We start from the raw sequence: 224235 nt of genomic DNA on the forward strand, positions 1-224235 counted from the left end.
CCGCCCGCCCCCCCCGCCGCCCCCCCCCCCCCCCCCCCCCCCCCCCCCCCCACCCCCCCCCCCCCCCCCCGTTTCCGCGTGGTGGGCGCCAGGACCCGGCACGACGCGCAGCGGCCCCGTTCCCCAGTGGGAACGGGGCCGCTGTCGTCCCGTCCGTGCGGCGGGCCCTCAGACGACCTCGGTGGCAGGCGTGCCCGCATCGGTCGGCTCCGCGGGCGGCGGGTCGGTGGGCGGTGGGTCGGTGGGCGGTGGGTCGGTGGGCGGTGGGTCGGTGGGCGGCGGGTCGGTCGGTGGCGGGTCGGTCGGTGGCGGGTCGGTCGGTGGCGGGTCTGTGGGCGGTGGGTCGGTCGGCGGAGGGTTCGTCGGCGGGGGATCCGTCGGCGGCGGGTTCGTCGGCGGGGGGTTCGTGGGCGGCGGCGCGGTGCTCGTCGCGGGCGCCGTCGTGGGCGACGGTTCGTCCGCGGCGTCCTCGGCCGGCGTCCGTGGAGCCGTGCTGCGGGCCGACGTGGTCGTCCGGGAGGCCCCGAGCACCCCGGTGGAGGGGCGACCCGAGGTCGGTCCGGCGCTGCTCGCGCCGGCGGCCGGTGGCGGCGCGGCCGGCACCGCGGCCGGTACCGGCGCGCCGGGCGCCGTCGACGTCGTCGTCGTGGGCTGCGCGACGGCGGCCGCGGGGTTCGGGCCGGGCGCGGTGGCACCCGCGGGGGTGCCCCCCGGAGCGATGAGCACGCCGACGACGGTGGCCGCGACGCCGGTGACGGCGAGCGACAGCGCGGCGTCGGTGGAGTCCACGGCCCCGGCGAGCAGGCGCGGGCCCGTGCCGCGCCGCGCGCGCACGACGACCGTCGCGGCCGCACCCAGCAGGGCCGCGCCGACGGCGACGAGGGCCGCGTCGAGCCCCAGCCCGAGCACGAGCAGCGCGGCGGACCCGGCGGCGGCCACGCCGACCAGCGCCCACCGCGCTCCCCGACCGGTCGGTCGTGCAGGTCTCCGCCACACCCGTGCCGCGGTGCGCCGCATAGGTCCTCCCGTCCTCCTCCGGAGGCGGGGAAGACTCCGCCGACGCGAGGTGTCCGACGGCCGGGCGGTCGCCCGGCCGCGCGACAGACTGCACACGGACCGGTCCGTCCGCAAGAGAGTCAGGTGTGACTGCCGCGATTCGGTCTTGTGACCCAGGACACTCCGGGCGACCATCTCACCAGCGGAGACGTCCCGAGGAGCGCCCATGGAGCCGAACAGCGACCCGACCGTCGGCGACTACGGCTACGACGAGGTGCACGCCGACGTCCGCCGTCCGACCGCCCCGGAACCGGCACCGCCCCGGGAGCCCGGCCGGCCGGCGGCCCGGCGCACGCCGGACCTCGACCAGGACTACGGCTACGACGAGGCCCACTCCTTCTGAGCCCGCCGGATCGGCGCCATCGTCGGCACCGGGTCGTTGGTGAGGAAGTCGGTCAGCAGCGCGTTGACCAGGTGCGGCTTCTCGCCGACCAGGAAGTGCGACGTCCCGGGGACGACGGCGAACTCGGCGTTCGGCAGCGCCTCGAACATCTCGACCGCGTGCGAGAGCGTCATCAGGTCGTCGTCGGCGAACATCACCAGCGCCCGCGCCCGGATCCTCGCCAGCTCGGCGATGTCGACGTGCGGCTCGTTGACCATGAGCTCGCCGATCTTGCGCACGACGACGGGGAAGTGCGCCTCGCCGTCCGGTGAGACCTCGCCGTAGGACCGCCCCAGGAACTGCACCACCTCGTCGACGTCGAACTCCGCGTCCGGGGCGGCCTCGCCGGACTTGTCGAAACCTCCGCTGATCATCACCACGCGGTTGACCAGGTCCGGCCGCTGGATCGCGACCAGCATCGCGAGGAAGGCCCCGTCGCTGTAGCCCACCAGGTCGGCCGGCCCACCGACGACGGTGTCGAGGAAGGCGATCGTGTCGTCGGTCATCACCTGGTAGGTGATCGGCCCCTCGACGTCGGGCGTGTGCCCGTGCCCGCGCCGCTCCGGCAGGTAGACGTGGAAGCGCTCCACCAGCGGCGGCAGGATCGGCTCGAACAGGCGGGTGTCGACCAGGCCGCCGTGCAGCAGCACCAGCGGGTCGCCCTCCCCGCGCTCGTCGTACCAGGTGTTGACCTCGCCCAGCTGCACGTACCGCGCCATCGTCCGCCTCCTCGGCCGTCCGGGTCGTCCGCCGGTTGAGACCCTGCGGCGCCGCGGTTCTCAGCGGCGGCCCGCCGGTGACGAGCCCGCCCGCGGCGAGACCGGCGATCTCGCACGGCTTCCGCGGTCGTCCCGTGCGAGATCGGCGCTGTCGACGCCGGTGCCCTCCCGGGAGCACCCGGAGCCCTCCGGTGACCGGTACCCGGGACGGATGGGGGCGTTCACCGATACCTGCGCCGAGCGCGCCCCGACAGGCTTCCCGCGGTGGTGTTCGGGCTGGCCCGACCCACGAACGGCCAGGTGGCGGGATGGGCGCGCGCCCCGCCCGGCGGCAGGTTCGACCCGGCGACTTCACCGAGATCAGGAAGGCACAGAGGTGGACTCATCACGCAATCTCGCGGCGCGCGCAGGGCGGTGGAGCGCGCGGCACCGGAAGACGGCGGTCTTCGGCTGGCTGGCGTTCGTCGTCCTGGCGATCGTGCTCGGCAGCCTCCTCCCGCGCGGCGAGCTCACCGCCGCCGAGTCGAACGTCGGCCCGCCGGCGGAGGCCCAGCGCATCCTCGATGCGCACGGCTGGGAGGAGCCGGCGTCGGAGATGGTCCTGGTCCAGCGGGACGACGACACCGAGGCGGCCGCCACCGCGGCGCTGACCGACGTCGTCGCGACGCTCGAGCGCACCCCCGACGTGGAGAACGTGGCCAGCCCGCTCGCCGGCGCCCCGCTGACCTCGGCGGACGGCCGGTCGGCGCTGGTGACGTTCGACATCCGCGGCTCGCCGGACGACGCCGCCGACAAGGTGGGCGCCATCAGCGAGGCGGTGGCCGAGGTCGCCGACCGGCACCCCGACGTGCGGGTGGAGCAGTTCGGCGGTGCCAGCGCCGACGTCGCCCTCGACGAGGCGCTGGCCGGCGACTTCGAGCGCGCGGAGTACCTGGCCATCCCGATCACGCTGGCCGTCCTGCTGCTGACCTTCGGCGCGGTCGTCGCCGCGCTGCTGCCCCTGGTGTTCGCGCTGACCGCGTTCGTCGGCGCCCTGGGGCTGCTCACCTACGTCAGCCAGGTGTGGCACGTCGACGGGACGGCGCAGACGGTCATGCTGCTCATCGGCCTGGCCGTGGGCGTGGACTACTCGCTCTTCTACCTCAAGCGCGAGCGCGAGGAGCGGGCCCGCGGCAACGGCGCCGTCGACGCCCTCGACATCGCCGCCGCCACCTCCGGCCGGTCGATCCTCATCTCCGGGCTCACCGTGATCGTCGCCATGGCCGGGGTGTTCCTCACCGGCTCGGCGGTCTTCACCGGCATCGGCGTGGCCACCATCCTCGTCGTCGCCACCTCGGTGGTCGGCTCGCTCACCGTGCTGCCGGCGCTGATGAGCTGGCTCGGCGACCGGGTCGAGAAGGGCCGCATCCCCGGCCTGCACCGCCGCGAGGCCCGGCCGTCGCGGTTCTGGGCCGTCGTGCTCGGCGCCGTGCTGCGCCGCCCGGTCGTCGCGGCCGTGGTCGCCGGCGGCGCGCTGGTCGCCCTCGCCGTCCCGACCGTGCAGCTGCAGCTGCGCAACGACGGCATCCAGGACCTGCCGCAGGACCTGCCGGTCATCCAGACCTACGAGCGCATCGCCGAGGCCTTCCCCGGTGGCTCGTCACCGGCCGAGGTGGTGGTCGAGGCCTCCGACGTGGCCGCTCCGGAGGTGCAGGCGGCGATCGCCGACCTGCGGGCGCAGGCGCTGGGTACCGGGCGGATGAACGAGCCGGTGGAGGTCCGCACGAGCGAGGACGGCGAGGTCGCCGTCGTCTCGGTGCCGCTGGTCGGCGACGGGCAGGAGCAGGCCTCGGTCGACGCCCTGCACGCGCTCGAGGGCATCGTCGCCGACACCGTCGGCGGGGTGGACGGCGTCACGGCGGTGGTGACCGGCGAGACGGCCGGCTCGGTGGCCTTCCGCGACCTGATCGCCGAGCGGACGCCGTGGGTGTTCGGGTTCGTGCTGGTGCTGGCCTTCGCCCTGCTGCTGGTCTCGTTCCGGTCGGTGGTGGTGGCGCTGACCGCGATCGTGCTCAACCTGCTCTCGGTCGCGGCCGCCTACGGCACGCTGGTGCTGGTCTTCCAGGAGGGCTGGGGCGGCTCGCTGATCGGGCTGCAGGAGACCGGCGCGATCGTCACCTGGATCCCGCTGTTCCTCTTCGTGATCCTCTTCGGGCTGTCGATGGACTACCACGTCTTCATCCTCAGCCGGATCCGCGAGGGCTACGACCGAGGGCTGTCCACCCGGGCGGCGATCGCGAACGGGATCACCTCGTCGGCCGGGGTGGTCACCAGCGCGGCGATCATCATGGTGTTCGTCTTCGGCACCTTCGTGACCCTCTCGACGACCAACATGAAGCAGATCGGCCTGGGGCTGGCCGTGGCGGTGCTGCTCGACGCCACCGTCGTCCGGGCGCTGCTGCTGCCCGCGGTCATGCAGCTGCTCGGCGAGCGCAACTGGTACCTGCCGCGCTGGCTGCGGTGGCTGCCGACGCTGTCGCACGAGCCGGTGCCCCCGCCGTCGGTGGAGCGGCCGCGGCCGGTGGTCGACGAGCCGCTGGTCCTCTCCCGCGACTGACGGCGGGCGTCCTCCCTCACCGCGACGGGTCCTCCCTCACGCTGCGACGTGGGGGAGGACCCGTCGGGATCAGGTGGGCTGATCGTGGCCGTGCGGGGCGCTAGCCGCGGTTGACGGTGATGCGGGTCCGGTCGGACGACGGCTCGGCCAGCGGGATGCGGATCTCGAGGATCCCGTCGGTGTAGGACGCCGTGATGTCGGCCGGCCGCGCCCGCTCCGGCAGCGGCAGCGAGCGCTCGGTGCGGCCGGTGGGCAGCTCGCGGCGGAGGTAGCTGCGCTCGTCGTCCCCGCGCCGCTCGACGGCGATGCGCAGCTCGCCGCCGTCCGCGGTCAGCTCGACGTCCCGGTCCGGGTCCACGCCCGGGAGCGCGACGCGCACCACGTGCACGCCGTCCTCGCGGTACTCGTCGACCCGGATCCGGTCGTCGGACGCCGGTTCCTCGTCGACGACGTCGGCCCGGGGGCGGGCGTCCTCGCGGGTGGCCTGCGCCCAGACCGAGCCGCCGCCCTGCGGGCGGTTGGCGCGCATGGTGCGCACCCAGTCGTCGAACATCTCCTCGAGCCGGCCGAAGGGGATCGACTCGTTCCAGCGGCCCTGTCCGCTCATGGGGCGTGCTCCTCTCGGTGACCTGACCGTTCGAACGCGCGAGCGTCGTCCCTGGTGCCACGATCAGCCCACCTGATCCGAACAGGTCCTCCCGCACGCCGCACGGCGGGGGAGGAGCCGCCGGGACCAGGTGACCTGGTCGTGGCGGGCGGCCGGGTCAGAGCGGGAAGGACACGTACTTCGTCTGCAGGTACTCCGCCAGGCCCTCGTGCCCGCCCTCGCGGCCGATCCCCGACTGCTTCACGCCGCCGAAGGGCGCGGCCGGGTCGCTGACGACGCCGCGGTTGATCCCCACCATGCCGAACTCCAGCGCCTCCGACAGCCGCAGGCCGCGGGCCAGGTCGCCGGTGAACACGTAGGCGACCAGGCCGTACTCGGTGGAGTTGGCGATCCGCAGCACCTCCTCGTCGGAGGTGAACGGCACGATCGGCGCGACCGGGCCGAAGATCTCCTCCCGGGTGGCCGGGGCGTCGGCGGGCACGTCGAGCAGCACGGTGGGCGGGTAGAACCAGCCCGGCCCGGCGGGGCGCTCGCCGCCGATGACGGTCCGGGCGCCCGCGGAGACCGTCTCGCGCACGATGCGCTCGACCTTCTCGACGGTCTCCTCGTTCACCAGCGGGCCGAGGCCGACGCCGTCGTCGTCGCCGCGGCCGACCTTGATCGCGCCCATCCGCTCGGCCAGCCGCCGGCCGAACTCCTCGGCGACCGGCGCCTCGACGTAGAACCGGTTGGCCGCGGTGCACGCCTCGCCGCCGTTGCGCAGCTTGGCCACCATCGCCCCCTCGACCGCGGCGTCGAGGTCGGCGTCGGCGCAGACCACGAACGGCGCGTTCCCGCCCAGCTCCATCGAGCTGACCAGCACCTGGTCGGCGGCCTGCTTGAGCAGGATCCGGCCGACCTCGGTCGACCCGGTGAAGCTGACCTTGCGCAGCCGCGGGTCGGCCATCGCGGTGGCGCCTACGTCCTTGGCGTTGGTCGTCGGCAGCAGGTTGACCACGCCGTCCGGGACGCCGGCCTCCGCCAGCAGCTCGGCCAGCAGCAGCGCGGTCAGCGGGGTCTCCTCGGCGGGCTTGACCACGCTGGTGCACCCGGCGGCCAGCGCGGGGCCGAGCTTGCGGGTGAGCATGGCCGCCGGGAAGTTCCACGGCGTGATCAGCAGGCAGACGCCGACCGGCTGGCGGACGACGACGGTGCGGGTGCCGCCGGCGGGCGCGACGCGGTAGTCGCCGTCGATGCGCACCGCCTCCTCCGAGAACCAGCGGAAGAACTCGGCGGCGTAGGTCAGCTCCCCGCGCGCGTCGGTGAGCGTCTTGCCGTTCTCGCGGACCATCAGCCGCGCGATGTCGTCGCCCCGCTCGAGCATCAGCTCGAAGGCGCGGCGCAGGATCTCCGACCGCTTGCGCGGCGGGGTGGCCGCCCAGCCGGGCAGCGCGGCGTGCGCGGCGTCGACGGCGGCGGTGGTGTCCTCGACGGTGGCGTCGGCGACCGGCGCCAGCACGCTCACGTCGGCGGGGTCGCGCACGTCGAAGGTGGCCCCGCCGGAGGCCGGTCGCCACTCACCGCCGATGTACAGGCCGGTCGGGACCGGGCGGCTCACGCCGGGGACGTCGACGTACAGGTCGGCCATCGCAGATCTCCTCCGCTCGACTGCGGGTGTGCTCGGGCACCATCCTGCGCCCGGCGGCGATCCTGCTGCAGGGGGAGATCGTGTGGGGCGGGGGGCCGGTCCTGACGGTCTGGCCGCGTTGGTCGGTCCACCGAGCTGTCGGTGGCCACTCTTAGCCGGCTGCCCCCGCCCGAACCCACTGTGAGCGTCGTCACTCGCCCCGGTCAACCCCCGTCGGCGTGTCGCCCGGAGCCGGGCGTGTCCGGGCCGGTCACCGGCGCGGAGAGGCCCTCAGCCGACGCGGCGGAGGACCTCGGGGCCCAGCTGGTCGACCCGCGTGTGCCCGGTCAGGCCGAGGGTGAGGTCGAACTCGCCGAGCACGTCCTCGACCACCTGCCGGACACCGGCCTCGCCCGCCAGCGCCAGGCCCCAGGCGAACGGCCGCCCGAGCAGCGCCGCCCGCGCCCCCAGCGCCACGGCGGTGAAGACGTCGGCGCCGCTGCGGATCCCGCTGTCGACCAGCACCGGCACCCGGTCGGCGACCGCGGCGACGACGTCGGGCAGCGCGTCGAGCGCGGCGATCGAGCGGTCCACCTGCCGGCCGCCGTGCGTGCTCACCACGACCCCGGCGACGCCCTCGTCGACCGCCCGGCGCGCGTCGTCGGGGTGCAGCACGCCCTTGAGCACGATCGGCAGCCGCGTGCGGGAGCGCAGCCACGCGAGGTCGGCCCAGCTGATCGACGGGCGCGAGTAGATGCCGAGGAACGTCTCGACGGCGGCCCGGGGGAGCGGCGAGCGCAGGTTCTCCAGCAGCGGCCCGGGCCACGCCCGCGCCATGCCCACCAGCGCCCGGACGGCGGACGGCGTCGGGAACGGCTGGCGGTCCCGTCCGGCGGAGGCGGCCGGCTCCACGGGCGCCGGCGTGCCGGCCACCCGCTCCTCCACCAGCCGCCGGAACACCGGGTCGGAGGTGTACTGCGCGATGCCCTTGCCGAGGGCGAACGGCAGGTGCCCGAGGTCGAGGTCGCGCGGCCGCCAGCCGAGCATCGTGGTGTCCAGCGTGACGACGACGGCGTCGCAGCCGCTGGCCTCGGCCCGCGCGAGCAGGCTCTCGACGAGCTCGTCGGAGCTGGACCAGTAGAGCTGGAACCAGCGCGGCGCGTCGCCCATGGCCTCGGCGCAGGCCTCCATGGGCACCGAGGCCTGGTTGGAGAAGACCATCGGCACGCCGGTGGCGGCGGCCGCCCGCGCCACGGCCAGGTCGGCCTCGCGGTCGACCAGCTCCAGGGCGCCCACCGGCCCGAGCAGCAGCGGAGCCGGCAGCCGGCGGCCGAACAGCTCGACCGAGGTGTCGCGGGCGCTGCAGTCGCGCAGCACGCGGGGCACGACGGCCCACCGGTCGAACGCCGCGCGGTTGGCCCGCTGGGTCGCCTCGTCCCCGGCACCCCCGGCGACGTAGGCGTAGGCGCGCGGGTTCAGCTTGCGCTTCGCCAGCCGCTGCAGGCCGCGGGCCGTCGTCGGCACGCGGGGGTGCCGGCCGTACACCCCGGCGCGGTAGATCTCGTCCTGCCGACGTCGCCCCGTACCCGCTGCTGAGTCCACCGCGTCACCGTAGTGAGCGGCGCGGCCGGACGGCGCCGGCGGCCGTTACCGGGCTTTCTCGCGACACGCCGCGCGACACGCGCGACTGGCCAGTAACGGTCGGACAACTCCGCGTCACTCGCGTGCAGAATGAGCGGGCCGGCGCCTGGGGGGACCGCAGCACGCAGTACGGGGTGCCGGCAGCAGTCGAGGGGGACGCCGTGCCGGCCGGGCCGACGCCGAACATTCCGCGCAGCGCAGCAGGCCGGGGCGCTGCCCTCCTGCTCGCCCTCCTCGGCGCCGGGGTGGCCCTCGCGCCGCCCGCGGCCGCGGTCGACGACCTGGCGCGGCCGAACTACGCGGTGGTCCAGGGCCCCAGCTGCCACCCGGGCGGGGTGCGGATCGAGGTCGTCGCCGGGACGGCGCCCTACCGGGTCGTGCTGGCCACCTCGCGGACCCCCGCGGGCGAGGACGCCGCCGAGATCCGGCCCGGCGAGACCGTCGTGCTCGCCACCGCCGACGTCGCCTGGGGCGAGCGGATCGACAGCCGGCTGGAGTTCACCGCCCTCGACGACTCGGGCGACACCTTCGCCGACGACCTCGACCCGTACACCTTCACGCGGCCGGCCGAGGAGGACTGCGCCGCGATCGCCCCGACCACCGCGGGCGCGTCCCCCGCGCCGGCCACCGTGCCGGGGACGGCCGAGGACGCGCCGGCGCCGGGCGGCTCCGCCGGGGCCCCGGCCGCCGGCGGCGACGTGCCGCAGGCGGGGGAGTCCGCGCCGGAGGCGACGGCGGAGGACGGGGCGACCGACGGCGGCGCCGGTGGCGGCGTGCCCGCTCCGGGCACCGTGCCCGGCCACGCGCCGGACCCGCAGGTGCAGCCGGCCGCGGCCGGGGCGCCGGTCGCGCCGGTCACGCGCGAGCCGGCCTGGCCGCTGATCGCGGCGGGGGTGTCCCTCGCCGGCGCCGCGGCCGGCCTGGGGCTGACCGGCGCCCGCCGCGCCAGGGGCGAGCGCGCCGGCGCCGGACGCCCGACGGCGGGCGCCTGAGCCCGATCTCGGGGACGATGGCGAGGTGACCTCTTCCCGGGACGCGCTGGCGCGCGGTGTCCCACGAAACGCCGCCGGACTCCCGGGAACGGCCCCGCGACCTGCGGAGACGTGGCTGCGCATCGTCCAGGCCCACGACCGGATCACCCACCGCGTCGACTCCGCGCTGCACCGCCAGCACGGCCTGTCGCTCACCGGGTTCGAGGCGCTGCGCCGCATCGCCGAGTCGCCGGGGGAGCGGGCCAGCATGGGCGAGGTCGCCGAGGCGCTCGGCATCTCCCGGCCGGGCGTGACGAGCACGATCAACCGGCTGGTCGCCGAGGGGCTGGTCGTCCGCGAGCGCGCCGAGGGCGACAAGCGGCTGCTGCACGCCCGGCTCACCCCCGCCGGCCGGCAGCGGGTCGACGCCGCCGCCCGCACCCACGACGACCTCGTCGCCCACCTGCTGAGCCTGCTCGGCGACGACGCCGCCGTGGTCACCGACGCGCTGGCCCGGGTCTCCGCCGCGGCCCGCATCCGCCGCTGACGGTGCGTCGCCGACACGCCCCGCGGACGGTTGGCGGTCACCGGGTCGGGTAGCCCGGTGCTCAACGCTGGAAAAACTTCAAGCCCGTAGTGTTTCCGGCCGCTCGCGTCCGGATACGACGCGATCATGCTCGCGCAGTGCACCGTCGTCGTGCCGACCATCGGCCGGCCGTCGCTGGACGTGCTGCTCGACGCCCTCGCCGCCGCCCCCGGCCCGCGGCCGGCCGAACTGCTGGTCGTCGACGACCGGTCGGCCGGCGAACCGCTGACCGCCGACCGCCCCGGGCTCCCGCCGGTCCGGGTGGTCCGCACGGGCGGTGGCGGTCCGGCGCGCGCCCGCAACCTGGGCTGGCGCAGCGCCCGCACCGACTGGGTGGCCTTCCTCGACGACGACGTCGTCCCCGACCCCGACTGGTACGAGCGCCTCGCGGAGGACCTCGCGACCGCGGGGCCCGACGTCGCCGGCAGCCAGGGCAGGGTCCGGGTGCCGCTGCCGGAGGGCCGCCGGCCCACCGACTGGGAACGCGGCACCGCGGGGCTGGCCACCAGCAGCTGGATCACCGCCGACCTGGCCTACCGCCGCGCCGCGCTGGCCGCGGTCGGCGGCTTCGACGAGCGCTTCCCGCGCGCCTTCCGGGAGGACTCCGACCTCGCGCTGCGGGTGATGGGCACCGGCGCCCGCCTCGTCCGCGGGCAGCGGTGGATCACCCACCCGGTGCGGCCGGTCGACCGCTGGATCAGCCTGCGGGTGCAGGCGGGCAACGCCGACGACGTCCTCATGCGGCGGCTGCACGGGCGCGGCTGGCGGCAGCGGGCCGACGCGCCGCTGGGCCGACGCCCGCAGCACCTGGCGGTCACCGCCGCCGGCGTCGCCGCGCTCGCGCTCGCCGCCGCCCGCCGCCCGCGACCGGCCGCGCTCGCCGCCGGCGCCTGGCTGGCCGGCACCGCCGAGTTCGCCTGGGCCCGCATCGCCCCCGGCCCCCGCACCGCCGCCGAGACGGCCACCATGGCGGTCACGTCGGCCGCGATCCCCGCGCTGGCCACCTGGCACTGGCTGCGCGGCGTGGTCCGGCACCGGCGGGTGTCCCCGTGGCGCGGCCTGCCCGACCTCGTCCTGTTCGACCGCGACGGCACCCTCGTGCACGACTTCCCCTACAACGGCGACCCGGAGTGGGTCCGCCCGGTCGACGGGGCGCGCGCGGCGCTGGACCGGCTGCGCGCCCGCGGCGTGCGGGTCGGGGTGGTCAGCAACCAGTCCGGCGTGGCCCGCGGCCTGATCACCGAGCGGCAGGTCGGGGCGTGCATGGCGCGGCTGGAGGAACTGCTCGGCCCGTTCGACGTCGTCCGCTGGTGCCCGCACGGCCCCGACGACGGCTGCTCCTGCCGCAAGCCCGCGCCGGGCATGGTCAAGGACGCCTGCGCCGAGCTCGGCGTCGACCCGGCGCGCTGCGTGGTGGTCGGGGACATCGCCGCCGACGTCGACGCAGCGGCCGCCGCCGGGGCGGTCGGGATCATGGTGCCGACGCCGGTCACCCGGAGGTCCGAGGTGGCCGCCGCGGCGCGGACCGCCCCGACGCTGGCGGCCGCGGTGGACGACGTCCTGGCGGGCAGATGGTGACCGCCGGGACCGTGCTGGTCGCCCGCCTCGACAACGCCGGCGACGTCCTGCTGCAGGGGCCGCTGGTGCGCGCGGTCGCCGCCGCGGCCGACCGGGTGGTCTTCCTGGCCGGCCCCGCCGGGACCGAGGCCGCCGCGCTGCTGCCCGGGGTCGACGAGGTGTGGACCTGGGCCTGCCCGTGGATCCTCGGCACGCCCCCCGCCGTGGACGGCGCCGACCTCGCCGCCCTCACCGAGCGGGTGCGCGGCCTGGCGCCGGACGCGGCGGTGGTCTCCACGTCGTTCCACCAGTCGCCGCTGCCGCTCGCGCTGCTGCTGCGCACCGCCGGGGTGCCGCGGATCAGCGCGATCAGCGTCGACTACCCCGGCTCGCTGCTCGACGTCCGGCACACCGTCGACGACGGCCTGCCCGAGCCCGAGCGCGCGCTGTCCCTCGCACGCGCGGCGGGGTTCGAGCTGCCCGCCGGCGACGACGGCCGGCTGGCGGTGCGCCGGCCGCTGCCCGCTCCGCCGCACGAGCCCGGGTACGTCGTGGTCCACCCCGGCGCCTCGGTGCCCGCCCGGGCCTGGCCGGCGCAGCGCTGCGCCGAGGCCGTCGAGGCCCTCGCCGACGCCGGTCACCGGGTGCTGGTCACCGGCGGGCCGGCCGAGCGGGAGCTGACCGCGTTCGTCGCCGGCCGCCGCGGGGTCGACCTCGGGGGCGGGACGTCGCTGGCGCAGATGGCCGCGCTGCTCGACGGCGCCGCCGCCGTCGTCGTCGGCAACACCGGACCCGCGCACCTGGCCGCCGCGGTCGGCACCCCGGTCGTCTCGCTGTTCTCCCCGGTCGTCCCGGCCGAGCGGTGGGCGCCCTACGGCGTGCCGACCGTGCTGCTCGGCGACCAGGGCGCGCCGTGCGCCGGCACGCGGGCCCGCGAGTGCCCGGTGCCCGGCCACCCCTGCCTGTCCTCGGTGACCGCCGCGGACGTCGTCGCTGCCGTGGAGAAGCTGGTGGTCGCGTGAAGGTCCTGGTCTGGCACGTGCACGGCTCGTGGACGACGGCGTTCGTCGAGGGCCGGCACGAGTACCTGCTGCCCGTGACGCCGGACCGGGGCCCCGACGGCCTCGGCCGCGCCCGCACCTGGGACTGGCCGGCCGCGGCCCGCGAGGTGACGCCGGAGGCGCTGCGCGAGGAGGACGTCGACGTCGTCGTGCTGCAGCGCACCCGCGACCTGGAGCTGGTGCGCGAGTGGCTGGGCCGCGAGCCGGGCCGCGACCTGCCGGCGGTCTTCCTCGAGCACAACGCCCCCGACGGCGCGGTGCCGAACACGGTCCACCCGCTGGCCGACCGCGACGACATCCCGATCGCGCACGTCACGCACTTCAACCGGACCTTCTACGACAACGGCCGGGCGCCGACGACGGTGATCGAGCACGGCATCGTCGACCCCGGTGAGCGCTGGACCGGCGAGCTGGCCCGCGCCGCGGTGGTCACGAACGAGCCGGTCCGCCGCGGCCGGTACGTCGGCGCCGACCTGCTGCCCGGCCTGGCCGGGGTCGCGCCGGTCGACGTCTTCGGCATGGGCCTGACCGGCCTGCACGAGAAGTACGGCCTGGACCCCGAGCGGGTCGCGCTGCACGACGACCCGCCGCAGGCGGCGATGCACGGCCAGCTGGCCCGCCGCCGGGTGTACGTGCACCCGGTCCGCTGGACCTCGCTGGGGCTCTCGCTGCTCGAGGCGATGCACCTCGGCATGCCCGTGGTCGGGCTGGCCACCACCGAGGCGGTGGAGGCCGTGCCGGCCGGGGCGGGCGTGCTCTCGACCGACCCGGAACGGCTGTGGACCGCCGTCCGGCACTTCCTGCACGACGAGGACGCCGCCCGGCTGGCCGGCAAGGCGGCGCGCGCCGCCGCGCTGGAGCGGTACGGGCTTCCCCGGTTCCTCGCTGACTGGGACCGGCTCCTCGAGGAGGTAACGCGGTGAAGATCGATCTGGTGTCGGAGCACGCCAGCCCGCTGGCGGCGATCGGCGGTGTGGACGCCGGCGGCCAGAACGTGCACGTCGCGGCCCTGGCCGCCGGCCTCGCCCGGCGCGGGCACGAGGTCACGGTGTTCACCCGCCGCGACGACGAGGACCTGCCCGAGCGGGTGACCACCGCCGACGGCTACGACGTCGCGCACGTGACCGCCGGCCCGGCGCGGGAGCTGCCCAAGGACGACCTGCTGCGGCACATGCCCGAGTTCGCGCAGGTGCTGCGCCGCACCTGGGCCGCCGAGCCGCCGGACCTCGTGCACGCGCACTTCTGGATGAGCGGGCTGGCCTCCGTGGCCGCCGCGGGAACCGGGGCGGGTGGGGTGCCGATCGTGCAGACCTTCCACGCGCTCGGCTCGGTCAAGCGCCGCCACCAGGGCGACGCCGACACCTCCCCGCCGCAGCGCGTCGAGCTGGAGCGGTCGCTGTGCCGCACCGTCAGCCACGTCGTCGCCACCTGCTCCGACGAGGTGTTCGAGCTGCGCCGGCTGGGCCTGGCCCGCGACCGCGCCTCCATCGTGCCCTGCGGGGTCGACACCTCCCTCTTCACACCCCGCGGTCGCGTCGCCCCCCGCGCCGGTCGACCGCGGCTGCTCGTGCTCGGCCGGCTGGTCGAGCGCAAGGGCCAGGAGGACGCCGTCCGCGCGCTCGCCGACATCCCCGACGCCGAGCTCGTCGTCGTCGGCGGGCCGCCCGCCGACCGCCTGGACGGCGACCCGGAGGTGCGGCGCCTGCGCGCCGTGGCGGAGGGGCTCGGCGTCGCCGACCGGCTGTGCTTCACCGGCTCGGTGGCCCGCGCCGACGTCCCGGCGTGGATCCGCTCGGCCGACGTGGTGCTCGCCGTGCCCTGGTACGAGCCGTTCGGCATCACGCCGCTGGAGGCGATGGCGTGCGGGCGGCCGGTGGTCGCCACCGCCGTCGGCGGCCTGGTCGACAGCGTCGCCGAGGGTGTGACCGGTGACCTCGTCCCGCCGCGGGACCCCGCCCGGCTCGCCGAGGTCGTCTCCGCGCTGCTGGCCGACCACGCCCGGCGGGCCGCCTACGGCGCGGCCGGGGTGGAGCGCGCCCGCGCCCGCTACCGGTGGAGCCGGGTCGTCGCCGACACCGAGGCCGTCTACCGACAGGTCCTGTCCACCCCTCGACTCGTGGAGGTCGCGCGATGACGGTCGCCCCGCACTCGTTCTTCGAGAACACCGCCGGTGAGGTGCCGTCGCCCGACGCGTGCACCCACCTCACCGGCGCCGACCACGTCGCCTCGCTCACCGCGGCGCTGCGCTCGCTGGACGGGCAGCTCGACACGCTCGACCGCTGGGGCCGGCTGCTGGCCGACGTGCTGTGCGGGGAGGACCGCGGGCGGCTGCTCGCGGCCGGCAACGGCGGCAGCGCCGCCCAGGCCCAGCACCTGACCGCCGAGCTGGTCGGTCGCTACCGCGCCGACCGGCCGCCGTTCTCCGCGATCTGCCTGACCGCGGAGACCTCCTCGCTGACCGCGATCGCCAACGACTACCCGGTCGACGAGCTGTTCGCCCGCCAGGTCGAGGCGCACGGCCGCGCCGGTGACGTGCTGGTGCTGCTGTCGACGTCGGGCCGCTCGCCCAACGCGGTCGCCGCCGCGCGCCGGGCCCGCGAGTGCGGCATCACCGTGCTGGCCATGACCGGCCCGGCGCCGAACCCGCTCGCGGCCGTCGCCGACGACGCGGTGTGCATCGACTCGCCGTGGACGGCGACCGTGCAGGAGTGCCACCTGGTCGCGCTGCACCTGGTGTGCGCCGCCTTCGACGCGGCGGTGCTGGCCGAGCCGGCGCGGGTGCCGGCGACCCGGCTCGGGGTGGCCGAGTGACCCGGCCGCTGGTGGTCGTCGGCGACGCGCTGCTCGACGTCGACCTGGTCGGCACGGCCTCGCGGCTCACCCCCGACGCGCCCGTGCCGGTGGTCGAGGACGTCGAGCGGCGGGAGCGGCCCGGGGGAGCGGCGCTGGCCGCGGTCATCGCGGCCGCGGCCACGGCGCGCGAGGTCGTGCTCGTCGCGCCGATCGACACCGACGAGGCCGCCGACCGGCTGCGCGCCCTGCTCGACGGGCGGGTGCGGCTGCTGGCGGTCCCGGCCAGCGGCGGCACCGCCGTCAAGCAGCGGGTGCGGGTGGGCGACCACTCCGTCGCCCGCCTCGACAGCGGGGCGCCGGTGGCCACGCTGGGCGCGCTCCCGGCCGAGGCGGCCGAGGCCATCCGGTCGGCCGCGGCGGTGCTGGTCGCCGACTACGGCCGGGGGACGACGGCGGCCGCCGACGTGCGCGCCGCGCTGGCCGCGGCCCGCGGGCCGGTGGTGTGGGACCCGCACCCGCGCGGCGCCGACCCGGTGCCCAACGCGCGGCTGGTGACGCCGAACGGCTCGGAGGCCGCGCGGGTGGCCGCCGCCGCCGGGTGCGACGCCACCGGCGACGGGCTCGCCGCGGTGGGCGCGCGGGCCGAGGCGCTCATCCGGCACTGGGGCGTGGGCGCGGTCGCGGTGACGCTGGGCGCCCGCGGCGCGCTGCTGTCCTACGGCGGGGGCGCCCCGATGGTCGTGCCGGCCGCGAAGGTGACCGGCGGCGACCCGTGCGGCGCCGGCGACTCCTTCGCCGCGGCGGCGGCGCTCGCGCTGGCCGACGGCGCGGTGACCGCCGACGCGGTGGCGGCCGCGGTGGCCTCGGCGTCGGCGTTCGTGGCGCGGGGCGGCGCCGGCGCCTGGGACGCGGTGGCCGAGGAGCCGGCCGTCGCGGCGGACGCCTCGGCCGAGGCCGTCATCGCCCGGGTCCGGGCCGCGGGCGGCACCGTGGTGGCCACCGGAGGGTGCTTCGACCTGCTGCACCCCGGCCACGTCGCGACCCTGCGCGCCGCCCGAGGTCTCGGCGACTGCCTGGTCGTCTGCATCAACTCCGACGACTCGGTGCGCCGGCTCAAGGGCCCGTCCCGGCCGCTCACCAGCGCGCCCGACCGGGCCCGCGTGCTCGAGGCGCTGGAGTTCGTCGACGCCGTCGTGGTCTTCGACGAGGACACCCCCGCCGAGGTGCTCGACCGGCTACGCCCCGACGTGTGGGCCAAGGGCGGCGACTACGCCGGCGCCGACCTGCCCGAGGCCGCGACCCTGCGGCGCTGGGGCGGGCAGGCCGTCGCCCTGCCCTACCTCGACGGGCACTCGACGACGGCGCTGGTCGAGCGCTCGAGGGTATGAGGACAGCCGTGGTCCTGCGGCCGCTCGGGCTCGGTGACCTGCTGACCGGCGTCCCGGCGATCCGCGCGATCCGCGCCGCGGTGCCCGAGCACCACCTGGTCCTCGCGACGACGGCGGCGCTGGAGCCCCTCGCCGCGCTGATCGACGCCGTCGACGAGGTGCTGCCCGCCCGCGAGCTCGAGCCGCTGGACTGGGACCGGCCGCCGCCGGAGCTCGCGGTCGACCTGCACGGCAAGGGGCCGGCGTCGCACGTCGTCGTCGACCAGCTGCACCCCGAGCGGCTGCTCACCTTCGCCAGCCCCGGCTACCCCGGCCCGGTCTGGCGGCCCGACGAGCACGAGGTCCGCCGCTGGTGCCGGCTCGTCGCCGAGGGTCTCGGCGTCCCCGCCGACCCCGATGCGCTCGACCTCGCCGTCCCGGCCGTCCCCCCACCGGTGGCCGGGGCGGCGGTCGTGCACCCGGGGGCGGCGTTCCCCGGGCGGCGCTGGCCGCCGGAGCGGTTCGCCGCCGTCGCGCGGCACCTGGCCGACGCCGGCCACGACGTGCGGATCACCGGCGGTCCGGCCGAGGAGCCGCTGGCCCGCGCCGTCGCCGAGAGCGCGGGGCTGCCCGCCGACGCCGTCCTCGCCGGCCGGACGACGTCGCTCGAGCTCGCCGCCGTCGTGGCGGCCGCCCGCGTGGTGGTCAGCGGCGACACCGGCGTCGCGCACCTGGCCACGGCCTACCGGCGGCCCTCGGTGGTGCTCTTCGGCCCGGTGTCCCCGGCGCTGTGGGGACCTCCGCCGCGGGCGCAGCACCTCGTGCTGTGGCACGGCGACGGGACCGGCGATCCGTGGGGCACCGAGCTCGACCCCGCCCTGGAGAAGATCACCGTCGACGAGGTCCGCGCCGCCCTCGACGCGCTCCTCCGCGCTCGCTAGTGCCCTGCGTGCCGGTGGCACGCAGAGCACCAGCGCCCGGGAACCCCTACTCCCGCTGGCGGAGGGCGTCGAAGAGCACCGACTGGAGGTCCTCCGGGTCCTCGGCGGAGTACGCCGCGCCGCCGGTGGCGTCGGCGATCTGCTGCAGCACCTCGAGGTCGGCGTCCGGGCCCAGCGCGACCCCGATGACCTTCACCGGCCGCTCCGGGTCGGCCTCCGACCGCAGCGTGTCGAGCAGCTCCTGCAGCTCGATGCTCTCGGAGTCCTCGTTCGTGCCGTCGGTGACGATCAGCACGCTGTTGACCGCGTCGGGGTTGTAGTCGCCCTGCGCGGCCCGCACCGCGGCGAGCACCGTGTCGTACAGGCCGGTGCCGCCGGGCGTCAGCGACCCGGGGATGGTGTCGAGCTGGTCGTCGAGGACGTCGCGCTGCGGCCGGCCGTCGACGTCGGCGTCCAGCCTCCGGGTGGGCACGAGCTCGCGGTGGTCGCGGTCGCCGTCGAGCTGGTACGCGAAGGTCCACAGGCCGATGGCGGAGGTGTCCGGCACCAGCGTGAGCGCGCTCTTGGCCGCGTCGCGGGCGAGCGTGGCGCGCGTGCCGTCGCCGACCGGGGCCTCCATCGAGGTGGAGACGTCGAAGACGGCGAGGATCCGCGAGGGCGCGGTCAGGCTGGACAGCCGCCCCAGCAGGGCCCGGACGTCGGCCGCCTCCAGCGCGATCGCCGTGGGCGCCTCCTCCCGCAGGCCGTTGTCGGCGGCCCCGGCCGGCACGAGCCCCTCGGGGGTGCGGAAGCCGGCCTGCTGCGCGCGCTCGTGGGCGGCGGCGGAGCCGAGCCGCTCGAGCACCGCGTCGACCGCGGCGGCCGCGCCGTCGGCGCTCGCCCCCACCCGCAGCACCGGGTAGTCCAGCGACGGGGAGCCGTCGCTCGGGTAGACGGCGACCAGGGACGAGTCGCCGTCGGCGGCGCCGGTCGCCCAGACCTCCTGCTCGCTGACCGGCACCAGCGGCGCCTCGGTCTCCCCGGCCGCGCCCGCCGCCAGGGCGTCCTGGGCCGTCACCGCCGGCCCGCGGGACGCCGCGAGCACCGCCTGGACGACCGCGTTGTCGGCGTCCTCACCGCCGCCCAGCCCGGCCCGCACCGCACCGAGGGCGGAGATCGCCTCGGCGCTGCGCGCCAGGTCGGGCAGGCTGACCGGGTGGTCGGCGGAGAGCGCCCCCGGCCACGTCGGCGGCGCGTCGGCCCAGCCGAGCTCGTCGACCGCCGTCGAGCTGGTGGCCAGCACCACGGGGGAGGACGCGAGGTTGCCGGCGGTGTCGAGCGGGGCCCCCTCCGGCGCCCGCGCCAGCCACAGCGAGGAGTCCGGCACCCAGACCTGGGGCAGCGCCTCGCCCTCGAGGGCGCCGAGGTCGGCGACGGTCTCCAGCGGCTCCTGGGTCTCCACGGCGGCCGCCGCGCAGCCGCCGTCGGCCAGCTCCAGCGGGTCGGCCAGCAGCTCGCGGGCCAGGTCGCCCACCTCGGGGGCGACGGTCACCCGGACCGTCTGCTCGGCGCACGCGGCGTCGTCCTCACCGGAGGCGACGACCCACCAGACGATGCCACCGGCGAGCAGCAGCAGGACCGCGGCGGCGGCGACGACGGCGCGAGGGTGGACGCGGCGGGACGAGGAGGTGTCGGCGTGGCGGCCCATGCTCGCTCTCAGTCGTAGGGGACGGGGCGGCCCCCCGTGCCGCCGACCCAGGGTAGTCGGCCGCGCGCCCTCCGTGGGCCGACCCGGGCGACCGGTCGGCTCAGCCCGCCGCGGCGGCCGCCGTCCCGAGCTGCGCGGCGAACCAGGCCACCGTCCGCCGCAGGCCCTCCTCCGAGGCCACCTCGGGCCGCCAGCCGAGCAGCCGCTCGGCGCGGGTGGTGTCGGGACGGCGGACCTTGGGGTCGTCGACCGGCAGGTCGATGAACTCGATCGGCGACGACGAGCCGGTCATCTCCCTGATCCGCTCGGCGAGCCGCAGCATGGACAGCTCGTCGGGGTTGCCGATGTTGACCGGGCCGGTCTCGGCCGAGAAGGCCAGCGCGAGGATGCCGCGGACGGTGTCGTCGACGTAGCAGATGGACCGGGTCTGCGAGCCGTCGCCGGCGACGGTCAGCGGCCGGCCGGACAGCGCCTGCCCGACGAAGGCGGGGATGGCGCGGCCGTCGTCGGGGCGCATCCGCGGGCCGTAGGTGTTGAAGATCCGCACGATCGCGGTGTCGGTCCCCTTGGACGTGCGGTAGGCGGTGGTCAGCGCCTCGCTGAACCGCTTGGCCTCGTCGTAGACCCCGCGCGGGCCCACCGGGTTGACGTTGCCCCAGTAGTCCTCGTCCTGCGGGTGCTGCAGCGGGTCGCCGTACACCTCCGAGGTGGAGGCCAGCACGTACCGGGCGCCCTTCTCGTGGGCCAGGCCCAGGGTGTGCAGCGTGCCGAGGCTGCCGACCTTGAGGGTCTCGATCGGCATCTTCAGGTAGTCCAGCGGGCTGGCCGGCGAGGCGAAGTGCAGGACGAGGTCGACCGGCCCGGGCACGTGCACGAAGTCGGTGACGTCGCAGCGGACCAGCCGGAACCCCGGGTGCTCCATCAGGTGCAGCACGTTGTTCGGCGAACCGGTGAGGAAGTTGTCGAGGCAGACGACCTCCACGCCCCGGTCGAGCAGGTGCTCGCACAGGTGCGAGCCGAGGAACCCGGCGCCGCCGGTGACCACCGCTCGGCGCACGGTGCGGGACTCCCGCACCGGACTCGCTGCCTGGGGCATGGGTTCTCCGTCCTCGTCGCCGGCGCCTGCCGGCCCGTCCTACCCTCAAGATCACCACCGCACACTTCACCTCCGAAGTGTTCTCGGCGGCCCGGACGCGGACGGGCCGCCGGCCCCTGCGGGAGGACCGGCGGCCCGTCGGGCGAGCGGGGGCTCAGGCCTCCGGGATGCCGTTCTCCGGCACCTCGCCGGAGGCCGCGTCGGCCTCCTCGATCTCGGCGTCGCCGTTGTCGGTGACCAGGACGCCGGTCAGGTCCTCGCCGACCAGGTCGTTCAGCTGGACGACCTTCACGCCGCTGATGCCGGCGTGCCGGTCGGCGGAGTAGCGGAAGGGCGCGTACCACGGCCCCTCCCAGTCCTGGCCGTTCTCCTCGACCGCCTCGACCAGGCTGTCGCGGGTCGGGTTCTGCCCGGCCGCCAGCAGCGCCTGGACCATCGTGTACGCCTGCGCCATGCCGTAGATGCGGAAGTTGGTCAGCTCCCCCTCCTGGCCGGAGGCGTCCCAGATCTCCTGCCACTGCTGCACCCACGGGTCGTCCGGCACGTCCACGCCCGGCATGTACTCGGTGGTGATGGTGCCGTTGAGCAGGCTGGCGTCGCTCACCTGGCCCTGCGAGAAGTTGGCCAGCAGCGAGCCGACCAGGCCCGGGTCGGAGCCGACGTTGGAGTAGATCCACTGCGGCCGGAACCCGGTGCGCAGCGCGGTCAGCTGCGAGATGGCGGTGTAGGTCGGCGTGGTGAACCCGATGACCAGGTCGGCGCCGGCCGCCTGCAGCCCGGCGATCTGCGCGGTGAAGTCCGTCGTCCCCGGCACGTAGGTCTGGACGTCGACGACCTGCTCGTCGATGTACTGCCGGACGCCGGCCTCGCCGTCCTCGCCGAAGTCGTCGGCCTGGAGCAGCAGCCCCACCTTGGCGTCGGCGAAGTTCTCGGCCACGTACTGACCGATGATCTTCCCCTCGCTCTCGTAGTCGGGCTGCCAGCCGAACGTGTACGGGTTCTCCCCGGGGTTGTCCCAGAGCAGCGACCCGGAGGCGACGAACAGGTCGGGCACCGACTCGCCGTTGAGGAAGTCGAGGACGGCGCTGTGCGTGGGCGTGCCGAGGCCGCCCATGACCGCGAAGACCTCCTCGTCGAGGACCAGCTCGTTGACGACGTTCGCGGTGTTGGTCGGGTTGTAGGCGTCGTCGCGGAAGACGTACTCGATCTGCCGCCCGTGGACGCCACCGTTGTCGTTGACCCAGTCGAAGTAGGCCTGCACGCCGGTGGGGATCTCGCTGTACCCCGGCGCCGCGGGCCCGGTCAGCGGGTAGTGGGCGCCGATCGTGATGGTGTCCTCGGTGATGCCGACGTCCGAGGCCTCGTTGGCCCCGCCGGTGTCGCCGCCGCTGCTCTCGCGGTCCTCACCGGCGCCGCAGGCGGCGACGGTGGAGGCGACGGTGGCCGCGGCCAGGAACGACACGAGGCGCCGTGAGGATGTGCGCAACTGTTCTCCTCTGTGCGGGCTCCGGGCACCGTGCCCGGAGGAAGGGGGTGGGTGGCACGTGGTCGAGAGGGCAGCCGGGCCGCCTCACCCCCCGCCGGCCCGCGCGCGGGCGCGCTTCGCCCGCCGGGCCAGCCAGCGCAGCCGGATCGTCCCGACCAGGCCGGCGGGGGCGAAGAGCATGACGAGGACGAGCACGACGCCGTAGACGAACGGGGCGAGCTGGGCGGCCTCGGCGTCGCCGAGGTCGAAGGAGGCGCCGGCGTCGCGGGCCAGCTCGGGCAGGAAGACGAGCATGAGGGCGCCGAGCAGCGCGCCGAGCAGGCTGCCCAGGCCGCCGATCACGATCGCGGTGAGCAGCCCCAGCGAGAGCACGATCGTGAACGACAGCGTCGACACCGAGCCGAGCACGAACGCCAGCAGCGCCCCGGCCAGGCCCGCGCAGGCGGAGCTGACCACGAACGCGAGCACCCGCCACGCCCCCAGGCGGATGCCGGCCAGCTCGGCGGCCACCTCCTGGTCGCGGACGGCGCGCCAGGTGCGCCCCACCCGGCTGCGGGCCAGGTTGGCGAGCAGGAAGAAGGTCAGCAGCACGCAGAACAGGCCGAGGTAGGCCTGCCACTTCTGGTTGGTCGGCTGCTGGCCGGAGAGGAAGAACGACGCATCCTGCCACCACACCGGCGGCTCCGGCCGGCGGAAGGTGATCGGCTGGTTGCCGCCCAGCGTCTCCGGGAAGACCAGCGCCAGCCCGGGGAGCCCGACCGCCAGCGCGAGGGTCGCGCCGGCGAGGTAGGGCCCGTGCAGCCGCGCCGCCGCGACCCCGACGACGGCCCCGACCACCGTGGTCGCCACGACCGCCACCAGGAAGACCAGCGGCAGCGGCCAGGGGTCCTCCTGGCGCTCCAGGAACAGCGCGGTGACGTAGGCGCCGACCGCCATGAGCGCGCCGTGCCCCAGCGAGATCTGCCCGTTGAGGCCGGTCAGCACGGTCAGCCCCGCGGCCGCCACCGCGTAGTAGCCCACGGACGCGATCTGCGTGTGGGTGAACCGGTCGACGACCTCGATCAGCACGATCCCGGCGACCGCGGCGAGGAGCACCAGCAGCGCGTGGCGGGGCAGCGCCGCCTGCGGCAGCCGGACGCGGCCCCGCCGGCGGCCCCCGGTGGTGGCGCTGGGGACGTCGGCGGCGGCGGTGGCCACGACCGGCGCCGCGGAGGTGGCCTGCCCGGCGGCGGGCGCGGAGGTGTTCAGGTCGCTCACGGTCAGGCCCTCCGTGCCGCGGTGCTGGAGAACAGCCCGCCCGGGCGGACCAGGAGGACGACGACGAGGATCACCAGCGCCGCCAGGCTCACCACCTCGTCGCCCAGGTAGCCGCGGACGTAGCCGAGCAGCACGCCCAGCAGCAGGCCGCCGACCACCGCGCCGACGGGGGAGTCCAGCCCGCCGAGGACCGCGGCGACGAAGCCGTACACGATCAGCGCGTCCATGAAGGTCGGCGTGACCGAGGTGCCCTCGCCGGCGATCAGCACCCCGGCCACGGCGCCCACGACGGCGGCGAGCGCCCAGCCGAGGGTGAGCATGCGGCCGACCTGCACGCCGAGCAGCCGGGCGACCTCCTGGCCGAACGCCGAGGCGCGCATGGCCAGGCCGACCCGGGTGTAGCGGAACAGCAGGATCAGCAGCACCAGGGTCACGAGGACGCCGGCGAGCGTGTAGAGGTTGTTCGGCGTCAGGGCGATGTTCGTGCCGCCCACGGTGAAGCCCACCCGGCCGAACGGCGGCGGGAAGGCGCGCTCGTGGGCGCCGAACACGAGGGCGACCAGCGCCTGGACGGCGATGAACAGGCCGAGGGTGACGATCACCGCGTTGAGCTCCGGCCCCCCCTCGACGGGGCGGATCACCAGCCGCTCGACGACCGCACCGAGCAGGAACCCGCTGACCAGCGCGACGAGGAGGGCGAGCCAGTAGGACCAGCCGGCCTCGACCAGGGCGAGCGCGATGAACGTCGTCGCCGCCGCCATCGCTCCCTGCGCGAAGTTGACGATCCGGGTGGAGCGCCAGATGAGCACCAGCGCGAGGGCGAACGCGGCGAACACCGCGCCCTGCACGACCCCCGCGACGGTGAGGGTGATGAACTGCTGCACGAGTGGGGTGCCTTCCGTGGTGGCGCGGTCAGAAGCCGAGGTAGGCGTGCCGGAGGTCCTCGTCGGCCATGAGGGTGCGGGCGGAGTCGGTGACGACCACCCGGCCGAGGTTGAGCACCACGCCGACGTCGGCCACGGACAGCGCGCTGCGGGCGTTCTGCTCGACGAGCAGCACGGTCAGCCCCTCGGTGTCGACCAGCTGCCGGACCAGGCCGAAGATCTGCGCCACGATCCGCGGCGCCAGGCCGAGCGAGGGCTCGTCGAGCAGCAGCAGCCGCGGGCGGGCCACCAGCGCGCGGCCGATGACGAGCATCTGCCGCTCGCCGCCGGAGAGGTTGTGCGCCGGCTGGTCGCGGCGCTCGGCCAGCCGCGGGAACAGGTCGTAGACCCGGTCGTACTCGTCGCGGGGCACCTTGCCGCGGAACAGCGCGCCCACCCGCAGGTTCTCGTCGACGGTCAGCTCGGCGATCACGCCGCGGCCCTCGGGCACGTGCGACATGCCCCGGCCGACCATAGACTCGACCGGCGCGCGGGTGATGTCGCGCCCGTCGAGCAGGACCCGGCCGGACGACGGGCGGATCAGCCCGCTGACGGTGCGCAGCAGCGTCGTCTTCCCGGCGCCGTTGGCGCCCAGGACGGCGGTGATCCGGCCGCGCTCGGCGGCCAGCGAGACGCCGTCCAGGGCGCGCACCGGCCCGTAGTCGGTGGTCAGGTCGCGGACCTCGAGGACGGCGGCGTCCCCGGCGCCGGCGAGGGTGGCCGCGGTGCTGCCGCGCGGCTCAGCCACGGGAGCGACCCCCCTCGGCGAGCTCGGCGGCGTCGGCCGCGGCGTCCACCTGCTCGCCGAGGTAGGCCTCGGTCACGGCGGGGTCGGCCTGGACCTCGGCCGGCGTGCCGGCCGCGATCTGCAGCCCGGAGTCGAGCACGGTCACCCGGTCGCAGACCCGCATGACCAGGTCCATGTGGTGCTCGACCAGCAGCACGCTGGTCCGGCGGCGGAGGGCGCGGATGAGCTGGCCGAGCTCGAGCATCTCCTCCTCGGACAGCCCGCTGGCCGGCTCGTCGAGCAGCAGCAGCTCCGGCTCGATCACCAGCGCGCGGGCCAGCGCCACCCGCTTCTGCACGGGGTAGGGGAGGCTGCCGGGGTAGCGGCCGGCGTACCCGGCGGCGCCGAGCTCCTCGAGCGCAGCCAGCGCCCGGCCGCGCAGCGCCCGCTCGTCCTTCTCGCCCACGCCGACCAGCGCGGAGAGGAATCCGGACCGCGCGTGCCGGTGCACGCCGACCATCACGTTCTCCAGCACGGTCATGCCGGCGAACAGCCCGACGCCCTGCAGGGTGCGGGCGATGCCCATGCCCGCCAGCGCGGTGGGCCGCAGCCGGCGCAGCTCGGCGCCGCGCCACGCGATCCGCCCGGCGGTCGGGCGGACGAGCCCGCAGGCGACGTTGAACAGGGTGGTCTTGCCCGCGCCGTTCGGGCCGATCAGCCCGTGCACCTGGCCGGGCTCGACGGTCAGGGACACGTCGGAGAGGGCGGTGACGCCACCGAAGGTGACGGTGATGCCGGTCATCTCCAGCCGGGGGGACGGCGCTCGGCCGCCACCCGGCCGGTCCTGTTCCGTACCGGTGGCCGGCTCTGCGGTCGGGTGCGCCAACGGGCCCACGTCTCCTCTGGCTTCCGGGGAGGTCACCGGCGGAGATGACCGTCGGCGACGATTGGGTCACGGCTTCGTCCGTACGACCCTCACCGCCGGTGAGGACGGTCACAATGGGCGGCCCGCACAGTTTCAGCACAGGTCGGTTGTGCGCAGAGTCGCGTCGACCGGGAAGGTGGTGGCGTGCAGCCGTTCCGCCCCGAGGTGGCCACCCGGCTGGGGGAGCTGGCCCCCTCGCTGGTCGCCCGGCTCGACGCGATGGCCGCGCGGATGACCGACGTCCTCGCCCGCACCGAGCCCGCCTACCGCGAGCTCGCCGAGCAGGGCCTGGACGACTTCCGGGCCTCCACCCGGGCCAATCTGGAGCTCGCCGTGCGGGCGCTGGTGGGCCGGCCGGTCCCGCGGACCCGCGCGGCCGCCGTCGCGCGGGAGGTCGGCCGGCGGCGCGCGGTGCAGGGCGTCCCGCTCGAGGCGGTGCTGCGCGCCTACCGGCTCGGCGGCCAGGTGATCTGGGAGGGGCTGCTGGCGGTCTCGCGGGAGGCGGGCCGCGACTCCGACGCGCTGCTGGTCGAGGTGGCCGGCTCGATCTGGCGCACCAACGACCTCGACTGCGCGGCGGTGGCCGAGGGCTACCGCGGGGAGCAGCGGCGGCTGGCCGGGGTCGACGAGGAGGCCCGGCAGCGGGTCCTCGACGGCCTGCTCGACGGCCGCGGCGGCGACCCGGTCTTCGTGCGGGCCGCCTCCGACCTGCTGGCGGTGCCGCTGGACGGGCGGCTGCTGGTCGCCGTCGCCCTGCCGGTCGGCGACGACGCCCCCGGGGCGGTCGACCCGGCCGGGGCGCTGCTGCGCCGCGGGTTCCGGTCGGTGTGGGGCACCCGCTCGGGGGCGCAGGTCGGCGTCGTCGCGCTCGGCGCGCGCCGGGCCGACGACGTGCAGGCGGAGCTGGCCGCGCTGGCGGCGGGGCCGGTCGGCGTCTCCGACGTCGTCGAGGGCGCGGCGGCCTGCGCCACCGCCTACCGGTTCGCCCTGATCGCCGCCCGGACCCTGCCGGCCGGCAGCCGCCGGGTGGTGACCATCGACGACCGGCTGCCCGAGGCGCTGCTGTCGAACTCGCCGGAGATCAGCTCGCGCCTGGTCGGGCAGACCCTCGGCGGCCTGCTGGCGCTGCCCGACGACGAGCGCGAGGTGCTGCTCGACACGCTGGCGGCGTTCCTGGCCGCCGACGGGTCACCGACCCGGGCCGCCGACGAGCTCTACTGCCACCGCAACACGGTCATGCACCGGCTGCGGCGGATCGAGTCGGTGACCGGCCGCAAGCTGGCCGACCCCCGGGCGCGGCTGCAGTGGCAGCTCGCCCTGCTGGGGACCGAGCGCCGTCCCGCCTAGCTACTGGAGGTAGTTCTCGACCTCCTGCTCGGGGCGGGCGTGCGCCTCGTCGGGGTTCTCGCCGTACTGCCGCTTGGCCCGCCACTGGCGCAGCAGGTCCCAGCACTGGTCCAGCTGGACCTCGAGGTGGTCCAGCCGCTGGCGCTGCTCGTCGGTGTGCTCGCCGCTGCTGCCGCGCAGCTGGTGCTCCTCCTCCACCAGCGCCGAGATCCGGCTGAGGATGTCCTTCTCGTCCATGATCGCTCCCTGCCCTCCTGCTCCGATGGGGAAACCGTCATGCCGGCGCGGGCACCCAGCCGTCGACGAACGCGGCCCGCCGCCGGGTGACCGCGCCGCCGGCCCGGCCGAGCGCCAGCAGCGCCGCCCGGTCCAGCGGCACCCGCACCTCGCGCCGGCCGGCCGGCCGCGTCACGACCGCGTGCCCGGCGCGCACCAGCTCGGGCCACGGGCGGCCGAGCTGGGCGGTGACCCGGTCCAGCGCCGACCGGGTGGGGCCGGCGTTGCCCTCGACCATCGCCGTGACGAACGCCGGGTCGCTGCCGGCCACCCGGGTGCCGCCGGCGAAGCTGCCCGCGGCCAGCGCCAGCGCCAGCGGGCCGGCCTCGCCGGCGGCGGCGGCCAGCGCGGCGGCCAGCAGGTGCGGCACGTGGCTGATCGCGGCCACGGCGTCGTCGTGCTCGGCGGCGGTGACGGGCACGACCTCCGCGCCGGCCTGCAGGGCCACCTCGGCGACCCGCAGCCAGCGCGGCAGCTCGGTGCCGGGCTCCAGGCACACCGCCCACCGGGCGCCGGCGAACAGCCCCGGGTCGGTGGCCTCGTGGCCGGATCGCTCCGTCCCGCACATCGGGTGCCCGCCGACGAACCGGCCGCCGTAGCGGGCGCCCAGCTCCGCCAGCACCGGCGCCTTGACCGAGCCGAGGTCGGTCACCGTCGCGTCGGGGGCCACGTCGAGGTCGTCGAGCGCGGTCGCCAGCGCCGGCAGCGGCACGGCCAGGACGACGACGCCGGCGAGGTCCCGCCCGATCCGGACGCCCCGGGCCGCGGCCGCGTCGCGGGCCGCCGGGTCGACGTCCCACCCGGTGACCGGCCGGCCGGCGGCGACCAGCGCCGCGGCGAGCGACCCGCCGAGCTGGCCGAGCCCGACGACGGAGACCGGCGGCACCGGCATGGTGGCGTCCGGGAACGCGCTCATGCGGTCGCCCAGGGCCGGTCGGTGCGGAAGACGCGGGCCAGCGCGGTGGCGACGAGCCGGCCGTCCTGCGCCCGGGCCTCGATCCGGTACACCGCGGTGCGCGCGCTGCGGTGCACCTCGACGCCCTCGGCCACCAGCCGGTCGCCCTCGGCACCGGCGGCCAGGAACTCGGTGTGCACGTCCTGGGCGACGGCGACGGTGCCGTGGCTGTTGCTCACCGCGGCGTGCACGACGTCGAGCAGGGCCATCGTCGCCCCGCCGTGCGCGGTGCCCACCGCGTTGAGCAGCTGCGGGCCGACGGTCATCGCCGCGCGGGCGTAGCCGGGCCGCACCTGCTCGAGGGTGATCCCGAGGTGCCCGGCGAGCGGGTCGGCCGAGAGCCGGGCGAACAGCTCGGCTGGGACGTCGTCCGGCGGGTCGGCCATGATCGGACCTTATGGCCCCCGCGTTCAGCACACCCCACGCGCCATGACCCCGAGGTCCTTCCTCCTCACCCCCGAGCTCGCGGAGTACGTCCGCGCGTCCTCCGAACCCTTCGACGCGGTCGTGCTCGACCTGATGGCCGAGACCGCCGAGCTGGCCGAGCGCGACCGCGACGCCTCGCCGACCTACCAGATCGCGCCCGAGCAGGGGACGTTCATGCAGCTGCTCACCGGCGCGCTCGGCGTCCGGCGGGCGGTCGAGATCGGCACGTTCACCGGCTACTCGGCGCTGTGCATCGCCCGCGGCATGCCGGCCGACGGCCGGCTGACCTGCCTGGACGTCAACGGCGACTGGACGGCGGTCGCGCGCCGCTACTGGGAGCGCGCCGGCGTCGCCGACCGGATCGAGCTGCGGCTGGGCGACGCGCACGAGACGCTGCGGGCGCTGCCCGCCGAGCCGTCGCTCGACCTGGCCTTCGTCGACGCCGACAAGGAGGGCTACGCCGACTACGTCGACCAGCTGCACCCGCGCATGCGGCAGAACGGCCTGGTGCTGCTCGACAACACGCTCCGCGACGGCCGCGTGCTGGCGCCGGAGGACGCCGACGCCCGGGCCGTCGCCGCGCTCAACCGGGCGCTGGCCACCGACCCCCGCTGGGAGACCGTGCTGCTGCCGGTCTCCGACGGCCTGACCCTGCTGCGCAAGCGATGAGCGACGCCCCCGAGCTGCCGCCCAGCTTCGCGGTGAAGGTCGCCCGCGACGGCGCCGGCTGGACCGTCGAGCTGCTGGCCCACGACGCGGGCGACGAGCTGCCGGTCCTCGAGCGCGCGCTCGGCGAGCCCGGCGGCGACTGGCCGGGCCCGTTCGTCGTGGTCGTCGACTCGCGGCTGTACTTCGTCGTGCTGCGCCACGGCCCCGGCGGCATGGTGCGGGCGCTGATCTCCGACGCGACGATGCAGGAGTGGGTGCTCGCCGCCGAGGTGGTCGAGCGGTACGGCATCGGCGTCGACACCGACGGCGCGTTCGCCGACGACGAGTCCGGCTGGCCGGGCGGCGACCTCGACGTGTTCGCCGACGACGGGCTGCCGGCCGACGAGCTGCGCCCCATCGTCACCGCCGACGACCTGTGGGCCGACGAGATGGTCACCCGGATCGCCTCCCGGCTCGGCTTCGCCGACGAGCTCATCACGGCGGTGGCCCCGTGACCGCGCTGGTCAGCGCGGTGGTCTTCGACCTCGGCGGGGTGATCACCGAGAGCCCGCTGCACGCCTTCGACGCCTACGAGCAGGAGGCGGGGCTGCCCGAGGGCCTGATCCGCCGGCTGAACAGCACCAACCCCGACACCAACGCCTGGGCTCGCTTCGAGCGCAACGAGGTCGACCTGGCCGGGTTCTCCCAGCTGTTCCGGGCCGAGGCGCTGGCCGCCGGGCACTTCCTCGACCCGGGCAAGGTGCTCGACGCGCTGCGCGGTGAGCTCCGCCCGGAGATGGTCACCGCGGTGCGCCGGCTCAAGGAGGCGGGCCTGCCGCTGGCCCTGCTGTCGAACAACGTCACGCCGATGGACGGCACCGGTGAGCTCGGGGAGCTGCTGCGCCTCTTCGACGCCGTCGTCGAGTCGTCGCTGGAGGGCGTGCGCAAGCCCGAGCCGGAGATCTACCGGCGGGCGCTGGCCCGGCTCTCCGACGCGGTCGGGCGGCCGATCGCCGCCGCCGACTGCGCCTACCTCGACGACCTGGGCATCAACCTCAAGCCCGCCCGGGCGATGGGCTTCCGCACGGTCAAGGTGGTGGAGCCGGCCGAGGCGCTGGCCGAGCTGTCGGAGCTGGTCGGCTTCCCGCTGGTCGGCGATCCCTCGTGACGTGTCCCCGCGTCCTGGTGCTCTGCCCAGCATGCTGGGCAGAGCACTAGGCCGCCGAGGTGCCCGACGTGGACGTCGACGCCGCGATGCGCCGGGCGCTGGAGCTGGCCGCGGCCGCGCAGGAGTGGGGCGACACGCCGATCGGCGCCGTCGTGCTGGGGCCGGACGGGACCGTGCTCGCCGAGGCGGCCAACGAGCGGGAGAAGCGGGGCGACCCCACCGCGCACGCCGAGGTGCTCGCGCTGCGCGCGGCCGCCGCGGTGCACGGCGACGGCTGGCGGCTCCCCGGCGCGACGCTGGTGGTGACGCTGGAGCCGTGCACGATGTGCGCCGGGGCGAGCGTCCTGGCCCGCGTCGGCCGCGTGGTCTACGGCGCCGAGGACCCCAAGGCCGGGGCGGTCGGCTCGCTGTGGGACGTCGTCCGCGACCGCCGGCTCAACCACCGGCCCGAGGTCACGGCGGGGATCCGGGCCGAGGAGTCCGCCGCGCTCCTACGCGCGTTCTTCCGGACCAGACGGGGCCTGTAGTCTCTTCGGCGGTGGCGTGTCCGAGCGGCCGAAGGAGCACGCCTCGAAAGCGTGTGAGGTGCAAGCCTCCGTGGGTTCAAATCCCACCGCCACCGCCGGTCGACGACGGCGGCGCCCCGCGGGGCGCCGCCGTCCTCGCGTCTCGCGGACCGGGTCGCGCTACATGGGCCGGCGCGGCCGGTGGACGGCGGCCGCCGCGTGCCGGGCGCCGCACAGCGGGCAGCGGGCCTCGGGCTGCGGGGGTGCCTGCTGGGTCGGCGGCCACGTGCCGGTGGGAGAGCTCACGACCGGACGCTAGGCCCGGGGTACGACGGTTCCCGCCGCCTCAGGGGTCGCACTCGCAGTCCAGCACGAGCTCGCCGTCCTGCACGACGAACTCGAACCGGCGCACGGCCGACTCGCTGCTGCCGTCCTCGCGGACCCAGGTCAGCCGGGCCAGCGCGCTGGACTGCCCGTCGGTGGCCTGGACGTCGCTGACCCGGACCTCGGAGAACTGGCCCCAGTACGCGGCGTAGTCCTCCTCGCTGCCGATCGCCTCGCGCAGCGTCGTCCCGGTGCGGGCGTAGGCGGCGGACGGATCGCTGGTGACCTGGTCGTGGTAGTCCACCAGGAAGCGCTCGATGTTCGCCGCGGTCAGCGGGTCGCCGTCGGCCGCCGGGCTGCCGGCGGTGGTGGTCGCCGTCTCGGCGGCGGGCTCCTCCCCGGTGGCGGGCTGGTCCTCGGCCGTGGGTTCCGCCGAGCTCGGCGCGGCCGTGGTGGAGGGGGCGGCGGAGGTCTGCCGCGCCGTCCCGCCGCCGCCGTCGTCGCCGCCCGTGCCGACGAGCCAGACGGCACCGGCCACCACGGCGGCGGTCAGCAGGGCGCCGAGGGCGACCCACAGCCACGGCGCCCGGCGCCGGCGGCCGTCGGGCTCCGGTTCCCGCGCCGGCTCCCGCGCCGGCTCGGGGGGACCGGCCGCGGGCCGCGGCGGCACCGGTGGCGGGGAGGGGGGATCGGCCGGCACCGGCGCGGGCAGGGTCGCCGTCCGCTGCCGGCCGGTGGACGAGCGCAGGTTCGTGCGGGCCATGAGCACGGTGGTGGTGTCGCCGTCGCGGGCGACCAGCGCGGCCAGCTCGTCGCGGACCTCGGGCATCGTCGGCCGGGCGGTGGGGTCGACCTCCAGCATCCGCAGCAGCGGCCGGGTGAGCGCGCCGCACCGCTGCGGCGGGTCGATCCGCCCACCGGCGACCCGGTGCAGCTGCTGCAGGGAGTTCCCGCTCATGCCGAACGGCGGCTGCCCCTCCAGGCAGGTGTAGAGCGTCGCGCCCAGCGAGAAGACGTCGCTGGGCGGGGCGGGCTCCTCGCCCTGCGCCACCTCGGGGGCCAGGAAGGCCGGCGTCCCGGTGATCTGGCCGGTCTGGGTGAGCGTGACGTCGCCGCGGGCGTGGGAGATCCCGAAGTCGGTGATCTTCACCAGCCCCTCGACCTGGGGCTCGCCCTCGCCGATGAGGATGTTCGCCGGCTTCACGTCGCGGTGCACGATGCCCGCGGCGTGCGTGGCGGCGAGGGCGTCGGCGACCTGCGCGCCGATCTGCGCGACCTGGTCGACGCGCAGCAGCCCGTCCTCGGAGAGCACGGCGGCGAGGCTGCGCGAGGGCAGGTACTCCATGACCAGCCACGGCTGGCCGGCCTCGACCGCCACGTCGTACACCGAGATCGCGTGCGGGTGGGACAACCGCGCGGCGATGCGGCCCTCGCGCAGGGCCCGCTGGCGCTGCTGCTCGGCCTCGTGCTGGTCCGCGCCGGCCGGCGGCAGCACCTGCTTGACCGCGACCTGCCGGCCCAGCCGCTCGTCGCGGGCCACCCAGACCGTGCCCATCCCGCCGCCGCCGATCCTCGACAGCAGCCGGTAGCGGCCCGCGACGAGCCGGGTGGGCGGAGCCGACACCGGGGAGCCCCGTCAGACGGTGGAGGGGACCCCGAAGCGGCGCGCGTACTCCTCCTGGGCGCCGGCGGGCAACGCGTCGTAGAGGCTCCCGAGCTCCCGCAGCGCCTCGGGGGAGAGGTCGTCGAACAGCCGCTGCCAGGTGGGCGGCTCGTCGTAGCTGCGGGTGAGGAGCAGCTCCCAGGCCTGCGCCTGCCGGTCGCGCTTGCTGCGCTCGGCGGCGAACTCGGAGAGGTAGCGGTCCTTGGCCGCGGCCTTCTCCTCCTTGGTGGCGTCGCCGGGCAGACCGGCGGGGTCGGCGCCCTGGAGGACGGCCAGGATCGCCGTCACGACCTCGGGTCTGACCTGCTGCGGTTCGCTCATCGACTGTCTCCTCGCTGCCGCGCGTGCTCGTCGTGCCGAGCGGGACGGCGGCCTCCGGGTCCGGTGCTGGCGCCGTTCCCGCGTCGCCGCACACTCAACCACCCCGGTGCCGCGTCCGCGCGGTCGGCGGCGGCCGCGGCAGCCCGTTGATCATAGAAGTTAGGTCAGGCTAACCTTCGCGCGCCGCCGTCCCCGAGCCGAGGAGGCCCCGTGCCCGCCCGGACCCCCCGCACCGCCGTCCTGGCCGCCGCCTGCACCCTGCTCGCCCTGACCTCGGCCTGCGGCGCGCCGGCATCCGGCGACGACGGGGGGACGGCGGTCGCGGACGCCGGCGGCGCGTTCCCGGTGACGATCGAGCACATCTGGGGCAGCACCACGGTGGAGGAGGAGCCGGAGCGGGTGGTCGTCCTGGGGGTCACCGATGCCGACGCGGTGCTCGCGCTGGGGGTGGTCCCGCTCGCCCTGACCGGCTTCACCTTCTACCAGGAGGGCACCGGCGTCGGGCCCTGGGCGGAGCCGCTCCTGGACGGCGCCCGGCCCGACGTGCTCGCCTCCTCCAGCGAGATCGACGTCGAGGAGATCGCCACCTACGAGCCCGACCTGGTCGTCGCGGTCACCGCCGGCTTCGACCGGCCGGTCTACGAGCAGCTCTCGCAGCTCGCGCCGACGATCGTGCGGCCGGCGGGCACCGACGCCTACGCCGTCCCCCGCGACGACGCGACGCGGATGATCGCCCGGGCCCTCGGCCGGGAGGACGAGGGCGAGGAGCTCGTCGCGCGGGCGAACGCCGCCTACGACGACGCCGTCGCCGCCCACCCCGACTTCGCCGGCGCGACCGGCACGGTCGTGCTGCCCTACGACGGCGTCTACGGCGCCTACCTGCCCGGCGACAACCGCGGCCAGGTCATGGACCAGCTCGGGTTCGAGCTGCCCGAGGAGGTCCTCGCCGCCGATCCCGGTGACAGCTTCTTCGTGGAGGTCTCGCGCGAGCGGCTGGACGTGCTGGACGGCGACGTGCTCGTCGTCCTCACCGACGACGCCAGCCGCCCGGTGGTCGAGCAGGACCAGGTGCTGCAGAGCCTGCCCGTGGTGCGGGAGGGCGGCCTGGTCCTGCCCGACCTCGACCTGCGGGGCGCGATGACCTACAACTCCGTGCTGTCGGTGCCCTACGCCGTGGAACACCTCGCGCCCCTGCTGCAGGACGCGCTCGACGCCCGGCCGTGAGCGGGGCCCGGAGGGTCCGGCCTCCCGCCGCCGGCCGCCCGGTACTCTGCTCCACGGAGGATTCGCCTAGTGGCCTATGGCGCTCGCTTGGAAAGCGGGTTGGGTTAACAGCCCTCGGGGGTTCGAATCCCCCATCCTCCGCGCGACGCGACGGGCCCCCGGTCGACCGGCCGGGGGCCCGCTGCGTCTACAGTGGGCGCAGACCCCTCGTGTGGCGTCACCCTGTGAACCTCCCCAGGGCCGGAAGGCAGCAAGGATAAGCGGGCTCTGGCGGGTGCGCGGGGGGTCCCTTTCTTCCCCGGGCCGGTGCCGTTGCCCACACGGCGCCGCGGGTCCCCGGCGTCGTCACCTCCGCCACGTAACCTGCCTGCGTGGCTCTGGCGCTCTACCGGAAGTACCGCCCGGCGACCTTCGCCGAGGTGGTCGGGCAGGAGCACGTCACCACCCCGCTGGTGAACGCGGTCGAGGCCGGCCGCATCAACCACGCCTACCTGTTCAGCGGCCCCCGGGGCTGCGGCAAGACCTCGTCGGCGCGCATCCTCGCCCGCTCGCTCAACTGCGAGAAGGGCCCGACGCCGACACCGTGCGGCGAGTGCACGTCCTGCGTCTCGCTGGCGCCCGACGGCCCCGGCTCGATCGACGTCATCGAGATCGACGCGGCCAGCCACGGCGGTGTCGACGACGCCCGCGACCTGCGGGAGCGCGCCTTCTTCGCGCCGGTCAACAGCCGCTACAAGGTCTACATCGTCGACGAGGCGCACATGGTCACCACGCAGGGCTTCAACGCCCTGCTCAAGGTGGTCGAGGAACCGCCGGAGTTCCTCGTCTTCGTCTTCGCCACCACCGAGCCGGACAAGGTGCTGCCCACCATCCGCTCGCGCACCCACCACTACCCGTTCCGGCTGGTGCCGCCCACCACGCTGCGCGGCCTGCTGGAGAAGACCTGCGCTGCCGAGGGCGTGCAGGTCGAGCCCACCGTCTTCCCGCTGGTCGTGCGCGCCGGCGGCGGCTCGGTGCGCGACTCGCTGTCGATCCTCGACCAGCTGCTCGCCGGCGCCGGGCCGGAGGGGGTCACCTACAAGGAGGCGGTCGGCCTCCTCGGCGTCACCGACGACGCCCTGCTCGACGAGACGATCGACGCCCTGGCCGCCCACGATGCGCCCGCCGTCTTCCGGGCCGTCGACCGGGTCGTGGAGGCGGGGCACGACCCGCGCCGCTTCGCCACCGACCTGCTCGACCGGCTGCGCGACCTGATCGTGCTCGACGCCGTCCCCGAGGCCGGCGGCAACGGCCTGCTCGACTGCCCGCCGGACCGGCTGGACCTGATGGGCAGCCAGGCCCAGGCGCTGGGCTCGGCCACGCTCTCCCGGATGGCCGACACCGTGCACGAGGGCCTCACCGAGATGCGCGGGACGACGGCGCCGCGCCTGCTGCTCGAGCTGGTCTGCGCCCGCATGCTCCTGCCGGCCACCGACGGCTCGGCCGCCGCCACCCTGCAGCGGCTGGAGCGCCTCGAGCGGCGCCTGTCGATCGCCGGCGAGCACCCCGGCCGGCCCGCCGAGCCCGAGGCCCCGGTGCACCGCGCCCCGGCGGCGGCCACCCCTGCCCCGGCGGCTCCCGCGCCGGCGGCTCCCGCCCCGGCCGCCCCCGCGCCGGCGGGGCCGCGTCGCGAGTTCGTGCGCAGGTCGCAGCAGGCCGCGCCGCCCGCGCCGGCCCCGGCGCCTGTGCAGCCCGCGGCCGCCGCGCCGGTCGCCGACGAGGACTGGCCCGAGACCGCGCGGCCCGGCAGCGCGGCCGCGCCGGCCACCGCCGCGGCCCCGGCGCCGGCCAGGCCGCGGGTGGCCACCGGCGAGCCCGACATCCCGCTGCCGCCCGAGCCCACGGACGACGAGGACTGGCCGCACCCCGCCCGGCCGGCGGCGGCGCAGGCCGCGGCCGCCCGCGTCGAGGACCCCCGGCCGGTGGCGCCCGCGCGCGCCGCGGCCGAGTCCGCCCCCGCGCCGCGCGGCGCCGAGCCGACGCCGGTGGTCTCGGCCAACCCGGCCGAGCCCGCCTCCGGCGGCGACCTCACCACCAGCGACGTCCGCCGCATCTGGCCCGAGCTGCTCGGCGTGGTCAAGCGGCACAAGCGCACCACCGAGGCGCTGCTGAAGAACGCCCAGGTGCACGAGCTGCGCGGCGGCACCCTCGTGCTGTCCACCACGTCCCCCGCGCTGGCCCGGCGGATCGGCGACGACCTGAACAAGGACGTGCTGCGCGAGGCCCTCAACGAGCTGCTCGGCGTGCGGTGGAAGGTCGAGGCCGTCGTCGAGGGCGCCGGTGGCACGCCCGGCACCAAGGTCTCGCCCGAGGTCGCCCGCGAGGCGGCCCGCGCCGCGGAGGAGCGCGAGCTCGCCGCGCAGCACGCCGCCGAGGCGGCCGGCGAGCCCATCGACGACACGCCCGCCGTCGACCCTGAGGAGGCGGCGCTGGCGCTGCTGCGCGCGCAGCTCGGGGCCCGTCCGGTCGACGGCTGAGGGAGGGCCCCGTCCTCCCCACCCCTCGCGGGCTCGGGACGGGGCCACCGCCCGCGGGTCCCGCACGCTGTCGCTCCCGCGGCCTACGCTCGGGGCATGTTCCCCGGAGGTCAGCCCGACATGGCGCAGTTGCTCCAGCAGGCCCAGCAGATGCAGCAGCAGCTGGTGGCCGCGCAGGAGGAGCTCGCGCGCACCGAGGTCACCGGATCGGCCGGGGGCAACCTGGTCACCGCGACCATGACCGGCGCCGGTGAGCTCACCGCGCTGACCATCGCGCCGGCCGCGGTCGACCCCGACGACGTCGAGACCCTGCAGGACCTGGTCGTCGCCGCCGTCCGCGACGCCAAGCGCGCCGCCGACGAGCTCGCCGCGAACACCATGGGCCCGCTCGCGGGCGGCCTGGGCGGCGGGGGCGGCCTCGGCCTGCCCGGCTTCTGATCCCGCTCCTCCCCAGAAGGACTTCCCACCGTGTACGAGGGTGCCGTCCAGGACCTCATCGACGAGCTCGGCCGCCTGCCGGGCGTCGGTCCCAAGAGCGCCCAGCGCATCGCCTTCCACCTGCTCGCCGCCGAGAGTGCCGACGTCGGTCGGCTGGTCGCCGCGCTGCAGCGGGTGCAGGCCGAGGTGCGCTTCTGCTCGACCTGCTTCAACGTCGCCGAGGGCGAGCAGTGCCGCATCTGCCGCGACCCGCGGCGCTCCGACGACGTCATCTGCGTCGTCGAGGAGCCCAAGGACGTCGTCGCGATCGAGCGGACGCGCGAGTTCCGCGGCAAGTACCACGTGCTCGGCGGGGCGATCAGCCCGATCGAGGGCGTCGGCCCCGACGACCTGCGGGTCAAGGAGCTCATGACCCGGCTCCTCGACGGCACCGTCACGGAGCTGATCATCGCCACCGACCCGAACCTCGAGGGCGAGGCCACCGCGGCCTACCTCGCCCGGCTGGTCGGGCCGATGGGCCTGGCGGTCTCCCGGCTGGCCAGCGGCCTGCCGGTCGGCGGCGACCTGGAGTACGCCGACGAGGTCACCCTCGGCCGGGCGTTCGAGGGCCGTCGCCGCATCGACGCCTGACCCCCGGCGGGCGCCGCCGCCGGTGGGAGGCCAGGTGGGCCGGCGCGGCGGCGGGGTGACCCAGGTCACGGGATGGTGTCGATGAGCGCGCTGACCTGCACCCGGAGCCCCCTGGGGTCCTAGGGTCCGGGCACGCCTGCGGAGGACTTCCTGCTCCGCAGCGGTCGGTCCGGATCCCGTCCGGCCTCCCGGGGCCGGGAAGGCAGGTCTTCCGCCATGCAGCGCCGTCCACGCCGGGTGCTCGCCGCCTCGGCCGCCACGCTCACCGCCCTGACCATGGCCGCGTGCGCCTCCGAGCGCGACGAGGGCGGAGGTGGTGGCGCGGAGGCCGAGTCCGGTGGCACGTTCGTCTTCGGGGTGCCGGGCAACCCGACGATGTTCGACCCGGCCTTCGCCACCGACGGTGAGAGCTTCCGGGTGACCCGGCAGATCTACGAGGGCCTGCTGACCACCGAACCCGGCACCGCGGAGATCGCGCCGGCCCTGGCCGAGAGCTACGACGTCTCCGAGGACGGCCTGGAGTACACCTTCACCCTGCGCGACGGCGTGACGTTCCACGACGGGACCGACTTCAACGCCGAGGCGGTCTGCTTCAACTTCGAGCGCTGGTACAACTTCACCGGCCTGGCCGCCAGCCCGGCGGCCTCCGAGTACTACCAGAACATGTTCGGCGGCTTCGCCAGCACGCCCGAGATCCCGTCCATCTACGGCGGCTGCGAGGCCACCGACGAGCTCACCGCGGTCATCAGGATCACGCAGGTGACCAGCCGGTTCCCCGCCGTCCTGACGTTCCCCAGCTTCGCGATGCAGAGCCCCACCGCGCTGCAGGAGGGCGACGCGGACAACCTCGGGGGCAACCCCGACGCGCTGACCTACACCCAGTACTCGCTGGAGAACCCCACCGGCACCGGGCCGTTCCGGTTCGAGAGCTGGGACCAGGGCAACGGCCAGGTGACCATCGTCCGCAACGACGACTACTGGGGTGAACCGGCTCAGGTCGACGAGATCATCTTCCGGACGATCTCCGACGGCAACACCCGCCGGCAGGAGCTGGAGTCCGGCGCGATCGACGGCTACGACCTCGTGGCCCCCGCCGACTACCAGACCCTGGAGGACGGCGGCTTCCAGGTGCTGCCGCGCGATCCGTTCAACATCCTCTACCTCGGCATCAACCACGGGCGGGTGCCCGGGACCGCCGCGAACCCGGCGCTGCAGGACATCCGGGTGCGGCAGGCGATCGCGCACGCCATCGACCGCGACACGATCGTCACGTCGCTGCTCCCGGAGGGCGCCGAGGCCGCGATCGAGTTCGTGCCGCCGTCGCTCGACGGCTGGACCGACGACGTGACCACCTACGAGTACGACCCGGACCGGGCGCGCCAGCTGCTCACCGAGGCCGGTGCGCTGGGCACCACGCTGCGCTTCTACTACCCGACCGACGTCAGCCGGCCCTACCTGCCCGACCCGGCCGCCATGTTCCAGGTGATCAGCCAGAACCTGACCGACGCCGGCTTCACGATCCAGCCCACCGCGCTGCCGTGGAACCCGGACTACCTGGACGCGACGGCGGCCGGCCAGGCGGACATCCACCTGCTCGGCTGGACCGGTGACTACAGCGACGCCTACAACTTCATCGGCACCTTCTTCGCCGACGCCGGTGGTGGGCAGTCCAAGGAGGAGTTCGGCTCCTTCGTCGCGCCGGAGATCTTCGACGCGCTGGCCCGCGGCGACGCGGAGCCGGACCCCGACGCGCGGACGGAGATCTACCAGGAGGCGAACCAGCGGATCATGGAGTTCCTCCCGGCCGTCCCCATCTCCCACAGCCCGAACGCGCTCGTGGTCGCGGAGAACGTCGAGGGGCTCGTGCCCAGCCCGCTGTCGGCCGAGGACTTCTCGACCGTCTCGGTCAGCGGCTGACCGGTCGACCGACCCCGCCGGCGGCTGCCCGCCGGCGGGGTCGCCGCGTGAGGGAAGGGCGGACCACGGCGCGTGCTCCGGTTCATCGTTCGGCGGTTGCTCCAGCTGATCCCGATCCTGCTCGGGCTGTCCGTGCTGCTGTTCGCCTGGCTGCGCGCGCTGCCCGGGGGGCCGGCCCTCGCCGCCCTCGGTGAGCGGGCGACCCCGGCGAGGATCGAGGAGTACAACCGGGCCTTCGGGCTCGACCAGCCGCTCCCGGTCCAGTACCTGCGGTTCCTCGGGCGGGCGGTCACGCTCGACTTCGGCGTGTCCAGCCGGACCGGCCGCCCGGTGACGGAGGAGTTCCTCGAACGCTTCCCGGGCACCGTCGAGCTGACGCTGTTCGCCATGGCCTTCGCGATCGGGGTGGGGATCCCGCTCGGGTACCTGGCCGCCCGGAAGCACGGCCGCTGGCTCGACTCGGCGACGGTCATCGGCTCGCTGCTCGGCGTCACGATCCCGGTGTTCTTCCTGGCCTACCTCCTCCGGTCGCTGTTCGCCGTCGAGCTCGGCTGGCTGCCGGGTTCCGGCCGGCAGGAGGTGCGCATCGACGCCACCCACGTCACGAACTTCTACGTCCTCGACGGACTGCTGACGCGGGAGTGGGACGCGTCCTGGGACGCCCTGCTCCACCTGGTCCTGCCCGGCGTAGCCCTGGGCACGATCCCGCTGGCCATCATCGTGCGGATCACCCGCGCGTCGGTCCTCGACGTGGTCAACGAGGACTACGTGCGGACGGCGAACGCCAAGGGCCTGGCCCCGCCGACGGTCCGGCGCCGGCACATCCTGCGCAACGCCCTGCTCCCGGTGTCGACGACCATCGGCCTGCAGACCGGGCTGCTGCTCTCGGGGGCGGTGCTGACCGAGACGGTGTTCGCCTTCGGCGGCGTCGGGTCGGCCCTGTACAACGCGATCGGCGACCGCGACTACGCCCTGCTGCAGGGCTTCATCCTCATCCTCGCGGTGATGTACGTGCTGGTGAACCTGCTGGTCGACATCTCCTACGCGCTGCTCGACCCGCGGGTGCGTGTGCGGTGACCGCGCTCGGCGAGCACAAGCGGGAGCGGATCGACGCGCTCGCCGCCCGGGCGGGCTCGGTGCCCGAGGGCGAGGGCGGCCTGTCGCTCACGCGCAGCGCCTTCCGGCGGTTGCGCCGCGACCCGGTGGCCATCGCCGGCGCCGTCATCGTCCTGGTGTTCCTGGTGGTGGCCGCGTTCGCCCCGCTGCTGGCGCCCAAGGACCCGCTGCAGCAGTACCTGCTCTCGGAGATCCGGCCGTCCTCCATCCCCGGGGCGCGGGAGGGCTTCCCGCTGGGCGTGGACAACCTCGGCCGCGACCTGCTGTCCCGGCTGATCTACGGATCGCGGCAGTCGCTGCTCATCGGGGTCGTGTCCACGGTGCTCGGCGTGGCCGCCGGCATGGCGCTCGGCGTGCTCGCCGGCGCCTTCGGCGGCAAGGTCGACACGGTCGTCATGCGGTTCGTCGACATCCTGCTGTCGGTGCCCGGCCTGCTGATGGCCATCTCCATCTCGGTGCTGCTGGGCCAGAACCAGCTCGCGCTCATGATCGCCATCGCCGTCACCCAGGTGCCGATCTTCGCCCGGCTGCTGCGGGGCTCCATGCTGGCCCAGCGGAACAGCGACTACGTGGTCGCGGCCCAGGCGGCGGGCGTGCGGCGCGGCCGGATCGTGTTCGGGCACGTGCTGCCGAACTCGGTGTCGCCGGTCATCGTCCAGGCGACCCTGTCGCTCGCCACGGCGATCATCGAGGCCGCCGCCCTGTCGTTCCTCGGCCTCGGCGACCCGGACCTGGCGCGGCCCGAGTGGGGCGCGATGCTGGCCAACGCCCAGGCCTTCCTCTCCATCCGGCCCGAGCTGGCCATCTGGCCGGCGCTGTGCATCATCGTCGTCGCGCTCGGCTTCACGCTGCTCGGCGAGCGGCTGCGCGAGGCCCTCGACCCGAAGTTCCGGAGGTGAGCGGCCTGAGCGGCAGCCTGCAGACGCCGGTGCTCGAGGTGGCGGACCTCGCCGTCACCTTCCGCCGCCGCGGCGAGCAGCCCACCCGCGCCGTGAACGGCGTCAGCTTCGCCGTGGCGCCGGGGGAGACGGTGGGCCTGGTCGGCGAGTCCGGCTGCGGCAAGTCGGTGACGTCGCTGGCGGTCATGGGGCTGCTCCCGCGGCGCGGCGTCGAGGTGAGCGGCTCGGTCCGGCTCGACGGCGACGAGCTGGTGGGGGCCGACGACAAGCGGCTGCGCCGGCTGCGGGGCGCCGACATGGCCATGGTGTTCCAGGACCCGCTGTCGTCGCTCAACCCGACGGTGACCATCGGCACCCAGGTCACCGAGGTGCTGCTCGAGCACCGGGACGTGTCGAGGAAGGAGGCGGCGGCGGAGGCGGTCGACCTGCTCGACCGGGTGGGCATCCCCGACCCGGGGCGGCGGCTCAGGGAGTACCCGCACCAGCTCTCCGGCGGCATGCGGCAGCGCGCGCTCATCGCGATGTCGCTGGCGCTGGCGCCCCGGCTGCTCATCGCCGACGAGCCCACCACGGCCCTGGACGTGACGATCCAGGCGCAGATCCTCGAGCTGCTCCGCGACCTCGTCGTGGGCTCGGGGACCGCGCTGATCATGATCACCCACGACCTGGGCGTCGTCGCCGGGCTGTGCGACCGGGTGCACGTGATGTACGCCGGCCGGATCATCGAGACCGCGGAGCGGCACGACCTGTTCGCCCGGCCGCGGCAGCCCTACACCGGCGGCCTGCTCGCCTCGGTGCCGCGGCTCGACGCCGGCCCGGGCGCCCGGCTCACCCCCATCCGCGGCTCGGCGCGCGACGCCATCCCGTGGGCGGAGGGCTGCGCCTTCGCCCCGCGCTGCGACCACGCGCAGGACGACTGCCTCACCGAGGTCTCGGGCAGCGAGGTCCCCCTGGTGCCCGACGGCCCCGGCCGCGAGCTGCGCTGCCGCCACCCCATCCAGTACCCCGTGCCCAGCGGGGCGACGGCCTCCGGGGTGGCGCGGTGACCGGCCCGGCGACCGGCGCGGGCGACCCCCTCCTGCGGGTCGAGGGCCTGCAGGTGCACTTCCCGATCAAGCGCGGGCTGCTGGTCGACCGCACCGTCGGGCACGTCCGCGCCGTCGACGGCGTCGACCTGCGGGTCGCCCGGGGCACGACCTACGGGCTGGTGGGGGAGTCGGGCTGCGGCAAGTCCACCCTCGGCCGGGCGATCCTGCGGCTGGTCGAGCCGACCGCCGGGCGGGTGGTGTTCGACGGCACCGACGTCGCCTCGCTGCACGGCGAGGAGCTGCGCCGGATGCGCCGGCGCATGCAGATGGTGTTCCAGGACCCGCTCGGCAGCCTCGACCCGCGGCAGAACGTGGAGTCGCTGCTCTCCGAGCCGCTGCGCGCGCACGGCATCGGCGACGGCAAGCAGGCCGTCGCGGCCCGCATCCGCGGTCTGCTCGACGCCGTCGGCCTGCCCGCCGCCGCGCTGCGCCGCTACCCGCACGAGTTCTCGGGCGGCCAGCGGCAGCGCATCGGCATCGCCCGGGCGGTGGCGCTCGAGCCGGACCTGCTCATCGCCGACGAGCCGGTCTCGGCCCTCGACGTCAGCGTGCAGGCCCAGGTGCTCAACCTCCTGGAGGAGATCCAGGAGCGGCTCGGGCTGACCTACCTCGTCATCGCGCACGACCTGGCCGTGGTCCGGCACATCAGCGACGTCGTCGGGGTGATGTACCTGGGGTCGCTGGTCGAGCAGGCGCCGGCCGACGTCCTCTACGACGAGCCGCTGCACCCGTACACGCGGGCGCTGATGAGCGCCGTCCCGGTGCCCGACCCGACGGTCGAGGAGCGCCGGGAGCGGATCCTGCTCGCCGGCGACCTGCCGTCGCCGGCGAACCCGCCGAGCGGGTGCCGGTTCCACACCCGCTGCCCGTGGCGGCAGGAGACGCGCTGCGACGACGAGGCGCCGCCGCTGCGCGAGCTGGCGCCCGGGCACCTGGTCAGCTGCCACTGGGCCGAGGAGATCCGGGACGGCCGGCTGCGGCCGAAGTCGCCGGAGGAGGTCGCGGCCACCATGGGCGTCTTCGTCGCGGCGACGGGCGCGGACGTCGCCACCGACGCCTTCGTGCACGGCTACGACGAGCCGCTCGAGGGCGGATAGCGCCGGCGCGTCACCCCAGGACGACGTCGTCGCCGCGGCGCAGGGCGCGGCGGACGCGCAGCCTGAGCACCCTGGCGTAGGCCCGCACGAACTGCGTGTAGCCCGGCGTCGGCCCGTGGTAGCCGAGGAACCCCCGCGGGCCCTCGACCATCTCCCCGGTGCGGACGTCGTAGCGGCTCCCGTGCCAGGGGCAGACCAGGCACCCGTCGGCGTCGACGCTGCCCTCGGCCAGGTCGGCCAGCTGGTGCCGGCAGCGGCGGGAGACCGCGAAGTACTCCCCGCCGCGGTTGCCCACCGCCCAGTCGCCCAGGCGGCGGACGGTCCGGTCGGGGAGGTCGGCGGCGGGGATGCGGTCGGCTGCGCTCACCGCGGCGCCCTACCCACCGACGCCCCGCGCGACCCCCCGCGCCGGTAGGGTCCCGGCGCCCGCGAAACCGCGTCGTCCGGAGGTGCCCGCCGTGCGCCGGCTGCTCGTCGTCCTCGCTCTGCTGGCGGGGCTGGTGCTGCCGGCCGGCGCCCCCGCGCTCGCCGAGGCGCCGTTCCGGCTCGACGAGCAGGTCACCGACGAGGCCGGGGTGCTCACCGCCGGCGGACGGGACGACGTCGACGCCGCGCTGCAGGAGCTGCGCGACGCCGACGGCACCCAGCTGTGGGTCGTGTTCGTCGACTCCTTCGACGGCGCCGACGGCTTCGACTGGGCCGAGGACACCGCCGCGGCCTCGCAGCTCGGCGGCGGCGACGTGCTGCTGGCCGTGGCCGTCGCCGACCGCGCGTACGGCTACTCGGTCGACGAGGGGTTCCGGCTCTCCGACGACGACCTGGAGGACCTCCTCATCTCCGACGTCGAGCCACGGCTGGCCGACGACGACTGGGCCGGCGCGGTCGTGGCGTTCGCCGACGGCCTGCAGCCCACGTCGATCTGGCCGGCCGTGCTGGTCGTCGCCGCCGTCGTCCTGGTCGTCGCCGGCCTGGTCTGGCTGAACCGGGTGCGCGCGCGGCGCAGGGCCGAGGAGGAGCGGATCCGCCGGGAGGACCCGTTCCCCGGCGAGCCGACCGAGTCGGTCAGGGGCCGGGCCGCCGAGGCGCTGCTGGCCGTCGACGAGGCGCTGCGCGCCTCCTCGGTCGACCTCGATTTCGCGCGGCAGCAGTACGGCGAGGCGGAGGTGGCCGACGCCGCCGCCTCGTTCGCCGCCGCGCGGGCCGAGATGGAGCAGGCGTTCGCGGTCCGCCAGCAGCTGGACGACGAGCACCCCGAGGACGACCTGGCGACCCGCAAGCTGCTGGCGCGGCTGCTCGCCCTGGCCGGGTCCGCCGACGAGAAGCTCGACGCCCAGGCCGCCGCCTTCGCCCGGCTCCGCGACCTGGAGCGGAACGCGCCGCAGCTGCTCGACGGTCTCGCCGCGCGCCTGGGCGAGCTCGGGGACCGGCTGCCGCAGGAGGAGGCGGCGCTGGCCCGGCTGCGCGAGCGGTGGGCGCGGACCGCGCTCGAGCCCGAGGACGACAACGACGCCGAGGCCCGGGCCCGGCTGACCGCGGCGCAGGAGGCCGTGGCGACCGGGCGGGCCGAGCTCGCGGCGGGCCGGGCGGGTCTCGCCGCCCCCGCCGTCCGCCGGGCCGAGGCGGCGCTGAGCCAGGCCGCGACGCTGCTCGACGCGATCGGCCGCCGCGCGGCCGAGCTCGAGGGCGCCGCCGCCGGGCTCCCGGCGGCCCGGGCCGACGCCGAGCGCGACCTGGCGGAGGCCCGTTCTCTGGCCGCCTCGGGGACCGAGCGGACCGGCCTGGCCGAGCAGGTGGCCCGCGCGGAGCAGGCCCTTGCCGAGGTGGACGCCCTCGCCGGCGCCGCCCCGCCCGACCCGCTGACCGCGCTGGAGAAGCTGACGGCGGCCGACACCGCGCTCGACGAGGCGCTCGGCCGGGCCAGGGACGAGCAGGCCCGGCAGGTCGCCGCGAGGGCGCGCCTGGACCGGGCCCTCGCCGGCGCCCGCGCGCGGGTGGCCGGCGCGCAGGACCTCGTGCTGACCCGCGGCTCCGCGGTGGGGGTCGGCGCGCGCACCGCGCTCTCGGAGGCGCAGCGGTGGCTGGCCCAGGCCGAGGCCGCCGCCGCCGTCGACGCCGCGGCGGCCGTGGCCGCCGCCGAACGGGCGACGGCGCAGGCGCAGGCCGCGCAGAGCGCCGCGCACCGCGACCTGGCCCCGCCCGTCCCCGCCGGAGGGGGCCGGGGTGGCGGATGGGGGAGCGGCGGGGGCGGCTGGACCTGGGGCGGGGGAGGGTTCGGCGGCTCCGGCGGTGGTTACCGCTCCTCGCGTCGCTCCACCTACCGGTCGTCGTCCCGCTCCTCGGGGGGCCGCCGCTCCGGAGGAGGCGGCCGCCGCTCCGGTGGCGGCCGGCGCGGTGGTGGCGGGCGGTTCTGACACGGGTACGACCGGGAACCTCCCGCGCCGCTCGCGCGTGCGTAGAGTCCGGGACGTCCCGAGCGGGCGGCCCTCGCACCTGGAGGTCTGCGAACCGTGCGTCGCCTGACGATCGTCCTCGGCGTCCTCGCCACCCTGCTGGTCGCCGGTGCCGCGCCGGCGCTCGCCGAGGCCCCGTCCGCGCTGTCCCAGCCGGTCACCGACTCGGCCGACGTGCTGTCCGCCGGCGAGGAGGCCGAGGTCCAGGAGACGCTCGACCAGCTGCGCACCGACACCGGCACCCAGATGTACGTGGCGTACGTCGACAGCTTCGACGGGGCCACCGGCCAGCAGTGGGCGCGGGACACCTTCGAGGCCTCCGGCTTCTCCGGCGACCAGGTGGTCCTCGCGGTGGCCACCGACGAGGGCATCGGTGGCTTCTACGCCGGGCAGACCGACGACCAGACCGAGCTCAACCAGGCGGCCGGCGAGATCGGGGCGCAGCTCGACAGCGGGGACTACGAGGAGCTGGTCACGACCGCGGCCGAGGCCCTCGGGGGCTCCCCGGCGGCGACGTCCTCGGGGTCGTCGTCCGGCGGCGGAGGCGGGGGCGCCGTCCTCGCCGTCCTGCTGGTGCTCGTGCTCCTGGCCGCCGGCGGCTACCTGTTCTTCCGCTCTCGCCGCCGGCGCGGCCGCGCGGAGCTGCCGGCCGGTGACCGCGGGCAGCTCCCGGCGCCCGACCCCCACGCGGGCACGCCCACCGAGACGCTCAACGGCCGGGCCAGCGAGGCCCTGCTCGACCTCGACGAGCGCGTGCGCACCGCCCAGGTCAACGTCGACTTCGCCCGCACCCACTTCGGCGCCGACGCCGTCGGGGGCGCCGACGAGGCGCTGGAGCGCAGCCGCGGCGAGCTGGCCCGGGCGTTCACCATCCGCCAGGAGCTCGACGACGAGATCCCCGAGGACGAGCCGACCCGGCGGCGGATGCTGACCGAGCTGCTCGCGCTCACCGACGCCGCGTCCCGGCGGCTCGAGGAGCAGGCCGCGGCCCTCGACGCGCTGCGGGCCCAGGAGGCGCAGGCGCCGCAGGCCATCGAGGAGCTCGGCCGCCGGATCGACGCGCTGCGGCAGCGGCTGCCCGCGCAGGAGCGCAGGCTCGACGACCTGCGGGCCCGGTACGCGGCGTCCGCGCTCGGTCCCGTGGCGGTGAACGTGCAGGAGGCCGGCGCCCGGCTGGACGCGGCCGGGCAGCTGCTCGGCCAGGCCCGCGAGGCGCAGCAGAGCGGGCAGACGGGTCAAGCCGTGGCCCGGCTCCGCCCGGCCGAGGACGCGGTCACCCAGACCACGACGCTGCTGGACGCGATCGACCGGCTGGCCGAGGACCTCACCGCCGCCGAGCAGCGGCTCGCCGCGGCCCGGGCCGAGACCGAGGCCGACCTTGCCGAGGCCCGGGCGCTCATGCGGTCCGGCGACCGGGACGGCCTGCAGCCGCACGTCGCCCGGGCGCAGGCAGAGCTGGCGTCGGCGGAGACGGCGCTGCACCCGGCCGACGGCGGCCTGCCCGACCCGCTCGGCGCGCTGCGCCGGATCGAGGAGGCCGACGCGGCCCTGGAGCAGGCGCTGCAGAGCGCGCGCGACGCCGAGACCAACCGCCGGCGGGCGACCGAGGCGCTGGAGCAGGCGCTGCTCACCGCCCGCTCGGCGGTCGCCGCGGCCGGCGACTTCATCAGCACCCGCCGCGGGGCCGTGGGCAGCGAGGCCCGCACCCGGCTCGCGGAGGCCGAGCGGCACCTCGAGGCCTCCGCCCGCACGGCCCACGACGACCCGGTCCGCGCGCTGCGCGAGGCGCAGACATCCGACCAGCTCGCCCGCTACGCGCTCGACCTCGCGCAGGACGACGTGCAGCGCTGGTCGCAGCGCACCGGCTACGGCTGGGGCGGCGGCTACGGCGGCGGCTACGGCGGGCCGGGCCACGGCTACGGGCGGCCGGGTTACGGCTACGGCCGCGGCGGCGGGGGCAACGCCCTCGGCTGGGGTCTGGGTGGCCTCGTGCTCGGCGGGCTGCTGTTCGGCGACCACGACGCCGACTTCGGCGGTGACTTCTCGGCGTCCGGCGGCGACTTCGGCGGGGGCGGCGACTTCGGGGGCGGCGGGGACTTCGGCGGCGACTTCGGCGGGGGCGGGGACTTCTAGGAGGGCCCTGCTGCTCACCCGCCCGCGGCGAGTCCCTGCAGCAGGGCGACCGTGCGGCTGTCGACTCGTGGCGGCATCGCGCCCGCCCTGGACCACCGCCGCCCGACCCCCGGTGGTCTCCGAGCCCACGGGGCCGGCGCCGGGGCGCTGGTCGCTCGACCCGCGCGCGGAAACTGTCGGCCCCCGCGAGGACGGTGCTGCCAGCACCCCGCTGCCCCACCGCTCGCACCCTCGCGGCGGGCCCCGGCAGCGGGGCCGATCCCCGAGGAGGAGACATGCCCACCCGTGACACCGCCTGGCCGACCGGCACGCCCTGCTGGGTCGACTACGGCGCGGCCGACGTCGCCGCCGCCCGGGAGTTCTACGGCGGCCTGTTCGGCTGGGAGTTCACCGGCGGCGACGAGGAGTACGGCGGCTACCTCAACGCCGTCCGCGACGGCCGGATGGTCGCCGGGCTCGGCCCGCGCGTCCAGGAGTCCGACCCGGTGGCCTGGACGACCTACTTCGCCACCGACGACTCCGCGGCCGCAGTCGACCGGATCACCGCGGCCGGCGGCACCGTCGTCGTCGCGCCCATGGAGGTCGCGCCGTACGGCGTCATGACCATCGCGCTCGACCCGCAGGGCAACCCGTTCGGCCTCTGGGAGGCGCGCGAGCACTCCGGCTTCCAGCGGCACAGCGAGCCGGGCACGGTCGCGTGGAACGAGGCGACCTTCGACGACCCCGAGTCCGCCCGCGCCTTCTACGGCGCCGTCTTCGGCTACACCTTCGACGCGGTCGAGGGCGTGGAGGGCTACACCACCTTCCGCACCGACGAGCGGACCCCCGAGTACCCGCAGGGCGGCCTGGGCGGCCCGATGCCCGACATCCCGCGCGGCTGGCTCGTCTGCTTCGGCGTCGCGTCGGCCGACGACACCGTGGCGCGGGTGGAGGCGCAGGGGGGCAAGGTGCTCACCCGCCCCGAGGACACCCCGTTCGGGCGCTTCGCCGTCGTCGAGGACCCGTGGGGCGCGGCGTTCGAGGTGCTGCAGGACGTCGAGCAGGGCTGAGCCGCACGGCGGCTGCCGCGCGGCTCACCCGCGCGGCAGCTGCCCGTAGGCGTGCTCGGGCCGCAGCCGGACCACGAGCCGGCGGTCGGCGACCATGGCGGCCCGGTACTCGTCCCAGTCCGGGTGCTCCCCGGCCGTGCCCCGGTAGTAGGTGATCAGCTCCTCCACCGTCGCGTCGTGCGGGTCGGCGGCCACCGGCGTCAGCTCGGCGGTGCCCTCGACGGCGACCCACGTCCAGAGGTCCTCGCCCCGCACGTGCAGCGTGGCCCGCGGATCGCGCCGGAGGTTGCGCGTCTTCACCCGGTCGTCGGTCACCGAGATCCTGATCAGCCCGGCGTCGCGGTCGTAGGCGTAGCCGATGGTCGACACCTGCGGCCGGCCGTCCCGCTTGAGCGTCGCGAGCACGCCCCACCGGTTCTCGGCCAGGACGTCGAGCATGCGGGGATCGAGGTCGTGCGGCATGCGACCAGCCTGCCGCAGCCCGCGCCGTCGCACACCGGGGCGACCCCGCCCCGGCCGATCGGTGGCACCATGCTGGCCTACGACGGGGAGGCCGGCATGGCTGCTGCGCGCGGGACGCCGCCCTCCGGGGACGCCGTGCTCGCCGTCGTGCTGCTCGCCGGCGGCGCCGTCGGGGTGCTGGTCTGCCTCGGCCTGCTGGTCAGCGGCCGGTTCACCGCCGAGAACGTGCTCCTGGTGTTCCTCGTGCCCGGTGTGGTGCTGGGCGCGGGCTGGCTGGTGCGCCACGGCCTCCGGGCGCGCGATCAGCGCTCGCGGCCGCGGGCCCTGAGCGGGACGGGCGGCAGCGGCGGGGCCTCGAGGCGGTCGCCGTCGTAGCCGACGACGGGGGCGAACCGGCCGCGCTCCTCGTTCCAGTCGGCGGCGTAGTCGGCGATCTCCTCCCCGGAGCGGCCGACGAAGTTCCACCACATGACGATCCGCTCCTCGAACGGCTCGCCGCCGAGCAGCAGCACCTTCGCCGGCTCCTCGGCGCGCAGCCGCAGCGTGCGCCGGCCGGTGCCGAGGTAGGCCATCGTGCCGTGCGCCAGCGGTGCGTCCTCGACGCTCGCGGAGCCCGAGGCCGCCAGCACCGCGTGCTCGAACCCCGGCTCCAGCGGCACCTCGACGTCGGCCCCGGCGGCCAGCGCGAGGTCGACCCCGACCAGCGGCGTGTGGGCGGTGCCCGGCGAGGTCGCGCCGCCGAACGAGCCGATCAGCACGGTCGCGCGCGCCCCGTCGGAGTCGAACCCGGGCAGCGTCGCGTGGTGCTCGAACGCCGGCGCCACCTCGCGGGAGCCCTCGGGCAGCACCACCCACAGCTGCGCGCCGTGCAGGAAGCGCGGATGCGTCGCCGGCGACTGCTCCGAGTGCGCGATGCCGCGGCCGGCGGTCATCAGCGCCAGCTGGCCCGGGCCGAAGGTGACGTCGCTGCCGAGCGAGTCGCGGTGGTGCACCTCGCCCTCCAGCAGCCACGACACGGTCTGCAGCCCGGTGTGCGGGTGCGGCGCCACCTGCATCCCCGGGGACGACGCGATGTCGTCGGGGCCGTAGTGGTCGACGAACGCCCACGCGCCCACCAGCCGCCGCCCGAGCGTGGGCAGCAGCCGGCGGACGCGCGTGCTCTCCCCGAGCAGGACCTCCTTGCCGGGCAGCAGCTCCAGCGCCGGGCGGGCGGAGGTCTGCTCGAGCCCGCCCAGCTCGCGGGGGGTCGGCCGGCGGTCGAGGTTGCTCATGGGGTGCTTCCTACTCCTGCCCGGCCTCGCCGCGCACCGCTGCGTGGGGGACCCGCTGCGCCGGGACCGACCCGAGCCGGCCGGCCTGGAAGTCGGTGAAGGCGTCGAGCACCTCCTGCCGGGTGTTCATCACGAACGGCCCGTACATGGCGATCGGCTCGCGGATCGGCTGCCCGCCGAGGACGACCACGTCGAGCGACGGCGTCCGCGACTCCTGCTGCCTCGCGCCGCTGACGGTGATCGTGTCGCCGGGGCCGAACACCGCCAGCTGCCCGGTGCGCACCGGCTGCGCGTCGGGGCCGACCGAGCCGGCGCCGGAGAGGACGTAGACCAGCGCGTTGAAGTCCGGCCGCCACGGCAGGTCGAGGGTCGCGCCCGGCGCGATCGTCGCGTGCACCATCGCCATCGGCGTGTAGGTGCTGCCCGGCCCGGTGTGCCCGGCGACGTCGCCGGCGATGACCCGGAGGAAGGCGCCGGCGTCCTGGCTGGCCAGGAGCACCGACTGGTCGGCCCGCAGGTCCTGGTAGCGGGGCTCCACCCACTTCTGCGCCCGCGGCAGGTTCACCCACAGCTGCAGGCCGTGGAACAGCCCGCCGCTGACGACGAGGTGCTCCGGCGGCCGCTCGATGTGCAGGACGCCGCCGCCGGCGGTCATCCACTGGGTGTCGCCGTTGCTGATGGTCCCGCCGCCGCCGTGGCTGTCGGCGTGCTCGAAGGTGCCGTCGATGATGTAGGTGACGGTCTCGAAGCCGCGGTGCGGGTGCCAGGCGGTGCCCTTGGGCTCACCGGGCGCGTACTCGACCTCGCCCATCTGGTCCATGTGGATGAACGGGTCGAGGTCGCGCAGGTCCACCCCTGCGAAGGCGCGGCGCACCGGGAAGCCCTCGCCCTCGAAGCCCGACGGCGCGGTGGTCACCGAGCGGACCCGGCGGCGGACGGTGCGCGGCGCGGGGAGCGGGACGCGGGGGAGCGTGGTGGTGTCCTCGACGGTGATGGCCGGCATGGTGGGCCTCCTTGAGTTGAGAGCTCAACTAGTGGCGACTCTAGCGTGCCGCGGGCCCGTTGTGTTCCCGCGTCGGCGGACGGTCTCGATCCGGTGCACGATCGGCGGGTGGACGACGACGCCGGCCGCCCCGGGTGCCCGAAACGCATGGTGTTCGGGCCGTGCGGGGGCGTCCGCGACGACGGCGCCTGCGAGGTGGCCCCGCACCGCTGCGTGTTCGCCGACACCCCGCTGGTGCCGTGGCCGGAGCCCGCGCGGCCGGTGCCCCGGCCCCGCCCCGGCGGGTTGCTGGAGCGGGCCGCGCACCGGCCGGTGGTGCTGGTCGACCTCACCGTCGTGCCGTTCGACCGCTCCTCGGTGTGCCGGGTCGTCGACGTGCTGGCCCCGGTCGCCGACGCCGTCCTGGTCGGGGAGCACGCCAACCGCCCGGACTTCCCGCCGACCCTGTTCGCCGCGGAGGTGCTCGCCGCCGGCGGGCGGCTCTGGACGACGCTGGCCTGCCGCGACCGCAACCGGGTGGTCCTCGAGCAGGAGCTGGCCGGTCTCGCGGCGCTCGGGGTGGACGGCGTCCTCTGCGTGACCGGGGACGCCCGCGGGCCGTCGGCGCGCCCGGGCACCACGCAGGTCTTCGACCTCGACGGCACGCGGCTGGCCGCGCTGGCCGCTGGGTCGGGGCTCTCGGCCGCCGTCCCGGAGTCCCCGGAGGCGCCGCCGACCGCCCTGCGGCCCGCGCGCGTGGCGCAGAAGCAGCGCGCCGGCGCGGCGCTGTGCGTGCTCAACCACGTGCGCGCGCCGGAACGGGTGGCCGCCTTCGTGGCGGCGGCCCGGGCCGCCGGCGCCACGCTGCCCTTCCTCGCCGCGGTCGCCGTCTACACCGACGAGCGCTCGGCCCGGGTGCTGCAGGCCTTCCCCGGGCTGCACCTGGACGGCGCCGTCGTCGACCGGGTGCTCGCGGCGCCCGACCCGCGGGAAGCGGGCATCGCCGCGGCGGTGGAGGAGGCACGGGCGCTGCTGGCGGTGCCCGGGGTGGTGGGCGTCAACCTCTCCGGGCTGGCGTCGGCGCGCGGGGAGGACGAGGGTGCCCGTGTGAAGGCCGAGGTCGCGACCAGGATCCGCGGATGACGCTCGACAGCGGGGCGATGGAGGCCGAGTTCGGCACCGTCGCGGCGTGGACGGAGGAGGCCGTCCGGGCGCTCGGGCCCGAGCACGCGATCCCGGCCGGCTGCCGGGGCAGCGGCAGCGAGGGGGCGCTGCGGTGGCTGGCCGACGGCCTCGCGCTGCGGCCGGGCGGCCGCGTCCTCGACGACGGCGCCGGCCTCGGCGGCCCGGCGGGGTGGCTGGCCGCCGAGCACGGGGTGCGCCCGGTGTGCGCCGAGCCGATGGCCGACGCCGTCGCCGCCGCCCGCCGGCTCTTCGGCCTGCCCGCCGTCGTGGCCGCGGCCCAGGCGCTGCCGTTCCCGGCGGCGTCCTTCGACGCCGCCTGGTGCCTGGGCGTGCTGTGCACCCTGTCCGACAAGGGCGCGGCGCTGGCGGAGCTGCGGCGGGTGCTGGCCGACGGCGGCCGGCTGGGCCTGCTCGTCTTCGTCGCCGACGGGCCGCTGACCCGGCCCGCGCCGGAGGGCAACGAGTTCCCCGCGACCGGCGAGCTCGAGGCCCTGCTCGCGGCGGCCGGGTTCGCCCTGGAGGCGACGGCGGAGGCCGACCTGCGCGACAGCCCGCCGGAGTGGGACCGGCGCGCCGACGCCGTGGACGCCGAGGTCGCCCGGCGGCACGCCGGCTCCCCGCAGCTGCGCCAGGCGCGGGAGCAGGCCGGCCGCGTGGCCGACCTGCTGGCGGCCGGGGAGCTGCGCCCGTGGCTGGGTCTCGCCGCGGCCGGCTGACCGCCTCACGTGTCCGAAACGCGCGGGCAACACGGCGGAACTAGGTTGCGCTCCATGGCGGACCTCTTCGACGGCTACCCGCTCGGGCAGCAGTGGGACGAGATGTTCGACCGTCCGCTCCAGGCGCGGCCCGCCTACGCGGGGTTGTTCTCCTCCCTGCAGCCGATGGCGGGCGAGGAGCTGGCGGCCCGGGCCGACCTGCTCTCGCAGACCTACCGCGACGCCGGCGTCACCTTCGCGCACGCGGGCGAGGAGCAGCCGTTCCCGCTGGACATCGTGCCGCGGGTGATCGGGTCGGAGGAGTGGGACGTCATCGAGCGCGGCGTCGCGCAGCGGGTGCTCGCGCTGGAGGCCTTCCTCGCCGACGTCTACGGCGCCGGCGAGGTCTTCGCCGACCGGGTGGTGCCGCGCAGCGTCGTCACCACCAGCGCGCACTTCCACCGCCAGGCGCACGGCCTGGTGCCGCCCAACGGGGTCCGGGTGCACGTGGCCGGCATCGACCTGGTGCGCGACGAGGCGGGCGACTTCCGCGTGCTGGAGGACAACCTGCGCTCGCCGTCGGGCGTCAGCTACGTGATCACCAACCGGTCGGCGATGAGCCAGGTGCTGCCCGAGCTGTTCGCCGACCACCGGGTCCAGCCGGTCGACGACTACCCGTCCCGCCTGCTGGCCGCGCTCAAGGCGTCCGCCCCGTCCAACGTCAGCGACCCGACCGTCGTCGTCCTCACCCCGGGCGTCTACAACTCCGCCTACTTCGAGCACGCGCTGCTCGCCCGCCAGATGGGCGTCGAGCTGGTCGAGGGCCGCGACCTGGTGTGCGCCGGCAACCAGGTGAGCATGCGGACGACCGACGGCCAGCGCCGCGTCGACGTCGTCTACCGGCGCATCGACGACGAGTTCCTCGACCCGGTGCACTTCCGGCCGGACTCGGTGATCGGCTGCGCCGGCGTGCTCAACGCGGCCCGCGCGGGGCGGGTGACCATCGCCAACGCCGTCGGCAACGGCGTCGCCGACGACAAGCTGCTCTACACCTGGGTGCCCGACCTCGTGCGGTACTACCTGGGCGAGGAGCCGGTGCTGCAGAACGCCGAGACGCACCGGCTCGACGACGAGGACACCGTCGCGTGGGTGCTGGAGTCGCTGGACCAGCTGGTGCTCAAGCCGGTCGACGGCTCCGGCGGCAAGGGCATCGTGATCGGCCCGCGCGCCGACGAGCGCACGCTCACCGAGCTCGCCGCCAAGGTGCGGGCGCGGCCGCGGGACTGGATCGCGCAGAAGCCGATCGGGCTGTCCACCTGCCCGACGCTGGTGGGCGGGCGGATCGCGCCGCGGCACGTGGACCTGCGGCCGTTCGCGGTCAACGACGGGTCGAAGGTGTGGGTGCTGCCGGGCGGGCTGACCCGGGTGGCGCTGCCCGAGGGCGAGCTGGTGGTGAACTCCAGCCAGGGCGGCGGCTCCAAGGACACCTGGGTGCTCAGCCCACCGAGGCCGGCCACCGAGCAGGAGGCGGCGCCGGACCACACGACGATCGAGTTCAGCGCCGCCGACCTCTCCGGCGACGCGCCGCACCAGGACCCGGGGCCGCTCAACGACCTGGCGGTCGGCCAGTCGCAGCAGCAGCAACAGCAGTCCACCGAGATGGCCGTTCCGGTGGGGAGCGCGACGTGCTGAGCCGGATCGCCGAGTCGCTGTTCTGGATCGGCCGCTACGTGGAGCGGGCCGACGACACCGCGCGCATCCTCGACGTGCACACCCAGCGGCTGGTCGAGGACCCGTGGATCGACGAGCGCCGGGCCTGCGCCAACCTGCTCGCGCTCATGGGGCACCCGGTGCAGGGCGGGGAGGCCGACACCGAGCTGGTGCTCGACACGCTGGCCTTCGAGCGCAGCAGCCCCTCCTCGATCGTGGGGGCGCTGTCGGCGGCGCGGGAGAACGCGCGCGGCGCCCGCGAGGTGCTCTCGGCGGAGATCTGGGAGTCGCTCAACGTCACCCACAACGCGCTGCCCCAGCAGCGCACCATGGCCCGCCGGTACGGCCCGCACTCGCTGTTCCGGTTCGTGCGCGAGCGCTCGGCGATGGTGTTCGGCCTCGCCGACGCCACGATGAGCCGCGACGAGAGCTGGCTGTTCCTCATCCTGGGCCGCTCGCTGGAGCGGGTGGACATGACCGCCCGGATGCTCTCCACCCGGGTGCTGGCCGGCGACGCCGCGCCGTCCTGGACCCTCGTGCTGCGCTCGACCGGCGCCTACGAGCCCTACCTGCGCACCTACCGGGGCGTGGTCAACTCCGGCCGGGCGGCGGAGTTCCTGCTGCTGGACCGGCTGTTCCCGCGCTCGGTGTTCGCCGCCCTCGAGCAGGCCGAGGCGTGCCTGGCCGAGCTGGAGCGGGCCCCGGTGCGCTCCGCCGGCAGCGCGGCCACCCGGGTGGGCGTCGCGGGCGAGGCGCACCGCATCGTCGGCCGGGCGCGGACGCTGCTGGAGTTCATGGCCCCCGACCAGCTGCTCGCCGGGCTGCCCGCCCGGCTGGAGGAGCTGCAGCGCACCTGCTCGGCGGCCAGCGCGGCCGTGACCCACCGGTTCTTCACCGAGCAGGCGCCGCAGGTGTGGGTGCCGGAGGAGGTCGGGTGACGCAGACCCAGACGCAGGTGCAGGGTCCCCGGCCGTCGGCGCAGCGGTGGCGGCTGCAGGTGGTGCACCGGACGACGTTCCGCTACAGCGGCCCGGTCCGCTCCTCCTACAACGAGGCGCGGCTGACGCCGGAGAACAGCGGCCGGCAGACCACCCTGCGCTCCCGGGTGGAGATCGAGCCGGCCGCGACCGCCTTCGCCTACCGCGACTACTGGGGCTCCACGGTCACCGCGTTCGACCTGCAGGTGCCGCACTCGGAGCTGGTCGTCACCGGCACCTCGATCGTCGAGGCGGGGCCGGAACCGGTGCTGCACCGCTTCCTCGGCTGGGCGGAGCTGGCCGGCCGCGACGTGCGCGACCGCTTCGGCGAGGTGCTCGGCCCCACCCGGCTGACCGCGATGGACGACGCGGTGGTCGAGCAGGCGCGGGCGGCGGTGGGCGGCGCCGACCCGCACGAGGCCGGGGCGGTCGTCTGCCGGTTCGTGCGCGACCGCATGGAGTACCTGTCCGGCGCGACCAACGTGAAGACCAACGCCATGCAGGCCTGGACCACCGGCAAGGGCGTCTGCCAGGACATCTCGCACGTCACCGTCGGCCTGCTGCGGGCCCTGGGCCTGCCGGCCCGCTACGTCTCCGGCTACCTGCACCCGAGGCCCGACGCGGCGATCGGCGCGCCGGTCACCGGGGAGAGCCACGCCTGGGTCGAGTGGTGGGACGGCGGGTGGACCGGCTTCGACCCGACCAACGCCGTCGAGATCGGACCCCGGCACGTCACCCTCGGCCGCGGCCGGGACTACGGCGACGTCCCGCCGTTCAAGGGCCTGTTCTCGGGCCCGAGGAGCGAGGGCCACAGCGTGACCGTCGAGGTCACCCGCCTGGCCTGAAGGAGGACCCCTGCCCCACCGCCCGCGAGCCCGCGGCGGGCACGGCAGGGGCCGACCTCCGGGGGTGCGGGCCGCGGGAGCGGCGGCCCGTACCGCCCGGAGGCTGACCGGCGTCACCGGAGGAGGCGGGCGACCCCGGTCGGTCCCTCGGGCTCGTCGCCCGGGGGCAGGGTGGCGGTGCGCTCGGGGAGCCGCTCCCGCCAGTACAGGGGGGCGCCGTCGAGCCACTCGGCGCCCGCGTCGGTGAGCCGGCCGTCGCCGACCAGCGGCGCCCAGCCGCGGACCAGCCGCAGACCCTCGGCCGCGGTGACCAGCACCCGGGCGATGCCCTGCCGCCGGAACACCGGCTCGACGGTGACGTCCTCGACCACGCCGGAGCGGCACCACCAGCGGATCTCGCCGACCCGGTCGCTCATCCGCAGACCGCGGCGCGCCACGTCGTGCGGGCCCACCAGCGCGCCGGCCGGGTAGGCGGTGCCGGCGAAGGCGACGAGGGAGAAGGTGGGCACGCCGCTGGTCGCGTGGCCGATCTCGGCGAACCACAGCGGCGGCTCGGGGCGGGCCACCGTGTCGGAGACCTCGATCCGCAGCACGTGCCCGTCACGGGCCCGGTAGCGGACGTCGGCCAGCCACCCGGTCGGCCGGCGGCCGGCGGCACCGGTGAGGTCGACCGGCGTGCCGTGGGCGAAGCGGTCGGAGTTGACCAGCAGCAGCGAGTGCTCGGGCGGCGCGCCGACCAGGCGGTGGGTCATCCGGCCCACCCACACCGTGGGCGAGGTGGCGGCCGGGGGGCGCGCCGGCCGGCGGGCCGCCCCACCCGCCGAGCGGATGCGGGGCCGCTGCTCCCGCAGCCCGTCGTGCTGTTCCCGTGCTGCCGCCGCACCCATGGTCCTGCCTCCCGCTCGTGCGTTCCTGCGTGCTGGTCCGTGCTGGTCGTTCTGGTCCGTGCTGGTCCGTGCTGGTCCTCGCGCGCCCACCGCCCTGCCGGGCCGCTCGGGAAGCAGGTTCGCCGGGATCACTTGGGGCCCTCTTGGGCGCGACTAGTGGGCCCGCCCGCGCTCGACGCGGGGCCCGGAGGGCGGTCGGTGATACTGGGACTCCCATGAGCGCACCGCTGAACCTCCTGGCCCTGGAGCGCGTCTCCAAGGCGCACGGCACGACGGTGCTGCTGGACGACGTCTCGCTGGGCGTGGCCGCCGGTGAGCGGATCGGCGTGGTGGGCCGCAACGGCAGCGGCAAGTCGACCCTCCTCGGCGTCCTCACCGGCGCGGAGGAGCCCGACTCGGGCCGGGTCACCCGCCGCGGCGACATCGCCCTCGGCGTCCTGGACCAGTCGGGCACCCTCCCGCCGGGGACGACGGTGCGCGACGTCGTCCTGCCGGCGAGCCTGTTCGCCGCCGAGCACGAGTGGGCCGCCGACCCGGCGGTGCGCAGCGTGCTCACCGGGCTGGAGCTCGACCGGCTGGGCCTGGACGCGCCGGTGGCCGCCATGTCCGGTGGCGAGCGCCGCCGGGTCGCGCTGGCCGCGCAGCTCATCCGCCCCCTGGACCTGCTGGTCCTCGACGAGCCCACCAACCACCTCGACGTCGAGGGCGTGGCCTGGCTGGCCGACTTCGTGAGGAACCGGGTCGGCGCGCTCGTCGTCGTCACCCACGACCGGTGGTTCCTCGACGAGGTCTGCTCGACCACGTGGGAGGTCGCCGAGGGCAAGGTCTTCTCCTACGAGGGCGGCTACTCGGCCTACACGCTCGCCCGCGCGGAGCGGGCCCGGATCGCCGCCGCCACCGAGGAGCGGCGGCTGAACCTGGTGCGCAAGGAGCTGGCCTGGCTGCGCCGCGGGCCGCCGGCCCGCACCAGCAAGCCGCGCTTCCGCATCGAGGCGGCGGAGGCGCTCATCGCCGACGAGCCGCCGCCACGCGAGTCGCTCGCGCTCAAGGGCTTCGCCGCCCGCCGGCTCGGCAAGACGGTGTACGACGTCGAGGACGTGTCGTACTCCGTGCCGGCCGAGGACGGCCGGCGCTCCCTGTTCCGCGACCTCACCTGGCACGTCGGCCCGGGTGACCGGATCGGCGTCGTGGGCGTCAACGGCGCCGGCAAGACGTCGCTGCTGCGGCTGCTCGTCGGCGAGGTCGAGCCGGACGGCGGCCGCGTGGTGCGCGGGCAGACCGTGGCGCCGGCCTACCTCTCGCAGCACGTCGCCGAGCTGCCCGGCCGGCTGCGCGTGCTCGAGGCGGTGCAGGAGATCGCCCGGATCGCCCGGTTCGGCGCCCAGGAGATCTCCGCGTCGTCGCTGGCCGAGCGGTTCGGCTTCGCCGCCTCGCGGCAGTGGACGCCGGTTGGCGACCTCTCCGGCGGCGAGCGGCGCCGGCTGCAGCTGCTGCGGCTGCTCATGGGCGAGCCGAACGTGCTGCTGCTCGACGAGCCGACCAACGACCTGGACATCGACACCCTGACCGCGCTCGAGGACCTGCTCGACTCCTTCCCGGGCACGGTGCTGGTGGTCAGCCACGACCGGTACTTCGTCGACCGGGTCTGCGACTCGGTGGTCGCGCTCATGGGCGACGGGTCGCTGGCCGCGCTGCCCGGTGGCGTCGAGGAGTACCTCGCGCGCCGGGCCGCGGGGGAGGCGCGGCTGCGGCCCGCGGACGGCGCCGGCCCGGGACCCGCTCCCGGCGCGGTGGCCCGGCCGGCCGGTCCGTCGGCGGCCGAGGTGCGCACCGCGCGCAAGGAGGCCGCGCGGCTCGAGCGCCGGCTGGAGAAGCTGGCCGCCGAGGAGGAGGAGCTGCACGCAGCGCTCGCCGCGGCCGCCACCGACCACGCCCGCGTCCTGGAGCTCGACGCGCGGCTGCGGGAGCTGCTCGCCGAGAAGGACCGCGTCGAGACCGACTGGCTCGCCGCGGCGGAGGTCGCCGAAGGCTGACCGCTGCCGTGCTCGTGCTCTGCCCATCACCCAGGGCAGAGCACGAGCGCCCGTGCCAGATACGTGCCGGGTGCGTGCGGCGCGCTCGTGCCCTGCTCCGCGGGCGGAGCAGGGCACGAGCGGCGTGGGCGCGGTGCGCGGCGGGTCAGGCCGCGACCGCGTCCTCGGCCCGGTTGCGCTGGATCATCCGCAGGCCGACCACCGCGGCCGGGACCGCGCTGATCAGCGCGAAACCGGCGTAGGGCAGCGGCGAGAAGGTGAGCGCGAAGGACAGCGCGAGCGCGGCCACCGCGGGGGCGAGCAGCCACCAGCCGGTCACGCCGGCGCGGGCCAGGCCGGCGTAGACCACCAGCGGGCCGAGCAGGCCGAACAGGGTGATCGTGCCGACGATGCCGAGGGCCGGCGCCGCGCTCACCGTGCCGAACAGGTCGACCGCGGTGTCGAACGGCAGCTCACGGCCGACGGCCCCGGTCCAGAAGTCGAACAGGACCATGCCGGCCACGCTCACCGAGCCGAGGACGGCCATGAGGGCGCCGACGACGGCCGGGATCCGGCCCTTCCGGCCGCGGACGAGGGCCGGCGCGGCCAGCCAGCCCAGGCCCATGGCGATGTTGCCGTAGTGCAGCAGCAGCGCCGACAGCGCGGTCTGCCCGGGGTCGCGGGCGAGCGCCTCGATGTAGTCGGCGTCGGCCATCGAGTCCTGCGGCGGCGAGGTGGCCATGCCGGCGGCGTAGAGCAGCGAGCCGAGGATCAGCGCGCCGCCGGCGATCGGCAGGAGCAGCGAGCCGGCGCTGCGGGCGGTGCGGGGGGTCGTGGCGCTCGGGGCCACGTCGGTGGGGATCGCGTTGGTCGTCATGGCCAGGGACGCTAGGAACGGCGGGGGGTGAGTGGCGTCCGCCGGAACGGACCGATCCGCATCCGTCGCGCGGCGGAACGCGACACCCGCGGCTTCCGCCGCGCGGGGGATCCCCGCCGCTCCCCGCGCCCCCTAGCGTGCTCCCCGTGCCCCGCTGGACCGCCACCCCGCTCGCCCGCCGCCTCTTCTGGCCGGGCGTGGGCGCGCTGCTCGGCGTCCTGTCGATCGCCGAGTGGCTCATCGAGGGCCTCCAGGACAGCCTCGCGCTGGCCGCGCCGGGCGTCCTCGTGGCGGTGCTGCTCGGCGTCTGCCCCCGCTGGCCGGCGGCTACCCCGGCGCTGGGCGCGCTCACGGTGCTGGTCAACCTGCTCGGGGGCGCGCCCGGACCGGGCGGCTCCCAGCTGGTCGGCATGGGCCTGCTGGTGGGCCACGCGGTCGCGGTCCTCCCACCCCGCCGCTCCCTGCCCGCGGCCGGGGCGGCCGCGGCGCTGGCCACCGTGCTCGGTTCGATCTTCGCGCCCAACCCGTGGGAGTCGATCTTCTACCTGCTGGTGCTCGGCTCCGCCGCGGTCGTGGGCACGCTGGTGGCGCAGTCCCGCCGGCGGGCGCACGAGCTGCAGGTGCTGGCCGCGCGGCTGGCCGAGCAGCAGGAGACCGTGGCGGCGGCGGCCACCACCGCCGAGCGCGCCCGGATCGCCCGCGAGGTGCACGACTCGGTCGCGCACGCGGTGAGCGTCATGGTGCTGCAGATGGGCGGGCTGCGCCGGCTGCTGCCCGACCACCCCGAGGCGCAGGAGGTGCTGCGCGGCCTCGAGCGGCTCGGCCGCGACTCGGTCGACGAGATGCGCCGGGTGGTCGGCATCCTGCGCGAGCAGCCGGACGGCGAACCGGCCCCGCTGCCGTCGCTGTCGCGGCTCGACGCCGTCCTCGAGGAGCTGCGCACCGGGGGCATGCCGATCGAGCTGGTGGTCACCGGCGACCCGGTGGAGCTGCCCCAGCTGGTCGACGTCTCCGCCGTCCGGGTCGTGCAGGAGGCGCTGTCCAACGTCGTCCGGCACGCCGGTGCCGCGGCCACCACGGTGGAGGTCGGGTACGCGGCCGACCGCGTCACGGTCACGGTGACCGACGACGGCCGGGCGCGGGTGCCGACGCCGCCGCCGGTCCCGGGCACCGGCGGGCACGGCCAGCTGCACATGCGCGAGCGGGTCGCCGTGGTCGGCGGCCGGCTGGAGGTGGGCCCGGTCCGGGGCGGCGGCTACCGCGTGCGCGCGGCCTTCCCCCTCCCGGTCGCCCCGCCGCCGGGCGGGCCGCGGCCGGCTCCGGCGGAGGTGGGCGCGTGAGCATCCGGGTGGTCCTGGTCGACGACCAGGCCATGGTGCGCACCGGCCTGCGGATGGTGCTGGCCGCCGAGGGCGACATCGAGGTGGTCGGCGAGGCCGCCGACGGCGCCGCCGGCGTCCGCGTGGTCACCGAGACCCGGCCGGACGTCGTGCTGCTCGACATCCGCATGCCCGGCATGGACGGGCTCGAGGCCGCGCGGCGGATCGTCGCGGCCGGGCTGCCCACGCGGGTCGTCGTCCTCACCACGTTCGACGAGGACGAGTACGTCGCCGCGGCGCTGCGCGCCGGGGTGAGCGGGTTCCTGCTCAAGGTCGCCCCACCCGAGGACCTGGTCGCGGCCGTGCGTACCGTGGCCGCCGGGCAGGGCCTGCTCGACCCGGCCGTCACGCTGCGGGTCATCGAGTCCTTCGCGGCGGCGCCCGCCCCCGACCCGGGCGCGGCCGGCCGGCTGGCCGCGCTCACCGAGCGGGAGACCGACGTCCTGGCCCTGGTCGCCGCCGGCCTCTCGAACGCCGAGATCGCCGCGCGGCTCTACCTCGGCGAGGCCACGGTCAAGACCCACGTGAGCCGGGTACTGCTCAAGCTGGGGCTGCGGGACCGCGTGCAGGCCGTCGCGTTCGCCTACGAGAGCGGGCTGGTCACGCCGGGCAGGTAGGCTCGGTGTCACCGCCGGCCGTGGACGACCGACGTCTGTGGTCTCGGAGAGCCGACCCTGCGACTCCCGGGAGCCATCCTGCTCGTACTGCTGCTCCTCCACCTCGTGGCCGCGCTGTGCGCGCCGCTGCTCGTGCGGTGGTGGGGACGGCAGGCGTTCGCGGCGCTGGCCGTGGTCCCCGCCGCCGGTCTGGTCTGGGTCCTCGCCCAGCTCGGCCGGGTGCTCGACGGCGGCGAGGTCCGCGAGCGCACGCCGTGGATCGGCGCCCTCGAGCTCGACGTCGTCCTGCGGCTCGACGCCCTCGCGCTCACGCTGGCCGCGCTCGTCACCGGTGTCGGCGCGCTGGTGCTGCTGTACTGCGCCCGGTACTTCGAGCCCGGGGACGAGGGCGTCGGCCGGTTCGCCGGCACCCTCACCGCCTTCGCCGGCTCCATGCTCGGCCTGGTCCTCGCCGACGACCTGCTGCTGCTCTACGTCTTCTGGGAGCTCACCACCGTCTTCTCGTTCCTGCTCATCGGCGGGTCGGGACGACGGGTGGCGGCCCGACGGGCGGCCAGCCAGGCGCTGGTCCTCACCACCGCCGGCGGCCTGGCCATGCTGGTGGGGCTGATCCTCGTCGGCGAGGCCAGCGGCAGCTACCTGCTGTCGGAGGTGGTGGCCGACCCGGGCAGCGGCGGCTTCATGACCGCCGGCACCGTGCTCGTGCTGGTGGGCGCGGTCACCAAGTCGGCGCTGGTGCCCTTCCACTTCTGGCTGCCCGCCGCGATGGAGGCGCCCACCCCGGTCAGCGCCTACCTGCACGCGGCGGCGATGGTGAAGGCCGGCATCTACCTGGTCGCCCGCCTCGCGCCGGGGCTGTCCGACGTCCCGGGCTGGCGGCCCCTCGTCCTCGGCCTGGGGCTGGCCACGATGCTCGTCGGCGGCTACCGGGCGCTGCGCCAGACCGACCTCAAGCTGCTGCTCGCCTTCGGGACGGTCAGCCAGCTCGGCTTCCTCACCGTGCTGGTCGGGGGCGGCAGCCGCGAGCTGGCGGCGGCCGGCCTGGCGATGCTGGTGGCGCACGCGCTGTTCAAGTCCACCCTGTTCCTCGTCGTCGGCGTCGTCGACCACGCCACCGGCACCCGCGACCTGCGGCAGCTGTCCGGGCTCGGCCGGCGGCTGCCCGTGCTGGCCGCGATCGGCGGGCTCGCGGCCGCCTCGATGGCCGGCGTCCCGCCCCTGCTCGGCTTCGTCGGCAAGGAGGCGGCGTTCACCGCCCTGCTGGACGGCGGCCTCCCCGACCGCACGGTGGCCCTCCTCGAGCTCACCGGGCTGGTCCTCGGGTCGGTGCTCACCGCGGCCTACACGATCCGGTTCGTGTGGGGCGCGTTCGCCCGCAAGCCCGAGCTGCCGCCGACCGCGCCCGCGGAGCTGGCGCACCCGCCCGGGGCGCTGTTCCTGCTCCCGCCGGCGGTGCTCGCCGTCGCCGGCGTGGTGGCCGGGCCCGGCAGCACCCTCCTCGAGCCGCTGGTGGCCAGGTACGCCGACGCGCTGCCGCTGATCGCGCCCGAGGCCGAGGAGCTCGCGCTGTGGCACGGCCTGCAGCCCGCCCTGCTGCTCTCCGCGCTCACGCTGGTCGGCGGCGCGGCGCTGTTCGCGGCCCGCACCCCGGTCGGCCGGCTGCAGAAGCGGGTGGCGTTCGGCGCCTCGGCCGACGAGGGCTACTGGAACGTGATCCAGTTCCTCGACCGGCTGTCGGTGCTGCTCACCGGGACGACGCAGCGCGGCTCCCTGCCGGCCTACCTCGGCACCATCCTCGTCGTCCTGCTCGCGCTGCCGGGCACCGTGCTGCTCACCCGGGCGCCCTGGCCGGCGGAGTGGCGGGCGTGGGACACCCCGGTCCAGGCGCTGGTGGGCGCAGTCATGCTGGCCGCGGCGCTGCTCGCCGTCCGGATGCGGCAGCGCATGTCGGCCGTGCTGGTCGTGGGCGTCACCGGCTACGGGCTGGCGCTGCTGTTCGCGGTGCAGGGCGCGCCCGACCTCGCCCTCACCCAGTTCCTCGTCGAGACGCTGACCCTGGTGGCGTTCGTCCTGGTGCTGCGCAAGCTGCCCAAGGAGATCACCGAGCGGCACCGCCCCCGGGAGCGGGCGGCCCGCGGCTTCCTCGCGATCGCCGTCGGCCTGCTGATGGCCGTGGTCGGCGCCGTCGCGCTGTCCTCCCGCACCGCCGAGCCGGTGTCGACGGACTTCCCCGAGCAGGCCTACGAGTTCGGCGGCGGGGAGAACGTCGTCAACGTGACGCTCGTCGACATCCGGGCGTGGGACACCCTCGGGGAGATCTCGGTGCTCGTCGTGGCCGCGACCGGCGTGGCCAGCCTGGTGTTCCTGCGCCAGCGCACCGGGCTCATCGCGCGGGCCACCCGCGACCGGCTGACCGGGCAGGGCGCCGGGCGCCGGGCGCCGCGCCGGCGCTGGCTCGCGGCCAGCGCCACCCTGGCGCCGCAGCGGCGGTCGGTGATCCTGGAGGTGGTCACCCGGCTGCTGTTCCACACCATCCTGGTGTTCTCGCTGTTCCTGCTCTTCTCCGGGCACAACGAGCCCGGCGGCGGCTTCGCCGGCGGCCTGGTCGCCGGGCTGGCCATGGTGCTGCGCTACCTGGCCGGCGGCCGCTACGAGCTGGGCGAGGCCGCCCCGGTCGACCCCGGCAAGGTGCTGGGCCTGGGCCTGCTGATCGCCGGCGGGTACGCGGTGACCGGCCTGCTGTGGGGCGGGGAGGTCCTGCAGTCGGTGATCGTCGAGGCGGCCGTGCCCGTCCTCGGCGACGTCAAGCTGGTGACCTCGCTGTTCTTCGACGTCGGCGTCTACCTGATCGTCGTGGGGCTGGTCCTCGACATCCTGCGCAGCCTCGGCGCGGAGCTCGACCGCGAGGAGGAGGCCGGTCAGGACGACCTGCCCGACGACGCGGCCTCCGGTGCGGCCGTCCCCGAGGAGGTGACCGTCCGATGACCCCCACCGTCGTCCTGCCGGTGGTCATCGGCGGGCTCTACGCCGCCGGCGTCTACCTGCTGCTCGACCGCAGCCTCACCCGGGTGCTGCTCGGGTTCCTGCTGCTCGGCAACGCCACCAACCTGCTGCTGCTGTCGGCCGGCGGCCCGGGCGCGCTCGCGCCGATCCTCGGCTTCGCCGAACCCGAGGAGATGAGCGATCCGCTGCCGCAGGCGCTGATCCTCACCGCGATCGTGATCACCTTCGCCGCCTCGGCGTTCGTGCTCGCGATGATCTACCGGTCGTGGCGGCTCGTCCGCGAGGAGGTCGTCGGCATCGACGAGGAGGACCGCCGGGTGGCCACCCGGTCCGGGCTCGACTCCGACGAGCTCGACCCCGACGAGCTCGCCGCCGAGGACCGCCCCGCCGGGCACGCCGACAGCCTGCGCGACGAGGTCGACGAGCTGCTCGGCCGGCACTTCGCGGGCATCCCGTCCGACGACGTCGACCTCCCGCCGACGCAGGGGAGGAGGAGCGGCCGGTGATCAGCGCCCTCGCCCCGCTGCCGGTGCTGCTGCCCCTGCTGGGCGCCGCGGCGGCGCTGCTCGCCGGTCACCACCCGCTCCTCCAGCGCACCGTGAGCACGGTGGTGCTCACGGGCGTGCTGGGGGTCTCGGTCGCCCTGCTGTTCCTGGCCGACGCCGAGGGCGCCACGGCCATCTCGGTGGGCGGCTGGCCGGTCCCGCTGGGCATCGTCCTGGTGGTGGACCGGCTCTCGGCCCTCATGCTCGTCGTCGCGTCCACCGTCGGCCTCGGCGTCCTCCTGTTCGGCATCGGCCAGGGCTCGGCGGACGGCGACGAGGAGACGCCGCTGTCGATCTTCCACCCCACATTCCTGGTGCTGATCGCCGGCGTGAGCAACGCCTTCCTGGCCGGCGACCTGTTCAACCTCTACGTCGGCTTCGAGATCCTGCTGGTCGCCAGCTACGTGCTGCTCACGCTGGGCGGCACCGCTCCCCGGGTCCGCGGCGGCATCACCTACGTGGTGGTCAGCCTCACCAGCTCGCTGCTGTTCCTCGCCGCGATCGGGCTGGTGTACGCCGCGACCGGCACGGTCAACATGGCCCAGCTGGCCGGCCGGCTCGACGACATCCCCGCCGGGACGGCGCTGCTGGTCCAGTCGATGCTGCTCATCGCGTTCGGCATCAAGGCCGCGGTCTTCCCGCTCTACGCCTGGCTCCCCGACAGCTACCCGACCGCGCCCGCCCCGGTGACCGCGGTCTTCGCCGGCCTGCTCACCAAGGTCGGCGTCTACGCGATCATCCGCACGCAGACCCTGCTGTTCCCCGGCGGCGCGCTCGACGACGTGCTGCTGTGGGCCGCGCTGGCCACCATGCTCATCGGCATCCTCGGCGCGGTCGCGCAGACCGACATCCGGCGGATGCTGTCGTTCACGCTGGTCAGCCACGTCGGCTACATGGTCTTCGGCGTGGGCCTGGCGACGGCGGCGGGGCTGGCCGGAGCGGTCTTCTACGTGGCCCACCACATCGCCATCCAGACCACGTTGTTCCTCGTCGCCGGCCTGGTCGAGCGCCAGGGCGGGTCCACGTCGATCGAGCGGCTCGGTGGGCTGGCCCGCCTGTCGCCGCTGCTGGCGGTCCTGTTCTTCGTGCCGGCCATGAACCTCGCCGGCATCCCGCCGCTGTCGGGGTTCATCGGCAAGGTGGGGCTGCTGCAGGCCGGGGTCGCCGAGGGTGGCGGGCTGGCGCTCACCCTCGTCGTCGGCGGGGTGGTGGCCAGCCTGCTGACCCTGCTGGCGATCGCCCGCGTGTGGACCCGGGCGTTCTGGCGGCCGCTGGCCGAGCCCGCGGAGGGGCGGGACGGCGACGCCCGCGGCGCCGGGGGAGGTGAGCGGGCCGCGTACCCCTCGGGCGCCGGGGCCGGGCTGACCGCCTGGGAGCGGCACCAGGCGGTGGCCACCGCGTCGCACCCCCAGGAGGACGCCGCCGCCGGGCCCGCGCGGGTCAGCGAACGACCGCTGCCGCGGCTGATGGTGGGCGCGACCGCCGGGATGGTGGTGGTCACCCTCGCGCTCACCTTCGTGGCCGGGCCGCTCTACGGGATGGCCGAGCGCGCCGCGGCGGACCTGCTGGACCGCACCCCGTACGTCGCGGCGGTGCTGGACGCCGGGAGCGGCGGGTGACCGGGCGTCCCGCACCCGCGCGCTGGGGGCACCACCTGCCCCCGGTGCTGTGGCTCGTGCTCGTCTGGATGCTGCTGTGGGGCACTTGGTCCTGGGCCAACCTGCTGTCCGGGCTCCTCCTGGCGCTGGTGGTCACCCGGCTGCTGCCCCTCCCGCCGGAGGCCGGCGGCCTGCGCTTCCGGCCGTGGCCGGCGCTGGTCTACGCCGTGCGCTTCCTGGTCGACGTGGTCGCCTCCTGCGCCCAGGTGGTGTGGCTGGCCTTCCGGCCCGGGCGGCCGCGGGGGGCGATCATCGCGGTGCAGGCGCGCACCGACAACGACCTGCTGCTGACCATCTTGGCCGAGACGGTCTGCCTGATCCCGGGCTCCATCGTGGTGGAGCTCGACCGCGACCGGCGGGTGCTCGGCCTGCACCTGCTCGACGCGCGCGACGCCGCCACCGTCGAGGCGCAGAAGCAGCGCGTGCTGGCCGAGGAGGAGCGGATCGTGCGGGCCTTCGGCGGTCCGGAGGACCTGGCCCGCCTGGGCCTCTCGCCCGACCTGGCGGAGGCCGCCGCCGGGCTGCAGGCGCGAGGAGGCCGCTCGTGACGGCCACCTACGCCGTGCTGTACGCGATGATCGGCCTCGGGGCGCTGCTGACGCTGGTCCGCCTCGCGCGCGGTCCGTCGCTGCTCGACCGGGTCGTCGCCACCGATACCCTGCTGGTGATCATCTCCGCCGGCCTCGCCGTCCACGCCGGGCTGGCGCGGGACCCCACCGTGGTCCGGGTGCTGGTCGTCGTCTCCCTGCTGGCGTTCGTCGGCTCGGTGTCGGTGGCCCGCTACATCGGCGGGATGCTGCTGCGCGCCGGCGCGGCCGAGGACGGGGCGGGGGCCGGCGCAGGCCCCGCGACCGGACGGGAGGACGGAGCACCGTGATCGAGTCGTCCGCCGACGTCGTCGCCCTGGCCTGCCTGGGCCTCGGCGCGTTCCTGTGCCTGTCGGCCGGGGTGGGGCTGCTGCGGTTCCCCGACGTCCTCGCGCGCATGCACGCCGGGACCAAGCCGCAGGTCCTGGGCGTGCTGCTGATCATGGTGGGCAGCGCGATCCGGCTGCAGGGCTGGTCGGTCACCTGGATGCTGCTGCTGGTGGCGCTGTTCCAGATGCTGACGGCGCCGGTGAGCGCGCACATGGTCAGCCGGGTGGCCTACCGCCGCCGGCACGTGCGCCGCGACCTCATGCTGGTCGACGAGCTGCGCAGCGGGACGTCGTACGACCGCTACCACGAGGGCGACGAACCGGCCGACGCGCCGCCGGAGGAGCCACCGTCCGGTCGCGCGACCTAGCCGAGCTGGCCCAGGTAGAACGGCAGCCCCTGGTCGTCGCGGCACAGCGACGTGAGCCCGTAGGGCATCCGCTCGACGTCCCCGGCCTGCCCGCCGGCCGTGCGGACCGTGGCGACGGCGACCTCGATGTCGTCGACGGCGTACATCGGCACCGTGCCCGGTTCCGCGGACCCGCCGCCGATGCCGACCCTCGGCACCGGCCCCTCCACCTGCCAGCCGTCCGCCACCCGGCCGGGGACGGCGGCCCAGCCCAGCACCGCCTCGTAGAAGTCGCGGGCGCGGGCGCCGTCGGGCACCTGGAGGGTGAGGTACACGGCGTCGCCGGGGCGGACCGGCGGGCGCGGCTCCACGGCGGGGGAGGTCGCCGTGTGCAGCATCCACCGGTGCCCGTACGGGTCGACGACGACGCCGATCCGGCCGCCCGGGCCGTCGGCCGGCGGGCGCTCGACCGTGGCCCCCAGGTCGGCGGCGCGGGTGACGGCGGCCTCGACGTCGTCCACCGTCAGGTGCAGCGAGACCGCGACCGGACCGTCCTGCGGCCTGGACAGGCCGAGCTCGGGGTACTCGTCGGCCAGGTAGAGGGTCGCGCCGGCGATCTCCATCTCGGCGTGGCCGATCCGGTCGTCGTCCATCACGTAGGGGTCGCCGACGACCCGGGCGCCGAGGGCCTCGCAGTACCAGTCCATCGCCGCCCGGGCGTCGCGGACGGAGAGGTAGGGCGTGAGCTGCGTCACGCCCTGATCCTCCCCGATGAACCCGCCTCCGGAAACCGGCGTTACCGCTGGGCCCGGTTCACCGCCGACACCACCGCGCGCAGCGACGCGGTGACGATGTTCGGGTCGACGCCGACGCCCCACAGCACCCGGTCGCCGACGGCGCACTCGACGTAGGCGGCCGCGCGGGCGTCGCCGCCGGCGGACAGCGCGTGCTCGGCGTAGTCGAGGACGCGGACGTCGACGTCGAGGGCCCGCAGCGCGTCGACGAACGCGGCGATCGGGCCGTTGCCCTGGCCGGAGATCGTGACCGGCACGCCCGCGTCCTCCAGCTCGACGGTCATCTCGTCCAGCTTCTCGCCGTGCGCCTGGTGCCGGTGGCCGGTGAGGCTGAACCGGCCCCACGGCGCCGCCGGGTCGGGCAGGTACTCGTTGCTGAAGGCCGCCCACATCTGCTCGGCGGTGACCTCGCCGCCCTCGTCGTCGGTGTGCCGCTGGATGACCGCGCTGAACTCGATCTGCAGCCGGCGCGGCAGGTCCAGGTGGTGCTCGGACTTCATGATGTAGGCGACGCCGCCCTTGCCGGACTGGCTGTTCACCCGGATGACGGCCTCGTAGCTGCGGCCGACGTCCTTGGGGTCGATCGGCAGGTAGGGGACCGCCCAGGTCATCTGGTCGACCGGCCGGCCGGCGGCCTGCGCGTCGGCCTCCAGCGCCTTGAACCCCTTGTTGATGGCGTCCTGGTGGGAGCCGGAGAAGGCGGTGTAGACCAGGTCGCCGCCGTAGGGGTGCCGCTCGTGCACGCCGATCTGGTTGCAGTACTCGACGGTGCGGCGGATCTCGTCGATGTCGGAGAAGTCGATCTGCGGGTCGATGCCCTGGCTGAACAGGTTGAGGCCCAGGGTGACCAGGTCCACGTTGCCGGTGCGCTCGCCGTTGCCGAACAGGCAGCCCTCGATGCGGTCCGCGCCGGCGCGGTAGCCCAGCTCGGCGGCGGCGACGGCGGTGCCGCGGTCGTTGTGCGGGTGCAGGCTCAGCACCACCGCGTCGCGGCGGCCGAGGTTGCGGTGCATCCACTCGATCTGGTCGGCGTAGACGGTGGGCTCGGCCATCTCGACGGTGGCGGGCAGGTTGAGGATGGTCGGCCGGTCGGGGGTCGGCTCCCACACGTCGGTGACGGCGTTGCAGACCTCCACGGCGAAGTCGAGCTCGGTGCCGGTGAAGGACTCGGGGGAGTACTCGAACCGGATCTCGGTGTCGCCCATCTGCTCGGCCAGCTTGCGCACCAGCTGGGCGCCGTGGACGGCGATGTCGACGATGCCGGCGCGGTCGGAGCCGAACACCACGCGGCGCTGCAGCGTGCTGGTCGAGTTGTAGAGGTGCACGATCGCCTGCTTGGCGCCGCGCAGCGACTCGAAGGTGCGCTCGATCAGCTCGTCGCGGGCCTGGGTGAGCACCTGGACGGTGACGTCGTCGGGGACCAGGTCCTCCTCGACGAGCTGGCGGATGAAGTCGTAGTCGGTCTGGCTGGCCGCCGGGAAGCCGACCTCGATCTCCTTGTAGCCCATGCGGACCAGCAGCTCGAACATCCGCCGCTTGCGGTCGGGCGTCATCGGGTCGATCAGCGCCTGGTTGCCGTCGCGCAGGTCGACGGCGCACCAGCGCGGGGCGACGGTGGTCACCTTCTCCGGCCAGGTGCGGTCCGGCAGGTCGACCGGGGTGAACGGGGTGTAGCGGTGGATCGGCATCCGCGAGGGCTGCTGCGGATTGCGTACGTGCGGGTGCTGGGACGGCGTGCTGCTCACGGGTGGGCTCCTCTGGCGCGGGCTGGACTCGGCTCCTGACGGGGGCGGTCAGCAGGGCGCCGGGAACGCGCGGACTCCGCGGCGAGGGGGCCGACCTAGGAGAGGGCCTCGCCGCGGCGGGTAAGCAGGAGGCTGCCGCGCACGGGCCCACGGTAGCAGCGCCTCAGTCGACATCGCACCCACACGGGCAACCCTCGGCGTGTACGGGCCGCTCGCCGATGTCCAGCTCGGCGCACTCCGGCGGGCACGTGCAGGTCCACTCCGGCCACCCGCGCAGCTCGCCCGCCTCCCACCGGCGGCGCAGCTCCTCCTCCCGCCGGCGACGGGCGGCCCGCGCGCGAGCGGCCGCGCGCTCCTCCGGCGCATCGCCCGGCTGCGGCAGCTGGTGGTCGTCGGGGGTGCCCAGGCGGCCGCGCCGGAAGTCCCGGGTCCGGCGCACGCGGTCGAACGTGTACCAGGGCTGATCGCGGCTGTAGCGCTCGTCGCCGTGCCACCAGTCCTCGTCGCCGTACCGGGTGTCCAGGTGCGCCGGGAACCGGCGGCCGGCCAGGTCCCGCACCGCGCCGTCGGCCATGCCGGCGACCTCGTGCCCCTCGCCGTCGAGCCGCGCCAGGCGGAGCCCGGCCAGCTCGGCCGCGTCTGCCAGGACCCGTGCGTCGGGACCCGCCGAGCCGCTCTCCGCGGCCGCGACGGCTGACGTGGAGACGCCCAGGCGGGCAGCCAGTTCGCGCTGCGAGAGATCCGCCGTGCGGCGGATCCGTCGGAGCGCTCCGGTCAACTCGAACGACGGCACGGCGGCAGGGTGCCCGCCGCCGCGGTCGGGCGGGCCGCCGCGGACGGATCTGTGGACGGCGGCTGCACCCTCGCTCGGGTGCTAGTGCTCTGCCCGGCACCGTGGGCAGAGCACTAGCGCCGGGGGAGGCACCTGCGCCCCGGCAGCGGCCGGTGTCAGAACGAGCGCTTGAGGCGCAGGCGGAGCGGGCGGCCGTCGGGGTCGTCGAAGAGGCGGTACACCGGTGTCGCCCAGAGCCGGGTCACCAGCGGGAGGCGCTCGGGGGAGTGGTGGCGCAGCCGGCCCGGCGGGCGCGGTCCCTGCCGCCCGCCCTCGTGCCAGGCGTCGAGGGCGTCCGCGCTCGCGGTGAGCGCGGCGACGAACCGGTCGGGGTCGAGCAGGTCGTCGTCCTCGCTGCCGTCGGGTGCCCGGTCGAGGTGCTCGCGGGCCAGCTCCAGACGCAGGTCGCGGGCGAAGACCCGGGCGCCCTCGCCGGCGCCGGCCGGGTCACGGGGCTCGCGCGGGTCGCGGGTGGTGTCGAGGACGGCGGACGAGAGCTCGCTGTCGTGCGTCCAGGAGCGGCGGTTGAAGTTGTCGCTGCCGACGCTGGCCCAGACGTCGTCGACCACGCACACCTTGGCGTGCACGTACACCGGCGTGCCCTCGTGGTTCTCCACGTCGAAGACGTGCACGCGGTCCCGGCCCGCCCGCCGGCACATCTCGATCGCCTGCCACCGCCCGACGTACTGCGGCAGCTCGGCGAAGGCGCCCTCCTGGTCGGGCACGCGCGGCACGATCACGACCAGGTGCAGCTCGGGGTGCTCGGCCAGCGCCTCGGCGAAGAGCCGGGCGACGTCTGCCGACCACATGTACTGGTCCTCGAGGTAGACCAGCCGGCGGGCCCGCTTGATCGCCTTGGAGTATCCGCGCGCCACCGAGCGCTCGCCGTCCGGCGCGAAGTCGTACGGCGGGCGGATCGCCGGGTAGGTGCGCAGCGTCTGCACGAGGTGCGGCCCGCACTCCGGGGGCGCGGGGAACTGCGGCGGCAGCGGGGGCGGGTCGAGCCGGGCGTGGTGGAGCTTGTCGCGCACCCAGGCGATCGGGTGGTCGACGTCGGCGTTGGTGGGGTCCTCCCAGCGTTCGCGGAAGGCGGTGTCGAGCACGTGCACCGCGGGGCCGCGGAGCATGAGCTGCACGTCGTGCCAGGGCGGGCGCTCGCCGTACGCCGAGGCCATCCGCAGCGGCTGCGGATCGCCGAGGTGCCGCGCGTCGTCGCGGCGGGAGTGGCACAGGTCGATGCCGCCGGCGAACGCGACGTCCCGCGACGGGTCGCCGGCGTGCCGCAGGACGACGAACTTCTGGTGGTGGCTGCCCAGCCGGCGCACCCGCTGGTCGAGCACCATCTGCCCGCCGTCGTGCTCGATCTCCTCGTCGAGGGCGCGGTTCTCCTCCTTGCTGAACGAGAGCGCGTCCATGTGCGAGCGCCACACCAGCCCGCGCACGCACACCCCGCGACGGGCCGCCCGTTCGAACAGCTCGGCCACCGTCGGGCCGCCGTCGCGCAGCCGCTCGTCGGGGTCACCGCGCCAGTCGGTGAAGAAGAGGTGGTCCCCCGCGCCGAGCGTCTCGACCTCCTCGACCAGCCGGTCGAAGTAGGTCGCCCCGTGGACCAGCGGCTCGGCGAGGTTGCCCGCCGTCCAGGCCGGCAGCGCCGTCGCGGGGTTGCCCCGCTCCTCGGCGCTGAGCAGCCACTGCTCCGGATCGTCCACCCGGCGACGGTAGCCTGTGGAGCCGTGGCACTCGTCGTCCAGAAGTACGGCGGCTCGTCCGTCGCGTCCGCAGCGCACATCAAGCGCGTCGCCGAGCGGATCGTGAGCGCCAAGAAGGACGGTCACGACGTCGTCGTGGTGGTCTCCGCGATGGGCGACACCACCGATGAGCTGCTCGACCAGGCCAAGGAGATCACCGACGCCCCGCCCGGTCGCGAGCTGGACATGCTGCTCACCGCCGGCGAGCGCATCTCCATGGCGCTGCTGGCGATCGCGATCTCCACGCACGGCTACGAGGCCCGGTCGTTCACCGGCTCGCAGGCCGGCGTCATCACGACGTCCAGCCACGGCAAGGCCCGGATCATCGACGTGACGCCCGGCCGGCTGCGTTCAGCGCTCGACGACGGTTCGATCGTCATCGTCGCCGGCTTCCAGGGCGTCAGCCAGGACACCAAGGACATCACCACGCTGGGCCGCGGCGGCTCCGACACCACCGCCGTCGCGGTCGCGGCCGCGCTGCAGGCCGACGTCTGCGAGATCTACACCGACGTCGACGGCGTCTTCACCGCCGACCCGCGGATCGTCCCCAACGCCAGGCGGCTGTCGACCATCACCTACGAGGAGATGCTCGAGCTGGCCGCCTCCGGCGCCAAGGTGCTCATGCTCCGGTGCGTCGAGTACGCCCGCCGCTACGGCATCCCCGTGCACGTCCGCAGCTCCTACTCACAGCTCCCCGGCACGATCGTGACCGGCTCGATGGAGGACCTCTCGGTGGAACAGGCGATCATCACCGGCGTCGCGCACGACCGCAGCGAGGGCAAGATCACCGTCTACGGCGTGCCCGACCGGCCGGGTGAGGCCGCGCAGATCTTCCGCGTGCTCGCCGACGCCGAGATCAACATCGACATGATCGTGCAGAACGTGTCGGCCGAGGCGAGCAAGCTGGCCGACATCTCCTTCACGCTGCCCAAGAGCGACGGCCCGGCCGCCCTCGCGGCGCTGGAGAACGTCCGGAACACCGTCGGGTTCACCGACGTCAGCTTCGACCAGCACATCGGCAAGGTCTCGCTGGTCGGCGCGGGCATGCGCTCGCACCCCGGCGTCTCGGCGCGGTTCTTCGGCGCCCTGGCCGACGCCGGCGTCAACCTCGAGTTGATCAGCACCTCGGAGATCCGCATCTCCGTGGTCTGCCGCGACACCGACGTCGACGTCGCGGTGCGCGCGGTGCACGACGCGTTCGACCTGGGTACCGACGACGTCGAGGCCGTGGTCTACGGAGGGACCGGACGATGAGCATCTTCAAGGACGACGGGCTCCGGGTCGGCGTCGTCGGCGCCACCGGCCAGGTCGGCGGCGTGATGCGGAGGATCCTCGCCGAGCGCGAGTTCCCCATGAGCCAGCTGCGCTTCTTCGCCTCCGCCCGCTCGGCCGGCAGCACCCTGCCCTGGGCCGGCGGCGAGATCGAGGTGGAGGACGCCGCCGTCGCCGACCCCAGCGGCCTCGACATCGCCCTGTTCTCGGCCGGCGCGACGACCTCGCGGACCCTGGCGCCCAAGTTCGCCGAGGCCGGCGTGACGGTCATCGACAACAGCTCGGCCTGGCGCCGCGACCCCGACGTGCCGCTGATCGTCGCGGAGGTCAACCCGCACGCCCTGGCCGAGATGCGCAAGGGCATCATCGCCAACCCGAACTGCACGACGATGGCCGCGATGCCGGTGCTCAAGCCGCTGCACGACGAGGCCCAGCTCGTCCGCATCGTCGCCAGCACCTACCAGGCGGTCTCCGGCAGCGGCCTGGCCGGCGTGGAGGAGCTCGACACCCAGGTCAAGGCGGTCGTCGACAAGGCCGCCGAGCTGACCCACGACGGCTCGGCGGTCACCTTCCCCGAGCCGGTCAAGTACGTGCGCCCGATCGCGTTCAACGTGCTGCCCATGGCCGGCTCGCTGGTCGACGACGGCAGCTTCGAGACCGACGAGGAGCAGAAGCTCCGCAACGAGAGCCGGAAGATCCTCGGGATCCCCGACCTGCTCGTCTCGGGCACCTGCGTGCGGGTCCCCGTCTTCACGGGCCACTCGCTGTCGCTCAACGTCGAGTTCGCCCGGCCGCTGCCGGTCGAGCGCGCCACCGAGCTGCTGACCGGTGCCCCGGGCGTGGAGCTGTCCTCGGTGCCGAACCCGCTGCAGGCCGCCGGCCAGGACCCGAGCTACGTCGGCCGGATCCGGCAGGACCCCGGCGTCCCCGACGGCCGCGGCCTCGCCCTGTTCGTCAGCAACGACAACCTGCGCAAGGGCGCCGCGCTCAACACCGTCCAGATCGCCGAGCTGGTGGCGCGGTCCCGCTAGGGCTGCACGTGGCGTAGCGCGAAGGAGAGCGCGACCTCGACCTGCCGGATGGTCTCCTCGATCACCAGCGAGCCGTGGCCGGCGTCGAACCGGTACACCTCGTGCGGCTTGCCCAGCCGGTCGAGCGCGGCCAGGTAGTTCTCGATCTGGCGGATCGGGCAGCGCGGGTCGTTGGCGCCCGCGACGACGAGCACGGGCGCGGCGACCGCGTCGACGTAGGTGATGGGCGAGGAGCGCACGTAGACGTCGCGCTTCTCCTCCGGTGAGCCGCCGAACAGCGCCCGGTCGTAGGCCCGCAGTCCCTCCATCTCGTCCTCGTAGGCGGCCAGGTAGTCGGCGACCGGCACCTCGGCGATCCCGGCGGCCCACCGCTCGGGCTGGGTGCCGAGGCCGAGCAGGGTCAGGAAGCCGCCCCAGGAGCCGCCGGACAGGATGGCCCGGTCGGGGTCGACGACGCCCTCGGCCACCAGCGCGTCGTAGACGGCGCCGACGTCCTCCAGCTCGGTCAGCCCCGGCCGCCCGGTGAGCGCGTCGCGCCACTCGCTGCCGTAGCCCGTGGAGCCGCGGTAGTTCACGTGCACGACCGCGTAGCCGGCGTCGACGTTGGCGGCCCGCCGCGCGCGGTAGGAGTCGTCGTCCAGCGCCTCGGGGCCGCCGTGCACGAGGAACGCGGTCGCGTACGGCGCGGGCCGGTCCTGCGGGCGGACCAGCAGCGCGTGGATCCGCCCGCCGGGGCCCTCGACCCAGCGGTCCTCGACCGGGTACGCGGCCGGCGGCGGCTGCTCGGACACCGAGAGCACGACGGGGCCGTCGGCCCGCCGGATCACCGGCGGCTCCACCGACGACGACCACGCCAGCTCCACGGTGCCGTCCGGGCGGGCGGTCGCGCCCCGGACGACGCCCGGCGGCGTCTCCAGCCGCTCCAGCCGGCCGCTGCCCAGGTCGTAGCGGTAGAGCTCGCTGCGGGCGGCGGAGTCGTGGCCGACCAGCAGCGCCGAGCCGTCGGGGTACCAGCCGGCGGTGACGTCGCCGGGCAGGTCGAGGACGAGCTCGGTCTCCTCGCCGGTCGCGAGGTCCCAGATCAGCAGCTCCTCGCGGCCGCGCCGCTCGTGCCCCACCAGCAGCCGGCGGTCGCCGGGCAGCGGGCCGAACTCCAGCGCGTGCAGGCCGCGCCCCTCGCCGTCCCACTTGTCGGCGACCACGGCGGGCGCGTCGAGGGTCGTGGTGGCCGTCCGGAGCACCCGCAGGGCGGGGTAGCGCGGGTCGCCGTGCTCGGAGTGCGAGATGACCAGCAGCTCGTCGTCGCGGCTGAGCGCGTCGACCGACGCCGGGTCCTCGTGCCGGTAGACCACCCGGGCCTCTCCGCCGTGCGGGGCCAGCCACAGCTCGCTGCCGTCGTCGGTGGACCGGCCGGCGGCGACGAGGGTGCGGCCCACCTCGAGCCCGGCGGGGTAGGCCGGGCCCACCTCGGGCAGCGGCTCGGTGTCGGGCCCGCCGGCGAACGGCTGGGTCCGCCAGGTGCCGAACTCGTCGCCGTCGGTGTCGGCGAACCACCAGATGGTCCCGCCGTCGGGGGACAGGGTGCCGATGAGGGTGCCGTTCGGCCGGTCGGTGACCTGCCGGTGGGCGCCGGTCGAGCGGTCCCAGGCGTACTGCTCGACGACGCCGCTGACGTCGGAGGAGTACAGGCAGCGGTCCGGCGCGTCCTCGGCCCACTCCGGCAGGCTCACCCGGGGGGCGCGGAAGCGCGCCTGCCAGCGGGCGGTGACCTCGGGGGGAAGGGCGGGGGCTTCCGGCGCTGCGCTCATGCGACCTCCTGGTCAAACGACTCAGGGGCCGCCAACGGCGGCCCCTGAGCACAGAGTCGGGGTGACAGGATTTGAACCTGCGACCTCGTCGTCCCGAACGACGCGCGCTACCAAGCTGCGCCACACCCCGAGGTGCGAGGACGAGTCTAACGTGCGCCTCCGGCGGCCCGGCGGCGGGCCTCAGACCTCCCGCGGCGTGAGCGTGAGCAGGGTGGCCTCCGGCGGGCAGGCGAACCGCGCGGGGGCGTACGGGCTGGTGCCCAGACCTGCCGAGATGTGCACCCACGTGCCGTTCGGGTTCGTCGCCGTCGGCCCGGCCCACCGGTGCAGCCACCGCACCCGGGCCCGGTCGATCCCGCAGTTGGTGACCAGCGCGCCGTAGAACGGCACCCGCAGCTGCCCGCCGTGGGTGTGGCCGCAGAGCACCAGGTCGTAGCCGTCCGCGGCGAACCGGTCGAGCACCCGCGGCTCGGGGGAGTGCACCAGCCCGATCCGCAGGTCGGCCGTGGGGTCGGCCGCCCCGGCCACCCGCTCGTAGCGGTCCAGCTTCAGGTGCGGGTCGTCCAGCCCGGCCAGGACGATCCGCCGGCCGTCGACCTTGAGCTCGCCGCGGGCGTTGGTGAGCTCCAGCCACCCGCGCTCGACGAGGCCGTCGCGGAGGTCGCGCCAGGGCAGCTTCTCGCCGTGCACCCGCTTGTGGTCCTTCTTGAAGTACTTCAGCGGGTTCTTCGGCCGCGGCGCGAAGTAGTCGTTGGACGACGTGACGAACGCGCCGGGGCGGTCGAGCAGGGGGTCCAGGGCCCGCAGGGTCGGCGGCACCGCGTCGAAGCCGGCGAGGTTGTCACCGGTGTCGATCACCAGGTCGGGCTGCAGCGCGGCCAGCCCGGCCACCCACGCCTGCTTGCTGCGCTGCCCGGCGGTCATGTGCAGGTCGGACAGGTGCAGCACCGACAGCGGCCGCGAGCCCGGCGCCAGGACCGGGACGTCGAAGCGGCGCAGCGTCCAGCGGGTGCGCTCGTAGAGGCTCGCGTAGGCGACGGTGGCCGCGCCGGTGGCGACGGCGGCGGTGGGCAGAGCGGTGTACCAGCGCACGGTGGTCCAGCCTACGTGCCAGGCTGGGGGCGTGTCCGACCTCAAGGAACAGCTGCGCGCCGACCTCACCACCGCGATGAAGAGCCGCGACGAACTGCGCACCGCCACGCTGCGCATGGCGCTGACCGCCGTCAGCGCCGAGGAGGTCGCGGGCAAGGAGGCCCGCGAGCTCAGCGACGACGAGGTACAGGCCGTGCTGCGCCGCGAGGCGAAGAAGCGCCGGGAGGCCGCCGACGCCTTCGCCGAGGCCGGGCGCGCCGAGCAGGCCGAGCGGGAGCGTGCCGAGGGCGAGGTGCTGGCCGCCTACCTGCCGGCGCAGATGGAGGACGCCGACCTGGCCGCGCTCGTCGCCGACGTCATCACGCAGACGGGGGCGTCGGGCATGAAGGACATGGGCCGCGTGATGGGCGCGGCGAACAAGGCCGTCGCCGGGCGCGCCGAGGGCTCCCGGGTGGCCGCGGAGGTCCGCCGCCAGCTCGGCTGAGCCGGTCCGCCCTCAGTCGTCGCCGTCGTCCCCGCCGCCGCCACCCGGCCCGGAGTTGTCCCCACCGCCACCGGGGCCGTTGCCCTGGTCGCCGTCCTCGGCGTTGTCACCCTCGGCCGGCGGCTCCGGGTTGGCCGGCGGCGCCACGAAGCCCGAGCCGTCGCTCACCTGGATGGTGATCGTCTGCTCCTGCGTGGCGCGGGAGCCCGCCGGCGGGTTCAGGCCGAGGAAGGTGCCCTCGGGCTGGTCGCTCTCGACGACGGCGACGTCGCTGGCGAACCCGGCCGACGCCAGCGCGTCCTCGCAGCCGCTCACCGAGGAGCAGTTCGGCACCACGCGGGTGTTGCCGTTCACGACCGTCGGGTCGGCCGGCGGGAACGGCACCATCGGCTGACCGCTCAGGATCGGCTGCATCGCGTCGTGCCAGATGGTCGCCGGCTTGTTGCCACCGAAGCCGCCCACGTTCTGGTTCTGCTTGGGGTTGAGCACCATCACGCTGGCGGTGTACTGCGGCGTGTAGCCGACGAAGGCCGCGGAGAAGTTGCTCTGCGACGTACCGGTCTTGCCGGCGATCTGGTGACCGGGGACGTAGGCCCGCGCGCCGGTCTGCCCCGGGTGACCCGGCTCCACGTCCCCGCGCAGGATCTGGTTCAGCGTGGTGGCGACGCCCGGCGGGATCGCTTCGGCGTGGCAGTTGTCCTCGGTCACCACGGGGGTGCCGTCGTCCTTGAGCAGCGGCTGGCCGTCGCGGCCGAGGACCTGCACGACCGGCGTGGGGTCGCACTGCGTGCCGCCGGCCGCCAGCGTGGAGTAGGCGCTGGCCAGGTCCAGCGGGCTGGTCGGCTCCGGGCCGAGGGTGAACGAGCCCCGCTCCTCGGCGATGATCTGGTCGGCGATCGGGTCGAGCGAGTGCAGGCCCATGCGCTGGGCCATGCGCACCGGCCCCTCGACGCTGCCCAGCGCGTCCTCCAGCGCCACGAAGTAGGTGTTGGAGGACATGACGAGCGCCTGCTCCATGTTCAGCGTCCCGGGGTAGTTGCCGGCGTTCTCGACGCTGTAGGGGTTGCGGCCGTTCTTGAAGACCCGGGACGTGTACCGCTCACCGGTGGTCAGCGTGTAGTGCTGCGAGAAGCCCTCCTCCAGGGCCGCCGCGGCGGTGAACACCTTGTAGGTCGACCCGGCACCCTGGCTGGCGGCGGTGTTGAGGACGACGGACTCGCACTCGGGCGCGTCGCAGCCGTAGCGGCGGTTGACGCTCATCGCCAGCACGTGCCCGGTCCCCGGCTCCACCGCGGTGTACATGCCGGCCAGCGAGGCGCCCATGGGCAGCGTGTTGAGCACCGCCTGGTCGCCGGCGACCTGCATGTCCGGCCGAAGCGTGGTCTGGATCGTCAGGCCGCCGTCGTTGATCTGCTGGTCGGTGAGGCCGAGCGTGCCGGTGAGGTAGTTGCGCAGGTAGGCGCAGAAGAAGCCGCCGACCGAGGCGTCGATGCAGCCGTTCGGCGGGGCCTGGCCCGGGGCCACGGTGACCGGCGTGGCGATGGCGTCGGCCAGCTCCTGGTCGGAGATGTGCCCGAGCGCGTGCATCCGGTTGAGCACCTGGTCGCGCCGGGTCTTGGCGTTCTCCGGGTTGGTGGTCGGGTCGTCGTTGGTCGGGCTCTGCACCAGCCCGGCCAGCATCGCGGCCTGCACCAGGTTCAGGTCGGCGGCGTTGACGGAGAAGTAGCGCTGCGCGGCGGCCTGGATGCCGTAGGCGCCCTGGCCGAAGTACACCGTGTTCAGGTAGCGGGTGAGGATCTCGTCCTTCGAGTACTCCTCCTCGAGGGCGAGCGCGAGCCGCGCCTCCCGCAGCTTGCGGCCGGGGGTCTGCTCGGTCGCCGCCTGCCGCTCCTCGGGCGTGTCCGCGGTCTGCAGCAGCGTCTGCTTGACCAGCTGCTGGGTCAGCGTCGAGCCGCCCTCGCGCACGGAGCCCGCCGCCACGTTGGTGACCAGTGCCCGCAGCGTGCCCTGGACGTCGAGCCCGTTGTGCTCGTAGAAGCGCGAGTCCTCGATGTCGACCAGCGCCTGCTTCACCAGGTCGCTGATCTGGTCGCCGGCGACCGGGATCCGGTTGTTCGTGTAGAAGTAGGTGATCACCGAGCCGTCGGCGGCCAGCACGACGCTGTTGCCGGCGGGCGACTCGTCGGTCAGCTCGCCGGGCAGGGCGTCGAGCAGGGAGGCGGAGTTGCGGGCCACCAGGCCCGAGCCGCCGATCCAGGGGAACAGCACGCCGGCGAGCAGGGCACCGGCCAGGACGATGGTTCCGGCCAGCTTGGCGAGCAGCGTGGTCCGGACGCGCGCATTCTCCGACATCGCAGGCCAAGGTACCTGCCGGACCGCCCCGGGGCCGGTGAGCTCAGGGACGGCGCGCGGGCAGGATCCGCGTGCGCGGCGTGCCGGTCGGGGTGTCGCCGTCCGGACCGATCAGCTCGGCGCCCATGCCGCGCAGCCCGTCCAGGTCGTGGACGTCGCCGGCGGCCGCCGGGACGGCGCGGATCGCCACCTCCGGGTGGGCGCTGGTGAACCGGTCGGCCAGCCGCTGCTCCCGCGTGGCCAGGGTCATCCGCTCCGCGTGCACGCGCAGCGCGCCGGCGACCAGCTGCGCGCCCTTGCCGCCGGCCTCGAGCACCTCCTCCGCGGCCCCCTCGGCGCGGGTCGCCGACAGCGCGGTCGTCGCCGGCGGGTGGGTGCGGTTGAGCACCAGCCCGGCCAGCGGCATGCCCTCGGCGGAGAGCCGGTCGACGAAGTACGACGCCTCGCGCAGCGCGTCGGGCTCGGGGGTGGCGACGACGACGAACGAGGTGCCGGGCATGCGCAGCATCTCGTAGGTGGCGGTGGCCCGTTCCCGGAAGCCGCCGAACATGGTGTCCAGCGCCGAGACGAACGCGGAGATGTCGCGCAGCAGCTGCCCGCCGAGGATCTTGGAGATGATCCGGCTGAACACCATGAAGCCGGCGCCCACCATGCGCATGCCCACCCGCCCGCCGGCCCGGGCCGGGGCCGTGAGCAGCCGGATCATCGTGCCGTCGAGGAAGCGGCCCATCCGGTTCGGGGCGTCGAGGAAGTCCAGCGCCGACCGCGAGGGCGGGGTGTCGACGACGATCAGGTCCCACTGGTCGGTGGCCCGCAGCTGGCCCAGCTTCTCCATCGCCATGTACTCCTGCGTCCCGGCGAAGGACGAGGACAGCGCCTGGTAGAAGGGGTTCTCGAAGATCTGCTGGGCCCGGTCGGGGCTGGTGTGGGCGGACACGACGTCGTCGAACGTCCGCTTCATGTCCAGCATCATCGCGTGCAGCTCGCCGCCCGCCCCCGGCACGTCGACCTGGCGCGGCTCGTTGTCCAGCTCCACCAGGCCGAGCGACTGCGCCAGGCGGCGGGCCGGGTCGATGGTGAGGACGACGACCCGGCGGCCGGCCTCGGCGGCGGCCAGCGCGAGCGCCGCCGACGTCGTCGTCTTGCCCACCCCGCCGGCGCCGCAGCAGACGACGATGCGGGTGTCGCGGGACGCCAGGAGCGCGGCGAGGTCCATCGCCGGTGCCTGACCGCTCATGCGGCGACCTCGTCGCCCAGGTGCTCCTCGAGCCGGCCGGCCAGCTCGAACAGGCAGCCCAGGTCGACGGGGCCGACGAGCAGCGGCAGCTCGACGGTGGGCCGGCCGAGCGCGACGACGTCCCCGCGCAGCGCGTCCTGCGCGGCCCAGCGCTGCGCGTGCTCGACCGCCTCGGCGGCGAGCGGCTCCGCCAGCGACGCCGGCAGGTGCACCGACTCCAGCGCGGGGGCCAGCTCGGCGCCGGTCAGCCGGCCCTCCGCCGCGCGGCGCAGGCTCGCCGCCGGCAGGAGCGGCTCGGTGGCCATGTTGACGACGACCGAGCCCACGGGCAGCCCCACCGCGGTCAGCTCCTTGATCGCGTCGGCGGTCTCCTGCACCGGCATGTCCTCGAGCAGGGTCACCAGGTGCACCGCCGTCTGCGGGGACTTCAGCACGGCCATGACGCCGTCGCTCTGCGTCTTGATCGGGCCCGAGCGGGCCAGCTGGCCCATCTCGCCGGTGACGTTGAGGAAGCGGGTGATCCGGCCGGTCGGCGGCGCGTCGACGACGACGGCGTCGTAGACCCGGCGGCCGTCGTGCCGGCGGGTCACCGCCTCCTTGACCTTGCCGGTGATCAGCACGTCGCGCAGCCCCGGCGCGATGGCGGTGGCGAAGTCGATGGCGCCCATCTTGCGCAGGGCGCGACCGGCCCGGCGCAGGTTGTAGAACAGGTCCAGGTACTCGAGGAGGGCCTCCTCGACGTCGATGGCCAGGGCCCTGACCTCCCCGCCGCCGCGGGTGACGGCGACCCGCCGCTCCTCGTAGGGCAGCGGCGGGGTGTCGAACAGCTGGGCGATGCCCTGCCGGCCCTCGGTCTCGACGAGCAGGACGGTGCGGCCGTCGGCGGCCAGCGCCAGGGCCAGGGCGGCGGCGACGGTGGTCTTCCCGGTCCCGCCCTTCCCGGTCACCACGTGGCAGCGCACGGGCAGGGGCTCGGGGCTCACGTCCTCAGCCTAGGAGGACCGTCCGTGCGTGGCCTGTGCCGGGAGGCGCTAGCGTCCTGGCCCATGAGCGAACCGGTTCGCCGCACGTGGGAGTACGCCACCATCCCGCTGCTGATCCACAACACCAAGGCGATCCTCGACTCCTGGGGCGTCGACGGCTGGGAGCTGGTCACCGTGCTCCCCGGCCCGGGCGGGGCCGAGCAGCTGGTCGCCTACCTGAAGCGCCCCACCTCCTGAGGACCCCCCGATGAGCGCCCCGCAGTCCGCCGACACCGCGCCGAGCTGGCACGACAGGCTCGCCGAGCTCGGCATCCGCCTGCCCCCGGTGGCCCCTCCGGTCGCCTCGTACGTGCCGGCCGTGCGCAGCGGCTCGCTGGTGTTCACCAGCGGCCAGCTGCCGTTCATCGACGGGGGCCTGCGCCGCACCGGCAAGGTCGGTGGGGCGGTCGAGGCCGAGGAGGCCGCCGCCGACGCCAAGCTGTGCGCCCTCAACGCGCTGGCGGCGATCGACGACCTGGTCGGGCTCGACTCGATCGCCCGGATCGTCCGCGTGGTCGGCTACGTGGCCAGCGCGGAGGGCTTCAGCGGCCAGCCGCGGGTGGTCAACGGCGCCAGCGAGCTGCTGGGCAAGATCTTCGGCCCGGCCGGGCAGCACGCCCGCAGCGCCGTTGGCGTGGCCGAGCTGCCGATGAATTCGCCGGTCGAGGTCGAGCTGACCGTCGAGCTGAGGGGATGACCGCCGTCCCCCGCCAGGCGGCGACGGTCCTGCTGCTGCGCGACGGCGCCGCCGGGCTCGAGGTCTACCTGCTGCGCCGCACGCGGGGCATGCCGTTCGCCGGCGGGATGACCGCCTACCCGGGCGGCGGCGTCGACCCCCGCGACGGCGACGTGGACGTCGCCTGGGTCGGGCCCGCCCCGGCCGACTGGGCCGCCGCGTTCGGCTGCGACGAGCGGACGGCGCGCGAGCTGGTGTGCGCCGCGGTCCGGGAGACGTTCGAGGAGGCCGGCGTGCTGCTCGCCGGTCCGGCCGAGGTCGGCGACGCGACCGGTGAGGGCGTCGTCCTGGACGTGTCGGGCGAGGACTGGGAGGCCCAGCGGCAGGCCCTGCTGTCCCGCGAGCTCTCCCTCGCCGAGCTGCTCGCCGACCGGGGGCTCGCGCTGCGCTCGGACCTGCTGCGGCCGTTCGCGCACTGGATCACCCCCGAGGTGGAGCCGCGGCGCTACGACACGAAGTTCTTCGCCGCCGCGCTGCCGGTGGGGCAGGAGGCCCGGCACGTCTCCGGCGAGGCCGACGAGGCGAGCTGGCTGACCCCGGCCGCGGCGCTGGCCGAGGCGCAGACCGGGTCGCGGCCGATGCTGCCGCCCACCCAGCACACGCTCGGGCAGCTGCAGCCCTTCGCCGACGTCGCGGCCGCGCTGGCCGGCTCGCCGCCGGAGCCGCTGCACCCGATCAGCCCGACCTTCGAGGAGACGCCCGACGGCCGCTGGGCGGTGCTCCCCGACGGCAGCCGGGTCAGGCTCGTCATCCCGCTTCCGTCGTAGCCCCGAGGAGCGGGGCCCGGAGGGTCCCCGGCGAGCGAGCTGGAAGGGCTCAGCGCACGCCGGGGACGGCTCCTGGCCGCCGTGCCGGCCGGTAGGCCGACGAGGTCACCGCGCGCGCCGCCTCAGGCGCTCCTCGTCGAGGACGACGACCGACTTGCCCTGCAGCTGGATCCAGCCGCGGTGCACGAAGTCGGCCAGCGCCTTGTTCACCGTCTCGCGGGAGGCGCCGACCAGCTGGGCCAGCTCCTCCTGGGTGAGGTCGTGGCGCACCCGCAGACCGTCGGAGTCGCGGCTGCCGAACCGGTCGGCCATCTGCAGCAGCGCCTTGGCCACCCGGCCGGGCACGTCGGTGAAGATCAGGTCGGCGACCGAGTCGTTGGTGCGGCGCAGCCGGCGGGCCAGCACGTGCAGCAGGCGCTCGCCGACCTCGGGGTGGGCCTCGATCCACGGGCGGAGCACCGACTGCGGCATCTTGGCCAGCTTCACGTCGGTCACCGCCGTGGCGGTGGCCGTGCGCGGGCCCGGGTCGAACACCGACAGCTCGCCGAACTGGTCGGACGGGCCCATCACGGCGAGCACGTTCTCGCGGCCGTCGGGCGAGCGCCGCGACAGCTTGATCTTGCCGGAGAGGACGATGTACAGGCTGTCCCCCGGCTCACCCTCGTTGAAGACCACCCGCCCGCGGGGCAGCGTGATCGTCTCCAGGCGGCTGACCACCGGCTCGACGGCGTCTTCCGCAAGCCCCTGGAAGAGCCCCGACTGGGCCAGTACGTCGTCCACTGCACGTCCTCTCACAGCACATCTCGCGCCGGACGCCTGGGAGGCATCCGTGTCCGACCGGTGAGTCTAGGGGGCTGTGCCGATCGTCACCCGTCCGAGACGGCGATCATGCCTCTGACGGGCGAGTGTGCGTGATCACACCGACCGTGCGTGGAAGGGCCTCAGACGAGCGGCTCCTGGGCCCGCTTGGTCCGGCCGCGGTTGCGGTTGCGCCAGCGGCCGAGCGCCCGGCGGACGCCGGACGTGGTGAGCGTGTCGACCTCGCCGGGGGTGGCGCTGGACAGGAACTCGGCGACCTCGCGGCCCGTGGCCGGCCGGCGCAGCGGTTCCTCGACCCGCTCCATGACCAGCAGGAAGGCGATCAGCAGCGGGGGGAAGAGGATGACGATGAGTGCGACCATGCGAACCTCCTCGGTCCGTTCGGACGGGGCACGGATACCCACGCAGCGCCTGGTGCATCCCCGGCGGCGCCGTTCCCCCCGGTCGCGTGGCGCCGTCGATGATGGCACGCCGGTCGATGTCGGCCGGTCCGCATACGCTCGACCGCGTGTCCACGCCCGCCACCTCACCGGCGTACGCCCGCCCGCTGACCGGGCGCGCCACCCCCGCCCGCCGTCCCGGCCGCGGCGCGCTGCCGGGCGGGTCGCCCGTCGACCCGCAGGAGACGCCGCTGGCCCGCACCCGCCGGGCCCGCCGGATGGCCCGCGAGCTGGCGGTGATCCACCCCGACGCGCACTGCGAGCTCGACTTCTCCAACGCCTTCGAGCTGCTGGTGGCCACGGTGCTGTCGGCGCAGACCACCGACAAGATGGTCAACAAGGTCACGCCCACGCTGTTCGCCGAGTACCCCGACGCCCACGCGCTGGCGGGGGCCGACCGCGCGGAGCTGGAGACCATACTCAAGCCCACCGGCTTCTTCCGGGCCAAGGCGAACTCGGTGCTCGGCCTCGCGCAGGCGCTCGTCGAGCGGTTCGACGGCGAGGTGCCCGGGCGGATGGCCGACCTGGTCACCCTGCCCGGCGTGGGGCGCAAGACCGCCAACGTCGTGCTGGGCAACGCCTTCGACGTCCCCGGGCTCACCGTCGACACGCACTTCGGCCGGCTGGTCCGCCGGTTCGGCTGGACGGCCGAGGAGGACCCGGTCAAGGTCGAGGCCGAGATCGCCCGGCTGATCCCGAAGCGGGAGTGGACGATGTTCTCCCACCGGGTGATCTTCCACGGCCGCCGGGTCTGCCACGCCAAGAAGGCGGCCTGCGGCGCCTGCGGGCTGGCGCAGTGGTGCCCCTCCTTCGGCATCGGCCCCACCGACCCGGAGGTGGCGCTGAAGCTGGTGAAGACCCCGGCCGCCTCGGACACCGAGTGAGGGCACCGCGCGCGGCCGCGCTGGCCGCACTCCTCCTGCTGGCCGGCTGCAGCTCCGGCGAGGCCACCCCACCCGCCGGCGCGACGGGCGCGGAGGTGCCGGCCGTGCCGTTCCGACCCTGCCCCGAGCAGCCGGACACCGCGGCCGCGGGCGGCGAGCTGCTGCCCGCGGTGTCGTTCGACTGCCTCGGCGGCGGCACCCTCGACCTCGGCCGCGCGCCGGGCGTCCCCACCGTGGTCAACCTCTGGGCGAGCTGGTGCGGGCCGTGCCGCGAGGAGCTGCCGCTGATGCAGGAGCTCGCCGACGCCGCCGGCACCCGGCTCGCCGTCGTGGGCGTGATCAGCAAGGACGGCACCGAGCAGGCGCAGTCCTTCGCCACCGACGTCGGCGCGAGCTTCCCCGGCGCCTTCGACGGCCAGGGCGAGCTGATGACCGAGCTGGGGCTCAACGGGCTGCCCTACACCTACTTCCTCGACGCCTCGGGGGCCGTCGTCTTCACGCAGGTCGGCCCCGTCGACAGCGTCGACGAGCTGCGCGGGCTGGTCGCCGAGCACCTCGGGGTGCAGCTGTGACCGGCGAGGGGCCCGACGGCGTCCCCGAGTACCTGCGGCGGCTGGTCGACGCCTCGATCGACCTGCCGCTGCGGCACGCGGCGCCGCGGGCGAGCGCCACCGCCCGGCGCTCGGCGGTGCTCATCCTCTTCGGCGAGGGACCGGCCGGCCCCGACGTGCTGCTCATCGAGAAGTCCGCCGCGCTGCGCCGGCACGCGGGCCAGCCGGCGTTCCCGGGCGGCGGGGCCGATCCCGGCGACGACTACCCGGTGGAGACCGCGCTGCGGGAGGCGCAGGAGGAGGCCGGCGTCGACCCCGCCGGCGTCCGCGTGCTGGCCACGCTGCAGGAGCTCTACCTCATGCCGTCGGACAACCTCGTCGTCCCGGTGGTCGGCTGGTGGGAGGACCCCAGCGAGGTGACCGTCGCCGACCCGCGCGAGGTGGCCCGCGTCGCCCGCGTGCCGCTGGCCGACCTGACCGACCCGGCCAACCGGTTCCGGGTGTCGCACCCGTCGGGGTTCGTCGGCCCGGCGTTCGGCGTCGCCGGCATGGTGGTCTGGGGGTTCACCGCCGCCCTGCTCGACGCGATCCTCGAGGCGGCGGGCCTCGCCCGGCCCTGGGACCGGTCCGACGTCCGCCCGCTGCCCGAACCCGGCGCGACCCGCTCGGCCGCCCTGCCCGGCTCCGTCGAGGACGACGACGCCGCGCCGACGGTGGCCGATCCCGCCCCTGACGGCCCTCCGGCGCGTACGGTCGGCCCGCGATGAACGTGCTGGGGGGCTCGCCGAGACCTCGGACGGCCCGGCGGAGCGGAGCCCTCGTGGTCGGAGTGGTCCTGGCGGCAGGCGTGCTGGCCGGCTGCGGCGGTGGCGACGCCGGTGCCGGCGGCGGCGGTGCGCCCGCCGCGACGTCGTCCGCGACCGAGGGCCTGGGGGAGGTGACCACCGACGCCCAGGGCGTGCAGGAGGTCACCATCCAGACGCAGGACGACTACGTGTTCACGCCCGACACCTTCACCGTGCAGCCGGGCCGGGTGCGCCTCACGGTCGTCAACGTGGCCGAGCAGCTCACCCACAACTTCCGCTTCACCCCCGGCGCGACGCCGCAGGCGGTCGCGGAGGAGATCCCGCTCCTCACGCCGGGGCAGAGCGAGACCATCGAGTTCGAGGTCGCCGCGCCGGGCGACTACCCCTTCGAGTGCAGCTTCCACATCCAGCTCGGGCAGCTCGGCACCATGACGGTGGCGGCGGGGTGAGCCGGTGTCGATCGTGGACCTGATCCTCATCGCCCTGGCGCTGCTGTTCGCCTTCTCCGGCTTCCGGCAGGGCCTGATCGTGTCGGCCGCGTCGTTCCTCGGCTTCTTCGGCGGCGCGGTCCTCGGCGCCCAGCTGTCGGGCCCGATCGCCGACCGGATGAGCGACTCCAGCGTCACGCGGGTGTTCGTCGCGCTCGTCGTCGTCCTCGCCGGTGCCCTGCTGGGCCAGGTCGTCGCCGGCACGGTGGGCCGGGCGGTGCGCCGCCGGGTGACCTGGGAGCCGGCCAAGATGGTCGACTCGGTCGCCGGCGCGGTGCTGTCGGCCGCCGCCGTGCTGCTCGTCGCCTGGATGGTGGCCACGCCGCTGGCCAGCTCGCCGTTCCCGCAGGTCGCCAGCCAGGTGCGCCAGTCGGCCCTGGTGCAGGCGGTCGACGAGGCGGTGCCCGACAGCGTCCGGTCGGTCTACGGCAACCTGCGCGAGGCGATCGAGCGCCGGGGGCTGCCCGACGTCCTCGACCCGCTCACCCCCACCGAGGCGCGCGAGGTCCCCGCCCCCGACCCGAACCTGCAGAACAGCCCCGTCGTCGAACAGGTGCAGGGCTCGGTGGTGAAGATCAGCGGCATCGCGCCGTCCTGCTCCCGGCAGATCGACGGCTCCGGGTTCGTGTACGCCCGGGAGCGCGTGATGACCAACGCGCACGTGCTCGCCGGCGTCACCGACCCGGTGGTCGAGGCCGAGGGCGAGGAGTACGACGCCGTCCCCGTCTACGTCGACGAGGCCACCGACGTCGCGGTGCTCGCCGTCCCCGGGCTGCCCCAGGTGCCGCTGACCTTCGCGGCGCAGCCGCTCGAGACCGGCGCCGACGCGATCATCATGGGCTACCCCGGCGGCGGCGACCTCTACGTCGGCCCGGCGCGGGTCCGCGACCGCGGCGACATCAGCGGCCCCGACTTCCGCAACCAGGCCACCGTCGTCCGCGACGTCTACGCGCTCTACGGGCAGGTGCGCGCAGGCAACTCCGGCGGGCCGCTGTTCGACACCCAGGGCCACGTGCTGGGGGTCGTCTTCGCCTCGGCCATCACCGACCCCGACACCGGCTACGCGCTGACCCTCGACCAGGTGTCGCAGGCGGCCACGGAGGGCGCCACCTCGCAGGGCCGGGCCGACACGGGGGTCTGCGAGTAGAAGGACCCCCGTGCCCCCCACGCCTCGCAGGCTCGGCGCGGGACCCTGCACGGGGGCCGTTCCAGCACGTCACGTGGGGCCGTTCCGGCACGTCACCAGCTCGCAGCGGGCCCCTGGAGGGAGGCCTGCCGGGCCCAGGCGGCGATGGCGGACGTGACCTCGTCGGGGGCCTCCTCGGGGAGGAAGTGGCCGAGGCCGGGCAGCAGCCGCCACTCGTAGGCGCCGGCGACGTAGCGCCCCGAGCCCTCGGCGGTGGCCGGCAGGACGTACGGGTCGCTGCCGCCGTGCAGCTGCAGCGTCGGCGCCGAGATGGGCGCGGCCATCCGGCGGGCGTAGCGCAGCCCGTCCGGCCGCAGCTGCGAGCGCCCGGCCCAGCGGTAGTACTCCATCGCGCCGTACGCGGCCTGGGGGATCCGCGCCGCCGAGCGGTACCGGCCGACGGCCTCGGCGAAGTCGGCCGTGCGGGTCCAGGCGGGCCCGGCCCAGCGGCGCACCAGCTCGGCGACCGGGTCGTCGTCGGCCCGGGTGAGCCGCCGCTCGGGGAGCCGGGGGAGCTGGAAGCGCAGCGCGTGCCGCATCGCCCGCCGCTGGGCGCGGTGCGTCATCCCGGCGCGCAGCGTGCGCGGGTGGGCCATCGAGAGGACGACGAGCCGCCGCACGCTGCGCGGGTGCAGCGCCGCCGTCGTCCAGGCCAGCAGGCCGCCCCAGTCGTGGCCGACGACGACGGCCTCCTGCTCGCCGAGCGCGCGGACCAGCGCGGCCACGTCGGCCGAGAGGGTGGGCAGGTCGTAGCCGCGCGGGGGCTTGTCGCTGGCGCCGTAGCCGCGCAGGTCGGGGGCGACCACCCGGAACCCGGCCTCCGCCAGCCCGACCAGCTGCGCCCGCCAGGTCCACCAGAACTGCGGGAAGCCGTGCAGCAGCAGCACCAGCGGGCCCTCGCCGGCCTCGGCGGCGTGCAGCCGCACGCCGTTGGCCGAGATGTCGCGGTGGGTCCAGGGACCGGGGAGCAGGACGCTGACCGCGTCGGGCGGCCCGGCGTCCGGGCGGACGTCGTCCGGGGCGGTCACCGAGCGGCGGTCAGACCAGGTAGCTGTCGGGGTCGCGGCGGGTGACCTGGCCGTGCGCGACGACCGGCAGGTCGCGGCGCCGGCGGCCGGGCTCCTCGCGGTGCAGCACCTCGGGCAGCTCGCGCAGCGACTCGATCGTCCGCTCGGGCTTCTCGATCTTCTTGATGGTCCGCATCCCGACGAGCGCGGCCAGGCCGGCGGCCACCGCGATCACGGCGAAGACGATCAGGAACGCCGCCCAGCGGGGCAGCCACTCGGCGAGCAGCTCGGCGACGAAGAAGAAGAAGTAGATGCCGGCGAAGGCCAGCAGCACGCCGGCCGCCCCGAAGGCGCCGGCGCCGATGCCGGCCTTCTTCGCCGACCGGCTCATCTCCGTCTTGGCCAGCTCGATCTCGGCACGCACGAGCGTGGACATGTCGGTCATCGCGCTCTGCACGAGCTCCCCGACGGACGGCTCCTGGGGGCCGGTGGCCCGGCTCGACGCTGCGCTGTGGGCCACGACGGGCTCCCCTCTGGTGGACGGCGGTCTGGTCATGATCGTGCCGGATACCCGGCCGCGGCGCGCGCCCCGGTCGGGTGAGCGGAGGGGATCCGTGCGGGTGACCCGCACGGATCCCCTCCGCTCAGTCCGTCGACGTCGGCAGCTTCTCCTTGATCAGGTCCATGACCGAGGAGTCGGTGAGCGTGGTGACGTCACCGAGCTGCCGGTTCTCCGCGACGTCGCGCAGGAGCCGGCGCATGATCTTGCCCGAGCGGGTCTTGGGCAGCTCCTGCACGACCATGATCTGGCGCGGCTTGGCGATCGGCCCGATGTCCTTGGCGACGTGCGTGCGCAGGGTCTGCACCAGGTCGTCGCCGGAGTCCTCGGCGGTCCCGCGCAGGATGACGAACGCCACGATGCCCTGCCCGGTGGTCGGGTCGCTGGCGCCCACGACCGCCGCCTCGGCGACCGCCGGGTGGGCCACCAGCGAGGACTCCACCTCGGTGGTGGAGATGCGGTGGCCGGACACGTTCATGACGTCGTCCACCCGGCCGAGCAGCCAGATGTCGCCGTCGGCGTCCTTCTTGGCGCCGTCGCCGGCGAAGTAGAAGCCCTTGTCGGCGAAGCGCGACCAGTAGGTGTCCTTGTACCGCTCGTCGTCGCCCCAGATGGTGCGCAGCATCGCCGGCCACGGCTCGGTGAGCACGAGCAGCCCGGTGGTGTCGTCGGGCAGCTCGTTGCCCTCGTCGTCGACCACCATCGCCGAGATGCCGGGGAAGGGGGTCTGGGCGGAGCCCGGCTTGAGGTTCGTGACCCCCGGCAGGGGCGTGATCATGTGCGCGCCGGTCTCGGTCTGCCACCAGGTGTCCACGATCGGGCAGCGGCCGCGGCCGATGTGCTCGTGGTACCAGAGCCAGGCCTCGGGGTTGATCGGCTCGCCGACCGAGCCGAGGACCCGCAGCGTCGACAGGTCGAAGCCGCCGGGCACGTCCTCGCCCCACTTCATGAACGTGCGGATCACCGTCGGGGCGGTGTAGAGGATCGAGACCTTGTACTTGTCGACGATCTCCCACCAGCGGCCGCGGTGCGGGGTCTCCGGCGTCCCCTCGTACATCACCGACGTGGCCCGGTTGGCCAGCGGTCCGTAGACGATGTAGCTGTGGCCGGTGACCCAGCCGACGTCGGCCGCGGTCCAGTAGACGTCGGTGTCGGGCTTGAGGTCGAACGTCGCCCAGTGCGTGTAGGCGACCTGGGTCAGGTAGCCGCCGGAGGTGTGCAGGATGCCCTTCGGCTTCGCCGTCGTCCCCGACGTGTACATGATGTAGAGCGGGTGCTCGGCGTCGAACGCCTCGGGCGTGTGCTCGGCCGGCTGCCGGGCGACGACGTCGTCCCACCACAGGTCGCGGCCCTCGTTCCACTCGACGTCCTGCCCGGTGCGCTTGACGACGAGCACGTTGCGCACGCCCTCCGTGCGCTTGAGCGCCTCGTCGACGGCCGGCTTGAGCGCGCTGGGCGCGCCGCGCCGGTAGCCGCCGTCGGCGGTGATGACCAGGACGGCGCCGGCGTCGGTGATGCGGCTGGCCAGGGCGTCGGCGGAGAAGCCGCCGAAGACGACCATGTGGACGGCGCCGATGCGGGCGCAGGCGAGCATCGCGATGATCGTCTCGGGGATCATCGGCATGTAGACGGCGACGCGGTCGCCGGCCCGCACGCCGAGCTCGGTCAGCGCGTTGGCGGCCTTGCACACCTCCGCGGTGAGCTCGGCGTAGGTGAGGGTGCGGGTGTCGCCCGGCTCGCCCTCCCAGTGGTAGGCCACCTGGTCGCCGTGGCCGGCCTCGACGTGCCGGTCCAGGCAGTTGTAGGCGACGTTGAGCTTCCCGCCGACGAACCACTTCGCGAACGGCGGGTCGCTCCAGTCGAGGACCTGGTCCCACTCCCGCTCCCAGGTGAGCCGGCGGGCGGCCTGCTCCCAGAACGCCAGCCGGTCGCGGGACGCCTCCTCGTAGACCTGCGGGCCCACGTTGGCCTGCGCGGCCAGCTCCTCCGACGGCGGGAACCGCCGGGTCGCCACCTCGCCCGTCTCGCTCATGCTTCCTCCCTCGACATGACCTCGGACACACCGTATTGCGCGGGGCCGCCCGCCGTCCTGCCGGTGCCACCGCCGGTGCCGCGAGGATGGGCGGCGTGAGCCCGCCGCAGACCGACGTCGCCGCCCGGCTGCCCGGTGCGGCCGCGCTGGGGCTGGTCGCGCCGCCGGGCGCGGAGGCGGTGCCGGCGACCCGGCTGGCCGATCCCGCGTGGACGGTGCGGCTGCTGGCGCGCCGGGCGCGGACGCAGGGGACCGCCGACAGGCGGCTGCTCGCGACGGTGTGGTGGTACTCGGCGTCGGCGGTGCTGCTCACCCCGCCGCTGGCCGGGCTGCTCACCGGCCGGCCGCTTTCCGGCCGGCTCGAGGGCACGACGCTGCACCTGCTGCCCGGCGGGCTGCCGGTCGCGGCGGTCGCGACCGCGCCGGCCGCCGACCCGGCGGGGGAGCTCCGCGGCGCGCTGGCGGCCGCGGTGGCGGCGGTGGCCGAGGCCGGCGGGGTGCGGGAGCGGCCGCTGTGGGCGATCGCCACCGACTCGATCGCCAACCGGCTGCTCGCCCTGGGCCGCGCGGTCGGGGACGTCGCCGCCGCGACCGCGCTGGCCGGGCCGCTGGCCGCGGCGGTCGGGCCGCCGCTGCCGGTGCCGCGCTACGTCGACGTCGCCGGCGTCCGGTTCGCCCGGCGGGTGTCGTGCTGCCTGCTGTACCGGGTGCCGCACGAGCCGATGTGCACGTCCTGCCCGCGCCGCCCGCCGGCCGAGCGGCGGATCCTGCTGGAGGACGCCGCCGAGCGGATGTGACCGGTCAGCGGGCGTCGGCCTCCGCCGCGGCGATCCGCCGGCTGGGCGCCGGCTCGCCGGAGAGGATCCGCTTGAGGAACGGCGGGTCCGGCTCGTCGCCGAACGCGGCCCGGGCCACCTCCGCCGGCGGGTGCCCGGCCGCGGCCAGCACCTGTCGCCCGGCGTCGTCCATGGCCTGCCGCTCCCAGCGGAGGGTCCAGGCCCCGATCGGGTAGGCCAGGATCACGGTGATCCAGATCCACTGCGCGGTGGCGGCCAGGAGCAGCAGCAGGACGACGTAGACCACGAGCGTCGCGGCCAGGACGATGCCGCCGAGCCGCTGCCGCTGCCTGGGCACCGGGGAGATCCAGCGACCGAGGCAGGCCGCCAGGTGCCACAGCTGCCGGGCCGGCTCGGCCGAGAGCAGCGACGGCGGCACGATCACCGTCCGCTCGCCGTCGCGCTCGCGCACCGCCGGCGGGCGCTCCTGCGCCCGCGGCTGGTCGACGACCAGCCGCGGGACCGGGAGGTCGTTGGCCTCGGCCAGCTGCCGCAGCCGCTCCTGGACGATGCCCTCGTTCGCGCTCATCCCCGCCAGCATGGCGGACGCGGCGGACCCGTCGGCGCACCGCCGGCAGATCTCCTCCGCTCAGGGGAGGAAGAGCATGGAGTCGCCGAACTCGTGCCAGAGGTAGCCACCCGCGACGGCGGCCCGGTAGGCGGCCGCGACCAGCCGCGGCCCGGCGACCGCCTCGAGCAGCCGCAGGTGGCTGGCCTCGGGGGCGTGCAGGCCGGTGACCAGGCCGGTCACCGCGCGGGCGGGGAGGTCGGGGCCGAGGACCAGGTCGGTCCAGCCGCTGGCCGGCCGGGTCACGCCGTCGTCGTCGGTGGCGGTCTCGAGCGCGCGGGTCACCGTCGTGCCGACGGCGACGACCCGGTGGCCGGCGCGCCGGGTGCCGGTGACCAGCCGGGCGGTGACCTCGGGGACGGCGAACCGCTCGGGCGCCGGCGGCTCGTGGAGCTCGGGGCTGGAGACGCCGGCGTGCAGCACCAGCGGGACGACCGGCACGCCGCGGGCCATCAGCCGCACCAGCACGGCTTCGCTGAACGGCCGCCCGGCGCTGGCCATCTCCGCGCTGCCGGGCTCGGTGGCGTAGACGGTCTGGTAGGCCTCCAGCGGGTAGGTGCCGGCCAGGTAGCCGTAGCGGATCGCGGTGCCGTACCGCTCCAGCAGCGGCCGCGGCGCGACGGCCGGCTCGGCCCGCGCCCGCCACAGCCGCGACGGCCGGGTGCGGTCGGGGTGGCCGTCGAGCAGGTGCAGCCGGACGCCGCCGGGCAGGTCGAGGACGGTGCCCGGCTCGACGCGCAGGTCGGGCCCGCCGTTGTCGGCCCGGCGCACCTCGACCACCCAGTCGCCGTCGTCCAGCGTGCCGGCGACGTGCAGGGGCACGGCGACGCCGTCCGCGCGGACCGCCGAGAGCCGGGCCGGGAGCGTGGCCGAGGTGTTCACCACGACCAGGTCGCCGGGCTCGAGCAGGTCGGGGAGGTCGCGGAAGACGCCGTGGGTGATCCCCTCCGGGCGCACGGTCATCAGGCGGACGCCGTCGCGCGGGGTGCCCGACCACTCGGGCGGCGCGGTGGCCTCGGCCTCGCGCGGGAGGGCGAAGGCGACGCTCACCGGGTCACCGCCGCCGGCAGCAGCTCGGCCGCGCGGTAGCGGCCGCTGGGGAGGTCCTCCTCGACGAGGCGCAGCAGCGCCGGGACGACGGACTCCGGGTCGGGCCGGTCGCTGATGTCCTCGCCGGGGAAGGCGGCCTGGTGCATCGCGGTGTTCATGTCGCCCGGGTCGACCGCGTGCACGCGCAGCGCGGGGTGCTCGACGGCCAGCACGGCCGTGAGCCGGTCCAGCGCGGCCTTGCTGGCCCCGTAGCCGCCCCAGCCCGGGTAGGCCTCGACGGCGGCGTCGGAGCTGATGTCGAGCACGCGGCCGCCGGCGCGTTCGAGGGCGGGCAGCGCCAGCTGGACCAGCGCCAGCGGGGCCAGCGCGTTGACGGCGAGCACCGCCTGCAGGTCCTCGATCCGCAGGCGGGCCAGCGGCGGGAGCGGGCTGGGTCCGAGCTCGCTGGCGTTGTTGACGAGCAGGTCGATGCGGTCCCCGGCGGCGCGCACCAGCTCGGCGCGGTGCGCCGGGTCGGTGACGTCGCCGGGGAGGGCGGTCACCCGTTCGGGGTGCGGGAGGACGGCGACGGCCGCGGCCAGGCGGCCGGCGTCGCGGCCGTCGACGACCAGCCGCCAGCCGCGCTCGGCCAGCGCGCCGGCCAGGGCGCGGCCGAGTCCGCGGGAGGCTCCGGTGACTACTGCTGTGGGGGTCATGGGAGTACCGTCTGATCTCAAGTCAACTTGAGGTCAAGGGGGCGCGGTGGAGCAGCTCACGATCGGCCAGGTGGCGGCGCGGTCCGGGGTGGCCGCGTCGGCGCTGCGCTACTACGAGGACCAGGGCCTGATCTCCGCGACCCGCACGGCCGGCGGCGCCCGGCGCTACGCCCGCAGCGTGCTGCGCCGGCTGGCGTTCGTGCGGGCGGCGCAGAACGTCGGGCTGTCGCTGGGCGAGATCCGCGACGCGCTGGCGACGCTGCCCGGCGACCGCCCGCCGACGGCCGCGGACTGGGCCCGGCTCTCCCGCGGCTGGCGGGACCGGCTGGACGAGCAGATCGCGGCGCTGGTGCAGCTGCGGGACGGGCTGGACTCCTGCATCGGCTGCGGCTGCCTGTCGCTGGGGCGGTGCGCGCTGTCCAACCCCGGCGACGTCGCGGCGTCGGCCGGGCCCGGCGCCCGGTGGCTGTCCCCGCTCCTGCGCCGGGTGCCCCCGGTCAGCAACGCGGGCTGACCGGGGGCCACCGGCGCCGGGCAGGGCCGGAATCGGCCGGTTCCGTTTCCGCGGTCTCGCGTTCCGCGCCGCGGAGGGCGATGATCCGACGGGACCGGGCACGCACGGGGGACGAGGGGGAGAGGGCGACGATGACCGTCATGCCTGCCGCGTTCTTCGGCCACGGCAACCCGATGAACGCGTTGGAGAAGAACCGCTACACCGAGGCCTGGCGCGCGTTCGGGCAGAGCGTCCCGCGCCCGCGCGCGATCCTGGTCATCTCGGCGCACTGGTACGTGCACGCCACCGCGGTGACGGCGATGCCGCGGCCGCGGACGATCCACGACTTCTTCGGCTTCCCGCAGGAGCTCTTCGACGTCCGCTACGAGCCGCCCGGCCTGCCGTCGCTGTACGAGGAGGTCGCCGACATCGTCCACCCGACCTGGGTGGGGGCCGACCTGGACAGCTGGGGCATCGACCACGGCACCTGGTCGGTGCTGATGCACGCCTTCCCCGACGCCGACATCCCCGTCGTCCAGCTGTCGATCAACGCGCTCAAGTCGGCCGACTACCACCTGCAGCTCGGCGCCGCGCTGGCCCCGCTGCGGGAGGACGGCGTACTGGTGCTGGGCAGCGGCAACGTGGTGCACAACCTCGGCGGCGTGAGCCGCGCGCTGCCCGACGCGGGCTTCGACTGGGCGCAGCGGTTCGACTCGTCGGCGAAGGAGTACATGCTCACCGACCCGACCGAGGTGGGTCGGCTCGACGGGCACCGCGACTACGACCTCGCCGTCCCGACGCCGGACCACTTCCTCCCTCTGCTGTACATCGCCGGGGTGGCCGGGGCGACGCACACGCCGGCCGAGGTGCTCGTCGACGGCTACGCCTACGGCTCGCTGTCGATGACGGCGTACACGGTGGGGATGGACGCGCCCGCGCCGAGCGGCAGCGGGTTCGCCGCACCGCTGCCCGACGGCCCGCCGGCGGACGGCGCCAACATCTGAGGGACCCAGGGAGCCGGGGTCGGGATCGCGACCCTCGTCTGACGTCACGCCGTCTCGGTGCCCGCCGCGTCGCTGATCCGCGGGAACGGCGTGGTCGAGAAGATCACCTCGACCGGCAGGCCGAAGAACTCCGCGATCCGCAGCGCCAGGTGCAGGCTGGGGTTGTACTCGCCGCGTTCCAGGTAGCCCACGGTCTGGTAGTGGACGCCGAGGGCGTCGGCCAGCTCCCGCCGGGTCACCCCCCGCTCGGCGCGCAGCAGCGCGATCCGGTTGTAGACGGCGTCGCCGCTGCGCTCGCCCGCTGTCACCGGACCCACTGCAGCGCGGCGTCGCGGGCGGCCTCGACCGTCGAGCCGGACTGCCGGCGGGCCATGCGCCGGAGCACGCGCGGCGTGACGAGCAGGCCGACGACGGCCCAGGCGACGAGCACGAGCACCGCGGTCGTGGGCCGCCACGTGCCACCCAGCTCGGCCGCGCTCGCCTCCGCGGGCAGGAACGCCCACCGCATGGCGTGCCCGATCCAGTAGACGGGGAAGACCTGGGCGACCGCCTGCACCCAGCCCCACATGACCTGGATGGGGAAGAAGATGCCTGAGATGGCGGTCAGCACGATGACCGGGAGCATCCCCCAGGTGCCCACCTTCTGCACGCTGGGCACCACGGAGCCCAGGATCATGCCGAGCGGCAGCGTCGCGAGCAGCCCCAGCAGGAGGACGACGGCGACCATGAGCCAGCCGGCGGCGCCGCGCTGCATCACGTCGTCGAAGAGCAGGAAGCTGGGTACCAGGATGACGAGCCACTGGGGCACGACGCCCAGCGAGTGGTAGACGAGCTGGCCCGAGACGTAGCCCTGCATGCCGTGCGGGATGGCCTTGTGCCGCAGCAGCGTGCCGTCCTCCCGCTCCATGGCCAGCGCGTACGCCGGCCCGATGATGACGCCGAAGGCGAGCAGCGCGCCCAGGATGCTGGGCAGCGCGACCGTCGGCATCAGCAGGCCGGTGCCCTCGACCTCGTCGTCGCGGTTGATCCAGAGGTAGAGCAGCGTGGCCAGCGCGGTGAACAGGTAGAAGCCCTGGTCCTGCGGGCTGCGGATGCTGAGCACGAACTCCGTCCAGCCGCGGCGGATGCCCAGGCCGATGGCGTGCCGGGTGGCGTTCATCGCACGACCTCCGTCAGCTCGACCGCGCTGCGGTCACCGGACTCGTGGCGCTGCACGAGCGCCAGGTAGGTGTCCTCCAGGCTGGCCCGGCGGACCTCCAGGTCGGTGACGTCGTCGCCGTGCTGCTCGAACAGCCGCCGGACGAACGGCGTCGGGTCCTCGGTCGCGTGCACGAAGCGCTCGCCGCCGCAGGCCCAGCGCACCTCCGCCCGGCCGGCGACCTGGCGGGTGAGCGCGTCGGCGCTGCCGTCGGCGACGATCCGCCCGCCGGCCAGGATGAGGATCCGGTCGGCCAGCCGCTCGGCCTCGGCCAGGTCGTGCGTGGTGAGCAGGATGCTGGTGCCCTCCAGGTCGGAGAGCCGGTGCACCAGGTCGTGGAAGTCGCGCCGGGCCTGCGGGTCGAAGCCCGCCGTCGGCTCGTCGAGGAAGAGCAGCTCCGGCCGGCCGATGATGCCGACGGCGACGTCGAGCCGCCGCCGCTGGCCACCGGACAGCGTGACGATCTTGCGGTCGGCGTCGGCGCTCAGCCCAACCGTCTCCAGCAGCCAGTCGACCTCGTACGGCCCAGGGTGGCCGGGGCCGGCGTAGGGCTCGAAGTAGCCGGCCAGGTAGGCCAGCAACCGCCGCGGGCTCCACCGGGCGTGGTCGCGCCAGGACTGGAGCACGATCCCGACCCGCGAGCGCCAGGCGTCGTCGCCGTGCGCCGGGTCCTGGCCGAGGACGCCCACCGCGCCCGCCGACCGCAGGCGGAAGCCCTCGAGGATCTCGATCGTGGTCGTCTTGCCGGCGCCGTTCGGGCCGAGCAGGCAGACCACCTCGCCGGGGTGCACGTCGAAGTCGACCCCGGCCAGGACGTCGCGGTCGCCGTAGCGCATGCGCAGGCCGCGCACCGAGACGGCGGCCTCGGGATCGGGCTTGGCAGGTGCTGCGGGGACGGGGGACTCGGTGCGCACGGGATCCATCGGGCACTCCTCACGGCTCCGGAATTGCAGGAAATAGTAGGAGTGCTACATCTGTAGTACAAGTGCTGCTCGTGCTGCTCAGCCGGCGCGGGCGAGTGCGGGGTCGTCGGCCGGTGGTCGGATCACGTGGATCTCGGTGCCGTCGGGCGGTAGGTGTGCCAGCGGCCGGCGGTGTCGCGTTCGACGCGGAAGCCGTGGTGGACCTGGGTGTGGTGCCGTTCGCGGAGCAGCCCGCTGTTCTCCAGTGACGTCTCCCCGCCGAGCGCCCGGTGGAGGAGGTGGTGGACCTAGCACCACTGGTGCGGGGCGTCGCAGCCGGCGAATGGAAGGACCCCGCTGCCCCCCACGCCTCGCACGCTCGGCGCGGGCCCCTGCAGCGGGGCCGTGGCCGAGGTCGAGGGGTTCGCCGTCGGGGCCGAGGACGATGCGGGTGAGGTCGGCGTCGCGGGCGGCCCAGCGGGCGCGGGCGGCGGACAGGACGCCGCCGCAGCCGAGCTGCGCCGAAGCCGGGCCGGTGGCCGGGTCGAGCAGCAGCGGCGGGGTGCCGCAGGACAGGTGGATGTCGGCCAGCTGCACCAGCGCGTCGGCCTGCCGCTGGCCGACGGAGCGCTCGTCGCCGGCAGACCGGTGGGCCTGGGCGATCGACTCGATGGCGGCCTGGAACCTCTCCCCGCCGACCGCGTCGAGCTCGCCGCGGAAGAACAAGCGGCCGTCGGCGCGCTTGCTCAACGTCAGCGACCGCTGCCCGGTGGGGTCGGGCTCCGGACCGTCGGCGTCGAGCCGCTCGAGGAAGGCGTGCACGAGGTCGTCGAGCTCGGCGTGCTTGTGGCCGACCGCGAAGTTCGCCAGCTCCCGGGCGATGCCGACCATGTCACCGTCCTGCTCGGCGATCAGCCGCAGGTGCCGGGGCGCGGCGATCTGCCCGATCACCGCCACCTGATCGGCGGTCAGCCGCCCGGCCGCGTGCCCGGCGGCCACGGCCGGCAGCAGCTCGAGTGCGCGGCCGTTGCGCACCACCTGCGACGCCGCGGCCTTCGACAGCAGGCAGTGCCCGCGCAGCCACGACTGCGCGGTTCGCGCGCCGTCGTGCGCGAAGGCCTGCTGGTTCTCCGCGGTCCGCACCCGCCGCGCGATCTCGGCGTCCAGCCGGTTCCGGACGGCCAGCAGCTGTCGGGTGTCGTCGAGCAGCGCGGGCCCGCGACCGTGCAGATCGTCGTCGGCCAGCGCGTCGAGCGCCGCGCTCATCTCGTCCACGAACACCCCCTCGGCAGCATCGGACAAGTGTTCGAAGCGTATCGCCGTCAGGGCGGGGTGACGACCTGAATTCCCAGGTCGAAGCAGGTTTCCACAGATCTGAGCGACGGGTTGACGCCCCTCGGGACTGCGCGTCCCGAGGGGCGTCTGCCCGGCCTACTCCGGGGGGGTCGTGAACGTGCCGCGCGGACCGGCCGGCGCCGGCAGCGGGGCCGGGTCGCCCGGCACGGCCCTGCCGGGCACCCCGTTCACCGACTCGGTCGAGTGGGCGTAGGTGAGCATCGCGTAGGCGATCAGGTCGCTGTTCACGCCGAGGGCGTGCAGGTCGACGTTCCCGTACGTGTCGCAGGCCGCGTGATAGCACGGGTCGAACCACTCGCCGGGCGTGCCGCCCCAGATCTCCGCCTGCTCCGCGGTCTTGACCCCTTCCGCGCCGGTGAACAGGCCACCCGACGGGATCTCGGCCTCGATGAACGCCTGGTAGTCGCTGCGGCCGTTGAACTCGCTGTCGTCGTACGGCTCGTCGACGGACGTGTACCACGACTCCAGCAGGTCCTCGATCGCCGTGGAGCCCGGCGGGATCGGGACCGGGGCGGTGAACGTGGACTCGTCGGCGTCGTAGACGGTCTGCACGTGGTTCGGCGAGCCGACCATGTCGAAGTTCAGGTACAGCGCGATGCGCCGCAGCTCGGCCTCCGACAGGCCGGTGACGTAGTCCGTGGAGCCGATCAGCCCGAGCTCCTCGGCGGCCCAGAAGCCGAAGCGCAGCGTGTTCTCCGGCTTCGACTTGGCCATGAGCAGCGCCGTCTCCAGGAGCGCGGCGGTGCCCGAGCCGTCGTCGTTGATGCCCGGTCCCTCGGTCACGCTGTCGAGGTGGGCGCCGGCCATGACCACGTTGTCCGGGTTCCGGCCCGGCAGCTCGGCGATCACGTTGTGGTCGGTGCGGGTCTCGTCCGCGAGGACCTCGATGGACGCCGTCGAGCCGGCCTGGGCCAGTGCCTCGCCGGTCGCGAAGCTGGCGCCCACCACGGGGACCCGGACCTGGACGGTCCCGCCGTTGGTGGCGTCGCCGTTCGTCAGCAGGGCTGACCGGTCCTCGGTCTCGCTGGGGTTGCCCTGGTTGAAGATCACGACGGCCTCGGCGCCGGCGTCCTGGGCGTTCTGCACCTTCACGCCGAACGCGCAGGTGCCGCGCTGGAGCAGCGCGATGTCCGACGGCCCGCCGAAGGGCAGTCCCGCGAAGTCGCCGGCCTCGCATCCGCTGGTCGAGGCGCGCTCGCCCTCCAGGTTGATGTCGACCGGGACGACCGGGCCCTCGACGGCGCCCGGGACGCCGCCCGCGAACGGTGCGCCCTCGTGCTCCGTCTCCTGCGGGGTGAGCTGTCGGATGACGACGGGGAACGCGAAGGGGAACTCGACGGGGTCGAGCGTGACCCGGTAGCCCGCGCCGCGCAGCAGGTCGGCGACGTACTCGACGCTGTCGGCGTAGCCGTCGGTGCCGGCGGCGCGCGAGTCCGGGTAGTGCTCGTCCGTGCTGTTGTCGGCGATCTTCTGCAGCGCGGCCAGGTGCTCCTGGACGCCCTCGACCGTCACGCAGTCGAGGAGCTTCTCGTAGGTGTTGTTCGTCCGGTGCTCGCAGCTGTTCCCGCCGCCCGCCGCCGCGCTCGCCGCCGGCAGCAGCGCGGCGAGCAGCAGCCCGCCCGCTCCCACGGCGACGGCGCGCGGCGCCGTCCTCCTCGTCGTGCGCGTCCCGCGTTCCGGCATCCTGCCCCCTCCGCCTGGGACCCGTCGGGCGACGTCGACCGCCGGGTCCCTCCCGGTTCCGATACGGGGCAGCCTCACCCGCGCGTCCGGCGGATGTACAGGTCGCGCCCAGGTGTCGGTACGGTGTGCAGCGGAGCCGTCGCGGAGGGTGAGGTCAGTCCGCCTCGCCGGCGTCGTCGGCGACCGGCCGCGAGCCGCCGGGGAGGGCGACGACGTCGCCGACCACCCACACGGCGGGCGGCCGGATGCCCTCGTCGGCCATCGTCCGCGCCAGGCCGTCGAGGGTCGTGCGGACGACGCGCTGGGTGGGCGTGGAGCCGTCGGAGACGACCGCGACCGGCGTCCCCGGCGCGCGGCCGTGCCGCACCAGCGCCGCGGCGATGGCCGGTGCGGTGTCGACGCCCATGAGGACGACGAGGGTGCCGCGCAGCCGCCCCAGCGCCGCCCAGTCGACCAGCGACTGCGGGTGCCCCGGCGGCACGTGGCCGGAGACGACGACGAACTCGTGCGTGAGCCCGCGGTGGGTGACGGGGATGCCGGCCAGCCCGGGGACGCCGATGGCGCTGGTGACGCCCGGCACCACCTCGACCGGGACGCCCGCGGCGAGGCAGGCCTCGACCTCCTCCATGCCGCGGCCGAACACGAACGGGTCGCCGCCCTTGAGCCGGACGACGCGCTTGCCGGCCTTGGCGCGCGTGACCAGCAGCTCGTTGATCTGCTCCTGCGCCATCGACCGCCCCCGCGGCAGCTTCGAGGCGTCGATGACCTCGACCTCCGGGGGCAGCGAGGCGAGCAGCGACTGCGGCGCCAGGTGGTCGGCCAGCACGACGTCGGCCTGGGCGACCGCCTGCTGGCCGCGCACGGTGATCAGCCGCGGGTCGCCCGGGCCACCGCCCACCAGCACCACCGAGCCGGGGCCTCCCGCCGGCCCCGAGCGGCCGGCGCGGTCGGCGATCGACCCGTCGGTGAGCCCGGCCAGGACGGCGTCGCGGACGCCCACCGCCCGCTGCGGGTCGCCGCCGCCGTGCACGCCCACCACGAGGTCGCCCTGCCGCCCGACCGCGGGCGTCCACACCGACGAGGCCGACCGGTCGTCGGCCCGGGCGCAGAAGATCCGCGCCGCCTCGGCCTCGGCGGCCACCGCGGCGTTGACCGCGGGGTCGTCGGTGGCCGCGACCGCGTACCAGGCGCCGTCGAGGTCGCCCGGCTCGTAGCGCCGCCGCACCCAGGTGAGCACGCCCGGCTCGACCAGCGCCTCCAGCGCCGGGGTGACCTCGGGCGAGACCACCGTGACCCGCGCCCGGGCCTCGAGCAGCCCGGCCACCCGCCGGTGCGCCACCTGGCCGCCGCCGACGACGACGACGCGGCGGTCCAGCAGCCGCAGGCCGACGGGGTAGACGACCCCCGAGGCGGGGTCGACGGAGCTGGCCGCCATCACGCCTTCTCGGTGACGCCGGCCGCGTCGAAGGTGGCCACGTCGCGCAGCGCGCGGGCCGCGCTCTGGGCCAGCGGCAGCGCCAGCAGCGCGCCGGTGCCCTCGCCCAGCCGCAGGTCGAGGCCGAGCAGCGGGCGCAGGCCGAGCGCCCGCAGCGCGATCCCGTGGCCCGGCTCGGCGGAGGTGTGCCCGGCGAGGACGTGCTGCAGCGCGTCCGGGCACAGGGCGGCCGCGACCAGCGCCGCCGAGCCGGCGATGACGCCGTCCAGGAGCACCGGCGTCCGGGCCGCCGCCGCGCCCAGCACGAACCCGGCGAGGGCCGCGTGCTCCAGCCCGCCCACCTCGGCGAGCACCGCGAGCGCGTCGGACCGGTCGGTCACCCGAGCCACCGCTCGGCCGACGACGTCCACCTTGCGCGCCAGCGTCGGGTCGTCGACGCCGGTGCCCCGGCCGGTGGCCTCGGCGGGGGAGGCGCCGGTGAACGCGCAGACCAGCGCGGCCGACGCGGTCGTGTTGGTGATCCCCATGTCGCCGGTGACCAGGCAGCCGTGGTCGGCGGCCAGCGTCGTGGCCACCTCGATCCCGACCTCCACCGCCCGCCGTGCCTCGGCGACGGTCATGGCCGGCCCCACCGCGAGATCGGCGGTGCCGGGGCGCACCTTGCGGTCGAGCAACCCGGGCGCCGGGTCGAGCGGACCGGCCACCCCCACGTCGACCACGACCACGTCGGCGCCGAGCTGCGCGGCGAAGGCGTTGACCACCGCGCCGCCGGCCGCGAAGTTGGCGACCATCTGCGCGGTCACCTCCTGCGGCCAGTGCGTGACGCCCTGGGCGTGCACCCCGTGGTCGCCGGCGAAGACGGCCACCGCCGCCGGGGCCGGCAGCGGGGCGGGGCAGGCGCCCGCGATGCCGGCCAGCTGCGCGGCGACGTCCTCCAGCACGCCGAGCGACCCCGGCGGCTTGGTCATCCGGTCCAGGCGCTCCCGCGCAGCCCGCTCGGCCGCGGCGTCGCGGGGGCGGACGGCGGCGATCGTGGTGTCCAGCAGGGTGCTCAGCGGTGCTCCTCGGGAGTGGGGGGCCGGTCAAGGATCCCAGCGAGCGCCTCGGCGAACGCGCGGGAGGTCCCGGGATCGCGCACGGCGACCCGCAGGTGGTCGGCGGACAGGCCCGGGAAGGTGTCGCCGCGGCGCACCGCGAAGCCGGCCGAGCGCAGGTCCGCGCGCACCCGCGCGCCGTCGGGCACGCGCAGCAGCACGAACGACGAGCGCGGATCGCCCACGACCTCGACGCCCTCGGGCAGGACGGCGAGCAGCGCCTTGCGGGCGCTCTCCAGCTCGTGCGCCGCGGCCTCGGCCTCGGCCCGGGCGGCGGGGGTGAGGCAGGCGACCAGCGCGGCCAGCGCCGGCGTCGACACCGGCCAGTGCGGCTGCTGCTCGGCCAGCGCGGCGACGAGGTCGGCCGGGCCGAGCGCGTACCCCACCCGCAGGCCGGCCAGCCCCCACGTCTTGGTCAGGCTGCGCACCACGAGCAGCCCGGGCAGGTCGCGCCGGGCGGCCAGCGACCCGGGCTCGCCGGGGACGGTGTCGGCGAAGGCCTCGTCGACCAGCAGCACCCGCCCCGGCCGGGCCAGCGCGGCCAGCTCCTCGTGCGCGTGCAGCACCGACGTGGGGTTGGTCGGGTTGCCGACGACGACCAGGTCGGCGTCCTCGGGGACCGCGCGCAGCCGGTAGGCGGGCGGCTCGAGCAGGAGCCGCTCGACCGGGTGCCCGGCCGCGCGCAGCGCCGCCTCCGGCTCGGTGAACGACGGGTGGACCACGACCGCGCGCCGCGGGGCCACCGCCCGGGCCAGCAGCACGAACGCCTCCGCGGCGCCGGCGGTGAGCAGCACCTCGTCCACCGGCCGCCCGTGCGCCGCGGCCACCGCCTCGCGGGCCGGCCGGGCGTCGGGGTAGGCGGCGACGTCGTCCAGCGCCCCGCGCAGCACCGCCCGCAGCCAGCCGGGCGGCGTCCCCGCGCGGACGTTCACCGCCAGGTCGACCAGCCCCGGCGCCAGCTCGTCGTCGCCGTGGAAGTCGAGGTTCACGCCGCCACCGCCACGGTGACCCGGCCGACCACCGTCTTGCCGACGACGAGCGCGCCGCCGCCCAGCAGGGCCGCCGCCTCGGCCACCGAACCGGTGCCCACGGCGTCCGCGACGAACGAGGAGGGGCTCGGCACCGCCACCGCGGCCAGCTCGTCGGCGCCGTGGCCGAGCAGCGGCCAACCCCGTGCCGCGGCGGCTCCGGCGATGCCCGGCTCGAGGGCGCGCCGGCCCAGCGTGGCGAGCCGGACGTCGGTCGCGCCGGGGGGCAGCACCGCGTCCACCGCGGCGAGCACCTCCGCCGCGCCGACCCCCGACGTGGCCCCGATCCCGACGGTGATCACGCGGGGACCTCCGGCCGCCGCGGCAGCGCGGCCAGCAGCGAGGCGGCGTCGCGGGGGAGCGCCCCGTCGGGCAGCAGGCCGAGCGCGCGCAGCCGCGCGCCGACCGTCAGCGCCCACGGGCGGTCCAGGCGGGCGCGGGCCAGCAGGGCGTCGTCGCCGAGCAGCTCCGCGGGATCGCCCTGCACCACCCGGCGGTCGACGACGACGGCGACCTCGTCGGCCCAGCGCAGCGCCAGGTCGACGTCGTGGGTGCTCATGACCACCGTGGAGCCGGCGGCCTGCAGCCGGGTGAGCGCGGCCAGCGCCTCGGCGACGGCCGACGGGTCGAGCCCGGCGGTGGGCTCGTCGAGCAGCAGCACGCACGGGCGCATCGCCACCGCCCCGGCGATGGCCACGCGCTTGCGCTCGCCGTAGGAGAGCTGGTGGGTCGGCCGGCCGGCGAGGGCGTCGACGGCGAGCCTCTCGAGGGCCTCGGCGACGCGCCGGCGCACCTCGTCCTCGGGCAGGCCCAGGTTGAGCGGCCCGAACGAGACGTCCTGCGCCACGGAGGCGCTGAACAGCTGGTCGTCGGGGTCCTGCAGGACCAGCTGCACCTCCTGCCGGTGCGCCCGCAGCCCGCGGCGGGAGTGCTCGAGGGGGACGTCGTCCACGGTGACCGCGCCCGAGACCGGCTTCAGCGCGCCGGACAGGCAGCGCAGCAGCGTCGTCTTGCCCGAGCCGTTGGCGCCCAGGACGGCGAGCCGCCGGCCCGCCGGGACGGTCAGCGAGGCGCCGTGGAGCACCTCGCGGCCGCGCTCGTACCCGGCGACCAGGTCGTGCGCGGCCAGCGCCCGGTGGCTCATGCGAGCACCACCGACGCGGCGGTGATCGCGCCCAGCCCGACCGCCGAGCAGGCGAGGAAGGCCCTCGACGAGGGCAGCGCCTCGGGCAGCACCCGCAGGCCGGTCTCCAGCCCGCGGCCGGCCAGCCCCTCCTGCATGCGGCGCGCCCGGTCCCAGGAGCGGGTGAGCACCGCCGCGGCCAGCGCGCCCGACGACCGGTACGACCGGCGCGGCGACGAGTAGCCCATGCGCGCCGTCTGGGCCTCGCGGATCGTGCACAGGCTCGCCAAGAGCACGAACAGCAGCCGGTAGGTGACCCCGGCGACCTCGACCACCGCCGCGGGCACCCGCAGCCGGCGCAGCGCGGGCAGCAGGTCGGACACCGGCGTGGTGGTGGCGAGCAGGAGCACGGCGGCGCCGCCGGCGAGCGAGTGCCCGACCAGCGATCCGGCCCGCGCCGCGGCGTCGGGCGCCCAGCCGAAGCCGTCGCCGTCCACCTGCACCACGGCGGTCAGCGCGCCGACCGCGACGAACGCCAGCGGCCAGCGGACCGCGCGGCCGAAGGTCCGCGCGGGCACCCGCGCCGGACCCAGGGCCAGGACGACGGCGGTGAGCCCCACCAGCACGCTGCCCGGCCAGACCGGCAGCACGAGCGCGCAGACGACCAGCCCGGCGCAGAGCAGGAGCTTGTCGGTGGGGGAGCGGCGGCGCCAGGCGCTCGCCCAGGCCGCGTCGTCGACGGCGAGGCCGGTCACGGCCCGGCCCGCTCCTCGGTCCCGGCGGCGGAGGCCCGCGCCGCCAGCCGGCGGCCGCGCAGCCGGCCGAGCACGTAGCCGAGCACCAGGCCGCCGACCGCCGCCTGCAGGGCGAACAGCCCCGACTCCACCTCGCCGGCCGGGCTGAAGACCGACTCGAACCACGGCGTGTACCCGTCGGCCTCGAGCTCCTCGGTGACGGCGGCGTCGGTGCCGCCGTACTCGGACGTGCCGCCGTCGAGGAGCACGGGGAGGGCGAACAGGGCCACCACCGCGACGACCAGCACGGTGTTGACGAGCGCGCGGCGGGTCACGCGGCACCTCCGGTGGGGACGGGCTCCAGCAGGCCGAGCCGCTCGAGCTCCGGCCGGGCGTTGGTGGTGAGCACGCGGAACAGCAGCACCCCCAGGAGGCCCTCGCCGATGGCCAGCGGGATCTGCGTGACCGCGAAGACGCCGAGGAACTTGACCAGCGCCCCGGCGAGGCCGGTGCTCGCGTCGGGGAAGGCGAGCGCGAGCTGGAACGACGTCGTGACGTACGTGGCCAGGTCGGCCAGCGCGAGGGCGACGAAGACCGCCGGCAGCAGCCCGCCGCCCAGCGAGCGCGACAGCCGGTAGGCGCCGTAGCCGGCCCACGGACCCACCACGGCGAAGGCGAACGCGTTGGCGCCGAGGGTGGTGACGCCGCCGTGCGCGAGCAGCAGGGCCTGGAACAGCAGCACCACGGTGCCGAGCAGCGCCATCACCGGCGGCCGGAACAGCACCGCGCCGGCGCCGGTGCCGGTCGGGTGGCTGGAGCTGCCGGTGACCGAGGGCAGCTTGATCGCGCTCAGCACGAAGGTGAACGCGCCGGCCGCCCCGAGCAGCAGCGTGGACTCGGGGTGCTCGCGCACCTCCCTGACCACGGCGCGCGCCCCGTGGATCACGAACGGGGCGGCCGCGACGGTCCACCCCACGGCGTGCGCGGGCGGCAGGAATCCCTCAGCGATGTGCATGAGCAACCCTCTCGGGACGCCGCGCGGCCGCGGCCACGAACCGGGAGGCCAACCCCGGGGAACCGGCCCAGTGCAGGTGCAGGTAGGAGGCGTGCACGCTCGTGGTGACGAAGCCGTCGCGGGCGGTCGCCGACCACTGCCACGCGGGGTGCGTCCCGGCGGGGGGCGTGCAGGAGGTCCGGTGGAACTCGTGGCCGCGCACCCGCGTGCCCCTCGGCGCGAGGACGGAGTCGACGGGGGCTACCGCGGCGCGGTAGCCGAGCGCCAGCCGCGGGGTCATCACCGCCTCGGTGGGCAGCACCCCGCACATCGGGACGCCGTCGAGGCTGCGGGCGAGGTAGAGCAGCCCGGCGCACTCGGCCGCGATCGGCCCGCCGCCCGCGGCCAGCGCCGCGACGTCGGCGCGCAGCCGGGTGTTCGCCGAGAGCTGCGCGGCGTGGACCTCGGGGAACCCGCCGCCGACCACCAGGCCGGCGGTGCCCTCGGGCAGCGCCTCGTCGACGAGGGGGTCCACCGTGACCACCTCGGCGCCGGCGGCCGCCAGCAGCTCGGCGTGCTCGGCGTAGCCGAAGGTGAACGCGGCCCCGCCGGCCACGGCGATCCGCGGGCGGCCCGCGACCGGCGCCACCTCGGCGGCCGGGTCCCAGGGCGGGGCGTCGAGGCCCGGTGCCGAGCGGGCCAGCCGCAGGACGGCGTCGAGGTCCACCGAGCTCGCGACCACCTGGCCGAGCGCCCGCACGGTGGCGACCGCCTCGGCGCTGCGCTCGGCCGCGGGCACCAGGCCCAGGTGCCGCGACGGCGTGGTGAGCTCCGGCAGCCGGCGCAGCGCGCCGAGCACCGGCACGCCGGCGGCCTCCAGCGCGTCGCCCAGGATCTGCTCGTGCCGGTCGCTGCCGACCCGGTTGAGGACGACGCCGCCGATCCGCAGGCCGGGCTCGAAGGTGGCGAACCCGTGCACCAGCGCGGCGACGCTGCGGGCCTGCGAGGCGGCGTCCACCACCAGCACCACCGGCGCGCGCAGCAGCCGGGCCACGTGCGCGGTGGAGGCGAACCCGGGCTCGACCGACGGGTGCGAGGCGCCGTCGAACAGGCCCATCACGCCCTCGACGACGGCGACGTCGGCCCCCCGCGCGCCGTGCAGGAACAGCGGGGCGATCCGCTCCTCGCCGACCAGCCACGGGTCGAGGTTGCGGCCCGGCCGGCCGGCGGCCAGGCCCGCGTAGCCCGGGTCGATGTAGTCGGGGCCGACCTTGTGCGGGCTCACCGCGAGCCCCCGTGCGGTGAACGCGGCGACCAGCCCGGTCGCGATCGACGTCTTGCCGGCCCCGGACGACGGCGCGGCGAGCACGATGCGGGGGAGGGTCACCACGGCGTCCCCCCGCGGCGAGACCGGCGCTCTCGCACGGCACGGGCGCCGGAGGCGTGCGACACCGCCGATGTCGCCGACGGAGGCGTCGTCGTCACCACTCGATCCCCCGCTGGCCCTTCTGGCCGGCGTCCATCGGGTGCTTGACCTTGGTCATCTCCACCACGAGGTCGGCGGCCTCGACCAGCTTCGGGTGCGCGTCGCGGCCGGTGACGACGACGTGCTGGTTGCCCGGCCGGTGCACCAGGGTCGTGACGACGTCGTCGACGTCCACCCAGCCCCACTTCAGCGGATAGGTGAACTCGTCGAGCACGTAGAAGCGGTGGGTCTCCGCGGCGAGGTCGCGCTTGATCTGCGCCCAGCCCTCCGCGGCGTCGGCCGCGTGGTCGACCTCGGTGCCCTGGCGGCGCGACCAGCTCCAGCCGCTGCCCATCTTGTGCCAGACCACCGGCCCGCCCTCGCCGGTCTGCTCGTGCAACCGTCCCAGCGCGGTGAGCGCGTTCTCCTCGCCGACCCGCCACTTGGCGCTCTTGACGAACTGGTAGACCGCGATCGGCCAGCCCTGGTTCCACGCCCGCATGGCCATGCCGAAGGCGGCGGTGGACTTGCCCTTCATCTCGCCGGTGTGCACGGCGAGGATCGGCCGGTTGCGCCGCTGCCTCGTCGTCAGCCCGTCCTCGGGGACGACGGCGACCTGCCCCTTCGGCATCTCAGGCCGCCTCCCGAGCGCTGCGCACCGTGGCCGCCAGCGCGTCGGCGGCCAGCTCCTCCAGCCGCAGGGTCGGCGCGCCCAGCGCCGCGCCGAGCGCGCCGGCCAGCCCGAGCCGCACCGGGCCGGACTCGCAGTCGACGACGACGGCGGCCGTCCCCTCCGCGGCCAGCAGCCCGGCCGCGGCGTGCGCCTGGCCGAGGTGGTCGCCGCCGCGGGCGCCGGTGGCCCGGCCGTCGGTGACGACGACGAGCAGCGGCCGGCGCTGCGGGTCGCGCACCCGCTCGACGCGCAGGGTGTCGTGCGCGCGCAGCAGCCCGGCGGCCAGCGGCGTCCGCCCCCCGGTCGGCAGCTCGGCGAGCCGGGCGGCCGCCGCCTCCACCGACCAGGTGGGCGGCAGCGCGAGCTCGGCGGCGGACCCGCGGAAGGTGACCAGCCCGACCTTGTCCCGCCGCTGGTAGGCGTCGAGCAGCAGCGAGAGGACGGCGCCCTTCACCGCGGCCATGCGCGAGCGGGAGCCCATCGAGCCGCTGGCGTCGACGACGAAGAGCACGAGGTTGCCCTCGCGGCCCTCCAGCGTCGCCTGCCGGAGGTCCTCGCGGGCGATCCGCAGCCCCGGGCCGGTGCGGCCGCGGGCGACCTGGTGCGGCGCCGCCGCGCGCACGGTGTCGGCCAGGTGCAGCCTCGTCACGGTGCCGGCCGGGCGGGTCGAGCCGACGACCCGCCCCCGCTCCGACCGCGCCCGCGACCGCCGCCCGGCCGCGCCCGCACCGATGCCGGGCACCTCGAGCCGGCGGGCGCGGAACGGCTCGTCCGGCGCCACCGCCCCCCGCTCCGGCGCCGCACCCCCACCGGAACGGTCACCTCGGTGGTCCTGCGGGTCCGCCTCGTCCGGGCCCTGACCGTCCGGGCCGTGACCACCAGGATGGCCATTCCGGTGGTCAGGGGGAGGGGTGCCGCCGCCGTCGTCGTCGGGGCCGTCGTCCGGCGGCCCGGGGTCGTCGGGGCGGCTGTCCTCCAGCGCCTGGTCGAGGGTGTCCTCGTCGAGCCCGGGCGCGTCGAACGGGGCGCGCCGGCGGCGGTGGGGCAGCGCCAGCCGGGCGGCGACCCGCACGTCCTCCTCGGTCACCTCGTCGCGGCCGCTCCACGCGGCGTGCGCGATCGCGGCGCGCGCGGTGACCAGGTCGGCGCGCAGCCCGTCGACGTCGAAGGCCGCGCACACCGCGGTCACCTGGCGCAGCACGTCGTCGGAGAGGACGACGCGCGGCAGGCGGGCGCGGGCGCCGGCGATCCGCTCGGCCAGCGCCACCTCCTCGGCCGCCCACGCCGCGGCGAACCCGGCCGGGTCGGCGTCGTGGGCGAACCGCCGGCGCACCACCTCGGCGCGCACGTCGGCGTCGCGCGGCGCGGCCACCTCGACGGTGAGCCCGAACCGGTCGAGCAGCTGCGGGCGCAGCTCGCCCTCCTCCGGGTTCATCGTCCCGACCAGCAGGAACCGGGCGGCGTGCCGCACCGAGACGCCCTCGCGCTCGACGTACGCGGTGCCCATGGCGGCGGCGTCGAGCAGCAGGTCGACCAGGTGGTCGTGCAGCAGGTTGACCTCGTCGACGTAGAGGACGCCGCGGTGCGCCGCCGCGAGCAGGCCCGGCTCGAAGGCCTTCACGCCCTCGGTCAGCGCCCGCTCCAGGTCGAGCGAGCCGACGACGCGGTCCTCCGAGGCCCCGACCGGCAGCTCCACCAGCCGCGCCCGCCGGGTGAGCCCCGGGGCGCCGGCGTCGTGCGGGCCGTCGGGGCAGGACGGGTCCGGGGCGGCGGGATCGCAGGCGAACCGGCACCCGGCGACGACGTCGACCGGCGGGAGGACGGCGGCCAGGGCGCGCACCGTCGTCGACTTCGCCGTCCCCTTCTCGCCGCGCACGAGCACCCCGCCGACGGCGGGGGAGACGGCGTTGAGCAGGAGCGCCAGCCGCATGTCGTCCATGCCGACGACGGCGCCGAAGGGGTAGGTCACGGGACCACGCGTCCTCTCCCCGGGTGTCCACGCCCGGAGGTGGCAGGAAGCGACGGCGGGAGTTCCTGACTGGCCGGCCGGAGCCGGCGTCACAGTGGCGGGACCGTGCCGGATTCTCACCGGCTTCCTCCGCTGCCGTCGCAGTTCGGGGTCATCAGACCACGACCGCTCCCCGCGCCGACAGGGCACCCGTCTCTTGTGGACTCGGAAAACTGCGTCTTGACGACTCGGAAAGTGAGCCGCCATACTTTCCGACATGGAAAACGACGAGATCGACCGCGACACCGCGGCGGCCCAGCTGGCCGCCCTCAACGCCGACCGTGCGGCGCTGGCCGACCGGGTCGTCCAGCCCTGGTGGTACGACGTCACCCTGGGCCTGCTGCTCTTCGCGTTCCTGTCGTCCTACGCCTTCGACTCGTTGTGGGTGACCTTCCCCGCGCTCGTGCTGTTCTGCGCGGCCCTCGGCGCGCTGGTCGCGGCCTACAAGCGGATCACCGGCGTCTGGGTCACCGCGAGCGGACGTGTGATGTGGCTCTGGGCCGGCCTGGTGGTGGTCGTCCTCGTGCCGGCGTTCGTGCTGGCGGAGGGGTACGGCCAGCACTGGGCGATGGTGGTCGCCGGCGCCGTCCTCGGCACCGCGGTCGCCGTGCTCGGCCGCCGGTGGGGTCGCGCCTACGCCGCCGAGCTCCGGGCCGGGCTGTGACCGCCGTCGCGCCGCGCTTCGACGCGGTCATCCACCCGCCGCCGCGGCTGCAGATCTGCGGCCTGCTGGCCGCGGTCGAGACCATGGAGTTCGCCGCCGTGCGCGACGCCGTGGGGGTGAGCGACTCGGTGCTCTCCAAGCACGTCAAGCAGCTGGAGGAGGCCGGCTACGTCGCCGTCCGCAAGGCCACCGTGGCCTCCCGGCAGCGGACCAGCCTGGCCCTGACGAAGACCGGCCGGGCGGCCTTCGACGCCCACGTCGCCGAGCTGCGCCGCATCGTCGGCGGGTGACCGGGGTCGCAGGAGCAGAGTGACGGCGTGGGGCGACGGGGACGGCGGCTGCTCGACCGGGCCGCCGTCGTCGTCGCGGGAGCGGGGGCCGGCCTCCTCCTCGACCTGGCGCAGGTGCCCTCCGCCCCGATCTTCGGCGGCCTGGCGGCCGGTCTGGCCCGGGCGCTCCTCGGTCGCACCCCCGAGCGGGTCCCGCGGCCGGTGAACACCGCGGCGCAGGCGGTCGTCGGCGTCTCCGTCGGCTTCCTCGTGCAGCCCTCGACCCTCGGCGCGCTCGCCGAGCACTGGCTGCCCGTCGCGCTGGTCACCCTCGGCACGCTGGCGGTCAGCCTGGTCGCCGGCCAGCTCCTGCGCCTGCAGCGCGGGATCAGCCCCGTGACGGGCGCGTTCTCGATGATCGCCGGCGGCGCGTCGGGCATCACCGCGGTGGCCCGCGACCTGGGGGCCGACGAGCAGGTGGTCGCCGTCCTGCAGTACGTCCGCGTGCTGATCGTCCTGGTCGCCATGCCCGTGGTGGCCACGACCGTCTACGGCGCCTCCGGCGGCAGCGCCGCGCCGGCGCAGGCGGGGGCGGGCTGGCCCACCGGGCTGCTGTTCACGGCCGTCAGCGCCGCCGCCGGCCTGGTGCTCGGCCGCCTCGCGCGCATCCCGGTGGGCTCGCTGCTCGGCCCGATGGCGGTCGCCGCGATCCTCGACCTGACCGGCGGAGCGCAGGGCGCCACCGTGCCCGCCCCGGTGGAGTGGGCGGCCTTCCTCGCCATCGGGCTGCAGGTGGGCCTGGGCTTCACGCGGGAGAGCCTGCGGCTGGTGGGGCGGGCCCTCCTCCCGGCGGTGGCCCTGATCGTCGGCAGCGTCGTCGCCTGCGCCGGGCTGGGGCTGCTGCTGTCCCGGGCGACGGGGGTGGGGCTGCTCGAGGGCTACCTGGCCACGACGCCCGGCGGCCTGTACGCCGTCCTCGCGACGGCGACCGGGAGCGGCGCGGACGCCACCTTCGTCCTCGCCGTCCAGGTCCTGCGGCTGTTCGTGATGCTCTTCTCCGCCCCGCTGCTCGCCCGCCTGCTGCGTCCCCGCGGACCCGGGTAGCGCCGCCCGGACGGGGCACGTGGTCGATCGGACTCCCGCGTCCCCGTGACCCGGCCGCCGCGCGCGCCTACGCTCGTGGGTCCTGGTCCGAGCAGGGGAGGGGTCGAGCTGTCCGAGCACGCGCCGGTGTCCGACGAGGTCGGGGACGACGACGCCGTCCTGCTGTTCGTCGGCGGCCCGCTCGACGGGCGGGTCCAGATCCGCGAGGCGCGGCACGGCGAGCCGCTGCCCACGATCACCCACGTGCACCTGCACGGCGGTCCGAAGGTGGTGCACCGCTACGACCTCGAGTCGTTGACCGCGCAGACCGGCGTCTACCACCTGCGCCAGCGCGCCAACTGACTCACCGCCGGCGCAGCACGTACCCCGTGTAGCCGTAGTCGCCGGGGTGCTCGCGCCGCAGGTCGATCTCGGCCCGGGCAACCGCCAGCGCCGCCGCCGTCCCCTCGTCGGGGTCGGGCCAGCCCTCGATCCGCTCCATCAGCGGGCCGTAGTACTCGTCCTCCCAGTCGGAGTCCGGCAGCAGCAGGGTGGCGACGACGTCGTAGCCGGCGGCCCGGGCCGCGGCGACGGTGGCCGCCTCGTCGCGCATCCCCGGGTAGGCCGACCAGAACTCCCGAGCCGCGGCCGACGGCGTCGACGTCGTCCACCCGACCTCGGTGAGCACCAGGGCGCCGCCGGGGACCAGCAGCCGGCGCCAGGCGCGCAGGGCCGCGTCGACGCCCATGAGGTAGGCCGCGCCCTCGCACCAGAGCAGGTCGAAGGAGCCGTCCGGGTGGGGCAGCGCGTCCATCGAGGCGCGCTCCACGCCGACCGGGAGACCCTGCGCCGCGGCGCGCAGCCGCTCGAGGAACGGCTCGTGCGTGTCGACGGCGGTGACCCGCAGGCCCGCCCCGGCGAGGACGAGGCTCGAGCGGCCCGGCCCGCAGCCGATGTCGAGCGCCCGGTCGCCGGGCAGCGGGCGTGCCATGGCCAGCAGCTCGCGCGTGGTCGCGTCCGAGCCGACGCCCTCGCGGGGCAGGTCGGTGTGCAGGGCCCAGAAGACCTCGGTGGCGTCCACGGCCGCCGACGATGCCGCACGCGGGCGCGGCGGGGAAGCGAGAAACTATCGGCCTGTTGACGTCCTAACGCCATTAGGAGAACACTCGCGGTCGTGACCGGGACCGCCCCGCTCGACCGCCGGCACCGCCGGCGGCAGGAGACGATCGAGCAGGTGCTCGACGTCGCGGCCGAGGTCATGGCCGAGCAGGGGGTCACCGGGCTCACCCTCGGCGAGGTCGCCCGCCGCATGGGCATCCGCCCGCCCTCGCTGTACGTCTACTTCGACGGCAAGCACGCCCTCTACGACGCGCTGTTCGAGCGGGGCTGGCGGCTGCTGCTCGAGGAGGTCGACGGCGTCGTCGCGGGTTTCGGTGACGGCCACCTCGCCCGGCTGGTGCACGTGCACGCCGAGGCGTTCGTGCGCTGGGCGGTCGGTCACCCCGCCTACGCGCCGCTGATGTTCTGGCGGCCGGTGCCCGGCTTCGTCCCCAGCGAGCGCGCCTACGCCCCCGCCGTCGCGCTCGCGGCCGCGGGCCGGCGGCGGATGGCCGACCTCCGCGCGGCCGGCGTGGTCGCCGCCGACGCCGACGTCGACCTGCTGTTCCGCACCTGGACGTCGGTGATCACCGGCGTCATCACCCAGCAGCTGGCCAACGCGCCCGGTGAGCCGTTCGAGACCGGCACGTTCACCTCCACGCTGCCCGACCTGGTGGCCATGTGGCTGGCCCACCACGGCGCCCCCTCTCCCCGCTCCTGACCCCTCCGCGGAGGACCGCGATGACCGCGAGCACGAGCACCCGCCCCGCCCCCCGCTCCGCCGTCCTCGCCCGGGAGGAGGCCCTGCGGCTGGCCGCCGGCGAGTACGGCCGGTTCGCCGCGCAGCTGCGCCGGCTCCGGCCCGGCGACTGGGCGCGGCCGACCGAGTGCCCCGCCTGGGACGTCCGGCAGATGGCCGCGCACGTGCTCGGGATGGCCGAGATGGTGGCGTCGCTGCGCGAGACCGTGCGGCAGAACGTGCTCACCGCCCGGGCCGGCGGCGGCATCGACGCGCTCACCGGCCTGCAGGTGCGCGAGCGCGACCACCTGTCGCCGGCCGAGGTCCTGGCGCGGTTCGAGGCCGTCATCCCGCGGGCGGTCCGCGGCCGGCGCCGGCTGTCGCGGGTGCTCGGGCGGCTGCCCCTCCCCGAGGACCAGGTCGTCGGCGACGCCACCGAGCGCTGGCGCTTCGGCTTCCTCGTCGACGTCGTCCTCACCCGCGACACGTGGATGCACCGGGTGGACGTCGCCCGGGCGACCGGGCGCGAGCCGGAGCTCACGCCCGCGCACGACGGCGTCCTCGTCGCCGACGTGGTGCGCGAGTGGGCCGACCGGCACGGTCGGCCGTACCGGCTGCGGCTGACCGGCCCGGCGAGCGGGGAGTGGTCCGCCGGTGCCGACGGCGAGGAGATCGAGGCCGACGCCGTGGAGTTCTGCCGGGCGCTCTCCGGCCGGGGCGCCGGGCCCGGTCTGCTGGCCCAGCAGGTCCCCTTCTGACGTCACCAGCCCTGGGCGCGCCGCGCCTCCTCGACGACCCGCTCGAAGCGGGCGCGGTCGAGCGCCGCGCCCTCCCGGCGGACGCCGGAGACCTCCAGCACCAGCAGGCGGTCCAGCCGCACCTCGCTGGGGCGGCCGCGGGGGTCCCAGGGGCCGGTGCCGATGTCGGTCCAGTACCGGCCGTGGCGGGCCTCGTCGGCGGCGTCGCGGTCGTGGTCCTGGCTGCTCAGCTGCAGGCCGAGCAGGTCGGACCCCCGCCGGCCGATCACGAGCACGGGCCGGTCCTTGCCGCGGCCGTCGCCCTCGTCGAACGGCACCCAGGCCCACACCACCTCGCCCGGGTCCGGCGCGCCGTCCGGGCGCGGCCGCCAGCCGATCTCGTCGCCGGGGGCCGGGCCGCGCTCCACCGACCGGGGCGGGCGCCGCCCCGGCGCGCGGCCGACGACCGTGCGGACGAGCCGGGCCAGGCGCCGTGCGGAAGCCATGCGCCCACCGTACGGAGGGCGGGGCGGGCGCCCGCCGAGAAGGCGCTCCGTGCACGGCGGGACAGCGTGTCCCCTCGGATGTCGTGCACGGATCGCCTCCTCGACCCCGCGCCGGCCGCCGCCGGTCGTCACACGAGACTCAGCTCTCACTCCGGCACCAATTGGTTCCGAGATGGGTTCGACGTGCCGATACGGGGGCACCATCACTGGCACGGGGTGCTGTTGACCGGCTCCCCGGGAGAGGGGGGCTCCCATGAACTCGGCCGAACCCGTGCGCCCTGCTGCCCCGCGTGCCCGCGAGGTGAAGGCGAGCGTCCTCGCCGCCTTCCAGCTCGTGGAGGACGCCCGCTACCTCGGCAGCGAACGCCGGACCAGGCAGGAACGCGCACGCCTCCTGGCCGAGCGGACCGTCGCCTACCGCAAGCTGGCCCGGGACCTCAAGGCCAGCTGAGCGCCGCGCGGGACCCCGGCAGGGGCGCCGTCCTCGGGCGCCGTCCTCGGGCGCCGTCGTCAGGCGCCGTCGTCAAGCGCCGTCGTCAGGCCACGCAGAACTCGTTGCCCTCCGGGTCGGCGAGCGTGGCCCACGCGTGCGGACCCTGCGACCCGCGGTGCAGCTCGGTGGCGCCCGCGGCCACCAGCCGGGCGATCTCGGCCTCGCGCCGCTCGTCGCCCACCCGCAGGTCGAGGTGCACCCGGTTCTTGACCGTCTTGGCCTCGGGCACCAGCTGGAAGAGCACCCGCGGCCGGCCCGGGTCGGGCGAGGTGATCGCCGCCCCCTCCCGCCACACCAGCGCGCCGCGGTGGGTGGTGGTGTCGGCCTCGGTGGCGTGGCCCGCCTCGACCATGCGGCGGATGAACGCCTCGTCCTGCGGCTCCACCTGCCAGCCGAGCGCCTCGGCCCACCAGTCGGCCAGCTCGTGCGGGCGGGCGCAGTCGATCACCACCTGGAAGTCGGTCGCCATGCCGCGCACCCTAGGCGGCGCCACCGACAGCGCTCACAGCTCCCGGGACAGCGCCGCCCGCATCGCCGGGGTGTCGAGCAGGGGCATGGAGTCGTCGGCGCAGTGGTCGCGCAGCACCTGGCTGAACGTGGGGAACACCGACCGCTCGACCCGCCGCTGCGGGTCCCACAGCCCCGCCCGCATCACCGCCTTGGCGCACTGGAAGTACGCCGAGCGGACCTCGACGACCAGCGCCGAGCGCGGCGCCCGGCCGAACTCGGTGAGGTCGAGGTCCAGGTCCTCGGCCGCGACGAGCGAGCCCGCGCCGTAGACCCGCAGCGACTCGTCGATGCCGGGCACGAGGAACATCAGCGCCAGGCGCGGGTCCGCCGCCACGTTGCGCAGGCTCTCCACGCGGTTGTTGCCGGGCCGGTCGGGCAGCACCAGCCGCCGGTCGTCGAGCACGCGCACGAACCCGGGGTCACCGCCGCGGGGGGAGACCTCGGGCCAGCCGTCGGCGTCGGTGGTCGCCAGGGTGACGAAGGGGGACAGCGCGATGAAGGCGCGGCAGTGCTCGTCGAGCACCCCGATCTCCTTGTCCAGCGCCTTCGGGTGCGGAGGGGAGTAGCTCGCGAGCACGTCCGGGCCGGTCTGCACCAGGGAGACGCTAGCGTCGGCGACCGTGCCCGCGTCCTGGAGCTCCGCCGTCCGCTACGTCGAGTGCGACCAGCAGGGGGTCGTCTTCAACGGCCACTACCTCACCTGGGCCGACGAGGCCTCCAACGCCTGGTGGGAGTCGACGCGCCTGCCCTGGTCGCAGGTCGTGCGGTCGTCGGGCGAGCCGTTCGTCAAGGCCAGCACGCTGGAGTGGTCGTCGTCGGCCCGCTGGGGTGACACCGTCACCGTCGACGCCGCGACCGAGAAGGTGAGCCGCACCAGCGTGACCGTGCGGTTCACCGTCCGGGTGGGCGAGCGGGTGTGCTGCGTCGTCCGCAACACCTACGTCTGGGTCGAGGACGGCGCCGCGGCCCCCTGGCCCGACGACATCCGCGCCGGCCTGACCGCGAGCGTCTAGCGGCCGGCGCCGGGCGGCAGCAGCGGCAGGTCGGCGGGGGCGCCGTCCTCGACCAGCCGCCACAGCGCGTCCGTGTCGGCGTGCTCGGCCACCAGGTCGCCGAGCCGGTCCAGCCGCGCCTCGCGGACCGCGGCGAAGTCGGTGTCCGGCGCGGGCACGAAGCGCCGGCCGGCCAGCCGCGCGACCTCGGCGAGGAAGGCCCGGCGGAAGCCGTCGTTCTCCAGCGCGCCGTGCCAGGTCGTGCCGAACACCGCGCCGGCGCGGGCCCCGTCGAGGAAGGGCTCGGCGGCGTCGTCGACGGTGACCACGCCGTGGTGGATCTCGTAGCCGTGCACCGCCTCGCCGAAGGCCGTGCCCGAGGGGCGGCCGAGGGTCTTCTCCGGCGCGAACCGCACGTCGGCGGGCAGCAGGCCCAGGCCCGGCACCGTGCCGGCCCGCGACTCGACGTCGTCGGTGATCGTCCGGGTGAGCATCTGGTGGCCGCCGCAGATGCCGAGCACGGGGGCGCCGGCCGCCGCCTGCCGCAGCACCGCGTCGGCCAGGCCCGACGCGCGCAGCCAGGCGAGGTCGGCGACGGTGGAGCGCGTGCCGGGCAGGACGACGAGGTCGGCGTCGGCCAGCTCCTCGGGCCGGGTGGCGTAGCGGACCAGCACGCCCGGCTCGGCGGCCAGCGCGTCGAGGTCGGTGAAGTTGGACAGCCGCGGCAGCCGGGCCACCGAGACCCGCAGCACCTCCTCGCCGCGCGGCGGGCCGGCCGGCTGGGCGGCCGCGCCCACGCCGAGGGAGTCCTCGACGTCGAGGTCCAGCCCGGCCGCCCACGGCAGCACGCCGAGGGTGGGGCGGCCGGTGAGCTCGCGCAGCGACGCCAGCCCCGGCTCCAGCAGCCGGACGTCGCCCCGGAACTTGTTCACCAGGAAGCCGGCGACCAGCCGCTGGTCGGCCGGGGGCATGAGCGCGACCGTGCCGTAGAGCGCGGGGAACAGCCCGCCGCGGTCGATGTCGCCGACCACCACGACCGGCAGCCGCGCGGCCGTGGCCAGCCCCATGTTGGCGATGTCGTCCTCGCGCAGGTTGATCTCGGTGGGGGAGCCGGCGCCCTCGCAGACGACGACGTCGAACCGGGAGCGCAGGTCGGCCAGGCAGCCCAGGACCGTCTCCAGCAGCCCCGCCTTCATCGGCCGGTAGGACAGCGCGGTGACGTCGGCGACCGGCCGGCCGAGGACGACGACCTGGCTCGAGTTCTCGCCCCCGGGCTTGAGCAGCACCGGGTTCATCGCCGCCTCGGGCGCGACCCGCGCGGCGGCGGCCTGCACCACCTGCGCCCGGCCGATCTCGGCGCCGTCCGCGGTGACCATGGAGTTGTTGCTCATGTTCTGCGCCTTGAACGGCGCCACCGAGACGCCCTGGCGCACCAGCCAGCGGCAGATCCCGGCGGTGACGACGGACTTGCCCGCGTCCGACGTCGTCCCGGCGACGAGCAGCGCGCCGCCGGTCGTCGCCCGGCCGCCCCGCCGGGTCACGCCGCCGGTTCCGACGGGCTGCCCCACCCGGCCTTCTCCTGCCCGGACAGGTCGGCGATGGCGTGCATGATGCGGTCGGTGACCACCCGGCGGGCGCGGCCGTTGCCGGCCATCCCCTTCTGCTCGGGGAAGGTGAGCGGCTCGCCGAAGGTCACCGAGATCCGGCGCGGCCGCGGCCAGCGGGCGCCCACCGGCTGCACCTTCTCCGTGCCGGCGACGGCCACCGGCACCACGGGGCAGTCGGCGGTGAGCGCCAGCCACGCCACGCCGGTCTTGCCCCGGGCCAGCCGGCCGTCGCGGGAGCGGGTGCCCTCGGGGTAGATGCCGAAGCCCTCGCCCGCCCGCAGCACCGACAGCGCGGTGTCCAGCGCCGCCTGCGCGGCCCGGTGGGTCTCCCGCTCCACCGGCAGCGCCCCGAGGGCGCTGAACAGCGTGCGCGAGAACCAGCCGGTCACCCCCGTGCCGGTGAAGTACTCGGCCTTGGCCAGGTAGTGCACCTTGCGGGGGGCGACCGTCGGGATCGCGATGCTGTCGATGAACGACAGGTGGTTGCTGGCCAGGATCACCGGTCCGGTCAGGGGCACGTGCTCCCGACCGGTGACGTGCGGCCGGAACAGCAACCAGAACAGCGGCCGGACGACGAACCGGGCCAGGATGTAGAACACGCGGCGCTCTCCTCCTCGAAAGGCGGCGCGCGCATTCTCGCGGACGGCCCCCGACCCTCCCGACGGCGGGCCGGTGCTCCTACCCGGTGCGGTGCGCCGGTGGGCAGGCGTCGCGCAGGATCGCCTGGATGTCGTCGGGCAGCGGCCCGCGGCCGGCCGCCGAGTCGGTGAGCGCGGCGGCGACCTCGCGCACCTTGCGGTGCGTGTGGCTCGACATGTGCGCCAGCAGGTCGAACGCCACCTGCTCGCCGCAGCCGGTGAGCAGCATGAGGATGCCCTTGGCCTGCTCGATCGTGGCCCGGCTGGCCATGGCCTGGCGCAGCTGGCTCACCTCCAGCTGCAGCGCGGCGACGGCGTCGTCGTCGCCGCCGGACCGGGTGGGGGTGATGTCGACGCACATCCCCTCGACCGCGGTCACGCCCCCGTCGGGGTCCCGGTGCGGCTCACCGACGACGGTGACCAGGCGGTGCGCGCCGTCGCGGGCCTGCACCCGGGTCACCAGGGCGAACGGGGAGCCCGTGGAGGCGCGGGTGAGCGCGGCCAGGGTGCGGGCGCGGTCGTCGCGGTGCTGGCACTGCAGCAGCGCGTCGGCGCAGGGGCGGACCCCCTGCGGGGGCAGGCCGAGCAGCTCGTACATCTCCGGCGCCCACCACCAGGTGGTGGTGCGCAGGTCGATGCGGAAGCGGGCCGCCCGACCCGGCGCCGCGGCGACCGGGGTGGGCGGAGGGGGAGCCGGGACCGACGCGGGGCGGCCGTGGGAAGAGCCGGCGGTGGGGTGCCGACCGGTGCGGTGCGAAACGGTGGCCGGAGAGACCATCTCGGGATACTCCCTGTTCAGAGGCGCGCCGGGCGACGCCGACGGGACCGGGGGGCCGTGTGCTCGACACTCCGCGTGTCCGCCGGCCCGAGGGCCGGCCGCTCCGATGACAGGACGCTACGTGCCGTTGCGCGGCCCCGCCAGCGGAGTGCGCGTGCCGCGCCGGACGAGCAACCGGACGGCTACGGCGGCGGCCGCGGCCGAGGTCCAGACCGCCCTCGACAGCCGCACGGCGCGGCCGATGTCGGCGGCCGCCGGGGCCCGGCCCGAGCCGAGCACCGGCCGCTGCTCGACCCGGCCGCCGTAGAGGTTGCGCCCGCCGAGCCGCAGCCCCAGGGCGCCGGCTGCGGCCGCCTCGCACCGCCCCGCGTTCGGGCTGGGGTGCGCGGCGCCGTCCCGCAGCCAGGTGCGCAGCGCCCCGGCCGCCGACCCCCCGGTCAGCGGGGCGCAGGCGACGGTGAGCGCTGCGGTGAGCCGGGCGGGCAGCCAGCCGAGGACGTCGTCGGTGCGGGCGGCGGCCCAGCCGAAGCGCGCGTACCGGGCGGAGCGGTGGCCGACCATCGCGTCGAGGGTGTTCGCCGCACGGTGGGCCAGCAGCCCGGGCAGCCCCGCGACCGCACCCCAGACCAGCGGGCCGACCGCGGCGTCGGCGGTGTTCTCGGCGACCGACTCGATCGTGGCGCGGGCCAGCTCGGGCTCGTCGAGGTCGCGCGGGTCGCGGCCGGCGAGGGTGGGCAGGGCGGCGCGGGCGGCGGGCAGGTCGCCGGCGGCCAGCGCGTGCTCGAGGACGCCGGCGGCGCGGCCGAGGGAGGTGCCGCCGAGCACGGTCCACGTGACGGCCGCGGTCACCAGGGCACGCGCTGCCGGGCGGCGGCGGGTCGCCCGGTCCAGGGCGAGACCGAGCGCGGCGGAGGCGGCCACGAGCCCGCCGGCGTACGCGGCCCCGCTCGCCCGGTCGTCGCGCCACGCCCGCCGCTCCAGCGCCAGCGCCAGCCGGCCGAACCCGGCCACCGGGTGCCACCGCCGGGGGTCGGCGAGCAGCAGGTCGGCCGCGGCGCCCAGCGCCAGCCCGGCGGCGATCGGATCTCCCACGGCGCACATCGTGCCGACCGCTCCCCGCGGCGGCGTCCCTAGGATCGGCGGACATGCGCCTGCCCGGCCGTTACGACGGCACCGCCCGGCCGATCGTGACCTACGGCGGCAACCCGGTCCTGCACCGGCCGTGCGCCCCGGTGGCCGTGTTCGACGAGGCGCTGCGGCGGCTCGTGCTCGACATGTTCGCGAGCATGCACGCCGCCGACGGCGTGGGGCTGGCCGCCAACCAGATCGGCGTCGACGCGCGCGTCTTCGTCATCGACTGCCCCGACGCCGAGGGCGAGGACGTCGTCGGCTACGTCGTCAACCCCGTGCTCTCGCTGCCCGGCCCGGTCGGCGACGAGCCGGCCGAGGAGGTCACCGAGGAGGGCTGCCTGTCGGTGCCCGGCCCCTACGCCGAGCTGCCGCGCGCCTTCCGCGCCCGCGTGGACGGCGTCGACGTGAAGGGCCGCCCGGTGACGATCGAGGCGACCGGCATGGCCGCGCGCTGCCTCCAGCACGAGGTGGACCACCTCGACGGCACCGTCTACGTCGACCGCCTGCCGGAGGAGCTGCGCGAGCGGCTGCTGGCCGAGGCGGCGGGGCCGGAGGGGGAGCTGCCCGCGTGAGGCCGGTCGAGGGAGCGCCGCAGCCGGGGACGAGCGGGACCGCCGTCGCCCGGGAGGGCGGGAGCGACGCGGGAACCGCTCCGGGGTCCCCGCCGGTCGTGGTGGTGGGCATCGGCGCGGACGGCTGGGAGGGCCTGGCGCCGACCTCCCGCGCCGAGGTGGAGCGCGCCGAGGTGCTCATGGGCAGCGGCCGCCAGCTCGACCTGGTGCCGGGGTCGGTGACCGCCGAGCGGGTGCGGTGGCCCTCGCCGATGACCGAGGCCCTGCCCGGCCTGGTCGAGCAGCACGCCGGGCGCGCCGTCGTCGTCCTGGCCAGCGGCGACCCGATGCTGTCGGGGATCGGCACCACCCTGACCCGGCTGCTGGGGCCCGGGAGGGTGCGGGTGCTGCCGGCGCCGTCGTCGGTGTCGCTGGCCTGCGCCCGGCTCGGCTGGGCGGTGGAGGACACCGAGGTGGTCAGCCTCGTCGGCCGGCCGGTCGAGCTGCTGCACCCGCACGTGCAGCCGGGCCGGCGGCTGCTGGTCCTGGGGTCCGACGGCGGCACCCCGGCCGAGGTGGCCGCGCTGCTCTCCGCCCGCGGCTACGGCCAGAGCCGGCTCACCGTGCTCGGCGGCCTGGGCGGCCCCGACGAGGAGGTGCGCACCGGCACGGCGGCCACCTGGTCGCAGCCGGCGCCGGCGCTGGTCGTGACGGCGGTGGAGTGCCGCGCCGAGCGGGGCACCGTGCCGCTGCCCACCACCCCCGGGCTGCCGGACGGCGCCTACGAGTCCGACGGGCAGCTGACGAAGTCGGAGGTGCGGGCGATCACGCTGGCGCGGCTGGCCGCCGTGCCGGGGCAGCTGCTCTGGGACGTCGGCGCCGGCTCGGGGTCCATCGGCATCGAGTGGATGCGGGCCCACCCGACCTGCCGCGCCGTCGCGGTCGAGGCGGCGCAGGAGCGCGCGGAGCGGATCGTGCGCAACGCCACCCGGCTCGGCGTGCCCTACCTGCGTGTGGTGCACGGGCACGCCCCCGAGGTGCTCCCGCGGCTGCCCGCGCCGGACGCCGTCTTCATCGGCGGCGGGCTCACCACCCCGCTGCTGCTCGACGCGTGCTGGGACGCGCTGCCGGTGGGCGGCCGGCTGGTGGCGAACGCGGTCACCGTCGAGAGCGAGGCCGTGCTGGGCTCGTGGCACGCGCGGGTCGGCGGCGACCTGGTGCGCGTGGAGGTGCAGCGCGCCGAGCCGGTGGGGTCCTTCACCGGCTGGAAGCCCGCGATGCCGGTGACGATCTGGTCGGTCGTCAAGGCATGACCGTCTTCTTCATCGGGGCGGGGCCGGGGGCGGCCGACCTGGTCACCGTGCGGGCGGCGCGGATCATCGCGACCGCCCCCGTCTGCCTCTACGCCGGGGCGCTGGTGCCGCGGGAGCTGCTCGACAGCGCCCCGCGCGGGGCCCGGCTGGTCGACACCGCCGACCTCGACCTGGACCGGATCACCGCCGAGCTGGTGGCGGCGCACGAGGCCGGGCTGGACGTGGCCCGCCTGCACTCCGGCGACCCGTCGGTCTACAGCGCGATGGCCGAGCAGATGCGCCGCCTCGACGCCGCGGGGGTGCCCTACGACGTCGTCCCCGGGGTGCCGGCGTTCGCCGCCGCCGCGGCCGCGCTGAAGCGGGAGCTGACCGTGCCGGGGGTGGGGCAGACCGTCGTCCTCACCCGGACGTCGGCGCGCTCCACGCCGATGCCGCCGGGGGAGCAGCTGGCCGCCTACGCGGCGACCGGCGCCACGCTCGTGCTGCACCTGGCGGTGCAGCGGCTGCGGGAGCTGGTCCCCGAGCTCGTCCCGCACTACGGCCAGGACGGCCCGGTCGCCGTCGTCGCCCGCGCCAGCCGGGACGACGAGCTGGTGCTGCGCGGCACGCTCGCCGACATCGCCGATCGGGTGGAGGACGCCGGCGTGACGCGGACGGCGGTGGTGGTCGTCGGCCCGGTGCTCACCGCGGCCCAGTTCCCCGACAGCCACCTCTACTCGACGACCCGCCCTCGGTAGCGGGGTGGGGTCCGTGAGGGGCGCGCCGACGAGTCCCCTGCGGTCAGGCGCGGCCGACGATCGTGCCCGCCCGGTCGATCACCACGACGTCCACCTCGACGGGGGCGCCGCGCAGCACGCCGAGCGCGGTCGCGCGGGCGCCGGCGGCCACGAGGTCGCCCAGCGGCAGCCCGGCGGCGGTGCACTGCTGCAGCGCGTCCAGCGCGGTGTTGGCGCCCCGCACGCCCGCGACCAGCTCCGGCGGCCCCCCGGCCTCCTGCACGCGCCGCGCCAGCGACTCGAACGACACCTGCGAGCGCCCGGAGTGCAGGTCGAGGTGGCCGTCGGCGAGCTTGGCCAGCTTCCCGATGCCGCCGGCGATCGTCAGCCGCGGCACCGGGTGGCGGCGCAGGTACTTCAGCACCGCGCCGGCGAAGTCCCCCATGTCGAGCAGCGCGTCCTCGGGCAGGCCGTGCAGCTCGGTGACCACCCGCTCGCTGGTCGACCCGGTGCAGCCGGCGACGTGGGTGTGCCCGGCCGCCCGCGCGACGTCGATGCCGCGGCGGATCGAGTCGATCCACGACGAGCAGGAGTACGGGACGACGACGCCGGTCGTGCCGAGGATCGACAGCCCGCCGAGGATGCCCAGCCGCGGGTTCCAGGTGCGGCGGGCCAGCTCCTCGCCGTTCTCCACCGAGACCTCGACGACGACGTCGCCGGTGCCGCCGTGCCGCGCGGCGACCGCGGCCACGTGCTCGGCGATGAACCTCCGCGGCATCGGGTTGATCGCCGGCTCGCCCACGGCCAGGGGCAGCCCGGGCTTGGTCACCGTGCCCACGCCGGGGCCGGCGCGGAAGGTGACCCCGGTGCCCGGCTCCCCGGCGGTGACGGTGACCGAGACGAGGGCCCCGTGGGTGATGTCGGGGTCGTCGCCGGCGTCCTTGACCACGCCGGCGGTGGCCGCGCCGTCGCCCAGCGACTCCGTGGCCAGCGCGAACGACGGGTGCTTGCCACGGGGCAGGTGGATCTGCACGGGATCGGGGAACTCGCCGGTGAGCAGCGCGGTGTACGCGGCGGTGGCGGCGGCGGTCGCGCACGCGCCCGTCGTCCACCCGTACCGCAGCCCGCTGCCACCGTCCCGACCCACGGCACGAGCATGCACGGAGGTGTGCGATGAGCGACCGGGTGCTCCTTCTCGGCGGCACGGGGGAGGCCCGCCGGCTCGCGGAGGCGCTGACGGCGGCCGGGGTGGACGTGGTCAGCTCGCTGGCCGGCCGCACCGCCGATCCGCTGCTGCCGCCCGGCGAGGTGCGCATCGGCGGCTTCGGCGGCGCCGAGGGGCTGGCGGAGTGGCTGCGGGCCTCGCCGGTGCGGGCGGTGGTCGACGCCACCCACCCGTTCGCGACGGCCATCACCCAGCACGCGGCGCGCGCGGCCACCGCCACCGGCACGCCGTACCTGCGGCTGCAGCGCCCCGGCTGGCGCCCGCGACCGGGTGACGACTGGCGCGAGGTGGGCTCGCTGGAGGAGGCGGCCGAGGCGGTCGCCGGCTTCCGGCACGTGTTCCTGACGACCGGCCGCACCGGCCTGGGCGCCTTCGCCGGCCTGACCCAGGAGGTGCTGGTCCGCTCGGTCGACCCGCCGGAGCCGCCGCTGCCCCCGCGCACCACCCTGGTCCTCGAGCGCGGCCCGTTCAGCGTCGAGGACGAGCTGGCCCTGATGCGCGAGCACGGGGTCGACGTCGTCGTCACCAAGGACTCCGGCGGCCACCTGACCGAGGCGAAGCTGGCCGCCGCGCGGGAGCTCGGCATCCCGGTGGTCGTGGTCCGCCGCCCGCCGCTGCCGCCGGGGGTGGCGGTGGTGGCGACCGTCGAGGAGGCGGTGGCCTGGCTGGGCCGCGCCGGTGTCAGGCCCGGCGGAACGCCCTGACGGTGAGCCACACGGTGCCGACGGTCAGCACCATCGCCCCGGGCACGTGGGCCACCATGTTGCCGGCGGAGCCGAGGCCGGCCTGCGCGAAGGTGGCCAGGAAGACCAGCCCGGCGAGCGCGACCGGCCACACCGGCCCCCGGGAGCGCCGCCAGTCCAGCGCGGTGGCCGCCAGCAGCAGGGCGGTGGTCACGTGCAGCGCGATCGCCCCGCCGCCGTGCGCCCCCAGGGCGTCCTCGCCGCCGATCAGCCGGCCGGCCGTGAGGAACTGCCAGAGGAGCGCGAGCAGGGCCAGCACCGCCGCGGCCTGCAGCAGCCGCGTGGAGGTGGTGGTGGCCGGCGCGGCGTGGGAGGTGCGGGTCATCTCGGCGGTCCTCCAGGAGGAAGCGGCGTGCCCGGGTCGTTGAAGGTTCATGGAAGCAGCTCGCGCGGCGCGGGGGAAGGGGGCGGGCGCCCCCTGATCAGGGGACGGCTGGTGCTCTTCGACCTCGACGGCACGCTCGTGGACTCGACCCCCGGCATCTGGGCGTCGGTCCGCGTCGCGGCCGCGCGGCTCGGCCTGCCGGCGCCGACGGCCGAGCAGCTCACCCAGATGGTCGGTCCGCCGCTGCAGGACGGCTTCGCCACGGTCCTGCGCGTGCCGCTGCCCGACGTCCCGCGCGCCGTCGCCGCCTACCGGGCGCACTACGCCGCCGGCGCGCTGCTCGACGTCCACCTCTACGACGGGATCCCCGAGCTGCTCGGCGAGCTGGCGTCGGCCGGGGCCACGCTCGCCGTCGCCACCAGCAAGCCGGAGCCGTTCGCCGTCCGCGTGCTGGAGCACACGCGGTTGCTGCCGTTCTTCGCCTCGGTGCACGGGGCGACGCTCGACGGCGCCGTGCGGCACAAGGACCAGGTGGTCGCCGCGGCGCTCGCCGCCCACCCCGGCGGCGAGCGGCCGGTGCTGGTCGGCGACCGGGCGCACGACGTGCTCGGCGCGGCCGCGCACGGGCTGCCCTGCATCGGCGCCGGCTGGGGCCCGGCGCCGCCGGGGGAGCTGGAGCGGGCGGGCGCCGCCGTCGTCGTCCGGACCCCGGGGGAGGTGCCGGCCGCGCTGTCCCACGGGTGATCCCGGCCCGTCGCGGGCAGGTATGCCGCCGTGAGCACCCCGGCGCTGCGGCTGCCCGACGCCCTGCAGCTACTCCGCGACCGGCTGGCCGCCGCGCCGCTGGACCTCGAGGTCCCCGGCGCCGGGGCGGCCCGCCGGTCGGCCCGCGCGGTCGTCGACCAGGTCGACGACTACCTGCTGCCCCGGCTGCGCGACCTCGACGCGCCGCTGCTGGCGGTGGTCGGCGGCTCGACCGGCGCGGGCAAGTCCACGCTGGTGAACAGCCTGCTGGGCGAGGAGGTGACGACCGCCGGCGTGCTGCGGCCGACGACGCGGGCGCCGGTGCTGGTCTGCGCGCCGGCCGACCGCGCCGCGTTCGCCGGCGACCGCGTGCTGCCCGGCCTGGCCCGCACCACCGGGGACGGCGGGGCGACCAGCGGGCTGCGCCTGGTGGTGAGCGACCGACTGCCGCCGGGGCTGGCGGTGCTCGACGCCCCCGACGTCGACTCGGTGGTCGAGTCGAACCGCGAGCTGGCCGGGCAGCTGCTCGCGGCCGCGGACCTGTGGGTGTTCGTGACGACGGCGGCCCGCTACGCCGACGCGGTGCCGTGGGACGTGCTGCGCACCGCGCAGGAGCGGGGGACGGCGCTGGCGGTGGTGCTCGACCGCGTGCCCCCCGAGGCGGTCGGCGAGGTGGCCGGCGACCTGGCCGGGATGCTGCAGCGGGCGGGGCTCGGCGGGGCGCGGCTGTTCGTCGTGGAGGAGCGGCCGCTGGCCGACGGCCGGCTCCCCGAGGACCAGGTCGGCCCGCTGCGGGCGTGGCTGCACGGCCTCGCCGCCGACCAGGAGGAGCGGGCGGCCGTGGTGCGGCAGACGCTGGCCGGGGCGCTGGACAGCCTCGGCGCGCGGGTGGCCGGGGTGGTCGCCGCGGTGGAGGGTCAGGCGGTCGCCGCCGACGCGCTCCGCGGCACCGCCGAGGCGGCCTACACCCGGGCGTGCACCGAGGTGTCCGACGGCGTGGGGAACGGCAGCCTGCTGCGCGGTGAGGTGCTGGCCCGGTGGCAGGAGTTCGTCGGCACCGGGGAGTGGATGCGCAGCCTGCAGGGGCAGGTGGGCCGGCTGCGCGACCGGGTCACGGCGGCCCTCACCGGCCGCCCCGCGCCGGGGACCCGGCTGCACCAGGCGCTGGAGTCGGGGGTGGAGGTGCTGCTGCGCGACGCGGCCGACGAGGCCGCGGAGCGGACGGTCACCGCCTGGCGCGGCGCGGCCGGCGGCGCGGAGCTGCTGGGCGAGCGCACCCACGAGCTGGAGCGGGCCTCGCCGGGGTTCGACCGCACCGCCGCGGGCGAGGTGCGCGAGTGGCAGGGGGCCGTGCTGGACCTGGTGCGGGAGCAGGGGGCGGACAAGCGGTCCCGCGCCCGGGTGCTGTCGTGGGGGGTCAACGGCGCCGGCGCCGTCGTGATGGTGGCGGTGTTCGCGCAGACCGGCGGGCTGACCGGCGGCGAGGTGGCCGTGGCCGGCGGCACCACCGCGGTGGGGCAGCGGGTGCTGGAGGCCGTCTTCGGCGACGCGGCGGTGCGGGAGCTCGCCGCCCGCGCCCGCGAGGACCTCGAGCACCGCGCGAACCGGTTGCTCACCGAGGAGCGGCAGCGCTTCGACCTCCTGGTCGACGCCGCCGCGCCGCCGCCGGGCAGCGCCGAGGGCCTGCGGGCCGCGGCCGCCGCGCTCGCGGCCGCCCGGCAGGAGCGCCCGTGAGCAGGAGGACCTCCCTGGGGGATCGGCTGGCGGCGTTGCGGGAGGCCGTCGAGGCAGCCGAGGGCCGCCTGGAGGTGCCCGAGGTCGCCCGCGCCCGGGCGCTGCTGGCCAAGGCCGGCGCCCGCGAGGCCCTCGGCAGCGCCACGGTGGTCGCCCTCGCCGGCGCCACCGGCAGCGGCAAGTCCACCCTCTTCAACGCGCTCTCCGGCGCGGAGGTGAGCACGCCCGGGGTCCGCCGGCCCACCACGGGGGTCGCGCACGCCTCGGTGTGGGGCGCCGACGACGACGCCGACCGGCTGCTCGACTGGCTGCAGGTGCCGCGGCGGCACCGGGTGACGCCGCCCGAGCCCGGCCTCGACGGCCTGGTCCTGCTCGACCTGCCCGACCACGACAGCGTGCGGCTGGAGCACCGGCTCGAGGTGGACCGCCTGGTGGAGCTGGTCGACGTCCTGGTGTGGGTGCTCGACCCGCAGAAGTACGCCGACGCGGCCGTGCACGGCCGCTACCTGGCCCCGATGGCCGGCCACGCCGGGGTGCTGGTCGTGGTGCTCAACCAGGTCGACCGGCTCGACGAGCCGTCCGCCCGCGCCTGCCTGGCCGACCTGCGGCGGCTGCTGGACGGCGAGGGCCTCTCCGCCACCCCCGTGGTGCCGACGTCGGCGCGCACCGGCGAGGGCCTCGACGTGCTGCGGGCCGAGCTGGCCCGCCGCGTGGCCCGGCGGCAGGCGGCCACCGAGCGGCTGGCCGCCGACGTCCGCGCGGCGGCCGGGGAGCTGGCGCAGCACTGCCCGCCCGGCGACCGCCGGCCGGCGCGGGTCGCGGCCGACGGGCTGACCGGGGCGCTCGCCGACGCGGCCGGCGTCCCGGTGGTCGAGGCGGCGGTCGAGCGCGCGGCGCGGCGGGAGGGCACCGCGCGCACCGGCTGGCCCCTGCTGCGCTGGACCCGGCGGCTGCGCCCCGACCCGCTGCGCCGGCTGCACCTGGGCGACGAGCGGGCCCGCACGTCGCTGCCCGCCCCGGGCGCGGTGCAGCAGGCCGCGCTGGCCGCCGCGCTGCGCCAGGCGCGCACCTCCGCCGCCGACGGGTTGCCGCAGGCGTGGCGCGACGAGGTGCGGCGCACCGCGGAGCGCGCCGAGGGCGGCCTGGCCGACCGGCTCGACCGGGCCGTCGCCGGCGCCGACCTCGGCCCCGACCGGGTGCCGCTGTGGCAGCGGGCGGTGGGCGGGCTGCAGTGGCTGCTGCTGGCCGTCGCGCTGGTCGGCGCGCTGTGGCTGCTCGTCCTCGCCGTCCTGGGGTGGCTGCAGCTGGACGACGTCGTGCCGCTGCCCCGGGTCCAGGGCTTCCCCCTGCCCACGCTGCTGCTGCTCGGCGGGCTGCTCGCCGGCGTCCTGCTGGCACTGCTGGCCCGCCCGTTCGTGGCCGCCGGCGCCCGGCGCCGCCGGCGGCGGGCCCGGGCACGGCTGACCGCGCGGGTGGGGGAGGTGGCCGAGGAGTCGGTGCTGGCGCCCCTCGAGGGCACCCTCGCCGACGCGCGGGCGTTCTGCGCCGCCGTCGACCGGGCCGGGCGCTGACCGGCGCGGATGTGTGGACGCCCAGGTCAGCTGGGCAGTGGGCGGTCATGACCGAGACCGCGTCGCTCCGTGCCCTCGCCCTGGTGTGCAGCCTCAAGCCGTCCCCGGAGCCGTCCAGCAGCCAGAAGCTCGCCCAGGAGGTGCTCGACGCCCTCGCGGAGCAGGGGGTGTCGGGCGAGCTGGTCCGGGTCCTCGACCACGACGTCAAGCCCGGGGTCCAGGTCGACATGGGCGACGGCGACGAGTGGCCGGCGGTCCGCGAGAAGCTGCTGGCCGCCGACATCCTGGTGTTCGCGACGCCCACCTGGGTCGGCCACATGACCAGCGTCGCGCAGCGCGTGCTCGAGCGGCTGGACGGGGAGCTCTCCGAGACCGACGACACCGGCCGCCCGCTGATCACCGGCAAGGTCGCCGTCGTCGCCGTCGTCGGCAACGAGGACGGCGCGCACCACATCAGCGCCGACGCCTTCCAGGCGCTGTCCGACGTCGGCTTCACCATCCCGGCGCAGGGCGTCACCTACTGGAACGGCGAGGCGATGCAGGGCGTCGACTACCTCGACCTCGACGAGACCCCCGAACCCGTCGCACAGGCGACGACGACCCTGGCCGAGAACGCCGCCCACCTGGCCCGGCTGCTCAAGGCCCAGCCCTACAGCTAGCGTCCCCGGCGGTCAGGCGGCCCCGACGTAGTCCGCCAGGTGCCGGCCGGTCAGCGTCGACCGGGCGGCGACCAGGTCGGCCGGCGTCCCCTCGAAGACGATCCGCCCGCCGTCGTGGCCGGCGCCGGGCCCGAGGTCGATGATCCAGTCGGCGTGCGCCATGACGGCCTGGTGGTGCTCGATGACCAGCACCGACTTGCCGGAGCCGACGAGCCGGTCGAGCAGGCCGAGCAGGTTCTGGACGTCGGCGAGGTGCAGGCCGGTGGTCGGCTCGTCGAGGACGTAGACGCCGCCCTTCTCGGCCATGCGGGTGGCCAGCTTGAGCCGCTGCCGCTCGCCGCCGGACAGCGTGGTGAGCGGCTGGCCGATCGACAGGTAGCCGAGCCCGACGTCGGCGAGCCGGTCGAGGACGGCGTGCGCGGCCGGCGTCCGCGCCTCCCCGCTGCCGAAGAACTCCTCGGCCTCGGTCACCGACATGGCGAGGACCTCGGCGATGTTCCGGCCGCCGAAGGTGTACTCCAGCACCGACGCCTGGAACCGCTTGCCCTCGCACTCCTCGCAGGGGGACTCGACGGTGGCCATGACCCCGAGCTCGGTGTAGATGACGCCGGCGCCGTTGCACGTCGGGCACGCGCCCTCGGAGTTCGAGCTGAAGAGCGCCGGCTTCACGCCGTTGGCCTTGGCGAACGCCTTGCGGATCGGCTCGAGCAGGCCGGTGTAGGTGGCCGGGTTGCTCCGCCGGGACCCCTTGATCGCCCCCTGGTCGACGGTCACGACGCCGTCCCGGCCGGCCACCGAGCCCTGGACCAGCGAGCTCTTGCCCGAGCCGGCCACGCCGGTGAGCACCACGAGGACGCCGAGCGGGATGTCGACGTCGACGTCCCGCAGGTTGTGCGTGCTGGCGCCGCGCACCTCCAGCGCTCCGGTCGGTGTGCGCACCGACGGCTTGAGCTGCGCCCGGTCGTCCAGGTGCCGGCCGGTCAGCGTGCCGCTGGCCCGCAGCCCGTCGACGGTGCCCTCGAAGACGACCTCGCCACCCCCGGTGCCCGCGCCCGGGCCGAGGTCGACGACGTGGTCGGCGATGGTGATCGTCTCCGGCTTGTGCTCGACGACGAGCACGGTGTTGCCCTTGTCCCGCAGCTGCAGCAGCAGGTCGTTCATCCGCTGGATGTCGTGCGGGTGCAGCCCGATCGTCGGCTCGTCGAAGACGTAGGTGACGTCGGTGAGCGACGACCCGAGGTGGCGGATCATCTTGGTCCGCTGCGCCTCACCACCGGACAGCGTGCCGGCCGGCCGGTCGAGCGACAGGTAGCCGAGCCCGATCTCGGTGAACGAGTCGAGGAGGTGCCGCAGCCCGGTCAGCAGCGGGGCGACGGTCGGCTCGTCGAGCGCGCGGACCCACGTGGCGAGGTCGCTGATCTGCATGGCGCAGAGGTCGGCGATGTTCTTGCCCTGGATCGTCGACGACCGGGCCTCCGGGGTGAGCCGCGTCCCGTCGCACTCGGGGCAGGTCTGGAAGGTGATCGCGCGCTCCACGAAGGCGCGGATGTGCGGCTGCATCGCGTCGACGTCCTTGGAGAGCATCGACTTCTGGATCTTCGGGATGACGCCCTCGTACGTCAGGTTGATGCCCTCGACCTTGATCTTGGTCGGCTCCTTGTAGAGGAGGTCGTGCAGCTCCTTCTCGCTGTACCTGCCGATCGGCTTGTCCATGTCGAAGCCGGCGCCGCTGAAGATCCGGCCGTACCAGCCGTCCATGCTGTAGCCCGGGACCGTCAGCGCGCCCTCCGCCAGCGACTTGCTCCCGTCGTAGATCGCCGTGAGGTCGAAGTCGGAGACCGACCCCATGCCCTCGCAGCGGGGGCACATGCCGCCGAGGTAGACCACGTCGCGCACCACGGCCTTCTCCACCCGGCCGCCGGCCTTCTCGGTGCTCAGCACCCCGCTGGCCTTGCGGGTCGGGACGTTGAACGAGAACGCCGTGGGCGGGCCGATGTGCGGCGTGCCGAGCCGGCTGAACAGGATGCGCAGCATCGCGTTCGCGTCGGTGGCGGTGCCGACGGTGGAGCGGGGGTTGGCGCCCATCCGCTCCTGGTCGACGATGATCGCCGTCGTCAGGCCCTCGAGGAGGTCGACCTCCGGCCGCGACAGCGTGGGCATGAACCCCTGCACGAAGGCGCTGTAGGTCTCGTTGATCAGCCGCTGCGACTCCGCGGCGATCGTGTCGAACACCAGCGAGCTCTTGCCCGAGCCGGAGACGCCGGTGAACACCGTCAGCCGGCGCTTCGGGATCTCGACGCTGACGTCCTTGAGGTTGTTCACGCGCGCGCCGTGCACGCGGATCAGGTCGTGGCTGTCGGCGACGTGCGGCGGGGGCGCCTGCAGGTCGGTGCCGGTGGCCGTGCTCATCGGGTCTCCCTGTCTCGGGCGGGCTCGGGGCGACGGTTGCGTTGTCTACCGGATCGGCGCAGCTCGTGGGCGCGGACCCGGTCCGTCGTCGTCACGGGCCGCGCGGCCGAGGGCGCGCTCGTGGTCCGCACGCCGGTCACGCCAGGGGTGTCGGGGGAGCCCGTGCTTCTCGATTCCTGACCGGTCGGCTACGCGGCCACGGTCTCCGGCGCGGTGCGCTCGGGGGCGGTCCGGGCCCGCCGCCGCAGCAGCAGCGTGGTGACGGCGACCAGCGCCAGCGCCACGACCACGACGCCGTACACCTCGGTCGTGCGGGCCAGCCCCAGCTCGCCGACGGCGACGCCCGCGGCGATCGCCGGGACGCTGAACGACACGTAGCCGACGACGAAGGTGCTGGCCAGCAGCCCGGCCCGGTGCCCCGGGGCGACGCCGCGGGTGATCATCGCGATCGCGCCCAGGAACGAGCCGCCGAAGCCGAAGCCGGTGACCACGGCGGCGGCGAAGAGCAGCACCGCCCAGCCGCCCAGGACGGCGACGACGGTGCCGACGACGCCGGTGGCGAAGACCAGCGCCCCGACCAGCAGCGCCGACTCCGGCGGCCGGGGGCGCATGGCCAGCGAGCCGACGACGCCGGTGCCGTTGAGCGCGAGGATGAGCAGGCTGCCGGCGATGTGGTTGTCGATGCCGAAGACGTCGGCCACCAGCGACGGGCCGAGCGAGGCGTAGAGGCCGCCGAGCGCCCAGGCGGCCACCAGGACCGGCAGCGCCACCAGGAACGGGCGGCGGTGCACCTGCGGCACCTCGACCCGCGGCCGCAGCGAGGCCAGCGCGCCCGGCACCCGCGGCGAGGACTCCGGCAGCAGCAGCACGCCGGCGGCGGCCAGCACGAAGACGGCGGTGAGCACGCCGAACACCCAGTCGGTGGGCGAGGGCACGAACTGCACGAGCACGCCGGCGCCGACCGCGCCCAGCGACAGCCCGAGGCCGGGCGAGGCGCTGTTGATCAGCGGCCCCAGCGGCCGCTCGGCGCGCTGCAGGTCGAGCAGCGCGGCGCCGAGCGCGCTGGTCAGGGCGCCGGTGGCCAGCCCCTGCACCACCCGGGCGGCCAGCAGCCAGCCGACGCCGTCCGCGGCCAGGAAGAGCACCATCGCCGCGGCCTCGAGCACGAACGCGACCGCGACGACCGGTCGGCGGCCGACGTGGTCGGACAGCCCGCCGACGACGAGCAGCGACAGCAGCAGCGCGAAGGAGTAGACGGCGAAGACCGTGGTCAGCACGCCGGAGCTGAAGCCGAACTCCGCCTGGTACACGCGGTAGAGCGGGGACGGCACCCCCGACGCCGCCAGCATGAGGACCAGCAGGACGGCGACCGACCAGAAGGCGGCCGGCCGGGGGAGTCGGCGGGTCGGCACGACATCGCCAAGGCGGCGGAACGCGGCCGCATTCCCGTGGCGCCTCGGGCAGGAGCCCGCCGCGCCCCCCCCGCGGCCCCTCGGCAGGGGCCCGCCGCGAGCCCTGCGAGCGGTGGGGGCGGAGGGGTCCTCCTCAGTACGTGCGCGGGGTCCAGACGCGGCCGGAGGGGCTCAGGCGGGTGCGCGAGGAGCCGACCAGCACCAGGCAGCGCATGTCGACGGTGCCGGGGTCGAGGTCGCCGAGGGTGGTGACGACGACGGACTCCTCCGGCCCCCCCACGTCGCGGCCGACCACCACGACTGTGTCGGGCGAGCGGTTCTCCAGCAGCACCTTCTGCGCCTCGCCGAGCTGGTGCGGGCGGGCCTTCGAGCGGGGGTTGTACAGGGCCAGCACCAGGTCGGCCGCGGCCGCGTGCCGCAGCCGGTCCAGCACGACGTCCCACGGCTTGCGGACGTCGGAGAGGCTGATCACCGCGAAGTCGTGGCCCAGCGGGGCGCCCACCCGAGCGGCCACCGCCTGCGCCGCGGTGAGCCCGGGCAGCACGCGCACGCGGACGCCGGCGAACTCCGGCCGCTCGGCCACCTCGAGCACCGCCGCGGCCATGGCGAAGACGCCCGGGTCGCCGCTGGACACCACGGCCACCCGGCGGCCGGCCCGCGCCAGCGACAGCGCGTGCGCGGCGCGCTCGGCCTCGACCCGGTTGTCGCTGGGGTGGCGGGTCTGCCGCGGGTTGGCCGGCACGCGGTCGAGGTAGGGGCCGTAGCCGACCAGGTCGTCGGCGGCGGCGAGCGCGTCGGCCACCTCCGGCGTCGTCCACGACCGCTGCCCGGGGCCGAGCCCCACGACGACGACCTCGCCGGCGTGCGCCCCCGGCGCGGCCTCCTCCGGCTGCGGCAGGGCCCCGGTGAGCGGGCTGGGCAGCAGCGCCAGGGAGAAGTACGGGACGGTCGCCGGGTCGACGTCGGCCAGCGGGAGCGCCCGCTGCCGGTCGGTGGTGGCGCGCTCGACGTACAGGGCGCGGTCGAGCACGCCGGCCGCCTCGAACGCCTCGCGCACGGCGCCGAACGTGCGGCCCAGCTTGAGCACCGCGGCGGAGTCGGTGGTGGCCAGCCACTCGGCGAGCTCGTCGGACGGCAGCGTGCCGGGCAGCACGGTGAGCACCTCGTCGCGCTCGACCAGCGGCCGCCCGACCACCGCCGCGGCGCCGCTGACGCTGGTCACGCCGGGCACCACCTCGGTCGGGTACCGGTGCGCCAGCCGCTTGTGCATGTGCATGTAGGAGCCGTAGAAGAACGGGTCGCCCTCGGCGAGGACGACGACGTCCCGCCCGGCGTCGAGGTGGGCGGCCAGCCGCGCCGCCGCCTCCTCGTAGAACTCGTCGATCGCGCCCTGGTAGCCGCCGGGGTGGTCGGTCCCCTCGGTGGTCACCGGGTAGACCAGCAGCTCCTCGACCTGGCCCTCCCGCAGGTACGGCTCGGCCAGCGCCCGGGCCACCGACCGGCCGTGCCGGGCGGCGTGGAAGGCGACGACGTCGGCGGCGCCGATCAGCCGGGCGGCCTTGACGGTGACCAGCTCCGGGTCGCCGGGCCCCAGTCCCACCCCGTACAGCCGGCCCGTCATGCCCGGCCCCTCGCCACCGAGATGGCCGTTCCGGTGGTCACTCGACGTCGCTCGCGATCGCGTTCACGGCCGCCGCGGTGATGGCCGAGCCGCCGCGCCGCCCGCGCACCACGAGGTGCTCGAGGTCGGAGGCGGCCAGCGCGTCCTTGGACTCGACCGCGCCGACGAAGCCGACCGGGATGCCCAGGACGGCGGCCGGCCGCGGCGCCCCGGCCGCGACCATCTCCAGCAGGTGGAACAGCGCGGTCGGCGCGTTGCCCACGGCGACCACGGCGCCGCCGAGCCGGTCGCGCCAGAGCTCCAGCGCGGCCGCCGTCCGGGTGGTGCCCAGCTCGGCCGCCAGGCCCGGTGTGCGGGGGTCGTTGAGCGTGCAGACGACGTCGTTGTCCTTCGGCAGCCGCCGGCGGGTGATGCCGGCGGCGACCATCTCGGCGTCGCAGAGCACCGGGGCGCCGGCGTCGAGCGCCTCGCGGGCGCGGCGGACGACGCCGGGGGAGAAGGCGAGGTCGTCCACCAGGTCGATCTGGCCGCAGGCGTGGATCATGCGGACCGCCACGCGCGCCACGTCGTCCGGGAGCCCGGCGAGGTCGGCCTCGGCGCGGATGGTCGCGAACGAGCGCCGGTAGATCGCCGCGCCGTCCTTCTCGTACTCGTACATCGCTGGGCAGGCTACGTCGCGGCCCCGACGGGGTAGCGGCTGAGTATGGCGCTGCCCCGTCTCCTCGTCCTCGTGCTCGCCGGCGGTGCCGGCGGCCGGCTCCAGCTGCTCACCGAGCACCGGGCCAAGCCGGCGGTCCCGTTCGCCGGCGTGTACCGGCTCATCGACTTCCCGCTGAGCAACTGCCAGCACTCCGCCGTCGCCGACGTGTGGGTGTCGATCCAGCACCACCCGACGTCGCTGGCCGACCACCTGGCCAACGGCAGGCCGTGGGACCTCGACCGCACCACCGGCGGGCTGATGACCCTGCCGCCGCGCCAGGGCGACGAGCGCGGCGGGTGGAACGAGGGGACGGCGGACTCGCTGTGGCGGCAGGCGGAGCTGATCCGCTCCTTCGACCCCGACGCGCTGGTCGTGGTCAGCGCCGACGCCGTCTACAAGCTCGACTACCGCGAGGTGGCCGACGCCCACCTGCAGTCCGGCGCGGAGGTGACGATGGTGACCACCGAGGTCGCGGCCGACGACGCCGCCCGCTACGGGATCGTGCGGGTCGAGGGCGACCGCGTCGTGGACTACGCCTACAAGCCCGACGAGCCGGCGACCACGACGGCCACCAACGAGGTCTTCGCCTTCACCCCCGGCGCCACGCTCGACCGCCTCGAGGCGATCGCCGCCGACCTGGGGGAGGAGGCCCTGCAGGACCTCGGCCACCAGCTGCTGCCGGCGCAGACGGCGGACGGCCTGGCCCGCGCGTACCCGCTCGAGGGGTACTGGCGCGACGTCGGCACGGTGCCCTCCTACTGGGAGGCGCACCAGGACTTCCTGTCCGCCGAGCCGCCGATCGACCTCGACGACCCGCGCTGGCCGGTGCACACCCGGGGCGGCCGGCACAGCGCGGCGCGGGTGCTCGACGACGGGCAGATCGAGAACAGCCTGCTCTCCGGCGGCACCCGCGTCTCGGGGGACGTGCGCGGCTCGGTGCTCTCGCCCGGCGTCGTCGTGGAGGCCGGCGCGACGGTGGTGGACTCGGTGCTGCTGCCCGGGGTGCGGGTCCGGTCGGGCGCCACGGTCACCCGCGCGGTGCTCGACGACGCCGTCGAGGTGGGGCGCGACGCCTCGGTCGGCGGCGACGGCGACATCACGCTCGTCGGCCGCGCGGCCCGCGTCGAGGAGGGCGCGTCGGTCAAGGCCGGCGCCCGGTTCCCCGACCCGGAGGAGGACGACTGACCGACGCCGGCGCGGCTCGACCCGGTCAGCCGACGCGGTAGCCGTCGCCGGTCGCGACGACGTCCACCACGTCGCCGCGCGGCCGGCCGCAGCGCCGCGCGCAGCCGGCCCAGTGCTGGCGGGCGCCGGCGGCGGGCAGGTCGCCGGCGAGGACGGCGGCGACCACGTCGGCCCGGACGTCGGCCAGCGCCCTCGCGCAGCCGGGCCGCCCGGTGCACGCGGTGACCCGCGCCCAGGGGCTGTCCGCGTCGAGGACGAGGCCGGCGCGGTGCAGGTCGACGGCGGCGTCGTCGACGGCGTCCTCGGCCAGGTCGGGGACGACCACGCTGCGCCACGGCGTCAGCTGCACCTCCGCGGCCAGCCGGGCGAGCAGGTCGACCTGGTCGGCGCCGAGCACGCCCAGCGGGACGACGCCGATCAGCGCCACCCGGCCGTCGTCCTGCTCCGCCGCCCCCACGGGGCCGACCTCCGGAGCCGCCGGCACGGGGACGGCCTCACCGGACCGGCCATGACGGTGGAGGCGGGCGGCCACCCGCGCGGGCCCCTCCGCCAGCTCGGTCAGGCGCCAGGCGGTCCCGCCCTGGGCGGCGCGCTCGTGGAGGAAGGCCCGGGTGGCCGCGAGCAGCAGCGCGACCGCGTCGTCGGGGCCGGCGCGCAGCCCGCTGTCGGCGCCGCCGAGCAGCAGCGCCACCGTGCCGTCGTCGAGGGCCAGCAGGCCGACGTCCCCGCCGAGGCCGGAGACGTCGCCCCGGCCGTCGTCGAGGGTGGCCAGGAACCGGCCCGGCAGCCCGGCCAGCACGGGGTCGCCCCGCAGCGCGGCGTCGAACGCGGGAACCCACGGGCGGACGTCGCGCCGCCCGCCGCTGCGGCCGGTGAGGACGCTGGCCAGCACGTTGCGCACCCGCTCGTGCGTCGCGCTGGGCAGCAGGCCGGCCGCGGCGAGCCGCTCACCCAGGGCCGGGACGTCGCCGGCGTCGAGCCCGCGCAGCTGCACGTTGCCCCGGCTGGTCAGCTCGAGCCGGCCGTCGCCGAGCTCGCGGGCGGCCGCGGCGAGCGCCCGCAGCTGGTCGGCGGTGAGCAGCCCGCCGGGCACGCGGACACGGGCCAGCGCGCCGTCGGCGGCGGCGTGGGTCTGCAGGGCGCCGGGGCAGGCGTCGGCGCGGAGGCGGCTGGACATGGCGGCAGCGAGGCTACGTCGCCCGCCGGTGACCCCGCTTCCGCGTCCGAGTGAGGTGAGGCTAACCTTCCTCGACCGATCCTCCCCCTGAGCAGGAGTTCCCGTGCCCCGAACCCGCCGGGCGGCCGCCGCCGTCCTCGCCGCCACCCTCGCCGCCCTGACGCTCGCGGCCTGCGGGGGATCGGAGGAGGGGTCCGGCGGTGCGGCCGGGAGCGCCGCCGACGACGACGCCTTCCCGGTCACCATCGGGCACACCTTCGGTGAGACCACGATCGAGGAGCGGCCGGAGCGGGTCGTCACGATCGGCTTCAACGAGCAGGACTTCGCGCTCGCGCTCGGCGTGACCCCGGTCGGCGTGCGCGAGAACCTCGGCGACTACGACGCGACGCAGCGCCCCTGGGCCGTCGACCTGCTGCCCGACGAGCCGCTGCCCACCGTCGGCGGCGAGGAGCTCGACCTGGAGGCGATCGCCGCGCTGGACCCCGACCTCATCCTCGGCGTCTACTCGTTCATCGACGAGAGCACCTACGAGCTGCTCTCCGACATCGCGCCGACGGTCGCCGAGTCCGCCGACCACCCGACCGGCGGCACCCCCTGGCAGGAGCAGACCCGCATGACCGGGCTCGCGCTCGGCGCCGAGGACGAGGCGGAGGCCCTCGTCGCCGACGTCGAGGGCCGGTTCGCCGCGGCGGTCGAGGAGCACCCCGAGTTCGCGGGCAAGACGCTGGCGCTGGACTTCCTCTTCGAGACCGGTCACTACATCCTCGAGGAGAGCGACCTGCGCACCCGGTTCTTCCTCGACCTCGGCTTCACCGCACCCGAGCAGCAGGGCGAGGTCTCGGCCGAGCTGCTGGGCCTGCTCGACCAGGACGTGCTGGTCCCCATGGGCGCCGACCGCGCCACGCTGACGGCGGACCCGCTGTTCTCGGCGCTGGCGGTCGTCTCCGAGGACCGCACCGTGTACCTCGGTGACTTCTCGACCGACTTCGCCGGCGCCCTGGGCTACAGCAGCCCGCTGAGCCTGCCCTACGCCCTGGAGGTCGCGGTGCCCCTGCTGGCCGCCGCGGCCGACGGCGACCCGTCGACCGTCGTCCCCGACTACACCGGCTGACGCCTCACGCGTCGAAGGACATCCACACCGTCCGCCGCTCGGCGCGGCCGCGCACCCGCGCCATCGCCGCCACCCGGCGGCGCTGGTCGGCGGTCGCGACGTGCTGGACGACGGCGATCTCGGCCGCCCGCATCGCACGCTCGGCGGCGAACTCCGCCGGCGTCGACGGCTGGTCGTCGGCGGTCCAGGCGCCCTCCGGCGGGTGCGGCCGGGCGTACGGGCTGTCGGCGGGCAGGTTGCCGCTGACCCGGCCGTACGCGCCGAGCAGCAGCAGCACCAGCCCGGCGCCGATGGAGAAGAAGACGTTGCTCAGCCGGAAGGCGAGCAGGTTCCAGCCGGTCTCCAGGACGGCGAGGTTGGCCAGCGCCGACACCAGGAACAGCGCGCCCACGACCATCATCACGGTCGAGGCGACGCGCGGGCCGCGCACCGCGGCGCCGACCAGGACCGCCGCGGTGACCACCGAGACGGTCGAGAGCAGGCCGTTGGAGGACAGGCCGAGGACGCGCTCGCCCTCCGTGGAGAAGTAGGCCAGCCCGTCGGCGAACCCCAGCAGCCCGAAGACCAGCAGGACGGCGGCGACGACGACGGCCCCGACCCGGTGGACGGCGAGCACCCGCTCACCGGGGCCGAGGGCGGTGGGACGGCGGACGGGAAGGGCCATGGCGCTCTCCTCGGGAGGGTCGGTCCTGCCCGCTCTTCCACCGGCGCCCGCGGCGTGGATGCGCGGGAAGGCGCCGGGGCGGGGGCGCGTTGAGCCCGTCGTGAGCACGCCCTTCGAGCTGGACCTGCACTCCGAGTACCTGCGCGCCGACCTCTTCCTGGCCATGGGGCAGCCGACCGAGGCCGCCCGCATCCTCGCCGCCGTCGTCGAGGCCGAGCCGCGCAACGAGGCCGCGCTGGAGCTGCTGGCCCGCGCCTACTTCGCCTCCGCGCAGCTGCACCGGGCCGAGGAGACCCTCGGCCGGCTGGTGGGGCTGGCGCCGGCCAACGGCTGGGCCCGCCGCGCGCTGGCGCGCACCCTCGAGCGGCAGAGCCGTGCCGACGACGCCGCCGTCCACCACCGGGTCGCCGACGCGCTCGGCGCCGCCTGACCCCCGTCCGACGCGAGGGGCGGTCCGTGCCGCGGACCGCCCCTCGCGGCGTCCCGGCCGCCGGTCAGGCGGCCCGGTCCGCCGCCACGGGCGTCAGCCGGATCACCGCGATCCGCCGGCCCACCCTGCGCTGGTAGGCGTCGTAGGTGCGGATGTTCTCGTTGAGCGCGTCCCACAGCCGCGGCCGGTCGGCCTCGTCGACGGCCCGGGCGACGACGTCGACCCGACGCCCGCGCACCTCGACCGAGCCGCGCGGGTCGGCCTGCAGGTTCTGCCACCAGTGCGGCTCGATGTCGATCCCGCCGTTGGAGGCGGCCACGACGTAGTCCCCGCCGTCCCGGACGTAGGCCACCGGGGTGGTGTGCACCCGGCCCGTCCGGCGCCCGCGGTGGCTGAGCATCAGGATGTCGCCGCCGCGGAACGTGTTGGCCCGCCGGCCGCCGGAGCGCCGGTGCAGCGCCACGTGGAAGCGGGCCACGTGCCTGCTCACGGTGTGGAGCACCCGGTCCTTGCGGGTGCTCACCGCGTCGTCCCGAAGGCGCGCGCCTCGCGGCGCTCGAAGCGGCGGGCCATGAGCCGGCCGAAGGCCAGCAGCAGCCGGTTCGCCCCGGGCATCCGGCGCTGGGCCTCCACCGGCAGGCCGGACAGGACCCAGCCGAGGACGGCGGGCACCTCGCGCGGCGTGTAGTCCTCGGCGAAGACCTCGCGGTCCAGCCGGTCCCAGTCCTCCTGGGTGAGGTACCGCTGCACCAGCGCCATGCCGTCGCGCTCCTCGTGGGCCAGGTGCGCTCCCAGCCCGTCGCGCAGGCGGGCGGTGGTGCCGGCGAGCCGGTCGCGGGTGGCCGCGCCGCCGGAGCCGTCGGCCAGCGCCTGCAGGTCTTCCGCGACCGAGTCCAGCAGCGGGTCGATGCCCTCGTGCTCCGCCTCCAGCGCGTCGAGCACCGCCCGGTCGGCGCCCCTCTCGGCCAGCAGCGGCCACATGGCGGCGTCCTCGCCGGAGTGGTGCTTGTGCAGCACCGTGGCGAAGAACGCGAACCGGCGGCGGATCGCCTCCCACCGGGCGCGGTCGCCGACCTCGACGACCGGGACGACGTCGGCGAAGGCGTGGAGGTCGCGGCGGAAGGCGCGGTGCATCAGGTACATCGGCGCGACGTCGACCGGGCCCTCCGGGGCGGCGGCCTGGCCCGGGAGCAGGAGCTGCGGCACGGGGGTGGCAGCGGTGGCGGTCACGGGGTCACCTCATTGGATGTAGTGAAGCTCTAACGAATAGTGGAAGAGTAGAGTGGATCCGTGACCGAGGGCAAGAGGGTCTACCGCTCCCCGTTGCGGGCCGAGCAGGCGCAGCGGACGCGGGCCGCCGTGCTCGACGCGGCGGGACGGTGCTTCCTCGAGAAGGGCTACGCCGCGACGACGATGAAGGACGTCGCCGCGGAGGCCGGGGTGTCGGTGCAGACGGTGTTCGGGCAGGGGAGCAAGGCGTCGCTGCTGCTCGCCTGCGTCGACCGGGCGGTCGTCGGCGACGACGAGGAGGTGCCGCTCGCCCAGCGGGACCTGTTCGTGCGGCTGCTGGAGGCCCCGGACCGCGCGGGCAAGCTGGCAGCCGCGCGGGACCTGACCCGCTTCTACGTGCCGATGGTCATCCCCGTGGTGGTGGTGTTCGCCGCCGCGGCCGCCGGCGACCCGGAGATCGCCGAGGCGTGGCGCGAGTACGAACGCCGCCGGCTCGAGGACAACCGGCTGCTGGTGGGCGCCTTCGAGCCGTGGCTGCGCGACGGGCTCGACGTCGACCGGGCGACGGAGGTGTTCTGGGGACTGTTCTCGCACGAGCCGGTGGTCAACCTGGTGCAGGTCCGCGGCTGGTCGCTCGAGCAGTACGCGGACTTCCTGGTCGACGCGGTGGAGCGTCTCCTGCTGGAGTAGGCCGGTGGCGACGGTCCCGGTCGGCGGGGGCGGCGAGCAGCCGCTGTCCGGGGGCGCGCGCGGCGCCGGGGTCGTCCGCGTGGGGACGACGGTCCGCCGTCCCCGGCACGACCGCTCCGAGCTGGTGCAGGCCGTGCTGCGGCACCTGGCCGACGCGGGCTTCGCCGGGGCGCCGCGCCCGCTCGGCTTCGACGAGCGCGGTCGCGAGGTGGTGACCTGGATCGAGGGCACCGTGCCGCACGCGCTGCCGGCCCTGCTCAGCGACGCGCAGCTCATCAGCTCCGCGGCCCTGGTCCGCGCCTTCCACGACGCCTCGGTCGGCTTCCCGGGCCTCGCCCCCGCTCAGGTCGTGTGCCACGGCGACCTCGGCCCGCACAACACCGTGTTCCGCGGGGAGGAGGCCGTGGCGATCATCGACTGGGACGACGCGGTGCGCCCCGGCCCGCGGATCCTCGACTTCGCGCACGCCGCCTGGTGCTGCGCCGACCTCACCGAGACCGCCGTCCCGGTGCCCGACCAGGCTCGGCGGCTGCGGCTGCTGTGCGACGGCTACCCCGGCATGCGGCCGCGGGCGGTCGTGCGGGAGCTCACCGCGCGCTTCCACCGGGCGCGGGCCGACCACGCCGCGCACCGCCGGGCCGGGGCGGTGGAGGTGTTCGACGGGTTGCTCGCGTGGATGGGCGAGCACGGTCCGCGGCTGGCGGCCCTGGCGGAGGGCGGCGGGTGAGGTTAGCCTCGCCTTCCCCGCCGCGAGGAGGTTCGATGGGGCTGCGGCTGCCCACCGCCCAGGTGACCGTGCTGCTCGGCGCGGACCGCGCCCGCCGCGAGGTGATGGCGGCGCTCGACGAGAGCACCGGCCGGTGCGCCGGCGGTCACGGCGACGTGCAGGTCCGGCGGCTGGCCGCGGCCGGGGACCTGGCGCAGCGGCTGGCGGCCCTGGCCGGCGCCCGCGACGCCGCGGTCGTGCTGGTCGACCGGCTCACCGACGGGCTCGGCTCGGCCGAGCGCCGGGCCGTGCTCGCCGCCGTCCGCGCCGTGGCCGGGTCCGGGTGCGCCGTCCTCGTCGACGACGACGACCCGGTGGCCGCGCTCGCGGTGGCCGACGGCGCGCTGCGCGCCGGGACGGCCGGGGAACTCTCCGTGGAGCCGGTGGCGGTGCCGGACCACCTGGCCTCGTAGCCGGAGCCCCCGCTGCTGGCGGGCTCGCAGCGGGGCCGTCCGGTCAGGTCAGCGAGCGTCGTAGGTGAGGCAGTCGGCGACGTCCGCCGCCGGGCCCACGCGGACACCGGGGGCGGTGCACTCGAGCTGCTCGTTGTGCCGGCAGTCGGAGCGGTGGCAGGCGCCGACGAGGCCGGTGCGGTCGAGGCCGCCGCGGAAGGAGATCTCCACGAAGGTGCCGCAGTGGGCGTGGTCGCCCCCGATGGTGATGGCGCCGGCGTGGCACGCCGACTCGGCGTTGTACGAACAGCTGTGGACGGCGCAGTCCTGGACCTGGGGGAGCTCCTGCAGGGTCGTCATGGGCCCCAGCCTGACACCGGCTCCCGTGGCTTTCCAGCAAGGAAAGGCTTGCCTGGCTGCGCGAACGCGCTCGGGGCCCGGCCCTTCGGCAGGTGTCGACGAGCCGGGCGGTACGGTTCGTCCCCCACGGCAGTTGCGCGAGGAAGCCGGTGCGATCCCGGCGCGGTCCCGCCACTGTGAGCCCGCCTGACGGGTGCAGCCAGACACTCCGGCTGCCGTGCCCGACGACCCGGGGCGCGGACCCCGGAGGAGGCCTGCACCGTGACGTTCACCCTGCTCTCCACCAGCGACACCGACCTCCTCTCGGCCCGCGCCAGCGGCGCCGCCTGGCGGCTGGGAAACCCCGCGCGGCTCGACGACGACGGCATCGCCGCGCTGGTCGAGGGCGCCGCGCTGGTCGTCGTCCGGCTGCTCGGCGTGCGCCGGCACTTCGAGGAGCTGCTCGCCCCGCTGCTGGCCGGCCCGGTCCCGGTGGTGGTCCTCGGCGGCGAGCAGCTGCCCGACGCCGAGCTGATGGAGCTGTCCACGGTGCCCATGGGGGTGGCCACCGAGGCGCACGCCTACCTGGCCCAGGGCGGCCCCGCGAACCTGGTGCAGCTGCACCGCTTCCTCTCCGACACCGTGCTGCTCACCGGCGAGGGGTTCGAGCCGCCGGCGGTCGCGCCGGACTGGGGGGTGCTCGAGCGGCCCTCGACCGGCAGCGGCCCGCGGATCGCCGTCCTCTACTACCGGGCGCACCACCTGGCCGGGAACACCGGCTTCGTCGAGGCGCTGTGCTCGGCGGTCGAGGACGCCGGCGGGCAGGCGCTGCCGGTGTTCGTCAGCTCGCTGCGCAGCGTCCCCGACGAGCTGCTCGACGTCCTGCGCACCGCCGACGCGCTCGTCGTCACCGTGCTGGCGGCCGGCGGCGCCCGGCCCGCCCTGGCCTCGGCCGGCGGGGACGACGGCGCCTGGGACGTCGGCCAGCTCGCCGCGCTCGACGTGCCGGTGGTCCAGGGCCTGTGCCTGACCCGCTCGCGGGCGGAGTGGCTGGCCGACGACGACGGGCTGTCCCCCCTCGACGTCGGCAACCAGGTCGCGATCCCCGAGTTCGACGGCCGGCTGATCAGCGTGCCGTTCTCCTTCAAGGAGACCGACGCCGACGGCCTGACCACCTACGTCGCCGACCCGGAGCGCGCCGCGCGGGTGGCCGGGACGGCGGTGGCGCACGCCCGGCTGCGGCACACCCCGCCGGCCGAGCGGCGGATCGTCGTGATGCTGTCGGCGTACCCCACCAAGCACGCGCGGATCGGCAACGCCGTCGGCCTGGACACCCCGGCCTCCGTGGTCCGGCTGCTCGCCGCGATGCAGGGCGAGGGCTACGACATCGGCCCGTTCGACGGGCCCGACGCGCTCCCGGGCGTGGCCGACCTGGACGGCGACGCGCTGGTGCACGCGCTGATCGCGGCCGGCGGCCAGGACGCCGACTGGCTGACGTCCGAGCAGCTGGGCGGCAACCCGGTGCGCATCCCCGCGGCGCGGTACCGCGCCCACTTCGACACCCTGCCCGCCGACCTCCGCGACGCGGTGGTGCAGCACTGGGGCGAGCCGCCGGGCTCGCTGTTCGTGGACGGCGACGACATCGTCTTCGCCGCGCTGCGGGCCGGCAACGTCGTCGTGATGGTGCAGCCGCCGCGCGGCTTCGGCGAGAACCCGATCGCGATCTACCACGACCCCGACCTGCCGCCCTCGCACCACTACCTGGCCGCGTACTGGTGGCTGCGGTCGGAGTTCGGCGCGCACGCGGTCGTGCACGTCGGCAAGCACGGCAACATGGAGTGGCTGCCTGGCAAGACCGTGGGCATGTCGGCCTCGTGCGGGCCGGACGCCGCGATCGGCGACCTGCCGCTGGTCTACCCGTTCCTGGTCAACGACCCGGGCGAGGGCTCGCAGGCCAAGCGGCGGGCGCACGCCACGCTGGTCGACCACATGGTGCCGCCGATGGCCCGCGCCGACTCCTACGGCGACATCGCGCGGCTGGAGCAGCTGCTCGACGAGCACGCCAACGTCGCGGCGATGGACCCGGCGAAGCTGCCGGCGGTGCGGGCGCAGATCTGGACGCTGATCCAGGCGGCGAAGCTCGACCACGACCTGGGGCTGGCCGAGCGGCCGGAGGACGACCACTTCGACGAGATGATCCTGCACGTCGACGGGTGGCTGTGCGAGATCAAGGACTCGCAGATCCGCGACGGCCTGCACGTGCTCGGCGTGCCGCCGACCGGCGCCGACCGGGTGGACCTGGTGCTGGCGATGCTGCGGGCCCGGCAGATCTGGGGCGGCTCGGTGGCGCTGCCCGGGCTGCGCGAGGCGCTGGGGCTGGCCGAGGACGCCTCCCGCGCCGACACCGACGCGGTCGAGGCGACGGCGTCCGCGCTGGTCGCCGGGATGGAGTCGGCCGGGTGGGCGGCGTCCGCGGTGGACGACGCCGTCGCCGAGGTGCTGGGCGGGCCTGACGAGGCCGTGGCCGCCGTCCTGCGGTTCGCCGTCGAGGAGGTGGTGCCGCGGCTGGAGCGCACGACCGAGGAGCTCTCCGCCGTCCTGCACGCCCTGGCCGGTGGGTACGTCCCGGCCGGGCCGTCCGGGTCGCCGCTGCGCGGGCTGGTCAACGTGCTGCCGACCGGGCGCAACTTCTACTCCGTCGACCCGCGGGCGGTGCCGTCACGGCTGGCGTGGGAGACCGGGCAGGCGATGGCGGAGTCGCTGGTCGAGCGGTACCGCGCCGACACGGGGGAGTACCCGGCGTCGGTCGGGCTGTCGGTGTGGGGCACGTCGGCGATGCGCACGTCGGGGGACGACGTCGCCGAGGTGCTGGCGCTGCTCGGCGTCCGCCCGGTGTGGGACGACGCCTCGCGGCGGGTGACCGGTCTCGAGCCGGTCCCGCTCGACGAGCTCGGCCGGCCGCGGATCGACGTCACCGTGCGGATCAGCGGGTTCTTCCGCGACGCGTTCCCGCACGTGGTGACCATGCTGGACGACGCGGTGACGCTGGTGGCCGGGCTCGACGAGCCGCCGTCGGCCAACTTCGTGAAGGCCCACGTCGACGCCGACCTCGCCGGGCACGGCGACCGGCGGCGGGCCACCACCCGGGTGTTCGGCTCGAAGCCGGGCGCGTACGGGGCCGGCATCCTGCCGCTGATCGACTCGCGGAACTGGCGCGGCGACGCCGACCTGGCCGAGGTGTACGCGGTGTGGGGCGGCTACGCCTACGGGCGGGACCTCGACGGCGTCGAGGCACGGCCGGACATGGAGGCGGCGTACCGGCGGATCGCGGTCGCGGCGAAGAACGTCGACACCCGCGAGCACGACATCGCCGACTCCGACGACTACTTCCAGTACCACGGCGGGATGGTGGCCACGGTCCGGGCGCTCACCGGCTCGGCGCCGAAGGCCTACATCGGCGACTCGACCCGGCCGGAGTCGGTGCGCACCCGGTCGCTGGCCGAGGAGACCTCGCGGGTCTTCCGCGCGCGGGTGGTGAACCCGAAGTGGCTGGCCGCGATGCGCCGGCACGGCTACAAGGGCGCGTTCGAGCTCGCCGCCACCGTCGACTACCTGTTCGGCTACGACGCCACCACCGGCGTGGTGGACGACTGGATGTACGAGAAGCTGGCGCAGACCTACGTGCTCGACCCGGAGAACCGGGAGTTCCTGGAGCGGGCGAACCCGTGGGCGCTGCACGGCATCGCCGAGCGGTTGCTGGAGGCGGTGGACCGGCGGATGTGGGCCGCGCCCGACCCCCAGCTGCTGGCCGAGCTGCAGCAGGCCTACCTCGACACCGAGGGCGACCTCGAGGGCGGGGAGACGCCGGCCCAGCAGGGCGCGCCTGCCTGAGTCCGCCGCGTACCGGCACGCGAGTCGACGGGTGCGGCCCGGCGCCCCGGGGTAGTGCAGTGCCATGAGCATCCTCGGACGACTGATGGGCAAGGCTGAGAACACGGCCGCGCGTGGGGGCCGTGCCGCGGGACGCAGCGCCGGCCGCGCCGCGCCGCGTGGGCGGGTCGGCATGGGACGGACGAGCACGCCGCGCACGGGCATGCGCTCCCGGGCCACGACGGGCCGGGGCATGGGCCGGGGCATGGGACGGGGGCGGGCCGCAGCGCCCGCCGGAGGTCTCGGTCGGATGGTGGAGAACTTCCTGAAGAGGCGGTGAGCTGCGCCGCGATTTCTCGTGAGTCATAGCGTTCCGTCACCCGTTCGGGGCACGCTGTGACCGTGAGAAGCAAGTACATGACCGGCGCGAAGCGCGTCGTCGCCGTCGGCGCCCCGTCCGCCGCGGGCGGGCGGGGCGACCGGAAGCCGGCCGGGGTGGCGCACGCCGTCACCCGGCTGTTCCGCCGCGACGGCGACGTCGCCCTCTGCGGGACCGACGTCATCCCGCTGCCCCACCAGGACTGGTCGGAGCCGACGGTCGGCGTGCTGCGCTGCCGGACGTGCGCCGACCTCGCCTCCGACGCGGACGTCCCCACCGCCGCCCGCGCGTAGCAGCGGCCGCCGGCAGGCCGGGCGGTCAGCCGAGCGCGGCGGCGGCCACCAGCAGCGTGCCCGTGGCCGCGACCTCGCCCATGGCGCCCATGACGTCGCCGGTGACGCCGCCGAGCCGGGCCGTCGCCCGGACGCGCAGCAGCTCGGCGGCGAGCATCCCGGCGACCGCGGCGGCGAGCAGCCGCGCGGCGTCGGCCGGGCCGCCGGTGAGCCACCCCGCGCCACCGGCGAGCGCCGCCACCACCAGCGCGCACCCGGTGAGCCAGCCGGGCGGGACCGTGCCCGTCACCGCCCGGCCGAGCGCGGACCCCTCGGCCACCGGCGTGCCGGGCAGGCCGGTGCGCGCCATCGCCAGCCGCGCGACGACCACGGCCGTGACCGGCGCGACGGGCTCGTGCGGCAGCAGCACGGCCAGGCAGGCCACCTGCAGCAGCACGGTGAGCAGCACGGTCACCACGCCGAACGGGCCGATGTCGCTCTGGCGCATGACCTGCAGCGCCCGCTCGCGGCCGCGCAGCGGGCCGAGCCCGTCGGCGGTGTCGGCCAGCCCGTCCAGGTGCAGGCCGCGGGTCAGCGCCGCCAGGGCGGCGACGCAGAGCACGGCTCCGGCGAAGGGCGAGACCAGGCGGGCCCCGAGGACGCCGACCCCGGTGGCGAGCGCCCCGAGGACCAGGCCGACCAGCGGGGCCCAGGGCAGCACGCCACGGGTGCTCGCCGCCGCCCGCGCGGGCACCCGGAGGACCGTGAGCAGCGCGGCCGACTCCAGCGGGCCGGTCCACCTCATCGCAGCCGCTGCGGCAGCCCGGCGACGACGAACCACACCTCGTCGGCGGTGCCCGCCAGCCGCTGGTTGACCGCGCCGAGCGTGTCCCGGAACAGCCGGCCGGCCCGGGTCTCGGGCACCACGCCGAGACCCACCTCGTCGCTGACCGCCACCACGTGCGCCGGCGTCATCGCCCACGCGTTGACCAGCGCGTCGCAGCGGCCGGCCAGCCGCTCCAGCGCGCCGGGCTCGGCGGTCCAGACACCCGTCTCGTCCATCAGCGCGGCGATCCACGTGGTCACGCTGTCGACCAGCACGGCGCCGCCGCGCAGCAGCTCCGACGGTGCCGTCGTCTCCAGCGTCGTCCAGCCCGCCGGGCGGCGGGCGCGGTGGGCGGCGATGCGCGCCGCCCACTCGGCGTCGTCGTCCGACCGCGCCGACGTGGCCAGGTAGGTGACGTCGGGAACCCCGGCGAGCAGCGCCTCGGCGTGCGCCGACTTGCCCGACCGGGAGCCACCCAGCACCAGCACCCGGCTCACAGGCGCAGCTCCGTGACGCTGCCGTTGGGCGGGGTGACGGCCGGCATGCCCTCCGGGCCCAGCCCGGCCGCGACCGCCTGCGCGGCGCGGATGGTGTCGCCGTGGGTGACGAGGGCGACCACCTCGGCGGGGGGCGCGGCGGTCAGCTCGGCGAGGTAGCCGGCGACCCGCGCGTGCAGCTGCGCGAGGCTCTCGCCGCCCTCGGCCGACCAGTGCGGGTCGGTCCAGTCGACGACGTCCCACAGCTCGCGCGAGGGGCGGCCCTCGAGCACCCCGTACCCCTGCTCGCGCAGCGCGGCCGTGGTGCGCACCGGCAGCCCCGTGGCCCGCGCGCAGTGCTCGGCGGTCTGCACGGCCCGGTGCAGGTCGCTGGACACCAGCGCGCCGGGCCGCCGCCCCGCCAGCGCGCGGGCGGCCGCCGCGGCCTGCTCGTGGCCCAGCGCGGTGAGCGGGACGTGCGCCGTCTGCCCCTGCATCCGGCCGGCGGCGTTCCACTCGCTCTGCCCGTGGCGGACGAGCAGCAGGGTCAGGGAGCGGGGCCCGTGATCAGCAGGCATGGTGCCCGGAGCGTAGGCGAGGGCGCGCACGGGCCGTGCGCCCCCGCCTCGTACCGTCGTCTGCGTGACGATCCCCGTGCGGCCCGGTGCCGCCCGTCCCGCTGCCCGCCCGAGCCGGCCCGACCCGCTGGCCCACCTGCTGGAGCTGCCCGGGGTGCGGGAGGCGGCGGACTCCGCACGGACCGGCATCGACCGGCTGCTGGCGCACCGGCTGATGCGCAACCGGTCGGCGGAGGTGAGCACGGAGTCGGCGCTGCGCGGGGCCCGCGCGTCCGCGGCCCTCGACGGCGTCGACGTGCCGCTGGCCGACCTGCGCTCCGGCGCCGTGGCGGACCCGGTGGTGCAGGGGTCGCTGCGGGTCTCGGCCGGTCTCGGGTCGATGACCGAGACCTGGCCCAAGGCGCCCGGGCAGGTGCTGGCCCGGCTGCACGTGCTGGCGGCGGCAGACCTGGTGGACCGGGCGGCGCTGGGCCGCCCCGCCGCGCACGCCGGCCCGCGCCTGGCCGGCCTGTTCGGCCTCGTCACCGTGGAGACCACCCTGCCCGCCGTGCTGGTCGCGGCCCTGGTGCACGGCGAGCTCGCCGCGATGGCCCCGTTCGGCTCCGCCGACGGCGTCGTCGCCCGCGCGGCCGGGCGGCTGACCGGGATCACCCGGGGCCTGGACCCCAAGGCGGTCTCCGTGCCCGAGGTCGGGTTCGTCGAGCTCGGCCGCGAGCAGTACGCCCGCGCGCTCGCCGGCTACTCGTCCGGCCGCCCCGAGGGGGTGGCCGGCTGGCTCGTGCACTGCTGCCGGGCCACCGAGCACGGCGCCGCCGAGGGCCTGGCGATCGCCGAGGCGATCCTGCGCGGCTGAGAGGAGCCGATCGTGCAGTACCTCGACGTCGACGGGCTCGGCCCGGTCAGCCGCATCGGGCTGGGCACGTGGCAGTTCGGCTCCCGCGAGTGGGGCTACGGCGACACCTACGCCGAGCGCGGCGCCCGGGACGTCGTCCGCCGCGCGCGCGAACTCGGCATCACCCTGTTCGACACCGCGGAGATCTACGGCTTCGGCCGCAGCGAGCGGATCCTCGGCGAGGCCCTGGACGACGAGCGCGCGGAGGTCGTCGTCGCCAGCAAGATCTTCCCGGTGGCGCCGTTCCCGCCGGTGGTCCGCCAGCGGTGGGCCGGCAGCGCCCGCCGGCTCGGGCTGGAGCGGATCCCGCTGTACCAGGTGCACCAGCCCAACCCGGTCGTCCGCGACTCGGTGACGATGCCGGCGATGCGGGAGCTGCTCGACGCCGGCCGGATCGGCGCCGTCGGCGTCTCCAACTACTCCCTGGCCCGCTGGCGGGCCGCCGACGCCGCGCTGGGCCGCCCGGTGGTGAGCAACCAGGTGGAGTTCTCCCTCGCCACCGCCGGGCCCCTCGACGACCTGGTGCCGTTCGCCGAGCGGGAGGACCGGCTGGTCATCGCCTACAGCCCGCTGGCCCAGGGGCTGCTCGGCGGCCGGTACGGGGTCGACGACCGGCCGGGCGGCGTGCGCGCCGCCAACCCGCTGTTCGGAACCGAGAACCTGCGCCGGGTGCAGCCGCTGCTCGACCTCGTGCGCGAGGTCGCCGCGGCGCACGACGCGACGCCCGCGCAGGTCGCGCTGGCCTGGCTGCTCGGCCTGCCCCGCGTGGTGGTCATCCCGGGGGCGTCCGGCGTGGAGCAGGTGGAGTCCAACGCCGCGGCGGCCGAGCTGGCCCTGGCCGCCGACGAGCAGGCCGCGCTCACCGCCGCCGCCCGGGCGTTCACGCCGGTCTCGACGGCGCGCACGGTGGTGGACACCGTCCGCGAGCGGGTGGACGCGGTGCGGCAGCGGCTGGGGGTCTGACCGCGCCCGGAGGGCGCCGGTCAGGCGCCCCGGCGCCGCCAGCGGCCGGGTACCGCCCCGGCCTCGGTCAGCGCGGCGGCCGCCCGCAGCGCGCGGTGCCGGGCGTACCAGGCCAGCCCGACCACGGCCGCGCCGACGCCGACCGCGGCCCCGGTGACCACCGGGGCCGGCGGGACGCTGAAGCGCGCCCGCATCGACACCGGCCGGCTGAACTCCAGCACCGGCCAGCCCTGGTCGAGGGCAGCCTTGCGCAGCCCGCGGTCGGGGTTGACCGCCGTCGGGTGCCCGACGACCGACAGCATCGGCAGGTCGGTGATCGAGTCGCTGTAGGCGTAGCAGTCGGCGAGGTCGTAGCCGCCCTCGGCCGCCAGCTCGCGGATGGCGAGGGCCTTGTTCTCGCCGTAGGCGTAGAAGTCGATCTCGCCGGTGTAGCGACCCTCGACGGTCACCATGCGGGTCGCGACCACGCGGTCGGCCCCCAGCAGCGCGCCGATCGGCTCGACCACCTCGGCGCCGCTGCTGGAGACGATCACGATCTCCCGGCCCGCCGCCTTGTGCTCCTCGATCAGGTCGGCCGCCTCGGCGTAGACCAGCGGGTCGACGATGTCGTGCAGGGTCTCGCCGACGATCTCGTGCACCGTGGCGACGTCCCAGCCGGTGCACATCGCGGTGATCTGCGCCCGCAGCCGCTCCATCTGCTGCGCGTCGGCGCCCTGCAGGGAGAAGACGAACTGCGCGTAGGCGGACTTGAGCACGGTGCGTCGGTTGATCAGCCCACCCTGGAAGAACGGTCGTCCGAAGGCCAGGGTGCTGGACTTCGCGATGACCGTCTTGTCGAGGTCGAAGAACGCCGCAGCGCGGGTCACAAGGCACGAGGGTAAGTGGACCCGCCGACAGCAGGGCAGGTCGCGCGCCGTCCACACCCGAACGGGTCATCCACAGTTCGCCTCCGCGGCTGGCAGAAGTTGCCCCGGCGCCCGTGGGCTGGGACCCGTGCGTGCCTCCTCCCGCTCCCTCGCCGCGCCCGCCGCGGCCGCCCGCCCGCTCGTCGTCAGCGCCGACGGCGACCTCGTCGACGACCTGCTCCGGCTGCTGGCCGCGGCCGGTGCGGAGGCCGAGCTGGCCACCGGCGGCCCGGCGCTGCGCCGCGCCCACCGCACCGCGCCGCTCGTCCTCGTCGGCTCGGACGTCCTCCCCGCACCGGCCGTGCGGGCGCTCCCGCGGCGGGCCGGGCTGGTCGTGGTGACCCGCGGCGAGCTGCCCGCGGCCGACTGGGCCACCGCCGTGGAGCTGGGCGCCGAGCGCGTCGCCCGGCTGCCGGCCGACGAGGCGTGGCTGCTGTCGCGGTGCGCCTCCGCGGTGCGCTCCCCGGTCGCGTCCGGCTGGCTCGCGGCGGTGGGCGGCAGCTGCGGGGGCGCCGGTGCAAGCACCGTCGCGACCGCGCTCGCGCTGGCCGCCGCGCCCGGCTCCCTGCTGGTCGACGCCGACGCCGCCGGCGGCGGGCTGGACCTGCTGCTCGGCGCGGAGCGCACCGACGGGCTGCGCTGGCCCGAGCTCACCGGCCTGCGGGGACGCGTCGCCGGCGACGCCCTGCTCGCCGCGCTGCCGGAGACCGCCGGCGTCCGCGTCCTCGCGGCCTCCCGCGCCGACCCGGTCGCCATCCCGGCCGAGGCGCTCAGCGCCGTCGCCCTCGCCGGCCGGTCCGCCGGGGCCGCCGTCGTCGTCGACCTGCCCCGCGGCGAGCCCGCGCCGGCCGAGACCGTCCTCGCCGAGGCCGACCTGTCGGTCCTCGTCGTCCCCGCGCGGCTGCGCGCCGTCTCCGCGGCCCGTCTGCTCCTCGACCCCGGGCGGCCCTGGTCGTCGGCCGTGGTCGTGACCCGCGGCGTCCCGGGCGGGCTGTCCCGCGACGACGTGGCCGACCTGCTCGGCCGGCCGGTGCTGGCCGAGCTCGGGCACGACCGCGCCGCGGTGCCGCGCGGCGAGCGCGGGGAACCGCCGCTGGTCTCGGCGCGGGCGCCGCTGGGCGTGCTGGCGCGGCGGCTGCTGGCGGAGGTGCCGGGGCCGAGCGAGCCCGCCCCGTGACCGGCCCGCTGCTGGACCGGGTCCGGGCCCGCCTCGCCACGGAGCCGGGGGTGCCCTCCCGCGCGGCCGTCGCCGCCCTGGTGCGGACCGAGTCCGGCGGGCTGCTCGGCGACGACGACGTGCTGCGCGCCGTCCGCGAGGCGGTCGACGAGCTGGCCGGCGCCGGGCCGCTGGAGCCCCTGCTGCGCCTGCCCGACGTCACCGACGTCCTGGTCAACGGCCCCGACCAGGTGTGGGTGGACCGCGGCGACGGGCTCGAGCGCACCGCGCTGGCCTTCCCCGACGACGACGCCGTCCGCCGGCTCGCCGTCCGGCTGGCCGCCGCGGCCGGCCGCCGCCTCGACGACGCCGCGCCGTGGGTCGACGTCGGCCTGCCCGACGGCACCCGCCTCCACGCGGTCCTGCCACCGGTCTCCGGGAGCGGCACCTGCCTGTCCCTGCGGGTGCTGCGCCGGGCCACGCCCGACCTCGCGGCCCTCGCGCGGGCCGGCGCCTTCCCCGGCGGGAGCGAGCGGCTGCTGCGGGCGCTGGTGGCCCGGCGGCGGGCGTTCCTGGTCACCGGCGGCACCGGCGCCGGGAAGACCACCCTGCTGTCGGCGCTGCTGGCCGTGGTCGACCCCGCGGAGCGCATCGTGCTCTGCGAGGACGCCGCCGAGCTGGCCCCGGCCCACCCGCACGTCGTGCGGCTGCTCAGCCGGCCGCCGAACGTCGAGGGCGCCGGGCTGGTCACGCTGCGGGACCTGGTCCGGCAGGCGCTGCGCATGCGGCCCGACCGGCTCGTCGTGGGGGAGGTCCGCGGCGCCGAGGTGACCGACCTGCTCGCCGCCCTCAACACCGGCCACGACGGGGGCTGCGGCACGCTGCACGCCAACCGCCCGGCCGAGGTGCCCGCCCGGCTCGAGGCGCTGGGCGTGGCGGCCGGGCTCGACCGGGCCGCCGTGCACAGCCAGGCCGCGGCCGCGCTCTCGGTCGTGGTGCACCTGCGGCGGTCGGCGGTCGGCCGGCGGGTCGACGAGCTCGGCGTCCTCCGCCGCACCGGCGACGGCGTGGTCGTGGAGCCGGCCTGGCGGGCCGACGGCGGACCGTGCCCGGCGGCGGAGCGGCTGTCGGCGCTGCTCGACGGCGACGACGAGCCGTGACGGCGGCCCTCTTGGCGCTGGCCGCGGCGCTGCTGGCCTGGCCGGACGCCGGCGCGCTGCGCCGGGCCCGGCTGGGCCCCCGCCCGCGCGCCACCGCCTCCCGCCTCCGGCCGGGACCGCGGTCGGCGCCGGTCCTCGTGGGCGCCGCCGTGGCCGCGGGGGCCGCGATCGCCAGCACCCCGCTGGTCGCCGGCCTCGCCGGGGCCTGCGCCGCGCTGGCCGCGCGGGCCGAGCTCGGCCGCCGCCAGGCGGCCCGGCGGGAGGCGGCGTCGGCGGCGGTCACCCAGGCGCTCGGCGCGCTCGCGGCCGAGCTGCGCAGCGGCCGGCCGCTCGAGGTCGCCGCCGCGGCCGCGGCCCGCACCTGCAGCGACGACGGGGTGGGGGCCGCGCTGGTGCGGGCGGTCCGTGCCCCGGCGCCCCCCGCGCCGGGGCGCCGCGCCCCGCCCCGGCCGGCGGAGGCGGCGCTGGACCGGCTCGCCGCGGCCGTCCGGCTGAGCCGCGACACCGGGGCCGCGCTGTCCGAGGTCGTGGCGGCGGTCGAGGACGACCTGCGGGCGCGGCACCGCCGGCGGCTGGAGCTCCGCTCCGCGCTGTCCGCGCCGAGGGCCAGCGCGACCCTGCTCGCCGGCCTGCCGCTGCTGGGCCTCGCCATGGGCAGCGGCGTGGGCGCCGACCCCTGGCGCGTGCTCACCGCGACGGGGCCCGGCCAGGTGCTGCTCGTCGTCGGCGTGGGCCTGGAGGTGGCCGGCGTCGCCTGGTCGCGCCGGCTGGCGTCCCGGGCGACCCGCCGAGCCGTGCCGGAGGGCCGGTGACCGGCGGGAGCGCCGCCCTGCTGGCCCTGGCCGCCGCGCTGCTCGCCTGGCCGCCGGCCCGCGCCCGCGGCCGCGGCCGGGTGGCGGCGCCGCCCGCGCCGGTGCGGTCGGCGTCCCGCGAGGCGGCGCTGGCGGCCGCCTGGCAGCGCCGACTGCTGGCGGCCGCGGCCGGTGGTGCGGTCGGACTGCTCGTCGGCGGCGTGCTCGGCCTGCTCGCCGCCGTGGTCGTCGGCGCCCTCGGGGAGCGGGCGCTGCGCTCGGGCGCGGCGGCGGACGGCGACCGAGGGGCCGCGCTGGAGCAGGAGCTGCCGGTCGCCTGCGACCTGCTCGCCGTCTGCCTCTCCGCCGGCCTGCCCACCGCAGCGGCCCTGGCGGCGGTGGCGACGGCCGTGCACGAGCCGCTCTCCGGGGAGCTGCGCCGGGTCGCGGGGCTCACCCGGCTCGGCGCCGAGCCGCGGTCGGCCTGGGCCGGCGCTCCGGAGGAGCTGGCTGCGCTCGCCCGGGTGCTGGTCCGCGCGGGGGAGTCCGGCTCGGCCGTCGGGCCCGCGCTGCGCGCGCTGGCGGCCGACGCCCGCGTGCTCGCCCGCACCCGCATCGAGGCCGACGTGCGGCGGGCCGGGGTGTGGGTCCTCGCACCGCTGGGGCTGTGCTTCCTGCCGGCCTTCCTGTGCCTCGGCGTCGTGCCGCTGGTGCTGGGCATCGCCGGCGAGGTGTTCGGCTGAGGCCCGGCGTCCACAGGGCCTCCGGTCCTCCACAGATCGGGCCGGGGCGGCCGACCGGAGGGCCCCGGCCGCGAGGGTCGACCCGACGGCCCGGACGGCGGGCCCCGAACCCAGGAGCGAACCGTGCAGCAGAACCCCCGTCCCCCGATCCCCGGCCGCCGGCCGCTCCGGGCGGCGGCCCGCCGCTGGGCCCGCGTGCGGGCCTCGGGCGAGGCCGGCATGAGCACCGCGGAGTACGCGGTCGGCACCGTGGCGGCCTGCGCGTTCGCCGCCGTCCTCTACCGGGTCGTCACCGGCGGCTCGATCGTCGACGCCCTCGGCGAGCTCGTCGAGTCGGCCCTCGGCACGCTGTCGTGACGGCGCGGCGGCGCCCGCGCGGCGACGCCGGCATGGTCACGGCCGAGACGGCGGTGGTCCTGCCCGTGCTGCTGCTGGTGCTGGCGGGCGCCGTCGCCGCGGTCACCGTGGTCGGCGCCCAGATGCGGTGCGTGGACGCGGCGCGGGAGGCGGCCCGGGCCGCGGCGCGGGGCGAGACCGCGGCCGTGGTCGGCGCGATCGCGGCCCGCTCGGCCCCCGACGGGGCGACGGTCGACGTGGCCACGTCGGTGGACGAGGTCCGCGTGACCGTCACCGCCGACCTGCCGGCGCTGGGGCCGGTCCCGGTGCGCGTCCGGGTGTCGGCGGCGGCGGTCGCGGTGCGCGAGCCCGGTGGGGTGCCGTGAGCCGGGACGGCGAGCGCGGCTCGGCGACGGTCTGGGTACTCGCCCTGGCCGGCGTGCTCGCCGCCGTGGGCACGGCCGCGGTCCTCCTGGCAGCGGCGGTCACCGCGCGGCACCGGGCCGGGGCGGCGGCGGACCTCGCGGCGCTGGCCGCCGCGGCGGCCGCGGTGCGCGGCGATCCCGGCGCCTGCGCGGCCGCCGCCGAGCTCGCCGCGCGCAACGGGGCCGAGCTGACCTCCTGCGCCCTGGCCAGCGGCGCGGTGGTCGCGGTGACCGTCGCCGTCCCCCTCCGGCTCGGGCCCCTCGGCGCCTTCTCCGCCGAGGGCCGGGCCCGCGCGGGACCGGTCGGCGCCGGGGCGGAGGGGTGACCGCCCGGGTGTCAGGCCGACGCGGGCGCGGGGGACAGGTGCTCGTGCACCGCCAACCAGCGGCCGTCGGCCGCCCGGGAGAACACGATCGTCTCCCGCTCCTGCAGCACCTCCTGGCCCGCCGTGGTGGACACGGTGGTGCGCACGGCGTGGGTCAGCACGGCGACGTCGCCGTGCACCTGCACGCGGGTGTCGGTGGTGGCGCAGTCCAGCACCCGGAAGCCGTCCTCCGCCTCCCACCGCTGCCAGAGCCGGCGGTACTCCTCGGTCGAGGTGAGCAGCCGGTCGGCGGTGTGGAACAGGAAGGTGGCGTCGGGTGCGAAGCAGGCGAAGTACGCGGGGAGGTCGTTGCGGCCGAACGCGTCGACGAGGGCGGCGCCGGCCCGGCGCACCTCCTCCGCGGCGGGAGACCCGTTCACCGGCCCGCCGCCATCGCCGAGATCAGCTCGTACGCCACGTGCGAGGCGGCGATGCCGGTGATCTCGGCGTGGTCGTAGGCGGGGGCCACCTCGACCAGGTCGGCGCCCACCAGGTTCGACCCGGCGAAGCTGCGCAGGACCGCCAGCAGCTCCCGGCTGGTGAGCCCGCCCGCCTCGGGCGTGCCCGTCCCTGGGGCGAACGCCGGGTCGAGCACGTCGATGTCGACCGAGACGTACACCGGTCGCTCCCCGACGCGGGCCTGCACCCGCTCCACCACCCCGCGGATGCCGAGGTCGTCGACGTCGCGGGAGTGCACCACCTGGAACCCCAGCTCGGCGTCCTCCACCAGGTCGCGCGCCGAGTACAGCGGGCCGCGGATGCCCACGTGCAGGCAGCCGCTCCGGTCGAGCAGCCCCTCCTCGGAGGCCCGCCGGAACGGCGTGCCGTGCGTGTAGTCGGCGCCGAAGTAGGTGTCCCAGGTGTCGAGGTGGGCGTCGAAGTGCACCACCGCGATCGGGCCGTGCACCGCGTGCAGGGCGCGCAGCAGCGGCAGCGCGATGGTGTGGTCCCCGCCGATGGTCATCAGCCGGCCGGTCCGCTCCAGCAGGCTGCGTGCCCCCGCCTCGATCGCGGCGATCGCCTCACCGATGTCGAAAGGGTTGACCGCCAGGTCGCCGGCGTCCACCACCTGCTGGCGGCCGAACGGCTCGACGTCCTGCGCCGGGTTGTACGGGCGCAGCAGCCGCGAGGACTCGCGCACGTGCGCGGGGCCGAAGCGCGCGCCGGGCCGGTAGCTGACACCGGAGTCGAACGGCACCCCGACGACGGCGACGTCGACGTCGGAGACCTCGTCGATGCGCGGCAGGCGGGCGAAGGTCGGCGGCCCGGCGAACCGGGGCACGACGGTGGCGTCGACCTGGCCGAGACGGCCGTCCTGGGAGATGCGCTGCATGCTCACCGATCCTGCTCCACCGCCGAGAGGTCGCGACGGCGGCCCGTGCGGTGCACCGACGCCCGCGGGTCGTCGACCACCTCGGGCATCGGGGAGTCGGAGGCGGGCACCCACCTCGGGCCGGCCGGGCCGAAGACGTACCGCGGCTCGGGGAAGGCGAACAGCAGCGCCACGTAGACCACCGCGGCCAGGCCGATCGACACCGGCAGGCTGATGTCCACCCCGCCGGCCGCGTTGCGGAAGGGGCCCTCGATCAGCGGCGGGTAGTTGGCGAACAGCAGGCCGACCACCGCGGCCGGGATCCACGCGGCCATGCCGCGCCAGTTGGTGCCGCCGCTGAACCAGTAGCGCCCGCCCAGCCGGCCCTGGTTGAAGACCTGCAGGTCGGTCGGGGAGTAGTAGCCCCGGCGCACCCAGTAGCCGATCGCCATGATGATCATCCACGGCGTGGTGCAGATGACGATCGCGCCGACGAACGCGTTGACGCTGGCGAGCAGGTCGAACACCAGCCGGCCGACGAGGATGAAGACGAACGCGAGCGTGCCGATGACCAGCGACGCCTGCACGCGGCTCAGCCGCGGGAACACCGAGGAGAAGTCCAGGCCGGTGCCGTAGAGCGAGGTGACCCCGGTCGACAGCCCGCCCAGGAACGCCACCACCATGAGCAGCAGCGCGTACCAGATGGGCGAGACCTGGATCAGCGCGAAGACGTAGTCGACCTCGCCGGCCACCAGCGTCGCCGTGGCGACGCCGAAGAGGAACGGCACGAGGGTGGCCAGCTGCGCGAGCAGGGTGGCGCCCAGCAGCCGCGACGGGCGGGTGCTCGCCGGGATGTAGCGCGACCAGTCGCCGAGAAAGGCGCCGAAGCTGATCGGGTTGCCCATGACGATCAGCGCCGAGAGCACGAACGTGGGCCAGAAGCTGCCCAGCGCGTACGCCTCGGGGCCGGGGTCGTAGCCGGGGTCGAACTGCGAGGCGTAGGCCACGAGCGCCAGCAGCATCAGCGCCGTGTTGGCCAGGACCACCACCTTGTTCACCAGCAGCATGAACTGGTAGCCGTACACGACCACGACGATCACCAGGCCGCCCAGGACGGCGTAGATGACGCCGCGGAACAGCTCCGAGTCGCCGGTGCCGAACAGCCGGGTCGAGGCGCCCACCAGCGCGTCCCCGCTGACCCAGACGGAGATCGAGTAGAACGCGAGCGCGGTCAGCAGCGACAGGAACGAGCCGAGCACGCGACCCCGCACGCCGAAGTGCGCGCCGGACGACACCGCGTTGTTCGTGCCGGTGCGCGGCCCGAACAGGCCCATCGGCATGAGGAACAGCGCGCCCACCAGGACGCCGACCACCGTCGCCGCCACCGCCTGGACGAGCGAGAGCCCGAGCAGGATCGGGAACGTCCCCAGGATGATCGTGGCGAACGTGTTGGCGCCGCCGAACTGGATGCGGAACAGGTCGAAGGGGCGGGAGGTCCGCTCCGCGTCGGGGATGGTGTCGATCCCGTGCTGCTCGACCTCCGTGGCCCTCGGCCGCCGCTGCTCGGCCGCCAGGCCGGCGACCTCGGCTCCGCTCATCTGCACCTCCGCGTCAGGGGAGCGGCCTCCGCCACTCGGTCGCGCAGAGGCTAGGGGCAAAGTTGCCTGTCAGGCAACGGATGTTTTCCGAGAAGGCCATGCGGCATGCTGACCGCACCCGACGTCGAGAGGAGCGCAGTGGCTGGCGAGCTCCGGCGGCTACCCCGCCCGCACGACCCCGGCGAGGCGCTGGTGGGCGCCCGGCTGCGGGCCGCCCGTCAGGCGGCGGGGCTGACCCTGGCCGCCGTCGCGGCGCAGGCGGGGCTGACCAAGGGCTTCCTCAGCCGGCTCGAGCGCGACGAGGTCTCCCCGTCGGTGGCCACGCTGGTGACCGTCTGCGGCATCCTCGGCATCACCGTCGGCCGGCTGTTCGAGAGCCCCCAGACCTCGCTGGTCCGGGCCGAGGAGGCCCCGCCGATCAACTTCGGCGGTCAGGGCCTGCGCGAGGTGCTGCTCACCGCCGGCGACCAGCGGCAGCTGCAGGTGATCCGCTCCCGCGTCGAGCCCGGCGGCGGGGGCGGCGAGGAGCTGTACTCGCTCGCCTGCGAGGTCGAGTTCATCCACGTGCTCAGCGGCGAGCTGCGGCTGCTCCTGCCCGGGGAGGTCGTGGACCTGCGCGCCGGCGACGCCTTCACCATGCCGGGCGCGACGCCGCACACCTGGCTCAACCCGTCGCCGTCCAGACCCTGCGAGGTCCTGTGGGCCTTCGCCCCCGCGCCGTGACCGGACCCGTCCGGCGCATCGTCGACCTCTCCCACGTCGTCGACGACGACACCCCGGTCTACCCCGGCGACCCGGTGGCCCGGTTCACCCCCGCGGCCACCGTGGCGGCCGACGGGTACAACGTCCTGCACGTGCGCATGGGCTCGCAGACGGGCACGCACGTGGACGCGCCGTACCACTTCCTCGAGGACGGCGCGCGCATCGACGAGCTCCCCCTGGACCTGTTCGTGGGCCCCGCCGTGGTCGTCGACGTCGGCGGCAAGGGGCCGCGCGGCCGGATCGAGTGGGCCGACCTCGCGCCGCACGCCGACCGGCTGGGTCCCGGCCGCGTCCTCGTGCTGCACACCGGCTGGGACCGGCATTGGGGCACCGACGCGTACTTCGCCCACCCGTTCCTCACCGGGGACGCCGCGGCCCGCGTGGTCGCCGCCGGCGTGCGCACGATCGGCATCGACGCGCTCAGCCTGGACGAGACCGTGCCCGGTGGCGAGCCCGCCGAGGGCTTCGCCGCGCACCTGCACGTGCTCGGCGCCGGCGGCGTGATCGTCGAGAACCTCCGCGGCCTGGACGGCGTCCGCGTGCGCGAGCCGCTGCTCAGCGTGCTGCCCCTGCGGTTCGCCGGCGCGGACGGCGCACCCGTGCGAGCCGTGGCCCTGGAGCTGGACGCCGCGCCCTAGGCGCCGGTCAGAAGACCAGCTCGTCGCGGTCCTCCGCCGGCCGGGGCTCCTGCGGCCCCGCGGCGTCCACCGCGACGTCGTCCGCGTCGTCCTCCGCGTCGTCCTCCGCGCCCTCGTCCTCGGCGGCGGCCAGCTCGTCCAGGACGACGTCGAGCACCCGGACGGCGCCGGTCTTGTCCAGCGGGTCGTTGCCGTTGCCGCACTTGGGCGACTGCACGCACGACGGGCAGCCGCTCTCGCACTCGCAGGTGGCCACAGTGGCCCGGGTCGCCTGCAGCCAGCGGCGCAGCACCGCGTAGCCGCGCTCGGCGAAGCCGGCGCCGCCGGGGTGGCCGTCGTAGACGAAGATCGTCGCCGCCCCGGTGTCCGGGTGCAGGGCGGTGGAGAGCCCGCCGAGGTCCCAGCGGTCGCAGGTGGCCAGCAGCGGCAGGATGCCGATCGCCGCGTGCTCGGCCGCGTGCAGCGAGCCGGGCAGCGCGATCTCGTCGACCCGCGCCCGGTCCACCGCCCGGGGGTCGAGGGTGAACCACACCGCGCGGGTGCGCAGCTGCCGCGGCGGCAGGTCCAGCGGGAACTCCGCGAGGACCTCCTCGGTGACCAGGCGCCGCCGCTGGTAGGCGACCACCTGGTTGGTCACGTCCACGACCCCGGTGTGCGCGGTGACGGTGCCCAGCCGGCGCGTCCGGTCGGTGCTCACCACGGCCAGGTCGGTCACGTCGCGCGCCACCGTCGTCCACTCGGGGCTCTCGGCGTGGACGACCGCCACGGCGTCCTCGACGTCGAGCTCGTCCACCACGTAGGTCTCGCCGCGGTGCACGTAGAGGGCGCCGGTGTGCACCGTCGAGTGGGCGGCGTCGCCGTCGACGGTGCCGAGCAGGCGCCCGGTGTCGCCCTCGATGATCGACACCGGCTCCAGGCCGCTGCCCCGGATGTCGACGTCCGGCCGGCCGCGCCCGGCCCAGTACCAGCCGGCCGGGCGGCGGCGCAGCTGCCCGGCGGCGACCAGCTGCTCCAGCTGCGCCTCGGCCGCCGCCCCGCCGAAGTCCGGCAGGTCCTCCGGCCGCAGCGGCAGCTCGGCCGCCGCGCAGCACAGCTGCGGGCCCAGCACGTACGGGTTGGTCGGGTCGGTGACCGTCGCCTCGATCGGCCGGCCGAACACCGCGCGCGGGTGGTGGGCCAGGTAGTGGTCGAGCGGGTCGTCGCGCGCCACGAACACCACCAGCGACTCCCGCTGGGCGCGCCCGGCCCGCCCGGCCTGCTGCCACATCGAGGCCAGCGTCCCCGGGTAGCCGGCCAGCACCACCGCGTCCAGCCCGGCGATGTCGATGCCCAGCTCCAGGGCGTTGGTGGTCGCCACGCCCAGCAGCTCGCCGGAGGACAGCAGGCGTTCGAGCTCCCGCCGCTCCTCCGGCAGGTAGCCGCCCCGGTAGGAGTCCACCCGCCGCACGAGGTCGGCCCGCCCGCGCTCGGCCAGCAGGCGGCGGGCCTGCTCGGCGACGGACTCCGCGCTGCGCCGCGACCGGACGAACGCCAGCGTCCGGGCTCCCTGGTCGACCAGGTCGGCGAGCAGGGAGGCCGAGTCGGCGGCGGCCGAGCGGCGCAGCGGGGCGCCGTGCTCGCCGGTGCGCTCGGTCAGCGGCGGCTCCCACAGGGCGAACGTCGCCCCCGGCCGCGGCGAGCCGTCCTCGGTGACCGCCCGCACCGGGGCGCCGACCAGCCGGCCGGCCGCCTGCGCCGGGTCGGCGACCGTCGCCGAGGCCAGCACGAACACCGGCTCGGTGCCGTACCGGCGGCAGACCCGCCGCAGCCGGCGCAGCACGTGCCCGACGTGCGAGCCGAAGACCCCGCGGTAGGCGTGGCACTCGTCGACCACGACGTAGGCCAGCCGCCGCAGCGTGCTCGACCACCGCTGGTGAGCGGGCAGGATCCCGCGGTGGAGCATGTCGGGGTTGGTCATGATCCACCGCGAGTGGCGGCGGACCCAGTCCCGCTCCTCGGCCGGGGTGTCGCCGTCGTAGGCCGCCGGGCGCACGGAGGGGTCGGCCAGCGCGGCGACCGCGGTCAGCTGGTCGCGGGCCAGCGCCTTGGTGGGCGCCAGGTAGAGCACGCAGGCGCGGTCGTCCTCGGCCAGCCGGCTCAGGGCGGGCAGCTGGTAGGCCAGCGACTTGCCCGACGCCGTGCCGGTGGCCACCACCACGTGCTGCCCGGCGTGCGCCAGCTCGGCCGCCTCCACCTGGTGCCGCCACGGAGAGGGGACGCCGCGCTCGGACAGGCGCGCCCGCAGCTCGGCGGGTACCCACTCGGGCCACTGCCGCGACTGGCTGCGCCGCATCGGCAGCCGGTGGACGTGGGTGACGGGTTGCTCGTCCTCGGACGTGCCGGCCAGGAGGCTCGCCAGCAGGTCCGCCCCGGGAAGAACCTGGTCCGCGCCGGGAGGGGGAGCCGAGCGGACCGGGTGGAGCGTGGTCACCCCTCCACTGTCACACCTGGGGGCAAGCGCCGGACCGCCGCGCCGGAACGAATTGTGACCAAATCAACACTCAGTCGCGGCTTCCTGCACAACCTGTGATCTCGCTTACACTCACGCGGCGTCCACAGGTCGACGGAGCCCTCCGACGCCCCGGGCGTGACCTCCGCCGGGCGACGCGTGCGCCGGCCCGGCAGCCGACCGCTTGGAGGAATACATGCCCGACAGCTCACTGTCCGGCGGGGACGTCACCCTGGTGGTGGTCGTCCTCGTCGTCGCCCTGGCCGCACTCGGCTTCGCCGCCTACCTGGTCCGCGCCGTCCTGGCGGCCGACCAGGGCACGACGACGATGCGCGACATCGCCCGGGCGGTGCAGGAGGGCGCCGCGGCCTTCCTGCGACGGCAGTTCAGGACGCTGGGCGTGTTCGCCGTGATCGTCTTCCTGCTGCTGCTCGCGCTCCCGGTCGCCGAGGGCGGCTGGGGGACCCGGACCGGCCGGGCGCTGTTCTTCCTGGTCGGCGCCCTGTTCTCGGCCGCGGTCGGCTTCATCGGCATGACCCTGGCCACCCGCGGCAACGTGCGGGTGGCCGCGGCCGCCCGCACCGGCGGCTACCGGCCGGCCTTCCGCATCGCCTACCGCACCGGCGGCGTCGTCGGGATGATCACCGTCGGCCTGGGCCTGTTCGGCTCGGCCCTGGCCCTGCTGCTGTTCGACGAGACGGCGCCGGTGGTGCTGGAGGGCTTCGGCTTCGGCGGCGCGCTGCTGGCGATGTTCATGCGGGTCGGCGGCGGCATCTTCACCAAGGCCGCCGACGTCGGCGCCGACCTGGTGGGCAAGGTCGAGGCGGGCATCCCCGAGGACGACCCCCGCAACGCCGCCACGATCGCCGACAACGTGGGCGACAACGTCGGCGACTGCGCGGGCATGGCGGCCGACCTGTTCGAGTCCTACGCGGTGACCCTGGTCGCCGCCCTGATCCTCGGCCAGGTCTTCTTCGGCGCCGTCGGCATGGTGTTCCCGCTGACCGTCGCCGCGATCGGCGTGGTGGCCTCGGTGGTCGGCATCCTGGCCAGCAACCCCGGCAAGAACGACAACAGCGGCCTGGCCCCGATCAACCGCGGCTTCTTCACCTCCGCGGTGGTCTCGCTGATCCTCGTCGCGGTCGCCGCCTTCACCGTGCTGCCCAGCGTCGCCGACCAGGACCTGTCGGTCAGCCCGCAGGTGCTCGGCTTCCTCGCCGTCCTCGCCGGCATCGTGCTGGCCGTCGCCATCCAGCTGCTCACCGGCTACTTCACCGAGACCAGCCGCCGGCCGGTCCGCGACGTCGCCCGCAGCTCCCTCACCGGCCCGGCCACCGTCGTCCTGTCCGGCATCTCGCTGGGCCTGGAGTCGGCGGTCTACGCCGCCCTGCTCATCGGCGGCTCGGTCTACGTCGCCTTCCTGATCGGCGGCAGCGCCGCCCTCTACGCCGTCGCCCTGGCCGGCTGCGGCCTGCTCACCACCGCGGGCGTCATCGTCTCGATGGACACCTTCGGGCCGGTGAGCGACAACGCGCAGGGCATCGCCGAGATGTCCGGCGACCTCGACGAGGACGGCGCCCGCACGCTCACCGACCTCGACGCCGTCGGCAACACCACCAAGGCGATCACCAAGGGCATCGCGATCGCCACCGCGGTGCTCGCCGCCACCGCGCTGTTCGGGTCCTACAACGCGCAGGTCCTCGACGCCCTCGACGAGGCCGGGGCCACGCTGGGCAACGCCTTCACGCTGGTGAACCCGCAGAACGTGGTCGGTGCGCTGGTCGGCGCCGCCGTGGTCTTCCTGTTCTCCGGCCTGGCCGTCAACGCCGTCTCGCGAGCGGCCGGGCGGGTGGTCTTCGAGGTCCGGGAGCAGTTCCGCACCCGGCCCGGGATCATGGACTACAGCGAGCGGCCCGACTACGGCGCCGTGGTCGACATCTGCACCAAGGACTCCCTGCGCGAGCTGGCCACGCCCGGCCTGCTCGCCGTCATGGCGCCGGTCGCGGTCGGGTTCGGCCTGGGCTTCGGGCCGCTGGCGGCCTACCTCGTCGGCGCGATCGCCGCGGGCACGCTCATGGCGGTCTTCCTCGCCAACTCCGGCGGGGCGTGGGACAACGCCAAGAAGATGGTGGAGGACGGCGCCCACGGCGGGAAGGGCAGCGAGGCGCACGCGGCCACGGTCATCGGCGACACCGTCGGCGACCCGTTCAAGGACACCGCCGGTCCGGCGATCAACCCGCTGATCAAGGTGATGAACCTGGTGGCGCTGCTCATCGCCCCCGCGGTGGTCGGCCTCTCGGTCGGCGACGACGCCAACACCGCCGTCCGCACGGTCATCGCCCTCGTGGCGGTGCTGGTCATCGTCGCCGCGGTCGTCGTCTCCAAGCGCCGGTCCGTGGTGGTCGGCGGTGCGCCGAGCCAGAACACGGAGAACTCGCTGACGGCCAGCGCGCCCTGATCGGTCGTCCCCCCTCCGCACACCGGGATCCTCCGGCCGGCCCCGCGCCGGCCGGGGGGTCCCGGTGGCGGTTGTGGACGTCGTCGCCCGTTGTGGACGGCGACGGGCGTGCCCGCGGGGCCGGCTCCTAGCGTCCGCCGCCTCCGGTCCGACCCCGGACCGCCCACGACGCCGGAGGCAGGAATGTCCGCGCTCATCTCCGCCCAGCTCGACCGCGTGGCGGCCCTGGCCGCCGAGCTGGCCGCGCTCGCGCAGGCGCTGGCCGAGGACGGCGTGCTGTGCACCTCGACCGCCCGCTCGCTGTCGACGTCGCTGGGGGGCTCGGCGGGGTGGTGGGCCGGCGGCGCCGGGCACGGCTGGGCCGGCCTGCTGCGGATCCTCGCCGAGCGCGCCGAGGCGCTCGCCGGCACGCTGGCCGGCGCCGTCGAGGAGTACCGCCGCTACGACGCGCTGCTCTCCGAGCGCGTCTCCGGGCGCGTCGGCTCGACCGCGATCGCCCGGTGATCCCGCCCTCCCTCACGGCGGTCGCCGGCTGGGACGTGCCGCTGCTGCGCGGCGCGGTCGGCACCCTCGACGTCGTGGCCGCGCGCCTGCCCGCGTGGCGGGCCCGCACCGAGGCCGTGGGCCGGGCGCTGGCCGCCGCCGAGTGCTGGTCCGGTCCGGCGGCGCGCGCGGCGGCCGACGCGGTCGTCGAGCTGTCGGTCGCCACCACCGCGGTCTCCGCCGCCCTCGCCGACTCGCTGGACGCCTTCGCCGTCCTCCTCGCCGCCGCCGGGACGGCCGGCCCGGACGCCGCCGCGGCACTGGCCGCCGCGGCGGCGGAGGGGGTCTCGCTCGGCGAGGACGGGCGTGCGTCCGGCCCGCCCGAGGCGGCCGAGCGGATCGGGGCGCTGGCCGCCCGGGCGCTCGCGGCGGCGGACTCCGCGGGGGTCGCCGCGCAGGCGGCGGACCGCGCGCTGCTGCCGGTCGGCGTCGTCGACGCCTTCCCGCCGGTCGACTTCGCCGGCCTGCTCTCCGGGGTCGACCCGTGCGTCGTCCCGCCCCCGATACCTGCCGGCACCGACCCCACCCGGGTGGCGGCCTGGTGGTCGTCCCTCTCCGCCGCCGAGCAGCGGGCCGCGGTCGCCGCGGAGCCGGAGATGGTCGGCGCCCTCGACGGGGTGCCGGCCTGGGCCCGCGACCGCGCCAACCGGCTGGTGCTCGCCGCCGCGCTGGACGCCGCCGACCCGGACGCCACGACGACCGCCGTGGCGGCGGAGATCCGGCGCCAGGAGGCGGCGGGGCGGCCGGTCCAGCTGTGGTCGCTCGACCTCGGGCAGGGCCTGGTCGGGCTGGCGGTCGGCGACCTGGACACGGCCGACGCGGTGGCGCTGCTCGTGCCCGGGATCCTCACCACGCCGGAGGGCGACCTGGCCCGCGTCGTCGACGACACCGCCGACGTCCTCGCCAGTGCCTCGGCCGCGACGCCGGCGCTGGCCGTCGCGGGGCTGGCCTGGCTCGGCTACCGGACCCCGCACGACCCGCCGTCGATCGTCACCCGCGGCGCCGCCCGCCGCGGCGGCGACGCCCTGGACGACGACCTGGACGGGCTCGCGGCCGCCCGGCGGGCGCTCGCCGCGCCGCTCCCGCGCACCACCGTGCTGGCGCACAGCTACGGCACGGTCGTCGTCGACGAGGCCGCGGGGGAGGCGGGGCGGCTGGCCGCCGACGCGCTCGTCCTGCTGGGCAGCCCCGGCCTGCAGCGCGACGCCGGGGAGCTCGAGGCCGCCGAGGTCTACGCCGCCGCTTCCCCGTTCGACCCGGTGTCCTGGTCGGGGTGGTTCGGCGACAGCCCGACGGAGGAGGGGTTCGGGGCGGTCGAGCTGCCGGTCGACGCCGTCACGCTGCACTGGGAGTACCACGACCCCGACGGCCCCACCCTGGCGGCGGCCGGGGAGGTCGTGGCGGCCCCGCCGGGCGAGCCGTGAGCCGCGCCCTCAAGGTGGGGGAGAGGACGACCGATGGGAACAGCGCGGGGGGTCGAGCGTTTCTGGGGGTGACGGCGCGCCCACGGCGGGTCGCCACCCGGGCTCGCGTCGGAGGCGTGGCCTACCGTGGCCCGCCGAGGGGCGCACCGCGACGCGTCCGCCACCGTCGGGTCGTCCGGCGCCCGCACCGCAGCACCACCGACAGGAGCACCGTGCCCAGCAGGACCGCGAAGAACGGCACCCAGACCGCCACCGGGACGAGCACGCCCGCGCGGCGGCGATCCGGCGCGAACGGCGGCAAGCCGCTGGTCATCGTCGAGTCGCCGACGAAGGCCGGCAAGATCGCGGGTTACCTGGGCAGCGGGTACGTCGTCGAGGCCAGCGTCGGGCACATCCGCGACCTGCCGCGCAACGCCGCCGACGTGCCGGCCGAGCACAAGGGTGCCTCCTGGGCGCGGCTGGGCGTCGACGTCGACAACGGCTTCGAGCCGCTCTACGTGGTCAGCCCCGACCGCAAGCAGCAGGTCAGCCGGCTCAAGCAGCTCGTCAAGGACGCCAGCGAGGTCTACCTCGCCACCGACGAGGACCGCGAGGGCGAGGCCATCGCCTGGCACCTCGTCGACACGCTCAAGCCGCGGGTCCCGGTCCGCCGCATGGTCTTCCACGAGATCACCCCCGAGGCGATCACCCGTGCCGTGGCCAACCCGCGCGAGCTGGACACCGCCCTGGTCGACGCCCAGGAGACCCGGCGCATCCTCGACCGGCTCTACGGCTACGAGGTCTCGCCGGTCCTGTGGAAGAAGGTCCTGCCCAAGCTCTCGGCCGGCCGGGTGCAGTCGGTGGCCACCCGCATCGTCGTCGAGCGCGAGCGGGAGCGGATGAACTTCCACGCGGCCGACTACTGGTCCCTGGAGGGCGTCTTCGCCGTCGCCGACCAGCGGGCCGGTGCCGACGCGGGGGAGCCCACGACCGTCCGCGCCCGGCTGGTCAGCGTCGACGACAGCCGCGTGGCCACCGGTCGCGACTTCGACCCCGCCACCGGGCGGGCCACCGGCGAGGTGGTCCACCTGGACGAGGCGGGCGCCCGCGGCCTCGCCGCCCGGCTCGAGGGCCGGCAGGTGACCGTCAGCCGGGTGGACGAGAAGCCGTACCGCCGCCGCCCGTACGCGCCGTTCACCACCTCCACGCTGCAGATGGAGGCCGGCCGCAAGCTCGGCTGGTCCTCGGCGCAGGTGATGCGCGTCGCCCAGCGGCTGTACGAGAACGGCCACATCACCTACATGCGGACCGACTCGACCAACCTGTCGAACGAGGCGATCAACGCAGCCCGCACCCAGGCGCGGGAGCTCTACGGCGACGCGTACGTCCCGGCCGAGGCCCGCCGCTACGCCAAGAAGGCCAAGGGCGCCCAGGAGGCGCACGAGGCGATCCGGCCGGCGGGGGACAACTTCCGCACCCCGGGCCAGCTCGCCGGCCAGCTCGCCCGCGACGAGTTCCGGCTCTACGAGCTCGTCTGGCAGCGCACGATCGCCTCCCAGATGGCCGACGCGGTCGGCCAGACCGTGAGCATCCGGCTGGCCGGTCGCAGCAGCACCGACGAGGCGGTCGAGTTCACCGCCAGCGGCCGCACCATCACCTTCCCCGGTTTCCTGCGGGCCTACGTCGAGTCGCGGGACGAGGGGCCGGCCGGCAACGGCGACGACGACCACGGCAGCGACGACGCCGAGCGCCGGCTGCCGAGGCTCGAGCGCGGCCAGCGACTCGACACCCGCGCGCTGGAGCCCAAGGGGCACACGACCACGCCGCCGTCGCGCTACACCGAGCCGAGCCTGACCGCCCGGCTGGAGGAGCTGGGCATCGGCCGGCCGTCGACCTACGTCTCGATCCTGCAGACGATCCAGGACCGCGGGTACGTCTGGAAGAAGGGCGCCGCGCTGGTGCCGTCCTTCGTGGCCTTCGCGGTGGTCAACCTGCTCGAGCAGCACTTCGCCCAGCTGGTCGACTACGACTTCACCGCCGCGCTGGAGAACGAGCTCGACGAGATCGCCAGCGGCACCCTCGGCCGGGTCGACTGGCTGACCGAGTTCTACTTCGGCGGCGAGGGCCGCCACGCCGGCGCCATCGCCGCCTCGGGCGGCCTCAAGCAGGTCATCAGCGAGCGGCTGGAGGAGATCGACGCCCGCGGCGTGAACTCCATCCCGCTGCGCGCCACCGGCCCGCACGGGGAGCCCGTCGTCGTCCGCGTCGGCCGCTACGGGCCGTACCTGCAGGTGGGCAGCGAGGAGGGCGCCCGGGTCAGCATCCCGGAGGACCTGCCGCCCGACGAGCTGACCACCGAGAAGGTGGCCGAGCTGCTGGCCGCTCCCAGCGGCGACCGCGAGCTGGGCACCGACCCCGCGTCGGGGCACCCCGTCGTGGTCAAGGCCGGCCGCTACGGGCCCTACGTCACCACCGTGGTCCCCGAGGGCAGCAAGGAGTCGCCGCGCACGGCCAGCCTGTTCGCGTCGATGTCGCCGGAGACGGTGACCCTCGACGAGGCGCTGCGCCTGCTCACCCTGCCCCGCACGGTCGGCACCGCGCCCGACGGCGAGGAGATCCAGGCGCTCAACGGCCGCTACGGCCCCTACCTCAAGAAGGGCGGCGACTCGCGGTCGCTGCCCAGCGAGGAGGCGCTGTTCACGACCACCCTCGACGAGGCGCTGGCGATCTTCGCCCAGCCGAAGCAGCGCGGGCGGCGGGCCGCGGCCACGCCGCTGAAGGAGCTCGGCGCCGACCCGGTCACCGGGGGGCAGATCACCGTCCGCGAGGGCCGCTTCGGCCCCTACGTCACCGACGGCGAGACCAACGCCAGCCTGCGCAAGGGCGACGACGTCGAGGCGATCACCCTCGACCGCGCCGCGGAGCTGCTGGCCGACCGGCGCGCCCGGGGTCCGGCGACGAAGAAGAAGGCGGCCAAGAAGACCGCGACGGCCAAGAAGACGACGGCGAAGAAGGCCACGGCCAAGACCACGGCCAAGAAGGCGACGACGAAGAAGTCGACCGCCGCGCCGGTCTCCGCCGGCTGATGACCGGCACCGGCTCGCTGGACCCGGCGAGCTGGGACGGCCGCCGGCGCAGCTTCGGGTCGGTGGCCGCCGAGTACGCGGCGCTGCGCCCGGGGTACCCGGCCGACGCGGTCGCCTTCCTCCTCGGCGCGGCTCCGCGACGGGTCCTCGACCTCGGCGCCGGCACCGGCCTGCTCACCGAGCGCCTGGTCGCCGCCGGGCACGAGGTCGTCGCCGTCGACCCGTCGCCCGAGATGCTGGCGCAGCTGGCCGCGCGCCTGCCCGGCGTCGTCCCGCTCGTGGGCTCGGCCGAGTCGCTGCCGCTGCCCGACCGCGACGTCGACGCGGTGGTCGCCGGCCAGGCCGCGCACTGGTTCGACCCGGTGCCCGCGGCCCGCGAGATGCGCCGGGTGCTGCGCCCCGGTGGGGTCGTCGGGCTGGTCTGGAACGCCCGCGACGAGCGGGTGCCGTGGGTCGCCGCCCTCGGTGCGCTGCTGGCCGGCGAGGCGCGCGGTCACGAGGCCGACCAGGGCGTGGTGGACGAGTTCGCCGCGGCGCTGCCGGCCTCCGCCACCGGGTACGGGTCCGGCGTCGTGCAGACGGTGACGCCCGAGCAGGTGGTCCGCGGCATCGGCACCCGCAGCTACGTGGCCACCATGGAGCCGGCCGCCCGCGAGGCCTTCCTCGGCCGGGTGCGCGCGCTGCTGGCCACCCATCCCGACACCCGGGGGCGGGAGGTCCTCGAGCTGCCGCACCGCACCACCGCGCACCGGCTCGCGCCCCGGTGAGCGGTCAGGCGGGCCGCCGGCCGATCGCGAACACCCGGCGGAAGGGGAGCACGGTCGTCCCGTCCGGCCGCTGCGGGTAGGCCGCGCGCAGGGCGGCGGCGTACTCGGCCGTGAGCGCGGCCGCCGAGTCCCCGTCGAGCCGGCCCAGCACCGGTCGCAGCACGGTGCTGCGCACCCACCCCAGCACCGGGTCCGCGCCGGTCAGCACGTGCAGGTACGTCGTCTCCCAGACGTCGGCCGCCAGCCCGGCGGCGGTGAGCAGGTCGAGGTAGCCGGCGGGGGCCGCGACGGCGCCCGGCCGCGGCGCGACGTCGGCCACCCGGTCGGCCCAGCGCGGGTCGGCGCACAGCTCGGCCAGCAGGGTGTGGGTGGGCGCCCCGAAGTTCCCCGGCACCTGCACCGCCACCTCCCCACCGGGCGCCAGCCGCGAGGCCCAGCGCGCCAGCAGCGCCTCGTGGCCGGGCACCCAGTGCAGGACGGCGTTGCTGAGCACGACGTCGACCGGCCCGTCCGGCGTCCAGCCCCGGACGTCGCCGAGCACGAACCGGACCCGCCCCTCGACGGCGTGCCGCGCGGCCGCGGCGAGCATCTCGGGGGAGGAGTCGACACCGGTGATCCGCGCCCCCGGCCAGCGGGCGGCGAGGGACGCGGTCAGCGCCCCCTCGCCGCAGCCGAGGTCGACGACCTCGCGCGGGTCCGCGGCCCGCACCCGCGCCAGCAGCTCGGCGAACGGGCGGGCCCGCTCGCCGGCGAAGCGGAGGTAGCTCGCCGGGTCCCAGGCGCCGGCGCCCGGCTGAGGGGAGGTGCCCACCTGCGGAGACCCTAGTGCCGCGTGAGGCGGACGACTCCCGATCGGACGCCCGGAGTACCGGGAACGGTCACCTCGGACCGGTACCGTGAGGCGGCCGAGGGCCCAGCTGCCGCCCACTCCGACACCCAAACCGGGAGCCCCCCGATCAGGTCCGATCCGCCCCTCCCGGCGCAGCCGCCCGACGACGGGCAGCACGCGCAGCCGGACGAGCGGACCGTCGTACCCGCGGACGGTCTGCCCCCCGGCGGCACGCCCGTGCCCGCGGACGCGGCCGGCCCGGTGCCGCTGACGGACCCCGGCCCGGCGGCGGGGGAGGCGCCCCCCGCCGCGGCGCAGACCGCCCGCGACGCCGACGACCTGGGCGGTGACGCGCTCGGCCTGTTCGCCAAGATCCGCGCGGTGCTGCGCGTGCGCGACTTCCGCCGGCTCTGGGAGTCGACGGCGCTGTCGAGCTTCGGCGACTGGCTCGGGCTGCTGGCCATCACCGCCACCGCGACGTCGCTGGTCGACAGCTTCGCGCTGCAGAACTTCGCGCTCGGCGCGGTGCTCGCGTTCCGGCTGCTGCCGGCGATCGTGCTCGGCCCGCTGGCCGGCGCCTTCGCCGACCGCTTCGACCGGCGCAAGACCATGGTCGTCACCGACGTCGTGCGCTTCGCGCTGTTCGCCTCGATCCCACTGGTCGACAACCTCATCTGGCTGTTCGTCGCGCAGTTCCTGATCGAGGCGATCAGCCTGTTCTGGATCCCGGCGAAGGACGCCGCCGTCCCGAACATGCTGCGCAAGGACCAGCTGGAACCGGCCAACCAGCTGTCCCTGGTCACCACCTACGGGCTCACCCCCGTGGCCGCGGCGATCGTCTTCGCGCTGCTCACCAGCACCGCCGACTCGCTGTCGCTGCCGGCGTGGGCCAGCGACACGGACCTGGCGCTCTACCTCAACGCGTTCACCTTCCTGGTGGCGGCGGTCGTGATCTGGAACCTGCCGTCGATCAGCGGCCGCCGCGCGGCCGGCGCGGTGGTCGAGCAGGAGAGCTTCCTCGGCTCGCTCAGGAGCGGGCTGTCCTTCGCCGGGCACACCCCGCTGGTCCGCGGCCTGGTCTTCGGCATCACCGGCGCCTTCACCGCCGCCGGCGTCGTCATCGCCACGGCGCAGGCCTACTCGGCCTCGCTCGGCGGTGGCGAGGCGGCGTACGGCCTGCTCTTCGGCGCGGTCTTCATCGGCCTCGGCCTGGGCATCGCCATCGGCCCCAGCGTGGCCCGCGACCTGTCGCGGGAGCGGCTGTTCGGCGTCGCGATCGTCGGCGCGGGCGTGGCCCTGCTGCTGCTGTCGTGGTCGTTCACCCTCTGGATCTCGCTGCTGCTCGTGGTCCTGATGGGCTTCTTCGCCGGGCTCGCCTACCTGGCCGGGTTCACGCTGCTCGGCACCGAGGTCGACGACAACGTGCGCGGCCGCACCTTCGCCCTCGTGCAGTCGCTGGTCCGCGCGTCGCTGATCCTCAGCCTCGCCGTCGTGCCGTTCGGGGTGGGGCTGTTCGGCCGGCACGACGTCGACTGGGGCCCGGTCGAGTTCACCGTCACCGGCGACCGGATCATGCTGTTCGCCGCCGCGCTGCTGGCCGCCGGCGTCGGCGTGGTGGCCTACCGGCAGATGGACGACGGCCGGCCGGTCCCGCTCGTCGCCGACGTCGTCACCGCGCTGCGCCGCGACACCACCGCCCGCCGCCGGCTGGCCAAGGGCGGCGTGCTCATCGCCTTCGAGGGCGGCGAGGGCGCCGGCAAGTCCACCCAGGTGCGCCGGCTGCAGGAGTGGCTCACCGCCGAGGGCCTGGTCGCCCGGGCCACGTTCGAGCCGGGCGCGACGCCCTCCGGCTCCGGGATCCGCGCGATCGTCCTCGACAAGGCGCACGCCGGGTTGTCGCCGCGCGCGGAGGCGCTGCTGTACGCCGCCGACCGCGCCCAGCACGTCCACGACGTGCTGCGGCCCGCGCTCGACGCCGGCGAGGTGGTGATCACCGACCGGTTCGTCGACAGCTCGCTGGCCTACCAGGGGGCCGGGCGCACGATCCCGCTCGAGGACGTGCGCGGGCTGTCCCGCTGGGCCACCCAGGGGCTGGTCCCCGACCTCACGGTGCTGCTCGACCTGCCGCCGGAGGTGGGCCTGGCCCGGGCGCGGGGGCGGGCGGCCGCCGACCGCCTGGAGTCGGAGTCGCTGGACTTCCACCAGCGCGTCCGGCAGACCTTCCGCGCGCTCGCCGAGGCCGAGCCCGACCGCTACGCGGTGCTCGACGCGACGAGGTCGCCGGAGGAGCTGGCCGCCGCGATCCGGGTGCGGGTGGCCGAGCTGCTCTCCGGGCTGGAGCTGCAGAAGCTCCCCGAGGACCCCCGCCGGCGCGCCCGGGCCGACGAGGACGGGCGCCCCGAGGGCGCGCACCACCCGCACGCCCAGACCGGCTCGACCCCGCAGCTGCACCCGTGACCGCCGTCGACACCGCCCAGGACGTCTGGGCCCAGGTCATCGGGCAGCAGGCGGTCGTCGCGGAGCTGAAGGCGGCGGTCGCCGACCCGGCGGCGATGACCCACGCGTGGCTGTTCACCGGCCCGCCCGGCTCGGGCCGGAGCGTGGCCGCGCGCGCCTTCGCCGCGGCGCTGCAGTGCCCCGACGGCGGCTGCGGGCACTGCCACGCCTGCCGCACGGTGCTGGCCGGCACGCACGCCGACGTGCAGAGCGTCGTGCCCGAGGGGCTGTCCATCGGCGTCGCCGAGGTCCGCGAGATCGTGCGCATCGCCGGCCGGGCCCCCTCGCAGGGCCGGTGGCAGATCGTGCTCGTCGAGGACGCCGACCGGATGACCGAGCAGGCCTCGAACACCGTGCTGAAGATGCTCGAGGAGCCGCCGGCGCGGACGGTGTTCCTGCTCTGCGCGCCGAGCCTGCACCCCGACGACGTGAGCGTCACCATCCGGTCGCGGTGCCGGGTGGTCGGTCTGCGCACGCCGCCCGTCGACGCCGTCGCCGACGTGCTGGTCCGCCGGGACGGCGTGGACCCCGCGCTGGCCGCCTGGTCGGCCGCGGCCGCCGGCGGGCACGTGGGCCGCGCCCGGCGGCTGGCCCGCGACGAGGCCGCCCGGCTGGCCCGCAAGGCGGTGCTCGACGTCCCGCTGCGGCTGGTCTCGCTGGCCGCCTGCCTGGACGCCGCCGACGACCTCGTCGGCGCGGCCAAGGAGGAGGCCGAGCAGGCGGCCGCGGCCCTCGACGGCGCCGAGACCGAGGCGGTCAAGGCCAGCCTGGGCGTGGGCGCGCGGGGGCCGGGCGTCGCCGCCGCCAGCCGCGGCGCCGGCGTGCTCAAGGAGCTGGAGAAGAAGCAGAAGTCGCGGGCCACCCGGCTGGGCCGCGACTCGCTGGACCGCGCGCTGGTCGACCTCGCCGGCCTCTACCGGGACGCGCTGGTGGTCGCCGCGGTGTCGTCGGACCCCGCCCACCCCGCGCCGTCGCTCAACCACCCCGACCGCCGCGCCGACGCCGAGGAGCTCGCCGCCCGCATCGGGCCGGAGGGGGCGCTGCGCCGCATCGACGCGATCCTCGCCTGCCGCCAGGCGCTGGAGCAGAACGTCAAGCCGCAGGTCGCCCTCGAGGCCCTCACCGTCGCGCTGCGGCTCCCGGCGACCTGACCGCGCCCCTGCGCGGCCCGGCCCGGGCGGTGCCGTAAGCTCGGCTGCGCACGTCCGCCGCCTTAGCTCAGTCGGTAGAGCATCTCACTCGTAATGAGAAGGTCGTCGGTTCGATTCCGACAGGCGGCTCTCCTCCTCCGGCCGGCGTGCCGTCAGGCCGCCGGGGCCCGCTCCGCGCCGTCGTCCGGCCGCTGCCGCGACTGCGGGCGACGGACCAGGCGGGCCGGGGAGCCGGCGTAGATGCCGCCCGCCACGCAGTTGCGCCGGACCACGGAGCCGGCGGCGATCGTGCACCCGGCGCCGATCGTGACCCCCGGCAGGATGGTCGAGCGGGCGCCGATCCAGGCGCCGTCCTCGATCGTGACCGGCTTGCCGACCGGGCGGCCGGCGGCCCGTCCGCCCGCCCCCTTCTCGTGCGTGCTCGTGATCACCATGACCTCGTGCCCGATGGAGACATCGCGACCGACGGTGATCGGCGCCATGTTGTCGAAGACGACGCCCATGTTGACGCCGCTGCCGGCGCCGATCGTGATGTCCCGCCCGCCGAACCAGACACCGGCGTTGATCAGCGAGGGCTCCAGCGGGAAGCCGAGCGCGCGCAGCAGCCGCCAGCGCTGGCTGTACGGCACCACGGGCAGCGCGAGCAGGTGGTTGACCAGCAACCGGAACGCGCCCTCACGGACTTCCCCCAGGATCCCCATGCCGGCGACGCTACGGGCGTCCGGCGTGGGGCGGATCACCCCTGCGCCCGCCCGCCACCCCTCCGGGTGACCCGGTCCCGTCGGGTCAGCGCGGTCGCCCGGCGCCGGCGTCGGCGGCGGCGCCGTCCGGCGTCCCGGTGCGCCGGTAGGCGGGCGGTCGCCAGCCGGTCCGGGACGCGGACTCGTGGGGCCGCGGGCTCCCGTCCGCCGGCTGCGGCCGCGGCACCCCGCGGGTGGGCAGCAGGTCGGCCGGGTCGCAGGCGATCGAGCGGAAGGTCCCGTCGACCACGGCGGGGGCCAGGTCGGGCCGCCGCGCGCGGACGGTGCGGGCGCACTCCTCGACCCCGACGACGCACGGCGTGCTGGCCGGGGAGCCGAGGTAGTACCGCGACGTGGCGCCGGCCATCGCCGCCCACGGGAGGCCGATCGCCCGCAGCACGCGCAGCACCTTGTCGTCGAGGATGGTGACCAGGCCCTCGGCGCCGCTGGCACGGGTGTAGCGGTAGAGGGCGTGGCACAGGGCGAAGGTGGTCTCCACCCGCGCGGCGGCGCGGGCGTCCGGGTCCACGGCGAGGGTGGCGACGTCCCACACCACCCGCCCGGCGAACCCGGCCGCCCGCAGGGTCTCCGGCGCGGAGAGGTGCCACGGGGGGCCGGCCGCGTCGGTGAGCGTCTTCAGCCCGCCCGCGGCGTCCGGGACGATCAGCCGGACGGCACCCAGCGCGCGGCCGCTGCGGTCGTCGAGCACGGCGAGGAAGCGGGATCTTCCGTCAAAGGGGCCGTACTCCCGCTCCATGACGTCCGGGGTGTTGCCGAACGCGTCGAGGAACACCCGCCCCTCGACCTCCCGCGCGGCGGCGATCTCGGCGGGTGAGTCCGCGACGAGCAGGCGCGGCGCCATTCAGAACGACCGCGCGACGACGGGGGCGGCGTGCAGGAAGGCCCGGGTGAACGCGACCGCCCGGTCCACGTCGAAGGCCTTGCACGTGTAGATGTCGACCGAGAAGAACAGCCGCGGCTGCTCCCAGGCGTAGAAGTGCGCCCCCGAGGTCTCCCAGTGGATCCAGCCGGCCCAGCCGTAGCGGTCCGAGCGGTGGGTCACCGGTTCGAGCAGCTGCACCATGTCGATCTCGCGGGACAGCGCCGACAGGTAGCGCCGGATCTGCGCCGCCCCGACCGGTCGCGCCGGAGCGCCCTCGATCACCAGCCGCTGCCGCACGATCTCGGGCGCCAGGTCCCGCCACCCGTCCGGCCCGTCGCCGCCCGACCGGCGGTCGAGGTCCGGGATCCGGGGCGCCCGGTCGAGGTCGCGCGCGGGAGAGGACGCAGTCATGTCCCCAGCGTGCCCAGCCGGTGATCACCGGTGACGGCTCGACGCGGCGTGTCGCCCTGTCGAGATGTGACGAACCGGCCAGGGGGATCCGGCGCGCTCAGGCGCGGTCGAGCAGGGGCGCGTCGGCGCGGACCAGCCAGTCGAGGAACTCGTCGACCGGCATGGGGCGGGCGATGGCGTACCCCTGGACCACGTCGCAGCCGAGCCGGGCGAGCACGCCGCTGGTCGCGGCGTCCTGCACGCCCTCGGCCACGAGCGACAGCCCGAGCGCGTGGGCGAGGGCGACCGTGTGCTCGACGATCGCCGCCGCCCGCGGGTCGCGGTCGACGTCCGCGGTCAGGCTGCGGTCCAGCTTCAGCTCGTCGGCCGGCAGGTGCCGCAGGTAGGCCAGCGAGCTGTACCCGGTGCCGTAGTCGTCGATCGACGTCCGCACGCCGAGCCGGCGCAGGTCGGCCAGCACGGTCCGCCCGCGCTCCGGGTCGGCCATGAGGGTGTCCTCGACGAGCTCCAGCGTCAGCGCCTCCGCCGGCAGCCCGTGCCGGAGCAGCGCGGCGCCGACCTTCTGCGGCAGGTCCAGGTCGGTCACGTTGGCCGCCGAGAGGTTCACCGAGACCGGCACCTGGTGCTCCGGCCACCAGCGGGTGGCCGCGGCCAGCGCCAGCTCGAGCACGACGTCGGTGAGGGGGCCGAGCAGGCCCGCCTGCTCGGCCGCGGGCAGCAGGTCGCCCGGGGAGAGCAGGCCCCGGGTCGGGTGCTGCCAGCGGACCAGGGCCTCGGCCCCGACCGGCCGGCGCTCGCCCAGCGACACCTGCGGCTGGAGGAAGACCAGCAGCTGCTCGTCGGTGAGCGCGACCCGCAGCTCCTCCATGGTGCGCAGCCGGTCACCGCCGTCCGCGCCGCTGTGGGGGTCGGGCACGTAGACGTGCACCCCCTCGCGCGCCGTCTTGGCGGTGTACATCGCGACGTCGGCGCAGCGCAGCAGCTCCTGCACCGAGGTGGCGGGCTCCGGGCAGGTCGAGACCCCGATGCTCACCCCGACGTGCAGCCGGATCCCCTCGACGGTGAACGGCTGGAGGAGGCGCTCGCGCAGCCGTTCGGCGAGCGCCCGCGCCTCGTCGCGGCCCGTGGTCGGCAGGACGACGGCGAACTCGTCGCCGCCCAGCCGGGCCAGGAAGTCGCCGGCCCGCAGGTGGGACTGCAGCCGGGGCCCCACCTGCCGGAGCAGGTCGTCGCCGGCGGAGTGCCCGAGGCTGTCGTTGACCTCCTTGAACCCGTCCAGGTCGAGCAGGAGGAGCGCGGCGGGGCGGCTCGGGCCCGCCCGGTCGACGACGCGCCGCGCCCGCTCCAGCAGCGCGCGGCGGTTGGCCAGGCCCGTGAGCTCGTCGGTGCGGGCCTCCTCCTTGACCTGGTGGAAGCCGCGGACTTCGCGGAAGGTCACCGCGACCCGCACGATGCCGGCCAGCACGCAGCCGATGGCCAGCCACGCGGCGACGGCGGGCATCGGGTGCGACCAGCCCCACCCGAGGACGAACAGGCTGCCGACGGTGCACGCCAGCGGCACGGCCAGCAGCCGCCAGCCGATGCGGGAGGCACCGGCGCGGTCGTCCGGCGCCCGGCGGGGCCGGGCGATCGTGGCCGCCAGCGTGGCGCCGGCCACCCCGGCCAGCCAGCCCAGTTCCAGCGGCCCACCGTCGACGTAGCTGCCCCGGACCTTCAGGACGAAGAGGGCGAACTCCGCGGCGCAGAGGCAGGACAGCGCCACGACCGCGGTCAGGATCACGCGGTCCAGCCGCACGCCCAGGATCGAGCCGACGGCGACGAGGACCGCGAGCAGGAGCAGCGCCGTGGTCGGCCCCACCAGCTCCATCGCCCCGACGGCGTCGCGGGTGACGTAGGGGCCGAGCAGGAAGGCGAAGCCGGCCGACAGGGTGCCGAGGGCGCCGATGATCCCGTCGAGCCACATGCTCGGGTGGAAGCGGGGCACGCGCGCCCGGATCAGCCCCACGACGCAGACGTACATGGTCACGTAGCCGACGAGGGCGATCGTGTCGGCCGGGGCGGAGGACGGCCCGTTGCCCTCCAGGCCGGCGGCCAGCACGCGCAGCGCGTTGCCCACCGCGCTCAGCGCGAGCGAGACGCCGAGACCGGCCCAGGCGACGCGTTCGATGCGGACCCGGCGGGCCGCCAGGAAGCACGCGACGGCCGCCCCGAGGTAGGGCAGGTTGTAGAGCACCACGTCGTAGGCCCGGTCCCAGGCCGCGCCGGCGGGGCGCCCGCCCACGCCCGTGGCGAAGGCGGCAACCAGCCCGAGGGTCACGAGCAGGGGCCACGCGGGTCCGCGGGGCGCCTGCGACGGGGGCTGGTCCACGTCTCGAAGGTCGGCCACCGGTGGCCGCGACCTCACGCCGATCGAGGGACGCCTCACCTGAAGGGGTGAGCCGCGCCGGCTCCGGGGCGTCGCCGCCGGCTGGCAGGATGCGCCGGTGGACCGAGCCCTGGCCAGCGCGATCGCGCACCGCTGGCACCCGATCGCCGCCCCGCTCGACGACGGCAACGTCGCCCTGCTGCTCGACCGGCTGCAGGTCCCCGGCGCCGGGCGGGTGCTCGACCTCGGCTGCGGGCTCGGCCACTGGCTCTGCGCGGCCCTGGAACGCGCGGCGACGGCCACCGGGGTCGGCGTCGACACGTCCGCCCCGGCGCTCGCGCAGGCGTGGGCCACGGCCGCCGAGCGCCGGGTGGCCGACCGGGTCACCTGGCAGCAGGGCGAAGCGGCGTCCTGGACGGGCGACCCGGCCGACGCCGTCCTGTGCGTCGGCGCCACGCACGCCTTCGGCGGCCTGGGCCCGGCGCTCGACGCCGTCCGCCGGCACCTCGTCCCCGGCGGTCGCGCGCTGCTCGGCGAGGGCTTCTGGGAGTCGCCGCCGACCGCGCGGGCGCTGGCCGCCCTCGGTGCCGAGCCCGACGAGCTGCCCGGCATCGGGGCGCTGCTGGCCACCGTGCGGGAGCACGGCTTCGAGCCCGGGTTCGGCCACATCAGCACCGCCGCCGAGTGGGACCGCTACGAGTGGTCCTGGACCGGCGCGCTCACGGCGTGGGCGGTGGACGAGGCCGACGGGGCGGACAGCGAGGAGGCGCTGCGGCTGGCCGACGCCCACCGCCGCGAGTGGTTGGAGGGCTACCGCGGCCGGCTGGGCTTCGTCACCGTCGTCCTGCACGACCGGCGGGGCTGAGCCTGCCGGCGAGCACGACGACGGCGGCAGCCACGCGGCGCGGAGCCGGTGGGTGCCGCCGTCGTGGGTGCGCTCGGCGCGACCGGGAAGCCCGGGGGAGCGCCGGTCAGGTGTGGTAGTTCTCCGTCTCGGCGCGCTCGAGGGAGTTGCGGATCTCCTCCTCGGCAGCGGTCCGGTCCACCCACTCGGCGCCCTCGACCGACTTGCCGGGCTCGAGGTCCTTGTAGGTCTCGAAGAAGTGCTGGATCTCCAGCCGGTCGAACTCGGGGACGTCGCTGATGTCGGTGAGGTGGGCCATGCGCGGGTCGGTCGCCGGCACGCAGAGGACCTTGTCGTCCCCGCCCTTCTCGTCGGTCATCCGGAACATCCCGATCGCCCGGCAGGTGATCAGGCAGCCCGGGAACGTGGGCTCGTCGAGGATCACCAGGGCGTCGAGCGGGTCGCCGTCCATGCCCAGGGTGTTCTCGATGTAGCCGTAGTCCGCCGGGTAGCGGGTCGAGGTGAACAGCATCCGGTCGAGCCGGATGCGTCCGGTGGCATGGTCCAGCTCGTACTTGTTCCGCTGGCCCTTCGGGATTTCGATCGTCACGTCGAACTGCACGGCCGTTAGTGTGTCCCACGGCGACCCGGGCGGAACGACGCAGGGTCCCTCTGGGGGGTGGGCACCATCACGTCGAGCGGTTCGACGATCGTCACGGCGAACTACTCGAGGTTCCGTCGCCGGCTGGTGCTGGCGGGTCTCGGCGTGGTCGTCCTGGTCGCCGCGATCGTCGCGACGGTCCTCGTCGTGGCCCGCGACGACACCCCCACCTCACCGGTCGCCGAGGCCGCGGCGTCCGCCGTCCTGCCGGAGCTCGGCGAGCCGGCGCCCGTCCTCCCCGAGCTCTCCGCCGACGCCCCGGCGCCCGACCCGGCCGCGCTCGCCGGCACCCTCGCCCCGCTGCTGGCCGACCCGGCCCTGGGCGCGGGCGTCTCCGCGGAGGTCGTCGACGTGGCCACCGGCACCACCCTGCTCGCCCAGGACGCCGGCACCCCCTCCACGCCGGCCAGCACCGCCAAGCTGCTCACCGGCCTCGCCGCGCTCACCGAGCTCGACCCGTCGGACACCCTCGAGACCCGGGTCGTGGCCGGCTCCGCGCCGGGGGAGGTGGTCCTCGTCGGCGGGGGCGATCCCACGCTCTCGCGCACCGCGCCGTCGCAGAGCTACCCCGGCGCCCCCACCATGGCCGACCTCGCCGCGCAGGTCCTCGGCGCGCTGCCCGCCGGTACCACCGTGACCAGCGTCGTCGTCGACAACTCCCTCTACAGCGGCCCGCTGACGGCGAGCGGCTGGGCGGCCGGCGACGCTCCCTCCAGCTACGCCGCGCCGGTCACCGCCACCGCCGTCGACGGGGCGCGGGTCGCCCCGGGGTCCGACGCCCGCAGCGGCCAGCCGGGCCTGGACGCCGGCGCGGCCCTCGCCGACGCCCTGGGGGCGACGGGCGCGAGCATCGCGCTCGGCCAGGCGGCGGAGGACGCGCAGGTCCTCGGCAGCGTGCGCTCGGCGCCGGTCGCCCGCCTGGTCGAGCAGGCGCTGTCGCAGTCGGACAACATGCTGGCCGAGGCGCTGGCCCGGCAGGTGGCGCTCGCCCGCGGCCTGCCCGCGAGCTTCGAGGGCTCGGCCGAGGCGGTCGTGGGCGCGCTGCGGGACGCCGGCATCGACGTCAGCGGCGTCGCGCTCTCCGACGGCAGCGGGCTGTCGCGCGAGGACCGCGTCCCGGTGGCCCTGCTGGCCTCCCTGCTCACCGACGTCGCCGACGGCACCCTCGCCGAGGGCGGCCCGATCCTCTCCGGGCTGGCCGTGGCCGGCTACGACGGCACGCTCGCCGACCGGGGCGACGACGACCCCGCCACCGCGCCCGGCGTGGTCCGGGCCAAGACCGGCACCCTGGAGGGCGTCAACGGCCTGGCGGGGACGGTCGTCACCGGGGACGGCCGGCTGCTCGCCTTCGCCGTCCTGGCCGACGCCGCCACCGGCGGCGTCCCGAGCGCCGAGGCCGCCCTCGACCGGATCGCCACCGCGCTCGCCGCCTGCGGCTGTCGCTGAGGCCTCGCCGCGCCTCGCACGCGCGACGCGGGCCGCGGGAGGGTGGCCGAGCGTACGGTGAGGCGATGACGAGCCCTTCCTCGATGGTCGACTGGGACCTCGCCGGTCGAACCGCCCGCAAGCTGGTCGGCCCCGGTCCCGAGACGACCCGGGAGGAGGCCGCCGCCGTCGTCCGCGAGCTGCACGAGGCCGCCCGCACCGCCGTCGCCCACGTGGAGGGGCTGACCGGCCTGCGCCCCGCCTCGGACGGGCCGGTGCCCGAGGTCGCCGTCGTCGACCGGCCCGGCTGGGTCGACGCCAACACCAGCGGCATGAAGGTGCTGCTCGACCCGCTGGTCGACGCCCTCGCCGAGAAGCAGGGCAGCCGCCCGGGCCCGCTGGCCACCGCGATCGGCTCGCGGGCCACCGGCGTGCAGGCCGGCGGCATCCTGGCCTTCCTGTCCTCGCGGGTGCTCGGCCAGTACGAGGTGTTCGGCACCGGCGGCCGGCTGCTGCTGGTCGCGCCCAACATCGTCGACGCCGAGCGCAAGCTGGGCGTCGACCCCGGCGACTTCCGGCTCTGGGTCTGCCTGCACGAGGTCACCCACCAGCTGCAGTTCACCGGGGTGCCGTGGCTCAAGTCCCACCTCGAGGGGCAGATCGCCGAGTTCGTCGAGGCCACCGACCTCACCCCCGAGGTGCTGCGCGAGCGGCTCACCGACGTGCTGAGGAGCCTCGGCGACGCCGTGCGCGGCGGCGACGGGGAGAGCGAGGGCCTGCTGGCCCTCGTCCGCGACCCCGCCCAGCGCGCCGTCCTGGACCGCGTGACCGCCGTGATGAGCCTGGTGGAGGGGCACGCCGAGTACGTCATGGACGGCGTCGGCCCCGACGTCGTGCCGTCGGTGAAGACGCTGCGCAAGCGGTTCGCGCAGCGGCGCAAGGGCCGCGGCCCGTTCGACCGCGTGCTGCGCCGCCTGCTCGGGCTGGAGCAGAAGATGAAGCAGTACGCCGACGGCCGCACCTTCGTCGGCGGGGTCGTCGACCTCGTCGGCATGGACGGGTTCAACCGCGTGTGGGAGGGGCCGGCCAACCTGCCGCTCATCGACGAGCTCACCGCCCCGCAGAAGTGGGTCGACCGCGTGTACGGCCGCCCCGCCATCACCGCGTGAGCCCGTGGTCGGGCCCAGCCCGGCCGTCGCGGAGCTGCGGCGGGCCGTCCGCCAGGGGCTGACCCGGTCGCCGCAGCCGGTGCTGGTGGCCTGCAGCGGGGGAGCCGACTCCCTGGCGCTGGCCGCCGCGGTGGCGTTCGAGGCGCCGCGCGCCGGCGTCCCGGCCGGCGCGGTGACCGTCGACCACGGGCTGCAGGCCGGGTCGGCCCAGCGCGCCGAGGCCACCGCCGACCTGCTCGGCAAGCTCGGCCTGCAGCCGGTCGCCGTCCTGACCGTCACCGTCGGCACCGGCGGCGGGCCCGAGGCCGCCGCGCGGGAGGCGCGCGCCGCGGCGCTGGCGGCCGCGGCGGCCGGGCACGGCGCCCGGATCGCGCTCGGGCACACGCTCGACGACCAGGCCGAGACGGTGCTGCTCGGGCTGGGCCGGGGATCGGGCCCGCGGTCGATCGCCGGGATGGTCGAGGAGTCGGGGGTCTTCTGGCGGCCGCTGCTCGCCGTGCGGCGGACGACGACCCGGCAGGCCTGCGCCGACCAGGGCCTGCCGGTGTGGGACGACCCGTGGAACGCCGACCCGGCCTACACGCGGGCCCGGCTGCGCGGCGAGGCGCTGCCGCTGCTGGACGACGTCCTCGGCGGCGGGGTGGCGCCGGCGCTGGCCCGCACCGCCGCGCTGCTGCGCGAGGACCTCGACGCCCTCGACGCGCTCGCCGCGGCCGAGCAGGCCCGGCTGGCCGGGCCCGACGGGCTCGACGCCGCGGCGACGGCCGCGCTGCCGGCCGCGCTGCGCCGGCGGGTGCTGCGCGGGTGGCTGCGCGCGGCGGGCGTGCCCGACCTGCAGGCGGTCCACCTGCACGCGGTCGACGCGCTGCTCGTGGCCTGGCGCGGGCAGGGCCGGGTCGACCTACCCGGCGGTGCGGGCGCCGTCCGGGCGTCTGGCAGGCTGGTGCTGCGCCCTCCGGGCACCGGGGGAGGCGCCCGCCCCCACCCTCCCGAGGAGCACCGTCCGTGACGAAGCCCGCCTCCGCCCCCGCCGCGCTGGGGAACGACCACGGGTACGGCCCCGACATCGACCACGTCCTCCTCAGCGAGGAGCAGATCCAGGGCAAGATCACCGAGCTGGCCGACCAGGTCGCCGCCGACTACGCGGGCAAGGAGGTCCTCCTGGTCGGCGTGCTCAAGGGCGCCGTCCTGTTCATGAGCGACTTCGCGCGGGCGCTGCGGCTGCCCACCCAGATGGAGTTCATGGCCGTCTCGTCCTACGGCTCGTCCACCAGCTCCTCGGGCGTCGTCCGCATCCTCAAGGACCTCGACCGCGACATCACCGGCCGGCACGTGCTGGTGCTCGAGGACATCATCGACTCCGGCCTGACCCTGTCCTGGCTGCTGAAGAACCTCGGCGGCCGGTCGCCGGCCTCGCTGGAGGTCTGCGCGCTGCTGCGCAAGCCCGACGCGGTCAAGGTCGACGTGCCGGTGAAGTACATCGGCTTCGACATCCCGAACGAGTTCGTCATCGGCTACGGGCTGGACTACGCCGAGCGCTACCGCGACCTGCCCTACATCGCGACGCTGCGCCCGGAGGTCTACGCCTCCTGAGCGGCGCGGCGCGGGCTCCTCCTCCCGGGTCATCTTCAGCTCGTCCACGGCTCGCGAGCAGCGATCGTCCAGCGTCTCCGGTGTACCGTCGGACCCGACGACGCGAGCCGTGCGCCGGGGTGCCCGCCCGGGTCGCCGGCGGCGTCCCCGGACGATCAGGAGGGTCGACGGGCAGCCGGGCCTACCGGACGCCCGGTCTCGGTGTATGGAACGTAAGAAGATCTTCCGCTCCGTGTGGTTCTGGGTCGTGCTCGTCGTGCTGCTGGCGGTCGCGTTCTCGTCCCTGTTCCGCGGCAACGGCGCGTACACGGAGGTCCGGACCTCGACGGCGCTGGAGCAGTTCGCCGACGGCAACGTCGAGTCGGCGACGATCAACGACAAGGAGCAGACCCTCGACCTCGACCTGCGCAACGCGGTCGAGGGCTCCACGAAGATCACCGCCTCGTACCCGCTGGGCGCCTCCGACGACATCTACGACCTGGTGTCGGGCACCGGCGAGGGCAACGGCGACGGGGTCAGCTTTACGACGAACGTGACGCAGGAGAGCGTCTTCGTCAGCATCCTGGTCAGCTTCCTGCCCTTCGTCATCCTGCTCCTGCTGCTGTTCTGGCTGTTCAACTCCATGCAGGGCGGCGGCCGCGGCGTCATGGCCTTCGGCAAGTCGAAGGCCAAGGTGGTCAGCAAGGACACCCCGAAGACGACGTTCGCCGACGTCGCCGGGGCCGACGAGGCGGTCGAGGAGCTCCAGGAGATCAAGGAGTTCCTGCAGAACCCGGTCAAGTTCCAGGCCGTGGGCGCGAAGATCCCCAAGGGCGTGCTGCTGTTCGGCCCGCCCGGCACCGGCAAGACGCTGCTCGCCCGCGCGGTGGCCGGCGAGGCCGGCGTCCCGTTCTTCTCGATCTCCGGGTCCGACTTCGTCGAGATGTTCGTCGGCGTCGGCGCCAGCCGGGTCCGCGACCTGTTCGAGCAGGCCAAGCAGAACGCCCCGGCGATCATCTTCGTCGACGAGATCGACGCCGTCGGCCGGCACCGCGGCGCCGGCATGGGCGGCGGCCACGACGAGCGCGAGCAGACGCTCAACCAGATGCTCGTCGAGATGGACGGCTTCGACGTCAAGGGCGGCGTCATCATGATCGCCGCCACCAACCGGCCCGACATCCTCGACCCCGCGCTGCTGCGCCCCGGCCGCTTCGACCGGCAGATCGCCGTCGACCGGCCCGACCTCGAGGGCCGCAAGCAGATCCTCGCCGTGCACGCGAAGGGCAAGCCGCTCGCGCCCGACGTCGACCTCGAGACCGTCGCCCGCCGCACCCCCGGGTTCACCGGCGCCGACCTGGCCAACGTGCTCAACGAGGCGGCGCTGCTCACCGCCCGCACCAACGGCTCGGTGATCACCGACCCGACGCTGGAGGAGGCGATCGACCGCGTCATCGCCGGCCCCGAGCGCAAGACCCGGGCGATGAGCGAGAAGGAGAAGAAGGTCACCGCCTACCACGAGGGCGGGCACGCCCTCGTGGCGCACGCGCTGCCCAACCTCGACCCCGTGCACAAGGTGACGATCCTGCCGCGCGGGCGCTCGCTCGGGCACACGCTCGTGCTGCCGACCGAGGACAAGTACACCCAGACCCGCTCGGAGATGATCGACACCCTGGCCTACGCGCTGGGGGGCCGCGCGGCCGAGGAGCTGGTGTTCCACGAGCCCACCACGGGCGCGGGCAACGACATCGAGAAGGCCACCGCGATGGCCCGGGCGATGGTCACCCAGTACGGCATGAGCGCCAAGCTCGGCGCGGTGAAGTACGGCCGCGACGACTCCGAGCCGTTCCTCGGCCGCGACATGAGCTCGCACCCGGACTACTCCGAGGCGGTCGCCGCCGACATCGACGCCGAGATCCGGGCGCTGATCGAGGCGGCGCACGACGAGGCGTGGGAGATCCTGGTGGAGTACCGGGAGGTGCTCGACAACCTCGTCCTCGAGCTGATGGAGAAGGAGACCCTCTCCAAGGAGGACATGGCCCGCATCTGCGCCCCGGTGCAGAAGCGCCCCTCGCTGGCCCCGTACAACGGCTTCGGCAAGCGCACCCCGTCCGACCAGCCGCCGGTGCTCACCCCGGCCGAGCGGGCGGCGCAGAACGGCAACGGCCACGTCAGCGGCGGCGCGCCGGTCGGTGACGTGGGCGCCCCCGTCCAGAGGTGAGCGAGCTGGCGAGCTCACCCAGGAGCGCGGCAGCGGCGCGAACGCGTCCGACGAGGGCCCGCGAGGAGGTCGCGTGAGCGAGGTCCCGGCCGAGCCGGAGGACCTGCGGCTGCCGCCGCCACCCCGCTCGGGCGTCGACCACGAGCGGGCGGCCGCGGCCGTCCGGGAGCTGCTCCTCGCGGTGGGGGAGGACCCCGACCGGCCCGGGCTGAAGGACACCCCGGCGCGGGTCGCGCGGGCCTACGCGGAGACCTTCGCCGGCCTGTGGCAGGACCCCGGCGAGGTCCTCGCCACCACCTTCGACGAGGACCACGACGAGCTGGTGCTGGTCAAGGACATCCCGATGTACTCGACCTGCGAGCACCACCTGGTGCCGTTCCACGGGGTGGCGCACATCGGCTACATCCCCGGCGACGACGGCCGGGTCACCGGGCTGTCGAAGCTGGCCAGGCTGGTCGAGGTCTACGCCCGGCGCCCGCAGGTTCAGGAGCGGATGACCTCGCAGATCGCCGACGCGCTCTCCGACGTCCTCAAGCCGCGGGGCGTGCTGGTGGTCATCGAGGCCGAGCACCTGTGCATGGCGATGCGCGGGATCCGCAAGCCGGGCTCGCGCACCGTCACCTCGGCCGTGCGCGGCATCTTCCGCGAGAACGCGGCCACGCGCAGCGAGGCGATGAGCCTCGTCCTGGGCCGGTAGGGCGAAGGCGACGGCGAGTGAGCACTGCAGCGGGCTCTGCGAGCGAGGAGCGGAGCGAGCGCGGAGCCGAGCGATGAGCAACGGCATCCCGCTGCCGCGCCCCGCCCGCTGCGTCGTGATGGGCGTCCTCAACGTCACCCCCGACAGCTTCTCCGACGGCGGCTGCTTCGCCGACCACGACTCCGCCGTCGCGCACGGGCTGGCGATGCACGCCGCCGGCGCCGACTACGTCGACGTCGGCGGCGAGTCCACCCGCCCCGGCGCCGACCGGGTCGACGCCGCCGAGGAGTGCCGGCGCATCCTCCCCGTGATCGCCGACCTCGCCGCCGAGGGGGTGCGGGTCAGCGTCGACACCACCCGCGCCGAGGTCGCCGAGGCCGCGCTGGGCGCCGGCGCGGTGCTGGTCAACGACGTCAGCGGCGGGCTCGCCGACGCCGGCATGGCCAAGCTGGTGGCCGACGCCGGCGTGCCGTGGGTGCTCATGCACTGGCGCGGCCACAGCCGGCAGATGTACGCCGCGGCCACCTACGGCGACGTGGTCACCGAGGTCTGCGCGGAGCTGACGGCCCGGGTGGAGGACGTCGTCGCCTCCGGCGTGGCCGTCTCCCAGCTGGTGCTCGACCCCGGCCTGGGCTTCGCCAAGCGGGCGGAGCACAACTGGGCGCTGCTGGCCGGCCTGGACCGGCTGGTCGCGCTGCGGCTGCCGGTGCTCGTCGGCGCCTCCCGCAAGACCTTCCTCGGCCGGCTCCTGGCCGGCGCCGACGCCGAGCCGCGCCCGGCCGAGCAGCGCGACGCCGCCACGCTGGCCACCACCGTGCTCGCCGCCGAGGCCGGCGCGTGGGGGGTGCGGGTGCACGACGCCGCCGCCTCGGTCGACGCCGTGCGGACCGTCGCCGCCGTGCAGGAGGCGCGCCGCCGTGCCTAGCCCCCACCGGCGCGACCGGATCACCGTCACCGGCATCACCGCCCACGCCCACCACGGCGTCTACGACTGGGAGCGCGAGCGCGGGCAGACCTTCCGCGTCGACGCCGCCCTGGAGCTCGACACCGCACCGGCCGCCGCGGGCGACGACCTGGAGAAGACGGTCAACTACGCCGAGCTGGCCCAGCGGCTGCACGCCGTGCTCACCGGCGGGCCGGTGGACCTGCTGGAGACGCTCGCCCAGCGGCTGGCCGACGTCTGCCTGGCGAACCCGCTGGTCGACGCGGTGGAGATCACCGTGCACAAGCCCGACGCCGACCTCGGCGTGCCCTTCGACGACGTCACGGTGGCGATCCGCCGGGAACGGCCGTGACCCGCGCGGTGCTGTCGCTGGGCGCCAACCTGGGTGACCGGGCCGGCACGCTGCGCGCCGCTCTCGCCGCGCTGAAGGACGACGGGCTGGTGGCCCGCTCCGTGCTCTACGAGACGCCGCCGTGGGGGCCGGTCGAGCAGCCGCCCTACCTCAACGCGATCGCCGTCGTCCGCGGGCCGCGCGACGCCGCTGGCTGGCTGGCGCGGGCGCACGAGCTGGAGCAGGCCGCCGGCCGCACCCGCGAGGTCCGCTGGGGCGCCCGCACCCTCGACGTCGACGTCGTCACCGTGACCGGCGACGACGGCGTGCCGGTGGTCTCCGACGACCCCGAGCTCACGCTGCCGCACCCGCGGGCGCACGAGCGGGCCTTCGTTCTGGTGCCCTGGCTGGCCCTCGAGCCCACCGCGCACCTGCCGGGCCGCGGGGCGGTCGCCGACCTGGTCGCCGCCCTGCCGCCCGAGGACGTCGAGGCGGTCGTGGCGTGGGAGCACCTGCGGTGAGGCCGGTGACGCGGCGCGACCTCGCCGTCGCCGCGGTGGGGCTGGCCGTCGCCTCCTGGCTGCTGGTGCGGACGTTCTACGGCGAGCTCCCGCCGCTGGACTGGTGGCTCGCCGTCCCGCTCGGCGTGCTCGCGGTGGCCGAGGCCCTCGGCGCCCGCACGCTGGCGGCCCGGCTCGCCGCCGAGCGCGAGGCGCGCTCGGCGCAGCGGCGGGGGCACGCGGCGGCCGGCCGCGCCGGCGGGCCGGTGCGGCCCGTGGAGCCGATGCTGGTGGCCCGGCTCGCCGTCCTCGCCCAGGCCAGCGCCTGGGTCGGCGCCGTCTTCGTCGGCGTCTGGGCGGGGGTGCTGCTGCACGTCGCCGGGCAGGTGGGCACGCTGCAGTCGGCCGCTGGGGACACCCTCGCGGCCGTGATCGGCGTCGTGCTGGCCGCCGCGCTGGTCGGCGCCGGGCTGTGGCTGGAGTCCGTCTGCCGGATCCCGCCCGGCGGGGAGGACGGCCCGGGCGACGGGGTCAGGGCCTGAACCGAGGCCTTCGGTGCAGAGGGTCCTACACCGCCCCGGCGGTCTCCGGCTGGACCCCCTCGACCGAGCGGCGCAGGGCGGCGTGCAGCGACGTCGGGGTGAGCACGCCGCAGAACCGGTCGCCGTCGAGCACCGCGACCCAGCCCGCCTCCTGCTGCAGCATCGTCGAGAACGCCGTCTTCAGCGTCGCGTCGGCCGGCACCCAGGCCTCCATGCGCCGGGCGGCCGCGCCGACCGTGCCCGCCCCGGTGGCCCGCTCGGCGGACAGCCAGCCGAGCAGGTGACCGGCGTCGTCGAGGACGACGGCCCAGCGGGCGCCCGCCCGCTCCAGCGCGCCGCGGGCGTCGGCGAGCCCGTCCGTGGCGTGCACCACCGGCGGCTGCTCCAGGTCCTCCACCGAGATCCCGGTGACCGCCAGCCGCTTCAGGCCGCGGTCGGCCCCGACGAAGTCGGCCACGAACTCGCTGGCGGGCCGGCCCAGCAGCTCCGCGGGCGGGGCGAACTGCTCGACGTGCCCGCCCTGGCTCATCACCGCGATCCGGTCGCCGAGGCGCACCGCCTCGTCGATGTCGTGGGTGACGAAGACGATCGTCTTGCGGACGTCGGCCTGCAGGCGCAGGAACTCCGACTGCAGCCGCTCGCGCACCACCGGGTCGACGGCCGAGAACGGCTCGTCCATGAGCAGCACCGGCGGGTCGGCGGCCAGCGCGCGGGCCACGCCGGCGCGCTGCCGCTGGCCGCCGGAGAGCTGCGCGGGGTAGCGGTCGCCGTGCACGGCGGGGTCCAGGCCCACCGACTCCAGCAGCTCGTCGACCCGGGCGCGGGTCCGCGCCCGGTCCCAGCCGAGCAGGCGGGGGACGGTCGCCACGTTGGTGCGCACCGTCTGGTGGGGGAAGAGGCCGACGTTCTGGATGACGTAGCCGATCCGCCGGCGCAGCCGGTCGGGGTCGACGGCGGTGACGTCCTCGCCGCCGAGCAGGATCCGCCCGGTCGTCGGTTCGATGATCCGGTTGATCATCTTCATCGTCGTCGTCTTGCCGCACCCCGAGGGGCCGACCAGCACCGACAGCTCGCCGGCGGCGAAGGTCAGGTCGAGCTCGGCCACGCCGACGGTGCCGTCGGCGTAGACCTTGCTGACCCGCTCCAGGCGGATCTCCTGGGCCGCACCGGCCGTCGCGGCCGGTGCGGGAGCAGCAGTAGCGTCCACGAGGTGCCCTTCCAGGTGAGCGCCCGGTGCTGAGCGCGGTGCTGGCGGCGGACGCCGCCCCGAACCCGTGGTTCAGCCCTTCCTACGTGGCCGACAACTGGCCGTCCATTGTGGGGTACCTGGGCGAGCACGTGCGGCTGACGGTCGGCGCGGTCGTCCTCGGGGCGGTCATCGCGCTGCCGCTGGCCGTGCTGGCCCGCCGCAGCCGCTGGCTGGCCGGCCCGGTGCTGGGCCTGTCGACGATCGTCTACACCATCCCGTCGCTGGCCATGTTCGCCTTCGTCGCCCCGGTCACCGGCCTGACCGCCACCACCGTGCTCATCGGCCTGGTCCTCTACTCGCTGGTGATCCTGGTGCGCAACTTCCTGGCCGGGCTGCAGGGGGTGCCCGCCGACGTCCGCGAGGCCGCGCGGGGCATGGGCTACGGCCGGGCGCGGCTGTTCTGGCAGGTCGAGGTGCCGCTGGCCCTGCCGGCCTTCATGGCGGGCATCCGGGTGGCCACCGTCTCCACCGTCGCGCTGGTGACGGTCGGCGTCATCGTCGGGCACGGCGGGCTGGGCCAGCTGATCACCGGTGGGTTCGCCGCCAACTTCTACCGCGCCGAGATCGTGACCGGCGCGCTCGGTTGCGTGCTGCTCGCCCTGCTGGCCGACCTCCTGCTCGTCGGCGTGGAGCGGCTGCTCACCCCCTGGGCCCGGAAGGCGCGCGCGTGAACCTGCTCGGCGACGCCGTCGTCTACCTCAACGACCCGTTCAACTGGACCCGGACGGGCGGCATCCTCGACCTGCTCGTCGAGCACCTGCGGATCTCCGCGCTGGCGGTGCTGGCCGCCATGGTGATCGCGATCCCGGTGGGCGTCCTGCTCGGGCACACCGGCCGCGGCGGCGGGTTCACCGTGGCCCTGTCCAACGTCTCCCGCGCCGTGCCGACCCTCGCGCTGCTGACCGTCTTCGCGGTCACCCCCATCGGCTTCGGCCCGACGGCCACCACCATCGCGCTCGCGGTCTTCGCGATCCCGCCGATCCTCACCAACACCTACGTGGGGTTCCGCGGCGTCGACCGCGACGTGGTCGAGGCGGCCCGCGCGATGGGGTTCGGCGGCCGGCAGGTGGCCCTGCGGGTGGAGCTGCCCCTGGCCGCGCCGCTGCTCATGACCGGCGTGCGCACCGCGGCCGTCCAGGTGGTGGCCACCGCGACCCTGGCCGCGCTCGTGGCCGGCGGCGGGCTCGGGCGGATCATCACGCTGGGCTTCCGCCAGCAGGACTACGGCGTCGTCCTGGCTGGCGCGATCCTGGTGGCGGTGCTCGCCGTCCTGACCGAGCTGGTGCTGGCCGGGCTGTCGTGGGCGCTGACCCCGGGGCAGAAGCGGCTGCCGTTCGCGGCGCGGCCCCGGACCGCGTCCCGGACGCCGGACCCGACGGCGGCCGACGTTCCCCTGTGAGCAGGTAACGAAGGCGCAACGGGCGCCCGGATCTCGGTTGCGCACGATGGACCTGTTCTGTTGGGTGATCGGCGCGGGACACCTCCCGCCAGACACGCGTGGCGGTCGAACCTGCGGCCGCCCGGGACACAGAAGGCGGCGAGACCATGACGCGGCGTGCCCGGTACCTCGTTCCCCTCGCGCTGGCCTCCGTGCTCGTCACGGCGGCCTGCGGCGAGTCCGGCTCCTCCGGGACCGGCGGAGGCTCGGAGGGGGGCGCCGAGGCGTCGGGCGACGCGTGCGCCCCGGTCCCCGGTGACCAGCTGGTCGTCCTCGAGGACGACCAGCAGCTGCAGAACGCCGACAACGTCATCCCGGCCGTCAACGCGGCCGCCGCCGCGGCCAACCCGGCGCTGCTCGAGACCCTGAACGCGGTCTCCGCGGTGCTCACCACCGACGACCTGATCCAGATGAACGCCGCGGTCGACGTCGAGCGCCAGGGCGTCGAGGACGTCGCGGCCGCCTACGTGGCCGACCAGGGCCTCGACTCCGGCGTCAGCGGCGGCAGCGGCCCGGTCGTCGTCGGCGCGGCCGACTTCACCGAGTCGCAGGTGCTGGCCACCATCTACGCCGACGTGCTCACCGCCGCCGGCTTCCAGGCCACCGTGCAGACCGTGGGCAACCGCGAGCTCTACCTCCCGGCGCTGCAGCGGGGCGAGATCCAGGCCTTCCCCGAGTACCTGGCCACGCTCACCGAGTTCATCGAGGGCGACGACACCACCGAGGTGGCCTCCGGCGACGTCGACGCCACGCTCGAGGCGCTCACGCCGCTGGCGGAGGGGTACGGCATCGTCGTCGGCGAGCCGGCCGAGGCCGCCGACCAGAACGCCTTCGCCGTCACCCAGGAGTTCGCCGACAGCCTCGGCGTCACCACGCTCTCCGAGCTGGCCGAGGCCTGCGGCGACGGGTCGCTCGTCCTGGGCGGCCCCGGTGAGTGCCCCACCCGGCCGCAGTGCCAGCCCGGCCTGGAGGAGACCTACGGCCTGGAGTTCGCCAGCTTCCAGGAGTTCGACGCCGGCGGGCCGCTGACCAAGGCGGCCATCCAGCAGGGCGAGGTCTCGATCGGCCTGGTCTTCAGCTCCGACGGCGCCCTCGCCCAGCAGTAGCGGGAGGGCCGCCGTTCCGGCGGGTCACCGGTACCAGCCGCCGGGGGGCAGCAGCTCCCCGGCGGCGGCCGGGACGGCGGTGCGGTTGCCCTCCGGCGCCAGCGGGCACGACCAGCGCGGGTCGTAGGCGCACGACGGGTGGTAGGCGAAGTTCAGGTCGACGACGAGCCGGTCGCCGGCCCCGCCGAGGTCGGCGCCCTTGACGGTGTCCAGCAGGTAGCGGCCGCCGCCGTAGGTCGTCCGGCCCGCGCTGCCGTCGCGCAGCGGCAGGAAGACCCCGCCGCCGTAGCCGCCGAGCCACCACACGTCGACCGGCCCGAGGTCGGCCAGGTCGACGCGGCCGATCCGGTCCAGCGGCAGGTCGCCGTCCCCGGTCGGCAGCCGCAGCCGGTGCGGCGGCGCCGGCCGCAGCTGCGGCTCGAAGCGCAGCGCGGGGTCGTAGGGCGCGAACGGCAGGCCGCTGAACCGGGCGCGGGCCGGCGCCTCGAACGGGGAGTCGGGATGGCCGGCCAGCAGCTCGTCACGGCCGTCCCGCCAGGTCCGCCAGCCCCGCTCGGGATCGGCCGCGGCGCGGGCGGCCGCGTACAGGGCGGCCACGCGGCGGCGCCAGTCCAGCAGCGACAGCGACATGCGCGCCACTGTGCCCGAACCGCCGCGCGACGCCCGTCGTCCTCCCGTCCCCGACTACCGTCCGCCGTTACCCTGTCACCATGCGGGGAGACCGGGACGACGACGCCTGGACCCCGCCCCGCGGCGGACGCCGCACCGCCGGCAGCGGCGTGCTGCCGGCGCCGGGCCTGCGCACCGTCGGCCTCGTCGCCGGCTTCGTCCTCGCCGTCGCGGCCACCGCCGTCGTCTTCGTCACCGACAACCCCCAGCTGCTGCGGCTGGCGGTCATCGCCGCGGCCTGGGCCTTCGTGGTCGCCGCGTTCCTCGCCGGCCGCCGCCGGGCCGAGGCCGTGGCCGCCGCCGAGCGCGAGGACGCCATCCGCCGCAGCTACGAGCACGAGCTCGACCGCACGGCCGCCGCCTCCCGCGAGTACGAGCACGAGCTGCGCCGCGAGGCCGAGGAGTCGATGGCCGCGGAGCTGACCTCGCTGCGCGCCGAGGTGGCCGAGCTGAGCCTGCTGCGGCACGAGGTGGCCCGGGTGGCGCGGCTGGGCACCGACCTGCCGGCGCTGTCGGGGCTGCGGGCGGAGCTGGCCGGCCTCGTCGGCCTGCGCGACGACGTCGCCCAGCTGGCCGCGCTGCGCGCCGACGTCGCCGCCCTCACGACGCTGCGCGAGGACCTGGCCCAGCTCGGCGAGCTGCGGGCCGACGTCGGCCGGCTGCGCGCCGAGCTCGCCGAGCAGCTCAACGGCGAGATGCTCATCGAGCGGATCATGCTGCGCACGCAGTCCTCCCGCGCGGCCGGCGAGGTCGCCGCGGCCGACGGTCCGCGCACCGTCGAGGCAGCCGCCGCGTGGGACGCCGACCGCCCGCCGCGCGAGCTGACCGGGGGCTGGCCCGCCGTCCGCCTCGACGAGCTGACCGAGACCCGCCAGGCCGAGCACGTCCGCGTCGACCGCCCGGCCGCCGTGGCGGACCGCCGTCCGCGGGAGCCGCAGCCGCCGCGCACCGCGGCGTTCCCGCTGCCCTCGCCGGGGGCGTCGCCGCCCGCGCCGCCCGCGGCCTCCCCGCGGCCCGCGCCGGCGTACTCGCCGCCGCCTCCGCCGCCCACCCCGCTGGAGTGGCTGGCCGACCGGTCGCTGGTGGAGCCGGCCGACCTCGAGCGGCCGCGCCGGTCGCGGCACTCCGCGGAGCCCGACGACGCCCCGGTGGCGCACGAGCGGTCGGCGGCCGCGAACGACGTGCTGCCGCCCGTCCCGCCGCGGCGTCGGCGCACCGACGAGCCGGTCGACGACCGCACCACCGAGCGCCCGGCCGCCCCGGCGACGAGCTACGAGCCGATCGTGCGGCCCTCGCCGTCGCCCCGGCCGCGGCCGGCCCCCGGCCCCGCGCCCGCGCCGGCCCCCGTCGCCGACGACGGCGACTCCGCGGGCCACCAGCGGCTCGCCGAGATCCTCGCCGACAACGGCGTGCAGCCCGCGCCCGGCGGCCGGCGCCGGCGGCGCTACCGGGACGACGACGAGCCCGACGACGTGCTCGCCCGGGTGCTCGGCCGCGACGGGAGATGAGTCAGCGCGGCCCGCGCGACAGGCCGCCGCCGTCGATCACCAGTGTCTGCCCGGTGATCCAGCCGGCGCCGTCGCCGAGCAGGTACGCCGCGGCCTCGCCGACGTCCTCGGGGACGCCCAGCCGTCTCAGCGGGTAGTTCGCGGCGACCTCGTCCTCCCGGCCCTCGAACAGGGCGCCGGCGAAGCGGGTCTTCACCACCGCCGGGGCGACCGCGTTCACCCGCACCGTCGGTCCCAGCTCCACGGCCAGCTGGGTGGTCAGGTTGATCAGCGCGGCCTTGCTGACGCCGTAGGCGGCGATGTTCTCCGACGACCGCAGCCCGGCCACCGACGCGACGACGAGGATCGAGCCGCCGTGCTCGGCCATCCACTGCCGCCAGGCCTCCTGCACCAGCCCGAGCGAGGAGACGACGTTGGTGTCGAGGATCTTGCGGAACGCGTCGAGGTCGAGGTCCACGACCGGGCCGTACACGGGGTTGACCCCGACGTTGCCGACGAGCATGTCGAGGCCGCCGAACGTCTCGACGGCGGTGCGCACGGCGGCGGCCCGGTGCTCGGCGTCGGCGGCGTGGCCGGGCACGGCGACCGCGACCTCCGGACCGCCGAGGGCCTCCACCGCCTCGGCCAGCGCCTCGGGCTTGCGGGCGGTGAGCACGACCCGCGCGCCGCGGTCGACCAGGCTGCGGGCGATCGCGAGCCCGATGCCCCGGCTCGCGCCGGTGACCAGGGCGGTGCGCCCCTCCATCGGGCGGTCGGCTGCTGCCACGTGTCCTCCTCGGTGAGGTCCTCGCCGGCGGTCACCGTAGGCACGCCCGGGGAGTGAGGGAGCGCACACCCCTCCTGCGTTGCACCGGGCCGGACCCGGTCACACACTCGCCATCGGCACCTCACCCGCGTGACACATCCGGTTGCAGCGGGGCGCGGCGCCACCGCACCACCAGCGACACCGCACCACCGGCGACACCGCACCACCAGCGACACCCGAGGGGCCACGACGGCGTGGTCCCCAGCCCGACAGTCCGGTACCCGCGAGGGACTGGAACGGAAGGTGCACCGATGCCTGCTGCCCGCAGGACCCAGCGCGCTGCCGGCCTCGCGCCGGCCGCCACCGCCCCCGCCCGCCTCCGCGTGGGCGTCGTCGGCGCCGGCCGCGTGGGCGCCGTCCTCGGCGCCGCGCTCGAAGCCGCAGGCCACGACGTCGTCGCGGCCGCCGGCCTCTCCACCGCCTCCGCCGAGCGGGCCGCCCGCCTGCTGCCCGGCGTCCCCCTGCTGCGCACCGACGAGGTGGTCGCCGCCAGCGACCTCGTGGTCCTCGCGGTGCCCGACGACACCCTGCCCGGGCTGGTCGCCGGCCTGGCCGAGACCGGCGTGTGGCGGCGCGGGCAGCTGACCTTCCACACCTCCGGCGCGCACGGCCTGGCCGTCCTCGCCCCGGCGCAGCTGGAGGGGGTGCTGCCGCTCGCGCTGCACCCGGCCATGACCTTCACCGGCGCGCCCGAGGACGTCGAGCGGCTGGCCGGCACCCCCTTCGGGGTGACCAGCCGACCGGAGCACCGCGCCGTCGCCGAGACGCTGGTCCTCGAGATGGGCGGCGAGCCGTTCTACGTCGCCGAGGAGGACCGGCGGCTCTACCACGCCGCCCTGGTCACCGGCGCCAACCACCTGGTCACCCTCGTCGCCGAGGCCGCCGACCTACTGCGCGCGGCCGGCGTCGGGGAGCCCGGCCGGGTGCTCACCCCGCTGCTCACCGCCGCCCTCGACAACGGCCTGCGCCGCGGCGACCGCGGGCTCACCGGCCCGGTCAGCCGCGGCGACGTCGGCACCGTGGCCGACCACCTGGACACCCTCAACGAGCGCGCCCCCGCGTCGGTCGCCGCCTACGTCGCCATGGCGCAGCGCACCACCGAGCGGGCGCTGGCCGCCGGCCGGCTCAAGCGGCACGAGGGCGCGCCGCTGCTCGACCTGCTCTACGACGCGGTGCCTTCCGCCCACCCCACCACCCCGCCTGACACCTCGAGCTCCAGGTGAGCACCCTCGTGACCGGCCCCGCCGTCGCCGAGTCGGTGGCCGACCTGCGCCGGCTGCGGGACCGGCTGCCCGCGCCCGTCGTGCTCGTCCCCACCATGGGCGCCCTGCACGAGGGCCACCGCACGCTCGTGCGCGCCGCGAAGCGGTACGGCGGCAGCGTCGTCGTCTCGGTCTTCGTCAACCCGACCCAGTTCGGCCCCGGCGAGGACTTCGACCGCTACCCGCGCACCTGGGACGCCGACCTCGCCGCCCTGGCCGAGGAGGACGCCGACGTCGTCTTCCACCCCGGCGTCGACGAGGTCTACCCGCCCGGCTCGGTCGGCGTGACCGTGCAGCCCGGCCCGCTGGGCGCGGTGCTCGAAGGTGCGGTCCGCCCCGGCCACTTCGCCGGGGTGCTCACCGTGGTGGCCAAGCTGTTCGGGCTCGTGCGCCCCGACGTGGCCGTCTTCGGCGAGAAGGACTACCAGCAGCTCACGCTGATCCGCGCCATGGCCCGCGAGCTGGCGCTCGGCGTCGAGGTGGTGGGCGTGCCCACCGTCCGGGAGGACGACGGGATGGCGCTGTCCAGCCGCAACCGCTACCTCTCGACGGAGGAGCGGGCCCGCGCCGCCACCCTCTCCGCCGCCCTGCGCGCCGGGGCCGACGCCGGCCCGCGCGGTGCCGGTGCCGTCCTCGCCGCCGCCCGCGAGGTCCTCGCCGGCGCGCCGCAGCTGGTCCTCGACTACCTCGAGCTCACCGACCCCGACCTCGGGCCGGCCCCCGCCGCGGGCCCGGCCCGCCTGCTGGTCGCCGCCCGCGCCGGCAGCACCCGGCTGATCGACAACCTCGCAGTGACGTTGGGAGACGCCCGATGATGCGCACGATGCTCAAGTCCAAGATCCACCGCGCGACGGTGACCCAGGCCGACCTGCACTACGTCGGCTCGGTCACCATCGACGAGGACCTCATGGACGCCGCCGACCTGCTCCCCGGCGAGCAGGTGGCCGTCGTCGACGTCACCAACGGCGCCCGCCTGGAGACCTACGTGATCCCCGGCGAGCGGGGCAGCGGCGTCATCGGGATCAACGGCGCCGCCGCGCACCTGGTCCACCCCGGCGACCTGGTCATCATGATCAGCTACGGCGTCATGGACGAGACCGAGGCGAAGAGCTACATCCCCAGGGTCGTGCACGTCGACGGCGCCAACCGCATCGTCGAGCTCGGCGGCGACCCCGCCGCGCCCGCCCCGGGTGTGCTCGGGCAGGTGCGGGGCGACACGATCCAGCGGTGACGACCCTCACTGCGACCGGGCTGCCGCTGCGGCTCACCGCCCCCGCCCCCGGGTGGGAGCTGTCCGCCGACGTCTGCGTCGTCGGCTCCGGCGTGGCCGGGCTCTGCGTCGCCCTGCACGCGCGCGCCGCCGGCCTCTCCGTCGCCGTCGTCACCAAGGTGCTGGTCGACGACGGGTCGACCCGCTGGGCGCAGGGCGGCATCGCGGCCGTCCTGGACCCCGCCGACACCCCCGAGGCGCACGCCCGCGACACCCACGTCGCCGGCGTCGGCCTGTGCGAGCCCGCCGCGGTCGACGCCCTCGTGCACGAGGGCCCCGAGCGGCTGCGCCAGCTCATCGGCTGGGGCGCCGCGTTCGACCGCGACCCCGCCGGGCACCTGCTGCTCACCCGCGAGGGCGGGCACTCGGCCAACCGCATCGTGCACGCCGGCGGCGACGCCACCGGCGCCGAGGTGATGCGCGCGCTGTGCAGCGCCGTGCACGCCGACCCCGGCATCACCCTCGTCGAGCACGCGATGGTCCTCGACCTGCTCCGCGACGACGACGGCCGCGCCGCCGGCGTCACCCTGCACGTGCTGGGGGAGGGCACCGAGGACGGCGTCGGCGCGGTCCGCGCCCGCGCCGTCGTCCTGGCCACCGGCGGGATGGGCCAGGTCTACGCCGCCACCACCAACCCCTCGGTCTCCACGGGGGACGGCGTCGCGCTGGGCCTGCGCGCCGGCGCGGTCGCCACCGACCTGGAGTTCGTGCAGTTCCACCCGACCGCGCTCTACCGCGGCCCCGGCGCCCGCGGCCAGCAGCCGCTGGTCAGCGAGGCGCTGCGCGGCGAGGGCGCGGTGCTGCTCGACGGGGCCGGCCGGCGGTTCATGAACGACGTCCACCCGATGGCCGAGCTGGCCCCGCGCGACGTCGTCGCCAAGGCGATCACCCGGGTCCAGCTGCGCGACGGCGTGCCGCACGTCTGGCTCGACGCCCGGCACGTGCCCGACCTCGTCGAGCGCTTCCCGACCATCGTCGCCAGCTGCCGCGAGGCCGGGATCGACCCGGTGACCGAGCTCGTCCCGGTCACGCCGGCCGCGCACTACGCCTCCGGCGGGCTGGCCACCGACCTGTCGGGCCGGACGACGGTGCCGGGCCTGTACGCCTGCGGCGAGGTGGCCTGCACCGGTGTGCACGGCGCCAACCGGCTGGCGTCGAACTCGCTGCTCGAGGGGCTGGTGTTCGCCGCCCGCATCGGCGAGTCCCTGGCCCGCGAGCTGCCCACCCCCGAGCCGGCGCGCGAGGAGGCCCCGGCGTCCTCCGGGCTGCTCGACCCGGCCGGCCGCGCCCGGGTCACCGGCACGATGTCGGAGCACGTCGGCGCGCTGCGCAGCGGCGCCGGGCTGGGCGCGGCCGTCGACACGCTAGCCGCGCTGGCCGCCGGTCTCGGACCGCTGCGGCCGGGCGTGGAGAGCTGGGAGGCCACCGACCTGCTCACCGTCGCCAGCGCGCTGACCGCGGCCGCGGCGGCGCGGGAGGAGACCCGCGGCTGCCACTGGCGGGAGGACCACCCCGGCACGGAGGAGGAGTGGCGGGTGCACCTCGACGTCCGGCTCGACGAGCACGGCCGGCTGCGGCTGGCCCGCCGCCCGGTCGGCGCCCCGGTGGGGGGGTAGCTGGTGAGCGACGACCCGGCCGACCTGGCCGGCACCGGGCTGTCCGAGGCCTGGGTGGCCGAGCTGGTCGAGCGCACCCTCGCCGAGGACCTCACCGGCGGCGCCCCGCTGCCCGGCCCGCCCGACCTCGCCGTCTCCTACGACGTCACCAGCGCCGCCACGATCCCGCCCGGTCAGCTGGGCACGGCCGACCTGGTCGCCCGCGCCGACGGCGTCGTCGCCGGGCTGCCGGTCGCGGCCCGGGTGTTCCTGCGCCTGGCCCCGGGCGCGACGCTCACCGCGTCGGCGTCCGACGGCGACCGGGTGCGGCGCGGCGACGTCCTGCTCACCGTCCGCGGGCCGGTGCGGGCGCTGCTGGCCGCCGAGCGCAGCGCGCTGAACATCGCCGGCCGGGCCAGCGGCATCGCCACGCACACCCGCGCCTGGGCCGACGCGATCGCCGGCACGGGGGCCACCGTGCTCGACACCCGCAAGACCACGCCCGGCCTGCGGCCGCTGGAGAAGTACGCCGTGCGCTGCGGCGGCGGCACGAACAAGCGGATGGGCCTCTACGACGTGGCCATGGTCAAGGACAACCACGTGGCCGCGGCCGGCTCGGTGGCCGCGGCGGTGGCCGCCGTGCGGGAGCGGGCCCCCCGCGTCGCCGTCCAGGTGGAGGTCGACACCCCGGCGCAGGCGGTGGAGGCGGTCGAGGCCGGCGCCGGCTTCCTGCTCTGCGACAACATGCCGCCGGCGGTGCTGCGCGAGGTGGTCGCCCTGGTCGGCGGCCGGGCGGAGCTGGAGGCCACCGGCGGACTGACGCTGGCGGTCGCCCGCGAGGTCGCCGAGACCGGCGTCGACTACCTCTCGGTGGGGGCGCTGACGCACAGCTCGCCCGTCCTCGACCTCGCCCTGGACCTGCGCGACCCGGCCCTGCGGGCGGGCTGAGGGGTGCTCCTCTGCGTCGACGTGGGGAACAGCCAGACCGTCCTCGCCACGTTCGACGGCGAGCGGCGGGTCGGGTGCTGGCGGGTCACCACCCACCCCCGGGCGACCGCCGACGAGCTGCGCATGACCTGGCGCGGGCTGCTGCGCGACGCCGAGATCACCGGCGTCGCCGCGTGCTCCACGGTGCCGGCGCTGCTGCCGTCGCTGCGCTCGCTGCTCGACTCCCTCGAGGTGCCGGTCGTGCTCATCGGCCCTGGTGTGCGCACCGGCGTCCCGCTGCACGTCGACAACCCGCGCGAGGTGGGCGCCGACCGCGTGGTGACCGCGCTGGCCGCGCACGAGCTGTTCGGCCGCTGGCCCGACGGCCGCGGCCGGCCGGTCGTCGTCGTCGACTTCGGCACCTCGACCAACGTCGACGCCGTCGGCCCCGACGGGCAGTTCCTCGGCGGCGCGCTGGCGCCGGGCGTGGAGGTCAGCCTCGACGCGCTGGCCAGCCGGGCGGCGCAGCTGCGGTCGGTGGAGCTGACCGTGCCGCCGCAGGCCATCGGCAAGAACACCGTGGCCGCGCTGCAGTCGGGCCTCGTGCTCGGGTTCGCCGGGCTGGTCGACGGGCTGGTCGCCCGGATCGCGGCCGAGATCGTGGCGCAGTTCGGGGCCGCGCCGGTCGTCGTCGCCACCGGGGGGCTCTCCCCACTGGTGGTCGACAGCTGCCGGTCGATCGGCGAGCGCGAACCCGACCTGACGGTCCACGGGCTGCGGCTGGCGTTCGAGCGGCATCAGGGGGCAGGTCGCCGTCCGGCCTCCCCGTAGGCTGACCACCTGATGACCGAGGAACCTCCCGGCCCGCCGGACGACGAACTCCCCGAGCAGCTGCGGGTGCGCCGGGCCAAGCTGGACCGCCTCCGCGAGTCGGGGGTCGACCCCTACCCGGTGGCGGTGCCGCGCACGGCCACGCTCGCCGAGGTCCGCGAGAAGCACCCCGACCTCGAGCCGGACACGATGACCGGCGAGCGGGCCGGCGTCACGGGCCGGGTGATCTTCGTCCGCAACACCGGCAAGCTGTGCTTCGCCACGCTGCGCGAGGGCGACGCCGAGCTGCAGGTGATGCTCTCGCTCGACCGGGTCGGCGAGCAGTCGCTGGCCGCCTGGAAGGCCGACGTCGACCTCGGCGACCACGTCTTCGTCGAGGGCGAGATCGGGACGTCGCGGCGCGGCGAGCTCTCCGTCTTCGCCGACCGCTGGCAGCTCACCGCCAAGGCGCTGCGCCCGCTGCCGGTGGCGCACAAGCCGATGAGCGAGGAGCTGCGGGTCCGCCGCCGCTACGTCGACCTCATCGTCCGCGACGAGGCCCGGCGCACGGTGCGCCAGCGCGCGACCGTGATGTCGACCCTGCGAGCCGGCCTCACCGCCCGCGGCTTCCTCGAGGTCGAGACGCCGATGCTGCAGACCGTGCACGGCGGCGCGGCGGCGCGGCCGTTCCGCACCCACATGAACGCCTTCGACCTCGACCTGTACCTGCGCATCGCACCGGAGCTGTTCCTCAAGCGGTGCATCGTCGGCGGGCTCGACCGGGTCTTCGAGATCAACCGCAACTTCCGCAACGAGGGCGCCGACAGCTCGCACTCGCCGGAGTTCGCGATGCTCGAGTGCTACCAGGCCTACGCCGACTACCAGGTGATGGCCACGCTCACCCGCGAGCTGGTCCAGGAGTGCGCGGAGGCCCTGTTCGGCGACCACGTCGCGCGGCACCACGACGGCACGGAGATCGACCTGTCGGGGGAGTGGCCGCAGGTGCCGCTCTACTCCGCGGTGTCGGAGGCGGTCGGCGAGGAGATCACCCCCGAGACGCCGGTCGAGCGGCTGCGCGAGCTCGCCGAGCGGCACGACGTCGGCGTCGACCCGAAGTGGGTCCCCGGCAAGGTGGTCGAGGAGATCTTCGAGGCGCTGGTCCAGCACACCCTGCAGGCGCCGACCTTCGTCGTCGACTACCCGGTCGACACCTCGCCGCTGACCCGGGCGCACCGCACCACGCCCGGACTGGCCGAGAAGTGGGACCTCTACATCGCCGGGGTGGAGCGGGCGACCGCCTACTCCGAACTGGTCGACCCGGTCGTGCAGCGGGAGCGGTTCACCGCCCAGGCGGTGCTCGCCGCGGCCGGTGACCCGGAGGCGATGGTGCTCGACGAGGACTTCCTCGAGGCCCTCGAGTACGGCATGCCCCCGACCGGCGGGATGGGCATGGGGATGGACCGGTTGATGATGACGCTCACCGGCCTCGGGATCCGCGAGACCATCCTTTTCCCGCTCGTTCGCCCGCTTTCTTCCTGAGCGCCGGGGGAAGGTTCCGGAACGGGTCGTGAACGCAAACCGTCATTTGCTTCCCTAAAGTGTGAGCGCGCGCCCGGGTATTGGGTTTCCGCTCCTCGTCGTGGTCAAATGGGTCCGCACGGGGATACCGGGTGGAAATGACGCCCGGTCCGCACACACGAATCGAGGGAACTGAATGGCCCGCAAGGTTCAGGTGATCCTGAGCGACGACCTCGACGACAATCTCTCCGCGGACGAGACCGTCAGCTTTGCCCTGGACGGCACCAACTACGAGATCGACCTCTCCGAGAAGAACGCCAAGGAGATGCGCGACGTCTTCTCGCGCTACGTCCAGGCGGCGCGCAAGGTCGGCCGTGCGGGTCGCGCCTCGGGCGGGGGGCGGTCGCGTGCCACCGGTGGTGGCCGCATGGACCGCGAGCAGGCCGGTGCCATCCGTGAGTGGGCCCGCAAGAACGGGCACCAGGTCAGCGACCGCGGCCGCATCCCGGCCAGCGTCGTGGAGGCCTACGAAGCCGCCCACTGAAGAAGGACCCCCTCACCCCCCAGCACTCGCTCCGCTCGTGCCGGGGCCCTGCGAGGGGGCCGTTCCATCCGGTCACCGGGCCCGGCTCCTGAGAAGGGGGCCGGGCCCGGTGTCGTTACCGGGGGGTAGGCGGTGCGGAGGGGGACGGATGGACACCCGACGCGTCCGGGCGGCGTGTCCGCTGACGGCGTAACCACGACGGAACACCGCTGCGCCAGCATCGGTTGGACCGGGCAGCCACCCACCGCCCCCACGCCTCCGGGCCGACGGGACGGCGTGGTCCGTGACTACAGTGGAATGACCGGTGCGCCAGCGCGCCGACTCCAGTCGGATGTTCCGTCCGGACACCCGGGGGAACCAGCCGGACCAGCCGGTCAGAGGAGAAGCAGCAGATGTTCGAACGGTTCACCGACCGAGCCCGCCGAGTCGTCGTCCTGGCCCAGGAAGAGGCCCGGATGCTCAACCACAACTACATCGGCACCGAGCACATCCTCCTGGGCCTGATCCACGAGGGCGAAGGTGTCGCGGCCAAGGCGCTCGAGTCCCTCGGCATCTCGCTGGAGGGCGTCCGCCAGCAGGTGGAGGAGATCATCGGCCAGGGCCAGCAGGCCCCGTCCGGGCACATCCCCTTCACCCCGCGGGCGAAGAAGGTGCTGGAGCTGTCGCTGCGCGAGGCGCTGCAGCTCGGCCACAACTACATCGGCACCGAGCACATCCTGCTCGGCCTGATCCGCGAGGGCGAGGGCGTGGCCGCCCAGGTCCTCGTGAAGCTCGGCGCCGACCTCAACCGCGTCCGCCAGCAGGTCATCCAGCTGCTCTCGGGCTACCAGGGCAAGGAGCCGGCCGCGGCCGGCGGCCCGGCCGAGGGCACGCCGTCGACCTCGCTGGTCCTCGACCAGTTCGGCCGCAACCTGACCCAGGCCGCGCGCGACTCCAAGCTCGACCCGGTCATCGGGCGGGCCAAGGAGATCGAGCGGGTCATGCAGGTCCTGTCGCGGCGGACCAAGAACAACCCCGTCCTCATCGGCGAGCCCGGCGTCGGCAAGACCGCCGTCGTCGAGGGCCTGGCCCAGGCCATCGTCAAGGGCGAGGTGCCCGAGACGCTGAAGGACAAGCAGCTCTACACCCTCGACCTCGGCGCGCTCGTCGCCGGTTCCCGCTACCGCGGTGACTTCGAGGAGCGGCTGAAGAAGGTCCTCAAGGAGATCCGCACCCGCGGCGACATCATCCTGTTCATCGACGAGATCCACACCCTCGTCGGGGCCGGAGCCGCGGAGGGCGCGATCGACGCCGCCAGCATCCTCAAGCCGATGCTGGCCCGCGGTGAGCTGCAGACCATCGGCGCCACCACGCTCGACGAGTACCGCAAGCACCTCGAGAAGGACGCCGCCCTCGAGCGGCGGTTCCAGCCGATCCAGGTGGGCGAGCCGACGCTGACCCACACGATCGAGATCCTCAAGGGCCTGCGCGACCGCTACGAGGCGCACCACCGGATCAGCATCACCGACGGCGCCCTGGTCGCCGCCGCGACGCTGGCCGACCGGTACATCTCCGACCGCTTCCTGCCCGACAAGGCGATCGACCTCATCGACGAGGCCGGCGCCCGGATGCGGATCAAGCGGATGACCGCCCCGCCGGACCTGCGCGAGTTCGACGACCGGATCGCCGGCATCCGCCGCGAGAAGGAGTCGGCGATCGACGCGCAGGACTTCGAGAAGGCCGCGTCGCTGCGCGACAAGGAGAAGCAGCTCCTGGCCGAGAAGGCCGAGCGGGAGAAGGCGTGGAAGGCCGGCGACATGGACGTCGTCGCCGAGGTCGACGACGAGCAGATCGCCGAGGTGCTGGCCAACTGGACCGGCATCCCCGTCTTCAAGCTCACCGAGGAGGAGACCACGCGTCTGCTCCGCATGGAGGACGAGCTCCACAAGCGGATCATCGGCCAGGAAGAGGCCATCAAGAGCGTCAGCCAGGCGATCCGCCGCACGCGCGCCGGCCTCAAGGACCCGCGCCGTCCGGGTGGTTCGTTCATCTTCGCCGGCCCCTCGGGTGTCGGTAAGACCGAGCTGGCGAAGGCGCTCGCGAACTTCCTCTTCGGTGAGGACGACGCGCTCATCCAGATCGACATGGGTGAGTTCCACGACCGCTTCACCGTTTCCCGGCTCGTCGGTGCCCCTCCCGGTTACGTCGGTTACGACGAGGGCGGCCAGCTCACCGAGAAGGTGCGGCGCAAGCCGTTCTCGGTGGTGCTCTTCGACGAGATCGAGAAGGCGCACGCGGACGTGTTCAACACGCTCCTGCAGGTGCTGGAGGACGGTCGCCTCACCGACGGTCAGGGCCGCATCGTGGACTTCAAGAACACGATCCTGATCCTCACGACCAACCTCGGCACGCGCGACATCTCGAAGGCGGTCGGCCTCGGCTTCCAGGCCGGGAACGACAACCAGTCGAACTACGAGCGCATGAAGGTGCGCGTCCACGACGAGCTCAAGCAGCACTTCCGGCCTGAGTTCCTCAACCGCATCGACGACATCGTCGTGTTCCACCAGCTGACCGAGAAGGAGATCATCCGGATCGTCGACCTGATGCTCGCCCGGGTCGAGAGCCAGCTGTCGAACAAGGACATGGCGCTCGAGGTCACCGAGAACGCCAAGAAGCTCCTCGGGGCCCGCGGGTTCGACCCGGTGCTGGGCGCCCGGCCGCTGCGCCGGACGATCCAGCGCGAGATCGAGGACGCGCTGAGCGAGAAGATCCTCTACGGCGAGCTGGCCGCCGGCCAGATCGTGGTGGTGGACGTCGAGGGCGAGGGCACCGACGCGAAGTTCACCTTCCGCGGCGAGGCCAAGCCGATCGACCTGCCCGACACCCCGCCGGTCGCCCTGTCGGGCGGCGACGAGGAGGGACCGGCCGCCCAGGCCGAGTGACCCCCTGGGGACGCACAGAGGCCGCTCCACCCGCCCGGGTGGGGCGGCCTCTGCCGTTCCCGCGGGCCGATCATCGGGCTGTTGCCGCTCGCGACGGCGGGTCCGCGCGTGTCTGCGGCAACAATCCGATGATCAGCTCTGCGGCAGGGTGAAGCGGCCGTCGGGGGTCTGCTCGACCAGACCGTCGGTGAGCAGCGAGTCCAGGCAGCGGGACCGCTGGACGGCGTCGTCCCAGGCGGCGTCGAGCTCGGCCGGTTCCACCGGGTGCGCGGCCGCGCGCAGCACGTCGAGCAGCCGCCCGCGCACCTGCCGGTCGGTGCCGGCGAACTTCTGCACCCGCCGGGGCGGTCCGTCGTGCGCGGGGTACCCGGCCAGCCGCCAGGCGCACCGGTCCCGCACCGGGCAGGCGGGGCAGCGCGGGTTTCCCGCCACGCAGACCAGCGCCCCGAGCTCCATCGCGGCCACCGAGAACCGCACCGCCCGCTCCGGGGCCGCCGGGGCGAGGGCGGCGACGTCGGTGAGGTCGGCGGCGCGGGCGGTGCCGGCCTCGGCGCGGCCGTGGACCAGGCGGGCGACCACCCGGCGCACGTTCGTGTCGACCACCGGCTGCGGCCGGCCGTGCCCGAAGCAGGCGACCGCGCGCGCCGTGTACGTCCCGATGCCCGGCAGCGCCTCCAGCTCGGCTACGTCGGCGGGCACCGCGCCGCCGTGCCGCTCGGTGAGCGCCACCGCGGTCTCCCGCAGGCGCAGCGCCCGGCGCGGGTAGCCGAGCTTGCCCCAGGCACGGATCACCTCGGCCGGCGTGGCCTTCGCCAGCGCCTCCGGCGTGGGCCAGCGGGCCATCCAGTCCCGCCACACCGGCTCCACCCGGGCCACCGGCGTCTGCTGCAGCATCACCTCGCTGACCAGCACCGCCCACGCGTCCACCCCCGGCCGGCGCCAGGGCAGGTCGCGAGCCGCGGTGGCGTACCAGTCGACGATCGCCTCGCCGGTGTCGCTGAGCGTGCCCACGACGGCCCAGTGTGCCCTCCCGTCCCCAGCGGCGTGCCTGAGCACCTCCGCAGGGCCCCGCCGTTTACCGTTCGGCGCGTGTTGCACCCGGTGGGCCCCCTCCCGGCCGCCGTCTACTGGCGGCGCCGGGTGCTCGTGCTCACCCTCCTGGTGTCGGTCCTCGGCGGCAGCGGCTGGGTCGGCCACGCCCTCGCCACCGGGCGGTTCGACGCCGCGACCACGACCGCCTCCTCGACCCGGCCCGCGCCGGCGGGGACCGCCGCGCCCGCCCTGGAGCGCGTCGTCCCCTCGGTGGCCGGCGTGCGCCTCCCCGAGGCGACGGCGGCGCCCGCGGACGCGCCCCCGCCCGCGGCGCCCGTCCCGGCGCCCGGGGGGCCGTGCAGCGACGCGATGATCGCCGTCGAGGTGCGGACGCCGGGCACCGCCCCCGCGGGTGCGCAGACCACCCTCGAGCTGGCCGTCGTCAACACCTCCGGCGTGCCCTGCGTGCGGGCGCTGGACAAGCAGCTGCAGGAGCTCGTGCTCCTCGACGCGGCGGGCGCCCGGCTGTGGGGCAGCAACGACTGCGTCCCGGAGACGAGCAGCGACCTGCGCACCCTCGCCCCGGGCGAGGTGGTGACGTTCCCGGTGGTGTGGACCGGGCTGACCAGCGAGCCGGCATGCGCCGCGCCGCGCGTGCCCCCGCCGCCGGGCAGCTACGTGGTGCGGGGCCGGCTGGACACCGCGGTCAGCCCGGACGCGATCCTGCAGCTGTCCTGACGGCCCCGTCCCGAGGCTCGAACGTGCGAGGGCCGAGGAGGACGGGAGGAAGGACCTCCCTCCTCCCCGCCACTCGCACGCTCGTGGCGGGCCCCTGGAGGGAGGCCGTCTAGCTGTAGCGGTCGAGGATCGAGGTCTCGGCCAGCCGGGACAGCCCCTCGCGGATGCCCCGGGCCCGCGCCTCGCCGACGCCCTCGACGGCCAGGAGGTCCTCGATCGTGGCGGCGAGCAGCTTCTGCAGCCCGCCGAAGTGGTCGACCAGCCGGTCGATGATGCCGCCCGGCAGCCGGGGCACGCGGGCCAGCAGCCGGTAACCGCGCGGGCTCACGGGCGAGTCCAGCGCGTCGGGGGAGGTGGGCAGCCCGTAGCAGCGGGCCACCGCGGAGAGGTCGAGCAGCTCGGTGGCCGACAGCGACCGCAGGTCGGTGAGCACCTGGTCGATCGTCTTCGGCCGGCGGCCGCCGCCGGGCAGGTAGTCGCGGACCAGCAGGCCGCGGTCCTCCTCGACGCCGGCGAGCATCTCGTCGAGCTGGAGGGCCAGCAGCCGGCCGTCGGTGCCCAGCTCGACGACGAAGCCCTCGATCTCGTCGGCGATCCGCCGGACCATCTCCAGCCGCTGGCTGACGCTCATCGCGTCGCGGACGGTGACCAGGTCCTCGATCTCCAGCGCCGAGAGCGTGCTGGCCACCTCGTCGAGGCGCAGCTTGTAGCGCTCCAGGGCGGCCAGCGCCTGGTTGGCGCGCGCCAGGATCGTGGTCGGGTGCTCGAGCGTGTAGCGGCGCCCGGCGACGTAGACCGAGATGATGTGCATCGACTGGCTGACCGAGATCACCGGGAAGCCGGTCTGCACCGCCACCCGCTCGGCGGTGCGGTGCCGGGTGCCCGACTCCTCGGTGGGGATGGTCGGGTCGGGCATGAGGTGCACGCCCGCGCGCACGATCCGGGTGCCGTCGTAGGAGACGATGACCGCGCCGTCCATCTTGGCCAGCTCGCGCAGCCGCGTGGCCGACAGGGCGACGTCGAGGGCGAACCCGCCGGTGCACAGGGACTCGACCACCCGGTCGTACCCCAGCACGATGAGGGCGCCGGTGCGGCCGGCGAGGATGCGCTCGAGGCCGTCGCGCAGCGCGGTGCCGGGGGCGATGCGGCCGAGGAGCTCGCGCAGTGCGGCCTCGGGGTCCACAGCGGGGGGCACGAGCGCTCCTGACGGGTCGAGACGTTGCGGCGGCTGAGTCTACGTGGCCGAGGCTCGGGGAGTCGGGCTCGGGATCACCGGCGGCGCGCAGATCACCCGCCGAACAGGCGCGCGAAGGCGGCGCCGAGGTCGGGGACCTCCACCAGCCGCATGCCGGGCGGCGCCGAACCGGCGTCCTCGGGGACGAGCGCGACGGTGTACCCCTGGCGCGCCGCCTCGGCCAGCCGGCGGCCGGTGCCGCCCACCCGGCGGATCTCGCCGGAGAGGCCGACCTCGCCCAGGGCGACCAGGCCCCGCGGGAGCGGCTGGTCCTTGGCCGCGGAGGCGATGGCCAGGGCGAGCGCGAGGTCGGCGGCGGGCTCGGCGATGCGCACCCCGCCCACCGACGCGGCGAAGACGTCGGCGTCGGCGAGGCGGACCCCGCCGCGGCGCTCGACCACGGCGTTGACCATGGCCACCCGCTGCGAGTCCAGCCCGCTCACCGCGCGGCGCGGGGAGCCGCCCCCGGCGGAGGCGGCCACCAGCGACTGCACCTCGGCCAGCAGCGGCCGGCTGCCCTCGAGCGTCACCGTGACGCAACTGCCCGGTACCGGCACGGCCCGCCGCGAGACGAACAGGGCCGACGGGTCGGGCACCCCGACCACCCCGGCGTCGCCGATCTCGAAGCAGCCGATCTCGTCGGCCGGGCCGAAGCGGTTCTTGGTCGCCCGGATCAGCCGCAGGGTGGAGTGCCGCTCGCCGTCGAAGGAGATGACGACGTCGACCAGGTGCTCGAGGGTGCGCGGCCCGGCGACGTTGCCGTCCTTGGTGACGTGCCCGACCAGGATCGTCGTCATGCCCCGCGCCTTGGCGACGGCGGTGAGCGCGCCGGCCACCGCGCGCACCTGGGTGGAGCCGCCGTCGGTGCCCTCCACGGCCGGGGACCGCACCGTCTGCACGCTGTCGAGGACCAGCAGCGTCGGGTTCACCTCCTCGACGTGCGCGAGGACGGCGGAGAGCTCGGTCTCGGCGGCGAGGTAGAGCCGCTCGTGCAGGGCCCCGATCCGCTCGGCGCGCAGCCGCACCTGCGCCGCGGACTCCTCACCCGAGACCACCAGGGCCGGGCCGTTCGCGGCGGCCACCCGCTGGGCGACCTCGAGCAGCAGCGTCGACTTGCCCACGCCGGGCTCCCCGGCCACCAGCAGCACGGCGCCCGGCACCAGCCCGCCGCCGAGCACCCGGTCGAACTCCGGGATGCCGGTGGGCTGCGCCCGGGCGCCCTCCAGCTGCACCTTGGCGATCGGCCGCGCGGGCGCGGTGACCGGGCCGGCACCGACCGCGCGCAGCGGCGAGGACGAGGCGGCGCCGACCTCCTGCAGGGTGCCCCAGGCCTGGCACTCGGGACAGCGCCCGACCCACTTGGCCGAGGCGTAGCCGCACTCGGTGCAGCGGTGGGCGGGGCGCGACTTCACTCCGGCAGGGGGCACCCGCCGACGGTAACCGCGGCGACCGACAGTTCCGGGGAACGACGGGGCAGGGCGTCAGCCCTCGCCCTCGCCCTCCTCGCGCTGCGTGGCGATGCCGCCGCTGACCTCGGTGTTGGTCTCCTCGCCCTCGTTCTCCTCCTGGTGGAAGTCGAAGGCCTCGCCGCGCTCGACCTCCTCGTCGGGGGCGCCGACGGGCACGTCGAGGGTGACCTCGCCGGCCTCCGCGAAGGTGAACGTGATCTCGAGGCTCTGCGACGGGAGCAGCTCCTCGCCGAGGTCGACCAGCGTGACGGTCTGCGAGTTCTGGCCCAGGTAGACGACGGAGTCGGCGGGGATGGTGATCGAGCCGGCGCCGGTCGACGTGGTGCCGCCCGGGGCGGCCGGCGCCGCCGGCGCGCCGGTGCCGGTCGGCGAGCCGGTGATGCGGACCCGCGAGAAGCTGGGGCCGCTGATGCCGGTGAGGGTGTCCTCCTGGTCGCCGTCGTTGACGATCGCCATACGCAGCTCGGCGTCGTCACCCGGGGAGTAGCTGCCGGCCCGCGGGTAGGCCAGCTCGACGGCGCGCAGCTCGATCTCACCGGCCCGCGCCGTCGGCCCGACCTTGTCGCGCAGCTGCGTGGCGGTCTGGTTCACCTGACCGGCGCTGCACGCGGAGAGCGCCAACGGCGAGACGAGCAGGACACCCACCGTGGCGGCGCGCAGTGCGCGGTTCACAGCCGTCGACCTCCCAGGGACGTGCCGGCCACCGGACGTCGGTGACACGACGGGATGAGTTCCCGAAACGGGCCGAGCGTAACGGGCGACCTCGGCGGGCCGCCCGCAGGGAACCCCGCGCCGCGCCGCCGCGCTCCAGTTCCGCGGTCGGCCCGCCGATGAGAGGAGGACAGCGGCTCGGGAGGAGGTGGCGTGCGCACGGGACCGGTCTTCGACGAGGTGCTCGCCGCCGCCCAGGCGGGCGCCGGCTGGGCCTTCGAGGTGCTCTACCGCGACCTGGCGCCGGCCGTGACCGGGTACCTGCGGCTGCACGGCGCCGCGGAGCCCGACGACCTGGCCAGCGAGACGTTCATCGGCGTCTTCACCGGCCTGGCCGGGTTCTCCGGTGACGAGGCGGGGCTGCGCGCGTGGGTGTTCACGATCGCCCACCGCCGGCTGCTCGACGACTGGCGGCGGCGCAGCCGCCGACCGCAGGTGGTCGACGACCCCGGCGACCTCACCGCCTCGATCGGCGGCGACGTGGAGGACGACGCGCTGACCCGCATCGGCGCCGACACCGTCCAGCGGCTGTGCGGCGGCCTCCCCGCCGACCAGCGGTCGGTGCTCCTGCTGCGGATCCTCGCCGACCTCACAGTGGAGCAGGTCGGCGAGGTGCTGGGCAGGTCCGTCCCCTCGGTCAAGGCCCTGCAGCGGCGGGGCCTGCGCACGCTGCGCGACCGGCTCGAGCGCGAGACCTCCTCCGATCGGGTGGGTGCCGGCGCGCACCCCTCCGAGCCCGTCCGGCGATGACGAGGGTGAGATGACCACAGCAGCCGACGACCGCGCCGCCGAGGAGGCCTTCGAGGCCTACCTCGCCGGCCGTCCCGTCCCCGCGCACGGGGCCGGGGTGGCCGCCTTCGCGGACGCGGTGCGCTCGAGCACGTCCCGGCCGGGACGTCCGAACGCGGCCCTCGCCGACCTGCTGGCCTCTGGT

223 protein-coding genes, 4 tRNA genes, 1 other RNA gene and 2 riboswitches (1 of these 230 only partly in view) are annotated in these 224235 nt (G+C 75.9%); of the genes, 130 read left to right on the forward strand and 98 right to left on the reverse strand.

The annotated features are described in order from the left end of the window. Positions 1–168: 168 nt before the first annotated feature. The gene (locus ACI78S_RS00005; protein ID WP_456970130.1) at positions 169–939 is read right to left on the reverse strand and encodes a hypothetical protein; all 771 of its coding nucleotides are present in this window, start codon (positions 937–939) and stop codon (positions 169–171) included. 283 nt (positions 940–1222) lie between these two features. Here ACI78S_RS00005 and ACI78S_RS00010 point away from each other — a divergent pair, with 283 nt between their 5' ends. Beyond that, a complete protein-coding gene (locus ACI78S_RS00010) occupies positions 1223–1399 on the forward strand; it encodes a hypothetical protein (RefSeq protein WP_456970131.1) in 177 nt (58 codons plus the stop codon). Here the strand turns inward: ACI78S_RS00010 and ACI78S_RS00015 are convergent. Then, complete coding sequence (locus ACI78S_RS00015; RefSeq protein WP_456970132.1) at positions 1375–2157, reverse strand: alpha/beta fold hydrolase; 783 nt, start codon at positions 2155–2157, stop codon at positions 1375–1377. The genes ACI78S_RS00010 and ACI78S_RS00015 overlap by 25 nt on opposite strands. A gap of 376 nt (positions 2158–2533) precedes the next feature. Here ACI78S_RS00015 and ACI78S_RS00020 point away from each other — a divergent pair, with 376 nt between their 5' ends. After that, on the forward strand, positions 2534–4753 hold the full coding sequence (locus ACI78S_RS00020; protein ID WP_456970133.1) for an MMPL family transporter: 2220 nt from the start codon (positions 2534–2536) through the stop codon (positions 4751–4753). 100 nt (positions 4754–4853) lie between these two features. Here the strand turns inward: ACI78S_RS00020 and ACI78S_RS00025 are convergent, their stop codons facing one another. The 3 genes from ACI78S_RS00025 to ACI78S_RS00035 form a co-directional block, all read right to left on the reverse strand. Beyond that, positions 4854–5360: an Hsp20/alpha crystallin family protein gene (locus ACI78S_RS00025; protein ID WP_456970134.1), complete on the reverse strand. Its 507-nt coding sequence runs from the start codon at positions 5358–5360 to the stop codon at positions 4854–4856. Between the two features lie 157 nt (positions 5361–5517). Continuing rightward, positions 5518–6987 carry an NAD-dependent succinate-semialdehyde dehydrogenase gene (locus tag ACI78S_RS00030; protein WP_456970135.1) on the reverse strand — a complete coding sequence of 490 codons (1470 nt, stop codon included), beginning with the start codon at positions 6985–6987 and terminating at the stop codon, positions 5518–5520. A 270-nt stretch (positions 6988–7257) separates the two neighbouring features. Then, positions 7258–8568, reverse strand: coding sequence for an alpha-hydroxy-acid oxidizing protein (locus tag ACI78S_RS00035; protein ID WP_456970136.1), 1311 nt, complete (start codon positions 8566–8568; stop codon positions 7258–7260). Positions 8569–8690: 122 nt separating this feature from the next. Here ACI78S_RS00035 and ACI78S_RS00040 point away from each other — a divergent pair, with 122 nt between their 5' ends. The 9 genes from ACI78S_RS00040 to ACI78S_RS00080 all read left to right on the forward strand — a co-directional run bounded on the left by ACI78S_RS00040 (position 8691) and on the right by ACI78S_RS00080 (position 17883). After that, complete coding sequence (locus ACI78S_RS00040) at positions 8691–9599, forward strand: hypothetical protein (RefSeq protein WP_456970137.1); 909 nt, start codon at positions 8691–8693, stop codon at positions 9597–9599. A gap of 25 nt (positions 9600–9624) precedes the next feature. Beyond that, positions 9625–10125 carry a MarR family winged helix-turn-helix transcriptional regulator gene (locus ACI78S_RS00045; RefSeq protein WP_456970138.1) on the forward strand — a complete coding sequence of 167 codons (501 nt, stop codon included), beginning with the start codon at positions 9625–9627 and terminating at the stop codon, positions 10123–10125. A gap of 126 nt (positions 10126–10251) precedes the next feature. Next, a complete protein-coding gene (locus ACI78S_RS00050) occupies positions 10252–11742 on the forward strand; it encodes an HAD-IIIA family hydrolase (protein WP_456970139.1) in 1491 nt (496 codons plus the stop codon). Further along, positions 11736–12743: a glycosyltransferase family 9 protein gene (locus ACI78S_RS00055; RefSeq protein WP_456970140.1), complete on the forward strand. Its 1008-nt coding sequence runs from the start codon at positions 11736–11738 to the stop codon at positions 12741–12743. Before ACI78S_RS00050 ends, ACI78S_RS00055 begins: the two co-directional genes overlap by 7 nt. Next, positions 12740–13705, forward strand: coding sequence for a glycosyltransferase (locus ACI78S_RS00060; RefSeq protein WP_456970141.1), 966 nt, complete (start codon positions 12740–12742; stop codon positions 13703–13705). The genes ACI78S_RS00055 and ACI78S_RS00060 overlap by 4 nt, the downstream gene beginning before the upstream one ends. Then, on the forward strand, positions 13702–14916 hold the full coding sequence (locus tag ACI78S_RS00065) for a glycosyltransferase (RefSeq protein ID WP_456970142.1): 1215 nt from the start codon (positions 13702–13704) through the stop codon (positions 14914–14916). The genes ACI78S_RS00060 and ACI78S_RS00065 overlap by 4 nt, the downstream gene beginning before the upstream one ends. Continuing rightward, complete coding sequence (locus tag ACI78S_RS00070; RefSeq protein WP_456970143.1) at positions 14913–15593, forward strand: D-sedoheptulose-7-phosphate isomerase; 681 nt, start codon at positions 14913–14915, stop codon at positions 15591–15593. Before ACI78S_RS00065 ends, ACI78S_RS00070 begins: the two co-directional genes overlap by 4 nt. Beyond that, positions 15590–16963, forward strand: a complete 1374-nt coding sequence (gene rfaE2 / locus ACI78S_RS00075) for a D-glycero-beta-D-manno-heptose 1-phosphate adenylyltransferase (protein WP_456970144.1) — start codon at positions 15590–15592, stop codon at positions 16961–16963. The genes ACI78S_RS00070 and rfaE2 overlap by 4 nt, the downstream gene beginning before the upstream one ends. An 8-nt stretch (positions 16964–16971) precedes the next feature. Next, complete coding sequence (locus ACI78S_RS00080; protein WP_456970145.1) at positions 16972–17883, forward strand: glycosyltransferase family 9 protein; 912 nt, start codon at positions 16972–16974, stop codon at positions 17881–17883. Positions 17884–17929: 46 nt separating this feature from the next. Here ACI78S_RS00080 and ACI78S_RS00085 read toward each other — a convergent pair whose 3' ends face one another. The 7 genes from ACI78S_RS00085 to ACI78S_RS00115 form a co-directional block, all read right to left on the reverse strand. Next, positions 17930–19570 carry a VWA domain-containing protein gene (locus tag ACI78S_RS00085; RefSeq protein WP_456970146.1) on the reverse strand — a complete coding sequence of 547 codons (1641 nt, stop codon included), beginning with the start codon at positions 19568–19570 and terminating at the stop codon, positions 17930–17932. 100 nt (positions 19571–19670) lie between these two features. Then, the gene (locus ACI78S_RS00090) at positions 19671–20666 is read right to left on the reverse strand and encodes a UDP-glucuronic acid decarboxylase family protein (RefSeq protein WP_456970147.1); all 996 of its coding nucleotides are present in this window, start codon (positions 20664–20666) and stop codon (positions 19671–19673) included. Positions 20667–20820: 154 nt separating this feature from the next. Beyond that, positions 20821–22152, reverse strand: coding sequence for an ABC transporter substrate-binding protein (locus tag ACI78S_RS00095; protein ID WP_456970148.1), 1332 nt, complete (start codon positions 22150–22152; stop codon positions 20821–20823). Positions 22153–22236: 84 nt separating this feature from the next. Then, a complete protein-coding gene (locus ACI78S_RS00100; protein WP_456970149.1) occupies positions 22237–23409 on the reverse strand; it encodes a branched-chain amino acid ABC transporter permease in 1173 nt (390 codons plus the stop codon). A 2-nt stretch (positions 23410–23411) separates the two neighbouring features. Further along, positions 23412–24293 (reverse strand): branched-chain amino acid ABC transporter permease, encoded by an 882-nt coding sequence (locus tag ACI78S_RS00105; RefSeq protein WP_456970150.1) that lies wholly within the window; start codon positions 24291–24293, stop codon positions 23412–23414. 28 nt (positions 24294–24321) lie between these two features. Next, complete coding sequence (locus ACI78S_RS00110; protein WP_456970151.1) at positions 24322–25080, reverse strand: ABC transporter ATP-binding protein; 759 nt, start codon at positions 25078–25080, stop codon at positions 24322–24324. Next, positions 25073–25861, reverse strand: a complete 789-nt coding sequence (locus tag ACI78S_RS00115; RefSeq protein WP_456970152.1) for an ABC transporter ATP-binding protein — start codon at positions 25859–25861, stop codon at positions 25073–25075. The genes ACI78S_RS00110 and ACI78S_RS00115 overlap by 8 nt, the downstream gene beginning before the upstream one ends. 267 nt (positions 25862–26128) lie before the next feature. Here ACI78S_RS00115 and ACI78S_RS00120 point away from each other — a divergent pair, with 267 nt between their 5' ends. Continuing rightward, a complete protein-coding gene (locus ACI78S_RS00120) occupies positions 26129–27331 on the forward strand; it encodes a PucR family transcriptional regulator (protein WP_456970153.1) in 1203 nt (400 codons plus the stop codon). On the opposite strand, the gene ACI78S_RS00125 is transcribed toward ACI78S_RS00120, so the two are convergent. From ACI78S_RS00125 to ACI78S_RS00135, 3 genes are read right to left on the reverse strand one after another with little or no spacing between them, the layout of a single operon-like run. Then, positions 27332–27568 (reverse strand): DUF2630 family protein, encoded by a 237-nt coding sequence (locus ACI78S_RS00125; RefSeq protein WP_456970154.1) that lies wholly within the window; start codon positions 27566–27568, stop codon positions 27332–27334. It lies immediately after the preceding gene. Positions 27569–27605: 37 nt separating this feature from the next. Beyond that, on the reverse strand, positions 27606–28523 hold the full coding sequence (locus ACI78S_RS00130) for a prephenate dehydrogenase (RefSeq protein ID WP_456970155.1): 918 nt from the start codon (positions 28521–28523) through the stop codon (positions 27606–27608). Beyond that, positions 28520–28948 (reverse strand): PaaI family thioesterase, encoded by a 429-nt coding sequence (locus tag ACI78S_RS00135; protein WP_456970156.1) that lies wholly within the window; start codon positions 28946–28948, stop codon positions 28520–28522. Before ACI78S_RS00135 ends, ACI78S_RS00130 begins: the two co-directional genes overlap by 4 nt. A gap of 43 nt (positions 28949–28991) precedes the next feature. On the opposite strand from ACI78S_RS00135, the gene ACI78S_RS00140 reads away from it, so the two are divergent. The 5 genes from ACI78S_RS00140 (at position 28992) to ACI78S_RS00160 (ending at position 31426) form a co-directional block, all read left to right on the forward strand. Beyond that, positions 28992–29657 (forward strand): O-methyltransferase, encoded by a 666-nt coding sequence (locus ACI78S_RS00140; protein WP_456970157.1) that lies wholly within the window; start codon positions 28992–28994, stop codon positions 29655–29657. Next, a complete protein-coding gene (locus ACI78S_RS00145; protein WP_456970158.1) occupies positions 29654–30151 on the forward strand; it encodes a tRNA adenosine deaminase-associated protein in 498 nt (165 codons plus the stop codon). The genes ACI78S_RS00140 and ACI78S_RS00145 overlap by 4 nt, the downstream gene beginning before the upstream one ends. Continuing rightward, on the forward strand, positions 30148–30804 hold the full coding sequence (locus ACI78S_RS00150) for an HAD-IA family hydrolase (protein WP_456970159.1): 657 nt from the start codon (positions 30148–30150) through the stop codon (positions 30802–30804). The genes ACI78S_RS00145 and ACI78S_RS00150 overlap by 4 nt, the downstream gene beginning before the upstream one ends. A gap of 68 nt (positions 30805–30872) precedes the next feature. Next, a complete protein-coding gene (tadA, locus tag ACI78S_RS00155; RefSeq protein WP_456970160.1) occupies positions 30873–31331 on the forward strand; it encodes a tRNA adenosine(34) deaminase TadA in 459 nt (152 codons plus the stop codon). A 10-nt stretch (positions 31332–31341) separates the two neighbouring features. Beyond that, a tRNA-Ser gene (locus tag ACI78S_RS00160) sits at positions 31342–31426 on the forward strand. A 64-nt stretch (positions 31427–31490) separates the two neighbouring features. Here ACI78S_RS00160 and ACI78S_RS00165 read toward each other — a convergent pair. From ACI78S_RS00165 to ACI78S_RS00175, 3 genes are read right to left on the reverse strand one after another with little or no spacing between them, the layout of a single operon-like run. After that, the gene (locus ACI78S_RS00165) at positions 31491–31616 is read right to left on the reverse strand and encodes a hypothetical protein (RefSeq protein ID WP_456970161.1); all 126 of its coding nucleotides are present in this window, start codon (positions 31614–31616) and stop codon (positions 31491–31493) included. Positions 31617–31656: 40 nt separating this feature from the next. Continuing rightward, positions 31657–33258, reverse strand: a complete 1602-nt coding sequence (locus ACI78S_RS00170) for a serine/threonine-protein kinase (RefSeq protein WP_456970162.1) — start codon at positions 33256–33258, stop codon at positions 31657–31659. Between the two features lie 12 nt (positions 33259–33270). Further along, entirely contained in the window at positions 33271–33618 is a 348-nt protein-coding gene (locus ACI78S_RS00175) for a hypothetical protein (RefSeq protein ID WP_456970163.1), read from the reverse strand. 210 nt (positions 33619–33828) lie between these two features. Here ACI78S_RS00175 and ACI78S_RS00180 point away from each other — a divergent pair, with 210 nt between their 5' ends. The 11 genes from ACI78S_RS00180 to ACI78S_RS00230 all read left to right on the forward strand — a co-directional run bounded on the left by ACI78S_RS00180 (position 33829) and on the right by ACI78S_RS00230 (position 44543). Continuing rightward, positions 33829–34842 (forward strand): ABC transporter substrate-binding protein, encoded by a 1014-nt coding sequence (locus ACI78S_RS00180; protein WP_456970164.1) that lies wholly within the window; start codon positions 33829–33831, stop codon positions 34840–34842. Between the two features lie 55 nt (positions 34843–34897). After that, positions 34898–34983, forward strand: a tRNA-Ser gene (locus tag ACI78S_RS00185). A 57-nt stretch (positions 34984–35040) separates the two neighbouring features. Continuing rightward, positions 35041–35136, forward strand: an RNA gene (gene ffs, locus ACI78S_RS00190) — signal recognition particle sRNA small type. A 77-nt stretch (positions 35137–35213) separates the two neighbouring features. After that, on the forward strand, positions 35214–37358 hold the full coding sequence (locus ACI78S_RS00195) for a DNA polymerase III subunit gamma and tau (RefSeq protein ID WP_456970165.1): 2145 nt from the start codon (positions 35214–35216) through the stop codon (positions 37356–37358). A gap of 96 nt (positions 37359–37454) precedes the next feature. After that, entirely contained in the window at positions 37455–37796 is a 342-nt protein-coding gene (locus ACI78S_RS00200; protein WP_456970166.1) for a YbaB/EbfC family nucleoid-associated protein, read from the forward strand. Positions 37797–37826: 30 nt separating this feature from the next. Further along, positions 37827–38426: a recombination mediator RecR gene (recR, locus tag ACI78S_RS00205; protein ID WP_456970167.1), complete on the forward strand. Its 600-nt coding sequence runs from the start codon at positions 37827–37829 to the stop codon at positions 38424–38426. A 216-nt stretch (positions 38427–38642) separates the two neighbouring features. Continuing rightward, a complete protein-coding gene (locus tag ACI78S_RS00210; protein ID WP_456970168.1) occupies positions 38643–40343 on the forward strand; it encodes an ABC transporter substrate-binding protein in 1701 nt (566 codons plus the stop codon). A gap of 72 nt (positions 40344–40415) precedes the next feature. Continuing rightward, entirely contained in the window at positions 40416–41420 is a 1005-nt protein-coding gene (locus tag ACI78S_RS00215; protein ID WP_456970169.1) for an ABC transporter permease, read from the forward strand. Next, positions 41417–42358 (forward strand): ABC transporter permease, encoded by a 942-nt coding sequence (locus tag ACI78S_RS00220; RefSeq protein ID WP_456970170.1) that lies wholly within the window; start codon positions 41417–41419, stop codon positions 42356–42358. The genes ACI78S_RS00215 and ACI78S_RS00220 overlap by 4 nt, the downstream gene beginning before the upstream one ends. Further along, a complete protein-coding gene (locus ACI78S_RS00225; protein ID WP_456970171.1) occupies positions 42355–43404 on the forward strand; it encodes an ABC transporter ATP-binding protein in 1050 nt (349 codons plus the stop codon). The genes ACI78S_RS00220 and ACI78S_RS00225 overlap by 4 nt, the downstream gene beginning before the upstream one ends. Further along, positions 43401–44543: an ABC transporter ATP-binding protein gene (locus tag ACI78S_RS00230; protein ID WP_456970172.1), complete on the forward strand. Its 1143-nt coding sequence runs from the start codon at positions 43401–43403 to the stop codon at positions 44541–44543. The genes ACI78S_RS00225 and ACI78S_RS00230 overlap by 4 nt, the downstream gene beginning before the upstream one ends. 10 nt (positions 44544–44553) lie before the next feature. On the opposite strand, the gene ACI78S_RS00235 is transcribed toward ACI78S_RS00230, so the two are convergent. Next, positions 44554–44910 carry a Rieske (2Fe-2S) protein gene (locus ACI78S_RS00235; protein ID WP_456970173.1) on the reverse strand — a complete coding sequence of 119 codons (357 nt, stop codon included), beginning with the start codon at positions 44908–44910 and terminating at the stop codon, positions 44554–44556. A gap of 91 nt (positions 44911–45001) precedes the next feature. On the opposite strand from ACI78S_RS00235, the gene ACI78S_RS00240 reads away from it, so the two are divergent. The 3 genes from ACI78S_RS00240 (at position 45002) to ACI78S_RS00250 (ending at position 50175) form a co-directional block, all read left to right on the forward strand. Continuing rightward, positions 45002–46954 (forward strand): TPM domain-containing protein, encoded by a 1953-nt coding sequence (locus ACI78S_RS00240; RefSeq protein WP_456970174.1) that lies wholly within the window; start codon positions 45002–45004, stop codon positions 46952–46954. A gap of 96 nt (positions 46955–47050) precedes the next feature. Next, positions 47051–49126 carry a TPM domain-containing protein gene (locus ACI78S_RS00245; RefSeq protein ID WP_456970175.1) on the forward strand — a complete coding sequence of 692 codons (2076 nt, stop codon included), beginning with the start codon at positions 47051–47053 and terminating at the stop codon, positions 49124–49126. Positions 49127–49401: 275 nt separating this feature from the next. After that, positions 49402–50175, forward strand: coding sequence for a VOC family protein (locus tag ACI78S_RS00250; RefSeq protein ID WP_456970176.1), 774 nt, complete (start codon positions 49402–49404; stop codon positions 50173–50175). 24 nt (positions 50176–50199) lie between these two features. Here ACI78S_RS00250 and ACI78S_RS00255 read toward each other — a convergent pair whose 3' ends face one another. Beyond that, complete coding sequence (locus tag ACI78S_RS00255; RefSeq protein ID WP_456970177.1) at positions 50200–50637, reverse strand: PPOX class F420-dependent oxidoreductase; 438 nt, start codon at positions 50635–50637, stop codon at positions 50200–50202. Here ACI78S_RS00255 and ACI78S_RS00260 point away from each other — a divergent pair. Next, the gene (locus ACI78S_RS00260) at positions 50629–51012 is read left to right on the forward strand and encodes a hypothetical protein (protein WP_456970178.1); all 384 of its coding nucleotides are present in this window, start codon (positions 50629–50631) and stop codon (positions 51010–51012) included. The two genes, ACI78S_RS00255 and ACI78S_RS00260, sit on opposite strands and share 9 nt — an antisense overlap. Here the strand turns inward: ACI78S_RS00260 and ACI78S_RS00265 are convergent. Together ACI78S_RS00265 and ACI78S_RS00270 are read right to left on the reverse strand one after the other, a co-directional pair. Continuing rightward, complete coding sequence (locus ACI78S_RS00265) at positions 50940–51908, reverse strand: pirin family protein (RefSeq protein ID WP_456970179.1); 969 nt, start codon at positions 51906–51908, stop codon at positions 50940–50942. The genes ACI78S_RS00260 and ACI78S_RS00265 overlap by 73 nt on opposite strands. 10 nt (positions 51909–51918) lie before the next feature. After that, the gene (locus ACI78S_RS00270) at positions 51919–52911 is read right to left on the reverse strand and encodes a pirin family protein (RefSeq protein WP_456970180.1); all 993 of its coding nucleotides are present in this window, start codon (positions 52909–52911) and stop codon (positions 51919–51921) included. Positions 52912–53019: 108 nt separating this feature from the next. Between ACI78S_RS00270 and ACI78S_RS00275 the strand changes: the two genes are divergently transcribed. The 5 genes from ACI78S_RS00275 to ACI78S_RS00295 are packed head-to-tail and all read left to right on the forward strand — an operon-like array spanning position 53020 to position 58302. Beyond that, positions 53020–54033, forward strand: a complete 1014-nt coding sequence (locus tag ACI78S_RS00275; RefSeq protein ID WP_456970181.1) for a methylenetetrahydrofolate reductase C-terminal domain-containing protein — start codon at positions 53020–53022, stop codon at positions 54031–54033. Continuing rightward, positions 54030–54791, forward strand: a complete 762-nt coding sequence (locus ACI78S_RS00280; protein WP_456970182.1) for a class I SAM-dependent methyltransferase — start codon at positions 54030–54032, stop codon at positions 54789–54791. The genes ACI78S_RS00275 and ACI78S_RS00280 overlap by 4 nt, the downstream gene beginning before the upstream one ends. Positions 54792–54845: 54 nt before the next feature. Continuing rightward, complete coding sequence (locus ACI78S_RS00285) at positions 54846–56462, forward strand: circularly permuted type 2 ATP-grasp protein (RefSeq protein WP_456970183.1); 1617 nt, start codon at positions 54846–54848, stop codon at positions 56460–56462. Then, positions 56456–57418: an alpha-E domain-containing protein gene (locus ACI78S_RS00290; RefSeq protein WP_456970184.1), complete on the forward strand. Its 963-nt coding sequence runs from the start codon at positions 56456–56458 to the stop codon at positions 57416–57418. The genes ACI78S_RS00285 and ACI78S_RS00290 overlap by 7 nt, the downstream gene beginning before the upstream one ends. Continuing rightward, positions 57415–58302, forward strand: a complete 888-nt coding sequence (locus tag ACI78S_RS00295) for a transglutaminase family protein (protein ID WP_456970185.1) — start codon at positions 57415–57417, stop codon at positions 58300–58302. Before ACI78S_RS00290 ends, ACI78S_RS00295 begins: the two co-directional genes overlap by 4 nt. A 113-nt stretch (positions 58303–58415) precedes the next feature. Here the strand turns inward: ACI78S_RS00295 and ACI78S_RS00300 are convergent, their stop codons facing one another. Then, positions 58416–59054, reverse strand: a complete 639-nt coding sequence (locus ACI78S_RS00300; RefSeq protein WP_456970186.1) for a hypothetical protein — start codon at positions 59052–59054, stop codon at positions 58416–58418. A gap of 350 nt (positions 59055–59404) precedes the next feature. Between ACI78S_RS00300 and ACI78S_RS00305 the strand changes: the two genes are divergently transcribed. Further along, the gene (locus ACI78S_RS00305) at positions 59405–61222 is read left to right on the forward strand and encodes an ABC-F family ATP-binding cassette domain-containing protein (protein ID WP_456970187.1); all 1818 of its coding nucleotides are present in this window, start codon (positions 59405–59407) and stop codon (positions 61220–61222) included. A 145-nt stretch (positions 61223–61367) separates the two neighbouring features. On the opposite strand, the gene ACI78S_RS00310 is transcribed toward ACI78S_RS00305, so the two are convergent. After that, the gene (locus tag ACI78S_RS00310) at positions 61368–62078 is read right to left on the reverse strand and encodes a hypothetical protein (RefSeq protein WP_456970188.1); all 711 of its coding nucleotides are present in this window, start codon (positions 62076–62078) and stop codon (positions 61368–61370) included. Between the two features lie 146 nt (positions 62079–62224). Here ACI78S_RS00310 and ACI78S_RS00315 point away from each other — a divergent pair, with 146 nt between their 5' ends. The 8 genes from ACI78S_RS00315 (at position 62225) to mnhG (ending at position 70564) form a co-directional block, all read left to right on the forward strand. Further along, positions 62225–63418 carry a sensor histidine kinase gene (locus tag ACI78S_RS00315; RefSeq protein ID WP_456970189.1) on the forward strand — a complete coding sequence of 398 codons (1194 nt, stop codon included), beginning with the start codon at positions 62225–62227 and terminating at the stop codon, positions 63416–63418. After that, positions 63415–64074, forward strand: coding sequence for a response regulator (locus ACI78S_RS00320; RefSeq protein ID WP_456970190.1), 660 nt, complete (start codon positions 63415–63417; stop codon positions 64072–64074). The genes ACI78S_RS00315 and ACI78S_RS00320 overlap by 4 nt, the downstream gene beginning before the upstream one ends. 90 nt (positions 64075–64164) lie before the next feature. Further along, entirely contained in the window at positions 64165–67059 is a 2895-nt protein-coding gene (locus ACI78S_RS00325) for a Na+/H+ antiporter subunit A (protein ID WP_456970638.1), read from the forward strand. Continuing rightward, complete coding sequence (locus ACI78S_RS00330) at positions 67056–67583, forward strand: Na(+)/H(+) antiporter subunit C (RefSeq protein ID WP_456970191.1); 528 nt, start codon at positions 67056–67058, stop codon at positions 67581–67583. Before ACI78S_RS00325 ends, ACI78S_RS00330 begins: the two co-directional genes overlap by 4 nt. Beyond that, positions 67580–69241 (forward strand): Na+/H+ antiporter subunit D, encoded by a 1662-nt coding sequence (locus ACI78S_RS00335; RefSeq protein WP_456970192.1) that lies wholly within the window; start codon positions 67580–67582, stop codon positions 69239–69241. Before ACI78S_RS00330 ends, ACI78S_RS00335 begins: the two co-directional genes overlap by 4 nt. Then, positions 69238–69828 carry a Na+/H+ antiporter subunit E gene (locus ACI78S_RS00340; RefSeq protein WP_456970193.1) on the forward strand — a complete coding sequence of 197 codons (591 nt, stop codon included), beginning with the start codon at positions 69238–69240 and terminating at the stop codon, positions 69826–69828. The genes ACI78S_RS00335 and ACI78S_RS00340 overlap by 4 nt, the downstream gene beginning before the upstream one ends. Continuing rightward, positions 69825–70157: a monovalent cation/H+ antiporter complex subunit F gene (locus tag ACI78S_RS00345; protein ID WP_456970194.1), complete on the forward strand. Its 333-nt coding sequence runs from the start codon at positions 69825–69827 to the stop codon at positions 70155–70157. Before ACI78S_RS00340 ends, ACI78S_RS00345 begins: the two co-directional genes overlap by 4 nt. Further along, positions 70154–70564 (forward strand): monovalent cation/H(+) antiporter subunit G, encoded by a 411-nt coding sequence (mnhG, locus tag ACI78S_RS00350; RefSeq protein WP_456970195.1) that lies wholly within the window; start codon positions 70154–70156, stop codon positions 70562–70564. The genes ACI78S_RS00345 and mnhG overlap by 4 nt, the downstream gene beginning before the upstream one ends. On the opposite strand, the gene ACI78S_RS00355 is transcribed toward mnhG, so the two are convergent. From ACI78S_RS00355 to ACI78S_RS00370, 4 genes are all read right to left on the reverse strand, one after another. Further along, entirely contained in the window at positions 70561–71298 is a 738-nt protein-coding gene (locus ACI78S_RS00355) for a VOC family protein (RefSeq protein ID WP_456970196.1), read from the reverse strand. The two genes, mnhG and ACI78S_RS00355, sit on opposite strands and share 4 nt — an antisense overlap. A gap of 41 nt (positions 71299–71339) precedes the next feature. Next, the gene (gene leuA / locus ACI78S_RS00360) at positions 71340–73082 is read right to left on the reverse strand and encodes a 2-isopropylmalate synthase (protein WP_456970197.1); all 1743 of its coding nucleotides are present in this window, start codon (positions 73080–73082) and stop codon (positions 71340–71342) included. A 163-nt stretch (positions 73083–73245) separates the two neighbouring features. Beyond that, the gene (locus tag ACI78S_RS00365) at positions 73246–73875 is read right to left on the reverse strand and encodes a helix-turn-helix domain-containing protein (RefSeq protein ID WP_456970198.1); all 630 of its coding nucleotides are present in this window, start codon (positions 73873–73875) and stop codon (positions 73246–73248) included. Between the two features lie 155 nt (positions 73876–74030). Then, positions 74031–75623, reverse strand: coding sequence for a phospholipase D family protein (locus ACI78S_RS00370; protein ID WP_456970199.1), 1593 nt, complete (start codon positions 75621–75623; stop codon positions 74031–74033). Between the two features lie 24 nt (positions 75624–75647). On the opposite strand from ACI78S_RS00370, the gene ACI78S_RS00375 reads away from it, so the two are divergent. Continuing rightward, positions 75648–76916, forward strand: coding sequence for an aspartate kinase (locus ACI78S_RS00375; RefSeq protein WP_456970200.1), 1269 nt, complete (start codon positions 75648–75650; stop codon positions 76914–76916). Then, positions 76913–77965, forward strand: coding sequence for an aspartate-semialdehyde dehydrogenase (locus tag ACI78S_RS00380; RefSeq protein WP_456970201.1), 1053 nt, complete (start codon positions 76913–76915; stop codon positions 77963–77965). The genes ACI78S_RS00375 and ACI78S_RS00380 overlap by 4 nt, the downstream gene beginning before the upstream one ends. Here the strand turns inward: ACI78S_RS00380 and ACI78S_RS00385 are convergent. From ACI78S_RS00385 to ACI78S_RS00395, 3 genes are all read right to left on the reverse strand, one after another. Next, a complete protein-coding gene (locus tag ACI78S_RS00385) occupies positions 77962–79773 on the reverse strand; it encodes a prolyl oligopeptidase family serine peptidase (protein ID WP_456970202.1) in 1812 nt (603 codons plus the stop codon). The genes ACI78S_RS00380 and ACI78S_RS00385 overlap by 4 nt on opposite strands. A gap of 56 nt (positions 79774–79829) precedes the next feature. Continuing rightward, positions 79830–79903 (reverse strand) — tRNA-Pro (locus ACI78S_RS00390). 50 nt (positions 79904–79953) lie between these two features. Then, a complete protein-coding gene (locus ACI78S_RS00395) occupies positions 79954–80865 on the reverse strand; it encodes a metallophosphoesterase (protein WP_456970203.1) in 912 nt (303 codons plus the stop codon). Positions 80866–80896: 31 nt separating this feature from the next. Here ACI78S_RS00395 and ACI78S_RS00400 point away from each other — a divergent pair, with 31 nt between their 5' ends. After that, complete coding sequence (locus ACI78S_RS00400) at positions 80897–81349, forward strand: GatB/YqeY domain-containing protein (protein ID WP_456970204.1); 453 nt, start codon at positions 80897–80899, stop codon at positions 81347–81349. Positions 81350–81361: 12 nt separating this feature from the next. Here the strand turns inward: ACI78S_RS00400 and ACI78S_RS00405 are convergent, their stop codons facing one another. The 3 genes from ACI78S_RS00405 to ACI78S_RS00415 are packed head-to-tail and all read right to left on the reverse strand — an operon-like array spanning position 81362 to position 85921. Next, the gene (locus ACI78S_RS00405; protein ID WP_456970205.1) at positions 81362–83701 is read right to left on the reverse strand and encodes a transglycosylase domain-containing protein; all 2340 of its coding nucleotides are present in this window, start codon (positions 83699–83701) and stop codon (positions 81362–81364) included. A gap of 43 nt (positions 83702–83744) precedes the next feature. Then, a complete protein-coding gene (locus ACI78S_RS00410; protein ID WP_456970206.1) occupies positions 83745–84938 on the reverse strand; it encodes an ArsA family ATPase in 1194 nt (397 codons plus the stop codon). Next, positions 84935–85921, reverse strand: a complete 987-nt coding sequence (locus tag ACI78S_RS00415; protein WP_456970207.1) for an ArsA-related P-loop ATPase — start codon at positions 85919–85921, stop codon at positions 84935–84937. Before ACI78S_RS00415 ends, ACI78S_RS00410 begins: the two co-directional genes overlap by 4 nt. A 63-nt stretch (positions 85922–85984) precedes the next feature. On the opposite strand from ACI78S_RS00415, the gene ACI78S_RS00420 reads away from it, so the two are divergent. The 3 genes from ACI78S_RS00420 to ACI78S_RS00430 are packed head-to-tail and all read left to right on the forward strand — an operon-like array spanning position 85985 to position 87463. Further along, positions 85985–86158, forward strand: coding sequence for a hypothetical protein (locus ACI78S_RS00420; RefSeq protein WP_456970208.1), 174 nt, complete (start codon positions 85985–85987; stop codon positions 86156–86158). A gap of 10 nt (positions 86159–86168) precedes the next feature. Beyond that, on the forward strand, positions 86169–86657 hold the full coding sequence (locus tag ACI78S_RS00425) for a RidA family protein (RefSeq protein ID WP_456970209.1): 489 nt from the start codon (positions 86169–86171) through the stop codon (positions 86655–86657). Continuing rightward, positions 86654–87463: an NUDIX hydrolase gene (locus tag ACI78S_RS00430; protein ID WP_456970210.1), complete on the forward strand. Its 810-nt coding sequence runs from the start codon at positions 86654–86656 to the stop codon at positions 87461–87463. Before ACI78S_RS00425 ends, ACI78S_RS00430 begins: the two co-directional genes overlap by 4 nt. Before the next feature lie 105 nt (positions 87464–87568). On the opposite strand, the gene ACI78S_RS00435 is transcribed toward ACI78S_RS00430, so the two are convergent. After that, a complete protein-coding gene (locus ACI78S_RS00435) occupies positions 87569–88243 on the reverse strand; it encodes a Crp/Fnr family transcriptional regulator (RefSeq protein ID WP_456970211.1) in 675 nt (224 codons plus the stop codon). 161 nt (positions 88244–88404) lie between these two features. Beyond that, positions 88405–88644 carry a hypothetical protein gene (locus ACI78S_RS00440; protein ID WP_456970212.1) on the reverse strand — a complete coding sequence of 80 codons (240 nt, stop codon included), beginning with the start codon at positions 88642–88644 and terminating at the stop codon, positions 88405–88407. A gap of 146 nt (positions 88645–88790) precedes the next feature. On the opposite strand from ACI78S_RS00440, the gene nth reads away from it, so the two are divergent. Genes nth through ACI78S_RS00465 form a run of 5 tightly spaced genes read left to right on the forward strand, consistent with a single transcriptional unit; the run spans position 88791 to position 92598 of the window. Further along, positions 88791–89606 (forward strand): endonuclease III, encoded by an 816-nt coding sequence (nth, locus tag ACI78S_RS00445; protein ID WP_456970213.1) that lies wholly within the window; start codon positions 88791–88793, stop codon positions 89604–89606. Beyond that, a complete protein-coding gene (locus tag ACI78S_RS00450) occupies positions 89603–90178 on the forward strand; it encodes a TlpA family protein disulfide reductase (RefSeq protein ID WP_456970214.1) in 576 nt (191 codons plus the stop codon). The genes nth and ACI78S_RS00450 overlap by 4 nt, the downstream gene beginning before the upstream one ends. After that, complete coding sequence (locus ACI78S_RS00455; RefSeq protein ID WP_456970215.1) at positions 90175–90924, forward strand: NUDIX hydrolase; 750 nt, start codon at positions 90175–90177, stop codon at positions 90922–90924. The genes ACI78S_RS00450 and ACI78S_RS00455 overlap by 4 nt, the downstream gene beginning before the upstream one ends. Positions 90925–90977: 53 nt before the next feature. Continuing rightward, positions 90978–91412, forward strand: coding sequence for a cupredoxin domain-containing protein (locus tag ACI78S_RS00460; protein WP_456970216.1), 435 nt, complete (start codon positions 90978–90980; stop codon positions 91410–91412). Between the two features lie 4 nt (positions 91413–91416). Beyond that, complete coding sequence (locus ACI78S_RS00465; protein WP_456970217.1) at positions 91417–92598, forward strand: MarP family serine protease; 1182 nt, start codon at positions 91417–91419, stop codon at positions 92596–92598. 92 nt (positions 92599–92690) lie between these two features. Here the strand turns inward: ACI78S_RS00465 and ACI78S_RS00470 are convergent, their stop codons facing one another. The 3 genes from ACI78S_RS00470 to acs all read right to left on the reverse strand — a co-directional run bounded on the left by ACI78S_RS00470 (position 92691) and on the right by acs (position 96235). Then, the gene (locus ACI78S_RS00470) at positions 92691–93665 is read right to left on the reverse strand and encodes an alpha/beta fold hydrolase (RefSeq protein ID WP_456970218.1); all 975 of its coding nucleotides are present in this window, start codon (positions 93663–93665) and stop codon (positions 92691–92693) included. Positions 93666–93675: 10 nt separating this feature from the next. Beyond that, positions 93676–94164, reverse strand: coding sequence for a phage holin family protein (locus ACI78S_RS00475; protein ID WP_456970219.1), 489 nt, complete (start codon positions 94162–94164; stop codon positions 93676–93678). Positions 94165–94288: 124 nt separating this feature from the next. Continuing rightward, positions 94289–96235, reverse strand: coding sequence for an acetate--CoA ligase (gene acs / locus ACI78S_RS00480; protein ID WP_456970220.1), 1947 nt, complete (start codon positions 96233–96235; stop codon positions 94289–94291). 86 nt (positions 96236–96321) lie between these two features. On the opposite strand from acs, the gene ACI78S_RS00485 reads away from it, so the two are divergent. Further along, positions 96322–97032, forward strand: coding sequence for a (2Fe-2S)-binding protein (locus ACI78S_RS00485; RefSeq protein WP_456970222.1), 711 nt, complete (start codon positions 96322–96324; stop codon positions 97030–97032). Between the two features lie 4 nt (positions 97033–97036). Here the strand turns inward: ACI78S_RS00485 and ACI78S_RS00490 are convergent, their stop codons facing one another. Genes ACI78S_RS00490 through ACI78S_RS00500 form a run of 3 tightly spaced genes read right to left on the reverse strand, consistent with a single transcriptional unit; the run spans position 97037 to position 99384 of the window. After that, positions 97037–97600, reverse strand: coding sequence for a hypothetical protein (locus ACI78S_RS00490; RefSeq protein ID WP_456970223.1), 564 nt, complete (start codon positions 97598–97600; stop codon positions 97037–97039). Between the two features lie 60 nt (positions 97601–97660). Continuing rightward, positions 97661–98689 carry an S-adenosylmethionine:tRNA ribosyltransferase-isomerase gene (locus tag ACI78S_RS00495; protein ID WP_456970224.1) on the reverse strand — a complete coding sequence of 343 codons (1029 nt, stop codon included), beginning with the start codon at positions 98687–98689 and terminating at the stop codon, positions 97661–97663. Then, positions 98686–99384: an SDR family NAD(P)-dependent oxidoreductase gene (locus ACI78S_RS00500; RefSeq protein ID WP_456970225.1), complete on the reverse strand. Its 699-nt coding sequence runs from the start codon at positions 99382–99384 to the stop codon at positions 98686–98688. The genes ACI78S_RS00495 and ACI78S_RS00500 overlap by 4 nt, the downstream gene beginning before the upstream one ends. Positions 99385–99430: 46 nt before the next feature. Between ACI78S_RS00500 and soxR the strand changes: the two genes are divergently transcribed. Continuing rightward, positions 99431–99898 (forward strand): redox-sensitive transcriptional activator SoxR, encoded by a 468-nt coding sequence (gene soxR, locus ACI78S_RS00505; RefSeq protein ID WP_456970226.1) that lies wholly within the window; start codon positions 99431–99433, stop codon positions 99896–99898. A 131-nt stretch (positions 99899–100029) separates the two neighbouring features. After that, on the forward strand, positions 100030–100881 hold the full coding sequence (ygiD, locus tag ACI78S_RS00510) for a 4,5-DOPA-extradiol-dioxygenase (RefSeq protein ID WP_456970227.1): 852 nt from the start codon (positions 100030–100032) through the stop codon (positions 100879–100881). Between the two features lie 44 nt (positions 100882–100925). On the opposite strand, the gene ACI78S_RS00515 is transcribed toward ygiD, so the two are convergent. From ACI78S_RS00515 to ACI78S_RS00590, 16 genes are all read right to left on the reverse strand, one after another. Next, positions 100926–101189 (reverse strand): helix-turn-helix transcriptional regulator, encoded by a 264-nt coding sequence (locus tag ACI78S_RS00515; protein ID WP_456970228.1) that lies wholly within the window; start codon positions 101187–101189, stop codon positions 100926–100928. Then, entirely contained in the window at positions 101186–102040 is an 855-nt protein-coding gene (locus ACI78S_RS00520; RefSeq protein ID WP_456970229.1) for an ABC transporter permease, read from the reverse strand. The genes ACI78S_RS00515 and ACI78S_RS00520 overlap by 4 nt, the downstream gene beginning before the upstream one ends. Next, positions 102037–103002 carry an ABC transporter ATP-binding protein gene (locus tag ACI78S_RS00525; protein WP_456970230.1) on the reverse strand — a complete coding sequence of 322 codons (966 nt, stop codon included), beginning with the start codon at positions 103000–103002 and terminating at the stop codon, positions 102037–102039. Before ACI78S_RS00525 ends, ACI78S_RS00520 begins: the two co-directional genes overlap by 4 nt. Before the next feature lie 78 nt (positions 103003–103080). After that, on the reverse strand, positions 103081–104283 hold the full coding sequence (locus tag ACI78S_RS00530; protein ID WP_456970231.1) for a DUF222 domain-containing protein: 1203 nt from the start codon (positions 104281–104283) through the stop codon (positions 103081–103083). A 129-nt stretch (positions 104284–104412) separates the two neighbouring features. Continuing rightward, on the reverse strand, positions 104413–106020 hold the full coding sequence (locus ACI78S_RS00535) for a M20/M25/M40 family metallo-hydrolase (protein ID WP_456970232.1): 1608 nt from the start codon (positions 106018–106020) through the stop codon (positions 104413–104415). Positions 106021–106174: 154 nt separating this feature from the next. Then, positions 106175–107455: a uroporphyrinogen-III C-methyltransferase gene (gene cobA / locus ACI78S_RS00540; RefSeq protein WP_456970233.1), complete on the reverse strand. Its 1281-nt coding sequence runs from the start codon at positions 107453–107455 to the stop codon at positions 106175–106177. Continuing rightward, on the reverse strand, positions 107455–108510 hold the full coding sequence (cobT, locus tag ACI78S_RS00545; protein WP_456970639.1) for a nicotinate-nucleotide--dimethylbenzimidazole phosphoribosyltransferase: 1056 nt from the start codon (positions 108508–108510) through the stop codon (positions 107455–107457). Before cobT ends, cobA begins: the two co-directional genes overlap by 1 nt. Then, positions 108507–109538, reverse strand: a complete 1032-nt coding sequence (cobC, locus tag ACI78S_RS00550) for an Rv2231c family pyridoxal phosphate-dependent protein CobC (protein WP_456970234.1) — start codon at positions 109536–109538, stop codon at positions 108507–108509. Before cobC ends, cobT begins: the two co-directional genes overlap by 4 nt. Further along, positions 109535–109879, reverse strand: a complete 345-nt coding sequence (locus tag ACI78S_RS00555; protein WP_456970235.1) for a cobalamin biosynthesis protein — start codon at positions 109877–109879, stop codon at positions 109535–109537. The genes cobC and ACI78S_RS00555 overlap by 4 nt, the downstream gene beginning before the upstream one ends. Then, positions 109876–110721, reverse strand: coding sequence for an energy-coupling factor ABC transporter ATP-binding protein (locus ACI78S_RS00560; protein ID WP_456970236.1), 846 nt, complete (start codon positions 110719–110721; stop codon positions 109876–109878). Before ACI78S_RS00560 ends, ACI78S_RS00555 begins: the two co-directional genes overlap by 4 nt. Next, positions 110718–111455, reverse strand: a complete 738-nt coding sequence (cbiQ, locus tag ACI78S_RS00565) for a cobalt ECF transporter T component CbiQ (protein ID WP_456970237.1) — start codon at positions 111453–111455, stop codon at positions 110718–110720. Before cbiQ ends, ACI78S_RS00560 begins: the two co-directional genes overlap by 4 nt. Then, complete coding sequence (locus ACI78S_RS00570; RefSeq protein WP_456970238.1) at positions 111452–111769, reverse strand: energy-coupling factor ABC transporter substrate-binding protein; 318 nt, start codon at positions 111767–111769, stop codon at positions 111452–111454. The genes cbiQ and ACI78S_RS00570 overlap by 4 nt, the downstream gene beginning before the upstream one ends. Continuing rightward, positions 111766–112449: an energy-coupling factor ABC transporter permease gene (locus ACI78S_RS00575; RefSeq protein WP_456970239.1), complete on the reverse strand. Its 684-nt coding sequence runs from the start codon at positions 112447–112449 to the stop codon at positions 111766–111768. Before ACI78S_RS00575 ends, ACI78S_RS00570 begins: the two co-directional genes overlap by 4 nt. Then, positions 112436–113815, reverse strand: a complete 1380-nt coding sequence (locus ACI78S_RS00580) for a cobyrinate a,c-diamide synthase (protein ID WP_456970240.1) — start codon at positions 113813–113815, stop codon at positions 112436–112438. The genes ACI78S_RS00575 and ACI78S_RS00580 overlap by 14 nt, the downstream gene beginning before the upstream one ends. Positions 113816–113909: 94 nt before the next feature. After that, positions 113910–114524, reverse strand: a complete 615-nt coding sequence (cobO, locus tag ACI78S_RS00585) for a cob(I)yrinic acid a,c-diamide adenosyltransferase (RefSeq protein ID WP_456970241.1) — start codon at positions 114522–114524, stop codon at positions 113910–113912. Between the two features lies 1 nt (position 114525). Next, positions 114526–116535: a putative cobaltochelatase gene (locus ACI78S_RS00590; RefSeq protein ID WP_456970242.1), complete on the reverse strand. Its 2010-nt coding sequence runs from the start codon at positions 116533–116535 to the stop codon at positions 114526–114528. Positions 116536–116572: 37 nt separating this feature from the next. Then, positions 116573–116690, reverse strand: a riboswitch (cobalamin riboswitch). 101 nt (positions 116691–116791) lie between these two features. Between ACI78S_RS00590 and ACI78S_RS00595 the strand changes: the two genes are divergently transcribed. The 4 genes from ACI78S_RS00595 (at position 116792) to ACI78S_RS00610 (ending at position 118953) form a co-directional block, all read left to right on the forward strand. Then, on the forward strand, positions 116792–117238 hold the full coding sequence (locus ACI78S_RS00595; protein ID WP_456970243.1) for a hypothetical protein: 447 nt from the start codon (positions 116792–116794) through the stop codon (positions 117236–117238). Next, positions 117235–117528 carry a transcriptional regulator gene (locus ACI78S_RS00600; protein WP_456970244.1) on the forward strand — a complete coding sequence of 98 codons (294 nt, stop codon included), beginning with the start codon at positions 117235–117237 and terminating at the stop codon, positions 117526–117528. Before ACI78S_RS00595 ends, ACI78S_RS00600 begins: the two co-directional genes overlap by 4 nt. 27 nt (positions 117529–117555) lie before the next feature. Next, the gene (locus ACI78S_RS00605) at positions 117556–118611 is read left to right on the forward strand and encodes an AbrB family transcriptional regulator (RefSeq protein WP_456970245.1); all 1056 of its coding nucleotides are present in this window, start codon (positions 117556–117558) and stop codon (positions 118609–118611) included. Positions 118612–118737: 126 nt separating this feature from the next. Then, positions 118738–118953: a hypothetical protein gene (locus ACI78S_RS00610; RefSeq protein ID WP_456970246.1), complete on the forward strand. Its 216-nt coding sequence runs from the start codon at positions 118738–118740 to the stop codon at positions 118951–118953. A 1-nt stretch (position 118954) separates the two neighbouring features. Here the strand turns inward: ACI78S_RS00610 and ACI78S_RS00615 are convergent, their stop codons facing one another. After that, on the reverse strand, positions 118955–119671 hold the full coding sequence (locus tag ACI78S_RS00615) for a class I SAM-dependent methyltransferase (protein WP_456970247.1): 717 nt from the start codon (positions 119669–119671) through the stop codon (positions 118955–118957). Positions 119672–119764: 93 nt separating this feature from the next. Between ACI78S_RS00615 and ACI78S_RS00620 the strand changes: the two genes are divergently transcribed. Further along, positions 119765–120409, forward strand: coding sequence for a TetR/AcrR family transcriptional regulator (locus tag ACI78S_RS00620; RefSeq protein ID WP_456970248.1), 645 nt, complete (start codon positions 119765–119767; stop codon positions 120407–120409). A 20-nt stretch (positions 120410–120429) separates the two neighbouring features. After that, positions 120430–121185: a maleylpyruvate isomerase family mycothiol-dependent enzyme gene (locus tag ACI78S_RS00625; protein WP_456970249.1), complete on the forward strand. Its 756-nt coding sequence runs from the start codon at positions 120430–120432 to the stop codon at positions 121183–121185. 2 nt (positions 121186–121187) lie between these two features. On the opposite strand, the gene ACI78S_RS00630 is transcribed toward ACI78S_RS00625, so the two are convergent. After that, entirely contained in the window at positions 121188–121670 is a 483-nt protein-coding gene (locus ACI78S_RS00630) for a type II toxin-antitoxin system PemK/MazF family toxin (RefSeq protein WP_456970250.1), read from the reverse strand. A gap of 253 nt (positions 121671–121923) precedes the next feature. On the opposite strand from ACI78S_RS00630, the gene ACI78S_RS00635 reads away from it, so the two are divergent. After that, on the forward strand, positions 121924–122121 hold the full coding sequence (locus ACI78S_RS00635) for a hypothetical protein (protein WP_456970251.1): 198 nt from the start codon (positions 121924–121926) through the stop codon (positions 122119–122121). A gap of 85 nt (positions 122122–122206) precedes the next feature. Here the strand turns inward: ACI78S_RS00635 and ACI78S_RS00640 are convergent, their stop codons facing one another. Further along, positions 122207–122632 (reverse strand): VOC family protein, encoded by a 426-nt coding sequence (locus tag ACI78S_RS00640; RefSeq protein WP_456970252.1) that lies wholly within the window; start codon positions 122630–122632, stop codon positions 122207–122209. A 33-nt stretch (positions 122633–122665) separates the two neighbouring features. Next, positions 122666–123268: an MSMEG_1061 family FMN-dependent PPOX-type flavoprotein gene (locus ACI78S_RS00645; RefSeq protein ID WP_456970253.1), complete on the reverse strand. Its 603-nt coding sequence runs from the start codon at positions 123266–123268 to the stop codon at positions 122666–122668. Positions 123269–123293: 25 nt separating this feature from the next. Here ACI78S_RS00645 and ACI78S_RS00650 point away from each other — a divergent pair, with 25 nt between their 5' ends. After that, positions 123294–123686, forward strand: a complete 393-nt coding sequence (locus ACI78S_RS00650) for an acyl-CoA thioesterase (RefSeq protein WP_456970254.1) — start codon at positions 123294–123296, stop codon at positions 123684–123686. Here ACI78S_RS00650 and ACI78S_RS00655 read toward each other — a convergent pair. The 4 genes from ACI78S_RS00655 to ACI78S_RS00670 all read right to left on the reverse strand — a co-directional run bounded on the left by ACI78S_RS00655 (position 123683) and on the right by ACI78S_RS00670 (position 127780). Then, entirely contained in the window at positions 123683–125233 is a 1551-nt protein-coding gene (locus ACI78S_RS00655) for a cobyric acid synthase (RefSeq protein WP_456970255.1), read from the reverse strand. The two genes, ACI78S_RS00650 and ACI78S_RS00655, sit on opposite strands and share 4 nt — an antisense overlap. Continuing rightward, positions 125203–125871: a lysophospholipid acyltransferase family protein gene (locus ACI78S_RS00660; protein WP_456970256.1), complete on the reverse strand. Its 669-nt coding sequence runs from the start codon at positions 125869–125871 to the stop codon at positions 125203–125205. The genes ACI78S_RS00655 and ACI78S_RS00660 overlap by 31 nt, the downstream gene beginning before the upstream one ends. Before the next feature lie 79 nt (positions 125872–125950). Continuing rightward, positions 125951–126688, reverse strand: coding sequence for a PAS and ANTAR domain-containing protein (locus ACI78S_RS00665; protein WP_456970257.1), 738 nt, complete (start codon positions 126686–126688; stop codon positions 125951–125953). 117 nt (positions 126689–126805) lie between these two features. Continuing rightward, positions 126806–127780 (reverse strand): cobalamin biosynthesis protein, encoded by a 975-nt coding sequence (locus ACI78S_RS00670; RefSeq protein WP_456970258.1) that lies wholly within the window; start codon positions 127778–127780, stop codon positions 126806–126808. A gap of 53 nt (positions 127781–127833) precedes the next feature. Between ACI78S_RS00670 and def the strand changes: the two genes are divergently transcribed. From def to cobM, 3 genes are read left to right on the forward strand one after another with little or no spacing between them, the layout of a single operon-like run. Next, positions 127834–128391 carry a peptide deformylase gene (gene def, locus ACI78S_RS00675; protein ID WP_456970259.1) on the forward strand — a complete coding sequence of 186 codons (558 nt, stop codon included), beginning with the start codon at positions 127834–127836 and terminating at the stop codon, positions 128389–128391. Beyond that, positions 128388–129683, forward strand: a complete 1296-nt coding sequence (gene cbiE, locus ACI78S_RS00680) for a precorrin-6y C5,15-methyltransferase (decarboxylating) subunit CbiE (RefSeq protein ID WP_456970260.1) — start codon at positions 128388–128390, stop codon at positions 129681–129683. Before def ends, cbiE begins: the two co-directional genes overlap by 4 nt. Next, on the forward strand, positions 129680–130420 hold the full coding sequence (gene cobM, locus ACI78S_RS00685; protein ID WP_456970261.1) for a precorrin-4 C(11)-methyltransferase: 741 nt from the start codon (positions 129680–129682) through the stop codon (positions 130418–130420). The genes cbiE and cobM overlap by 4 nt, the downstream gene beginning before the upstream one ends. A gap of 43 nt (positions 130421–130463) precedes the next feature. Here cobM and ACI78S_RS00690 read toward each other — a convergent pair whose 3' ends face one another. Continuing rightward, positions 130464–131546 (reverse strand): cobalt-precorrin-5B (C(1))-methyltransferase, encoded by a 1083-nt coding sequence (locus ACI78S_RS00690; protein ID WP_456970262.1) that lies wholly within the window; start codon positions 131544–131546, stop codon positions 130464–130466. Between the two features lie 26 nt (positions 131547–131572). Here ACI78S_RS00690 and ACI78S_RS00695 point away from each other — a divergent pair, with 26 nt between their 5' ends. Further along, positions 131573–132328 (forward strand): cobalt-precorrin-6A reductase, encoded by a 756-nt coding sequence (locus ACI78S_RS00695; RefSeq protein WP_456970263.1) that lies wholly within the window; start codon positions 131573–131575, stop codon positions 132326–132328. Here the strand turns inward: ACI78S_RS00695 and ACI78S_RS00700 are convergent. Then, positions 132306–132692, reverse strand: coding sequence for a hypothetical protein (locus ACI78S_RS00700; RefSeq protein ID WP_456970264.1), 387 nt, complete (start codon positions 132690–132692; stop codon positions 132306–132308). The genes ACI78S_RS00695 and ACI78S_RS00700 overlap by 23 nt on opposite strands. 111 nt (positions 132693–132803) lie before the next feature. Here ACI78S_RS00700 and ACI78S_RS00705 point away from each other — a divergent pair, with 111 nt between their 5' ends. Genes ACI78S_RS00705 through ACI78S_RS00720 form a run of 4 tightly spaced genes read left to right on the forward strand, consistent with a single transcriptional unit; the run spans position 132804 to position 137400 of the window. Beyond that, positions 132804–133436: an HAD hydrolase-like protein gene (locus ACI78S_RS00705; protein WP_456970265.1), complete on the forward strand. Its 633-nt coding sequence runs from the start codon at positions 132804–132806 to the stop codon at positions 133434–133436. Between the two features lie 30 nt (positions 133437–133466). After that, entirely contained in the window at positions 133467–135170 is a 1704-nt protein-coding gene (locus tag ACI78S_RS00710; RefSeq protein ID WP_456970266.1) for an ABC transporter, read from the forward strand. Beyond that, on the forward strand, positions 135167–136741 hold the full coding sequence (locus ACI78S_RS00715; protein WP_456970267.1) for a GTPase: 1575 nt from the start codon (positions 135167–135169) through the stop codon (positions 136739–136741). The genes ACI78S_RS00710 and ACI78S_RS00715 overlap by 4 nt, the downstream gene beginning before the upstream one ends. Positions 136742–136788: 47 nt before the next feature. Next, a complete protein-coding gene (locus tag ACI78S_RS00720) occupies positions 136789–137400 on the forward strand; it encodes a flavodoxin family protein (RefSeq protein WP_456970268.1) in 612 nt (203 codons plus the stop codon). A 12-nt stretch (positions 137401–137412) separates the two neighbouring features. Here ACI78S_RS00720 and ACI78S_RS00725 read toward each other — a convergent pair whose 3' ends face one another. From ACI78S_RS00725 to ACI78S_RS00740, 4 genes are all read right to left on the reverse strand, one after another. Beyond that, positions 137413–139809, reverse strand: a complete 2397-nt coding sequence (locus ACI78S_RS00725; protein WP_456970269.1) for an ATP-binding cassette domain-containing protein — start codon at positions 139807–139809, stop codon at positions 137413–137415. 188 nt (positions 139810–139997) lie between these two features. Next, positions 139998–141221 (reverse strand): MFS transporter, encoded by a 1224-nt coding sequence (locus ACI78S_RS00730; protein ID WP_456970270.1) that lies wholly within the window; start codon positions 141219–141221, stop codon positions 139998–140000. Positions 141222–141354: 133 nt separating this feature from the next. After that, positions 141355–142842 (reverse strand): precorrin-2 C(20)-methyltransferase, encoded by a 1488-nt coding sequence (locus tag ACI78S_RS00735; protein WP_456970271.1) that lies wholly within the window; start codon positions 142840–142842, stop codon positions 141355–141357. Positions 142843–142879: 37 nt separating this feature from the next. Beyond that, complete coding sequence (locus ACI78S_RS00740; protein ID WP_456970272.1) at positions 142880–143500, reverse strand: precorrin-8X methylmutase; 621 nt, start codon at positions 143498–143500, stop codon at positions 142880–142882. A gap of 45 nt (positions 143501–143545) precedes the next feature. On the opposite strand from ACI78S_RS00740, the gene ACI78S_RS00745 reads away from it, so the two are divergent. Then, positions 143546–144727 carry a glucose-1-phosphate adenylyltransferase family protein gene (locus ACI78S_RS00745; protein ID WP_456970273.1) on the forward strand — a complete coding sequence of 394 codons (1182 nt, stop codon included), beginning with the start codon at positions 143546–143548 and terminating at the stop codon, positions 144725–144727. A gap of 25 nt (positions 144728–144752) precedes the next feature. Here the strand turns inward: ACI78S_RS00745 and cobG are convergent, their stop codons facing one another. After that, positions 144753–145904: a precorrin-3B synthase gene (gene cobG / locus ACI78S_RS00750; protein ID WP_456970274.1), complete on the reverse strand. Its 1152-nt coding sequence runs from the start codon at positions 145902–145904 to the stop codon at positions 144753–144755. Positions 145905–146007: 103 nt separating this feature from the next. Here cobG and ACI78S_RS00755 point away from each other — a divergent pair, with 103 nt between their 5' ends. After that, positions 146008–147015, forward strand: coding sequence for an iron-siderophore ABC transporter substrate-binding protein (locus tag ACI78S_RS00755; protein ID WP_456970275.1), 1008 nt, complete (start codon positions 146008–146010; stop codon positions 147013–147015). A 4-nt stretch (positions 147016–147019) separates the two neighbouring features. On the opposite strand, the gene ACI78S_RS00760 is transcribed toward ACI78S_RS00755, so the two are convergent. Further along, complete coding sequence (locus ACI78S_RS00760; RefSeq protein ID WP_456970276.1) at positions 147020–147679, reverse strand: DUF4383 domain-containing protein; 660 nt, start codon at positions 147677–147679, stop codon at positions 147020–147022. 100 nt (positions 147680–147779) lie between these two features. Here ACI78S_RS00760 and ACI78S_RS00765 point away from each other — a divergent pair, with 100 nt between their 5' ends. Beyond that, positions 147780–148109, forward strand: a complete 330-nt coding sequence (locus tag ACI78S_RS00765) for a tetratricopeptide repeat protein (RefSeq protein WP_456970277.1) — start codon at positions 147780–147782, stop codon at positions 148107–148109. A gap of 64 nt (positions 148110–148173) precedes the next feature. Here ACI78S_RS00765 and ACI78S_RS00770 read toward each other — a convergent pair whose 3' ends face one another. Together ACI78S_RS00770 and ACI78S_RS00775 are read right to left on the reverse strand one after the other, a co-directional pair. Then, positions 148174–148632 (reverse strand): nitroreductase/quinone reductase family protein, encoded by a 459-nt coding sequence (locus ACI78S_RS00770; RefSeq protein ID WP_456970278.1) that lies wholly within the window; start codon positions 148630–148632, stop codon positions 148174–148176. Further along, the gene (locus ACI78S_RS00775; RefSeq protein WP_456970279.1) at positions 148629–149339 is read right to left on the reverse strand and encodes a hemerythrin domain-containing protein; all 711 of its coding nucleotides are present in this window, start codon (positions 149337–149339) and stop codon (positions 148629–148631) included. Before ACI78S_RS00775 ends, ACI78S_RS00770 begins: the two co-directional genes overlap by 4 nt. Before the next feature lie 60 nt (positions 149340–149399). Between ACI78S_RS00775 and ACI78S_RS00780 the strand changes: the two genes are divergently transcribed. The 3 genes from ACI78S_RS00780 to ACI78S_RS00790 are packed head-to-tail and all read left to right on the forward strand — an operon-like array spanning position 149400 to position 151208. Beyond that, positions 149400–150029: a TetR/AcrR family transcriptional regulator gene (locus ACI78S_RS00780; protein WP_456970280.1), complete on the forward strand. Its 630-nt coding sequence runs from the start codon at positions 149400–149402 to the stop codon at positions 150027–150029. 4 nt (positions 150030–150033) lie between these two features. After that, positions 150034–150756 (forward strand): phosphotransferase, encoded by a 723-nt coding sequence (locus ACI78S_RS00785; RefSeq protein WP_456970281.1) that lies wholly within the window; start codon positions 150034–150036, stop codon positions 150754–150756. Positions 150757–150791: 35 nt separating this feature from the next. Further along, positions 150792–151208 (forward strand): hypothetical protein, encoded by a 417-nt coding sequence (locus ACI78S_RS00790; RefSeq protein ID WP_456970282.1) that lies wholly within the window; start codon positions 150792–150794, stop codon positions 151206–151208. A gap of 48 nt (positions 151209–151256) precedes the next feature. On the opposite strand, the gene ACI78S_RS00795 is transcribed toward ACI78S_RS00790, so the two are convergent. After that, complete coding sequence (locus tag ACI78S_RS00795) at positions 151257–151547, reverse strand: DUF1540 domain-containing protein (RefSeq protein WP_456970283.1); 291 nt, start codon at positions 151545–151547, stop codon at positions 151257–151259. A 139-nt stretch (positions 151548–151686) separates the two neighbouring features. Beyond that, positions 151687–151756, forward strand: a riboswitch (cobalamin riboswitch). Positions 151757–151808: 52 nt separating this feature from the next. On the opposite strand from ACI78S_RS00795, the gene cobN reads away from it, so the two are divergent. Next, positions 151809–155417 (forward strand): cobaltochelatase subunit CobN, encoded by a 3609-nt coding sequence (gene cobN / locus ACI78S_RS00800; protein ID WP_456970284.1) that lies wholly within the window; start codon positions 151809–151811, stop codon positions 155415–155417. Positions 155418–155798: 381 nt separating this feature from the next. Next, complete coding sequence (locus ACI78S_RS00805; RefSeq protein ID WP_456970285.1) at positions 155799–156068, forward strand: hypothetical protein; 270 nt, start codon at positions 155799–155801, stop codon at positions 156066–156068. Positions 156069–156093: 25 nt separating this feature from the next. Here the strand turns inward: ACI78S_RS00805 and ACI78S_RS00810 are convergent, their stop codons facing one another. From ACI78S_RS00810 to ACI78S_RS00820, 3 genes are read right to left on the reverse strand one after another with little or no spacing between them, the layout of a single operon-like run. Next, entirely contained in the window at positions 156094–156852 is a 759-nt protein-coding gene (locus ACI78S_RS00810; RefSeq protein ID WP_456970286.1) for an adenosylcobinamide-GDP ribazoletransferase, read from the reverse strand. Next, positions 156849–157370, reverse strand: coding sequence for a bifunctional adenosylcobinamide kinase/adenosylcobinamide-phosphate guanylyltransferase (gene cobU / locus ACI78S_RS00815; RefSeq protein WP_456970287.1), 522 nt, complete (start codon positions 157368–157370; stop codon positions 156849–156851). Before cobU ends, ACI78S_RS00810 begins: the two co-directional genes overlap by 4 nt. Next, on the reverse strand, positions 157367–157927 hold the full coding sequence (locus ACI78S_RS00820) for a histidine phosphatase family protein (protein WP_456970288.1): 561 nt from the start codon (positions 157925–157927) through the stop codon (positions 157367–157369). Before ACI78S_RS00820 ends, cobU begins: the two co-directional genes overlap by 4 nt. Positions 157928–157991: 64 nt before the next feature. Here ACI78S_RS00820 and ACI78S_RS00825 point away from each other — a divergent pair, with 64 nt between their 5' ends. Together ACI78S_RS00825 and ACI78S_RS00830 are read left to right on the forward strand one after the other, a co-directional pair. Further along, positions 157992–158780 carry an oxidoreductase gene (locus ACI78S_RS00825; protein ID WP_456970289.1) on the forward strand — a complete coding sequence of 263 codons (789 nt, stop codon included), beginning with the start codon at positions 157992–157994 and terminating at the stop codon, positions 158778–158780. A 12-nt stretch (positions 158781–158792) separates the two neighbouring features. Beyond that, positions 158793–159782: an aldo/keto reductase gene (locus ACI78S_RS00830; protein WP_456970290.1), complete on the forward strand. Its 990-nt coding sequence runs from the start codon at positions 158793–158795 to the stop codon at positions 159780–159782. Between the two features lie 20 nt (positions 159783–159802). On the opposite strand, the gene ACI78S_RS00835 is transcribed toward ACI78S_RS00830, so the two are convergent. Then, on the reverse strand, positions 159803–160648 hold the full coding sequence (locus ACI78S_RS00835; protein WP_456970291.1) for an HAD family hydrolase: 846 nt from the start codon (positions 160646–160648) through the stop codon (positions 159803–159805). Positions 160649–160775: 127 nt separating this feature from the next. On the opposite strand from ACI78S_RS00835, the gene ssd reads away from it, so the two are divergent. The 7 genes from ssd to ACI78S_RS00870 all read left to right on the forward strand — a co-directional run bounded on the left by ssd (position 160776) and on the right by ACI78S_RS00870 (position 165624). Further along, positions 160776–161864, forward strand: a complete 1089-nt coding sequence (gene ssd, locus ACI78S_RS00840) for a septum site-determining protein Ssd (protein ID WP_456970292.1) — start codon at positions 160776–160778, stop codon at positions 161862–161864. After that, positions 161861–163003 carry a TadA family conjugal transfer-associated ATPase gene (locus tag ACI78S_RS00845; protein ID WP_456970293.1) on the forward strand — a complete coding sequence of 381 codons (1143 nt, stop codon included), beginning with the start codon at positions 161861–161863 and terminating at the stop codon, positions 163001–163003. Before ssd ends, ACI78S_RS00845 begins: the two co-directional genes overlap by 4 nt. Further along, entirely contained in the window at positions 163000–163815 is an 816-nt protein-coding gene (locus ACI78S_RS00850; RefSeq protein WP_456970294.1) for a type II secretion system F family protein, read from the forward strand. The genes ACI78S_RS00845 and ACI78S_RS00850 overlap by 4 nt, the downstream gene beginning before the upstream one ends. Next, on the forward strand, positions 163812–164537 hold the full coding sequence (locus ACI78S_RS00855; protein ID WP_456970295.1) for a type II secretion system F family protein: 726 nt from the start codon (positions 163812–163814) through the stop codon (positions 164535–164537). The genes ACI78S_RS00850 and ACI78S_RS00855 overlap by 4 nt, the downstream gene beginning before the upstream one ends. 123 nt (positions 164538–164660) lie before the next feature. Then, entirely contained in the window at positions 164661–164894 is a 234-nt protein-coding gene (locus ACI78S_RS00860; RefSeq protein ID WP_456970296.1) for a DUF4244 domain-containing protein, read from the forward strand. Continuing rightward, positions 164891–165259 (forward strand): TadE family type IV pilus minor pilin, encoded by a 369-nt coding sequence (locus tag ACI78S_RS00865; RefSeq protein WP_456970297.1) that lies wholly within the window; start codon positions 164891–164893, stop codon positions 165257–165259. Before ACI78S_RS00860 ends, ACI78S_RS00865 begins: the two co-directional genes overlap by 4 nt. Then, positions 165256–165624, forward strand: coding sequence for an Rv3654c family TadE-like protein (locus ACI78S_RS00870; protein ID WP_456970298.1), 369 nt, complete (start codon positions 165256–165258; stop codon positions 165622–165624). Before ACI78S_RS00865 ends, ACI78S_RS00870 begins: the two co-directional genes overlap by 4 nt. Before the next feature lie 11 nt (positions 165625–165635). Here ACI78S_RS00870 and ACI78S_RS00875 read toward each other — a convergent pair whose 3' ends face one another. Genes ACI78S_RS00875 through ACI78S_RS00885 form a run of 3 tightly spaced genes read right to left on the reverse strand, consistent with a single transcriptional unit; the run spans position 165636 to position 168573 of the window. Beyond that, complete coding sequence (locus ACI78S_RS00875; RefSeq protein WP_456970299.1) at positions 165636–166043, reverse strand: YybH family protein; 408 nt, start codon at positions 166041–166043, stop codon at positions 165636–165638. Further along, complete coding sequence (gene speB, locus ACI78S_RS00880; protein WP_456970640.1) at positions 166040–166996, reverse strand: agmatinase; 957 nt, start codon at positions 166994–166996, stop codon at positions 166040–166042. Before speB ends, ACI78S_RS00875 begins: the two co-directional genes overlap by 4 nt. A 2-nt stretch (positions 166997–166998) precedes the next feature. Then, complete coding sequence (locus ACI78S_RS00885) at positions 166999–168573, reverse strand: purine-cytosine permease family protein (RefSeq protein WP_456970300.1); 1575 nt, start codon at positions 168571–168573, stop codon at positions 166999–167001. Between the two features lie 138 nt (positions 168574–168711). Between ACI78S_RS00885 and ACI78S_RS00890 the strand changes: the two genes are divergently transcribed. Both ACI78S_RS00890 and ACI78S_RS00895 read left to right on the forward strand, forming a co-directional pair. After that, complete coding sequence (locus tag ACI78S_RS00890; protein WP_456970301.1) at positions 168712–169296, forward strand: helix-turn-helix domain-containing protein; 585 nt, start codon at positions 168712–168714, stop codon at positions 169294–169296. Next, on the forward strand, positions 169293–169973 hold the full coding sequence (locus ACI78S_RS00895) for a cyclase family protein (RefSeq protein WP_456970302.1): 681 nt from the start codon (positions 169293–169295) through the stop codon (positions 169971–169973). The genes ACI78S_RS00890 and ACI78S_RS00895 overlap by 4 nt, the downstream gene beginning before the upstream one ends. A gap of 7 nt (positions 169974–169980) precedes the next feature. Here the strand turns inward: ACI78S_RS00895 and ACI78S_RS00900 are convergent, their stop codons facing one another. Beyond that, complete coding sequence (locus ACI78S_RS00900; protein WP_456970303.1) at positions 169981–172443, reverse strand: DEAD/DEAH box helicase; 2463 nt, start codon at positions 172441–172443, stop codon at positions 169981–169983. 214 nt (positions 172444–172657) lie between these two features. On the opposite strand from ACI78S_RS00900, the gene ACI78S_RS00905 reads away from it, so the two are divergent. From ACI78S_RS00905 to ACI78S_RS00925, 5 genes are all read left to right on the forward strand, one after another. After that, positions 172658–174919, forward strand: a complete 2262-nt coding sequence (locus ACI78S_RS00905) for a sodium-translocating pyrophosphatase (RefSeq protein WP_456970304.1) — start codon at positions 172658–172660, stop codon at positions 174917–174919. Between the two features lie 183 nt (positions 174920–175102). Then, entirely contained in the window at positions 175103–175423 is a 321-nt protein-coding gene (locus ACI78S_RS00910) for a hypothetical protein (protein ID WP_456970305.1), read from the forward strand. Further along, on the forward strand, positions 175420–176886 hold the full coding sequence (locus ACI78S_RS00915) for an alpha/beta hydrolase (RefSeq protein WP_456970306.1): 1467 nt from the start codon (positions 175420–175422) through the stop codon (positions 176884–176886). The genes ACI78S_RS00910 and ACI78S_RS00915 overlap by 4 nt, the downstream gene beginning before the upstream one ends. A gap of 212 nt (positions 176887–177098) precedes the next feature. After that, a complete protein-coding gene (gene topA, locus ACI78S_RS00920; RefSeq protein ID WP_456970307.1) occupies positions 177099–179951 on the forward strand; it encodes a type I DNA topoisomerase in 2853 nt (950 codons plus the stop codon). Further along, positions 179951–180718, forward strand: coding sequence for a class I SAM-dependent methyltransferase (locus ACI78S_RS00925; RefSeq protein WP_456970308.1), 768 nt, complete (start codon positions 179951–179953; stop codon positions 180716–180718). Before topA ends, ACI78S_RS00925 begins: the two co-directional genes overlap by 1 nt. A gap of 4 nt (positions 180719–180722) precedes the next feature. Here the strand turns inward: ACI78S_RS00925 and ACI78S_RS00930 are convergent, their stop codons facing one another. Beyond that, on the reverse strand, positions 180723–181529 hold the full coding sequence (locus tag ACI78S_RS00930) for a trans-aconitate 2-methyltransferase (RefSeq protein ID WP_456970309.1): 807 nt from the start codon (positions 181527–181529) through the stop codon (positions 180723–180725). Between the two features lie 279 nt (positions 181530–181808). On the opposite strand from ACI78S_RS00930, the gene tmk reads away from it, so the two are divergent. From tmk to ACI78S_RS00945, 3 genes are all read left to right on the forward strand, one after another. Next, a complete protein-coding gene (gene tmk / locus ACI78S_RS00935; protein ID WP_456970310.1) occupies positions 181809–184004 on the forward strand; it encodes a dTMP kinase in 2196 nt (731 codons plus the stop codon). Further along, the gene (locus ACI78S_RS00940; protein WP_456970312.1) at positions 184001–185194 is read left to right on the forward strand and encodes a DNA polymerase III subunit delta'; all 1194 of its coding nucleotides are present in this window, start codon (positions 184001–184003) and stop codon (positions 185192–185194) included. Before tmk ends, ACI78S_RS00940 begins: the two co-directional genes overlap by 4 nt. Positions 185195–185250: 56 nt before the next feature. After that, positions 185251–185323, forward strand: a tRNA-Thr gene (locus tag ACI78S_RS00945). Positions 185324–185346: 23 nt separating this feature from the next. On the opposite strand, the gene ACI78S_RS00950 is transcribed toward ACI78S_RS00945, so the two are convergent. The 4 genes from ACI78S_RS00950 to ACI78S_RS00965 all read right to left on the reverse strand — a co-directional run bounded on the left by ACI78S_RS00950 (position 185347) and on the right by ACI78S_RS00965 (position 189596). Next, positions 185347–185895, reverse strand: coding sequence for an acyltransferase (locus tag ACI78S_RS00950; RefSeq protein WP_456970313.1), 549 nt, complete (start codon positions 185893–185895; stop codon positions 185347–185349). Between the two features lie 85 nt (positions 185896–185980). Further along, complete coding sequence (locus tag ACI78S_RS00955) at positions 185981–186796, reverse strand: hypothetical protein (RefSeq protein ID WP_456970314.1); 816 nt, start codon at positions 186794–186796, stop codon at positions 185981–185983. Beyond that, positions 186797–187228: an S-adenosylmethionine decarboxylase gene (locus ACI78S_RS00960; RefSeq protein WP_456970316.1), complete on the reverse strand. Its 432-nt coding sequence runs from the start codon at positions 187226–187228 to the stop codon at positions 186797–186799. Between the two features lie 97 nt (positions 187229–187325). Then, positions 187326–189596 carry an EAL domain-containing protein gene (locus ACI78S_RS00965; protein ID WP_456970317.1) on the reverse strand — a complete coding sequence of 757 codons (2271 nt, stop codon included), beginning with the start codon at positions 189594–189596 and terminating at the stop codon, positions 187326–187328. A 115-nt stretch (positions 189597–189711) separates the two neighbouring features. Here ACI78S_RS00965 and ACI78S_RS00970 point away from each other — a divergent pair, with 115 nt between their 5' ends. Beyond that, the gene (locus ACI78S_RS00970) at positions 189712–190458 is read left to right on the forward strand and encodes an SAM-dependent methyltransferase (protein WP_456970318.1); all 747 of its coding nucleotides are present in this window, start codon (positions 189712–189714) and stop codon (positions 190456–190458) included. 106 nt (positions 190459–190564) lie between these two features. Here the strand turns inward: ACI78S_RS00970 and ACI78S_RS00975 are convergent, their stop codons facing one another. Then, the gene (locus ACI78S_RS00975) at positions 190565–191059 is read right to left on the reverse strand and encodes an inorganic diphosphatase (RefSeq protein ID WP_456970319.1); all 495 of its coding nucleotides are present in this window, start codon (positions 191057–191059) and stop codon (positions 190565–190567) included. 57 nt (positions 191060–191116) lie between these two features. On the opposite strand from ACI78S_RS00975, the gene dacB reads away from it, so the two are divergent. The 10 genes from dacB (at position 191117) to ACI78S_RS01025 (ending at position 200495) form a co-directional block, all read left to right on the forward strand. Further along, positions 191117–192544: a D-alanyl-D-alanine carboxypeptidase/D-alanyl-D-alanine endopeptidase gene (dacB, locus tag ACI78S_RS00980; RefSeq protein ID WP_456970320.1), complete on the forward strand. Its 1428-nt coding sequence runs from the start codon at positions 191117–191119 to the stop codon at positions 192542–192544. A gap of 65 nt (positions 192545–192609) precedes the next feature. Then, entirely contained in the window at positions 192610–193692 is a 1083-nt protein-coding gene (locus ACI78S_RS00985) for a zinc-dependent metalloprotease (RefSeq protein ID WP_456970321.1), read from the forward strand. A 4-nt stretch (positions 193693–193696) separates the two neighbouring features. Next, positions 193697–194701 (forward strand): tRNA lysidine(34) synthetase TilS, encoded by a 1005-nt coding sequence (tilS, locus tag ACI78S_RS00990; protein ID WP_456970322.1) that lies wholly within the window; start codon positions 193697–193699, stop codon positions 194699–194701. Next, a complete protein-coding gene (gene hpt / locus ACI78S_RS00995) occupies positions 194698–195285 on the forward strand; it encodes a hypoxanthine phosphoribosyltransferase (protein WP_456970323.1) in 588 nt (195 codons plus the stop codon). Before tilS ends, hpt begins: the two co-directional genes overlap by 4 nt. Before the next feature lie 205 nt (positions 195286–195490). Then, a complete protein-coding gene (gene ftsH, locus ACI78S_RS01000) occupies positions 195491–197482 on the forward strand; it encodes an ATP-dependent zinc metalloprotease FtsH (RefSeq protein WP_456970324.1) in 1992 nt (663 codons plus the stop codon). Positions 197483–197555: 73 nt separating this feature from the next. Then, on the forward strand, positions 197556–198179 hold the full coding sequence (folE, locus tag ACI78S_RS01005) for a GTP cyclohydrolase I FolE (RefSeq protein WP_456970325.1): 624 nt from the start codon (positions 197556–197558) through the stop codon (positions 198177–198179). Positions 198180–198252: 73 nt separating this feature from the next. Then, entirely contained in the window at positions 198253–199104 is an 852-nt protein-coding gene (folP, locus tag ACI78S_RS01010; protein ID WP_456970326.1) for a dihydropteroate synthase, read from the forward strand. Next, on the forward strand, positions 199097–199474 hold the full coding sequence (gene folB, locus ACI78S_RS01015) for a dihydroneopterin aldolase (RefSeq protein WP_456970327.1): 378 nt from the start codon (positions 199097–199099) through the stop codon (positions 199472–199474). The genes folP and folB overlap by 8 nt, the downstream gene beginning before the upstream one ends. Continuing rightward, the gene (folK, locus tag ACI78S_RS01020; RefSeq protein ID WP_456970328.1) at positions 199471–199974 is read left to right on the forward strand and encodes a 2-amino-4-hydroxy-6-hydroxymethyldihydropteridine diphosphokinase; all 504 of its coding nucleotides are present in this window, start codon (positions 199471–199473) and stop codon (positions 199972–199974) included. Before folB ends, folK begins: the two co-directional genes overlap by 4 nt. Positions 199975–199979: 5 nt before the next feature. Beyond that, the gene (locus tag ACI78S_RS01025) at positions 199980–200495 is read left to right on the forward strand and encodes a DUF3180 domain-containing protein (protein WP_456970329.1); all 516 of its coding nucleotides are present in this window, start codon (positions 199980–199982) and stop codon (positions 200493–200495) included. A 25-nt stretch (positions 200496–200520) separates the two neighbouring features. Here the strand turns inward: ACI78S_RS01025 and ACI78S_RS01030 are convergent, their stop codons facing one another. After that, entirely contained in the window at positions 200521–201702 is a 1182-nt protein-coding gene (locus ACI78S_RS01030; RefSeq protein ID WP_456970330.1) for an ABC transporter ATP-binding protein, read from the reverse strand. A 26-nt stretch (positions 201703–201728) separates the two neighbouring features. On the opposite strand from ACI78S_RS01030, the gene ACI78S_RS01035 reads away from it, so the two are divergent. The 3 genes from ACI78S_RS01035 to ACI78S_RS01045 all read left to right on the forward strand — a co-directional run bounded on the left by ACI78S_RS01035 (position 201729) and on the right by ACI78S_RS01045 (position 204288). Beyond that, positions 201729–202415, forward strand: coding sequence for an ABC transporter permease (locus tag ACI78S_RS01035; RefSeq protein WP_456970331.1), 687 nt, complete (start codon positions 201729–201731; stop codon positions 202413–202415). After that, complete coding sequence (locus tag ACI78S_RS01040; RefSeq protein WP_456970332.1) at positions 202412–203143, forward strand: ABC transporter permease; 732 nt, start codon at positions 202412–202414, stop codon at positions 203141–203143. Before ACI78S_RS01035 ends, ACI78S_RS01040 begins: the two co-directional genes overlap by 4 nt. Positions 203144–203289: 146 nt before the next feature. Beyond that, entirely contained in the window at positions 203290–204288 is a 999-nt protein-coding gene (locus tag ACI78S_RS01045; RefSeq protein ID WP_456970333.1) for a glycine betaine ABC transporter substrate-binding protein, read from the forward strand. A 24-nt stretch (positions 204289–204312) separates the two neighbouring features. On the opposite strand, the gene ACI78S_RS01050 is transcribed toward ACI78S_RS01045, so the two are convergent. After that, positions 204313–204918: a DUF1684 domain-containing protein gene (locus ACI78S_RS01050; protein ID WP_456970334.1), complete on the reverse strand. Its 606-nt coding sequence runs from the start codon at positions 204916–204918 to the stop codon at positions 204313–204315. 80 nt (positions 204919–204998) lie between these two features. On the opposite strand from ACI78S_RS01050, the gene ACI78S_RS01055 reads away from it, so the two are divergent. Beyond that, a complete protein-coding gene (locus ACI78S_RS01055; RefSeq protein ID WP_456970335.1) occupies positions 204999–206465 on the forward strand; it encodes a DUF6779 domain-containing protein in 1467 nt (488 codons plus the stop codon). 1 nt (position 206466) lies between these two features. Here the strand turns inward: ACI78S_RS01055 and ACI78S_RS01060 are convergent, their stop codons facing one another. Then, positions 206467–207231 (reverse strand): SDR family oxidoreductase, encoded by a 765-nt coding sequence (locus tag ACI78S_RS01060; protein ID WP_456970336.1) that lies wholly within the window; start codon positions 207229–207231, stop codon positions 206467–206469. 290 nt (positions 207232–207521) lie between these two features. Here ACI78S_RS01060 and ACI78S_RS01065 point away from each other — a divergent pair, with 290 nt between their 5' ends. The 9 genes from ACI78S_RS01065 (at position 207522) to ACI78S_RS01105 (ending at position 218117) form a co-directional block, all read left to right on the forward strand. Continuing rightward, positions 207522–208493, forward strand: coding sequence for a Rossmann-like and DUF2520 domain-containing protein (locus tag ACI78S_RS01065; protein ID WP_456970337.1), 972 nt, complete (start codon positions 207522–207524; stop codon positions 208491–208493). Continuing rightward, on the forward strand, positions 208490–209347 hold the full coding sequence (gene panC, locus ACI78S_RS01070) for a pantoate--beta-alanine ligase (protein WP_456970338.1): 858 nt from the start codon (positions 208490–208492) through the stop codon (positions 209345–209347). The genes ACI78S_RS01065 and panC overlap by 4 nt, the downstream gene beginning before the upstream one ends. An 8-nt stretch (positions 209348–209355) precedes the next feature. After that, on the forward strand, positions 209356–209763 hold the full coding sequence (gene panD, locus ACI78S_RS01075; protein ID WP_456970339.1) for an aspartate 1-decarboxylase: 408 nt from the start codon (positions 209356–209358) through the stop codon (positions 209761–209763). Then, a complete protein-coding gene (locus ACI78S_RS01080) occupies positions 209760–211418 on the forward strand; it encodes an L-aspartate oxidase (protein ID WP_456970340.1) in 1659 nt (552 codons plus the stop codon). Before panD ends, ACI78S_RS01080 begins: the two co-directional genes overlap by 4 nt. A 3-nt stretch (positions 211419–211421) precedes the next feature. After that, a complete protein-coding gene (nadC, locus tag ACI78S_RS01085) occupies positions 211422–212345 on the forward strand; it encodes a carboxylating nicotinate-nucleotide diphosphorylase (protein WP_456970341.1) in 924 nt (307 codons plus the stop codon). Positions 212346–212348: 3 nt separating this feature from the next. After that, complete coding sequence (locus ACI78S_RS01090; RefSeq protein ID WP_456970342.1) at positions 212349–213155, forward strand: type III pantothenate kinase; 807 nt, start codon at positions 212349–212351, stop codon at positions 213153–213155. A gap of 12 nt (positions 213156–213167) precedes the next feature. Beyond that, positions 213168–214673 carry a lysine--tRNA ligase gene (lysS, locus tag ACI78S_RS01095; protein ID WP_456970343.1) on the forward strand — a complete coding sequence of 502 codons (1506 nt, stop codon included), beginning with the start codon at positions 213168–213170 and terminating at the stop codon, positions 214671–214673. Positions 214674–214848: 175 nt separating this feature from the next. Next, a complete protein-coding gene (locus ACI78S_RS01100; protein WP_456970344.1) occupies positions 214849–215196 on the forward strand; it encodes a histone-like nucleoid-structuring protein Lsr2 in 348 nt (115 codons plus the stop codon). A 392-nt stretch (positions 215197–215588) separates the two neighbouring features. Continuing rightward, on the forward strand, positions 215589–218117 hold the full coding sequence (locus ACI78S_RS01105; protein ID WP_456970345.1) for an ATP-dependent Clp protease ATP-binding subunit: 2529 nt from the start codon (positions 215589–215591) through the stop codon (positions 218115–218117). 132 nt (positions 218118–218249) lie between these two features. On the opposite strand, the gene ACI78S_RS01110 is transcribed toward ACI78S_RS01105, so the two are convergent. Continuing rightward, entirely contained in the window at positions 218250–219128 is an 879-nt protein-coding gene (locus ACI78S_RS01110; RefSeq protein WP_456970346.1) for an A/G-specific adenine glycosylase, read from the reverse strand. 78 nt (positions 219129–219206) lie between these two features. Between ACI78S_RS01110 and ACI78S_RS01115 the strand changes: the two genes are divergently transcribed. Further along, complete coding sequence (locus ACI78S_RS01115) at positions 219207–219887, forward strand: MucR family transcriptional regulator (RefSeq protein WP_456970347.1); 681 nt, start codon at positions 219207–219209, stop codon at positions 219885–219887. Between the two features lie 109 nt (positions 219888–219996). Here the strand turns inward: ACI78S_RS01115 and disA are convergent, their stop codons facing one another. The 3 genes from disA to ACI78S_RS01130 form a co-directional block, all read right to left on the reverse strand. Next, positions 219997–221082, reverse strand: a complete 1086-nt coding sequence (gene disA / locus ACI78S_RS01120) for a DNA integrity scanning diadenylate cyclase DisA (RefSeq protein WP_456970348.1) — start codon at positions 221080–221082, stop codon at positions 219997–219999. Positions 221083–221174: 92 nt separating this feature from the next. Beyond that, entirely contained in the window at positions 221175–222548 is a 1374-nt protein-coding gene (gene radA, locus ACI78S_RS01125) for a DNA repair protein RadA (protein ID WP_456970349.1), read from the reverse strand. A 54-nt stretch (positions 222549–222602) separates the two neighbouring features. Continuing rightward, positions 222603–223262: a copper chaperone PCu(A)C gene (locus tag ACI78S_RS01130; protein ID WP_456970350.1), complete on the reverse strand. Its 660-nt coding sequence runs from the start codon at positions 223260–223262 to the stop codon at positions 222603–222605. Between the two features lie 192 nt (positions 223263–223454). Here ACI78S_RS01130 and ACI78S_RS01135 point away from each other — a divergent pair, with 192 nt between their 5' ends. Further along, positions 223455–224051: an RNA polymerase sigma factor gene (locus tag ACI78S_RS01135; RefSeq protein WP_456970351.1), complete on the forward strand. Its 597-nt coding sequence runs from the start codon at positions 223455–223457 to the stop codon at positions 224049–224051. Positions 224052–224061: 10 nt separating this feature from the next. Further along, positions 224062–224235, forward strand: partial view of a hypothetical protein gene (locus tag ACI78S_RS01140; protein WP_456970352.1) — the 5' end (the start) only. 744 nt of this gene lie beyond the right edge of the window; the window shows 174 of its 918 coding nt (coding positions 1–174); the start codon lies at positions 224062–224064; its stop codon lies off the right edge, out of view.

It is taken from the genome of Geodermatophilus sp. SYSU D00815, assembly GCF_054050035.1.

What these genes read in the sequence shown, in the direction of transcription:
- ACI78S_RS00010 (WP_456970131.1), top strand. Translation starts at nt 1,223, where the DNA reads ATGGAGCCGAACAGCGACCCGACCGTCGGCGACTACGGCTACGACGAG.
- ACI78S_RS00015 (WP_456970132.1), bottom strand. Translation starts at nt 2,157, where the DNA reads ATGGCGCGGTACGTGCAGCTGGGCGAGGTCAACACCTGGTACGACGAG.
- ACI78S_RS00025 (WP_456970134.1), bottom strand. Translation starts at nt 5,360, where the DNA reads ATGAGCGGACAGGGCCGCTGGAACGAGTCGATCCCCTTCGGCCGGCTC.
- ACI78S_RS00030 (WP_456970135.1), bottom strand. Translation starts at nt 6,987, where the DNA reads ATGGCCGACCTGTACGTCGACGTCCCCGGCGTGAGCCGCCCGGTCCCG.
- ACI78S_RS00050 (WP_456970139.1), top strand. Translation starts at nt 10,252, where the DNA reads ATGCTCGCGCAGTGCACCGTCGTCGTGCCGACCATCGGCCGGCCGTCG.
- ACI78S_RS00055 (WP_456970140.1), top strand. Translation starts at nt 11,736, where the DNA reads ATGGTGACCGCCGGGACCGTGCTGGTCGCCCGCCTCGACAACGCCGGC.
- ACI78S_RS00070 (WP_456970143.1), top strand. Translation starts at nt 14,913, where the DNA reads ATGACGGTCGCCCCGCACTCGTTCTTCGAGAACACCGCCGGTGAGGTG.
- ACI78S_RS00085 (WP_456970146.1), bottom strand. Translation starts at nt 19,570, where the DNA reads ATGGGCCGCCACGCCGACACCTCCTCGTCCCGCCGCGTCCACCCTCGC.
- ACI78S_RS00090 (WP_456970147.1), bottom strand. Translation starts at nt 20,666, where the DNA reads ATGCCCCAGGCAGCGAGTCCGGTGCGGGAGTCCCGCACCGTGCGCCGA.
- ACI78S_RS00115 (WP_456970152.1), bottom strand. Translation starts at nt 25,861, where the DNA reads ATGACCGGCATCACCGTCACCTTCGGTGGCGTCACCGCCCTCTCCGAC.
- ACI78S_RS00125 (WP_456970154.1), bottom strand. Translation starts at nt 27,568, where the DNA reads ATGGACGAGAAGGACATCCTCAGCCGGATCTCGGCGCTGGTGGAGGAG.
- ACI78S_RS00130 (WP_456970155.1), bottom strand. Translation starts at nt 28,523, where the DNA reads ATGAGCGCGTTCCCGGACGCCACCATGCCGGTGCCGCCGGTCTCCGTC.
- ACI78S_RS00135 (WP_456970156.1), bottom strand. Translation starts at nt 28,948, where the DNA reads ATGGCCGACCCGCCGGACGACGTCCCAGCCGAGCTGTTCGCCCGGCTC.
- ACI78S_RS00140 (WP_456970157.1), top strand. Translation starts at nt 28,992, where the DNA reads ATGACCCCGAGGTCCTTCCTCCTCACCCCCGAGCTCGCGGAGTACGTC.
- ACI78S_RS00145 (WP_456970158.1), top strand. Translation starts at nt 29,654, where the DNA reads ATGAGCGACGCCCCCGAGCTGCCGCCCAGCTTCGCGGTGAAGGTCGCC.
- ACI78S_RS00175 (WP_456970163.1), bottom strand. Translation starts at nt 33,618, where the DNA reads ATGAGCGAACCGCAGCAGGTCAGACCCGAGGTCGTGACGGCGATCCTG.
- ACI78S_RS00200 (WP_456970166.1), top strand. Translation starts at nt 37,455, where the DNA reads ATGTTCCCCGGAGGTCAGCCCGACATGGCGCAGTTGCTCCAGCAGGCC.
- ACI78S_RS00210 (WP_456970168.1), top strand. Translation starts at nt 38,643, where the DNA reads ATGCAGCGCCGTCCACGCCGGGTGCTCGCCGCCTCGGCCGCCACGCTC.
- ACI78S_RS00250 (WP_456970176.1), top strand. Translation starts at nt 49,402, where the DNA reads ATGCCCACCCGTGACACCGCCTGGCCGACCGGCACGCCCTGCTGGGTC.
- ACI78S_RS00255 (WP_456970177.1), bottom strand. Translation starts at nt 50,637, where the DNA reads ATGCCGCACGACCTCGATCCCCGCATGCTCGACGTCCTGGCCGAGAAC.
- ACI78S_RS00265 (WP_456970179.1), bottom strand. Translation starts at nt 51,908, where the DNA reads ATGAGCAACCTCGACCGCCGGCCGACCCCCCGCGAGCTGGGCGGGCTC.
- ACI78S_RS00270 (WP_456970180.1), bottom strand. Translation starts at nt 52,911, where the DNA reads ATGCCGGCCATCACCGTCGAGGACACCACCACGCTCCCCCGCGTCCCG.
- ACI78S_RS00280 (WP_456970182.1), top strand. Translation starts at nt 54,030, where the DNA reads ATGACGCTCGACAGCGGGGCGATGGAGGCCGAGTTCGGCACCGTCGCG.
- ACI78S_RS00285 (WP_456970183.1), top strand. Translation starts at nt 54,846, where the DNA reads ATGGCGGACCTCTTCGACGGCTACCCGCTCGGGCAGCAGTGGGACGAG.
- ACI78S_RS00300 (WP_456970186.1), bottom strand. Translation starts at nt 59,054, where the DNA reads ATGACCCACCGCCTGGTCGGCGCGCCGCCCGAGCACTCGCTGCTGCTG.
- ACI78S_RS00305 (WP_456970187.1), top strand. Translation starts at nt 59,405, where the DNA reads ATGAGCGCACCGCTGAACCTCCTGGCCCTGGAGCGCGTCTCCAAGGCG.
- ACI78S_RS00310 (WP_456970188.1), bottom strand. Translation starts at nt 62,078, where the DNA reads ATGACGACCAACGCGATCCCCACCGACGTGGCCCCGAGCGCCACGACC.
- ACI78S_RS00330 (WP_456970191.1), top strand. Translation starts at nt 67,056, where the DNA reads ATGACCCCCACCGTCGTCCTGCCGGTGGTCATCGGCGGGCTCTACGCC.
- ACI78S_RS00380 (WP_456970201.1), top strand. Translation starts at nt 76,913, where the DNA reads ATGAGCATCTTCAAGGACGACGGGCTCCGGGTCGGCGTCGTCGGCGCC.
- ACI78S_RS00385 (WP_456970202.1), bottom strand. Translation starts at nt 79,773, where the DNA reads ATGAGCGCAGCGCCGGAAGCCCCCGCCCTTCCCCCCGAGGTCACCGCC.
- ACI78S_RS00405 (WP_456970205.1), bottom strand. Translation starts at nt 83,701, where the DNA reads ATGTCGGAGAATGCGCGCGTCCGGACCACGCTGCTCGCCAAGCTGGCC.
- ACI78S_RS00410 (WP_456970206.1), bottom strand. Translation starts at nt 84,938, where the DNA reads ATGAGCGGTCAGGCACCGGCGATGGACCTCGCCGCGCTCCTGGCGTCC.
- ACI78S_RS00420 (WP_456970208.1), top strand. Translation starts at nt 85,985, where the DNA reads ATGAGCGAACCGGTTCGCCGCACGTGGGAGTACGCCACCATCCCGCTG.
- ACI78S_RS00425 (WP_456970209.1), top strand. Translation starts at nt 86,169, where the DNA reads ATGAGCGCCCCGCAGTCCGCCGACACCGCGCCGAGCTGGCACGACAGG.
- ACI78S_RS00430 (WP_456970210.1), top strand. Translation starts at nt 86,654, where the DNA reads ATGACCGCCGTCCCCCGCCAGGCGGCGACGGTCCTGCTGCTGCGCGAC.
- ACI78S_RS00440 (WP_456970212.1), bottom strand. Translation starts at nt 88,644, where the DNA reads ATGGTCGCACTCATCGTCATCCTCTTCCCCCCGCTGCTGATCGCCTTC.
- acs (WP_456970220.1), bottom strand. Translation starts at nt 96,235, where the DNA reads ATGAGCGAGACGGGCGAGGTGGCGACCCGGCGGTTCCCGCCGTCGGAG.
- ACI78S_RS00485 (WP_456970222.1), top strand. Translation starts at nt 96,322, where the DNA reads ATGGGCGGCGTGAGCCCGCCGCAGACCGACGTCGCCGCCCGGCTGCCC.
- ACI78S_RS00490 (WP_456970223.1), bottom strand. Translation starts at nt 97,600, where the DNA reads ATGAGCGCGAACGAGGGCATCGTCCAGGAGCGGCTGCGGCAGCTGGCC.
- ACI78S_RS00500 (WP_456970225.1), bottom strand. Translation starts at nt 99,384, where the DNA reads ATGACCCCCACAGCAGTAGTCACCGGAGCCTCCCGCGGACTCGGCCGC.
- ygiD (WP_456970227.1), top strand. Translation starts at nt 100,030, where the DNA reads ATGACCGTCATGCCTGCCGCGTTCTTCGGCCACGGCAACCCGATGAAC.
- ACI78S_RS00520 (WP_456970229.1), bottom strand. Translation starts at nt 102,040, where the DNA reads ATGAACGCCACCCGGCACGCCATCGGCCTGGGCATCCGCCGCGGCTGG.
- ACI78S_RS00525 (WP_456970230.1), bottom strand. Translation starts at nt 103,002, where the DNA reads ATGGATCCCGTGCGCACCGAGTCCCCCGTCCCCGCAGCACCTGCCAAG.
- ACI78S_RS00535 (WP_456970232.1), bottom strand. Translation starts at nt 106,020, where the DNA reads ATGCCGGAACGCGGGACGCGCACGACGAGGAGGACGGCGCCGCGCGCC.
- cobA (WP_456970233.1), bottom strand. Translation starts at nt 107,455, where the DNA reads ATGGCGGCCAGCTCCGTCGACCCCGCCTCGGGGGTCGTCTACCCCGTC.
- ACI78S_RS00560 (WP_456970236.1), bottom strand. Translation starts at nt 110,721, where the DNA reads ATGAGCCACCGGGCGCTGGCCGCGCACGACCTGGTCGCCGGGTACGAG.
- ACI78S_RS00575 (WP_456970239.1), bottom strand. Translation starts at nt 112,449, where the DNA reads ATGCACATCGCTGAGGGATTCCTGCCGCCCGCGCACGCCGTGGGGTGG.
- cobO (WP_456970241.1), bottom strand. Translation starts at nt 114,524, where the DNA reads ATGCCGAAGGGGCAGGTCGCCGTCGTCCCCGAGGACGGGCTGACGACG.
- ACI78S_RS00595 (WP_456970243.1), top strand. Translation starts at nt 116,792, where the DNA reads ATGGAAAACGACGAGATCGACCGCGACACCGCGGCGGCCCAGCTGGCC.
- ACI78S_RS00625 (WP_456970249.1), top strand. Translation starts at nt 120,430, where the DNA reads ATGACCGCGAGCACGAGCACCCGCCCCGCCCCCCGCTCCGCCGTCCTC.
- ACI78S_RS00630 (WP_456970250.1), bottom strand. Translation starts at nt 121,670, where the DNA reads ATGGCTTCCGCACGGCGCCTGGCCCGGCTCGTCCGCACGGTCGTCGGC.
- ACI78S_RS00635 (WP_456970251.1), top strand. Translation starts at nt 121,924, where the DNA reads ATGAACTCGGCCGAACCCGTGCGCCCTGCTGCCCCGCGTGCCCGCGAG.
- ACI78S_RS00640 (WP_456970252.1), bottom strand. Translation starts at nt 122,632, where the DNA reads ATGGCGACCGACTTCCAGGTGGTGATCGACTGCGCCCGCCCGCACGAG.
- ACI78S_RS00665 (WP_456970257.1), bottom strand. Translation starts at nt 126,688, where the DNA reads ATGGTCTCTCCGGCCACCGTTTCGCACCGCACCGGTCGGCACCCCACC.
- def (WP_456970259.1), top strand. Translation starts at nt 127,834, where the DNA reads ATGCGCCTGCCCGGCCGTTACGACGGCACCGCCCGGCCGATCGTGACC.
- cobM (WP_456970261.1), top strand. Translation starts at nt 129,680, where the DNA reads ATGACCGTCTTCTTCATCGGGGCGGGGCCGGGGGCGGCCGACCTGGTC.
- ACI78S_RS00695 (WP_456970263.1), top strand. Translation starts at nt 131,573, where the DNA reads ATGAGCGACCGGGTGCTCCTTCTCGGCGGCACGGGGGAGGCCCGCCGG.
- ACI78S_RS00700 (WP_456970264.1), bottom strand. Translation starts at nt 132,692, where the DNA reads ATGACCCGCACCTCCCACGCCGCGCCGGCCACCACCACCTCCACGCGG.
- ACI78S_RS00720 (WP_456970268.1), top strand. Translation starts at nt 136,789, where the DNA reads ATGACCGAGACCGCGTCGCTCCGTGCCCTCGCCCTGGTGTGCAGCCTC.
- ACI78S_RS00725 (WP_456970269.1), bottom strand. Translation starts at nt 139,809, where the DNA reads ATGAGCACGGCCACCGGCACCGACCTGCAGGCGCCCCCGCCGCACGTC.
- ACI78S_RS00735 (WP_456970271.1), bottom strand. Translation starts at nt 142,842, where the DNA reads ATGACGGGCCGGCTGTACGGGGTGGGACTGGGGCCCGGCGACCCGGAG.
- ACI78S_RS00740 (WP_456970272.1), bottom strand. Translation starts at nt 143,500, where the DNA reads ATGTACGAGTACGAGAAGGACGGCGCGGCGATCTACCGGCGCTCGTTC.
- ACI78S_RS00745 (WP_456970273.1), top strand. Translation starts at nt 143,546, where the DNA reads ATGGCGCTGCCCCGTCTCCTCGTCCTCGTGCTCGCCGGCGGTGCCGGC.
- cobG (WP_456970274.1), bottom strand. Translation starts at nt 145,904, where the DNA reads ATGTCCAGCCGCCTCCGCGCCGACGCCTGCCCCGGCGCCCTGCAGACC.
- ACI78S_RS00760 (WP_456970276.1), bottom strand. Translation starts at nt 147,679, where the DNA reads ATGGCCCTTCCCGTCCGCCGTCCCACCGCCCTCGGCCCCGGTGAGCGG.
- ACI78S_RS00790 (WP_456970282.1), top strand. Translation starts at nt 150,792, where the DNA reads ATGGGGCTGCGGCTGCCCACCGCCCAGGTGACCGTGCTGCTCGGCGCG.
- ACI78S_RS00795 (WP_456970283.1), bottom strand. Translation starts at nt 151,547, where the DNA reads ATGACGACCCTGCAGGAGCTCCCCCAGGTCCAGGACTGCGCCGTCCAC.
- ACI78S_RS00810 (WP_456970286.1), bottom strand. Translation starts at nt 156,852, where the DNA reads ATGAGGTGGACCGGCCCGCTGGAGTCGGCCGCGCTGCTCACGGTCCTC.
- ACI78S_RS00820 (WP_456970288.1), bottom strand. Translation starts at nt 157,927, where the DNA reads ATGCCTGCTGATCACGGGCCCCGCTCCCTGACCCTGCTGCTCGTCCGC.
- speB (WP_456970640.1), bottom strand. Translation starts at nt 166,996, where the DNA reads ATGCAGCGCATCTCCCAGGACGGCCGTCTCGGCCAGGTCGACGCCACC.
- ACI78S_RS00885 (WP_456970300.1), bottom strand. Translation starts at nt 168,573, where the DNA reads ATGAGCGGAGCCGAGGTCGCCGGCCTGGCGGCCGAGCAGCGGCGGCCG.
- ACI78S_RS00905 (WP_456970304.1), top strand. Translation starts at nt 172,658, where the DNA reads ATGCCCGACAGCTCACTGTCCGGCGGGGACGTCACCCTGGTGGTGGTC.
- ACI78S_RS00910 (WP_456970305.1), top strand. Translation starts at nt 175,103, where the DNA reads ATGTCCGCGCTCATCTCCGCCCAGCTCGACCGCGTGGCGGCCCTGGCC.
- ACI78S_RS00925 (WP_456970308.1), top strand. Translation starts at nt 179,951, where the DNA reads ATGACCGGCACCGGCTCGCTGGACCCGGCGAGCTGGGACGGCCGCCGG.
- ACI78S_RS00950 (WP_456970313.1), bottom strand. Translation starts at nt 185,895, where the DNA reads ATGGGGATCCTGGGGGAAGTCCGTGAGGGCGCGTTCCGGTTGCTGGTC.
- ACI78S_RS00955 (WP_456970314.1), bottom strand. Translation starts at nt 186,796, where the DNA reads ATGGCGCCGCGCCTGCTCGTCGCGGACTCACCCGCCGAGATCGCCGCC.
- ACI78S_RS00960 (WP_456970316.1), bottom strand. Translation starts at nt 187,228, where the DNA reads ATGACTGCGTCCTCTCCCGCGCGCGACCTCGACCGGGCGCCCCGGATC.
- ACI78S_RS00985 (WP_456970321.1), top strand. Translation starts at nt 192,610, where the DNA reads ATGACGAGCCCTTCCTCGATGGTCGACTGGGACCTCGCCGGTCGAACC.
- ftsH (WP_456970324.1), top strand. Translation starts at nt 195,491, where the DNA reads ATGGAACGTAAGAAGATCTTCCGCTCCGTGTGGTTCTGGGTCGTGCTC.
- folP (WP_456970326.1), top strand. Translation starts at nt 198,253, where the DNA reads ATGAGCAACGGCATCCCGCTGCCGCGCCCCGCCCGCTGCGTCGTGATG.
- ACI78S_RS01045 (WP_456970333.1), top strand. Translation starts at nt 203,290, where the DNA reads ATGACGCGGCGTGCCCGGTACCTCGTTCCCCTCGCGCTGGCCTCCGTG.
- ACI78S_RS01050 (WP_456970334.1), bottom strand. Translation starts at nt 204,918, where the DNA reads ATGTCGCTGTCGCTGCTGGACTGGCGCCGCCGCGTGGCCGCCCTGTAC.
- ACI78S_RS01055 (WP_456970335.1), top strand. Translation starts at nt 204,999, where the DNA reads ATGCGGGGAGACCGGGACGACGACGCCTGGACCCCGCCCCGCGGCGGA.
- ACI78S_RS01065 (WP_456970337.1), top strand. Translation starts at nt 207,522, where the DNA reads ATGCCTGCTGCCCGCAGGACCCAGCGCGCTGCCGGCCTCGCGCCGGCC.
- panD (WP_456970339.1), top strand. Translation starts at nt 209,356, where the DNA reads ATGCTCAAGTCCAAGATCCACCGCGCGACGGTGACCCAGGCCGACCTG.
- lysS (WP_456970343.1), top strand. Translation starts at nt 213,168, where the DNA reads ATGACCGAGGAACCTCCCGGCCCGCCGGACGACGAACTCCCCGAGCAG.
- ACI78S_RS01100 (WP_456970344.1), top strand. Translation starts at nt 214,849, where the DNA reads ATGGCCCGCAAGGTTCAGGTGATCCTGAGCGACGACCTCGACGACAAT.
- ACI78S_RS01105 (WP_456970345.1), top strand. Translation starts at nt 215,589, where the DNA reads ATGTTCGAACGGTTCACCGACCGAGCCCGCCGAGTCGTCGTCCTGGCC.